This window comes from Pontibacillus yanchengensis, assembly GCF_009856295.1.
In the GTDB taxonomy this organism is placed as follows: domain Bacteria; phylum Bacillota; class Bacilli; order Bacillales; family BH030062; genus Pontibacillus; species Pontibacillus yanchengensis_A.
Map to the genome: position 1 here is coordinate 115,343 of NZ_WMEU01000005.1, position 207,861 is coordinate 323,203.

General features: G+C 38.8%; 198 protein-coding genes, 1 tRNA gene, 1 rRNA gene, 2 pseudogenes and 1 riboswitch (1 of these 203 running past the window's edge). Of the genes and pseudogenes, 134 read left to right on the forward strand and 68 right to left on the reverse strand.

Annotated features, from left to right (window positions below; genetic code table 11):
* From GLW08_RS15270 to GLW08_RS15280, 3 genes are all read left to right on the forward strand, one after another.
* Positions 1-262 carry the 3' portion of a DUF2188 domain-containing protein gene (locus tag GLW08_RS15270; protein ID WP_160849516.1) on the forward strand. Its footprint begins 200 nt before the window's first position, so only the last 262 of its 462 coding nucleotides appear in the window; its start codon lies off the left edge, out of view; it ends in the stop codon at positions 260-262.
* 129 nt (positions 263-391) lie between these two features.
* Positions 392-1,090 (forward strand): AIM24 family protein, encoded by a 699-nt coding sequence (locus GLW08_RS15275; RefSeq protein ID WP_160849517.1) that lies wholly within the window; start codon positions 392-394, stop codon positions 1,088-1,090.
* Positions 1,091-1,153: 63 nt separating this feature from the next.
* Positions 1,154-1,432 (forward strand): hypothetical protein, encoded by a 279-nt coding sequence (locus tag GLW08_RS15280; protein WP_160849518.1) that lies wholly within the window; start codon positions 1,154-1,156, stop codon positions 1,430-1,432.
* Positions 1,433-1,497: 65 nt separating this feature from the next.
* On the opposite strand, the gene GLW08_RS15285 is transcribed toward GLW08_RS15280, so the two are convergent.
* Together GLW08_RS15285 and GLW08_RS15290 are read right to left on the reverse strand one after the other, a co-directional pair.
* Positions 1,498-2,172 (reverse strand): hypothetical protein, encoded by a 675-nt coding sequence (locus GLW08_RS15285; protein WP_160849519.1) that lies wholly within the window; start codon positions 2,170-2,172, stop codon positions 1,498-1,500.
* A 66-nt stretch (positions 2,173-2,238) separates the two neighbouring features.
* The gene (locus tag GLW08_RS15290; RefSeq protein WP_160849520.1) at positions 2,239-2,439 is read right to left on the reverse strand and encodes a CDGSH iron-sulfur domain-containing protein; all 201 of its coding nucleotides are present in this window, start codon (positions 2,437-2,439) and stop codon (positions 2,239-2,241) included.
* 211 nt (positions 2,440-2,650) lie between these two features.
* On the opposite strand from GLW08_RS15290, the gene GLW08_RS15295 reads away from it, so the two are divergent.
* Both GLW08_RS15295 and GLW08_RS15300 read left to right on the forward strand, forming a co-directional pair.
* Positions 2,651-4,360, forward strand: a complete 1,710-nt coding sequence (locus tag GLW08_RS15295; RefSeq protein ID WP_160849521.1) for a WG repeat-containing protein — start codon at positions 2,651-2,653, stop codon at positions 4,358-4,360.
* Between the two features lie 611 nt (positions 4,361-4,971).
* Complete coding sequence (locus GLW08_RS15300) at positions 4,972-6,897, forward strand: PAS domain S-box protein (RefSeq protein ID WP_160849522.1); 1,926 nt, start codon at positions 4,972-4,974, stop codon at positions 6,895-6,897.
* A gap of 109 nt (positions 6,898-7,006) precedes the next feature.
* Here GLW08_RS15300 and GLW08_RS15305 read toward each other — a convergent pair whose 3' ends face one another.
* Positions 7,007-9,049, reverse strand: coding sequence for a sigma-54 interaction domain-containing protein (locus tag GLW08_RS15305; protein ID WP_160849523.1), 2,043 nt, complete (start codon positions 9,047-9,049; stop codon positions 7,007-7,009).
* A 154-nt stretch (positions 9,050-9,203) separates the two neighbouring features.
* On the opposite strand from GLW08_RS15305, the gene yfcC reads away from it, so the two are divergent.
* The 4 genes from yfcC to GLW08_RS15325 all read left to right on the forward strand — a co-directional run bounded on the left by yfcC (position 9,204) and on the right by GLW08_RS15325 (position 13,688).
* On the forward strand, positions 9,204-10,721 hold the full coding sequence (gene yfcC, locus GLW08_RS15310) for a putative basic amino acid antiporter YfcC (protein ID WP_160849524.1): 1,518 nt from the start codon (positions 9,204-9,206) through the stop codon (positions 10,719-10,721).
* A gap of 59 nt (positions 10,722-10,780) precedes the next feature.
* On the forward strand, positions 10,781-11,950 hold the full coding sequence (gene iadA / locus GLW08_RS15315) for a beta-aspartyl-peptidase (RefSeq protein WP_160849525.1): 1,170 nt from the start codon (positions 10,781-10,783) through the stop codon (positions 11,948-11,950).
* Positions 11,951-12,037: 87 nt separating this feature from the next.
* The gene (locus GLW08_RS15320; RefSeq protein ID WP_160849526.1) at positions 12,038-13,111 is read left to right on the forward strand and encodes a PQQ-dependent sugar dehydrogenase; all 1,074 of its coding nucleotides are present in this window, start codon (positions 12,038-12,040) and stop codon (positions 13,109-13,111) included.
* A gap of 103 nt (positions 13,112-13,214) precedes the next feature.
* Positions 13,215-13,688 (forward strand): hypothetical protein, encoded by a 474-nt coding sequence (locus GLW08_RS15325; protein WP_237458468.1) that lies wholly within the window; start codon positions 13,215-13,217, stop codon positions 13,686-13,688.
* A 346-nt stretch (positions 13,689-14,034) separates the two neighbouring features.
* Here the strand turns inward: GLW08_RS15325 and nhaC are convergent, their stop codons facing one another.
* The 3 genes from nhaC to GLW08_RS15340 form a co-directional block, all read right to left on the reverse strand.
* Positions 14,035-15,447 carry a Na+/H+ antiporter NhaC gene (gene nhaC, locus GLW08_RS15330; RefSeq protein ID WP_160849527.1) on the reverse strand — a complete coding sequence of 471 codons (1,413 nt, stop codon included), beginning with the start codon at positions 15,445-15,447 and terminating at the stop codon, positions 14,035-14,037.
* Between the two features lie 151 nt (positions 15,448-15,598).
* Positions 15,599-16,606, reverse strand: coding sequence for a rod-share determining protein MreBH (mreBH, locus tag GLW08_RS15335; RefSeq protein WP_160849528.1), 1,008 nt, complete (start codon positions 16,604-16,606; stop codon positions 15,599-15,601).
* Between the two features lie 237 nt (positions 16,607-16,843).
* Positions 16,844-16,975: a YflJ family protein gene (locus GLW08_RS15340; protein WP_084102941.1), complete on the reverse strand. Its 132-nt coding sequence runs from the start codon at positions 16,973-16,975 to the stop codon at positions 16,844-16,846.
* Between the two features lie 179 nt (positions 16,976-17,154).
* Here GLW08_RS15340 and GLW08_RS15345 point away from each other — a divergent pair, with 179 nt between their 5' ends.
* The 3 genes from GLW08_RS15345 (at position 17,155) to GLW08_RS15355 (ending at position 19,654) form a co-directional block, all read left to right on the forward strand.
* Positions 17,155-17,904, forward strand: coding sequence for a YkgJ family cysteine cluster protein (locus GLW08_RS15345; RefSeq protein ID WP_160849529.1), 750 nt, complete (start codon positions 17,155-17,157; stop codon positions 17,902-17,904).
* A gap of 31 nt (positions 17,905-17,935) precedes the next feature.
* Entirely contained in the window at positions 17,936-18,598 is a 663-nt protein-coding gene (locus GLW08_RS15350) for an MOSC domain-containing protein (RefSeq protein ID WP_160849530.1), read from the forward strand.
* A 285-nt stretch (positions 18,599-18,883) separates the two neighbouring features.
* Positions 18,884-19,654, forward strand: coding sequence for a CAP domain-containing protein (locus tag GLW08_RS15355; protein WP_160849531.1), 771 nt, complete (start codon positions 18,884-18,886; stop codon positions 19,652-19,654).
* 458 nt (positions 19,655-20,112) lie between these two features.
* Here the strand turns inward: GLW08_RS15355 and GLW08_RS15360 are convergent, their stop codons facing one another.
* A complete protein-coding gene (locus GLW08_RS15360; RefSeq protein WP_160849532.1) occupies positions 20,113-20,889 on the reverse strand; it encodes a phosphatidate cytidylyltransferase in 777 nt (258 codons plus the stop codon).
* Positions 20,890-21,137: 248 nt separating this feature from the next.
* Between GLW08_RS15360 and GLW08_RS15365 the strand changes: the two genes are divergently transcribed.
* The 4 genes from GLW08_RS15365 to GLW08_RS15380 all read left to right on the forward strand — a co-directional run bounded on the left by GLW08_RS15365 (position 21,138) and on the right by GLW08_RS15380 (position 24,193).
* The gene (locus tag GLW08_RS15365) at positions 21,138-21,650 is read left to right on the forward strand and encodes an O-acetyl-ADP-ribose deacetylase (RefSeq protein WP_160849533.1); all 513 of its coding nucleotides are present in this window, start codon (positions 21,138-21,140) and stop codon (positions 21,648-21,650) included.
* Positions 21,651-21,746: 96 nt separating this feature from the next.
* A complete protein-coding gene (locus GLW08_RS15370; RefSeq protein WP_160849534.1) occupies positions 21,747-22,214 on the forward strand; it encodes a nucleoside deaminase in 468 nt (155 codons plus the stop codon).
* A 189-nt stretch (positions 22,215-22,403) separates the two neighbouring features.
* The gene (locus GLW08_RS15375; protein WP_160849535.1) at positions 22,404-22,901 is read left to right on the forward strand and encodes a PTS sugar transporter subunit IIA; all 498 of its coding nucleotides are present in this window, start codon (positions 22,404-22,406) and stop codon (positions 22,899-22,901) included.
* A gap of 344 nt (positions 22,902-23,245) precedes the next feature.
* Positions 23,246-24,193 carry an aminoimidazole riboside kinase gene (locus tag GLW08_RS15380; RefSeq protein ID WP_160849536.1) on the forward strand — a complete coding sequence of 316 codons (948 nt, stop codon included), beginning with the start codon at positions 23,246-23,248 and terminating at the stop codon, positions 24,191-24,193.
* Positions 24,194-24,372: 179 nt separating this feature from the next.
* On the opposite strand, the gene glsA is transcribed toward GLW08_RS15380, so the two are convergent.
* Positions 24,373-25,305 carry a glutaminase A gene (gene glsA, locus GLW08_RS15385; RefSeq protein WP_237458469.1) on the reverse strand — a complete coding sequence of 311 codons (933 nt, stop codon included), beginning with the start codon at positions 25,303-25,305 and terminating at the stop codon, positions 24,373-24,375.
* Positions 25,306-25,431: 126 nt separating this feature from the next.
* Here glsA and GLW08_RS15390 point away from each other — a divergent pair, with 126 nt between their 5' ends.
* Complete coding sequence (locus GLW08_RS15390; RefSeq protein ID WP_160849537.1) at positions 25,432-25,806, forward strand: DUF1992 domain-containing protein; 375 nt, start codon at positions 25,432-25,434, stop codon at positions 25,804-25,806.
* A 131-nt stretch (positions 25,807-25,937) separates the two neighbouring features.
* Here the strand turns inward: GLW08_RS15390 and GLW08_RS15395 are convergent, their stop codons facing one another.
* The gene (locus GLW08_RS15395) at positions 25,938-26,282 is read right to left on the reverse strand and encodes a hypothetical protein (RefSeq protein WP_160849538.1); all 345 of its coding nucleotides are present in this window, start codon (positions 26,280-26,282) and stop codon (positions 25,938-25,940) included.
* A 141-nt stretch (positions 26,283-26,423) separates the two neighbouring features.
* Here GLW08_RS15395 and GLW08_RS15400 point away from each other — a divergent pair, with 141 nt between their 5' ends.
* The 4 genes from GLW08_RS15400 (at position 26,424) to GLW08_RS15415 (ending at position 29,560) form a co-directional block, all read left to right on the forward strand.
* On the forward strand, positions 26,424-27,146 hold the full coding sequence (locus GLW08_RS15400; protein WP_160849539.1) for an ABC transporter ATP-binding protein: 723 nt from the start codon (positions 26,424-26,426) through the stop codon (positions 27,144-27,146).
* The gene (locus tag GLW08_RS15405; RefSeq protein WP_160849540.1) at positions 27,143-28,168 is read left to right on the forward strand and encodes an ABC transporter permease; all 1,026 of its coding nucleotides are present in this window, start codon (positions 27,143-27,145) and stop codon (positions 28,166-28,168) included. The genes GLW08_RS15400 and GLW08_RS15405 overlap by 4 nt, the downstream gene beginning before the upstream one ends.
* A 32-nt stretch (positions 28,169-28,200) precedes the next feature.
* Positions 28,201-28,857 (forward strand): TetR/AcrR family transcriptional regulator, encoded by a 657-nt coding sequence (locus GLW08_RS15410; RefSeq protein ID WP_160849541.1) that lies wholly within the window; start codon positions 28,201-28,203, stop codon positions 28,855-28,857.
* Positions 28,858-29,101: 244 nt separating this feature from the next.
* Positions 29,102-29,560, forward strand: a complete 459-nt coding sequence (locus GLW08_RS15415; RefSeq protein ID WP_160849542.1) for a GNAT family N-acetyltransferase — start codon at positions 29,102-29,104, stop codon at positions 29,558-29,560.
* A 63-nt stretch (positions 29,561-29,623) separates the two neighbouring features.
* Here the strand turns inward: GLW08_RS15415 and GLW08_RS15420 are convergent, their stop codons facing one another.
* Positions 29,624-30,466: an HAD-IA family hydrolase gene (locus GLW08_RS15420; protein ID WP_160849543.1), complete on the reverse strand. Its 843-nt coding sequence runs from the start codon at positions 30,464-30,466 to the stop codon at positions 29,624-29,626.
* 152 nt (positions 30,467-30,618) lie between these two features.
* Between GLW08_RS15420 and GLW08_RS15425 the strand changes: the two genes are divergently transcribed.
* From GLW08_RS15425 to GLW08_RS15455, 7 genes are all read left to right on the forward strand, one after another.
* The gene (locus GLW08_RS15425) at positions 30,619-32,484 is read left to right on the forward strand and encodes a CAP domain-containing protein (protein WP_160849544.1); all 1,866 of its coding nucleotides are present in this window, start codon (positions 30,619-30,621) and stop codon (positions 32,482-32,484) included.
* 399 nt (positions 32,485-32,883) lie between these two features.
* A complete protein-coding gene (locus GLW08_RS15430; RefSeq protein WP_160849545.1) occupies positions 32,884-33,558 on the forward strand; it encodes an SOS response-associated peptidase in 675 nt (224 codons plus the stop codon).
* A 572-nt stretch (positions 33,559-34,130) separates the two neighbouring features.
* Entirely contained in the window at positions 34,131-34,649 is a 519-nt protein-coding gene (locus tag GLW08_RS15435) for an RNA polymerase sigma factor (protein ID WP_337193952.1), read from the forward strand.
* The gene (locus tag GLW08_RS15440) at positions 34,649-35,104 is read left to right on the forward strand and encodes a zf-HC2 domain-containing protein (RefSeq protein WP_160849547.1); all 456 of its coding nucleotides are present in this window, start codon (positions 34,649-34,651) and stop codon (positions 35,102-35,104) included. Before GLW08_RS15435 ends, GLW08_RS15440 begins: the two co-directional genes overlap by 1 nt.
* The gene (locus GLW08_RS15445) at positions 35,097-36,200 is read left to right on the forward strand and encodes a DUF6677 family protein (protein WP_160849548.1); all 1,104 of its coding nucleotides are present in this window, start codon (positions 35,097-35,099) and stop codon (positions 36,198-36,200) included. The genes GLW08_RS15440 and GLW08_RS15445 overlap by 8 nt, the downstream gene beginning before the upstream one ends.
* The gene (locus tag GLW08_RS15450; RefSeq protein ID WP_160849549.1) at positions 36,197-37,120 is read left to right on the forward strand and encodes a LiaI-LiaF-like domain-containing protein; all 924 of its coding nucleotides are present in this window, start codon (positions 36,197-36,199) and stop codon (positions 37,118-37,120) included. The genes GLW08_RS15445 and GLW08_RS15450 overlap by 4 nt, the downstream gene beginning before the upstream one ends.
* 101 nt (positions 37,121-37,221) lie before the next feature.
* Positions 37,222-37,665 carry a hypothetical protein gene (locus GLW08_RS15455; RefSeq protein WP_160849550.1) on the forward strand — a complete coding sequence of 148 codons (444 nt, stop codon included), beginning with the start codon at positions 37,222-37,224 and terminating at the stop codon, positions 37,663-37,665.
* A 305-nt stretch (positions 37,666-37,970) separates the two neighbouring features.
* On the opposite strand, the gene GLW08_RS15460 is transcribed toward GLW08_RS15455, so the two are convergent.
* From GLW08_RS15460 to GLW08_RS15475, 4 genes are all read right to left on the reverse strand, one after another.
* On the reverse strand, positions 37,971-38,708 hold the full coding sequence (locus GLW08_RS15460; RefSeq protein WP_160849551.1) for an amino acid ABC transporter ATP-binding protein: 738 nt from the start codon (positions 38,706-38,708) through the stop codon (positions 37,971-37,973).
* Positions 38,709-38,723: 15 nt separating this feature from the next.
* Entirely contained in the window at positions 38,724-39,428 is a 705-nt protein-coding gene (locus GLW08_RS15465) for an amino acid ABC transporter permease (protein ID WP_272917094.1), read from the reverse strand.
* A complete protein-coding gene (locus GLW08_RS15470; protein ID WP_160849552.1) occupies positions 39,412-40,275 on the reverse strand; it encodes an amino acid ABC transporter substrate-binding protein in 864 nt (287 codons plus the stop codon). Before GLW08_RS15470 ends, GLW08_RS15465 begins: the two co-directional genes overlap by 17 nt.
* 260 nt (positions 40,276-40,535) lie before the next feature.
* The gene (locus GLW08_RS15475; protein ID WP_160849553.1) at positions 40,536-41,915 is read right to left on the reverse strand and encodes an alanine/glycine:cation symporter family protein; all 1,380 of its coding nucleotides are present in this window, start codon (positions 41,913-41,915) and stop codon (positions 40,536-40,538) included.
* A gap of 234 nt (positions 41,916-42,149) precedes the next feature.
* Here GLW08_RS15475 and GLW08_RS15480 point away from each other — a divergent pair, with 234 nt between their 5' ends.
* From GLW08_RS15480 to GLW08_RS15490, 3 genes are read left to right on the forward strand one after another with little or no spacing between them, the layout of a single operon-like run.
* Positions 42,150-42,620 carry a low molecular weight protein-tyrosine-phosphatase gene (locus GLW08_RS15480; protein ID WP_160849554.1) on the forward strand — a complete coding sequence of 157 codons (471 nt, stop codon included), beginning with the start codon at positions 42,150-42,152 and terminating at the stop codon, positions 42,618-42,620.
* A 13-nt stretch (positions 42,621-42,633) separates the two neighbouring features.
* Entirely contained in the window at positions 42,634-42,939 is a 306-nt protein-coding gene (locus GLW08_RS15485) for a hypothetical protein (protein ID WP_160849555.1), read from the forward strand.
* 18 nt (positions 42,940-42,957) lie between these two features.
* Positions 42,958-43,773, forward strand: coding sequence for a YihY/virulence factor BrkB family protein (locus tag GLW08_RS15490; RefSeq protein WP_160849556.1), 816 nt, complete (start codon positions 42,958-42,960; stop codon positions 43,771-43,773).
* Between the two features lie 466 nt (positions 43,774-44,239).
* On the opposite strand, the gene GLW08_RS15495 is transcribed toward GLW08_RS15490, so the two are convergent.
* Both GLW08_RS15495 and GLW08_RS15500 read right to left on the reverse strand, forming a co-directional pair.
* Positions 44,240-46,171, reverse strand: a complete 1,932-nt coding sequence (locus tag GLW08_RS15495; protein WP_423808634.1) for a heavy metal translocating P-type ATPase — start codon at positions 46,169-46,171, stop codon at positions 44,240-44,242.
* 220 nt (positions 46,172-46,391) lie between these two features.
* On the reverse strand, positions 46,392-47,576 hold the full coding sequence (locus tag GLW08_RS15500; protein WP_160849557.1) for an MFS transporter: 1,185 nt from the start codon (positions 47,574-47,576) through the stop codon (positions 46,392-46,394).
* A 212-nt stretch (positions 47,577-47,788) separates the two neighbouring features.
* On the opposite strand from GLW08_RS15500, the gene GLW08_RS15505 reads away from it, so the two are divergent.
* Both GLW08_RS15505 and GLW08_RS15510 read left to right on the forward strand, forming a co-directional pair.
* Positions 47,789-48,190 carry an OsmC family protein gene (locus GLW08_RS15505; protein WP_160849558.1) on the forward strand — a complete coding sequence of 134 codons (402 nt, stop codon included), beginning with the start codon at positions 47,789-47,791 and terminating at the stop codon, positions 48,188-48,190.
* A gap of 105 nt (positions 48,191-48,295) precedes the next feature.
* Positions 48,296-49,099: a YfkD famly protein gene (locus tag GLW08_RS15510; protein WP_160849559.1), complete on the forward strand. Its 804-nt coding sequence runs from the start codon at positions 48,296-48,298 to the stop codon at positions 49,097-49,099.
* A 75-nt stretch (positions 49,100-49,174) separates the two neighbouring features.
* On the opposite strand, the gene GLW08_RS15515 is transcribed toward GLW08_RS15510, so the two are convergent.
* Entirely contained in the window at positions 49,175-50,074 is a 900-nt protein-coding gene (locus GLW08_RS15515; protein ID WP_160849560.1) for a mechanosensitive ion channel family protein, read from the reverse strand.
* Positions 50,075-50,239: 165 nt separating this feature from the next.
* Here GLW08_RS15515 and GLW08_RS21680 point away from each other — a divergent pair, with 165 nt between their 5' ends.
* The 5 genes from GLW08_RS21680 (at position 50,240) to pdaA (ending at position 54,524) form a co-directional block, all read left to right on the forward strand.
* Complete coding sequence (locus GLW08_RS21680) at positions 50,240-50,389, forward strand: SE1561 family protein (RefSeq protein ID WP_202406361.1); 150 nt, start codon at positions 50,240-50,242, stop codon at positions 50,387-50,389.
* A gap of 453 nt (positions 50,390-50,842) precedes the next feature.
* Positions 50,843-51,907 (forward strand): AimR family lysis-lysogeny pheromone receptor, encoded by a 1,065-nt coding sequence (locus tag GLW08_RS15520; RefSeq protein WP_160849561.1) that lies wholly within the window; start codon positions 50,843-50,845, stop codon positions 51,905-51,907.
* Positions 51,904-52,062 (forward strand): hypothetical protein, encoded by a 159-nt coding sequence (locus tag GLW08_RS15525; RefSeq protein ID WP_160849562.1) that lies wholly within the window; start codon positions 51,904-51,906, stop codon positions 52,060-52,062. The genes GLW08_RS15520 and GLW08_RS15525 overlap by 4 nt, the downstream gene beginning before the upstream one ends.
* Before the next feature lie 234 nt (positions 52,063-52,296).
* Positions 52,297-53,613: a Na+/H+ antiporter family protein gene (locus GLW08_RS15530; protein WP_160849563.1), complete on the forward strand. Its 1,317-nt coding sequence runs from the start codon at positions 52,297-52,299 to the stop codon at positions 53,611-53,613.
* A 101-nt stretch (positions 53,614-53,714) separates the two neighbouring features.
* On the forward strand, positions 53,715-54,524 hold the full coding sequence (pdaA, locus tag GLW08_RS15535) for a delta-lactam-biosynthetic de-N-acetylase (protein WP_423808632.1): 810 nt from the start codon (positions 53,715-53,717) through the stop codon (positions 54,522-54,524).
* Positions 54,525-54,564: 40 nt separating this feature from the next.
* Here pdaA and GLW08_RS15540 read toward each other — a convergent pair whose 3' ends face one another.
* Positions 54,565-55,347: a methyltransferase domain-containing protein gene (locus tag GLW08_RS15540; protein WP_160849564.1), complete on the reverse strand. Its 783-nt coding sequence runs from the start codon at positions 55,345-55,347 to the stop codon at positions 54,565-54,567.
* A 459-nt stretch (positions 55,348-55,806) separates the two neighbouring features.
* On the opposite strand from GLW08_RS15540, the gene GLW08_RS15545 reads away from it, so the two are divergent.
* From GLW08_RS15545 to GLW08_RS15560, 4 genes are all read left to right on the forward strand, one after another.
* On the forward strand, positions 55,807-56,592 hold the full coding sequence (locus GLW08_RS15545) for a nucleotidyltransferase domain-containing protein (RefSeq protein WP_160849565.1): 786 nt from the start codon (positions 55,807-55,809) through the stop codon (positions 56,590-56,592).
* Between the two features lie 36 nt (positions 56,593-56,628).
* Positions 56,629-57,498, forward strand: coding sequence for a DNA-3-methyladenine glycosylase family protein (locus tag GLW08_RS15550; protein WP_160849566.1), 870 nt, complete (start codon positions 56,629-56,631; stop codon positions 57,496-57,498).
* 313 nt (positions 57,499-57,811) lie between these two features.
* Positions 57,812-59,263 (forward strand): glycogen synthase GlgA, encoded by a 1,452-nt coding sequence (glgA, locus tag GLW08_RS15555; protein WP_160849567.1) that lies wholly within the window; start codon positions 57,812-57,814, stop codon positions 59,261-59,263.
* The gene (locus tag GLW08_RS15560) at positions 59,263-61,689 is read left to right on the forward strand and encodes a glycogen/starch/alpha-glucan family phosphorylase (RefSeq protein WP_160849568.1); all 2,427 of its coding nucleotides are present in this window, start codon (positions 59,263-59,265) and stop codon (positions 61,687-61,689) included. The genes glgA and GLW08_RS15560 overlap by 1 nt, the downstream gene beginning before the upstream one ends.
* A 44-nt stretch (positions 61,690-61,733) precedes the next feature.
* On the opposite strand, the gene GLW08_RS15565 is transcribed toward GLW08_RS15560, so the two are convergent.
* Entirely contained in the window at positions 61,734-62,942 is a 1,209-nt protein-coding gene (locus GLW08_RS15565) for a transglycosylase SLT domain-containing protein (RefSeq protein WP_160849569.1), read from the reverse strand.
* A gap of 194 nt (positions 62,943-63,136) precedes the next feature.
* Between GLW08_RS15565 and GLW08_RS15570 the strand changes: the two genes are divergently transcribed.
* From GLW08_RS15570 to mbcS, 6 genes are all read left to right on the forward strand, one after another.
* Complete coding sequence (locus GLW08_RS15570) at positions 63,137-63,589, forward strand: SRPBCC family protein (protein ID WP_160849570.1); 453 nt, start codon at positions 63,137-63,139, stop codon at positions 63,587-63,589.
* Positions 63,590-63,805: 216 nt separating this feature from the next.
* Complete coding sequence (locus tag GLW08_RS15575; protein WP_160849571.1) at positions 63,806-64,654, forward strand: YitT family protein; 849 nt, start codon at positions 63,806-63,808, stop codon at positions 64,652-64,654.
* A gap of 71 nt (positions 64,655-64,725) precedes the next feature.
* Positions 64,726-65,409, forward strand: a complete 684-nt coding sequence (locus GLW08_RS15580) for a GntR family transcriptional regulator (protein ID WP_160849572.1) — start codon at positions 64,726-64,728, stop codon at positions 65,407-65,409.
* Between the two features lie 381 nt (positions 65,410-65,790).
* Positions 65,791-66,429, forward strand: coding sequence for a YczE/YyaS/YitT family protein (locus GLW08_RS15585; RefSeq protein WP_160849573.1), 639 nt, complete (start codon positions 65,791-65,793; stop codon positions 66,427-66,429).
* Positions 66,430-66,625: 196 nt separating this feature from the next.
* On the forward strand, positions 66,626-67,264 hold the full coding sequence (locus GLW08_RS15590) for a YczE/YyaS/YitT family protein (RefSeq protein WP_160849574.1): 639 nt from the start codon (positions 66,626-66,628) through the stop codon (positions 67,262-67,264).
* A 709-nt stretch (positions 67,265-67,973) separates the two neighbouring features.
* Positions 67,974-69,557, forward strand: a complete 1,584-nt coding sequence (mbcS, locus tag GLW08_RS15595) for an acyl-CoA synthetase MbcS (RefSeq protein ID WP_160849575.1) — start codon at positions 67,974-67,976, stop codon at positions 69,555-69,557.
* A gap of 335 nt (positions 69,558-69,892) precedes the next feature.
* Here the strand turns inward: mbcS and GLW08_RS15600 are convergent, their stop codons facing one another.
* The gene (locus GLW08_RS15600) at positions 69,893-70,444 is read right to left on the reverse strand and encodes a GNAT family N-acetyltransferase (RefSeq protein WP_160849576.1); all 552 of its coding nucleotides are present in this window, start codon (positions 70,442-70,444) and stop codon (positions 69,893-69,895) included.
* A gap of 389 nt (positions 70,445-70,833) precedes the next feature.
* Here GLW08_RS15600 and GLW08_RS15605 point away from each other — a divergent pair, with 389 nt between their 5' ends.
* The 3 genes from GLW08_RS15605 (at position 70,834) to GLW08_RS15615 (ending at position 73,924) form a co-directional block, all read left to right on the forward strand.
* Complete coding sequence (locus tag GLW08_RS15605) at positions 70,834-72,165, forward strand: FAD-dependent oxidoreductase (RefSeq protein ID WP_160849577.1); 1,332 nt, start codon at positions 70,834-70,836, stop codon at positions 72,163-72,165.
* Entirely contained in the window at positions 72,162-73,175 is a 1,014-nt protein-coding gene (locus tag GLW08_RS15610) for a class I SAM-dependent methyltransferase (protein ID WP_160849578.1), read from the forward strand. The genes GLW08_RS15605 and GLW08_RS15610 overlap by 4 nt, the downstream gene beginning before the upstream one ends.
* Positions 73,176-73,264: 89 nt before the next feature.
* Positions 73,265-73,924, forward strand: a complete 660-nt coding sequence (locus GLW08_RS15615; RefSeq protein ID WP_160849579.1) for an alpha/beta family hydrolase — start codon at positions 73,265-73,267, stop codon at positions 73,922-73,924.
* An 85-nt stretch (positions 73,925-74,009) separates the two neighbouring features.
* Here GLW08_RS15615 and GLW08_RS15620 read toward each other — a convergent pair whose 3' ends face one another.
* Together GLW08_RS15620 and GLW08_RS15625 are read right to left on the reverse strand one after the other, a co-directional pair.
* Positions 74,010-74,519 (reverse strand): cupin domain-containing protein, encoded by a 510-nt coding sequence (locus GLW08_RS15620; protein ID WP_160849580.1) that lies wholly within the window; start codon positions 74,517-74,519, stop codon positions 74,010-74,012.
* A gap of 115 nt (positions 74,520-74,634) precedes the next feature.
* On the reverse strand, positions 74,635-75,495 hold the full coding sequence (locus GLW08_RS15625; protein WP_160849581.1) for an STAS domain-containing protein: 861 nt from the start codon (positions 75,493-75,495) through the stop codon (positions 74,635-74,637).
* 220 nt (positions 75,496-75,715) lie between these two features.
* Between GLW08_RS15625 and GLW08_RS15630 the strand changes: the two genes are divergently transcribed.
* Positions 75,716-76,774, forward strand: a complete 1,059-nt coding sequence (locus GLW08_RS15630; RefSeq protein ID WP_160849582.1) for a hypothetical protein — start codon at positions 75,716-75,718, stop codon at positions 76,772-76,774.
* A 94-nt stretch (positions 76,775-76,868) separates the two neighbouring features.
* Here the strand turns inward: GLW08_RS15630 and GLW08_RS15635 are convergent, their stop codons facing one another.
* Entirely contained in the window at positions 76,869-78,494 is a 1,626-nt protein-coding gene (locus GLW08_RS15635) for a BCCT family transporter (protein ID WP_160849583.1), read from the reverse strand.
* A gap of 208 nt (positions 78,495-78,702) precedes the next feature.
* Positions 78,703-79,314 carry a nitroreductase family protein gene (locus GLW08_RS15640; protein WP_160849584.1) on the reverse strand — a complete coding sequence of 204 codons (612 nt, stop codon included), beginning with the start codon at positions 79,312-79,314 and terminating at the stop codon, positions 78,703-78,705.
* A 276-nt stretch (positions 79,315-79,590) separates the two neighbouring features.
* On the opposite strand from GLW08_RS15640, the gene GLW08_RS15645 reads away from it, so the two are divergent.
* The 3 genes from GLW08_RS15645 to GLW08_RS15655 all read left to right on the forward strand — a co-directional run bounded on the left by GLW08_RS15645 (position 79,591) and on the right by GLW08_RS15655 (position 84,053).
* Positions 79,591-80,829: an aminopeptidase gene (locus GLW08_RS15645; RefSeq protein WP_160849585.1), complete on the forward strand. Its 1,239-nt coding sequence runs from the start codon at positions 79,591-79,593 to the stop codon at positions 80,827-80,829.
* A 275-nt stretch (positions 80,830-81,104) separates the two neighbouring features.
* Positions 81,105-81,821 (forward strand): polysaccharide deacetylase family protein, encoded by a 717-nt coding sequence (locus GLW08_RS15650; protein WP_160849586.1) that lies wholly within the window; start codon positions 81,105-81,107, stop codon positions 81,819-81,821.
* Between the two features lie 72 nt (positions 81,822-81,893).
* Positions 81,894-84,053, forward strand: a complete 2,160-nt coding sequence (locus GLW08_RS15655; protein WP_160849587.1) for an ATP-dependent helicase — start codon at positions 81,894-81,896, stop codon at positions 84,051-84,053.
* 454 nt (positions 84,054-84,507) lie between these two features.
* Here GLW08_RS15655 and GLW08_RS15660 read toward each other — a convergent pair whose 3' ends face one another.
* A complete protein-coding gene (locus GLW08_RS15660; RefSeq protein ID WP_160849705.1) occupies positions 84,508-85,809 on the reverse strand; it encodes a solute carrier family 23 protein in 1,302 nt (433 codons plus the stop codon).
* Between the two features lie 128 nt (positions 85,810-85,937).
* Positions 85,938-86,039, reverse strand: a riboswitch (purine riboswitch).
* A 189-nt stretch (positions 86,040-86,228) separates the two neighbouring features.
* Between GLW08_RS15660 and GLW08_RS15665 the strand changes: the two genes are divergently transcribed.
* The 5 genes from GLW08_RS15665 to GLW08_RS22450 all read left to right on the forward strand — a co-directional run bounded on the left by GLW08_RS15665 (position 86,229) and on the right by GLW08_RS22450 (position 92,795).
* Positions 86,229-86,888, forward strand: coding sequence for a spore coat protein (locus tag GLW08_RS15665; protein ID WP_160849588.1), 660 nt, complete (start codon positions 86,229-86,231; stop codon positions 86,886-86,888).
* Between the two features lie 316 nt (positions 86,889-87,204).
* Positions 87,205-88,884, forward strand: coding sequence for a DUF6583 family protein (locus tag GLW08_RS15670; RefSeq protein ID WP_160849589.1), 1,680 nt, complete (start codon positions 87,205-87,207; stop codon positions 88,882-88,884).
* Positions 88,885-89,047: 163 nt separating this feature from the next.
* Positions 89,048-90,004, forward strand: a complete 957-nt coding sequence (locus tag GLW08_RS15675) for a DUF2927 domain-containing protein (RefSeq protein WP_160849590.1) — start codon at positions 89,048-89,050, stop codon at positions 90,002-90,004.
* A gap of 927 nt (positions 90,005-90,931) precedes the next feature.
* Positions 90,932-92,410 carry a potassium/proton antiporter gene (locus GLW08_RS15680; protein ID WP_160849591.1) on the forward strand — a complete coding sequence of 493 codons (1,479 nt, stop codon included), beginning with the start codon at positions 90,932-90,934 and terminating at the stop codon, positions 92,408-92,410.
* A gap of 112 nt (positions 92,411-92,522) precedes the next feature.
* Complete coding sequence (locus GLW08_RS22450; RefSeq protein ID WP_337194031.1) at positions 92,523-92,795, forward strand: DUF4870 domain-containing protein; 273 nt, start codon at positions 92,523-92,525, stop codon at positions 92,793-92,795.
* A gap of 153 nt (positions 92,796-92,948) precedes the next feature.
* On the opposite strand, the gene GLW08_RS15690 is transcribed toward GLW08_RS22450, so the two are convergent.
* Positions 92,949-93,335 (reverse strand): hypothetical protein, encoded by a 387-nt coding sequence (locus GLW08_RS15690; RefSeq protein WP_160849593.1) that lies wholly within the window; start codon positions 93,333-93,335, stop codon positions 92,949-92,951.
* A 64-nt stretch (positions 93,336-93,399) separates the two neighbouring features.
* Positions 93,400-94,449, reverse strand: a complete 1,050-nt coding sequence (locus GLW08_RS15695) for an NAD(P)/FAD-dependent oxidoreductase (protein WP_160849594.1) — start codon at positions 94,447-94,449, stop codon at positions 93,400-93,402.
* A 156-nt stretch (positions 94,450-94,605) separates the two neighbouring features.
* Here GLW08_RS15695 and GLW08_RS15700 point away from each other — a divergent pair, with 156 nt between their 5' ends.
* From GLW08_RS15700 to GLW08_RS15760, 13 genes are all read left to right on the forward strand, one after another.
* Positions 94,606-95,451: an ABC transporter ATP-binding protein gene (locus GLW08_RS15700; protein ID WP_160849595.1), complete on the forward strand. Its 846-nt coding sequence runs from the start codon at positions 94,606-94,608 to the stop codon at positions 95,449-95,451.
* Positions 95,402-96,370, forward strand: coding sequence for an iron-hydroxamate ABC transporter substrate-binding protein (locus tag GLW08_RS15705; RefSeq protein ID WP_160849596.1), 969 nt, complete (start codon positions 95,402-95,404; stop codon positions 96,368-96,370). Before GLW08_RS15700 ends, GLW08_RS15705 begins: the two co-directional genes overlap by 50 nt.
* Positions 96,371-96,465: 95 nt before the next feature.
* Positions 96,466-97,473 (forward strand): FecCD family ABC transporter permease, encoded by a 1,008-nt coding sequence (locus GLW08_RS15710; RefSeq protein ID WP_160849597.1) that lies wholly within the window; start codon positions 96,466-96,468, stop codon positions 97,471-97,473.
* Positions 97,470-98,480 (forward strand): FecCD family ABC transporter permease, encoded by a 1,011-nt coding sequence (locus GLW08_RS15715; RefSeq protein ID WP_160849598.1) that lies wholly within the window; start codon positions 97,470-97,472, stop codon positions 98,478-98,480. The genes GLW08_RS15710 and GLW08_RS15715 overlap by 4 nt, the downstream gene beginning before the upstream one ends.
* A 474-nt stretch (positions 98,481-98,954) precedes the next feature.
* Entirely contained in the window at positions 98,955-100,481 is a 1,527-nt protein-coding gene (trpE, locus tag GLW08_RS15720; RefSeq protein ID WP_160849599.1) for an anthranilate synthase component I, read from the forward strand.
* On the forward strand, positions 100,474-101,499 hold the full coding sequence (gene trpD, locus GLW08_RS15725) for an anthranilate phosphoribosyltransferase (RefSeq protein ID WP_160849600.1): 1,026 nt from the start codon (positions 100,474-100,476) through the stop codon (positions 101,497-101,499). Before trpE ends, trpD begins: the two co-directional genes overlap by 8 nt.
* A complete protein-coding gene (trpC, locus tag GLW08_RS15730; protein ID WP_160849601.1) occupies positions 101,492-102,268 on the forward strand; it encodes an indole-3-glycerol phosphate synthase TrpC in 777 nt (258 codons plus the stop codon). The genes trpD and trpC overlap by 8 nt, the downstream gene beginning before the upstream one ends.
* Positions 102,249-102,905: a phosphoribosylanthranilate isomerase gene (locus GLW08_RS15735; protein WP_160849602.1), complete on the forward strand. Its 657-nt coding sequence runs from the start codon at positions 102,249-102,251 to the stop codon at positions 102,903-102,905. The genes trpC and GLW08_RS15735 overlap by 20 nt, the downstream gene beginning before the upstream one ends.
* Complete coding sequence (gene trpB, locus GLW08_RS15740) at positions 102,886-104,091, forward strand: tryptophan synthase subunit beta (RefSeq protein WP_160849603.1); 1,206 nt, start codon at positions 102,886-102,888, stop codon at positions 104,089-104,091. Before GLW08_RS15735 ends, trpB begins: the two co-directional genes overlap by 20 nt.
* Positions 104,081-104,896 (forward strand): tryptophan synthase subunit alpha, encoded by an 816-nt coding sequence (gene trpA / locus GLW08_RS15745; RefSeq protein ID WP_237458470.1) that lies wholly within the window; start codon positions 104,081-104,083, stop codon positions 104,894-104,896. The genes trpB and trpA overlap by 11 nt, the downstream gene beginning before the upstream one ends.
* A gap of 26 nt (positions 104,897-104,922) precedes the next feature.
* Positions 104,923-105,516, forward strand: coding sequence for an anthranilate synthase component II (locus tag GLW08_RS15750; RefSeq protein WP_160849604.1), 594 nt, complete (start codon positions 104,923-104,925; stop codon positions 105,514-105,516).
* Positions 105,517-105,689: 173 nt separating this feature from the next.
* Entirely contained in the window at positions 105,690-106,019 is a 330-nt protein-coding gene (locus GLW08_RS15755) for a hypothetical protein (protein WP_160849605.1), read from the forward strand.
* 109 nt (positions 106,020-106,128) lie between these two features.
* Positions 106,129-106,458 (forward strand): DUF3139 domain-containing protein, encoded by a 330-nt coding sequence (locus tag GLW08_RS15760; RefSeq protein ID WP_160849606.1) that lies wholly within the window; start codon positions 106,129-106,131, stop codon positions 106,456-106,458.
* 411 nt (positions 106,459-106,869) lie between these two features.
* Here the strand turns inward: GLW08_RS15760 and GLW08_RS15765 are convergent, their stop codons facing one another.
* The 6 genes from GLW08_RS15765 to GLW08_RS15790 form a co-directional block, all read right to left on the reverse strand.
* Complete coding sequence (locus tag GLW08_RS15765; RefSeq protein ID WP_160849607.1) at positions 106,870-107,775, reverse strand: pseudouridine-5'-phosphate glycosidase; 906 nt, start codon at positions 107,773-107,775, stop codon at positions 106,870-106,872.
* 410 nt (positions 107,776-108,185) lie between these two features.
* A complete protein-coding gene (gene nikC, locus GLW08_RS15770; protein WP_160849608.1) occupies positions 108,186-109,082 on the reverse strand; it encodes a nickel transporter permease in 897 nt (298 codons plus the stop codon).
* An 18-nt stretch (positions 109,083-109,100) separates the two neighbouring features.
* The gene (locus tag GLW08_RS15775) at positions 109,101-110,105 is read right to left on the reverse strand and encodes an ABC transporter permease (RefSeq protein WP_160849609.1); all 1,005 of its coding nucleotides are present in this window, start codon (positions 110,103-110,105) and stop codon (positions 109,101-109,103) included.
* 66 nt (positions 110,106-110,171) lie between these two features.
* A complete protein-coding gene (locus tag GLW08_RS15780) occupies positions 110,172-111,845 on the reverse strand; it encodes an ABC transporter substrate-binding protein (RefSeq protein WP_160849610.1) in 1,674 nt (557 codons plus the stop codon).
* A gap of 32 nt (positions 111,846-111,877) precedes the next feature.
* A complete protein-coding gene (locus GLW08_RS15785; RefSeq protein ID WP_160849611.1) occupies positions 111,878-112,867 on the reverse strand; it encodes an ABC transporter ATP-binding protein in 990 nt (329 codons plus the stop codon).
* Complete coding sequence (locus tag GLW08_RS15790; RefSeq protein WP_160849612.1) at positions 112,842-113,867, reverse strand: ABC transporter ATP-binding protein; 1,026 nt, start codon at positions 113,865-113,867, stop codon at positions 112,842-112,844. Before GLW08_RS15790 ends, GLW08_RS15785 begins: the two co-directional genes overlap by 26 nt.
* A gap of 236 nt (positions 113,868-114,103) precedes the next feature.
* On the opposite strand from GLW08_RS15790, the gene GLW08_RS21955 reads away from it, so the two are divergent.
* Positions 114,104-114,367 carry a hypothetical protein gene (locus tag GLW08_RS21955; RefSeq protein WP_237458471.1) on the forward strand — a complete coding sequence of 88 codons (264 nt, stop codon included), beginning with the start codon at positions 114,104-114,106 and terminating at the stop codon, positions 114,365-114,367.
* A complete protein-coding gene (locus tag GLW08_RS21685) occupies positions 114,364-114,696 on the forward strand; it encodes a hypothetical protein (RefSeq protein ID WP_202406391.1) in 333 nt (110 codons plus the stop codon). The genes GLW08_RS21955 and GLW08_RS21685 overlap by 4 nt, the downstream gene beginning before the upstream one ends.
* A gap of 225 nt (positions 114,697-114,921) precedes the next feature.
* Here GLW08_RS21685 and GLW08_RS15800 read toward each other — a convergent pair whose 3' ends face one another.
* The 3 genes from GLW08_RS15800 to GLW08_RS15810 form a co-directional block, all read right to left on the reverse strand.
* Complete coding sequence (locus GLW08_RS15800; RefSeq protein ID WP_160849613.1) at positions 114,922-115,701, reverse strand: SDR family NAD(P)-dependent oxidoreductase; 780 nt, start codon at positions 115,699-115,701, stop codon at positions 114,922-114,924.
* A gap of 188 nt (positions 115,702-115,889) precedes the next feature.
* Positions 115,890-117,167 carry an NAD(P)-binding domain-containing protein gene (locus GLW08_RS15805; protein WP_160849614.1) on the reverse strand — a complete coding sequence of 426 codons (1,278 nt, stop codon included), beginning with the start codon at positions 117,165-117,167 and terminating at the stop codon, positions 115,890-115,892.
* 322 nt (positions 117,168-117,489) lie between these two features.
* On the reverse strand, positions 117,490-117,807 hold the full coding sequence (locus GLW08_RS15810) for a metalloregulator ArsR/SmtB family transcription factor (protein WP_337193950.1): 318 nt from the start codon (positions 117,805-117,807) through the stop codon (positions 117,490-117,492).
* A 176-nt stretch (positions 117,808-117,983) separates the two neighbouring features.
* On the opposite strand from GLW08_RS15810, the gene GLW08_RS15815 reads away from it, so the two are divergent.
* The 4 genes from GLW08_RS15815 (at position 117,984) to GLW08_RS15830 (ending at position 120,538) form a co-directional block, all read left to right on the forward strand.
* Positions 117,984-118,328: an ArsR/SmtB family transcription factor gene (locus GLW08_RS15815; protein WP_160849615.1), complete on the forward strand. Its 345-nt coding sequence runs from the start codon at positions 117,984-117,986 to the stop codon at positions 118,326-118,328.
* A gap of 17 nt (positions 118,329-118,345) precedes the next feature.
* A complete protein-coding gene (locus GLW08_RS15820) occupies positions 118,346-119,638 on the forward strand; it encodes an arsenic transporter (protein ID WP_160849616.1) in 1,293 nt (430 codons plus the stop codon).
* A 29-nt stretch (positions 119,639-119,667) separates the two neighbouring features.
* Positions 119,668-120,093, forward strand: a complete 426-nt coding sequence (arsC, locus tag GLW08_RS15825; RefSeq protein ID WP_160849617.1) for an arsenate reductase (thioredoxin) — start codon at positions 119,668-119,670, stop codon at positions 120,091-120,093.
* Between the two features lie 121 nt (positions 120,094-120,214).
* The gene (locus GLW08_RS15830; RefSeq protein WP_202406385.1) at positions 120,215-120,538 is read left to right on the forward strand and encodes a YnfA family protein; all 324 of its coding nucleotides are present in this window, start codon (positions 120,215-120,217) and stop codon (positions 120,536-120,538) included.
* A gap of 229 nt (positions 120,539-120,767) precedes the next feature.
* On the opposite strand, the gene GLW08_RS15835 is transcribed toward GLW08_RS15830, so the two are convergent.
* The 3 genes from GLW08_RS15835 to GLW08_RS15845 are packed head-to-tail and all read right to left on the reverse strand — an operon-like array spanning position 120,768 to position 122,681.
* Entirely contained in the window at positions 120,768-121,544 is a 777-nt protein-coding gene (locus tag GLW08_RS15835) for an ABC transporter permease subunit (RefSeq protein WP_160849619.1), read from the reverse strand.
* The gene (locus GLW08_RS15840) at positions 121,544-122,452 is read right to left on the reverse strand and encodes an ABC transporter ATP-binding protein (RefSeq protein ID WP_160849620.1); all 909 of its coding nucleotides are present in this window, start codon (positions 122,450-122,452) and stop codon (positions 121,544-121,546) included. Before GLW08_RS15840 ends, GLW08_RS15835 begins: the two co-directional genes overlap by 1 nt.
* A 1-nt stretch (position 122,453) precedes the next feature.
* A complete protein-coding gene (locus GLW08_RS15845; RefSeq protein WP_160849621.1) occupies positions 122,454-122,681 on the reverse strand; it encodes a PLD nuclease N-terminal domain-containing protein in 228 nt (75 codons plus the stop codon).
* A 153-nt stretch (positions 122,682-122,834) separates the two neighbouring features.
* Here GLW08_RS15845 and GLW08_RS15850 point away from each other — a divergent pair.
* Positions 122,835-122,907: transfer RNA gene (locus tag GLW08_RS15850), tRNA-Ala, on the forward strand.
* 467 nt (positions 122,908-123,374) lie between these two features.
* Here the strand turns inward: GLW08_RS15850 and GLW08_RS15855 are convergent.
* Entirely contained in the window at positions 123,375-124,040 is a 666-nt protein-coding gene (locus GLW08_RS15855; protein WP_160849622.1) for a peroxiredoxin, read from the reverse strand.
* Between the two features lie 363 nt (positions 124,041-124,403).
* On the opposite strand from GLW08_RS15855, the pseudogene GLW08_RS22455 reads away from it, so the two are divergent.
* Positions 124,404-124,614, forward strand: a pseudogene (locus GLW08_RS22455) (IS3 family transposase); the annotation flags it as partial.
* Between the two features lie 12 nt (positions 124,615-124,626).
* Here the strand turns inward: GLW08_RS22455 and GLW08_RS15860 are convergent.
* Positions 124,627-125,526, reverse strand: coding sequence for a glycine betaine ABC transporter substrate-binding protein (locus GLW08_RS15860; RefSeq protein WP_160849623.1), 900 nt, complete (start codon positions 125,524-125,526; stop codon positions 124,627-124,629).
* A gap of 171 nt (positions 125,527-125,697) precedes the next feature.
* A complete protein-coding gene (cudC, locus tag GLW08_RS15865; RefSeq protein ID WP_160849624.1) occupies positions 125,698-126,252 on the reverse strand; it encodes a choline uptake/conversion transcriptional regulator CudC in 555 nt (184 codons plus the stop codon).
* Positions 126,253-126,535: 283 nt separating this feature from the next.
* On the opposite strand from cudC, the gene betB reads away from it, so the two are divergent.
* On the forward strand, positions 126,536-128,008 hold the full coding sequence (gene betB / locus GLW08_RS15870) for a betaine-aldehyde dehydrogenase (RefSeq protein ID WP_160849625.1): 1,473 nt from the start codon (positions 126,536-126,538) through the stop codon (positions 128,006-128,008).
* 169 nt (positions 128,009-128,177) lie between these two features.
* Positions 128,178-129,884, forward strand: a complete 1,707-nt coding sequence (betA, locus tag GLW08_RS15875) for a choline dehydrogenase (RefSeq protein ID WP_160849626.1) — start codon at positions 128,178-128,180, stop codon at positions 129,882-129,884.
* A gap of 1,368 nt (positions 129,885-131,252) precedes the next feature.
* Here betA and GLW08_RS22280 read toward each other — a convergent pair.
* Positions 131,253-132,314: a peptidoglycan DD-metalloendopeptidase family protein gene (locus tag GLW08_RS22280; protein ID WP_160849627.1), complete on the reverse strand. Its 1,062-nt coding sequence runs from the start codon at positions 132,312-132,314 to the stop codon at positions 131,253-131,255.
* A 342-nt stretch (positions 132,315-132,656) separates the two neighbouring features.
* Between GLW08_RS22280 and GLW08_RS15885 the strand changes: the two genes are divergently transcribed.
* A complete protein-coding gene (locus GLW08_RS15885; protein ID WP_160849628.1) occupies positions 132,657-133,010 on the forward strand; it encodes an STAS/SEC14 domain-containing protein in 354 nt (117 codons plus the stop codon).
* A gap of 326 nt (positions 133,011-133,336) precedes the next feature.
* On the opposite strand, the gene GLW08_RS15890 is transcribed toward GLW08_RS15885, so the two are convergent.
* Positions 133,337-133,522, reverse strand: a complete 186-nt coding sequence (locus GLW08_RS15890) for a hypothetical protein (protein ID WP_160849629.1) — start codon at positions 133,520-133,522, stop codon at positions 133,337-133,339.
* 370 nt (positions 133,523-133,892) lie between these two features.
* On the opposite strand from GLW08_RS15890, the gene GLW08_RS15895 reads away from it, so the two are divergent.
* The 3 genes from GLW08_RS15895 (at position 133,893) to GLW08_RS15905 (ending at position 136,450) form a co-directional block, all read left to right on the forward strand.
* Complete coding sequence (locus GLW08_RS15895) at positions 133,893-134,753, forward strand: AraC family transcriptional regulator (RefSeq protein ID WP_160849630.1); 861 nt, start codon at positions 133,893-133,895, stop codon at positions 134,751-134,753.
* A 340-nt stretch (positions 134,754-135,093) separates the two neighbouring features.
* The gene (locus tag GLW08_RS15900) at positions 135,094-135,456 is read left to right on the forward strand and encodes a PadR family transcriptional regulator (protein WP_160849631.1); all 363 of its coding nucleotides are present in this window, start codon (positions 135,094-135,096) and stop codon (positions 135,454-135,456) included.
* Positions 135,443-136,450 (forward strand): HAAS signaling domain-containing protein, encoded by a 1,008-nt coding sequence (locus GLW08_RS15905; protein WP_160849632.1) that lies wholly within the window; start codon positions 135,443-135,445, stop codon positions 136,448-136,450. Before GLW08_RS15900 ends, GLW08_RS15905 begins: the two co-directional genes overlap by 14 nt.
* A gap of 38 nt (positions 136,451-136,488) precedes the next feature.
* On the opposite strand, the gene GLW08_RS15910 is transcribed toward GLW08_RS15905, so the two are convergent.
* Positions 136,489-137,604, reverse strand: coding sequence for a L,D-transpeptidase (locus GLW08_RS15910; RefSeq protein WP_237458472.1), 1,116 nt, complete (start codon positions 137,602-137,604; stop codon positions 136,489-136,491).
* 120 nt (positions 137,605-137,724) lie between these two features.
* A complete protein-coding gene (locus GLW08_RS15915) occupies positions 137,725-138,303 on the reverse strand; it encodes a phospholipase D-like domain-containing protein (RefSeq protein ID WP_160849633.1) in 579 nt (192 codons plus the stop codon).
* Positions 138,304-138,494: 191 nt separating this feature from the next.
* Here GLW08_RS15915 and GLW08_RS15920 point away from each other — a divergent pair, with 191 nt between their 5' ends.
* Positions 138,495-139,724, forward strand: coding sequence for a dicarboxylate/amino acid:cation symporter (locus tag GLW08_RS15920; protein ID WP_160849634.1), 1,230 nt, complete (start codon positions 138,495-138,497; stop codon positions 139,722-139,724).
* A gap of 101 nt (positions 139,725-139,825) precedes the next feature.
* On the opposite strand, the gene GLW08_RS15925 is transcribed toward GLW08_RS15920, so the two are convergent.
* Positions 139,826-140,422, reverse strand: coding sequence for a TetR/AcrR family transcriptional regulator (locus GLW08_RS15925; protein WP_202410190.1), 597 nt, complete (start codon positions 140,420-140,422; stop codon positions 139,826-139,828).
* Between the two features lie 318 nt (positions 140,423-140,740).
* Between GLW08_RS15925 and GLW08_RS15930 the strand changes: the two genes are divergently transcribed.
* The 5 genes from GLW08_RS15930 to GLW08_RS15950 all read left to right on the forward strand — a co-directional run bounded on the left by GLW08_RS15930 (position 140,741) and on the right by GLW08_RS15950 (position 145,676).
* Positions 140,741-141,895, forward strand: a complete 1,155-nt coding sequence (locus tag GLW08_RS15930) for a CoA transferase (RefSeq protein ID WP_160849635.1) — start codon at positions 140,741-140,743, stop codon at positions 141,893-141,895.
* 43 nt (positions 141,896-141,938) lie between these two features.
* Complete coding sequence (locus GLW08_RS15935) at positions 141,939-142,706, forward strand: 3-hydroxyacyl-CoA dehydrogenase (RefSeq protein WP_160849636.1); 768 nt, start codon at positions 141,939-141,941, stop codon at positions 142,704-142,706.
* A 319-nt stretch (positions 142,707-143,025) separates the two neighbouring features.
* On the forward strand, positions 143,026-144,180 hold the full coding sequence (locus tag GLW08_RS15940) for a thiolase family protein (protein ID WP_160849637.1): 1,155 nt from the start codon (positions 143,026-143,028) through the stop codon (positions 144,178-144,180).
* A gap of 48 nt (positions 144,181-144,228) precedes the next feature.
* The gene (locus GLW08_RS15945; RefSeq protein ID WP_160849638.1) at positions 144,229-145,383 is read left to right on the forward strand and encodes an acyl-CoA dehydrogenase family protein; all 1,155 of its coding nucleotides are present in this window, start codon (positions 144,229-144,231) and stop codon (positions 145,381-145,383) included.
* A gap of 122 nt (positions 145,384-145,505) precedes the next feature.
* Positions 145,506-145,676, forward strand: a complete 171-nt coding sequence (locus tag GLW08_RS15950) for a hypothetical protein (protein WP_160849639.1) — start codon at positions 145,506-145,508, stop codon at positions 145,674-145,676.
* A gap of 77 nt (positions 145,677-145,753) precedes the next feature.
* On the opposite strand, the gene GLW08_RS15955 is transcribed toward GLW08_RS15950, so the two are convergent.
* Complete coding sequence (locus GLW08_RS15955) at positions 145,754-146,671, reverse strand: VanW family protein (RefSeq protein ID WP_160849640.1); 918 nt, start codon at positions 146,669-146,671, stop codon at positions 145,754-145,756.
* Positions 146,672-146,842: 171 nt separating this feature from the next.
* Here GLW08_RS15955 and GLW08_RS15960 point away from each other — a divergent pair, with 171 nt between their 5' ends.
* The 3 genes and pseudogenes from GLW08_RS15960 (at position 146,843) to hpaB (ending at position 149,428) form a co-directional block, all read left to right on the forward strand.
* Positions 146,843-147,211 carry a CidA/LrgA family protein gene (locus tag GLW08_RS15960; RefSeq protein WP_160849641.1) on the forward strand — a complete coding sequence of 123 codons (369 nt, stop codon included), beginning with the start codon at positions 146,843-146,845 and terminating at the stop codon, positions 147,209-147,211.
* Positions 147,204-147,893, forward strand: a complete 690-nt coding sequence (locus tag GLW08_RS15965; protein ID WP_160849642.1) for an LrgB family protein — start codon at positions 147,204-147,206, stop codon at positions 147,891-147,893. The genes GLW08_RS15960 and GLW08_RS15965 overlap by 8 nt, the downstream gene beginning before the upstream one ends.
* Positions 147,894-148,000: 107 nt before the next feature.
* Positions 148,001-149,428: pseudogene (hpaB, locus tag GLW08_RS15970) on the forward strand (4-hydroxyphenylacetate 3-monooxygenase, oxygenase component).
* A 42-nt stretch (positions 149,429-149,470) separates the two neighbouring features.
* On the opposite strand, the gene GLW08_RS15975 reads toward hpaB, so the two are convergent.
* A complete protein-coding gene (locus GLW08_RS15975; RefSeq protein WP_160849643.1) occupies positions 149,471-150,673 on the reverse strand; it encodes a cytochrome P450 family protein in 1,203 nt (400 codons plus the stop codon).
* Positions 150,674-150,890: 217 nt separating this feature from the next.
* Between GLW08_RS15975 and GLW08_RS15980 the strand changes: the two genes are divergently transcribed.
* Together GLW08_RS15980 and GLW08_RS15985 are read left to right on the forward strand one after the other, a co-directional pair.
* The gene (locus tag GLW08_RS15980; RefSeq protein ID WP_160849644.1) at positions 150,891-151,442 is read left to right on the forward strand and encodes a kinase; all 552 of its coding nucleotides are present in this window, start codon (positions 150,891-150,893) and stop codon (positions 151,440-151,442) included.
* A 343-nt stretch (positions 151,443-151,785) separates the two neighbouring features.
* Positions 151,786-151,962, forward strand: coding sequence for a hypothetical protein (locus tag GLW08_RS15985; protein ID WP_160849645.1), 177 nt, complete (start codon positions 151,786-151,788; stop codon positions 151,960-151,962).
* Positions 151,963-152,035: 73 nt separating this feature from the next.
* On the opposite strand, the gene GLW08_RS15990 is transcribed toward GLW08_RS15985, so the two are convergent.
* The gene (locus tag GLW08_RS15990; RefSeq protein ID WP_160849646.1) at positions 152,036-153,088 is read right to left on the reverse strand and encodes a DctP family TRAP transporter solute-binding subunit; all 1,053 of its coding nucleotides are present in this window, start codon (positions 153,086-153,088) and stop codon (positions 152,036-152,038) included.
* Positions 153,089-153,187: 99 nt separating this feature from the next.
* On the opposite strand from GLW08_RS15990, the gene GLW08_RS15995 reads away from it, so the two are divergent.
* The 12 genes from GLW08_RS15995 (at position 153,188) to rbsB (ending at position 166,073) form a co-directional block, all read left to right on the forward strand.
* Complete coding sequence (locus GLW08_RS15995) at positions 153,188-154,813, forward strand: ATP-binding protein (RefSeq protein ID WP_160849710.1); 1,626 nt, start codon at positions 153,188-153,190, stop codon at positions 154,811-154,813.
* The gene (locus GLW08_RS16000) at positions 154,794-155,492 is read left to right on the forward strand and encodes a response regulator (protein ID WP_160849647.1); all 699 of its coding nucleotides are present in this window, start codon (positions 154,794-154,796) and stop codon (positions 155,490-155,492) included. The genes GLW08_RS15995 and GLW08_RS16000 overlap by 20 nt, the downstream gene beginning before the upstream one ends.
* 243 nt (positions 155,493-155,735) lie before the next feature.
* Entirely contained in the window at positions 155,736-156,782 is a 1,047-nt protein-coding gene (locus GLW08_RS16005; RefSeq protein WP_160849648.1) for a TRAP transporter substrate-binding protein, read from the forward strand.
* 82 nt (positions 156,783-156,864) lie between these two features.
* Positions 156,865-157,371 carry a TRAP transporter small permease gene (locus tag GLW08_RS16010; protein WP_160849649.1) on the forward strand — a complete coding sequence of 169 codons (507 nt, stop codon included), beginning with the start codon at positions 156,865-156,867 and terminating at the stop codon, positions 157,369-157,371.
* Positions 157,371-158,798 carry a TRAP transporter large permease gene (locus GLW08_RS16015; RefSeq protein WP_160849650.1) on the forward strand — a complete coding sequence of 476 codons (1,428 nt, stop codon included), beginning with the start codon at positions 157,371-157,373 and terminating at the stop codon, positions 158,796-158,798. The genes GLW08_RS16010 and GLW08_RS16015 overlap by 1 nt, the downstream gene beginning before the upstream one ends.
* Positions 158,799-158,862: 64 nt before the next feature.
* Complete coding sequence (locus tag GLW08_RS16020) at positions 158,863-160,092, forward strand: MFS transporter (RefSeq protein WP_160849651.1); 1,230 nt, start codon at positions 158,863-158,865, stop codon at positions 160,090-160,092.
* Between the two features lie 201 nt (positions 160,093-160,293).
* A complete protein-coding gene (locus GLW08_RS16025; RefSeq protein WP_337193951.1) occupies positions 160,294-161,289 on the forward strand; it encodes a LacI family DNA-binding transcriptional regulator in 996 nt (331 codons plus the stop codon).
* Positions 161,290-162,180 carry a ribokinase gene (gene rbsK / locus GLW08_RS16030; RefSeq protein WP_160849652.1) on the forward strand — a complete coding sequence of 297 codons (891 nt, stop codon included), beginning with the start codon at positions 161,290-161,292 and terminating at the stop codon, positions 162,178-162,180. It abuts the gene before it with no gap.
* Positions 162,177-162,572, forward strand: a complete 396-nt coding sequence (rbsD, locus tag GLW08_RS16035; protein WP_160849653.1) for a D-ribose pyranase — start codon at positions 162,177-162,179, stop codon at positions 162,570-162,572. Before rbsK ends, rbsD begins: the two co-directional genes overlap by 4 nt.
* A gap of 30 nt (positions 162,573-162,602) precedes the next feature.
* A complete protein-coding gene (locus GLW08_RS16040) occupies positions 162,603-164,120 on the forward strand; it encodes a sugar ABC transporter ATP-binding protein (RefSeq protein WP_160849654.1) in 1,518 nt (505 codons plus the stop codon).
* Positions 164,117-165,055, forward strand: coding sequence for an ABC transporter permease subunit (locus GLW08_RS16045; RefSeq protein WP_036820116.1), 939 nt, complete (start codon positions 164,117-164,119; stop codon positions 165,053-165,055). Before GLW08_RS16040 ends, GLW08_RS16045 begins: the two co-directional genes overlap by 4 nt.
* A 67-nt stretch (positions 165,056-165,122) precedes the next feature.
* Positions 165,123-166,073 (forward strand): ribose ABC transporter substrate-binding protein RbsB, encoded by a 951-nt coding sequence (rbsB, locus tag GLW08_RS16050; RefSeq protein ID WP_160849655.1) that lies wholly within the window; start codon positions 165,123-165,125, stop codon positions 166,071-166,073.
* 292 nt (positions 166,074-166,365) lie between these two features.
* On the opposite strand, the gene GLW08_RS16055 is transcribed toward rbsB, so the two are convergent.
* Both GLW08_RS16055 and GLW08_RS16060 read right to left on the reverse strand, forming a co-directional pair.
* Entirely contained in the window at positions 166,366-167,688 is a 1,323-nt protein-coding gene (locus GLW08_RS16055) for a hypothetical protein (RefSeq protein ID WP_160849656.1), read from the reverse strand.
* A 220-nt stretch (positions 167,689-167,908) separates the two neighbouring features.
* Positions 167,909-168,484, reverse strand: a complete 576-nt coding sequence (locus GLW08_RS16060; protein ID WP_160849657.1) for a hypothetical protein — start codon at positions 168,482-168,484, stop codon at positions 167,909-167,911.
* Between the two features lie 231 nt (positions 168,485-168,715).
* Between GLW08_RS16060 and GLW08_RS16065 the strand changes: the two genes are divergently transcribed.
* From GLW08_RS16065 to GLW08_RS16080, 4 genes are all read left to right on the forward strand, one after another.
* Positions 168,716-169,432, forward strand: coding sequence for a hypothetical protein (locus GLW08_RS16065; protein WP_160849658.1), 717 nt, complete (start codon positions 168,716-168,718; stop codon positions 169,430-169,432).
* 174 nt (positions 169,433-169,606) lie between these two features.
* Positions 169,607-170,911 carry a hypothetical protein gene (locus tag GLW08_RS16070; RefSeq protein ID WP_160849659.1) on the forward strand — a complete coding sequence of 435 codons (1,305 nt, stop codon included), beginning with the start codon at positions 169,607-169,609 and terminating at the stop codon, positions 170,909-170,911.
* A gap of 58 nt (positions 170,912-170,969) precedes the next feature.
* Positions 170,970-171,680: an aspartate/glutamate racemase family protein gene (locus GLW08_RS16075; protein ID WP_160849660.1), complete on the forward strand. Its 711-nt coding sequence runs from the start codon at positions 170,970-170,972 to the stop codon at positions 171,678-171,680.
* 145 nt (positions 171,681-171,825) lie between these two features.
* The gene (locus tag GLW08_RS16080; protein WP_160849661.1) at positions 171,826-174,204 is read left to right on the forward strand and encodes a YheC/YheD family protein; all 2,379 of its coding nucleotides are present in this window, start codon (positions 171,826-171,828) and stop codon (positions 174,202-174,204) included.
* Positions 174,205-175,252: 1,048 nt separating this feature from the next.
* Here the strand turns inward: GLW08_RS16080 and GLW08_RS16085 are convergent.
* The 6 genes from GLW08_RS16085 to GLW08_RS16110 form a co-directional block, all read right to left on the reverse strand.
* Positions 175,253-175,375, reverse strand: a complete 123-nt coding sequence (locus tag GLW08_RS16085) for a YfhE family protein (RefSeq protein WP_160849662.1) — start codon at positions 175,373-175,375, stop codon at positions 175,253-175,255.
* A 220-nt stretch (positions 175,376-175,595) separates the two neighbouring features.
* On the reverse strand, positions 175,596-176,144 hold the full coding sequence (locus GLW08_RS16090) for a GNAT family N-acetyltransferase (protein ID WP_160849663.1): 549 nt from the start codon (positions 176,142-176,144) through the stop codon (positions 175,596-175,598).
* 330 nt (positions 176,145-176,474) lie between these two features.
* A complete protein-coding gene (locus GLW08_RS16095) occupies positions 176,475-176,762 on the reverse strand; it encodes a sortase domain-bontaining protein (RefSeq protein WP_160849712.1) in 288 nt (95 codons plus the stop codon).
* Positions 176,763-176,931: 169 nt separating this feature from the next.
* Positions 176,932-178,350, reverse strand: coding sequence for an MBL fold metallo-hydrolase (locus GLW08_RS16100; RefSeq protein WP_160849664.1), 1,419 nt, complete (start codon positions 178,348-178,350; stop codon positions 176,932-176,934).
* A gap of 471 nt (positions 178,351-178,821) precedes the next feature.
* The gene (locus GLW08_RS16105; RefSeq protein ID WP_160849665.1) at positions 178,822-179,934 is read right to left on the reverse strand and encodes an amidohydrolase; all 1,113 of its coding nucleotides are present in this window, start codon (positions 179,932-179,934) and stop codon (positions 178,822-178,824) included.
* A 265-nt stretch (positions 179,935-180,199) separates the two neighbouring features.
* Positions 180,200-181,102, reverse strand: coding sequence for a TIGR01777 family oxidoreductase (locus tag GLW08_RS16110; RefSeq protein WP_160849666.1), 903 nt, complete (start codon positions 181,100-181,102; stop codon positions 180,200-180,202).
* A 121-nt stretch (positions 181,103-181,223) separates the two neighbouring features.
* On the opposite strand from GLW08_RS16110, the gene recX reads away from it, so the two are divergent.
* Positions 181,224-182,048 carry a recombination regulator RecX gene (gene recX / locus GLW08_RS16115; RefSeq protein WP_160849667.1) on the forward strand — a complete coding sequence of 275 codons (825 nt, stop codon included), beginning with the start codon at positions 181,224-181,226 and terminating at the stop codon, positions 182,046-182,048.
* A gap of 158 nt (positions 182,049-182,206) precedes the next feature.
* Here the strand turns inward: recX and GLW08_RS16120 are convergent, their stop codons facing one another.
* Entirely contained in the window at positions 182,207-182,866 is a 660-nt protein-coding gene (locus tag GLW08_RS16120; RefSeq protein ID WP_160849668.1) for an SDR family NAD(P)-dependent oxidoreductase, read from the reverse strand.
* Between the two features lie 83 nt (positions 182,867-182,949).
* Here GLW08_RS16120 and GLW08_RS16125 point away from each other — a divergent pair, with 83 nt between their 5' ends.
* Entirely contained in the window at positions 182,950-183,300 is a 351-nt protein-coding gene (locus GLW08_RS16125; protein ID WP_423808643.1) for a YfhH family protein, read from the forward strand.
* Between the two features lie 54 nt (positions 183,301-183,354).
* Here the strand turns inward: GLW08_RS16125 and GLW08_RS16130 are convergent, their stop codons facing one another.
* Positions 183,355-184,152 (reverse strand): HAD family hydrolase, encoded by a 798-nt coding sequence (locus GLW08_RS16130; RefSeq protein WP_160849670.1) that lies wholly within the window; start codon positions 184,150-184,152, stop codon positions 183,355-183,357.
* Positions 184,153-184,298: 146 nt separating this feature from the next.
* Here GLW08_RS16130 and glcT point away from each other — a divergent pair, with 146 nt between their 5' ends.
* The 5 genes from glcT (at position 184,299) to GLW08_RS16155 (ending at position 188,751) form a co-directional block, all read left to right on the forward strand.
* The gene (glcT, locus tag GLW08_RS16135) at positions 184,299-185,135 is read left to right on the forward strand and encodes a glucose PTS transporter transcription antiterminator GlcT (RefSeq protein ID WP_160849671.1); all 837 of its coding nucleotides are present in this window, start codon (positions 184,299-184,301) and stop codon (positions 185,133-185,135) included.
* A gap of 478 nt (positions 185,136-185,613) precedes the next feature.
* Positions 185,614-187,647, forward strand: a complete 2,034-nt coding sequence (gene ptsG, locus GLW08_RS16140) for a glucose-specific PTS transporter subunit IIBC (RefSeq protein WP_160849672.1) — start codon at positions 185,614-185,616, stop codon at positions 187,645-187,647.
* A 19-nt stretch (positions 187,648-187,666) separates the two neighbouring features.
* Positions 187,667-187,933, forward strand: coding sequence for a phosphocarrier protein HPr (locus tag GLW08_RS16145; protein WP_160849673.1), 267 nt, complete (start codon positions 187,667-187,669; stop codon positions 187,931-187,933).
* 212 nt (positions 187,934-188,145) lie between these two features.
* Positions 188,146-188,376, forward strand: coding sequence for a TetR/AcrR family transcriptional regulator (locus tag GLW08_RS16150; protein ID WP_160849674.1), 231 nt, complete (start codon positions 188,146-188,148; stop codon positions 188,374-188,376).
* 90 nt (positions 188,377-188,466) lie between these two features.
* Entirely contained in the window at positions 188,467-188,751 is a 285-nt protein-coding gene (locus GLW08_RS16155) for a hypothetical protein (RefSeq protein ID WP_237458473.1), read from the forward strand.
* A 75-nt stretch (positions 188,752-188,826) separates the two neighbouring features.
* On the opposite strand, the gene GLW08_RS16160 is transcribed toward GLW08_RS16155, so the two are convergent.
* Both GLW08_RS16160 and sspK read right to left on the reverse strand, forming a co-directional pair.
* On the reverse strand, positions 188,827-189,003 hold the full coding sequence (locus GLW08_RS16160; RefSeq protein ID WP_160849676.1) for a YpzG family protein: 177 nt from the start codon (positions 189,001-189,003) through the stop codon (positions 188,827-188,829).
* A 12-nt stretch (positions 189,004-189,015) separates the two neighbouring features.
* A complete protein-coding gene (gene sspK, locus GLW08_RS16165; RefSeq protein ID WP_160849677.1) occupies positions 189,016-189,168 on the reverse strand; it encodes a small, acid-soluble spore protein K in 153 nt (50 codons plus the stop codon).
* A gap of 124 nt (positions 189,169-189,292) precedes the next feature.
* Here sspK and GLW08_RS16170 point away from each other — a divergent pair, with 124 nt between their 5' ends.
* Complete coding sequence (locus tag GLW08_RS16170; RefSeq protein WP_160849678.1) at positions 189,293-189,562, forward strand: YfhJ family protein; 270 nt, start codon at positions 189,293-189,295, stop codon at positions 189,560-189,562.
* Between the two features lie 245 nt (positions 189,563-189,807).
* On the opposite strand, the gene GLW08_RS16175 is transcribed toward GLW08_RS16170, so the two are convergent.
* Positions 189,808-190,788 (reverse strand): metal-dependent hydrolase, encoded by a 981-nt coding sequence (locus GLW08_RS16175; RefSeq protein WP_036822339.1) that lies wholly within the window; start codon positions 190,786-190,788, stop codon positions 189,808-189,810.
* 72 nt (positions 190,789-190,860) lie between these two features.
* On the opposite strand from GLW08_RS16175, the gene mutY reads away from it, so the two are divergent.
* A complete protein-coding gene (mutY, locus tag GLW08_RS16180) occupies positions 190,861-191,940 on the forward strand; it encodes an A/G-specific adenine glycosylase (RefSeq protein ID WP_423808644.1) in 1,080 nt (359 codons plus the stop codon).
* Positions 191,941-192,124: 184 nt separating this feature from the next.
* On the opposite strand, the gene GLW08_RS16185 is transcribed toward mutY, so the two are convergent.
* Complete coding sequence (locus GLW08_RS16185) at positions 192,125-192,349, reverse strand: hypothetical protein (protein ID WP_160849679.1); 225 nt, start codon at positions 192,347-192,349, stop codon at positions 192,125-192,127.
* A 185-nt stretch (positions 192,350-192,534) separates the two neighbouring features.
* Between GLW08_RS16185 and GLW08_RS16190 the strand changes: the two genes are divergently transcribed.
* The 3 genes from GLW08_RS16190 to GLW08_RS16200 all read left to right on the forward strand — a co-directional run bounded on the left by GLW08_RS16190 (position 192,535) and on the right by GLW08_RS16200 (position 195,658).
* On the forward strand, positions 192,535-192,807 hold the full coding sequence (locus tag GLW08_RS16190; RefSeq protein WP_160849680.1) for a gamma-type small acid-soluble spore protein: 273 nt from the start codon (positions 192,535-192,537) through the stop codon (positions 192,805-192,807).
* A 275-nt stretch (positions 192,808-193,082) separates the two neighbouring features.
* Positions 193,083-193,616, forward strand: a complete 534-nt coding sequence (gene ntdP / locus GLW08_RS16195) for a nucleoside tri-diphosphate phosphatase (RefSeq protein WP_160849681.1) — start codon at positions 193,083-193,085, stop codon at positions 193,614-193,616.
* A 269-nt stretch (positions 193,617-193,885) separates the two neighbouring features.
* A complete protein-coding gene (locus GLW08_RS16200) occupies positions 193,886-195,658 on the forward strand; it encodes an ABC transporter ATP-binding protein (protein ID WP_160849682.1) in 1,773 nt (590 codons plus the stop codon).
* A 602-nt stretch (positions 195,659-196,260) separates the two neighbouring features.
* On the opposite strand, the gene GLW08_RS16205 is transcribed toward GLW08_RS16200, so the two are convergent.
* The gene (locus GLW08_RS16205) at positions 196,261-197,346 is read right to left on the reverse strand and encodes an FUSC family protein (protein ID WP_160849683.1); all 1,086 of its coding nucleotides are present in this window, start codon (positions 197,344-197,346) and stop codon (positions 196,261-196,263) included.
* A gap of 660 nt (positions 197,347-198,006) precedes the next feature.
* Positions 198,007-199,302, reverse strand: coding sequence for a glutamate-1-semialdehyde 2,1-aminomutase (locus GLW08_RS16210; RefSeq protein ID WP_160849684.1), 1,296 nt, complete (start codon positions 199,300-199,302; stop codon positions 198,007-198,009).
* A gap of 178 nt (positions 199,303-199,480) precedes the next feature.
* On the opposite strand from GLW08_RS16210, the gene GLW08_RS16215 reads away from it, so the two are divergent.
* Positions 199,481-199,879, forward strand: a complete 399-nt coding sequence (locus GLW08_RS16215) for a potassium channel family protein (protein WP_160849685.1) — start codon at positions 199,481-199,483, stop codon at positions 199,877-199,879.
* Between the two features lie 66 nt (positions 199,880-199,945).
* Positions 199,946-200,416 (forward strand): thioredoxin-dependent thiol peroxidase, encoded by a 471-nt coding sequence (gene bcp, locus GLW08_RS16220; protein ID WP_160849686.1) that lies wholly within the window; start codon positions 199,946-199,948, stop codon positions 200,414-200,416.
* A 273-nt stretch (positions 200,417-200,689) separates the two neighbouring features.
* Here the strand turns inward: bcp and abc-f are convergent, their stop codons facing one another.
* Positions 200,690-202,279 carry a ribosomal protection-like ABC-F family protein gene (gene abc-f / locus GLW08_RS16225; protein WP_160849687.1) on the reverse strand — a complete coding sequence of 530 codons (1,590 nt, stop codon included), beginning with the start codon at positions 202,277-202,279 and terminating at the stop codon, positions 200,690-200,692.
* Between the two features lie 689 nt (positions 202,280-202,968).
* Between abc-f and GLW08_RS16230 the strand changes: the two genes are divergently transcribed.
* The 4 genes from GLW08_RS16230 (at position 202,969) to GLW08_RS16245 (ending at position 205,707) form a co-directional block, all read left to right on the forward strand.
* Positions 202,969-203,919 carry a D-2-hydroxyacid dehydrogenase gene (locus GLW08_RS16230; protein ID WP_160849688.1) on the forward strand — a complete coding sequence of 317 codons (951 nt, stop codon included), beginning with the start codon at positions 202,969-202,971 and terminating at the stop codon, positions 203,917-203,919.
* A 2-nt stretch (positions 203,920-203,921) separates the two neighbouring features.
* On the forward strand, positions 203,922-204,479 hold the full coding sequence (locus GLW08_RS16235) for a cob(I)yrinic acid a,c-diamide adenosyltransferase (protein WP_160849689.1): 558 nt from the start codon (positions 203,922-203,924) through the stop codon (positions 204,477-204,479).
* Between the two features lie 128 nt (positions 204,480-204,607).
* Positions 204,608-205,048, forward strand: coding sequence for a peroxide-responsive transcriptional repressor PerR (gene perR / locus GLW08_RS16240; protein WP_160849690.1), 441 nt, complete (start codon positions 204,608-204,610; stop codon positions 205,046-205,048).
* A 209-nt stretch (positions 205,049-205,257) separates the two neighbouring features.
* Positions 205,258-205,707 carry a universal stress protein gene (locus tag GLW08_RS16245; protein WP_160849691.1) on the forward strand — a complete coding sequence of 150 codons (450 nt, stop codon included), beginning with the start codon at positions 205,258-205,260 and terminating at the stop codon, positions 205,705-205,707.
* 144 nt (positions 205,708-205,851) lie between these two features.
* Here GLW08_RS16245 and GLW08_RS16250 read toward each other — a convergent pair whose 3' ends face one another.
* On the reverse strand, positions 205,852-206,226 hold the full coding sequence (locus tag GLW08_RS16250) for a DUF2614 family zinc ribbon-containing protein (RefSeq protein WP_160849692.1): 375 nt from the start codon (positions 206,224-206,226) through the stop codon (positions 205,852-205,854).
* 132 nt (positions 206,227-206,358) lie between these two features.
* On the opposite strand from GLW08_RS16250, the gene GLW08_RS16255 reads away from it, so the two are divergent.
* Together GLW08_RS16255 and GLW08_RS16260 are read left to right on the forward strand one after the other, a co-directional pair.
* On the forward strand, positions 206,359-207,231 hold the full coding sequence (locus GLW08_RS16255; RefSeq protein ID WP_160849693.1) for a nucleotidyltransferase-like protein: 873 nt from the start codon (positions 206,359-206,361) through the stop codon (positions 207,229-207,231).
* Positions 207,232-207,750: 519 nt separating this feature from the next.
* Positions 207,751-207,861: ribosomal RNA gene (locus tag GLW08_RS16260) — 16S ribosomal RNA — on the forward strand; the annotation flags it as partial.

Consider the following 207,861-nt stretch of genomic DNA (forward strand, 5'->3'; position numbering starts at 1 on the left):
CGACGAAAAATTAAAGCAGCGTGACCCTGAGGGCCAGCAATACGATAGTCGTCCGGAATTACTAGACAAGGGAGAGCATGTGGTCTCTCATGAAGATGGTTGGGCTGTACAAGCAGAAGATGCCAAGAAACCAGCAGCCACTTTTGATAATAAAAGTGATGCGATAGATCGGGCTAAAGAGATTGCATCCAACAAAGGAACTCAGGTTATTATTCACAGAAAAGATGGTAGCATCCAAGACCATATCGGATTTGGTTCATAAAGTGAAAAGCAAAGCATAAATTGACTATAGAAAAGTCCTGTCTATTCATGAATAGACAGGACTTTTGAATGTTATTAGAGAAATAATAATGTATAGAAGAACAAGAAGGTTTCAGAAAGGGAGTTCACGATGAGTAATTATTCAATAGAAGAATTTATTAAACAAACGAAACAAGATGAAAATGAGAATAGTTTCTTTGAACTCGAGACGCAACGTATGCTTGAGGTGAATTTGACAGATGAAGTATGGGCGAAGATGGGTTCGATGATTTCCTATACAGGGTCCATTAAATTTGAGCGTGAAGGCATTTTAGAGCATGGCTTAGGCAAGATGTTTAAGAAGGCTTTTTCAGGAGAAGGCAGTGCTCTAATGAAGGCAAAAGGTCAAGGGAAACTGTACTTGGCTGATCAAGGAAAAAAGATTACTATTTTAGATTTAAATAATGAAGCAATCACGGTCAATGGTAATGATTTGTTGGCATTTGAGCCAGGTATTGATTGGGATATTCATTTAATGAAAAAAGTTGCTGGTATGATGTCAGGCGGACTCTTCAATGTATCTCTTGAAGGTAGGGGAATGGTTGCAATCACCTCTCATTATGAGCCACTTACATTATTAGTAACACCAGATCAGCCTGTTGTTACCGATCCTAATGCTACCGTTGCGTGGTCGGGCCATCTACAGCCTGAGTTTCTAACAGATGTAACGTTAAAAACATTTTTTGGTAGAGGGAGTGGAGAATCCATTCAAATGAAGTTTTCAGGAGAAGGATTCGTAATTGTACAACCATTCGAAGAGATTTATTATTCCTCTTCAAGTCAATCGTAATAGGGTTAAAATTATGTCGTATCGTCCATACTGCTCCTAAATAGGAAATTGGGAGCGATGCGGATGATCCATCAGTTGAAACGAATTGAAAAAAGTCCAAATCGAAGGTCAAGCCATAAAATCGTGGGGATTAGTGAGTCCGAGCGAGAAGAATGGCTATGGACAGCTTTTGTGAAAGGGAAAAAAGTCATGTGGATGTTTGTGTCCAGTCGTCCTTTAATGCTTAATGGGAGAGAAGTGCAGTGGAAGGGGCAAGAGACGGTTCCACCGGAGATAGAGTCTCATGTGAATCAAGTAGCTGCACAGATTGGTGATTTATTTAAAACAGTAGAAGTATCATAGACATAATGTAAAAGAATCCTAGTGCCATGTTTCGGCACTAGGATTTCATTTTGCCTAACGTCCTATTACTCTATCTCTATCGATTCTAACTCCACATATTGAAGCCATGTTGCGATGTTGATTTTTTGAACGAGTTTCTCTGCTTTTTCCTCTGAAAAACCACCGGCACTTTGTACGGAGTCCGTGTTAAGTGGGGTGGACACCCGCGGAGCTGCTACATATGTTGGGTTGTCTTTATCCTTCTCTTCTTTATAGCTTTGACTCTCTTCATAGTTAATCCATATAACTAATTGATTTTCCCTGTTCTCTCGATTAGCAATCTCTTTGGTGATTTCGTGGAAGTGATCTTTGTCCTTCATTTGGACAGCAATGGAAGCCGTGTCCAAATCTTTTCGTGTGTTAACTTCTGCCGAACCGGGAACTAGATCCTTTTCTCCGAGCATTTTTTCATCGTTAGCATCACGAAAGGAAAGATCAATCCCTTCGTTCAAGCTTTTTTGTAAGGATTCTTTTTGAGATGGCGATATGTTCTCGTTCAGTGTGGCGGTAACTTCATCCTCTGAAATATTTACCAATCCGTCCATTTCCAAAAGAGATAGTATAGAAGAAACAGATTCTTTCGCTTTCTCATTATCAACATTTTCTGCGGCAGTGAAATGAAGCGTTGAGCCACTAGTTCCACATCCCGTAATGAAGATCGTAAGCATAAAGACAGATATCATTAGCCAAATTTTTCGCATAGTGAGGGACCCCTTTTCCTACGGTTTACCTCTTATCATAAAGGATGATAGATAATGATGTAATAATTAGGAAGAAGGTTGTGCTCTGCAAGCATCTTTGAATTTCCCCTTATGAGAACCATCGCAAAATGGCTTATTCGAAGAAAAGCCACAACGACAAAGGGAACAAACCTTTTTCGTTTGGAATGTATTTCCCTCTGCATCCACGATTTCGAAATCCCCAGAAATAAATAAAGAACCATTGTCTTTGACTTGAATTTTCGCCATATCAACACTCCTCTCATCAACTTTCTTTCATATATATGTTTATAGAGCTCGTCCTACCCAGCCAATTGCACCCAGACATCGAGCCAACCTACGTCGTGTGGGCAGCAGTTTGTACGTCGCTAACCGGGCGCGCTAAGCTTTTCTTTACGCAAGCGTCCAAGCGGTCTCTCATATAATACAGGTAAAGTGCCTATAGAAATGAGGGAGTGCGATGCATCCTAAATTATTTCCAGCACCTATCAATAGTAAAGAGGGAGAACGGTGGGGCTACATTGATGTGAGAGGTGATTTTCGGATTCAGCCCCAATATGGAATGGCTAATGATTTTCAAAAGAACGGATTGGCTATTGTGGAAGCAGAGAATGGGAATTACGGAGTGATTGATACAAAAGGTCATTTTATAGTAAACCCTAATTATCAATTTATTTCTCCTTATCAGGATGGAAGGGCTGTTGTGTCAGACCAAAAAGGTTACAGTGTTATAGACGAAAAAGGAAATGTTCTTACAAATACGTATTATAGTTTCATCGGTTCTTATCAAGATGATGTAGCTGTATTTAGTCAACAAAAGGAAGAGGGGACATTATACGGCTATTTGAATAAAAAAGGAGAGGAAGTAATCCCCGCACAATACTTGCTTGCAGAGGATTTCAAAGAGCGTAAGGCACTCGTTAAAATTCATGAAAATCAATATGCCCTACTCAATAAAGAAGGAAAGATTTTATATACGTATCCTTATCCTTACGTTGGGCAACGTGGTGATGGTTTACTAGCGTTTCAACGTGATGCAGATGGAAAATATGGTTACATCAATGAAAGGGGTAAAGTGGTTTTAGAACCACAGTATGATGGAGCTCAAGCGTTCCGTGATGGGAGGGCAGTGGTTAACCGCATTGATGATTACCTTTACTATTACGGGTTGATTAATAAGAGTGGCAAGAAGATAGTAAACATAGAATATAATGATATCGAACAGTTAGGAGAGAACCGTATTTCTGTTGGGAAAGCGGTGAATGCTGATCAACCTTATCTAGGTTCTCTTTACGCAATAGCTACGAGCAATGGAGAGCTTCTTAGTGATTACCGATATGAAAGTGTACTGCCTTATAAAAAGGGTCTTGCATCAGCGCATGATCGTGAACATACTTTCTTTTTGAACCGTAAAGGTAAAATCGCTCAGAACCTGCCTATACTCCCAGGGCAGGGAACATTATCTATAGAAGGTCCACTAATCAAAGCAAAGATTGATTATCAAATCTACTATGTGAATTACGCTGGAGAAATAGTCTGGCGTCCAAGAAAAACGATTCGATTAAACAATCAGTATCGAGTGCTACAAATGAAATATAAACCCAATCCTGATTACCTTGTTTACTATCCTATTGTTCGCGGGATGGAAGATGTAGTGGCACAGCGAGAAGTTAATGACAGATTGAAGGAATATTCTCAAGTGAAACCTATTCCATCTGATCAGCAATTAGAATATAGCTACTATGGTAATTTTGAAATTGAATTTTTCCAGAAAGAATTGCTTGTTCTGGAATTGAATGGGTCTCAATATTACTTTGGAGCTGCACATCCTATGCCGACCAAAATCTATACGAATATAAATCTAGCTGATGGGGAGTTTTTTGAACTAAAGGATTTATTTAAGTCTGGAAGCTCTTATGTAGAAGTTATTAGTGAAATTGTCGCCGCACAAATAGCAGAAGATGAAAATAATTTTTATGTATTCCCCGATGCATATCAAGGCATTAAACCAGATCAACCTTATTACGTAAATAACGAAAGCTTATTCGTTTATTTCCCTCCTTATGAAATAGCTCCTTATGTCGCTGGGTTTGTTACATTTGAGATTCCATTTTCCGAGATAATTGATATCATTGATCAAAAGGGAGCTTTCTGGAGGGCATTTCATTAAATCCTGCTATAGTAGTAGGGTTATTTTTTTTGTATTAGAATGTTAGTAATTAGAGAGGTGCCAAAGAAGGGGCCTCTCTAGTTGTCTAGCGTATTATAAAAATATTGGCTTGTATATAACATAATAAGTATAGAGGCGAGTCCAGCTCCAGCGCCCAGCGACTAGCAAACTTCCTGCATCTTCTTACGATAAGTCAACATCGAACGCTTGCGCTCTTTGTATTTCCTTTATCTCAAAACGATTCACAGGAAATTCTGGGTTGTCGGAAATCCCCCCGCTTAATAAAGGTATTTATCTCGAATCCAAGTCTTCAAGATAATGGGGCTATAATGGAAGATCAACAGCAGTATTCATCAAAACCTTTTATAAAAATACAATATTGCAAGAAAATATAGACTTTTCTGAATACTTTTTGTTATATATCAATCCTGGTTTGTGATATTCTATACATAAGTCACCCAAAGAATCTATGTTTTTATGTCGAATTTAGTTGAATATTGTATTATTTCAACGAAGATATACAAATATTAACTGGTTTAGTATAAGATAATAGAAACAACCTTTTGGGGAATGTGCGGAGTAGGTTAACTTAAGAGAAGAGAGGTTATATTGTGGTTCATGTTACTGGAAAAGGCACACATCTTTCAATTGAGGAGTGTTTCCAATTAGTTGAATCTATGGGACATTGGGTATGCATTCACGAAAAAGAACACAATAGCATAGCTTGTCATCCTAAGTTTCAGAAGTTAATTAACGAACCGCACCGAGAGATGTATGTAGAATCGTGGTTATCTTCTTTCCATATACAGGATCGATCGATTTTGCGCCTTATTCTAAATCACAAGCAACAGGCACCGAAAAATGAGGTAACAGTACGGCTTCTTATCAATGGGGAAGAACCTCAGTGGATTCAATTGAAAATTGTAGAATTATCTGATGAATTAACATGCCTTATTGGAAAATCTCTGCAAACAGAAGAAATACGAACTATACCAAAAGCAACTTTAACCGAGCCATTCGTTTCTAATAATGTTGACCATTTGATGACATGGTTATCACTAATCGACAATCAGATGAGTACTACAGAAGAAAATACTTCTAAAGAAAATGCGTATCCATCAACAACTAAATCTGGTTCTGATAGCTTATATAAAAGAGTCAAAGATATTGTCGAAAGAATCCCGCATGGGTTTGCTGTTATTAGCCAAGAATGGGAAATTATCTATATTAATCCTACCCTAGAAGATATTATTGGCAAGAGTTTAAAAGATATATATAAGAAGAACTATTGGGATGTCTACCCTATTGATTTATATCATAATTATTTTATACAGTTTACAAAAGCACTTGAGACAAAACAGGTTGTTCAGTTTCAAGACTATTTATATGATGTTGGTAAAATTATTGAAGTAACAGCTTATCCTTCCGATAATGAATTAACTTTATTTGTCCAAGACATTACACAGTCTAAATCATATGTAGAAGCCTTACGAGAAACGGAAGAGCGTTTTTCATTGCTTGCTGAAAATGTGAATGAAGCCTTTTGGATAGGCTCCTCTTCCTTTCATGATTATGACTATATAAGTCCAAGCTTTGAGAGGATATTTGGTATCTCCATAACGGATTTAATGAAGAATCCTTCTGTTTGGTTACAGTATATTCATGAAGACGATCGGCAGAAGGTGTTGGAAGGCTACAAGCGGATGCGTATGGATAAGATTGCGGTTGAATTCCGTTTTAAAGTTCCATCTGGACAAATGAAATGGATTAGAACTAAAGGCTATCCTTTACATCGCATGGGGAAAACGATTGTAGTAGGGGTTCATGAAGATATAACAGAAATAAAAGAAAAAGAGGTACTCCAGTCTAAGTCTGAACAATATGAAACGGTTGTAAGAGTCGCAGCGGGTATAGCTCATGAGATTCGCAATCCTCTTACATCCATAAAAGGTTTTTTACAATTAATGCTTTCAAATGAATCAGGGGAGAATCAATATAGTGAAATCATCTTCTCTGAGTTGGCGCGGATTGAAACCATTGTAAACGAGTTTATGCTATTAGCGAAGCCTGAATCAGAGAAAGCGCTAGTGGATACTGATGTAGTTGAAATTGTCCAATATTCTCTATCCTTATTTCATCATCAAATCAAACAACAGAATGTTCAAGTGGAGATGGTGATCGATTCGGATATCCCTGATATAAAATCAGATTCGAAACGCTTGAATCAAGTTTTTATAAATCTAGTGAAGAATTCATTAGAAGCCATGGAAGATGGAGGAGAATTACTTGTTTCTGGGTGTTTTAATCAGGATGAACAAAACCTTGTGTTCAAAATCCAAGATAGTGGTAAAGGGATCGGAAAGGAACAGCTTGAACGTATTGGGGAACCCTTTTTCACAACGAAAGAAAAAGGAACTGGTTTAGGGATCATGGTCACAACAAAGTTTGTTGAAAGTTTAGGTGGTACCCTGCATTATGATAGTGAAGTAGGAAAAGGTACTACAGCTACAGTGACATTACCTAAGTACACGAGATGAATATTTGGAAAGCACCCCAATTTTTTGGGGTGCTTTTATTCAGCTTTAGCGCAGTGTTTGATTTCTTAAGAAGATAAGGGTAAAAGGAATAGAGCATATGAGGAGAGTATCAAACATTGTTTTCTAAATAGTTTACTGCTTTAGGTGTTAAGTTTGTTCCAGTTCGGCCTCTTCCAATAGAGATGTATCCTTTACTTTGGAGTTTATGGAGTTGGGTTCGTATTTGTTGTTCGGTCATGGCTAATCCTTGGTCCGTGGATTCTCTCACTAATTTCTGTCTGCTGGCTCGTTCCCCGCGCTTGTTAATTTGATAAATGGAATGTAGAAGTGTTTCGTTTCTTTTGGCATCAACCCAATCCTCTTCAACTGAGGAAGGAAATGGTTGTTGATATATATATTCGTTGGGTGGTGCTGCATTTGGTAGGTCTTCTAGTGTTATTTTTTCTTTTTCTCTCACGGCAAGCATATAGGATATGGTGTTTTTTAACTCGCGTACATTTCCATACCACTTATTTCTTATTAGGGAATCCATGACTTCTTGCGAGATAGATACAGGCTCATGGGCTTGTTCCTTAATAAAGTGTTCAATGAGTGGAGGAATATCATTCACTCGCTCTCTTAGTGGTGGTAACTGGAGGCATAAAACCTTTAGTCTATGATATAAATCTTCTCTAAATTGACCTTCATGTATTAATGACATAAGATTTTTATTCGTGGCCGCAATAATACGAACGTCGATAGGGATATTCTTATTTCCACCTATACGACGTATTTCCATTTCTTGAATAACACGTAGTAATCTAGCTTGTAGCTTCAAACTAACGTCTCCTATTTCATCAAGGAATATTGTTCCCCCATCTGCCTGCTCAAAAAGTCCTTTTTTCCCGCCTTTTTGTGCTCCTGTAAAAGCCCCTTCTTCATAACCAAATAACTCACTTTCAATTAATTCCTCTGGCAATGCACTGAAATTCATGGCTAAGAAGGGTTGGTATTTTCTAGAGGAAACATTGTGAATGGAATTGGCATACAGTTCTTTTCCTGTTCCACTTTCACCTTGAATGAGAACTGGTAATTCAGTCTTTGCTAGTTTCCTTGCTACCTTCTTTGTGTTCTCTATCATTTTACTGTTACCTATTATGTGATCAAAGGTATATTTGGCTATATATCCTTTATGTACAAGGTCATGTCTAGCTGCTTTTTCAATGGAGATGGTCTCATCAGCATTTTTGAATATAAGAATCGTTGTGCCTTCTTGTTCAAGATGGAACCGGTAAACCATTAGATTATAGTGATTAATGGTTAAGAAACGACTTCTATCTTTCTCCTTAAAAAGAAAGGAATATACTTGGTCATTCTTCAAAATTTGTTTAATGTTTTTGTTTATTGCATGTGTTGCAAAAACACCTGTGTATTGTTCCATCATTTGATTAAAAACAGAAATCTTTCCGTTCGTATCCATTGCAACAATTCCGTCATTCACTCCATCAACGACTTGCTTTAAGTGTTCATTTAATTGAACAGTTTGTTTGTGCATATCAGAGATATTCTGACTTAACTCAATAATCTTTCTTGTGTAACGATCGGAAATATCCCCACCAAGCTGCTCCTTTAGGTGGAAATGCTCTAAGATGTCCATGATGGTAGTAATATCAATTAATCTAACACCAATGTTTATGACGTTATCAATATGATCTGGAACTAGGTGGACTTCACCAGGAGTGATGGCTGTCTTGATACCCAAATGTTCTTGTGTGACAGTCGTTCCGGGGTGATAAGGAATATACTCAATATGGTCAATTCCGGTTTTAAGCAAGGTGTGGATCGCTTCTTCAGACGTTTCTGGAAAGTCATTTACATATAAAACTTTTGAACCTTCTTTTAATTGAAAAAGTTGCTCTATGTACTGATAATTTGTTGTTCTTCTACTAACAATTACTTCGCAGCTATCATCAACCACATGCCGAACCTCTGAATCAATTAAATGCGAGGAATAGACTATCAATTTGTTAGTCAGCAAGTTAGGGAGTGAAGTCTCTGAGGCGTAACTTGTAATGAATATGAATTCTCCTAGAATATCTTTGAGTTGTTGATGGAGGGTTAGCCTAGTCTCTTCTGTACCTGCTAGGAGTATAAGCTCTCTTTTAGTATACATCTTAATCATCCTTTATTGGTTCTAATTGGGTATATTATAACAACCAATTCACTAAAAAATATAGTAACATCAGCGATTTGGTGGGAAAATTCAGAATTTTAAACTTGGCATAGTTTTTGCATATTAAGAGATAAATGATTAGGGAGGAATCCAGATGGCTGAAGAGCAACAACAGAAAAATAAAGAGGTCAAAGTGCCTCACACGTACGTCATTATCTTTTTTGTAGTCTTACTTGCTGCTGCATTAACGTACTTAGTACCTGCAGGAAAATTTGACACGAAAGAAGTAACCTATCAAAAAGGAGGAACGGAAGAAACAGAGACCGTATTAATTCCAGATAGCTTTCAAATTGTAAAAAATGATAATGGGGAAGCGTTGAAAGAGGGAACGACCCTATTTGAACCTGGCGGTGGTGCCGGTTTATTAAATTATGTGTTTGAAGGATTGGTATCAGGAAGCAAATGGGGCTCTGCAGTCGGTGTTATTGCCTTCATTCTCATTGTTGGTGGTGCTTTTGGAATTATTATACGTACACGTGCAATTGAAGAGGGGATATTAAAGGTTATTGATCGAACCAAAGGTAAAGAAGCCTTAATCATACCTGTCTTGTTCTTTTTATTCTCCTTAGGTGGAGCGGTATTTGGTATGGGTGAAGAGGCGATTGCTTTTGCCATGATACTTGTACCTATTGTGGTAGCTCTAGGGTATGATGCCATAACAGGGGTAATGATTACGTATGTTGCTACACAAATTGGATTTGCAACTTCTTGGATGAATCCATTTGGTGTGGCGATTGCTCAGGGTGTAGCTGGTGTCCCAGTATTTTCAGGTTCTCTGTTTCGTATTGTAATGTGGCTTTTCTTTACCATTGTAGGGATTATATTTACATGGCAATACGCTTCAAAAATTCGGAAGAACCCTGAGCACTCCTTGTCCTATCAATCGGACGAATATTTTCGAGAAGATTTTGAATCAAGAGATCTAAATGTCAATTTCACTCTAGGTCACTCGCTGGTACTAGTGACTGTTCTAGCAGGGATAGTATGGATTATCTGGGGTGTGGTAGCCCATGCTTATTACATCCCGGAAATTGCTAGCCAATTTTTCACGATGGGTATTGTAGCCGGTATAATTGGTGTCATATTCAAGCTGAATAAAATGGGAGTCAATGATATAGCAGATGCATTTGCACAAGGGGCAAAAGATTTATTACCAGCAGCACTCGTCGTAGGTATGGCTCAAGGTATTGTGATTATATTAGGGGGAGATAATCCTGCTGAACCTTCTATTTTGAATACGATTCTTCATAGTGCTGGAGAGTTGTTTAGTGGCGTAGCACCATCCATATCTGCTTGGTTTATGTATATTTTCCAAACCGTATTCAACTTTTTTGTTGTTTCAGGATCAGGTCAAGCTGCGTTGACGATGCCACTTATGGCTCCTCTAGCCGATTTAGCTGGTGTAACGAGGCAGGTTGCTGTATTAGCATTCCAGCTTGGTGATGGGTTTGCGAACATTATTGTTCCAACATCAGCAGCTCTTATGGGTACACTTGGAGCAGCTAGGTTAGACTGGGGAACATGGTTTAAATTTGTAGTGAAGTTCTTCGTCGTACTATTTATTTGTGGCTCTTTATTCGTCATCGTTGCTTCCTTAATAAATTTTGCTTAAAGAAGACTTGAAAATTATTAAAATAAGCTAGGACATACAACACGAAAGGTGTGACACACATGATTACAATACTAAAAAATGGGGAGATATATGCTCCGCAATATTTAGGGAAAAAAGATATCCTTATTGCAGGGAGTAAAATTAGTACAGTAGCGGATGAGATTCCTATACCTGAAGGAATTGGTGAAGTGAATGTCATTGATGCTTCAAATAAAATAATCACACCTGGTTTTATTGATGCCCATGTTCATATTACTGGTGGGGGTGGAGAAGGTGGTTATAAAAGTCGAACACCTGAACTTAATTTAACCGATGCAACCATAGGTGGGGTTACTACCCTTGTAGGAGTGCTTGGGACAGATGGAACAACAAGAACAATGGGCAACCTCATTGCTAAAGCAAAAGGATTACGGGAAGAAGGAATTAGTTGTTATGTTCATACAGGCTCTTACCAGGTACCAGTTAAAACGTTAACAGGAAGTATTGAAGGAGATTTGCTATATGTGGAGGAAATAATAGGTGCAGGGGAGATTGCTATATCGGATCATCGATCTTCACAGCCTACAGTTGAGGAATTCGCGCGGATAGCATCTGAAGCCCGTAATGGAGGAATACTTTCTGGGAAGGCAGGCATTGTGAATGTTCACGTTGGGGACAGTAAGGATAAGGTAGATTTACTAGAGGAAGTTGCAGAAAGTACGGAGATACCAATTAAACAATTTTATCCTACCCATATGAACAGAACACCTGAATTGTTTGAAGCAGGAATCCGCTATGCGAAAAAAGGTGGATATGTGGATTTTACAACGAGTACGATTCCGAAGTTTTTGGAAGAAGGCGAATTGAAATGTGGTAACGCTTTGAAAAAAATGCTCGAAGCCCATGTTTCTGTTGAACAGATTACATTTACTTCAGATGGACAAGCTAGCTTACCAGATTTCGATCAAAATGGAGACTATATCGGTATGAAAATTGGGAAAGTAAGCAGTCTTTACAATGCTGTTAAAGAAGCAGTTACGGAGTATCAAATTAACTTGGAGGAAGCGTTAAAGGTAATAACGTCAAACCCTGCCTCGATATTGAAACTTCACAAAAAGGGGCGTATAGATACTGGACTAGATGCTGATCTTGTCATGTTAAATCAGGACTTAGAAGTTGTTGATGTATTTGCATTAGGCAAGGAAATGGTGAGAAATGGTGAGCCAGTTGTGACAGGAACATTCGAATAATGAAAAGACAATAGACCTCTGGAAAGGGGTCTATTTTTATAATTTAAGGGAAAACAATAAGTAATCTTTTCATAAAAGGATGATGATATGAAAAAAATGATAGGTGTTATCTTAGTTGGTGTTTTGGTTGGATGTAGCTCTTCTCCATCAGAGCAAGAAAAGGACTCAAATCCCACAATAAATCAAACGAATGAACAACAAGTACTCGCAACAAATTTAAAAGTGCCTTGGGATATAGTGAAGTTTGAAGATGATTTTTTTATTAGTGAGCGAGGCGGAGATCTTGTGAAAGTTGAAGGTGAAGGGAATAAGACACCCATGCAGCTCCAGTTGCAAGAAGATATAGTGGAAGTTGGGGAAGGTGGTTTACTCGGTTTCATCGTTGCTCCTGACTTTACTAGTACGAAAGGTGCTTACTTATATCATACATACGTAGATGGGGGGAAGCGTTTGAATCGTGTTATAAAAGTAAAGCTTGAAAATGATACATGGGTAGAGCAAAAGGTATTGTTGGATCAAATACCAGGCGAGAGAATTCATAACGGTGGGCGTTTAGAAATTGGACCAGATGAGAAGTTATATGTGTCAACAGGAGATGCTGCGAATAAAAGCAGCGCACAGGATCTTAATAGCTTGTCGGGGAAGATTCTGAGGATGAACTTAGATGGAACAATACCTGGTGATAATCCATTTGAAAACTCTTATGTATATTCGTATGGTCATCGTAACCCACAGGGGATGACATGGAGCGAAGATGGAACCATGTATGCAGCTGAACATGGCTCTACTGCCCATGATGAAATTAACATCATTGAAGCTGGTAAAAATTATGGATGGCCTGTGATACAAGGCGATGAGCAGAAGGAAGGAATGGAGACACCTCTGTTTCATTCTGGTGATGATACATGGGCTCCGTCAGCATTAGCCTATCGAGACGGTAAGCTATATGCTGCAGGTTTACGAGGAGAGCAGATTAGAGAATTTAATGTAGACAGCATGGAGTCTACAATTTATCTTAGCGGTGTAGGACGTGTCAGGGATATTTTGTTTGCAAATGGTAACATGTATTTTATAACAAATAACACAGATGGCCGAGGGAATCCTCAGCCAGAAGATGACAAACTCATCAAATTACCATTGGAAGATAATGAAGGAGCATAGTTAAGGGGGAGCAGAGTATAAACGAAAGGCCCCTGTGAGTTGTAACAAATACCCAAGTGATGAATACACTATCATCGACTTCTTATAAAGGGGAGATGAGTTCATGTATCATCAACAACCATATAATATGCAAATGCCTTATGGACAAATGATGCCAGGTCAACAACAAGGTCAAATGGGGTATGGGCAACAAATGCCTATGCAACAAGGGCAAAACATGCAACAAGTTAAAAGTAAGCAAGATATGAAGGATTATTGCACAAAACACATGTATCATTTTGTAATCATTCAAATGAGTGACGGATCGGAACATGAAGGAATTATTGAGAACATTGATGCTGAGAACGTATTTATTCTAATGCCAGTTGGCGATGAAGATGAGGGGATGGAATCTTCTGAAGAGCGTCAATTTGGGTATGGACCTGGATTTGGATACGGTGGCGGTTACGGTGGTGGCTATGGCGGAGGCTATGGCGGAGGCTACGGCTATGGATATCCTCGTCGTTTCCGTCGTTTCCGTCGCTATCGATTCCCGTTCTTTGGAATTCGCAGATTCTTTTTCCCGTTCTTTTGGTAATAGAGTAGTTGAAAGCCCTACTTCGGTGGGGTTTTTTTATGGTATAAGAAATTATAAAAGTGTTGGCTTGTGTATATCATAATATGTATTGACGCGACGTTTAGCTCCAGCACCCAGCGACTAGTGTGCTTCCCTCGCCTTCGTACGATAAGTTAACATCGAATCACGCATGTTTTCGTGTATCCTTATCTCCTACGCAATCAGGTGAAGTCATCACTTGGCAACATCGAACCAATCGACGTCGTGTGGGCAGCAGTATATACGTCGCTAAATGGGCGCCCTGAGCTTTTGTTTTGTACTAAGAAGAAAAAACGGAGGTTCCATAGAGGAACTCTCCGATTTCATCTTATACTGATTCTTTTAGCGGAGTGGCCGCAGACAAGGATTTGGAAGGTGTTCTGCTAATAGATATTCCTGTGAATCCATACAAAAGGTTGAACGCAATGACTAGATATGCGAAGAAGATAAACGGAATAAAACTATAAGGACTAACTTGTAAGATGTTGCTGATGAAGACAGCTGTTACACCCCATGGAACTAAATTGATACCTACTGTACCTGCTGCTTCAACCGAACGAGATAGACTTTTCGGATTGATTCCTTTTTCTTGATACGATCCAACTAATCCACGAGCTGGTAAAATGATAGATAAATACTGTTCACCACAAGAAAAAGCAACAACAAGGGTGGAAAGTATGGTTGTAGAAATTAATGAACCAGTACTTTGTATTTTAGCGATGATGCCTTCTAGCAATGTTGTGAATACCTGAGTCCCCTCTAGTACACCTCCAAGAGCTGTAGCGATAACAACCAATCCAATTGTACTTAACATAGAGGTGATACCACCTCGTGTTAGTAAAGAGTTTAGTGTTTCCGAATTCGAATTTGCTTGGTATCCATCTGTCATGACTGTCATGATTTCGTTGACGGAGCTACCTTGTACAAAAAATGCCACTATCCCTCCAATGGTAGAAACAATAAGAAGGGATGGGAGTGCAGGGTACCTTTTTGCAATAATTAAAATGGTTATGAAAGGTAGAAGTAAGAGTGCTGGATGAATCGTAAATGAATTCATTAGGCCATCCATTATTTCATTCATTTTGTCGTTTTGTAAGTTGGTAGTGGACCTGTTCAGCCCTAACCACCAAAATAAAAGAAGCGTAATAATAAATGCGGGGATTGTGTCCCACAACATATGGCGAACATGGTCAAATAAATTCGCTCCCACCATGGCTGGTGCAATGTTTGTTGTATCAGATAAGGGGGAGAGTTTGTCTCCGAAAAAGGCACCAGAAACAATGGCTCCTACGATATGAGCAGACGGAATTCCCATGCTAGATCCAATTGCCATAAACGCTAATCCTACTGTTGCAACAGATGTAAAGGAACTGCCCAGCGAAATCGCTACAATACCAGTCGTAATCGCAACTGTTGGGAGAAATATAGTGGGATTTATAAATTCTAAGCCGTAATAGATGATAGTCGGAATGGTTCCACTAAGCATCCAAGTGCCGACAATTGTACCGATTATAAATAAGATGAATATGGCTGGTAAGGCTCGAGATACACCGTTTTTCATGAAATTTTGTATTTCGTCCCAGGAGTAGCCGTTAAGGAAGCCTAGAAGTGAAGCTACGGCTAGTCCGATGATTAAAGGTAAAAACATGCTTATTTCCCAAACCATGATTGAGTATGCAGCAGATATAATAACAGATAGTAAGGGTAATAAAGCGAGTAAAAAGCGTGGTTGTTTGTTCATGATGAGTTTCCTTTCTCGTATTCTATATAATTACTTTAGTGCTTTTATGCTTTTATCCACTAAAATACATTTTATAGTGTAAGAATAAGAGAGTCAATCCTTATGATTGAAATATACAAAAAGAGGTTGCCCTGGTGGGCAACCTCTCTCATTATTTTGCTGCTTTTTGTAATTTTTGAATCATTTTTAGGGAGCGTCCAGTACCAATAGCGACGGACTCTAATGGATTAGGTGCAAGATGAACGGGAACGTATATCTCATTGCTCAACCATTCCTGCATACCCTTAATTAGAGCGCCACCACCTGTAATAACTACTCCATTGTCGACAATGTCTCCACTAAGTTCTGGTGGACAATCTTCAAGTGTAGCCTTCACGGTTTCGAGGATATTCTCTAACGATTCACGAAGAGCTGATTGAACTTCTGTAGACGTAAGCGTAATCGTTTTTGGTAAGCCAGAAACCATGTCACGACCGCGAACTTCCATTGTCTCCTCTTCATGATCTACTAACGCATATCCTATTTCCATTTTAATTTCTTCTGCTGTTTTTTCCCCTATTAAAATGTTGTACTGCTTACGTACATGCTGGATAATTTCTTCATCCATGGTATCACCGCCATTACGGATGGAGCGGCAGGATACCACACCGCCGAAGGAAATAATTGCAACCTCACTCGTTCCTCCACCTACGTCCAAAATAACATTGGCAACAGGCTCACTTACTGGTAGGTCTGCACCAATCGCTGCGGCTACAGGTTCTTCGATTAAATGTACATTTTTCGCTCCATAGCTTTTTACCGCATTATGAATCGCGCGACGTTCAACAGAAGTAGAACCAGATGGTGTACATATAACAACATTAGGCTTACGCATAGATAGGCCAATCTCTTTGCTAACCTTCTTAAGCATTTCCTTAAGCATTTGTGCTGTAATATCATAATCAGCTATAACTCCTTCACGAAGAGGTCGTACAGGGACCACGTTCTTTGGAGTTTTACCAACCATTCGTTTCGCCTCTGTGCCGACTGCCAATACATTTTTTGTTGCCGAATCAATCGCAACAACGGAGGGCTCGTTCAACACAACCCCTTTACTCTTAGAGTAAACAAGAATATTAGCAGTACCTAAATCTATTCCAATCTCTGCATTTGTAAACATATAAAATTTCCTCCACTGGTGATAGGTTCTATTTATAGAAATTCTCTTATTGTAAGCATTTTTTGAGGGTATAGGTCGTGGTAAATCATACCTATTTCCACTAAAATATAGCTAACACACATTTTTTCCCAATCCTGACCTATTGTTAAACACGTACTGTCAAATATTGTGCTAGTAATAATAAGAAAAAAGGCATAAAAAAACAGGAAGCACACTGGCTTCCTGTTTTCTTAAGAACTATTCAGCTTTGTCGAAGTATAGGTTCGCTAGGATGTGTTTTTTGTAGCTCTCAAGCTTACGTCCTTCATAACGGCTCATGCCAAGTTTTTTAAGTTCGTTAACGTACCAACCTTTGCTTCCGATATGCATGCCTATCATCCTTTCATATATAATTCCTATCATTTCAGTGCACAAATCGTCGATAGTCATTGTATCATCATTTCCAAATTAGCGAAAGTCATTCACGAAATTTTTTTCTTCGTTTTGTTATGAAAGGGGGGATGCTATTGCATCGTTTGTTATAATACATAGGAAGGAGGGTTGTAATTATGCAGCCGCAGTCTTATTTATCCTACGAAGAAATACTTCAAAAGATTGAGCTACTCAACGCTCAATATGAAATAAATGACGAATATTTTTCTAGTATTGTGGACCAACTGTTAGCGAGTGATAAAGACGCTAATGAAATTGTGATGGAAGGGTTCCAATTAATGCTAGAACAAGTGAATAGAGAAATGGCCAAGATGGAGAATTTCATGGATGTGAAAGCATCCTGTTTTATGGGGTGTGCCTTTTGCTGTTATTTTCCGATCATCATTACTGGAATGGAAGCCAAGACGATGACACGAATTATTGAATCATGGCCAGAGGATCGCAAAGAGAAGATTGTCCATCACCTGCAAAACTACTTTGAAAAATATGAAAAAGAAGTAGAGCAGGTGACTTCTCTTGACCGCGATGATCCTAAATTCAAGCAAAACTATATTGCATCCCAGGTTCCGTGTCCGATGTTAGATACCGAAACAAATATGTGTATGGCCTATGAGATTCGCCCAATTCCATGCAGAACTTATGTGAATTATGCAGATCCTCAAGTTTGTGCGGATAATTATATGCCGAAAGAAACCATCAGTTATGAGTTCCTCTATGATTTTTACATGGGTGCTTTAAATGAAATTATGCAAGAACTCTATGAAAATGGCGAAGAAGCTTTTGTTGAGTATCCTTCAGATATATGGAACTATGACTTCCTGGCAAATTGGTTAAAAGATTGGGTGAAAGAAGAACAACAAGCGTAAGTTTTATAATGAGAGGAAAGGGAGGAGTTAGATGGAAGATGATTTTCGCATTATATCGATGCATGTGGGTAGGCCCGAAAATGTTGTACGAAATGGCGAAGAGCTCTACACAAGTTTTCTTAAGACACCTACGACAGATCAAATTGCTCTCTCCTCTCAAGGCTTAGAAGGCGATGGCCAAGCTGTAACCAAGTTCCATGGTGGGGTTGAAAAAGCTGTCTGCGTGTATCCTTATCAGCACTATGCATATTGGGAACAGCACCTCGACAAAAAAATGGAATTCCCTTCGTTTGGAGAGAACCTTACTGTAGATGGTCTCCACGAAGAGAACGTTTTTATAGGAGATGTGTTCCAGTGGGGAAATGCTAAACTTCAAGTAGTGCAACCTCGTAAACCATGTGAGCGTATCGCGTTTGTTCATCAAGTCAAAAATCTTACGAAAAAGGTTGTCCAAACAGGATACACGGGTTTCTATATGAGCGTGCTGGAGGAAGGAGAGGTTTCGGCTAACGATCGCTTTGATCGAATCCAAACAGACCCCAATGCTGTTTCTGTAGCATATGTGAATCAGATTAAACTGAAAGACCGACACAATATTGATGGAATACGCAACATTCTTCAAGTAGATGGTTTAGCGGATGAACTACGGCGAGGATTGCAGGAAAGATTGGACAAATTAGAAGAAAAAATATAACAAGTGTTTTACATGAAGGGTCTTTGTTGTAACAAAAGGGCCTTCTTTTTTTATGCGTCAATAGGCAATCATAAGAAATACTTAGAGTTTGAGGATAAAATAACCAATACTGTATAAATTGTGTGAACCTCTTAAAATTCACATATCTCAATAGTTTACACTATATAACGAAAAGGAATACTTTTTTTGATAGATTGTGTGGAAATATATCCCGTGATTGTTACAAAAAAATAGATGCTATGATGAGGTTGTCCCAAAAAACTACAACACGGGAGGAGATTCAACTTGTTTAAGAAAATTACAATCACATCTGCATTAGCAGCAAGCGTCATCGTTGGAGGCGTAGCTCAAACAGAGGCTAGCGCTCAATCTAACCAACAAGCAAAAAATATTCAGGTGTACTCAGAGCAATCTCTACAGTCATTTGATAGAGAGGATATCCAAAATTGGTTTTCTCAGCATCTATCAGACTATCAAGTAAAATGGGGCGAACAGCAATCAACACAGGAGAAACCTGAGCAAAATACAGAACAGCAGCCAACTCAAGAGCAGCCTGAACAAAATACAGAACAACAAGCTGAGCCTAAGGAGCAGCAAGAAGCAGCTCCAAGCCAATCATCTCAGCAACAAGAACAAGCACAAACAGAGCAGCAAAATACAGAGCAACAAGCGTCAACACTAAGTCAATATGAACAAAAGGTAGTGGAACTGACAAACGAAGAGCGTACAGCTCAAGGTCTAGAGCCACTAAAAATAGACAAGCAACTTAGCGATGTGGCAGAGAAGAAATCAGAAGACATGGCTCAAAACAACTACTTCTCTCACAACAGCCCAACGTATGGTTCTCCGTTTGATATGATGAATCAATTTGGCGTGGATTACCGTACAGCAGGTGAAAATATTGCTAAAGGTCAACCTACACCACAAGAAGTAGTAGATGCTTGGATGAACAGTGAAGGCCACCGCAAGAACATTATGAATTCAGATTTCACTCATATTGGAGTAGGTTTTGTAGAAGACGGTAATCTATGGACTCAACAATTTATTGGTAAATAACAATTATTAATCCCCTTATAACGTTAATTGTAGCGCATGGATGTATTCCATGCGCTTTTTTCGTCCAGGAAACTATAAACGGGTTAAGTTTGTGGATAACTTTGATAAGGTGATGTGGCCACGTCCAGCTGCAGCACCCAGCGACAAACAAACTTCCTGCACCTCCTTGCGATAAGTCAACATCGAACGCTTGAGCTCTTCGTGTTTCCTTTATCTCATACAGAATCAGGTAAAGTTCGATTAAAATAGCTACATCACGTAGCAACATCGAACCAACCTACGTCGTGTAGGCCACAGCATATACGTCTCAAATCGGGCGCTTACGCTCTTGTTCCGTTTGTTGAGGTGCAGTCAGGTTAAATTTTGTGATGCGCAATATTCTCTAAACCATTAAATTACGAAATCTTTAGAGTAAACTAAAAAAGCTCTCAGACCAAATCTGAGAGCTCTTGCATTATTTATAATACGCCTATTAACTTCAATCCTAAGAATACGAATATCCAACTGTCTAGTCGATCGAGTACACCACCATGACCAGGAAAGATATTACCTGAGTCTTTCACGCCATAATGGCGCTTTAAGCCTGATTCAACCAAATCACCAACTTGCCCAGCTATAGAGACCACAAGGGTGATTACTAATGTGTGAATGTAGCTTTGGTAAGCATCCAGTATGCTGTGAAGAGCAAAGCCAATGACTAGCGCTGTAATGATTCCCCCAGTAGCCCCTTCAATTGTTTTGTTAGGGCTGATAGCTGCAGCTAACTTGTGTTTACCGAATTTTTTTCCGATGAAATAAGCACCGGAATCCGTTGACCAAATCGTAAGAAGCACGACGAATGTCCAGATAACACCTTTTTCAATTCTAGCCTCTGCTAATGATTCAAATCCAAAGCCCAAATAAAGAACTCCGATTAAGACAGTACCTGCTTTTTCAATCGAGAATCCTTTGTTAAAAACTGTTGTGGTAATAAAGAAGATAACAAGGGCTAATAAAACTCTGATTTGGAATTGGGACGTCCCACCAAATAAGAGGGGAGAAAATAGTAAGATTACTCCTAGGGAGCCTACAAACCACTTCGTTCCGAACATCCTTATTTTGATTATGGTAGAGAATTCATAAAAAGCTATAAGAGCAAGTGCTAACGTTAAATAGGTAAACACATGCCCGCCTATAGTAAAGGGAATTAAGAATAGAATCGCTAACAAAACTCCCATTAAGATACGTTGTTTCATTATTACACTTCCTTGCATTTTCTACTTTTTTTTGTGAAAGAGCTAGTAAACAGTTTTAGGTTTTTAATCATGTACTTATACATAGAAACGTTTTGTAAATACTGCTTTACTAAGCCTACCATATGAATCGAAGGAATAGAAAATGAATTTTAATATAATTTTTACAAAATCATGGTGGATTGTTTGAAGATACTATATGGAAGGTAGAGAAATACTAGGGTCTTTCGAAAAAGGAAGGATGGATGACAATGAATAAGGTAATAGAAGTTATTGAAGGTGACATAACAACAGTGCAAGTAGATGCTATTGTGAATGCTGCCAATGAACAACTGGCAGGTGGTGGTGGGGTTGATGGAGCTATTCATAGAGCTGGTGGTCCTACCATCATGGCAGAATGTCGAGAGATTGGATCTTGTCCAACTGGTCAAGCTGTTATGACAAACGGTGGAAAGCTCCCAGCTGATAAAGTGATTCATACGGTTGGGCCAGTTTGGAGCGGAGGCAACCAAAAGGAAGCAGAGCTTTTAGCAAGTTGTTATCGAAACTCCCTTATACTAGCTGAGGAGTATCAGTTGAAACGTATAGCTTTTCCGAATATAAGCACAGGTGTATATGGATATCCTAAGAAAGAGGCTGCACGAATAGCTGTTCAAACAGTAGAAGACACACTAAGAAACCTCGATTATGTAGAAGAGGTGGTTTTTGTATGCTTTGATGAGGAAAATGAAAGCATATATAAAGAATCGTTAGGTCATAACTAAGTAGGTTAGAATATAGCCTTATGTGTGGTTTTTTTCTTCCATGTATAGGGTAATTCATTACTAGAGGAACTGATTGAGTAAGTAGGAGGAAACAGGATGAATTATGTAGAACATGCTTTGGAATTAGCCGTCGAAAATGTAAAGGAAGGAGGACACCCTTTCGGAGCAGTCCTTGTACAAGGGGATAAAGTTATAGCCGAAGGAGTGAACCAACTTCACCATAGGTTCGATGTGACTGCCCATGCTGAATTAGAAGTAATTCGAAAAGCGCAAGAGAGCTTACAAACGCAGGATCTAAGTGATTGTACCATGTATGCGAGTGGTGAGCCTTGCCCGATGTGTCTTACAGCCATGTACTTTGCGGGAATTAAAACAGTCTACTATTCTCAATCCATTAACGAAGCGGAAGAAGCCGGGCTAGGCATGGCCAAAACAGTGTATATGGATTTGGCTAAACCAAATGAACAGCGTGAAATCAATATGATCCATACTCCTTTTGAAAGTACAAACGAAGATCCAATGGAACTATACAAGCAACAGAATGAATCCACTTCTCATTCATAGTAGTGTATAAGGTGCTTTAGTGCTTTACTTGACAAACTATCTTTACCAATATACTCTATAGGTTGAATTGAGAAAAGCATAAGCTGTTTCACGCAAATGACTAGAAGCAAGCTCCATTCCCTTCAAGGGTGAGCATGGCCCTTGTGATTTTTTAATAAGGAACGATTACAACAAAAAAGGGTGATAAATATGTTCAAAAAACTATTTGGTAAGAAAGAAGAAAGCAAAGAAGCAACTTTAGTCGCACCATTAGATGGAAAGATTGTACAACTAGAAGAAGTCCCAGACCCTGTATTCTCTCAAAAAATGATGGGTGAAGGCATTGCGATTGAACCAGCAAACGGTGAGGTTGTAAGCCCTGTTGAGGGAGAAATCGTTCAGGTATTCCCTACAAAACATGCGGTAGGTATTCAAACTAAATCTGGAATTGAGTTACTTGTTCATATCGGCCTTGAGACAGTTAGTATGGATGGAGAAGGATTCGAAGCTCATGTGAAGCAAGGCGATAAAGTAAGTTCTGGAGATAAACTTATCACATTTGATGTTGATTTAGTTAATGAAAAAGCAAAAAGCTCAATTACTCCAGTTATCATCACGAACAGTGACTCTATTGAAAATCTAGAAACATTAAATACAGGTGAAGCGGTTAAAGGCGAAACAGAATTGCTTCATGTTCAAATGAAATAAATGGTTGGGTGTTATGAAAGAGCTTGGATTTGTCCGAGCTCTTTTTTTGTGGGTGATTATTCGATGATTGTCCAGTTATGGTTATGAGTTGGATTCGAGCTAATCTGGAAAAGAGGAATGTTTTCTTTTGAGCAGTACGAGGTGAGTTTTACTCTTTAAATTGTAACTATGCTCTGTGGGGGGCGTTATGCTCTCTTCCAATTCATATATGCTCTGTTCGGATAGCGTTATGCTCTCTCACAAAATTCACAAACTATCCCTACATTCTTTTTCACAGGACAAGACGGTATTGTCGATTTTCGATATAATGTAAGTAACTTAAAATGAGATTGGTGGGAGTTTTCATGAGAAAAGGAATTATAAGCCTAGGTGAAGCATTAATTGATTTTATTCCAATGACAGCTGAGAATATTCATTATCAAAAAAGTCCTGGTGGTGCTCCGGCGAATGTGGCAGTTGGTGCTGCTAGACTTGGTTCAAAGGTAACGTTTCTTGGGAAAGTCGGGGATGATTCCCTTGGTCGTTTCTTAAAGGAAACCTTGACTAGTTATGGGGTTTCGACAGAAGGAATGATTTTTTCAAAAGAGGCGCGTACCAATATTGTCATGGTTACCCTATCAGAAAATGGCGAACGGAATTTTGAGTTTTTCATTAATCCTAGTGCTGATCAGATGCTGGAACAAAAGGAACTAAACAAAGCGCTATTTGAGGATCACAAAATCTTGCATTTTGGGTCGATTTCAATGATACAAGAGCCTGTTAAACAAGCTACAAAATTTGCGGTTGAATTGGCAAGAGAGAAGGGTATGATTGTATCCTTTGATCCCAATTTACGTCCAGCGCTTTGGCCTTCTCAGGAGCAAGCAAAACAAACGATTATCTCCATGCTTAATCAAGTGGATCTATTAAAAATATCAGAGGAAGAGCTAGAGTTTATTACAGGAGAATCTAATATAGAAGCAGGTATTGAGAAGATGGGTGATTATCAAGTTCCATTAATGTTAGTTACATTTGGTGGAGAAGGAAGCTATGTTGTTAAAAATGGTGAATATGTTCAGGTGCCAGCTATGAAAGTGGATGCAATTGACACGACAGGAGCAGGAGATGCTTATGTGTCTGGAATCTTACATAGTCTGAATGAGACAGACAAGACACTAGAAGAGTTAACACTTGAGCAAGTAAAGCAAATGGCAGAATTCGCTAGTGTATCAGGTGGACTTGCAGCCTCCAATAAAGGTGCTATGACAGCGCTACCTACTTCTGAACAAGTGAAAGATTATTTGAGCAAGTAATTCCAATGTATCAACCTAATAAATCCTAGCCTACATAGTGGGCTAGGATTTTACTCTTAGTCTGAGGTGGTGAAGTTCGATTAACATCGCTGCATCATATCACGCAGCAACATCGAACCAACCCACGTCGTGTGGGCCGAGCACATACGTCGCTAAACGGACGCCCTGAGCTTTTGTTCTTAGATGGAATGACTGAATAAATTTAAGTTTAGGTCAGTAGATAGACGCTCAAGAATTTTTCCGCCTCCTACACTATTTCCTTTTTCATTAATGGCTGGGCCAACCACTCCGATGCCATAACGACCAGGAACAACACCTACGATGCTTCCACTCACACCACTTTTACAAGGGAATCCCACTTTAACAGCAAAGTTCCCTGATTCATTATACATACCAGATGTCATCATAATGGCTTGAAGGGTTTGTAAATGTTTGTGGGAGATAAGTTGCTTATTATGGTTCAACAATTTTCCTCCATTTGCTATGAACAACCCTACTCTAGCTAAATCTTCTACAGTGAAGCTAATTGAATTGATTCGAAAGTATAAATCCAATGCTTCTTCTGGATCTAATGCTACTGCTCCAGTACTACTCATATAGTAAGCTAGGGCACGGTTCCGATCCCCTTTTCGTTTTTCCGCTTGATAGACATTGTTATCATACGAAATGGTGTCATTATCTGTGATGGATTGTAACAGCGACATAATGCGTTCGAACCGTTCTTGTACATTATCGCCTTTGATTAATGAGCAAATGGCAATGGCTCCAGCATTCACCATAGGATTATAGGGTCTATGTACATCATTTGATTCTAAGTGACTGATTGTATTAAAAAAATCACCCATTGGTTCCATCCCAACAGTTTGGAATACTTTTTCTTCTCCCAAGTCCTCTAATGCGACCATGAGGCTTATAATTTTTGATACACTTTGTAAAGAAAAGCTAAGGTCGGTAGATCCAGCTTTATAGATTTGATTATCCATATCAATGATGGCAATCCCCAGGTCATTTTGATTCTGGTTATCCAAACATGGTAGATCAGCCATTACTTCTCCTTTTGTCGTATAAGGTCTATATTCTGTAATGAGTTCTTTTAAATAAGTATGTTCCATATTTATGACCTCCATTTCCATAGTGGGCTATTCCCAGTCTTAAGTAAGAATCAAACAATATCACCTGTATAGTGGGCTGTGGTATAATAATTGAAAATGAGCGTTTAGCTGAAGGAGTGGTGCTTGATGGACTTTGCATATCGAATGGCAGAGGAAAAAATTAAGCAAGCTGAGAAAAACGGAGAATTTAAAGATCTCCCAGGAAAAGGGAAGCCGTTAGACTTTAGTGAAATCAATGCTGTGCCTGAGGATTTACGGATGAGTTATACCATTTTAAAAAATGCCAATATGATTCCTGAAGAAATGCAAATAAAAAAAGAAATGGTAGATTTAGAAGAGCTTATTTCTCTATGTGAGCATGAAGAGGATAAGAAGGTTTATCGTAAACAACTAGGAGAAAAGCAAATTCGTTTCCAAACATTAATGGAAAAACGAAAGCTAGGTAGCTCAGGTGCGTATCGCCAATATCGTGGGAAGATTGATGGGAAAATGGGATTATAAAGAGGAAAGCCAACAGATTTCACTTCGTAGGAAGTAGGATTTGTTGGCTTATTTGTTTTCTATGGAATTGTACGTCGTGTAGGCCAAAGATTATACATCGCTAACTGGGGGCTTGAGCCATCTTTATGCAATTACATCGCCGAAATGAGTATTATAAAAAAAGCTAGTTCTCCAACGAGCATACTGATAAAAACACCTATTGCAGAAAAGATGGGGTGTCGGCGGATTTCTTTTATGGCAAGGATGAATCCAATGATCGGTACGAGTACACCGAGTATGAGGTGTAAGGCACTTGTGCTTAATGTTGTCATACTGGAGCTTACATACATAATAAGCCAAATAATTTCTACACAATATGCAGCGGCTAACACTTTTGGTATCTTTTTGTTATCGGGTTTTCGCCACTTATATCCAATAAAAAAAGTAAGAATTGGTACAATTAATAACCCTAAAGCAAATAGCATGGTTAAACTCATGTGTAATCCCTCTCTCATTTCCTTATATTCCCACATGATAAGTCAATAAAACTTAAAATGAGTGATTACTCACTTTACAACCGAAGTAAGTGTGGTAGTATAAAAAGTGAGTAATCACTCATTTTGGTGGAGGTGTTGAAAATGGAAAGCATGATACGGGTTGAAAATGTAGCGCATGCATTTGGTGAGGAAAACGTCTTAAAGGATATCAATTTATCGATTCCAAAAGGTGAAATTTTTGGATTACTCGGTCCTTCAGGTGCTGGGAAAACAACCTTAGTAAAGGTTATGGTTGGTATTTTAGAAGTAGACCAAGGAGAGGCCTGGGTGAAGAGTGTGAAAATGCCATCCTTAGAACAAATGAAAGTGCTTGGGTATATGGCCCAATCCGATGCACTGTATAGTGAACTTTCAGCTAGAGAAAATCTAGATTTTTTCGGTGCTGTGTATGAACTAAAGTCGGAAGAGCGAAAGGAACGGATGAAAGCTGTTATGGACGTCGTGGGGCTGAGAAATCACATGGATAAACCGGTTCATAAGTATTCTGGAGGTATGAAAAGAAGATTAAGCCTAGCTATTGCACTTCTTCATGAACCAGATGTACTCATTCTAGATGAGCCTACTGTAGGAATTGATCCATTGCTAAGACAATCAATATGGGATGAGCTTAAATCTCTTCAGGAAAAAGGAACAACGATTATCGTCACTACCCATGTCATGGATGAAGCAGAAAAATGTGACCGACTTGCTATGATGCGAGATGGATATTTAATTGCAACAGGAACCCCACAACAACTGCGTGATCAAACAAATTCAGAAACGATAGAAGGTGCATTTCTAGTATATGGAGGTGAGCGAGCATGAGTATACTAGCTCTTATCAAAAGGATTTTACGACAATTCAAACGCGATAAACGTTCTTTAGCTCTGCTAATTATGGCCCCATTACTAGTACTCACGCTAATGTGGTTAGTTTTTGAGGGGGATCGATATGAACCTAATATCGCAGTTGTTGATGTACCACAACCTTTTGTGGATGCATTAGAGGAGCAAGATGCCTCAATTGAAACAATGACAGAAGAAGAGGCGATGGAAGCCTTAGAGGATGTTGCATTAGATGCCATGATTTCAATGGACCAACAGAAGTTGTCTATTACGCTTGAAGGTAGTGATCCTTCAACGAATCAAGCTGTTAAAATGACGCTACAAAATGCCATGAAAGAACTGTCACCTCAATCAAATAAGATGGAGCTATCATTCTCTTATTTACACGGTTCAGAAGATTTGGGGTTATTTGATAATGTAGGACCTGTATTAATCGGATTCTTTGTCTTTTTCTTTGTATTTATTATTGGTGGTGTATCGTTTCTGCGAGAAAGAACGCAAGGTACGCTTGAACGATTGTTATCTACTCCATTAAAAAGAAGCGAGGTTGTTTCTGGGTATGTACTCGGATTTGGGATATTTACGTTGCTTCAATCCTTGATTATAGCGGCCTATTCTATTTATGTACTAGGTATGTGGATGGAAGGTTCTTTTGGTTATGTATTATTGATTACGTTTTTATTAGCTATGACGGCGCTAACGCTTGGAACATTACTCTCTGCATACGCTAGTAATGAGTTTCAGATGATTCAATTCATCCCACTTGTCATTGTCCCACAGGTGTTCTTTTCTGGGTTATTTAGCCTCGAAACAATGGCCCCATGGTTACGTTGGATTGGTCAAGTAATGCCGTTAACGTATGGTGCGGATGCATTAAGGGAGATTATGATAAGAGGAAAAGGGTTTGAAGCTTTCCAGACAGACGTCTATATATTAATAGGATTCGCAGTTTTGTTTTACGTGCTGAATATAGTAGCGTTGAAGAAGCATCGCAAGCTATAATGGAAGGTACGAACAATAAGGGGGACTAGGCCATGAGTGAGAACGATATTATTCAGGAAATGCTCCTAAATGAGGATGACGACGATCAGCTTACCCCAAAGCAACGTAAAATTCTCCAAGCCGCTGTAGAAATGTTTGCTGAGAAAGGCTATGCATCTACTTCAACTAGTGAAATAGCGAAACATGCAGGTGTGGCAGAAGGCACAATCTTCAGACATTATAAAACAAAGAAGGATTTACTATATTCGATTGCAGTACCAATGATTACAAAGTTTGCGGCACCTTTTTTTGCCCAACATTTCGTAAGACAAGTATTTAACGATCAGTATAGCGGATACGATGAACTTCTTAGAAGGTTGATTCATAATCGATTTGAATTTGCGAAGGAAAATATTCCTTTGCTGAAGATTGTATTGCAAGAAATGGCCTTTCAGCATGAAATGCAAGTAAAGTATAAAGATATCTTTACTGAAAATGTATTACCACGTTTTAGAGAAGTAGTGGATCATTTTAAAGAAAAAGGTCAGATTGAAGATTATCCAACCGAAACGGTTATCCGCTTAACTATCACGACGATTGTAGGGTTTTTAGTTACTCGTTTCATTATCATGCCAGATTATCCTTGGGATGATGAACAAGAAATTGAGCGGACTATTTCGTTTATCATGCATGGACTGGAAAAGGCTTGAATAACTGTGAAAAGGCTATCGGGTACATTCACGATGGCTTTTTTTAATAGTAAAGAAAGCATAAGTTTTGGCTCTTACCTGTCTAGTTCCAGCGCCTAGTCGCTTTACATTAGACTTATGTTAAGTGTGTCATTCTTACTATGAAACGAATGGAAGTTTTTAAAGATTTATTCATTTGAAAGGAAATAATATGCCAAGTTTCGAATATGTAATGTAGAAGCCTGATGAAAAGGGAGAAAAATCTATGACTAGGATTAAGTTAGTACCTGTAACGAAAAGTAATTGGCTTATGTGTGTGAAATTAAATGTAAAGGAAGACCAGAAACCCTTTATCGCTTCCAACTTATTTTCCATTGCTGAGTATCAGTTTTTCGACCATATGAGAATGCGTGCCATATATTACGGAAAAGAGATGATTGGCTTCGCTATGTATGGCTTAGATGAAGATGAGGGTGGATTATGGATTTATCGATTTATGATTGATGAAAACTATCAGGACCGTGGGCTTGGTAGAGAATCCTTTCAATGCGTAATGGAAGATGTGAAGGATTGGGCAAGAAGGTTGAACAAACAGACTGTGACGATTACTTACCATTCAGACAATACTCGCGGGAAAGAATTTTACCAACAAGTAGGTTTTGTGCCTACAGATGAAGTTATTGAAGGGGAGGAAGTAGCGCGCTATTCCTTGTTTCGGAATTAGACATCAAGCAGTGCGTTGTAAAAAGGCACTGCTCGTGTCTTGAATCCTACATACAAACGGTTACTATTTTTTCATGATTTCAGTAAGGGAAGTCACAGGACACAAGTTTTCATGCGTTAATGGAGGTTGATCTGGAGTGAGCCAAACACTTTTCATTCCTTGTTGAAGTGCTGGTGCAATCTCATTCATAAAGTTATCTCCAATAGATATTGCTTGCTCTGGTTGTACGTTATAAGCCTTTAATAACTCATTGAAATGTTGGGTGGTTTGAATAGGTTTTTTAGCAGAGGTGATAAAGCTATCAAACAAATTCTCAAGTCCAAGGTGTTGAAGAAGACGGTAGACGTCTGTTTCATCACTATTTGTCATCAGTACCAACGTTTTTTCTTCTTTTAATTGTTGTAGGTATGAGACAAGCCCTGGTGTTTGAGTTAGCCAACCTTCTTCAGCTGCCATATCTACCTTTGTTTCATCATATGCACGGTGGCAATCCACCATATCAATACCGTAATGGAGTGCTAATACATAAGGTGGCCACCAGCCGTCTCCTATAGCAATCCAACGCTTAAAATCAAAACTTGTTACGGGAAATGTCTTTGTTGTGTTTCCATACTCTTTGTGAAGTGATCCATCCCATGTTTCGGGGGTGGATAGTTTCTCAGTAAATGGATCCCATGTCCAAAAAACATCCTCTTTAGCATCATATACTTTTCCAATTGCAAGGGGATGATTTCCTGATTTCACATGAGAATAATCCTCTGAAAATTGTATTTGAGAATCCTCTGGGAGTTTCTTTTTTAATTTATCTGCAAACAAATCGAAATGCTTTGTATCTTCGTATAATGTACCATCTAAGTCGAAAATCATTAAAGTTGTATCCTCTGTGAAGCTAGGTTCTAATGACACATCCATCTACTCCCTTTTTGTTAAGAATTGTGTTTATTATCCAAAAAAAAGCTTATAGATTCAAGTAATAGGGAAATAGAGTATTGACTTCTTAATTGGTTCATTTTACGTTTGAATAGCAACCATGAAATATCTAGGAGAGAGGTGGCAAGATGAAAAACCTGCTAAAGTGGTTTACTATTGTCTTGGTTATTAGCGCAATATTGCCAATGAGCCAAGTAGTAGAAGCAGAAGAAACGAGTAAGTCGTCCGATCAGAATATGGTACAAGCAACGATAAATTATGGAAAAGAAGGCAACCCATCTGGAAAGGTGGCGAATGAATCTCCTTTTATTAGCTATTTTGTTAAATTATCTTCTTATGATGTTGCCTACAGCATTTCTATGTTTTTAAACGGTAAAGAAGTTGAAGCAGATTATAGTGAGAATACAGGACTCTTAACCTATCAAGCTTCCGATTTATCAGGTGCGAATACGGTAAAAGTTATTGTGAAAGCTAATGGGCTTAAACAATTAGAACAATCCTGGGACTTTACTGTAGATGATAATAAGAAGAACCCTCTTGAAGGAAAAGATACAACCCTGTTAGAAGAAGTCCAATCTGAGGCGCTTAATCGTATCAATGAATATCGTGAAAATTTAGCACTACCAACCTTATCCAATAATGCGAAGTTACAAGAAACAGCGCAGGCACATTCCAACTACATGTTGAAGTACGAAAATACAGGACATAAAGAGAACAGTGAAAATGAAGATTTCTTTACAGGTGTTTCACCTCAACAAAGAACGTCTTACTTTGGTTATGAGAATTGGTATGTAGGCGAAGGAATTACATATGAGGAGCCTGGAGGAAAGTTAGCTGTAGATCATCTATTTGACGCTCCTTATCACCGTTTGAGCTTAATGAATCCATTCTTCGAGGAAGCTGGTACAGGTTACAATGAAGATGGTGATTTTGTTGTGAATTTCGGGGGGGAAATGAAAGAGGATGATCGGGTCGTTCTTTATCCATATCATCAGCAACAAAACTCTAAGATTTCTTGGTTTGCCTATGAATCTCCTAATCCGTTAAGAAACTATGATAAAAACAAAATTTGGACAGGCTACCCTATCTCCTACACGTATTATGGACCAATGAACGATAAATTAGTTGTAGAAAATGCCACGTTAACAAACAGTTCAGGTGAAGAAATTTCAACATACTCCATTACACCTGAGCAAGAGGATCACGGGAAGCATCACGTCTTTTTAATTCCGAAGAAAGTGTTGTCTACGAATGAACAATATACTGTTAATGTAAATGCTTATATTAAACCTCAATCTGGTGAAAATAAGGATGTATCCAGAACATGGACATTTACAACAGCTTCGACTGTGGATATCCAACGAGTGTATTTAGAAAATCATAATGAAACGAATTTCCTTACTGTAGAATGGGCATCAGGTACCGATCCCAATGCAGAGATTACATTGAAAAAGGATGGCAACCGTTACATTCGTAAGGAAGGGCGCGAACAAACAACTTATCGTCAATTAACTCCTGGAACCTATACGATGAATATTCAAAGCCCACACTTCGAGGAAACAAAGATGTACACCGTAACAATTGAAGAGGATAGCGAACTTCGTTATGACTATGATAGTTCGTTACAGGTTACTAACTTAAAGGAAGGGGAAGTAACCAAAAACGGTGACGGCAGCCTAGCGCCGGAGTATTCAAATTACAGTCAGTGGAAAGCACCAGAGGATTCTTTTGATGAAGATAAAGACTGGACTGTACAATTTAATACTGGAATGGAAGTATCAAATATTACAGATAACTTCGTCTATGTAATTGATGAAGAAGGTAATAAAGTTAGTGTTTCACTAGATTTTGATAGTAATAATGAAGAAATATCAGTGAATGCTCCTTCAACTGGTTATGATAGTGGTGAATATAAATTAGTAATTGAACCATTAAAGAGTAATCAAGGAGTCGAAATGACGAAGGGAATCACCATGCCATTCACGATTAAGTAATTCACATCAAGCCTGTTATTTCAAACGAAGTAACAGGCTTTCTATTTTCTTCTAGGAATTTATAAACGGGTTGAGGTTGTTGATAACTTTGATAAAGTGATGTGGCTACGTCCAGCTCCAGCGCCCAGCGACTAGTTTGCTTCCCTCGCTTCTGTACGATAAGTTAACATCGAATCACCCACGCATGTTTTCATGTTTCCTTTATCTCCTACTGACTAAGGGGAAGTTCGATTAAGATCGCTGCATCGTGCAGCAACATCGAACCAACCCACGTCGTGTGGGCTGCAGCACATACGTCGCTAATCGGGCATCCTGAGCTTTTGTTCAGAATGAGAGTATATGGATGGGGATAAACTGTAAGAATGAATTTTTAATTTAGGCTGAAAGGAGTAAAATCATATGTGTGGAAGGTTTACCCTATTAGCAGAAGAACTTGAAGTACTGAAATCATATGGAATTGAGCACAGGTTAGAAGAGTACACACCGAGATACAACATAGCTCCAGGTCAACAAGTGATGTCCATTATCAACGATGGCGAAAACAATAGAGCAGGGTATCTAACGTGGGGGCTTGTTCCATTTTGGGCAAAAGATCCATCGATTGGATATAAAATGATTAACGCCCGATCTGAATCAGCTCATGAGAAACCGAGCTTTAAACGATTACTACAAAGGAAACGCTGCCTCATCATTGCAGATAGCTTCTACGAATGGCAGAAAACAGATTCAGGAAAACAACCTCTTCGCATTTCAAAAGAGAATCGTCCTTTCTTTGCGTTTGCAGGGTTATGGGATCGATGGAAAACGGATGATAGGGAACTTGTGACTTGTACGATTCTTACGAAAGAAGCGAATGAATTTATGGAGCCGATTCATAAACGGATGCCAATCATCTTGCCTCAAGAAGATGAAGCATGGTGGATGAAACATGAAGAGCGTGATCCAAATGAGATCCATGATTATCTCCAATCTTTACAAATTCCCAGTCTACAAGCTTACCCTGTAAGTACATATGTGAATAATGCCCGTCATGAAGGTCCGGATTGTATAAAATCGATAGAAGCAGAAAACTGAGCCCGAAAAGGCTCAGTTTTTTATTTCTTTATTCTATAATAGCATCATTATCTTGAAGACCTGATTTCGAGATGAATTTGATGTTTGGAAAGAGAGTTTTTTTCCGTTAAACCAAACGAACGCAAAGATGGGCCGGGAAATTGGGGCGGTCGCTCCTATTTTTCAAAAGTAGCTCCTGTTTTTTGATTCTTGCTCCGAGCAGGGAAAGTCGCTCCAGGGCCGATGTTTTAACGCATCGAGTTCGCTACATCCTTTAGCAACCTCGAACGAACATACATCGTGGAGGGGCACAGGGAAGCGAGTGATTTCCAGGCCCATCTTTTCTCTGAAATTACGCAACGCAAACTTTTCTCTCCCCTCAAGCTATCTCGAATTCAAGTCTTCAAGATTATGTCTCCTTAATGGAATGTGTAAAAAAGCACTCCAACTACCTTTTAAATTAGATAATATATAGTATAGAAACCTTTTTACAAAAAAAGTTATAAAATTCTGTAGGGATAAAGAAGTCACGTGCGTCTATTAGGTGTAGTGTTTGATGGAAGGAGGGGAGAGCTATTCAGGATGATCGGTTAATTGAAAAGGTGAAACAGGGGAACCAGCAAGCTTTGAGAATGATCATTGAACGATACAAAGGGTACTTGTTTAAAATTATTGTCAATGTTGTTCGAGATGAAGCAGAAGCAGAGGATTTAACACAAGAAACGTTTATTAAAATGGTCGACGCTCTCCCTGATTATGAATCAAAAGGATTTAAAACCTGGATTAGTCGCATCGCCTATCATAAAGCTATTGATGCGAAAAGAAAGAGAAGTAGACGCCATGAAGAACTAACAGAAGAATTTGAATGGCAATCCACTCCTTCAGATAGTGCCGAGGATGATTGGCTCCAGCAACAAAAGCAGAATAAAGTTGTGGGATCCATACAACAGCTTCCTCAAGGTTATCGAGGTGTCGTCCATGCTTACTACATAGAAGGAAAATCCTATTCTAGTATTGCCCATGAACAACGTTTGGCAGAGAAAACAGTGGAGATGCGTTTGTATCGAGCTCGTAAATGGATGAAAAACAACTGGAAGGAGGATGAGTTTTAATGAAGCATGTTACCGAAGATTTCATTCAACTATATATAAACGGACAACTCCAGGAGCAAGAACAGCTACAATTGGAAGCTCATTTTGAACAATGTGATACGTGTTTTGATATGTATTTAGAGCAATTGGATGTAGCTGACACAACTTCTCCCCTTTCGGAACAGTTTACAAATGATACAGCTCAAACCATTATCAATCAACATCCAACGTTTCAGACACCATCCAAAACATTCAGTGCTCAACCTTCAAAACAACGGAACACATTCATTCATTATGTAGTAGCTGCAGGCTTCACACTTCTCCTCATGATGTCTGGAGTGTTTCAGTATATGACAGATTCATTTAATCAAGATGGAATAAAAAAAGGTCCCTCATTTTCTGGGCATTTGATGGAAAAGACAGGATCCTTATTAGATCAATTAACGTTTGAAGAGGAGGGTAATAACAATGAATAAATCACCTATTTTAGCGTTTTTCCTGGCGTTGATTCCTGGGTTTGGTCATATGTATTTCGGTAGAAAGATTAAAGGTATGTTATATAGTTTAGCTTTTTTTGGGCCATTATTTCTGGGCTTGGTTATTTTAGTGGTAGAGCCTCTTCTCCCAACAGAAGTAAAACTATTATTGGTATTTTGGGTATTTTTCATATGGGTGATAAATGTCATCGACATGGTCATAACGCTTCTTATGAAAAGTGGACAATCGAAAGTTACTCAAGGAGAACCGGATGTAGATGGAATGTCGATGAGCAATCGAAACGAACAGAATGAGAGGTTCTTTACGATTCTTCTTTCGTTTATCCCTGGAGTGGGGCATTTCCATTTAGGATTAAATCAACGTGGGCTTACATTTTTAACAGGTTTTATCGGGGTTGGAATGATGGTTTTCTTTGTAAGTGTCATAACAGGTACTGGTGGTTTTCTTGTCTTCTTATTAGCTCTGCCTGTTATTTGGATTTATGGGCTATTTGATGTGATTCAATTGCTAAATCAGAAGGACCGTGGTGAAACGCTTGAGGACCGTACCCTCATGGAGGACCTTGATCGCCATCGAGTTAATGAGCGGAAGAGTAAGGTGTTAGCGACAATACTCGGGATTTTTCCGGGAGCAGGTCATATGTATATGGGACTGCAACGAAGAGGTTTACAGTTTATGGGCGGATTTTTACTATCCATCTATGTTTTAGATGTTTTGCGGTTGTCCATCTTCCTATTTCTGATTCCTATCATTTGGTTTTATAGCTTTTTTGATACATTACAACAAGCTGGCAAAATGGATAATGAAGAGCTCGAAGATGTGCCAGTTGTGAAACATGTCATGAATCACCAGCGTTGGATAGGAGTTATTTTAATCTTACTAGGGCTGTTTTATTTGGTAGATTCCATCTTTATGCCAGCCTTGGCTGCTGAATTGAGAACACTGCTCAACGTCGATATACGCTACTATTATGAACAGTACTTTCAAATGATTGTTGTATGCTTCCTCTTTATTGGTGGAGGTATCAAGCTACTAATGGGTTCGAAGTCAAAAAAAGAGGAGCATGATGTATGAGAAGGTGGAGAGTCGGAACGATATCAATGGGAGCAACATTGATATTATTAGGGGTATTACTTATGAGTTCCCAGCTGTTTGGTTGGGAAGCTTCCTCTTTAGCATTTACTTGGTGGCCAGCACTTTTAATTGTTTTAGGGGTGGAAGTACTTGTTTATATTTTCACTTCGACACAAGAAAAGCCTGTTGTTCACTACGATTTTCTGTCTATTCTGTTTATTGGGTTTTTGGGAACTATCGGTATCGGATTGTTTCTTATGTCCTCTGTGGGCGTTGTTGAAGAAGTGAAAGGAGCTATTCACAGTGAAACAACAGAGGGAGCTCTTCCAAAGCTCGAACAGCAAGTAACGAGCAATGTGAATAAAATTGTTGTGCAAGCTGGACATAATGATGTAGAGCTTACAACGAATGCGACAGATTCCTTTCATCTATTTGGAACATTTGAGTCAAGTTTCCTAAAGAAAGGCGAACTAAAAGCTGAGGATATAGTGCAGGTGACTAGTACTGGAAACACGATGTACATCCAGTTACTACAGGGACCGAAACGAAATGGAATCCAATACGAACGTACTCGTTTTCATCGCACCCTTTCCTTACCAGCAAATATCCCTGTTGAGGTTCAACAACCCCCCAATGACTTGTCGGTTTCCATTGATACTCTAGAAGCAGATTGGGTGATTGAACGTACATCGCAAGCAGTGGTGGACATCGGTGAAAGTGTAAGTGCCTCCATTCAAGTAGAAAGTTTCCATGAACAAGTAGGTTGGGACGTGGAGTGGGATAAGGAAAAGCAAATCGAAGCTGATCAATCGGAGCAAAAGTTATATTATAAAGAAAAGCAATATGGAGAAGGGGAGCATACGTTGCAATTCAACGAATTGGATCGCTTTACCATTGAGCAAGTGGGAACTCGTAACTAATATCTAGTTCCCTACCTAAGAAGAATAGTTGATCAAACGTTTGATCAATTATGTACAAGAACATAGAAAAGCTTTATCCAATGTGGGTTTTGGGGGTACTAATGAAAAGAATATGGTGGCTATCTCTGTTCGTTATACTTTTGGTGGGTCCATCAGTTCAAGCATTATCCTGGGCTTATCCATTTGTTGTTTGGGAAGGAAAAGTGTATGAAGTTAAGCAAGAACAATTCATCGAAGGCAATGATATAGGATATAAAATAGGGAAAGTAGAGACACAACCTGATGACATGTCTGGGAATTATTATGGAGATGCTTCTAACTATTATCCAATCGGAACAAACTATTACAAAATAAACGGAACATCAACTTCCGATGCAATAGCTGTTAAAAGCGATAATCAATGGGTAAAGGCAGTATATGTGCATAATGCACCATTCCACATCATGAATGTACTTACTAACGTTTACTTTATATCTGCTGTTGTAGTGTTGATGCTTATAGTTATCGGAATTCCTTTTCTTCCAGTTAAAACTAGGAATGAGTAATGTGAAAAACCCCCTCGTCTTAAGGATGAGGGGGTTTTCAATAATAGATGAAGTTCGATTAAACACAATGGGCGCTTTGAGCTTTTGTCACGTCCAGCTCCAGCGCCCAGCGACTAGCAAACTTCCTGCTCCTCCTTACGATAAGTCAACATCGAATCGCTACCGCTCTTCGTGTTTCCTTTATCTCATACGGAATCAGGTGAAGTTCGATTAAAATCGCTACATCACGTAGCAACATCGAACCAACCCACGTCCTGTGGTCAGCAGTTTGTACGTCGCTAAACGGGCGCTCTGAGCTTTTGTTCTTACTCACTTAATAAGTTTAAAAATTGGCGTGTGCGTTCTTCTTTAGGGCTTGTGAAGATTTTATCTGGATGGCCACGTTCGACAACCTGTCCTTGATCCATGAACAGTACTTCATCAGCTACTTCTTTTGCGAAACTCATCTCATGGGTAACGACCACCATCGTCATGCCTTCATGGGCAAGTTCTTTCATAACACGAAGTACTTCGCCAACAAGTTCTGGGTCTAGGGCGGAGGTAGGCTCATCAAACAACATCACTTCAGGGTCTATGGCTAAGGCGCGAGCAATTCCTACTCTTTGTTGCTGTCCTCCTGAAAGTTGATGAGGATAATAGTCAATCTTATCTCCTAGTCCAACTTTCTCTAACAGGTGAATGCCTTTTTCTTTTGCTTTTTCCTTGTTAATCTTTTGGACAGTGACAGGTCCTTCAATCACATTTTGCAAAGCGGTCATGTGAGGGAAGAGGTTGTATGTTTGAAAGACCATGCCTGTTTGTTTACGTAACGTTTGAATATCTCTTTTGGCTACTTTTTCTTCAAAATTTAACTCCGTTCGATTAATGGAAACATTCCCTTTTGTTGGGGTCTCAAGAACATTCAAACAACGGAGTAATGTCGTTTTTCCAGAACCAGAAGGTCCGATGACGACAATCACCTTTCCTTTTTCTACATTTAGGTCAATTCCATCTAAGACCACTAAGTCACCAAATTGTTTGTGTAAATTTCGAATCGATAGCATATATAAGCTCCTAACTTAACTAACGTAGCGGTTTAGTTTATTCTCAATTTGATCTTGTACAAGGGATAGTAAGAAGCATATCATCCAATAGATGAAAGCAGCTTCTGTGTACAAAAGAAGTGGTTCATAGGTGTTCGCTACGATTTCTTGGGCTTTACGGAACATTTCAGCTACTAAAATCGTTGAAGCCAAGGAAGTATCCTTCACTAGACTTATAAACGAGTTCGATAATGGTGGAATAGAAACTCGAGTCGCTTGCGGTAGGATGATTCGCTTTAATGATTGTCCATACGACATTCCAATGGATTGGGAAGCTTCCCATTGACCTTTAGGTATGGAAAGAATAGCAGCCCGAATAATTTCAGATGCATATGCCCCTGTATTTAATGAGAATCCAATAATAGCAGCTGGGAAGGGATCTAATTTAATACCTACAGATGTTAAGCCAAAGAATATGATAAATAATTGTACGAGTAGCGGTGTACCTCGAATGATGGATATATAGACTCTAGCAATCCCGCTTAGTACTTTTATACCTGATATCCGAAATAAAGCAGTTGTAATGGCTAAAATGATTCCGATGACAAACGAAATTAGTGTCATCGGAATGGAATAGAAGAGAGCTCCTTTCAATAATGGAAGAAAGGAACTCTGTGCAATATCAATATATCGGTCTGCATCAAATACTGCAGAAGTTAACATATTATTTAGTAGAAACATCTTCGCCAAACCATTCTTCAGAAATTTCGGCTAGCGTGCCGTCTTCCTTCATTTCTTTAAGGGCACCATTAACTGCTTCAACTAATTTATCATTCCCTTTACGGAACATCATTGCGCTCTCGGAAGCTTCATCCTGACGATCCACAATTTCTACTTGTGCGTTGTTGCCTTTTTCTTTAATAAAGTCTAAAACGGATAGACGATCATTCACGGTTGCATCTGCACGCCCAGATGAAAGTAGTTGCATGGCAGGGTTAAAACCTTCCACACCTGTTACTTCTGCACCGTATTCTTTTGCGATATCAGCGAAGTTACTTGTTAAAGATTGAGCTGCTGTTGCGCCTTCTAAATCCTCAAAGCTGCTGATGTTATCATTGCCTTTTTTAGCAACAAGAACGGCAGTGGAGATTGTGTAAGGTGTAGAAAAATCGTATTTCTCTTCACGTTTAGGTTTAATCCCAACTTGATTGGCGATCATATCAAAACGTTTTGAGTTAAGCCCAGCAAACATGGAATCCCATTTTGTTTCCATGAACTTCACTTCAAGATCAAGTCGTTTGGCTACTTCACGTGCTACTTCCACATCATAACCTGTCAGTTTATCGTTTTCGTCGTGGAATGTATAAGGAGGATATGTTCCTTCCGTTCCTACACGAAGAACACCTTCCTCTTTAATTTGCTCATATAAATTCTGATCGGAATTAGTGCCTTCTTCTGATGTACCTTCTTCGTTATTTTGATTATCGCCATTTGAAGCTTGATCCGTGCTGTCTTCATTACTAGTGCCGCATGCAGCAATAACCATAGCTAGTAGAGTAAAAGCGATGATGGATAAAAATTTCTTCATGTCGTAAACCTCCCTGTGATGTTTAATCCCAACTATTCATATAGGGATTAATTTGTTTGATGATACATATCATACCTTGCTTGAGATGGATGTGTCAATTTAATAACTCATGATTTTTTTGAGAATGTTTATAGGTTATGCGTGATTTCTAGAGGTTACTCTTTGAAAAAATAAAAAACTCCCTCGCTGTGCAAGGCACAGGAGGGAGTTTTACATGTGAAATAGTTGGTTGAAGTTTTGCCGGTCGCTTACGCTTTTCATTATGTTTGGTAACTATTCGATGTTTCCGCTTGTTTCTCTTCTTTCATAACCTTCATAAACCGTTTTGTTTCAGCTACGACGACTCCGGATAGACCGAGGAGTCCGATTAAGTTAGGGAAGGCCATGAGTCCATTCATTACGTCGGCAAATGCCCAGGCGACAGCTAATTTGGAGACGCCACCGATAAAGACGAAGGTTACAAAAATGATTCGATACAATGTAATCCCACGTTGGTTGGTTAAGTAGCCAAAGCATTTTTCACCATAGTAAGACCATCCGATAATGGTTGAAAAGGCAAAAAAGACAAGACCAATCGTTACAATCATGGAGCCAGTGTTACCTAAAAAGTAACCAAACGATTCAGCTGTTAAATCTGAGTCTATGATATCTGAAGTGTATTTTCCACCCATAACAATGGTAAGCCCTGTTATTGTACAAACCAGAAGGGTATCCAGGAATACCTGCGTCATGGATACAAGAGCTTGTCTGCCTGGATAATCTGTTTTGGCAGCAGCTGCGGCGATTGGTGCTGATCCGAGTCCTGCTTCGTTTGAGAATACACCACGTGCAACACCCCAACGAATAACTGTACCAATTGCACCACCAGCAACTGCATTTCCTGTAAATGCATCCGTGAAGATCATGCCAAATGCCGGGCCAATTGAATCAATGTTAAGGAAGATAATAATAAGGCCAGCGATAATATAAAAGACGGCCATAATTGGAACAAAGAAAGACGTTACGCGTCCTATACTTTTGATTCCACCAATAATAACAAGAGATATAAGGGTTACTAATATAATTGCCGTTGCGATTTTAGGGATGTTAAATGAAGCCTGTAGAGAACTGGTGACGGCATTAGCCTGAACCATATTTCCGATACCGAAAGCGGCTACTGCACCAAAAACTGCGAATAATACGCCTAGCCACTTCGCTTTTAACCCTTTTTCTAAGTAGTACATCGGTCCACCAGAGATACGACCATTTGCATCTGTTGTCCGGTATTTTACGGCTAAAATGGCCTCTGCATATTTTGTTGCCATACCAAATAGTGCCGTAATCCACATCCAAAATACTGCACCAGGACCACCTGCGAGTACGGCTGACGCAACACCGACGATGTTCCCTGTACCAATCGTTGCTGCAAGAGCGGTCGTTAATGATTCATAGTGGGATATATCCCCTTTTGATTTTTTGTCCTGTTTTGAAGGGCTAAACGCAAGCTTTAATGCGTATGGTAATGTCCGTAGTTGCAAGAATCCAAGACGAATGGTTAAGTAAACACCTGTACCGACTAAAAGGATGAGTAAAGGCATCCCCCAAACTACACCACTTAACCATTCAAGTGATGTTAATAATGCTGACTTATCTTCTTCCATAATAAATCCCTCCTTCAATTTTTAATATATATAAATATTCTGAAAAATAACAAGAAATGTCAAGAGCATTTCAAAAATCTACATTAGAAATTATATTGGTGCTATTTTCCTCATTGAAGTGTGTGGGTTTATTCACACATATATGGGGAAAGAACAATAAAGATATGTATATAGCTATGTGTTTAATGGATTGTTTACTATAATAAAATTGAATCTAAAAGTGAAGGTGATATCATGATACGAGTATTATTTGTATGCCTAGGCAATATTTGCCGGTCTCCAATGGCAGAAGCAACAATGAGGGACCGTATTGAAAAGGCTGGATTATCCGATCAAATTGAAGTAGATTCAGCAGGTACAGGGGACTACCACCAAGGCAAACCACCTCATGCAGAAACAAGAGGTATCTTAGGAAAAGCAGATATTTCTTATGAAGGAATTCGTGCCCGTCAAGTGGAAGAGGGAGATTGGGAGAAATTTGACTATCTTATCCCTATGGATCGAAAGAATCTGCGTGATTTAAAAGCTTTTGAAGTAGCTCATGATGATATTAAAGTTGTGAAATTCATGGACTATGTTGAGAGTAGTGAAAGCGAAGATGTAGCAGACCCTTACTTTTCAGGCAATTTTGATGAAGTGTATGAATTAATCACTGAAGGTTGCGATGCATTACTAGAAGATATTAAACAAGATCACGGATTATAAGGAGGAGAAAACAATGGGACAGAATAAATTAATGACAGGTGTTGCATTAGGTGCACTAGCAGGTGCCATACTAACCATGTTTGATAAAACTACGCGTGTACAAACTGGGCAATGTCTAAAGAGTATGGGAACACAAACGAAAGGTTATATTTCTAATCCAACTCAGGCGATACACGATTTTCGAAATCAATATGAAAGAGCGACAAACACATTAACTCAACGTACAAATGATATTGTATCGTTTCTTGATCAAATGGAAGGATACTTAGATACAGTAGAACAACAAACAGAAGATCAACAAGAAAAACTTGAAACATAGAAGCAAGGTGGGGTTTCGTTGCAAAAGGCTATTCAATTTGGGAAAGAACTTTTTGGACGCTTTACAGAACATGAAGTGGCAGGTCTCGCAGCACAATTAGCCTACTTCTTTCTGTTAGCGATCTTTCCATTTATGATTTTTTTAGTGGCTTTAATGGGGTATCTTCCCATTTCATTAGATAGCTTGAAAGCTACGTTGGATAGTTATGCACCGGAAGCGGCACTAGAGCTAATTACGAATAATTTAGAAGCGAAAAATGGGAGTCTGTTATCCGTTGGAATTATTGGTACCTTGCTTTCTGCTTCTAATGGAATAAATGCTATTATGCGAGCGTTCAACCGTGCTTATGAAGTTGGGGAAGACCGCTCCTTTTTAAAAAATCGATTTATTGCTATCGTATTAACAATTGCGATGCTCATCGTTATTGTTGTGGCCTTGCTGTTACCTGTGTTTGGTAAAGCCATTGGGGTGTATATTTTCACATGGTTTGGAGTTTCTGAGCGGTTCTTAGCGATTTGGGATGCTTTACGCTGGGTTATATCTTCGGGGATATTAGTACTTGTATTGCTATCGTTATACATTTTAGCGCCTAATCATCATGTGAATATAAAACAAGCACTAGCAGGTTCTGCTTTTGCAACGTTGTTTTGGCAGCTAGCATCACTAGGATTTTCCTATTATGTCAGCTTTAGCGCCCAAGCCTACTCCACTACTTATGGTAGCCTTGGAGGAATTATTATTTTAATGCTTTGGTTTTACCTGTCAGGGATGATTATTATTATCGGTGGAGAGATCAACGCAATGCTCAGAGATCGTAAAGCATTTAAGCCTTAATAAACATGTATTGAAAAGAAATGGCATAGACTCACGATACATAACTGTTTAGGATGCGGGAAACCTATTGGTGAATCCAATAAGGGAGGAAACAATCTCATGAGTAACAATAAACGTAATAATAAGCACAGTCATGACAAAAAGCAAAAGAATAATAATGATAAATCCAAGCATAAAACAAGTGGTTCTGCTAACAAGAAAAACGATTTTCATTAGAATTAAAAAGCCAGACAGTTACTGTCTGGCTTTTTTAAGTGAAGATAGTATGATGATGCATGACGCTTTACGTTTCTAGCTCCAACGCCCAGCAAACTTCCTGCTCCTCCTTATGATAAGTCAACATCGGAGTCGGCCTACAGGATGTAGGTTGGTTCGTTGTTGCTGCGTTGAGGCAGCGGGTTTAATCGAACTCCCATTAATCAATTTTGGATAGTTTGTACGTCGCTAAACGGGCGATTGCGCTTTTCTATCTTAGTAAACGCAGTCCATTGAGAATGACTAAAATTGTACTTCCTTCATGGCCTACAACTCCTAACGGAAGGTTAAGCATTTGTAAGAAGTTCGAAATAATCAGTAGCATAATAACTCCAATCGAAAAGATGACGTTCTGTTTAACGATACGATTCATCTTCGTTGAAAGCTTAATGGCATTTGCGATTTTGGGAAGTTCGTTTTTCATTAAAACAATGTCGGCTGTTTCTAGAGCTACGTCGGTTCCTTCTCCCATGGCAATCCCTACATTCGCTGTTGCTAGGGCTGGTGCGTCATTTATACCATCACCAACCATTGCTACATTTTCAAATGATTCTCGTAATAATTTTACTTGTTCCACTTTATCTTCTGGTAAACATTCCGCAATATAGTGATTGATTCCACATTCCTTTGCGATAGCTTGTGCTGTTGTATCGTGGTCCCCGGTTAACATGACTGTGTATATACCGGATTCTCGTAATGACTGTAGTGCATCTTTTGTTTCTTTTCTTATTTGATCCTTCAGTGCTATTAATCCCGCAACGCCGTCCTCATCAGCGATGAAGGTTAACGTTTTCCCTTCAGCGGCTAAATTTTCGCCAATACCACCTTCAAATTCAAACGCATCTTCTCTTCCTACAAAATCTGCGTTGCCTATCTTCCATTGTTTACCTTCAACTTTTGCTGTTACGCCACTACCAGCTATGTTTGTCATATCATAAACCTCAATATGTTGTTGCACATTCTGATTTTCTCCATAACGTACAATGGCTTGTGCGAGTGGGTGGTTTGATTCCCGTTCTATTGCGGTGAAAATAGAAAGGAGTTCCTTCTCATTACCACTACGAAAATGGGTGTTTGTTACTTCTGGCGTTCCATTTGTTAGTGTCCCGGTTTTATCAAATGCGATGGCCTGAAGATGGGACAGATTTTCTAAGTGAACGCCACCTTTAAATAAAATGCCATGTCGTGCTCCATTTGAAATAGCAGATAATGTTGCTGGCATAATCGATGCTACTAAAGCGCAAGGAGAAGCTACCACTAATAAAATCATCGCTCGATAGATTGTGTCTTGCCATCCCCATCCGAAAGCAAAATGAGGTACAAACATCATTAACGCAACGACGAGTAAAACAACTTTTACATAAGTACCTTCAAAGCGTTCGATAAATAACTGGGAAGGGGATTTCTCACTTTGAGCGGATTGAACAAGTTGAACGATTTTTTGAAATAATGTTTCATTGGCAGGTTTCGTGATTTTCACTGTGATACTACCATTAATATTTACAGTACCTGCGAATACTTCGCTTCCAAGTTCCTTTGATACGGGGACAGATTCCCCTGTTATGGCAGCTTCATCAAGAGAGGTTTTCCCTTTGATGATTTCCCCGTCTGATGGTACCCGTTCGCCAGCTTTAACGAGAATGTGATCACCTATGGATAACTCCGATACATGAACAAGCTCTTCTTGACCATCGTGTAGACGTAAAGCTTCTTCAGGTTGGAGGTCCATTAACGAAGATATTTCCTTTTGACTTTTGTTCATTGTGTACGTTTCAAGTGCTCCGCTCATCGCAAAAATAAAGATTAGAATTGCTCCCTCGGTCCAATAACCAATTGCAGCTGAACCAATGGCTGCGAATATCATGAGCATTTCTACATTCAAATCTCTGTTTTCAATCGTTTCCTCAATGCCTTCCTTGGCTTTCGCAAATCCACCAATAAGGAAAGCAAGCACATATAAAGTAATACTGGTCGGTTCACTGACTATAGTGTTAGTTAACCAGGCAACTAAAATTAGAATGCCGCTAAAGAGTGCAGCAATTAACTCTGCATGTTCTTTTATATTGGAAATCCACTTATATGGACGTTTCGTAGTTGTGGTAGAGCTTGTTGATGATTGCATTGCTTTAGCTTCTGAAGCCAATTTTCTCAACTCCTTCTTTTTAATTGAGAATGAAAACCTTTTTCAATTACATCACATTTGGATTAATAACCCGTTTTGTTGGTATTTTCTCAATGAAAATGATTCTTAATTAGAATTATTTTAAATTAGTATCTGTTTTTAATAATAGCATGATATAACGTAAAGTCAAGAGTATTGATGAAGGAAGGAAAGGGTAAAGAAGCCTATCTCCAGCTAGTTCTTACTGCGCGGGAGATAGGCTCTTTTGGTTATGGGGGGGCTTTTCTTTCTTAAGGAGAATTGGAATTACAAGAATGATTAGCATGGTGGTAATCACATGAAAGAAAGAGGCATCAGGGAATAAATCAATGTACACGCCACCTAAATAAGGACCAATGATACTACCCACACTAAAAGAAATTCCGCACATGATATTTCCTGCTGGCAACAGGGACTTTGGCAAAATATCTGTCATATAGGATATGCCTAAAGAAAAGATGGATCCTACGAAAATTCCGGCTAATGTGAATAATATTATGAGCCAAGTTACCGATTGCTCATAAAAAGACGCAAGCCCGAAACATACGATACCGGATAACATAACGGAAACTAATACTTTTTTCCGACCTATTCGATCACTTAGAATACCAAGTGGTAGCTGTGATATCAAACTGCCTGCTGCAAATGTAGGGATAATAAGCGATAGTGTATCCACGTCATGGCCGATTCTCATTCCATAGACAGGGAAATTACCGTGTAGAGTAGCTTCTAAAAATCCATAACCTAAAGGAGGGAGGAAAGCTACCCATGCGTACTGCCAAGCCTTAGCGAAGCGTTTAAATGAATTGGAGGATGTTGAATATTCTTCATCTTCTTCTGGTATTTCATTTCGAACCAAGAACATAAGGGACCAAACAATCACACTAAATGCAGCTGATAGTAAGAACGGCAGTGAGATATGAATGGAAACGAGTCGAGTCATTAAAGGCCCCAACGTGAACCCTAATCCAAAAAACACGCCATATAAAGCTATATTACGCCCGCGTTTGTTCTCTGGTGAAGTTGATGTGATCCATGTTTGCGTTCCAAAATGAAGCATATGGTCTCCGATGCCGATGGTTACTCGTAGCATGAACCAAAACCATAAAGATTCCCAAAATGGGAAAAAGAGTAGAGATATAAAGACAAGTGCTCCTCCTAGCATGATCATAGGTTTATACCCAATATTACGAATTGGTTTTTCCATGAAAGGGGAAGCAATTAATACTCCTATATATAAACCTGTCGCATGCAATCCATTAATGGAGGAAGAGATTCCACTTTGTTCTAGGATTACTGCAATCAACGGTAAAAGCATTCCCTGAGTGAATCCGGAAATAGTAACTAATAAAATTAAAACAGTGAAGCGAAAATGTTTTCTAAGCATAGCAAAACCTCATTTTGTCGATAGTATCCAAGGATAATGCTACTAAGGGTCATTATAAATAGCAAGGATACCCTATTTCTTGAATCTTTTCATTACATATGTGACAGTTAGTAAATAGGCTTTACATAGGATAAAGCGTTATGAGTGGGGGGATTTCGGTTACATTATAAGTAGTACCTCATTTATAAGATTATATAGAAGGAGTGAGCGACATGGCAGAATTACAATTTTATCTAAAGCACGACGGAATTCGTACATCAACAGATTTCGGAGCACTAAATATATCCTCAGATGAAGAACAGGGGTTTAGACCGTTCCAACTAATGGTCTCCTCGATTGCAGGGTGTAGTTTATCAGTGTTTCGAAAAATCTTAGATAAACAGCGAGTGGAATACGAAGATATTAATGTGAAAGCAGAAGTAACACGTAATGAGGATGAGGCCAATCGAATCGAGAAGATTCATCTTCATTATGTTATTAAAGGGAAGCACCTAGACGAGGACAAAATGTTCAAAAACCTTGAGACCTCTCAGAAAAACTGTTCAATGGTTCAGTCCGTTAAAGATAGTATTGAAATAGAAGAAACATTAGAGTGCATTGAATTAAGTTTTTAAAAGAACAAACAGAAAGCCTTATTCTCTTTTTAGGGGATAAGGTTTTTTATGCATAACATACAGCTCTGACGAAAACACTAAGCAAAAAAGAAAGGGCTGTGAAAGATGAAAACATCCATTAAATCATTTGTCATCTTGTTATGTATTTTATTCACTGTAACGCCTGCATTTGTATATGCTGAGGACGTGAAAGAGAATAAGTCTACAGATAAAGGTAAGGTTCCGAGCCATGTGTTGAATATTTCTAAGGAAAACACATATCCAAATTCGACTCAAGATCAAACTGTTCTAGAACCTAGTGATCTTACCCGAGAATTATTAGAGGAATCAGAGGTTACCATCAACAATCCAGAATTGATGAAAATGTTAAATGAAACAAGTTTAAAACCATCCCCAGTTGCAATTGGTTACAGAGGTATGGTGTATATGGGACATTGGCCGTTAAATTATGAAACGAATGAAACGAGTATCAATTGGCAGTATCAAAAAATCAATCAAAATCAACTCAATAATATGGGTGGTAACGAGACCAAGAAATTAAATTATAATCAAGAAGAAGAGAAGCATGTTAAAGGTGGATTAACCGCTAAAATCAGCAATGCTGATGACATTAAAAAAATGATGCTGCTAAAAGCACAGAAAAACATAAATCTTCCCCTTGCCTTCCATACCGTGTTCGGTAGAGGAACAAAGAAAGCAAATTCATACGGAATTCCTCCCAAGAAAATAGGTACTCTAGAAGCATATGCTCCAGCTGTGAATGAAAAAGGAACAGTAACATTTGGTGAAGTGTATTTAGAGCTAAAAGGTTCAAAGAAAAACATCGTCGTAAAAAATGTGACAAAGCAAGGTATTGGAGCATGGATTCCAATTCAGGACCACGTTTCTTATAACTTTAGAATTCAGTAATTAAAATAAAAAAAGAGCTTGGATCCAAGCTCTTTTTGTTTGGGATTATTTAGATAATCCATTATACATGCAAGTTTATTCTTCCTCTTGGCTTTCGTTGCTTTGGGATTGATTAAACTGCTGATAGGGTAGTTCAATATGTTGAAGGGACATTCTCACATCATTGTCGAACATTGTTTCGGCAATGATTCGTTTTGTTTCTTTAGAAGCGGTCCAATACACTAAATCTTCTGTTAGACCAATAATGGTGTACTCATACCCTTTATGTTCATGATTCAATGAGGTCATTCCATATACTTGGAAAGGTTGTATCGGGTTATCGGTCAAATCTTTTTTCAAGTATTGGCCTAACTCTTCGTTAAGTGTCTCACAAGTTTCTTCTAATAGGCTGAAAATCCGTTTTGGATCTTCATTAAAACTAACGGTTACTTTTTCTATGACACGCATATGATCAATGTTGTAATTTTCTATGGACGTCACTAAACCATTGCTCACCGTTAATAGTTTTCCACTCCACTCACGGAGTTTCAAAAAACGAAGTCCGATATCTTCGACTGTACCATGAAACCTCTCGTTAATTGTAATAAAGTCACCCTTATGGAGCTGTTTTTCGTAAAGAAAGAATATGCCAGATAACAAATCGCGAATTAAACTTTGAGCACCAAAGCCTAAAATAATACCAATGACTCCAGCACCAGCTAAGACGCTTCCAACTTTAATTCCTATCTGCATAAGTACAAAAACAATAAAGCCAATTGTAGCGGCGTAGGAAATCAGGGAATTAATCATCGCCTCTAACGTTTCTTCTTTTCTCACTTCAATAAAATGGGTTTTCTTGAAAAAGGATCTAATGGAACGACGAATAATTAAGATACTAATGTATAAAATAATGGCAACCATAATTACTTGTACAACAGGATTAGAGAAAAATGCCGTAACATTCTCCCACCAATCAAAACTATTGAGAAAATTCATCTCTTTAATCCTCCTAGAACACAATTCATAGCCTCCATTATAGCATGTACGTTTTCTTACCTCTATAAACTCGAACGATGATAGACAAAAACATGCTTTTCTACTACGATAATATAGGCGCAGAAACTCGAGAATGACAAATAATACAGATAAAGGGAGTTAATCATGAGTAACGAGGCAAAAATTGAAGAATTAAAACTTCGACTCTCTTCTTTCATGTCACGCATCGATGAAATGGATCCAGAAGAAACATCTGTAGAAGATGTGGACAAATTGATTTCTATGCTTGAAGAATTGGAAGAGGAATGTAAGTAATAGAGAAGGTGTTAGCGAATCTAGTAGCTAACACCTTTTTATATTTGCCTACGTCGTGTGGGCCGAAGCAATACGATGCTAAACGGGCGCACTGAGCTTCTGTTCATAAAAATGGTGTCAAAAGACTCAATTGAGAGAGAAACATTACATATAAGAAAATAGAACTAGAGGCGAAGTTTTTCCTATTTACACGCTAGTTCATAGAATGCTGAAGTTAAAGGCTTGGACATAGAAAAAATCAACTATATTATGAAAAATAGGAAAAAAACATGATAGAATTTCTTCATTTTACAATAATTGAATGGAAAAATGGTTCAATTTATATTAGTATGAAGTATAAGATGGTCATTCAGTTGTATTGACGTAAACAAATATCTAAGCGTTTATACCTGATAGGGTACAAACATCCTATGTTCACATAAGCACTAATCTTCTATATAAGGGGATCATACAATGACTCAAGAAGAAAAAAAGACTCATGCATTTTCTTCTGAACAATTGGAAACGGTTTATAGCATGATTGGCTCAAACGAACCAGCCCTATTCTCTGTTTTACAGCAACTATCGAAGAAATATGACGAAGAAACCAAATTACAATTAACTAAAGAATTCTGCTTGAACTGCCATTCTGATGAAAATTCCAGGGTAGGTATGGAGTTTCTGTATATGAATGGGTTATACTCTGACCTAAAAACGCTGATTGATAAGAATGCTTTATCAACTAATAGTTTGAATAAGGAATTGGCTGATATTTATTCATTCATGTTAAATCGTAGAGTGAATAAAGAAGGAGATATACTTAAGTTTACAAATGAATATTTATTTAACGTTCAAGATTCTACTATAGAATGTTTAATAATCTTTATGAAAATTTATGGTTACTATGAGAGACTTGAATATGAAATGTTTGAAAAGTATCAAGAAGAATTGACAGAAAAGTTACTGAATGTGGATAATACACTGCTTAGAATTTACTTTCAGATTAGGGAAAATGAATTATTATATATTTTTCATTGGAAAAAAAACGAAGTGAAGATTGCTCGTAAGTATGCTTTGAACATACTTGAGAATACATTAAATCAAGAGAAAAAATGTGATGTTTTAGTAGATTTGGGATTAACATATATATTCGAAGATTATGATAAAGCTATGAACTATGTCGAAACGGCATTAGAAAATGCTTACAGCTATAATCTAACCTATTATATAAAAGGAATAAAGAATAACGTAATACCGTTTATTTGTGCTTATTTCAATAAATTAGAAGGCATTCATACTGAAGATTTAGAGGAAAGAGCTCATATCCTCTTAAAAACTGGAAGAAAAAAGGAAGCTGCAACATTACTAAACAATCTAGAAAATAAGTCACCTTTTCAAGAGTATTTCTTGGGTTTAGCGATTGATAGTGTGGATCTATTAAATAGTTCATATAATAGATTTATTAAAGAACAGAATGATTATTTCTCTGCACAATTTCCTAAAAAGGAATTAGAAGCAAGGGGGGTGAAATTGCAATGAAAAAATTAATGATGTTAGTAGCTGTTATGCTAATCTCTGTAGGATTTACTTTTGGTACTGATCAGCAACAAGGCACTCTTTCAGAGGAGAGTTATTCAGTAGCGGCAGGCCAAGTTGAAATCATGTACAACCCTTATATTAGCGTAGTTGGTTAAAGATTGTAATACGGTAAAAGTGAAGTTCATCTTCGCTTTTACCGTATTTTTATTTGTGAAATTGTAGGGTGATGAAATACCCATATCATCAGTGATATTTTTTCATGACTTTTAAATAATTTCAAAACAAAATTTAGGGTTGATTTTTTCATCCTCCTGCTTTATCATATTAAATCGTTAACGAAATAATACGATAACGTAATAATAGATTTGATAAGAGGGAGGTTGGTGAGTATGTTAGCCTGGGCTGTTGTTGTGTCTGTTCTCGTTATGGCAGTGCTTAGTTTACTTCGTGTGAACGTAGTGATTGCAATGTTGGCTGCTGGTTTGACGGCAGGATTAATGACAGGGTTATCCCTTACCGATGCAGTTAAAATGATTGTAGAAGGCATGGGTGGACAAGCGGATACGGCATTAAGTTACGTGCTGTTAGGTGCGTTCGCTGTGACGATTGCTTATTCTGGTATTACGAAAATTTTAGTTCGAAATCTGGTTTCAGTTCTGAAAGGGAAGCGCGTCATGCTATTATTTGTGATTGCAGGTGTTGCTTCGTTATCTCAGAACGTCATTCCAGTTCATATTGCATTTATTCCGATTTTGATTCCGCCATTATTAAAGTTATTTGATGATATGAAAATGGATCGCCGTGGGGTAGCTACTGCTCTTACGTTTGGGTTGAAAGCTCCTTACTTGATGATTCCAGCTGGCTTTGGACTTATTTTTCATAAAACCATTCGAGATGCAATGAATTCAAGTGGGGCGAGTATTGGACTTGGTCAAATCGCACAAGCTATGATCTTGCCTGGTATTGGTATGATCCTAGGATTAATCGTTGCCATTTTATTCACGTATCGTAAAACGAGAGATACAAAGGCTATGCCTAGTGAGTATCAAGCAGAAGTTGCAGCAACTAGTGAGGAGAATACAGAGCCATTTGGCATGCGTCATGTACTCACGTTAGTCGCTATTGTCCTAGCGTTAGTTGTGCAAATTGTAACTGATAGCTTGATACTTGGAGCTTTAACTGGATTAGTTGCAATGTTCTTCTTTTTTGTTGTTCCGTTTCGAAAAGGGGATCAAGTTATCTCAGATGGAATTAGTATGATGGGTACCATTGCTTTTGTGATGCTTATTTCATCAGGTTATGCGAATGTCTTGAAACAAACAGGTGCCGTGGATGCCCTTGTCCAGCAGACTTCAGGAGCGATAGGGGATAATCATTACATTATTTCCTTTGTACTGCTTCTCGTAGGTTTGCTAATCACAATGGGAATCGGCTCTTCATTCGGTACGATTCCAATTTTAGCAGCATTATATGTACCTATTTGTATGTCTGTTGGTTTTTCACCTATTGCGACAGCGGTATTAATAGGGACAGCAGGAGCTTTAGGGGACGCTGGTTCTCCTGCGTCTGATAGTACCCTTGGCCCAACATCAGGTCTGAATGCAGATGGTAAGCATAATCACATTTGGGATACATGTGTACCAACATTTATTCACTACAACATTCCATTATTTATTTTTGGCTGGATTGCTGCAAATATATTCTAAATAAAGAACTGTCATCAACTTTGATGGCAGTTTTTTTATTATGTATGGAGAAGTATAAAAAATCCCACTTGAAAAAAACTATATAAAAAGTGGGTGATTATTTGAGGAAGCTAATTCTTTTGATACTTACAATATTTACTCTTATATCTATGTTACCCATCCAATATGCAGGCGCATACAGTGATCGGAGTCATGGATGGGGATACAGTAAAAGTAAGAATCATCAACCTCCTAATCCAGGTGGATATGGGGATATGTTAAGGAAATATGGAGGGTATTATATTGACCCTACAGATGAAAAAGTTGTGTATTTAACGTTTGATAATGGTTATGAGCAAGGCTACACAGGAAAAATACTAGATGTACTAAAAGAAAAGCAGGTACCTGCTACCTTTTTCGTAACGGGGCATTACGTCAATAGTGCCTCTGATTTAGTCCAACGTATGGTAAAGGAAGGGCATATTGTTGGGAATCATTCATGGAGTCATCCTGATTTTTCAAAAATGAGCAAAGAACGGATTGAGAAGGAACTGACGAAAGTGGAGAAAGCAGTAGCAGCGATTACAGATCAAGAATCAATGATGTATTTACGTCCGCCAAGAGGAACCTTTAGTGAGAGAAGTCTATCTACAACAGAGGAGTTAGGATATATCACAATGTTTTGGTCCTTAGCTTTTGTGGACTGGCATACAAACCAACAAAAAGGCTGGGAGTATGCTTATAAAAGTGTGGTTCAGCAGATTCATCCTGGGGCAGTTATGTTGTTGCATACTGTATCTGAAGATAATGCTGAAGCTTTGGAGCATATGATTGATGAGCTGACGAAACAGGGTTATCAGTTCAAAAGTCTTGATCATCTAGTGATGAAGCAGTTACTTCCTGAACCTATTTCAGAAAATTTTGGTCTATAGAGCATAGATAAGTCCTGGCTTTCACATGTTAGCCAGGACTTTATTTTTGCAGGACTACTGTTTTACATGTGTAAGGGATTGGAAATGAATCATGTTCTATTGAATTAAGCAAGAATAATCGTAGTTCATCCATGATTCTTGATTTTATATAGTTACTCGCTTCAATTGTATGTTGTAGTACTGTGTTGATCCAGCTTTTTAATGTGAAATCCACGTTGCACATGAAGCTCCATTCATCAATGATAGAGAAGCCAGCTTTCCTCCATTCTTCGAACCATTCAGGTGGAAAAAAAGAATGACTATGCTCTTCCGATGGAAAAGTATGGGTAGCTAGTGGTGTTCGTCCGTACATAGATAGTAATTCGTTTGTATGATAAGCAACACATTCCTGATCAAGTCGACAGTTTGCATCTAAAATAAGTAAATATCCTTTTGGTTTTAACACTCTGTCTACTTCACTTAGCACCTTATTTCGATCTAAATGCTCCCAATGATTACATGCATAAACGATATCAAAACTGTCTTTTTCAAATGGAAGGTATTCTGGGTTGCCTTTAATATAATGTGCTTCAGGATTTTGTTTTTGGGCAATGCTTATTTCCTCTGGAGAACAATGAATCCCTTTCACATCAGCTTGTAGGTTTTGAAACGCTTGGGTTACAAATCCATGTCCACAACCAAGCTCTAGAATGTATGCGTTTTCAATTGAAACGCCTCTTATGTAAAGCTCCTTGCAGAAATCCTCCATGTAATGGTTTGAGGATTTATCTTTAGTAGACCTCCAGCTCGATTCAGTATCTATCTTATAATGAGTGTGGCTCACATTAATCACTCCTAACGAATGTGATAATGTTTATGGATTATAACCAATCCTTTAGAAGAAAAAATATAAGATGTGGCCCATATTCCAGTATCTATCTCCAATCCTTTCCATAGCTCACATTCAACCTATGAAGAGGGGGGATCCCGTTGTGGATGCATTTTTTTCTTTTAAAAAGATTTATATATTAGCAGAATCCTTGCGCATGTTTTTCCGTCACGTTTTATCTTAATATATAAATTACTATATAATCTAAAGGAATGCAAAAAATTCTGATAATAAGCTTCATTCAACAGTAGTACTTACATGAATATGAAGTTTTGTCTATGACTATTCCTCCGTATATTGTTTCTAGTTCACTAATACAGGGAAAACATAATCTTGATTCACAAGCGTTGTTAAACGAAGAGTATATGTAGAACAATTTTAAAGGGAATGCAAGAACAAAAGGAGGATGTATAATTGGTACCTGAGCAAGTAGAATCTTTACTAACAGAATATACAGAGAAATTGAACAATCTTCCTAGTGATGTAATAAAAGGGGTTTATTTATATGGTTCTCTAGCTTTAGATGCTTTTGAAGAAGAGAACAGCGATATTGATTTTATTACGATTATAAATAGACCTTTGGTAGAGGAAGAAGAGGAAAAGCTACAGCAACTTCATGTAGCATTAAAAAATGACTATCCATTTGGTAATGTAATGGACGGCGTATATATGCTTGATAGTCAAATTGGAAAATATAATGAAGAATTGGAAGCATATCTGTATTGCGAGGAAGGGGAACTTAAGAGGGGACATTGGGATATTAATGCGATTACTTGGTGGGTTCTAGAACACCATGGTATAAAAGTGATTGGGCCTGATGTGAGTGAGCTACCGCTGGAAACATCTTGGAACGATGTGAAAAAGACGTTACGTTATAATACCGAACATTATTGGCCTAATAAGAAGTTAATTCAGCTTCTTAATGACGATGATGCCTTATTTGCGATTGAAACAAATGCGCGTATCCTTTGTACACTTGAACAAGAGAGTGTAATCCCTAAAACAGAAGCATTACAGGTTGCGAAACAAAAAGTTGGAAGAGAATGGGGGCAGCTCCTAGATGAAGGGATGCTCTTGAGAACGAACCATGAGAACTCAGCAACATCTCATTATTCTTCCCCTTTAATGAGAGCCCAGGTTATTATGAACTTTATGGAATATATCCGACAAGAATGTCGACCTTACTATCAAATTACGTAAATTCAACATGATAGATGATAAAGGAGGTATAAGTATATGTGGTCAGAGGAAGTGACAGCAAATAGTTTTTATGATTTTGATTACACGTTACTTCGTTTTAGCCTTGACCCTTTAAGTAAATTAGATCGAGATGAGCGATGGGTAGATGTGCCCGTCCAACTAGGTAAAGAACAACACGTCGTTCGTGTACAGGCACTAGGAAAGACGAGTGATCCTCTGTTTCAAATATCAAGTGAATCGAAAGAGCAAAAGGAAAAGCTTTTGCATCATATTAAAGCACTTTTTCAATGGGACCGTGATTTGGAAAAGGTTCATGAGCATTTTCTAGATACAAATTTGGACCAACTTTTTAATGCTCATCCAGGCACTCCAATTGTGAAGGATTTCCACCTATATGATTGTTTGATGAAGGTCATCATTCATCAGCAACTCAATATGAAATTCGCATACACTCTTAGTACTCGCTTTGTGCAAAACTATGGGAATAAGAAAGACGGCGTATGGTTCTATCCATCTCCTGAAACAGTAGCGCAAATTCCTTATGAAGAACTACGAGAACTACAATTTAGTCAGCGAAAAGCTGAGTATGTCATTGACACATCGCGTATGATTGTTGATGGAGATTTAGATTTACAGGAGTTAGCTGAACTACCGGATGAGGATGTTATGAAGCGTTTGAAGAAGGTACGAGGTGTTGGCCCGTGGACTGTAGAAAACTGGCTAATGTTCGGAGTGGGAAGAGAAAACCTGTTACCAAAAGCGGATATAGGTATTCAAAATGCTCTGAAACACTACTTCCAAAAAGAAAAGAAGCCTTCTCAAGAAGAAATAGTGGAGATGAGTAAAGGATGGGAGCCTTATCAAAGTTATGCATCCTTAACATTATGGAGAAGTATAGAAGGATAACTTAAGCACAACCAAGTCCAACAAGGGCTTGGTTGTTTTTTTATGTATTCAAAAAAATTTATGTCTGTATGTCCCTCCTAATTTATTATCATCTTTTTCATTCGTTTCACATACATATCTTTGTATGAGCATGTATTGTACACATCGTAAGAGTACGTCTATTTTTCTACATAACACTACAGTAATGTGCTGGAAAAGTGGTAGTGTCAAGGACTACGTTCCATTTTGAGATAACTGTTAGATGGATAAGGAAGGGGATGAATCGATATCGTACTTCCTGGCATCGGAAAGTCAATTAGAGGGGGAGCAAGAAATGAATATATTATTTGTAGCTTCAGAATGTGTTCCATTTAGTAAAACAGGTGGGTTAGCAGATGTGATTGGATCGTTGCCAATATCGTTGCAAGAACAAGGTCTTGATGTGAGAGTTATTGTCCCTAAATATAAATCCATACCTGACTATTGGAAGAATCAAATGAGAGAGAAGCATGTCACAAATGTTTCGCTTGGTTGGCGAGAACAATATTGTGGTGTGGAAGAACTAGAAATAGACGGGATCCATTATTATTTTATTGATAACGAATTCTACTTCGGTAGAGATTATATTTATGGTCAAGGAAATGACTATGAGGAAGCGGAACGATTTGCCTTTTTCTCAAAAGCTGTACTCGAGAGTTTACCAGCACTAGATTTTCAACCGGATATTCTGCATGTGCATGATTGGCAAACGGCGTTAACTAGCTTGTATTTACAAACTCAATATGCACATAAGCCTTTTTACGAGCAGATGAAAACGGTTTTGACGATTCATAATTTAAAGTATCAAGGAGTTTTCCCTGCCGACGTCCTGGGTGATTTATTGGAACTAGGAGAAGAGTATTTTACCTCAGAACAGCTTGAGTTCTATGGACAGGTTAATTTCTTGAAGACTGGGCTTATTTATGCTGATTATCTGACAACAGTAAGCGACACATATGCACGGGAAATTCAACAGCCAGCGTATGGGGAAGGATTGGAAGGGGTGCTTCAGAAATGCTCAAGCAAATTAGTGGGAATCCCTAATGGAATTGATTATCGTTCCTATAATCCATATCAAGACGTACATCTTCATGCTAAACGAGGTGTGTATGATTGGAAATCAGAGAACAAGCGGGTTGTTCAAGAACGCTTTGGACTTCCCAAGCTAGAGGTCCCTATGCTTGCGATGGTTACACGCTTGGTGGAACAAAAGGGGATCGACTTATTGACGCATGTAATCGAAGACCTTCTCGAAGAGGACATTCAAGTTGTCATCGTAGGGGAAGGGGAAACGTATTATGAGGAATTATTGTTAGATATTGCAGCATATTTTCCGAAGAAAATGGCGTTTCAACCTTCTTTTGATGAAGCCTTATCGCACCAAATTTATGCTGCTTCTGATTTACTACTTATGCCATCGAAATATGAACCATGTGGAGTTAGTCAGTTGATTGCTCTTCAATATGAGACGGTGCCAGTAGTTCGAGAAACTGGAGGACTGAAGGATACAATTCATTCCTATGATGAACGCACGGGAGATGGGAATGGGTTTAGCTTTGAACATTATAATGCGGATGAAATGCTCCATACGATTAAGAGAGCGTTGGCATGTTATGAAGATCCTTTCGTTTGGTGGAGAATCAATCAGAATATCCGAAAATGTGATGTGAGTTGGACTCAGTCTTCATTACGATATAAGAACCTTTATGAACGTGTTTGTGAGCTGAATGAGGCGGTGGTGTTGTAGTGTTTCAGCATAAAAACTCCTTTAAAGAAGCCTTTCTAGAGCGCTTAGTTAACATACATGGCAAAGGTGTAGAAGAGACTACACTTGCTGACAAATATGTAACGTTAGGTTCAATGGTAAGGGAGTATGTAAGTCGAAACTGGATAGCTACAAACGATCAGTATCGTGAGAACGGGGATAAACAGGTTTACTATTTGTCCATGGAATTTTTGCTAGGGAAACTGTTGAAAAGTAATTTGATGAATCTCGGCATTAGAGACGTTTGTCAGGAAGGCTTCGCTGACTTAGGTATTGACCTTGAGGAAGTGGAAGCCCAAGAACCGGATGCTGGACTGGGGAATGGTGGCCTAGGTCGACTAGCTGCATGTTTCTTGGATTCCATGGCTTCTCTTCATTTGCCAGGGCATGGATGTGGTATTCGCTACAAATATGGTTTGTTTGAACAAAAGATTATTGATGGTTATCAAGTGGAAATTCCGGATTACTGGCTCAGAGAAGGTAACGTATGGGAAGTTAGAAAGTCAGATAAAACAGTTGAGGTTCGTTTTTGGGGAGAAGTGCAATCTAGAGAAGAGGGTGGAACTATCCACTTCGACCACGTGAATTATGAGCCGGTCCTGGCTGTACCATATGATGTGCCTGTGGTCGGCTATCATAATCAAACAGTTAATTCTTTACGTCTTTGGAGTGCTGAATCGGCTATAAAGGACTTTGACTTTGGACACTTGAACCATAAGCATTATCATAAAATGATTGAGTATAAGCGCGCTACAGAAGCTATTTCTGAATTTCTTTATCCTGATGATTCAACGCTTGAAGGGAAGCAACTCCGTCTGAAACAACAGTATTTCCTGGTATCAGCGAGTCTTCAGAGTATTCTATGTCGATTTAAGCGGATGCATCCGAATATCAAAGAGTTACCAAAGAAAATTGCCTTGCACATTAATGACACACACCCAGTATTAGCAGTACCTGAACTGATGAGAATATTAATGGATCAAGAGGGGTTGAGCTGGGAAGCGGCATGGTCGATTACGACCGAAACCATCTCTTATACAAATCACACGATCTTAGCAGAAGCACTAGAACGATGGCCAATTGATATTATGAAACCGTTGCTACCTCGTATTTTCATGATTATCAATGAAATCAATGAACGGTTTTGTCGTTCCTTGTGGGATGAATATCCAGGAGAATGGGACCGGATCAGAGGAATGGCTATACTTGCAGATGGATACGTAAATATGGCGAACCTAGCTATTGTAGGAAGCCATAGTGTGAACGGGGTTTCAGAATTGCACAGCACCATTTTAAAGCAGGATTTAATGCACAATTTTTACGAGCGTGAACCTCATAAATTTAACAATAAGACAAATGGGATAACACATCGAAGGTGGCTCATGCAAGCAAATCCAGGTTTGACGAGCGTTATCAAGGATACGATTGGTACCTCTTGGGTGGAAAACCCGTCCGACCTTATCCAATTGGTCCCATACGCTAATGATCCAGGGTTACACGAACAATTAGAGCTTGTGAAAAAGCACTCAAAAGGAAAACTTGCCAACGTCATCCAACGTGATTATGGGATCAAAGTAGATCCGAATTCCATTTTCGATGTTCACATCAAACGCATGCACGCCTATAAGCGACAATTACTTAATGTATTTCACATTATGGATTTATATCGTCGATTGAAGGAAAATCCAAATGCATCAATCACACCTCGAACATTTATTTTTGGTGGGAAAGCAGCACCGAGCTACCATCTTGCGAAGAGCATTGTGAAGCTTATCCATACGATAGCGAATGTCATAAACCATGATACGTCTATACGGGACCAAATTAAGGTAGTCTTTATTAGAAACTATGGAGTATCTGACGCAGAGCTTATCATCCCAGCGGCTGACATTAGTGAGCAAATATCAACAGCAAGTAAGGAAGCATCAGGAACCGGGAACATGAAGTTTATGATGAATGGAGCCATTACGATTGGTACAAACGATGGGGCTAATATCGAAATGGCTGAAGCAGTAGGGATGGAGAATATTTTCTTATTTGGTTTAAAGCCTGAAGAAGTCTTAGCTTATTATGAACATGGTGGGTATCATGCTCGAGACCTTTATAATCGTGACCCTAGAATTAAAACGATTCTCGATCAAATGGTTAATGGAACATTTGTAAAAGAAGATGTAGACTTTAAATCAATCTATTATAGCTTAATAGATTATGATGAATACTTTGTTTTGAAGGATTTTGCATCCTACATTGAAGCTCAAGCAGCCATAGCAAAATGCTACAAAAACAAAACAGAATGGCTGACGAAAAGTGTCTATAACATAGCTAATTCAGGCATATTTTCAAGTGATCGTACGATACGAGAGTATGCAAATGGAATATGGAATGTGAAACAGGTGTTGATTAAATAAAACATGAGCCCGGATGTGTTGATACATCCGGGCTCATGTTGTTTTTAGTTCGATACCGTGAAGGATTTTGAGATAGGTGTGTCCATTTTGCCGCCAGTACTGGACACGATGCCTTCAATGTAAAGGGTGTAATTCATGCTAGATTCTAAGTAAGCGTTAGGATTCATAGTAAGGGACTTACCATCTTCGCTTAGTGTTACTTCTGATCGAACACCTACACCATTTTCGTTAACGATATATATGTTCTTTTCGTTAATAGAGCCAGTGTTCAGTTTTGTATTGAAGTTAATGTTCCACGTTTTACTTGGTTCCACTGTGCTAGAGTTGTCTGTCCAATCAGTGAAGTTGGTTTGTTTCATATCCATAGAACGTAGATTGGAAGATGAGATGTAGCCGCTAATGCCATTTGGACCTTTTACTTTGTAGTCCATATGATGGTTATCGTTAATTTTATCTTCAAAATAAGGGCCGTCTACAATTTCTAGTTCAGTATGAAATGCAAGTTTTGTAGGTGTAGAATCACGAGTTTCTCTGAGGCTACCATAATCGTAAATATCAGCATCATGAGAGTTCATTACATAAACCTCATCACCTTGTTGGAACATTTGAGTAGAAATCGTGTTACCGTTTTCCCATGTCTGGGAAGTTAGTTCATTAAACTTTAACTTACCATCATCATATCCAAAAAAGTCCTTTGGAAATGTTGGCATAGGGAATACGCTAACTAAGCTATCATCAGAAATAATTTGGTACACTTTTTCCTGATAGGTTTCTTCTTGCCTTTGAGGATCGTTTGTTTCAGAAGCGCCGTTATATGCCATCAATGGAAAATACCAATGTTCAAGCATCATTCGATTTGAGTCATTAATAGATGGAATCTTTTCTCCCATAAGCTCCCATTTTTGACTTAATACCTTGGCACCTATTTTAATGTTATAGGCAGTGTCTGTCTTTAGACGTTTTTTGTCGATATCAACGCTTGGGTGAGTATTCGTTACTTGCATTATACCAATGCCATTATCATCAGAAATGAAAGGTTTACCATTTTTAAACTGCATCATTTGACTCTCCTGATCCGCCACGGCTTTCAATATCTCTGGTGGGATTCCCTCTTCTAATGCAATTTCAGTTAGTAGCTCTCTCTTTTTGTCCATCGATAGTTCTTCGTATGTTTCTTCGGCAGCGCCAACGCTTGGGATTATGCTAAAGGTAACAAGCATAACAGTAAGTATTGTGGTTATCCACTTTCCCATGTAATATCCTCCCTTTCTATTAATCATCTTCTATTATTTTCCTTCTCTAGTATAAATGTTTTTGGTTTATTCGTACAATAATAGAAAATGATGCTAATGTAATAGGGATGTTTTTCTGATGAGGGAAAAGGAAACAGGGGAAGAAATAGGGAATAATAGATTACCGAGGAAATAAGGAAGGGGGGGAATCAGCTATGACTGCTTTTTCAGATAAAGTAACGATAGCGAAGCCTAAAACAGAAGTATTTACGTTTCTAACTAGCTTTGATAATGCGACAACGATTATGCCTAACGTTGTGAAAAATGAAATTCTCTCCGAGGGACCTTTTGGAGTGGGCACAAGATTTAGAGAAACAAGATTGATACGCGGTAGAGAGGCTTCTTCAGAAATTGAAGTTATAGAATATGAGCCAAGCGAGAAGTTCTCTGTACGTAGTGAGCTAGAGGGGCTAGCGACACTTTATCATTATAAGCTACAGTCAACGGAAACAGGTACAGAGGTTACATTCGAATGTGAAATTAATGCTTCCTCCTTGAAAATGAAACTAATCAAACCTTTATTCAAACGTATCATGAAAAAGGAAGATGGAGATCACGTTAGACGAATGAAGGAAGCGATGGAAGAAGAGAATAGTGAAAAAAGTTAATAAGAGAGAGGTATTTTTGAAGAAGTGAAATGTGCGGAAATATTCGCACATTTCACTCTTTTTATCAGGAAATGAACGAAAGATTTTGACATCGAAAAAAGTTTGTAAAAAAGGTGTTGAGGGTGTTTACATAGGACAATAAGGGCTCTATAATTTCAGATTGTACTACAATTTTGGTCGACAATATGAAAACATTTTCAGAAAAGGAAGATGCCTATGTTCAAAAATATCCTCTCATTCATCGTAATTAATCTAGGGGTTTTTTGTGTGGCTGCCAATGTCCACTTTTTCCTATCCCCGAACAGTTTAGCGACAGGAGGCGTCAGCGGTTTATCTATCGTGTTGAATGATGTATTCCCTGATATGTCCCTTGGTCTAGTCATGTTAATTTTAAATGTTATCTGCTTCTTGCTAGGTTTCATTTTCATTGGATTTAAATTTGGGTCAAAAACGATATATACAAGCTTTGCAGTTTCTTTTATGGTATGGGCGTTAGAAAAGTTCGCTCCAATGAGCCAACCGTTAAGCGATGATATTTTAATCCAGTTAATTATTGGACAAGCTATTGCAGCAGCTGGTATTGCGATGGTCTTCCATCAAGGTGCTTCTACCGGTGGAACAGACATTATTGCTATGATTCTAAACAAATATCTTTCCATTGATATGGGGAAAGCAGTCTTGTTCTCTGATATTGCTATTGCAGCTTCGTCCATTTTCGTATTCGGACCTCAAATTGGTCTCTATGCATTCTTCGGTGTCATTTTAAACGGTATCGTTATCGACTATGCTCTACAGCAATTCGATGATAATAAAGAAATTGTCATTATTAGCCGTGAGAGTGAAATGGTTCGTGAGTTTATCGTTCATGAACTTGGAAAAGGGGCAACGATTCATTCAGCGAAAGGCGCTTTTAACTATGACTCAAAAGAAGTAATTACTACGATACTGAAGCGTAAAGATTTCATTCGATTGAAGCGGTATATTAGTGAAGTGGATCATACAGCTTTTGTTACGGTGCATACAATGAATGAAATCATTGGACAGAACTTCAAACGTTTAGCTTAGCTTTGTTCAAGCGTTTTTAGATATGGTATGATAAGTGAAATAAGTGTTGAAAAAAGGATGAAAACACCATCATGAGTGATAAAAAATCGATGATTGATCATGTATATCAATCACTGAAGGAAGCTATTTTGTTTCGGAGAATAGCTCCAGGCACGCAACTGATTGAGAAGACAATCTCTGAGCAGTTGAATGTATCACGTACACCCATTCGTAATGGAGTGAAAAAGTTAGAACAAGAAGGACTTGTGACAGTAATCCCTAATCGTGGAGCCTTTGTGGTGCAGCCCACCCTCGAGGAAATCCATCAAGCTTTCTTAATGCGGAAAGAACTAGAATCCATGGCAGGTCGAATGGCCATTACGATGATTACGAGTGAAGATCTTACAAAAATGAAAGAATTGATTCAAGAAGAAAAAGAAACATATGAAAACAACGATATAATGGATTATATCCATGTCAATAAAGCCTTTCATATGTTCCTTGCCGAGAAGAGTGGCAATGCATTTCTTGTAGATTATATGGAACGAATCTTAGACCAAATCAATGTTTATTTAATGCTATATGATGTCTTTTATGACGTGAACATGATGCAAAGTAAACGATTTGTTGAACATGAGCAAATCGTTGAAGCCTTAGATAAACAAGATATTGATCGACTGCTCCACTTAATTGATCGCCACATGCATGAAAGCTTAGATTACATGCGAATTGAAAAACCATCTTATCAATCATTAGAGAGCTTGTTCGAAACCTGATTCTGTGGAATGTCAATGCATTCATGGAATCAGGTTTTTTGTGTGATTTGGGGAAGTGATTGAGCAGAAAGAAGCGGATAATCAGGTATAAGAGACGGATAAGCATAAGAAAGCAGCATATACCCCAGAAAAAGAGGCTGAGAAGAGAAGGTAGGAAAGTAACGGGAATCCAAGAAAAACAGCCAGATAATGAGGAAGAAAAATCGAACTACATAAGGGTTTTGTAAAGGAAAGCGCTTTAATGTTAAAAATCATTAACACGCTATATAAATGTAAGCAACCATATTGAAAGTTTAAATAACCGGTAGTAGAATGGCGTAGGAATTTTAGAGTAGTCGTGAGCTTTGGCCATATACAAGGAAAGAAAGGAGGGGAATCGTCATGCTATATAGAGTAACGATATACCTTCTTGGAATGTTAGTGAATTTCTTTGGAGTAGCCTTATTGATTAAAGCTACCCTTGGAGCTGGATTTTGGACAGCACTGTTTGCGGGACTTTCTGACAGTCTCGGTTATACAGTAGGTTTTTGGTATGCAGTCGCACAGTTAATCTTTATTTTTGCCAATGCTTGGCTCATGAAGCAGCCACCTGAACTAAGAGCAATTATTCCATTAATATTAGAGAGTCTTATTCTAGATTTTTGGGTGGAAATCGTGTTTAGTCAGCTAGATTTATCTATGGCTCCGTTAGCTGTTCAACTTACTTTCCTTGTTGTAGGAATTACCATGAGTGCGATGGGAGTAGCGATGTACATTCTTCCACAGTTCCCACGTGCACCTGTTGATCAATTGTTCCTGGCCATTGCAGGACGCTTTCGTATTAGTATGCGATTAAGCCAAACGTTGGTCGCTATTACAACTTCAACGTCTGCTTTCTTTATTGGAGGTCCAGTTGGTTTAGGTACGTTATTAGGCGTATTGTTTGCTGGTCCAATCATACAGCATTGGTACACGTTTTCTTACCCAATTTATTACCAATATCATCCTCATTATAAAGAGAGATTTGAATTGGTTTATTAAAAATTCAAAAACAATATGGAAAGCGAAATAAGTCAGTAATGCGATTGTATTCGTTTGCTTAAAATTATCGTAAAAAACATTTTGAGCACACGTATTGACCACTGCTGTAGTGGGATTTAGAATGGATTTTGCTAAAGAAGACATGTCGTTATTTAGCCCGGGTTCAACAAATCTTCTAAGAAAGGAGGAGATCGTGATGTTGTACAGAATTACGGTTTACCTTCTTGGTATGTTTACGAATTTTTTTGGTGTAGCTTTAGTTATTAACGCCACCTTAGGAGCAGGTTTTTGGACCTCTTTCTTTATAGGGCTATCAGATAAATTAGGCTATACTGTAGGTTTTTGGTATGGAATTACTCAATTTATCATTATATTTGTGAATGGTTGGCTCGTGAAGCAAGCGCCTGAATATAGAGCAATCATTCCAGTATTACTTGAAAGTGTTATATTGGACTTTTGGTTGGAAATTGTATTTGCTCGCATAGACCTTTCCGCTGCACCATTCTTGTTCCAAGTTGGAACATTGTTAGCTGGTGTAATTATCGTAGGTCTTGGTGTAGCAGTTTACATTCTACCACAGTTCCCACGTGCTCCGGTTGACCAACTGTTCTTAGCTGTAAGCCATCGCTTTAACTTAAGTCTTAGATTGGGTCAAACCATCGTAGCGGCAATTATGGCAAGTGCTGCCTTCGTTATCGGAGGCCCTGTAGGATTAGGTACTCTAGCAGGTATTCTTTTCCTTGGTCCAGCTATTCAATACTGGTACACAAGAGCATACCCTATGTACTATCGTTTCCATCCTCAATATCAGGATGACACAGAAATCGTTTATTAATGATTCACTAGAGACTGTTGTTTTTTGGGGAAAGTAAAAAATGAGCAGTCTCTATGTTTACTGAATAATAAAACAGTAAGTCTGTGTGCGAGGAGGCGATGCTATGCAAATGTACCACATTCTATTCTATCTTATTGGTATGTCAAAGCCTTATTTGTATATCAAGCATTCCATCCGAAACACGCAAACTCCAAACAATATCAGTATCGATATCAATATTATCAAGACCAATGGAGTACAAGTTAATAATATAATACGAGGACGTTCATTTTGTGTAAATGGACGTCTTTTTATTGTCTGGGAAATTAAAAAAGTGTTTGTTTGTGTGAACCAACCTATATCGTGTAGATGCAGCCCATACGTCGCTAACCGGGCGCTTGCGCTTTTGTTGAGTCTAGCTCCAGCGCCTACCCCCCTCGGGGTCTTAAGCAAATCCTCTCTGTGGCAAATATCGCCACGATGAGGCTTTGCTTAAGCCTGTCGGGGGTGAGCAAGGCGCTTGCGCTTTTGTTGAGTCTAGCTCCAGCGCCTCCCCCTCGGGGTCTTAAGCAAATCCTCTCTGTGGCAAATATCGCCACGACGAGGCTTTGCTTAAGCCTGTCGGGGGTGAGCAAGGCGCTTGTGCTTTTGTTGTACAAAGTTTTTTGAAAATTTGGTAGAATGGAGATGAGTTAAAATTGTCATTATTAAAGGAAGAGGAGATGTTGGTATGAATCGTGAAGACTTGATTGCTCCGGAACGGTATAATGTCGTGCAAGAGGTGGAACGTTATGCGGATGATCCGAACCATTTAGCGTTGAAGTGGGAAGATGATATGGGGAATCACCGTGAAATTACATATCATAAACTCCTACGAAATGCGAATCGAATTGGAAACGCTTTCCTAGAGCAAGGGTTAGAAAAAGGAGATAAAGTATTGGTCATGGTCCCAAGGTTGATTGAGGCTTATGAGGTGTACTTAGGGGCATTGAAAGCAGGGTTAGTGGTTATACCAAGTTCTGAAATGTTGAAAACGAAGGATTTACAATATCGAATCACACATGGTGAAGTGAAAGCGGTCGTGAGTCATTATCCATATGTGGAACAGTTTAGTGATATTGACCAAGCAGATGAATTAAAGAAATTTGTCTTCGGACAAAATGTAGATGGTTGGCTATTCCTTGATTATTTAATGGATCAAGAGTCTGATCATTTAGAGATTGCAGATACCTCCCGAGAGGATATGGCTTTTCTATCCTACACATCAGGGACAACTGGAAATCCTAAAGGTGTTGTTCATACGCATGGATGGGGGTTTGCTCACTTACGGACAGCTGCTGCGAATTGGTTAGCCATTGAAGAGGGTGATACTGTCTGGGCCACAGCAGGTCCTGGATGGCAGAAATGGGTGTGGAGTCCATTTTTATCTGTCCTAGGTTCAGGCGCTACCGGATTTGTTTATCAAGGTAAGTTCCAAGCGAAGAAGTACCTTACACTATTACAGAATCACGGTGTGAATGTATTATGTTGTACACCAACAGAGTATCGGTTGATGGCAAAAGAGGATCATTTAGACCAATACGATCTTTCACAACTTCATAGTGCCGTATCAGCAGGAGAGCCATTAAATCGAGAAGTGATTGATACATTTCAAAAGTACTTCAATGTGACGGTTCGTGATGGGTATGGTCAAACGGAAAATACACTTCTAGTCGGGATCATGAAGGGGATGGAGGTTAAGCCAGGTTCCATGGGTAAACCAACTCCAGGAAACAAAGTTGATATCATTGATGAAGAAGGGAACCCAGTAGGACCAGGGGAAGTTGGTGACATTGCGGTTCATTTAGATACACCAGCTCTTTTCAAACATTATTATAAAGATCCTGAACGCACGAAAATGTCTTACCGTGGTGACTATTACGTAACAGGGGACCAAGCCAGTAAGGATGAAGAGGGATACTTTTGGTTTGAAGGACGAAGTGACGATATTATTATAAGCTCTGGGTACACGATTGGACCATTTGAAGTGGAAGATGCGTTGGTAAAACATCCATCTGTCCAAGAATGTGCAGTAGTATCTAGTCCTGATGAAATTAGAGGAAATATCGTCAAGGCGTATATTGTTCTGAAGCCAGGTGTGGACGTTGAAGATCCTTCTCTTATCCCAACATTGCAAAAGCATGTGAAGGAGCTGACGGCACCATATAAATATCCAAGAAAAATAGAATTCATTGAAGAACTTCCTAAAACAACATCAGGAAAGATAAGACGTGTTGAGCTTCGCAAAATGGAAAAAGAATCTACAAATGCATAAAAAAAGACGGCGAAATGCCGTCTTTTTTTATTGTCTAGGAAATTATAAAAATGTTGGCTTGTGCATACCTAAGTAAGTTATAGAGGCCACGTCCAGCTCCAGTGCCCAGCGACAAGCAAACTTCCTCCACCTTCTTACGATAAGTCAACATCGAACGCTTGCGCTCTTCGTGTTTCCTTTATCTCATACGGCTCAAAGGAGGCTCGATTAACTTCGCTGCATCGTGCAGCAACATCGAACCAACCAACATTCTGAGGGCAGCAGTTTGTACGTCGCTAACCGGGCGCCCTGAGCTTTTGTTCGTTATAGCGCAACTTACGAGGTTATTAGAGTGCTTATGCTTTTGTTTGCTCCCATTCTCTTCTTAAAAGTCCATACACTATATGATCTACGTAATGATCGTATAGGTATTCAGCATCCCGTATGACACCTTCTTTTGTAAAGCCTAGTCGTTCTGGGATAGCCTGACTTCTTTTGTTTTCTGTAGCGCACCGGATTTCTATACGATTTAATTGGAGCGTATGGAAAGCATAATCGATAACATTCGAAACAGATTTAGTCATCAAGCCTTTTCCCTCAAAGTCCTTTCCTAACCAATAACCAATACTTGTTAGACCATGGTTTTGGTTTATGTAATGCAAGCCTACAACACCAGCAACTTCCCCCTTGTGCCAGATGGCTGCGTCAAAGCCATTGCCATTCGAGAACTTGTCCAACGTACTTTTAATAAATGACTCGGAGTCTTGTAGCTTTTTGTTTCCATCAATCCAAGGCATCCACTCTTTTAAATGGGAACGATTTTGATTTACTAGATTGAAAATAGGTCGAGCATCTCTTATTTCTAACAATTTTAGATAGGTAGATTCGTCGACTTCATGTGTGAACATGATTATACCCTCCTTCATGAATTAGTACGTCTAGCGCCCAGCAAACTTTCTGCCATCTCCCTACGATAAGTCAACATCGAATCGCTATTGCTATCCGTGTTTCTTTTATATCCTACTGGATTAGATGAAGTTCAGGAGTGATGGAGGTTTCTTTGATAATGGAGGTTCGATTAACACCGCTGCATCGTGCAGCAACATCGAACCAACCCACCTCCTCTGTGGGCGGCAATTTGTATGTCACTAAACGGGTCCTTGCGCTTTTCTTTTACGTTATTGTATCAAATGCTTAGGTGGATTGGAATGCAATTATGGATAAAGCATCCAAACGTTTCGACCCAAAATGATAGAGGAATATGGTAATTATATATAAGTACGGGAAGGGGGAGAGGATGAAGGATACAGACGTTTTAGTTCATGGTGGCGGGGTTGGTGGCTTGGCTCTCGCAGTGAAGCTGGCTAGTAACGGAGTAGATGTTGCGGTAGTAGAACAATTAAAGGCAGAGTCACCGTCTTATAAAGGTGAGTTACTCCAACCCAAAACACTCCAATTATTAGAGACGTTAGGATTATTAGATGAAATCTTGAAACATGGCCATACCTTCGACGCTATTGAATTCAATGAATTGGAAAGACGAGAAAACGAGGAACCAATCCATATAGGGCACTCCAAGATGGATTATAGTTTACTATCCTCCCCCTATAATTATGCTCTAATGATTCCACATGAAAAATTGAAAAAAATTATGTTGGATAAGGCAAGAGAGTATAGTGATTATTTCACCTATATTCAACCAGCTCGCTTCGTAGGATTCGAAGATGAAGTTGCTCAAATCAAGTACACCTATGATAAGACGTACGAGAATATGTCTGCTCATATCTATGTGGGAGCAGAAGGAAGAAATTCTCCTACTCGTAATGAGATGGGGGTGCATTCGGAAAGTAAAACATATAACCATCATTTTTTAACAGTGACGATTCCAAGACCTTCAGAATTTCAAAAAGGTAAAATAGTTACAACAAATCATCGTTTCTTAGGATTGTTCCCATTACCGAACGAAAAAGTTCGCACCGTGTTTTTAATTAAAGCAGGTGCTTACCAAACATTAAAACAAGAAGGGATTGAATATATTCACCAAGCGTATAGGGAATTATGTCCTGAGTTAGGAGACTATGTGACACAATTGCAATCATGGAAGGACATTCAATTGATGATTCCTACGATGTACCATGTGGATCATTATGTGTCAGAAAACGTGGCATTAATAGGCGATGCTGCTCATGCAGTGCATCCAATGGCTGGGGAGGGAATGAATTTAGCAATACAGGATGCAGATGTATTAGGACAACTCATTGTTTGGATGAAGCAACAGTCTACATGGGACATCAGTCATCTAAGGTGGTATGAAATAGTTCGACGTCCTCGAGCACAATTTTTGTTAGAGTTAAGCCATCTATCGGCGTTAGCCTACTCCTTTCCTTATCGATGGTGGAGGCAGGTTCGGATGAAAAGCATTGTGCAAATGGAGCAAGATCCTGTTTTACATGTTAAACAAATGTTGAATATATCAGGGTTAGGTCGATGGGATAATACGATTATTGATCGGGCCATTCAAATTGGTATTCTACCTAAGCGAAACAAACCCATTAAAGAGGATGAGCAGTTATCTTATTTTTTTGAACGGACAGAGGATTATCCATGGGAGGAAGGAGAAATAGAATGAAAGATTGGCAAAAGGCTTGGAAAGCAAGGAATTGGATGAAACGAAATGAGTCGTTCTTACATACGTGGCATGCGTATGTAGGGAATGAACTTAATTTATTTAAGGCTTTTGAACGACCAATAACAGTAATAGAAGTAGCGGCTAAGTACGAGTTGAGTGAGGAATTATTACAATGCTGGGTAGAAGTAGGTGCTTCCATTCATCATTTGCGAAAACGAACAGGTGAAAGATACCGTACTTCCAAAAAGAACTGTGGAGAATTCTTAGAGGAAGGAGAAGGGGATGGGATTGGTGCGCTATTAAAAGAAATGATGGAATTACATATTCCAACACTCTTATCTTATCCTGCATTTATGAAATCGAATGATCGAGCTTATTTTAACCATGAAAAGTATGGGGATGTTGTTGCGGAGACATCTTCATTGTTAGAGCAATTTTCGATACGTCGCATAAAAAAGACCATTCGAGAACGAAACATCACAAGAATTATCGATCTTGGCTGTGGGTATGGAGGATATTTAAGAAAACTAGCGGAAGTGTTCCCTACTATCCAAATGATTGGAGTAGATGTGAACGCCAAAGTTATCGAACATGCACGTGAAGCCTCGAAACACTACGATAACATTTCCTATATTGTAGGGGATGCATCTAATTGGAAGCCTGATGAAGATAAAGCTGATTTAATTCTTTTGCACAATATTTTTCATTATCTTGACCCAAATGAGAGAGGGAAATTACTAGAAAATTTGTCGCACTGGCTTAAACATAATGGTATTATTTCTGTTATCACTCCAATAAATGGAGCTGAGGGTGGCCAAGCTTTTTCTGCAGCATTTAATAGTTTCTTTGCAGCACATTCCAATTTATATTCTCTTCCCAACCAAATGGATATCTCTCACATGGCAGATGAAGCAGGTTTGACGCTATCGGAGTATATCCCTATTGTAAAAGAGGGAGGATGGTACTCATTTTGGCTTTATCCTAAACCTGTCTACATCCCCGAGCAATAATAGTAGAAAAATAGCTAAATAGAGATTTGCTTCACCATTATTTGGGAAAACGTAATACAGTTCCTAAATAATGGACAAGGAGGGGAAGTATGTACTCTATCAGCGAGAAAGAAATAGGAGGATACCAAGAGCAGCCTGTTTCCTCACGCATGATTCAACATGATGAGGGGGCTGATCGATTAGCTATTATACTCCCTGGTTTAGGTTATTCTATTGAAATGCCTTTATTGTATTATGTAACGTCTGTGCTAGTGGATTATGGATACGATATTCTACAAGTAAACTATCATTATGATCAAAAGGATTCCTTCAAAGAATTAAATCAAGAAGAGCGAGATGAATGGCTTTTTGCAGATGTAGACCGTTGTATTAAAGATGCTCTTCAAGACTCTTCTTATGATGGATATGTATTAGTCGGTAAATCTCTAGGGACAAGGGCGATGGTCCAAGAACTTACCCTGAGACAAGAATTTGCCGATGCAAAAGCGATCTGGCTCACCCCGTTATTAAACGAAGATAAAGTAAGAGATACGTTGATGCAAATTCCGCAGAAGAGTCTTGTGTTTATAGGTGAAGAAGACCCTCACTATCTGGAGAACTCGTGGAGAGAGCTTGAGGATCGGGAGCATATCATCACATACCTTATGCCAGGAGCAAACCATGCTGGTAATGTTCCTAGAAATACGGTAGGCTCTATTCAAGGGATGAAGCAGTTAATTCAACATATTGAAGCGTTTTTGAAAACGTAGTGTTTATGATTAGATTAAGATACAAACTAAAAAGGAAAGCACCCGGCTAGCATATAAGTCGCTAAACAAGCGCTTTCGCTTTTCTTTACTTCCAAAGAGTTAGCAAAGTTCCTTCTTTTCCGAAGACTGGGTCAGTATTAGGTAGGGAAACGTGGTTTATATTATTCAATACTTTAGCTCGTTCCGATGCTTTGCCTTCGCGTAAATCTTTTTTCTGACCCTCTGGATAGGCTCCGACAACTCTGAATTCATCAGTGGAATCTAAACATTTATGGCCAACGCCTGCAGGGATGGTAACGACATCTCCAGCTTTTACATGAATAGCTTTCCCTTTTTTTCCACCAAATTGAATGGTTGCTTCACCACTCAGCACACCTAACACTTCATGAGCGGTACTATGGAAATGATGGTAGCTAAAAACGCCACCGATCCATGTATCTCCCCAACCTTCTTTTAAAAAACGATCATCCATAGGGTATTGTTCATTATTCAAAGCACTTGGGTACAACACAAGTGGTAACTGAGCATTGTTTGGGATGGTTCCATCATCTATGAAATAATATGTTACATAATCTGCTGGCTTATAATCTCCCATTGTTTACCTCCCTCTTTATTGCTATTTCCATAAATCCCCTTGCTGTAGATGCATTAAACAGAAAGAAAAAGCCCTTAGATCATTCCGATCCAAGGGCTTGTAACTTGTATTGTTCCTAAGTTGTAAGGTCCGTGTTTTCCCCTTCATGAAAATTGATAGCATCAAGAGCATGAGATAATGTGCTTTTGATCGTAATATTGGAAAAGTCAATTCCTAGTTGGATTGCTACTTGAGCAACTTTAGGGTTCATGCCACAGATGACAGATTTAACACCTAATAGATCTAGAGATTGAATAAGTTGAAAGATGTGATGGGCTACTATCGTGTCAATGGTCTGTACGCCAGACATGTCCAAATAAAGTGTTTCATAAGGATGTTTACTACATTGTTCTAATGTGCTCTTTTGAATATGGGATGTTCTGGTCGAATCCAAATCACCGATTAACGGTAAAATAGCTTCTTTATCTGTGATTGGTATTACGGGAGCACTTAGTTCATTGATGAGTTGTTGTTGGGCATGCATTTGAGTTGTGTTGGTCTTATCGTAATGTTCAACGAATTGGAGGACAACATAATCATGTGCGTCATTTAATAATTCTCCCCAACGCAAGATTGTATCTAAATCTACTTCATCATTATAGATGAACTGTTTGATTTTATCCCATAACATACTTCGGAAACGGCGGAATTCCCCTAATGTTTCATGAATAGGTACTTGTTCTGATACTCTTCTTTCAGATACTTCCTCTGCCCATTCTTTGAGTTCTTGTTCTGGTGAAGACTTTTCAGAAATAAAGACTTTACTCATCGCATCTAATAATTTTTGGTTATTTTCACGTAGCTGTTTTTCTGTCTCTTCACCTGCATCAGAGGCATAGATAGACTTCGTTCCTTTATGTCTTCCATCTAACCATTCTTGTGTAATTTCGCTAGCATTGTTTTGTAAAAATTCATATAAATCTTGTGCCTTAGACATTCTCTGCACCACCTTCAAATTCTCTTATTTCCTATAATAAATGACTAACGACGTAATGGGAAGTCATAACAATAAAGATATAGTAATACAGCAAAAAGGTCTGTTATTCATGAAACGGAAACATACCTTTTTACGTCAAAGGGATTGAAATGATCATTTAGATAACTTATCAGATCTGATTGAGTTCAATAATGAAGATGAGAGAAGGAGGAGTGTTACCATGAATAAACTGCTGACTATCTCTTTTTCAGCAACCTTATTTTTTACAGGATGTGGAGTGGATTCATTCCAAGGTAATGGGGATACGATTAATGAGACTAATGCACAAACTCAAAAAGAAGATAAACCGAATGGAGATACAAACAATAATTCAGGAACTGGAAGTAATGATGGAGGAGATGCTGAATCTTCAACAAATTCATTAGATAAAGGAAGAGCACAAGTTATATTAGAAGATTATGAGAAAGCCTTTAAAATGGTTATAAACAATACAAATGATCAACAAAAACTGAAGGAATATAGCACGAAACAGGAATTGCAAGATCATTTTGAGCACTTTATGTCAACAGATCGCGCTAATTCATTTGTAAATACCTATTTTAGAGTAGAAGAGGATGGATTATATGTTAAAGCGATGGGTGGACCTACCTTTTTACTTGAAGATGAAGCTTTCTCTTTTGAAAAAGTAAGTAATCAACAATATCAAGTAATTCAAGAAAGATATAACCAACAGATGGGTCCTACGAATGTACGAAATATATTTACACTTGTTAAACAAGATGGGATATGGATTGTTGAGCAAGTAGAGCAGGAAGAAATCAGTGGAGACAATGAGAATACTTCCCCTGATAGTAATGAGAGCAATATAGAAAGTAAAACGTTAACAAAAGCTCAAGCTACAAGAGTTCTGGAAGAGTACGAAACAGCTTTCAAGAAGGTGGTAAGCTATACGAATGATGAAGGAATCCAACAAGAGTACACCACCAAAGAAGGTCTGGAGACGCACTTTGAACACTTTGTAGCGCCGGATATCGCAACTTCATTAGTTGATACCTATTTCAGAGTTGAAAATGGAAATGTATATGTGGAAGCTAAAGGCGGTCCGCTATATCTAAATGAGAACAACCCATATCAATTTTCTGAAGCAGATAACGGGATGTACAAAGTTACGCAAGAGATTGATAATGAAATGAGAGGGCATATCCAAGTTGAGTTCGTATTATCTACACGAAATACGGTATGGGTAATAGAAGAAATCAATACGACACAGCTTGACTAGAAAAGCGGAAGCGCTAGAAAAGATACTAACTTTGCAGATAACTAAAAAGGCACGCTCCAATGATGGAGCGTGTCTCTTTAGTGTTAGTTATATCTTAACCTACTCTTGAATCTTTATCGTTTTCGTCATCTTTATTATTACGTTTGAGACGTTTGTGAATTTTGTCTGAGTCTAAGTTAATGGTTTTCGACTCATACCCTTCTGATGCTTTAATGTCAGCATTGGATGCTTTCATAAAGGACCATGCGAGCATAATCATAATGATAATAAGCGGGAAACCACCTACGATACTGGCTGTTTGCAGTGTACCTAGTCCGCCGAGATACATTAGTGTTAATGGCAATAAGCATAGTGCAAATGCCCAGAATAAACGGTTCCAACGAAGTGGTTCTTCTTCAACTTGCTTCTGTACAACGGAAGCAAGGATGTAAGAACTTGAATCAAATGTTGTCGCCAAGAATATAATCGCGAGCACGGTAAAGATTCCAATCATAAGTGGTGCTAATGGAAGTTGACCCATTACACTGATGATGGCAGCGGGTGCTCCTTGATTATTTAGTACCCCGATAACGTCAAATTCCCCAGTCATCTGCATATACATTCCAAAGTTACCTACGATACCGAAGAATAGAATACTTCCAAGTGTTCCGTATATAATCGTACCTAGAATCATTTGACGAATCGTGCGACCACGAGAAATACGAGCGATAAAGAGCCCTACGAATGGTGCATATACAAGCCACCATGCCCAATAGAAAATAGTCCATGATTCAGGGAATAGGGTTTCTTCAAATTGACCTAGATTACCAAAAGGTTCTGTCCATGTACTCATGTGAAAGAAGTTATCTAATAGTAATCCTAAACTGTTCGTTGTTGTTTCTGCGATGAAACGAGTTGGTCCAAAAATAAAGATGAACCCAAGAAGGAAAAAGGCTAACCATAAGTTTATATCACTCAATACCTTGATTCCTTTTTTCAATCCAGTGTATGCACTAACGGCAAAAATAACGGTACAGACAACTAAAATAACCGTTTTTAAGCCAATCGTTACTTCAATACCTGTAAGACTTGAAATACCTTGTGCAATCATCGGAGTACCAAGGGCTAGAGTAGTTCCAGCTCCTCCCATTAATCCGAACATGAATAACACATCAATAATTGTTCCAAGAGGACCGTCAGCGCGTTTACCGATTAGAGGGCGGCAAGCTTCACTGATTTTAAGTACTGGTTTTTTACGTACATAGTAGAAATAAGCAATTGGTAGTGCTGGTAAGGTGTAAATAGCCCAAGCGATTGGTCCCCAGTGGAAAATACCATAGGCACTTGCCCATTGAATCGCTTCTTTTGTGCCACCTTCCATACCGAATGGAGGAGATTGATAGTAGTAGGCCCATTCGATCGTACCCCAGTAGAGGATACTAGATCCAATACCTGCACAGAAAAGCATCGCTGCCCAGGAGAATGTGCCAAATTCTTGTTTTTCATCCTTGTCACCTAATTTTACGTGACCATTTTTACTAAACGCGACATATATGAGGAATAAGAAGACACCGATTCCCATTAGCATAAAGAGTACACCAAAGTTTTTGGTCATGTAGTCTTTCGCTTTTAAAACGATTTCTTGTCCTTCTTGAGGAAAAACAATAAGTGGGACTGTTACAGCTAACAGTAAGAAGAATGCCCCTATAAACGTGGGCCAATCAATAATTTTGGTTTTCATCTAATCGTCCTTTCTTTTAAGTACATTTGTTATATTACACTATTAATCTCACATTGTACAGTATGAATTGTACAATCTTTTTGAATTAACAGAAAAGAACGACATGATTAAACTGTATTTGGTGTTTATTATTGCAGGATAAAAGCTCTATATTACGAAAAAACACCTGCTGTAAGTTAGCAGGTGTTCACTATGATAATATATCGGATTAGATCCAAGTAGAAACTTGATCTAATCCCATTCGTGGTGTTTTAGCCGGTGTCCAAGCTTCTTCGCCGATTGAAATGAGCATAACAGGTTCATAACGATCCGATACATGGAACGTTTCTTTTAATTGGCTACCTGAAAATCCACCCATTGCTAGAGTGTCATATCCCCGAGCTTCAGCAGCTAGCATGATTTGCATACTCACAAGTCCAGCATTCACAAGAGCTGTATCGTGTGCTGCCTGATGGTTTTCATACACTTTATTAATGGTGCTAGTAATGCCTGCCTTCATCTCGCTTGTAATAACTTCTTGTTCAACAAGCGGATCAAAGGCAGGATCGATATTGTGATACGCTTCTTTATCTGCAAGCACAGCTACAGTGGCAGCTGAGTCGGTTACTTTTTCTTGTCCAAATGCAACAGGAAGTAGTTTCTCTTTAGCATCTTCGTTATGGAAAACTAAAAAGTGCCAATGTTGCAGGTTGAAAGAAGAGGGAGCTGTAATGGCATCTTCTAGAATGGCATTCAGTTCCTCTTTTGTGATACTAGAATTCCTATCAAATTCCTTAGTTCCGTTTCGTTTATGCATCGTTTCAATCAGTTTTGTATCCATAAAAGAACCTCCTTATATTCTTGTCTCGAATTTGAGATTTATCTATTTAATGTTTAAATAATTATGAGAACACGCTAAGTAGTATAACGAATGCTCCATCTCTTTTTCAATAAGAGTGCTTGTTGTAATTATTCCCATAGAAAAACGTAGCTTCTAAACAAATCATTGAAATAAATTTATGATGATAGGAAAAACTAAGAGCAGTATATATTACAATTTTGAAAGCGTTTTGTTAAGATATTTAGTGACACGAAATTTAGAGGGGGAAAATAAAGAATGCCTAATAAACAACAATTGGAAAAATATGCAGATCTAGCTCTCAAAAAGGGGGTGAACTTACAAGAGAACCAAACATTAATGATGAATGCTCCGATAGAAGGCGCTGATTTAGCTCGAATCGTAGCTCGAAAAGCCTATGAAATGGGTGCGAAGAATGTACATATTAATTGGTCAGATGATACCCTTCAACGCTTATGGTTCGATAACGCTGCGCAAGAAGTAATTGAGTCTGTACCAGAATGGAAAGTGGATATGTTTGATGCCTTTGCCGAGGAAGGGGCAGCTGTTTTATCCATTCGGTCAACAAACCCCGATTTATTAAATGGAGTGGATTCTAGTCGTATTGCTGCAGCAAACAAAGCATCTGGAGAAGCAATGAAAAACTTCCGCCAATATACGATGAACGATAAAATTACATGGTCCATTGTAGCGATACCAAATACAGAATGGGCTCAAAAGGTGTTCCCTGATGTTTCAGAACAAGAAGCTGTAGATAAGCTTTGGGAACAAATTTTCACGATTACCCGAGTAGACCAAGAGGATCCAATTAAAGCTTGGAATGAGCATAACGAGATTTTGGGGAAGGCACGAGATTTTCTAAACAAAAAGCAGTTTAAAACATTAATATATAAAGCACCAGGTACAGAGTTGGAGGTTGAACTACCTGAAGGACATATTTGGAAAGGCGGAGCTTCTACATCGGAACAAGGCACCACATTTAATGCCAACATGCCTACGGAAGAAGTGTTTACGCTACCTCATAAGTATGGGGTGAATGGAACAGTTGCCAGCACGAAGCCACTTAGCTATGGAGGCAACTTGATTGATAACTTTACGTTAACGTTTGAAGAGGGAAAAGTTGTAGACTTCAGTGCTGAACAAGGATATGAAACACTGAAGAATTTATTAGACATGGATGAAGGTGCTCGTCGTCTAGGAGAATTGGCCTTAGTCCCTCATCATTCTCCAATTTCTCAAAGTGGCATCATCTTTTATAACACATTATATGATGAAAATGCATCCTGCCACTTGGCACTTGGAAAAGCATACCCAAGTAGCATTAAGGGTGGAGCAGATATGAATGATGAGAAGCTAGATGAAAATGGCGTCAATAACAGTATTGTTCATGTTGACTTCATGGTTGGATCTGGTGAACTTAATATTGATGGCATCACTGCAGACGGAAGTACAGAACCCGTTTTCCGTAACGGAAACTGGGCCATTGATTTTGAATAGATAGAGATAACTCCCATCTTAGGTGGGGGTTTTTTTATGGCGTAAGTGTATGTGGGGGACTCACGCATATCAAGGGAGAACCCACGCATAACAAGAGCCCCTCCGCTCACCTGAAGTTTGAAAAAATGCTTGTAAAGGATAAGCATGGGAATTTGTGGCTGTTTCTTTTATATTACAGTTCTATTAAAACGGTTTTGATAGCGTTTGATAATAATAAGGGGAGGCTATAGAAAAAGTAAACAATCTTCTATCATCCTATAAAAGAGGCGATCATCATGCGAAAACTGATTAATAGCTTGCTTATGACATTCATTGGTGTTTTTTTACTTGTTTTCAGCTTATATCATTTAATGAATGCACAAACTTATCAAGTCGCAGGAAAACTCATAACTGATGTCGATACTGATGCAAAGGTTGTTGCTTTAACGTTTGATGGCGGTCCTACTGAAATAACAGAAAATATATTAGTGTCCCTTGAGAAGTACAAAGTACAAGCTACCTTCTTCCTGAATGGAAGTACAATTATGAAATATCCTGAGCAATTGAAAAATATTGTCCAAACGAATCATCAAATTGGAAATCAGAGTTATTCATACGAGAAAATGATCTTCAAAAGTCCTTCATGGGTGAAGCATGAAATTGAAACCACCGACCAATTGATTCGTGATGCTGGCTATGAAGGTACCATTCCTTTTCGCCCCCCTTATGGCAAGAAACTATTTGTTCTTCCGTTTTATCTCCAACAACAAGAACGCGATACCGTTATGTGGTCCATTGAACCTAAAATCTATGCTGATATTGATTCAGAGCCAGAAAGTATCATTCAAGATGTGAGCAGCAGTGTAAAACCTGGATCAATTATTTCCCTAGAAGTAATGTATGAGAGTAATGAACAATATACTATTGAGACAATTGAGGGCATCATTGAAAAACTATCTGCAAAAGGATATTCATTCACGACAGTTTCTAAACTAATGACTTATCAGAAGTAACAACGCCCCCCTTCAATATTAGAGGAGATTATAGTATACTAAATCCAAACAAATGTTCTGTGAGGGATCGGTATGGAATTAGGTATGCTAAGTGGATTAAACGAGATGCAACAATTAGCGGTTACGACAACCGAAGGATCCATTCGAGTAATTGCAGGTGCAGGCTCTGGGAAAACGAGAGCGTTAACGAATCGATATGCCTATCTCGTTAATGCTCTTGGTATCGAACCATCTAACTTATTGTGTGTAACGTTTACGAACAAAGCTTCACAAGAGATGAAACGCAGGGTTAAGAAATTAATAGGTGGAGAGCGGGATACAGGTTATATTTCCACTTATCATGGTTTTTGTGTACGGATTCTACGAGAAGATATCCATCATCTTTTCTACCCGAAGAACTTTCTGATCTTAGATACGGAGGACCAAAAAACTATACTTAGAGAAATATACGAGGAACTGCAACTAAAGATTAATGATAGCAAGTTTAATCGTATTCTAAAAAAAATAGCCGAAATGAAAATGGATACAGAGTATGTGTATCAATTGATGAATCGAGAGAATCCTATTGATCCCGAAAAGACGGAAGATCAAGATCGCAAAATTATCTTGATGTATTTGAAAAAGCAAAAGCGGGTTTATGGGCTGGATTTTGATGACTTAATGAACTTTACTTTTGTCCTGTTCAAAGAGTATAAAAAGGTACTAGAAAAGTGGCAGGATCACTTGCATTATATCCAAGTCGATGAGTTCCAAGATAGTAGCTCTAGGCAGTTTGAATTAATTCGTTTGTTGAGTGAAAAGCATAAGAACCTTTTCGTAGTAGGTGATCCAGATCAAACCATCTATGAATGGCGAGGCGCTGATCCGAAATTTATTGTTCATTTTGAAAAATGGTATCCAGATTGCCAAACGATATTTCTCAATCAAAATTATCGCTCAACTCCAGAAATTCTTGAAATCGGAAATTCATTAATACGAAACAATAAATTGCGAGTGGATAAAGATATGTTTACGGAGTCTCCTTCAGGATTGAAGGTGATTCATTATCATGGGAAGAGCGAACAAGAGGAAGCGAAATGGATACTAAACCAGATCAAACACTTGGTGAAGGAAAAAGGATCCAGATTAAGCCAAATTGCCATTTTGTATCGGGCAAATTATTTATCCAGGTTTATTGAACAAGAGTTAATACATGAAAATATAGAATATGCCATATTCGGTGGGTTTAAGTTCTTTGAACGTAAGGAAATAAAAGATGCACTAGCTCTCTTGCGTTTGCTAGCTTTTGGTGATGATTTATCTTTCTTAAGGATTGTGAATACGCCCAAACGCCAGATTGGAAAAAAACGCATCCAACTATTACGTGAATGGGCCGAACAAGAGGGGCTAACTTTATATGATACGTTAAAGAAATATGCTCAACATGAACAATTCCAAAGGACGAAGGCACAAGAATTTGTGCAAGCTATAGAGTCATTAAAGGTAAAAAAAGACGAAGTAGCTGTTTCAGATTTACTGCAGGATGTATTACAAGCAACAGGGTATGAAGCATTGATTCGAGAGGACGGAGACCAAGATCGATTAGATAATGTTATGGAACTCCAACGATCATTAGTTCAGTATGAAGCGTCTTATGGGGAAGACTTATCATTAGAGTACTACCTTCAGATGCTTACGCTGTACACAGAAAATGACAGGGAAGATGATAAAGATTCTGTTAAGCTCATGACGATTCATACGGCTAAAGGACTGGAATATCCATATGTATTTTTGATTGGAATGTCGGAAAATATCCTTCCAAATGAGCGTTCCTTACGAGATCGGAAAGAGTATGCGTTAGAAGAAGAGCGACGCTTAGCTTATGTTGCCATTACTAGAGCGGAGAAAGAGTTATATCTTACCGAATCAGAAGGATTTACTGGAAGAGGACAGAAGAAATATCCATCTCGTTTTATTTTCGAATTAGATGAAGAACGCTGCCGTCATATTGGGGTAATGGATCGAAACCTGGAAGAAGAGGCAAAAGAAGTTATCCGTGTAGCCAGAAGGCTACAAACACAACCAGAAACAGAAGCTGCACATGATGAAGGGGCTAAAGTACATCATCCTGTCTTTGGGGAAGGTATTATAGAAAGTATCGATGAAAAGAAACAAATGTATATGGTTCATTTTGAAACAATGGAAATTACTAGGCCGATAAGCTGGAGTTTTAAAGGTCTTACAAAGGAATAAAGCTAGAGTATGTAGTTGATCAAACGTTTGATCAACAAAAAAAATCCTGATTGTACCTCTTGTTGAGGGTGATCAGGATGTTTTTTGTTCGTACAGAAAGTAGTATATGAGTGGTGCATTTATGCTAGCTCCAGCGCCCAGCGACTAGTGTGCTTCCCTCGCCTCCGGTCGATAAGTCAACATCGGATCGCTATCGCCCCGTGTTTCTTGTCGGATTACACGAGGTAGGTTGGTTCGATGTTGCTGCGTGATGAAGCGGTCTTAATCGAACCTCCTCTAGAAGCCCATACGTCGCTAACCGGACGCTTTCGAGCGCTTTTGGAATTTTGGAGTGAGATTTTCAGAATAGGATCGACTTTTTCGATATAGGAGCGAGAATTGGAAAACAGGAGCGACATTTGAAAAATAGGGGCGACCTGCCCATGCCAGCTCCCGGGCGCTTGCGCTTTTATTATTAAGGACTTACCCAGAAGTAAACGATAAATAGGACAAACAGCACATACATCATTGGGTGGATATCTTTTCCTCGTTTTGCGGATAGGAATGTAATCGGATATAAGATGAATCCTAATGCGATGCCTGTAGCTACACTGAATGTGAGAGGCATCATGATAATGGTGATAAAGGCTGGAATCGCAACATCTAGACGATCCCAATCAATTTGTTTTACTTCGGTAGCCATCATTGCCCCGACAATGATTAAGGCTGGTGCTGTCACACTGGTTGGAACGATGGATAGCACAGGTTCAAAGAAAATAGCTAACGCAAAAAAAGCGCTCATTACAACAGAGGTGAATCCTGTTCTCCCGCCTGCACCTATACCAGCAGAGGATTCAATCATAGATGCTGTTGTCGAAGTGCCAAGTAATGCGCCTACTGTAGAGGCTGTACTATCTGATAACAAGGCACGCCCTGCATTAGGCACTTCATTGTTTCGTATAAGGCCGGCTTGAGAAGCGATGGCAATTAAGGTACCAGCTGTATCAAAAAATGCTACAAATAAAAACGTGAAAATGACAGGAAGCACTTGAGGTGATAGTGCTTGTGCCAAGTTTTCTGGTTGTAGTGCTACTAAGAAAGTTGGTTCGAGGCTTGGGACTTTTCCAATAATTTGATTAGGTTTATCAATAACGCCCAATAATACCCCGGTAATGGTAGCGAGGATAATACCATAAAAAATGGCACCTCTCCAACCCATTACAAGCATGATAATCGTAATAATAAAAGCAAAAATAGCAAGTAATGTAGTCGGAGTTGTAAGGTTACCTAGTTGGACAAATGTAGATTGACTACTGGTCACTAGGCCAGCATTTTTTAAGCCAATAAAGGCAATGAAAAAGCCAATACCTCCAGCTACAGCATGTTTTAAGTCTTGAGGGATGGCATTAATAATTTTTTCGCGGATTTTCAATAAGCTTAAGATCATGAATAAAATCGCTGCGATGAATACGCCAGTTAGTGCTACTTGCCATTCCACACCTAGCGATTGCACAACACCATAAGTAAAAAACGCATTTAACCCCATACTTGGTGCGATTCCGATTGGATAATTTGCATAAAGTCCAATCATCAATGTGCCAAATAAGATCGTTAGTGCAGTGGCTGTGAATACAGCTCCTTTATCCATTCCAGCCTCGCCAAGTACAGCTGGATTGACAACTAAAATATATGCTAAAGCAAGGAATGTCGTCATTCCTGCAATGGTTTCCTGTTTGAAATTGGTTTGCCTCTCATTAAACTGAAAATACTGAGCTATTCGTTTCATCATGATAAAACCTCCCTTTGCAAAATAATTAATGTCAATTAATACAAAAAAGCCTCGGAAAAGCAATTGCTTACCGAAGCTACAGGTCTACAAAGGGATTCGTTTATTTCATGGTGTAACGAATAAACAATATCCCTTGTAGCCAAGCTATTTACGGTAGCTTAGTAGATACGTTTGAGCCCTATTCTCAAACTTATACAAGGAATGTAGTGAAGTGAAGTATAGTGTTGTAAAGATCATAAGGCGTTTAATGACGCCACTTTTGAAACTTTAGCAGTGTACAAGACCAACGTCAATACAATGCATGCGAATAATATATAAGCAGAATTTTCTGTAATGGAAGTTATGTACATATTTCAATAATAAGTACTCATAATAAAGATGACTTTGCTTAATTAGGAGGAAATGAAATGAACAATCAACAACCACAGCAACCTGGGCAAGCTCAGCAACCGAATGTAGGAGGAGCTGCGCAAGGAATGCCTCAAAACATGATTCATGGTGGTCATGAAGTTTTTGATTTGCATGAAGTACTAGCTTCTGTAATCAATGTATTAGACCAGTATATGATGTTTCGCCAGTATGTACAGGATCAAGAATTAACAAACATACTTGATCGCCAGTACAATTTTATCGAGCAGCAATATAATACGGTTGTAGATGCGTTCTCGACAGGGGCAGATCCTCAGGTGCCAACACAGCAATATAAAATGCAACAGAGTAATGAAGTGGTATTCGGTGTGAAACCAACACAACCAAAAAAACCAAATCGTTCGTTAGCTGATATAAAAGATCAAGGCATATCAGGTCATATGTTAGGTCTTATTAAATCAACTGCTTCCCTGTTAACAATGACTGCTGTGGAAGCAACAAATCCAGTTGTACGTCGTGTGTTAGCTGATAGCGTGCCAAATTATATTGAAATGGCTTATGAGATTTTCTTATACCAAAATAAGCATCAGTACTACCAAGTTCCACAACTCGCTCAACAGGATATGACAGCCATGGTGAATGGTTTTGCAAAAACACAAGGTCAGGCACAAATGCCGCAAAATAAAATGACCCATTAAAGTTGTATTATACAACCGTACGAGATTCGTAATTAGAATCTCGTACGGTTATTGTATGTAGTTACAGAAGGTAATTGGTGAAGTAAAAAAATGTTTTATTTCAGCTAAATAGATGTTGGTTCTATTATAAAACACAAGGATAGTGGAAAGTTAGACCTGAGTCTAATGGGAAATAAGTTGCCCTACATTAGGGATGGAGATACATAAAGGTACATCATTTTCATATTTTTGGTAAAAAAACTGAAACTTATAGTAGACTGTTCCGTAGAGTTCTGTTGAAAGAATTTTTTACCAAAATAAAGAGAGGATGGAAAAATTGAAAAGAAAAGCATTTCAAAACCTGAAGAAGGCAAGTGTATCCGCGACAGTAGCAGTAATAGCTTTAAGTGGATTTGGAGCTACAGCTACATATGCATCCGCAGAAGAAGACCCAATGTCCCTTTATTTAGACGCACAGAAAAACACGAATGAGGTGCAGTGGGAAAGGTATAAACCTTACACGGAAACCTCTTATGAATTACAAGATCGTTTACTTGAAGAAGCCTATGAATCTAATTCTACTATTCAAGCAGGCCTAGATGTGAACAGTGATATGATTCATCAAATGGTACCTAAATTGTCTATGTATGAAAAAGCTTTATCAAAAGCAAAGATAGAAACGTCTTCCAAATTAGACCCAAGTACAAATGAAATGTTTGCAGACATGGACCTTTACTTAGATCGTTACAGAATTGGACAAGGTTCTTTCTATCAGAATGAAGAGAAGACTTCCGTGAAAATTACTAATCTATATAACAAGTATTTCACAGTAGATAATGATGATTTTGGTAACTTAATGAAAATGTCAGGTGCTAATGCAGAAATGCCAGCAACTCCTGACGGCCAAATGGTTACTACCTCACCTGAAATGACAAAAATTCCAAACGTTGTAGAATATAATCAGTCTACATTTACAATGGATGAATTAAAGCAAATTGGACAAGATTACCTTGCTATTTTAGAGGAACAAGTGAAAGAAGCTGACTTTTCTCTAGAAGAAAATGCTTCTTTTGAAGGTGAATCGTATAAAAAGGTCTCGTTACAAATTGATGAAGAAAATGCTCAAGAGATGATTAAGAGCTTATTAGAAGAGTTGAAAGATGATGAGCGTATCTGGGATACGGTTATGACACAAATGGAAATGCAAGGTGTTCCTACTGAAGGTCAAGAAGAAATGATGATGGCTGATCTTAACAAGGCAATCGAAAATGTTGATAAACTTCAACTTCAAAATGGTATCAATATTGAAGCGTACATCAAGGACAACTTGGTTGCTCACGAAGAGATTACATTTAGCATCCTAAATCCTGAAACAAACCAAACTGTTTCTATTGAAATGGTAGGGAACTATAAGGAAAATGGCGATGACTATCAAGCATCAGGTGACATTTCTATTTCTTCTGAAGCTGCAAATACAGATGTTGTGCTGAGCTATACAGAAGACGGGGAAGAAGTGAGCAACGGCCTGAACGTAGATAACACATTCCGCCTAAAAGTAGATGCGCCAGAAACTCAATCTAATCTGAACGTTGGTCTTGATTTGACTTCAGAATACACCGAAAAGAGTTCAAATGTTGCATTCGACGTTATCTTAAAAGGGGAAGCACTTCAGGGACAAATGATTCCTGATATTAGTGGCCATGTGAACACTACATTAAACAAAGAGTCTGCTGATAGCTATAGTCAGGACATGGAATTTGGTTTGGACTTAGCGATGACAACACCACAAACTGGTGATATGAATGGTAGCCTAACGTTTGATGTACAACAAGATGTGCATTTCACAGATGAGTTGACTTTCCCTGAAGTAACAGAAGGTGAGAATGCAGTAGATATGACAAATGCGTCTGATGAGGAAATGGATGAAATCGGTAAAAAGGTTCAGCGAAACATGAAGCGTTACGCTGATGTGTTTAAGTCCGTTTTCGCGAATACTCTATTTGATGAACAAATATAGTAAATAAATGTAATAGGTTCGCAACCTGGTAGATTTCCTATCTACCAGGTTTTTATTAGGTGGTTGTGTTAAAAAATGGTAAAAAATCCATTTTCCTCACGCAATCATCGACAAAAAATGCTAAAATATAGGTATGTAGTTTTACAAAAGGGGGGGATTATCGATGAAAAAGGTCATGCTATTGGTGGCGGTATTACTGATTACAATATTGTCTACACAAAGCCATGTTCACGCAGAAAAGCGTTCTGTTCCAAAAGATAAAACCTGGACCATTACGTTTAATACCCCGATGGATAAAAACACCATTAATCACAACAATATTTATGTAATAGCACCAAATGGGAACAAAATCTCTAAATCTAATATTCGCCTCTATCTAACTAATGAAGGTAAGAGTGTAAAAGTGGAACCATCTACTTCTTCACCATATGAAAATGGAAGCACCTATACCCTTCATATTAATACTAAGGTTAAAGCTGAAAATGGTGAAAATCTTAGGGAAAAAGAAACCTTGACGTTTAAAGTACATAAGGGAAAATATTCTGATCAAGCAATAGAATATTTTCAAGAGATTGCCTTTGGTTCTGAATGGAGTGAAGGAGATTTTCCCATTCGAAAATGGAAATCAAATCCCAAGATCACAGTAATAGGTTCCCCTACCACAGAAGATTCAAAGGCTTTAGAAAATACAATGAATGACATCAATCAAGCACAGGATAGTATTACCCTCACACAACAGGATGAGAATGCAAATATTACAATTTACTTTGTACCATTAGAAGAATTTGATAAATATGTTTCTAATCCAAAAGAAGGGAACTGGGGGTTATTTAAGTACTGGTGGAAAGATGGGTATGTGATTAATAGGGCTAAGATTCTTATTGCAACAGATAAAACTACACAAAAAGGGCGTACTCACTTAATTCGGGAAGAATTGACACAGTCATTAGGTCTCGTAAACGATTCTTATAGTTATCCAGATAGTATGTTTTTTCAAAAGTACACCTACGTTGATGCCTTTATGGATTTAGATGAAACATTGATTAAGATGCTATATGAATATGAAATTCAACCTGGCATGAAACCGAGCAAGGCGATAGAAGTATTCAATAACATGTAGTAGTTCAAACGCCTGGGCGATTCCTTTGATCATAAAGGATCTGCCCAGGCGTTTGTGTTGGGACTGATACTAAAATTACGTTATTGTTCCACAATAGCCCCTTATCTTGAAGACTTGGATTCGAGATATATTCAAAAGGTGATGGGTCCGATACTTGAAACGTGGAAGGGGGTTACGGTGAAGCAACTCGCTTTCCTGCGGGCGAGCTGGTGAGCCTTCTCAGTCGCTTTGCTCCCTCCGGGGTCTCACCAACCTCTTTCTCCCGCGGGAGTCTCGTAGTTCCCCTTCACCCCCAGCCGGGTAATGGCTATCGGAACAGCGGCCAAATGTTGTATGTCTCCCAAAAGGACATATAAGCTCTTATTTTTAGTGAAAACCCTCTTTGGGTGAATCTTATGGACAAATAAAACTTTATTTTTTACAAACAGCGAACTAAATGTTCATTAGCTTTCTTGCCACAGAATTTTTTGTTATGAACCAATTGTTATACTAGAACTTACTAGGGTGTAGACCGTCAGAAGATATTCAAATATCTCAACCTCTCTAAGTTCGCTATGTTTCCGTTGCTCCCAATACTAGCAAAGGTGGCCGTGGAACAAGGAGACTCCCGCCGGAGAAAGAGGTAGGCAAGATCCCCTGAGGGTGTTTTCCCCGAAGGTAGCTTGCCAGCTCGCCGGCAGGACGCGAGTTGTTCCAGAGGCCACCTTTATTCTAACTAAATCTACGGGTACATCGCTCTTTCTGTGCGATCACCAAAATTATCTCAACTTCCAGTCTTCAAGATTATGCCTCTTATACTGAATAAGTAAGCTCTAATTGTTCATATAAACTCTATGAACAAAAAAGCATCAGGTTTTGTTTTTTGGGGTATGAGGGTTATCATAATAAATAGAAAATAGAGCATGTTTTTGGAAGGATTGTATTCACTTGGATTTATCTGTACATACACTGATATTCTTGTTTTCATCGATGTTAATTATTGGCGTAGTTGCAACGAAATTCTCTTCTCGCCTAGGGTTACCTTCTCTTGTTTTATTCCTTTTAGTAGGAATGTCTTTTAACAACTTCGTTTACTTTGAAAATGTAGAACTCTCACAACTAATTGGAATAATTGCTTTAATTATCATCTTATTTGAGGGTGGTACACAAACCAAATGGCATCATATTCGCCCCATAATTGGTTCTGCAGGTATATTGGCTACTCTTGGTGTATTTATTACGACTGTGGTAACAGGTGCAGCGGCTATTTATATTCTGGATTTCTCATTATTGGAAGGGATGCTGTTTGGCGCTATTGTTGGTTCAACAGATGCTGCTGCTGTATTTGCCGTTCTTGGCAAAAAAGATATCAAACGGAGACTAGTCTCAACGTTGGAAGCAGAATCAGGATCAAATGACCCAATGGCAGTTTTTTTAACTGTTTCCTTAATTGAAATGATTCAAGTTCCTGAAACTTCTATTTGGTCTACATTAGGTACATTTTTTGTTCAAATGGGAGTTGGATTGGTCATTGGCCTGGTACTTGGAAAAATTACTGTTCTGCTAATTAATCACATAAAACTGGATGCTTCGGGCTTGTATCCTGTATTGGCGATAGGATGTGCTATCGTTACCTATGCGATTGCTGGCGCTATTGGCGGAAGTGGATTGCTTGCAGTTTATGTGATGGCAGTTTTTGTTGGGAATAATGATCTTTTGTATCGCTTTTCCATTCTAAGGTTTAATGAAGGATTTGCATGGATGATGCAAATTGTTATGTTTATCCTCCTTGGGTTACTTGTTTTTCCTAAGCAACTTCCTGAAATATTTTGGCAGGGTATTTTACTATCCATTATCTTGATTTTCGTGGCACGTCCGATTGCTGTTTTTATCTCGACTATGTTTATGAAATATAATTTTAAGGAGCAGTTATTCGTTTCTTGGGCAGGATTGAAAGGTGCAGTTCCAATCGTTCTAGCAACATATCCAATTGTCGCTGGTGTTGAAAATAGTGATCTCATTTTCAACGTTGTCTTTTTCGTTGTGTTAATATCAGCGTTGATTCAGGGGAGTACATTATCGTGGCTTGCGACGAAATTAGGTCTTACCGTAAAAGAAGATCATGACGTCATGCCAAGCATGGAGTTAATTACATTAGGAAAAACAGATTCTGAAATCATGGAAGTAGCCATGACAGAGCGCTCACCAGCTATTGGAATATCGTTAACGGATTTGCAGTTACCAAGCGAAACATTAATCATAGGTATCATCCGAGATGGGAGTGTCATTACCCCACAAGGAGATTCGATTCTCGCAAACGATGATACGTTATATGTGCTTGTACATAAGAAGAACAGAGAAAAAGTGAAAGCTGCACTTATTGGAACAAAGCCAAAAAAGAAAGTTGTACCAAAGAAATCATCTTAAAAGCTTAAATATGCCATATAAAAGGAATTTGATATGCACTATTCCAATCAACCAAAAAGTATTAACTGTTCTCCCTGATATAATCGCTATGTAACCAATACCACCCTTTAACATCCTTGCTGTATATGTCTATCGGGTGATAGTAGGTCATCAATCTCCATTAATCGATGAGCATGCCAAAGAAAATATTAACTTTCAATTGAGCTATCAGCTATATTTCTTATGTTTTATGATCTTCGTTTTTGGTATAAATGGACTTTCCTCTTTTTTTGATGTTTCTGCTATTGATTTACCGCCTCTATTTGCGATTATTGGTGTAGGTGCAGGGTTTATAATAATAGGTATTCTGTTACTACACGGTTTTTTGTACTCATATTTCTGGTAGCAGCTATAGTGAAAGTATTAATGGGTAAACAATACAAGTTTCCTTTGACGATTCGCTTTTTAAAATAAGTATTATTGTATATAAAGAAAGCTCAGATTAGCTCTGAGCTTTCTTTATTAAATTTGATTGGTTTATATAAAGAAGAAAAGGCTCTTATTGGTAACCGAGTAACACCCAAAGGCACAACAAAAAAAGAATACTAGATACTGGAGTCATGATGAGCCGTTCTGTTTTACTCTTTGATGCTATATTTCCGACCGTATTCAACCCTAAAAATGCAGTAAACACCCAAAGAGTAGAGTGGATTGGAATCGGGAGGAATGGTCCAATAACGGTAGTGTGTTGGAGTATGACGATGCCCATACTTACGAGAATTACGGCTGAAAATATACTGGCAATACGGAGTGGCATTGGTAAGGTGCGGTACAAACCACCCCATGCTGCTGCGCCTAATGGAAACCCTATGGCTAATAATATTTGATAGATAGCTACCCCAAGTAACAGAGAAAATATGATAACAGGAATAAAAGGATTAATCATTTTAAAGCCCCCCCGCGACAGCATGTTATTTCCTTGTATAGATATTCAACAAATACTTCACCTATTACTTCACCATTTCTCTTACTAATTTCTTATTCCGTTGCTTAAATCGATCATTATGGGAAGACACCAAAGCGGATTCATTTGCTTCTGGTTCAATGTATTGTTTAGCACGATTAACTGCATTTGCCGCGTCTTGGAATGCGCCGGCGATTAAATTCAATTTTCCCTCATGCGTTAATATATCACCCGCCGCAAAAAGCCCATCTACAGAAGATTCGCTTCGTGCATTTCCTGAGATAAAGTAATTATTGGATAATTCAAGGTTAAGAGGGCTATTTTCTAAAAGGGCTGCATCGCGATCAAATCCGTGATTGATTACCACATCATCCACTGCTACTTGAAATGTTTCTCCCGTTTCATGATTGGTTAATTCTACTTCCTCAATAAATTCATGACTATCACTTGCGAGTAGTTTTGAAATGGACGTTTGGAAGAAGCACTGAGCAGATCCACTTAGCAACTGTGTCACTTGGGCTTCATGTCCTTTCAGTTGTTCTTTTCGGTACGTAAGGTACACTTTTTTGGCAACTGGTTCTAATTCATTTGCCCAATCAATGGCTGAATTTCCACCACCAGAAACAATGACCGTCTTATCTTTAAAACGCTGAAGTGACTTGATGGTATAGTGTAAATTGGTTACCTCAAATTGCTCTGCCCCTTCAATCGGCAGCTTTTGTGGATTTAATATACCACTGCCTACTGCTACGATAACGGTTTTTGAATAGTGAACTTGACCAGAAGCTGCCTTAAGTATAAACGTGCCATCTTCAAGTCTCGAGATGGATTCAATTTTCTCATTTAAGACCACCTCTGGGTCAAAAGTCATTGCTTGCTCAACAAGCTGCTCCATAAGCTGAGCTCCCGTTGTAGGGATGAGACCTCCTACATCCCAAATCATTTTTTCAGGATAAACTTGAATCTTTCCTCCTAATTGAGGTTGATATTCGATGATTTTTGTTTTCATTTCTCGTAAACCACTATAAAAAGCTGAATAAAGCCCGGCAGGTCCACCGCCAATAATGGTCACATCAAAGCATTCCATTTCCTCCATACAATTCCACGCTCCCAATTTTCATTTGAAAGACTATCATTCTTTTGAACTAAATTATATTGACAATCGTTATGAACGCAATTATAGTATTCATTGTAACCGATATTGAGAATCATTATCAATATTGTTCGTAAAATAATCTAGGGAGGCTGCACTATGGTCCGTCTATACACAGAAAGCTTACAAATTGGGTACGGGGAACGTTCCGTTGTGGAAGACCTTTCATTACATATCCCTGATCAGAAAATCACTACCATCATCGGGGCGAACGGATGCGGGAAGTCAACGCTACTAAAAGCAATTACGCGTATCATTTCTCACCAATCAGGATCAGTGATTCTTGATGGAGACAGTATTACAAGAGAAGATACGAAGGCTCTTGCAAAGAAAATGGCGATTCTACCCCAATCTCCGGAAAGTGCTTCAGGTTTAACCGTGGGTGAGCTGGTATCTTACGGGCGTTTTCCTTATCAAAAAGGATTTGGAAGGTTGAGCAATAAAGATATAGACGTGATTAATTGGGCACTTGAGGTAACTGGGACAGAAGAATTCAAATATAAATCTGTTGATGCTCTTTCTGGAGGACAACGTCAGCGTGTTTGGATTGCCATGTCACTGGCTCAAGAAACGGATATGATTTTTCTGGATGAACCTACAACGTACCTGGATATGGCCCACCAATTAGAAGTTCTAGAGCTTCTGCAAAGGTTGAACCTAGATGAAGGACGCACGATTGTAATGGTTCTGCATGATTTAAACCAGGCAGCGCGTTTTGCTGACCATATAATTGCTTTGAAAGATGGCAAAATCGTAAAAGCGGGATCATGTGAAGAAGTCATACAAAAAGAGGTGTTAAAAGAAGTTTTTCAAATCGATGCTGAAATCGGTCGAGATCCACGTACCAATAAACCAATGTGTATAACATATGATTTAATAAAAGGAGAAGATACTTATGAAAAAAGCATTCATTCCATTCCTACTGTTGTTCGTGCTCATTCTTAGTGCATGTGGAGGTCAATCATCTGAAGGTGCAAGTTCAGATGATAATCAAAAAGAAAACCAAGAGGAATCTAGTAATAGCGAAGAAAAAAGCAGTGATTCCTCAGAAACAATCACCTATGAATCTGAAAATGGTCCAGTCGAAGTTCCAGCTAACCCAGAGCGAGTTGTTGTTCTATCATCCTTCGCAGGGAATCTAATGGCATTAGATGTGAACTTGGTTGGAATCGATTCCTGGTCAAAGATGAATCCTCGCTGGGAAGAAGAGTTAAAGGGTGTTGAAGAAGTTTCCGCAGAGAACCTGGAGAAAATTATCGAGTTAAACCCAGATTTAATCATTGGTTTATCTAATACCAAAAATGTTGATAAATTAAAAGAAATTGCTCCTACTGTTACCTTTACATACGGGAAAGTAGATTACTTACAGCAACATATAGAGATTGCAAAGCTTGTTAACAAAGAAGAACAAGCAAAAGAATGGGTTGAAGATTTCAAAGAACGTGCTCAAGCTACTGGCGATAAAATCCGTGAGAAAATCGGTGAAGATACAACCGTATCTGTTATTGAGAAATTCGATAAGCAAATCTATGTGTTCGGTGATAACTGGGGACGCGGAACAGAGATTCTATATCAAGAAATGAATCTTAAGATGCCTAAAAAAGTAAAAGAAATGGCTCTAGAGCAAGGATATTATGCAATTTCTCCTGAAGTACTACCTGAGTATGCAGGAGACTATATGATTGTTAGTAAGAATGAAGATACAGATAACTCATTCCAAGAAACAGAAACGTATCAAAATATTCCTGCTGTGAAAAATGATCAAGTATTTGAAGTAAACAGTAAAGCCTTCTACTTTAATGATCCTAACACACTAGAGTACCAACTAGACTTCTTTAAAGAAGCATTCCTTGGTGAAAAGTAAGACACTAACAAGGCTGTCGAATGGTTTCGGCAGCCTGTTCATATTTACAGATACATAAGAGAGGATTCAAATTATAAATAGAAAAGATGAGTGACATGATTTCAAATGAGAATTCTATTGCATTTTATTACAAATTCATATTAGGAGTTATCGTGCTTGTTGCCTCTTTTTTTGTAGCGATGGTATTAGGTGCTGCGGATATTAGTGTGAGACAAGTTTGGCTTGCCATTACAACTAGCGCCTCAACTGAAAGTGCCAACATCATTCAGGAGATTCGGTTACCACGTGAAGTAGCTGCGATTGTCGTAGGGATGGCATTGGCTGTGGCAGGAGCAATTATGCAAGGGATGACAAGGAATCCTCTTGCTGATCCAGGCTTATTAGGATTAACAGCTGGGGCGAACGCTGCACTAGCATTGACTATGGCCTTGCTTCCTTCTGTGAATTATTTCGGAATTATGATTGCATGCTTTATTGGAGCAGGGGTAGGGTCCGTAATGGTATTTGGTATAGGATCTATAAAGAAAGGTGGTTTTTCACCATTCCGAATTGTTCTAGCAGGGGCAGCGGTTTCGGCTTTATTAACTGCTATTGCAGAAGGAATTGGATTATATTTTAACATTGCGAAAGATGTGTCGATGTGGACTGCTGGAGGTCTGATTGGTACGACTTGGGATCAAGTTCAAACCATTACACCAGTTATTGTTTTGGGACTAATTGTGGCGATTTATCTTTCCAGACAGCTGACCGTCTTAAGTTTAAATGATGAGTTAGCTGTAGGATTAGGTCAAAAGACAACCAGAGTTAAGCTGACCTTATTTATCATTATTATTCTCCTTGCCGGATCTGCAGTTGCATTGGTTGGAAACATGGCCTTTATTGGGTTAATGATTCCACATATTGTCCGTCCAATTGTTGGAAATGACTACCGGTATATTATCCCAATGTCGGCATTGTTTGGTTCCGCTTTTATGTTATTAGCAGATACGATAGGCCGAACGATTAATGCACCATATGAGACGCCTGTAGCATCTGTTGTAGCAATTATTGGATTACCTTTCTTCTTATTCATTGTTAACAAGGGAGGGAAAACTATCTCATGATACATCCAGTAATCATAAAAAAACAACGATTTATTATAACGGCTCTGCTTCTATTAATTACTGGTACTGTTGTGATTGGATTAGGCATGGGGTACTCTACTGTGGGTTATGATCGGTTGATTCCTATTTTTCTTCAAGAAGGAACATTTAAGGAAAACTTCGTCGTGTTTTCTGTTCGTATGCCTCGTATTATCATAACGGTCTTAGCTGGCATGGCCTTAGCGCTTTCGGGTGCTATTTTACAAGGTATTACACGTAATGATCTAGCTGATCCAGGCATTATTGGAATCAATACAGGGGCAGGCGTTGCGGTTGCAGTCTTCTTCTTATTTTTCCCAATCGATGTAGGCTCTTTTGTATATATGCTTCCAATCATAGCTTTTGTAGGTGCATTCCTCACGGCAACATTGATATACCTATTTTCCTATAAAAAGAGTGTTGGACTTCAACCAATCAGGCTCATCTTAATAGGAGTCGGCTTTTCGATGGCATTCTCAGGTTTAATGGTTGTATTGATCTCGTCTGCTGAACGAGAGAAAGTGGATTTTATCGCAAATTGGCTTGCAGGGAATATTTGGGGATCTGATTGGCCGTTTATTTGGGCCATCTTGCCATGGTTAGTGATTCTAATTCCGTTTACACTGTACAAAGCAAATCGATTGAACTTATTAGGGATGAGTGATTCTGTATCGATTGGAGTCGGACTTTCAATAGAGAAGGAACGATTTTCCATGCTATTGGTTGCCGTAGCATTAGCATCTGCTGCTGTATCTGTAACCGGTGGCATTGCCTTTATAGGATTAATGGCACCTCATATCGCTAAGAGTCTTATTGGACCAAGAAACCAACTGTATCTTCCGATAGCGCTTCTTTTAGGAGGATGGTTATTGTTGGTAGCGGATACGGTTGGTCGTAATATTTTAGAGCCTGATGGAGTGCCAGCTGGAATTATGGCTGCCTTAATTGGTGCACCTTATTTCATTTATTTATTGATACGAAAAACGTAATAATTCTCGATCGATTGAGATGAGTGCTCTCATTAAAGAAAGGGGGATGGGAGTTACTCATATATCGCTATGAAGTTGATCTTATATAAGAAAAAGTTGTTCACAAAGCGTATCTCTTAAAACAAAGTGCCAGTACCAGCGAATATTTCAAAATTGACAGAATTCAATCGATATATTAAACTTACAAACAAGTTTATAGAAGATACGAGTATAGTATAAAGAAGGATATGAATGTGTTCGGCGATTTTCGTTAGAGAACGTAAATGTCGGACTGACCTACAATCTGTAGGCTCTAGGTAAGTAGATGAGAATAGTTGAGATGAGAATGAGACAGCTGAGTTGAGGTAGGAGAAGAGCATACAAGCAGAGTGAAGGTTTATTAAATTTTAATGCCCCTAACGCCAGGGGTTTATTTCCACATCTGTAAAACCTCAACCTACTCATTCTCCATAAAAAATGGAGAGGTGAGAAACCATGAAAGATTTTCCACAATTTATACAGGAGTCGTACACCTATCAGACGATTCCGATTACGTATCAATGTTACAGTGATACGTTAACCCCAATACAAATGTATGAGCGCTTGCGCGAAGAAGCGGTCTATTTACTAGAAAGTGGCGACCATACCTCCAATTGGTCCCGATATTCCTTTATTGGCTTACATCCGTTTTTAACCATTTATGAAGAAAAAGATCACATTATCGTTGAAGATAAAGATACTCAAATGAAGAGACAGGTAGAGAATTTGCAAGAGGCGTTCCAACAGACGTTTGAGAAATTAAATGTATTGTTACCTGATGTGCCATTACCATTTCAGGGTGGTGGTGTAGGGTTTGTTTCCTATGATGCTATTTCTGATATGGAAAGGGTCCCAAAGCATGACAATAATGATTTACACCTTCCTCATTATCAGTTTCACTTTTGTCGTACATTAATTGCATATGATCATCAAAAAGATACGATGAATATTATTCGGTACGCTAGGGTCAACGAAGAAGATGATGAGTCAGAACGAAAAGTACTTTATCAAGAAGCTGTAGATAGCATTCATCATCTGTTAGAGCAATTACAAAAGCAACAACGATCTGATTTTATGATTCCGTTTCATCAATCTAATGAAGTGCATTTAGATGATGTCGTTACGAATTATGAGAAAGAAGACTACAAACGCGATGTAGAGAAAATTAAAGAATATATTCGTGCAGGAGACATTTTTCAATCCGTCCTTTCCCAACGATTTTCTAAGAAGATTACAACAGATGGATTTCAGTTATATCGAGTTTTACGTCATCTGAATCCATCCCCTTATATGTTTTATTTATCATATGAAGATTATGAGGTAATTGGTAGTTCCCCTGAACGACTCATTCAAGTGGCAAATAATCAAATTGAAATTCACCCTATAGCTGGCACACGAAAAAGAGGCGCTACACCTGAAGAAGACGAAGCGTTAGCTCAAGAGATGAGTCAGGATGAGAAGGAAAAGGCAGAACACTTCATGCTTGTAGACCTGGCTAGAAACGATGTTGGTCGTGTAGCTTCATTTGGTACGGTACAAGTGCCTGTTCTTTCTGAAGTGACTCGTTTTTCTCGGGTGATGCACATGATTAGTAAGGTGACAGGAGAGCTTCAAGAAGGGGTTCATCCTATCGAAGCGTTTGAAGCAGCTTTTCCGGCAGGGACGTTATCTGGTGCTCCTAAAATACGGGCAATGGAAATCCTTCAAGAGTTAGAACCTACAGCTAGAAACCTATATGGTGGTGGTGTCGTGTACTTTGGTTTTGATGGAAACTTGGATTCTTGTATCGCTATACGTACCATTCTACTTAAAGATCAAACAGCATATGTGCAAGCTGGAGCAGGTGTCGTCGCAGATTCTGATCCTGAGAAAGAGTGGCAGGAGACAGTGAATAAGGCAAGTGCTTTACTACAAACTATCGAGACTGCTGAACACCTATTTAGAGACCAATCCAAGGTGAAGGAGGAAACCCACTATGCTTAAGCCTGTATTAGATCGTTTAGTTCAAAAAGAAACGTTATCAGAGGCCGAGGCCTTTGAGGTGATGGATCAGATTATGAAGGGGAATATTCAAACAGATCAACTCACCAGTTTACTTTCCTTATTACGCTTCCGAGGTGAAACGGTGCAAGAATTACTTGGTTTTACCAAAGGGATGCGCCAACATATGAAGACCATTCAACATGGTGAAGAAGTTATCATTGATACGTGCGGAACTGGCGGAGATGGGTTATCCACCTTTAACATTTCTACTGCAGTAGCGATAGTGCTAGCTTCTTTTCAAGTAAAAGTCGCAAAACACGGTAACCGAAAGGTATCCTCTTCTAGCGGTAGTGCCGATGTGCTTGAGTTATTAGGTGTTCCTGTAGATACAACACCAGAGCATGCTGCTTATATGTTGAAGGAAAAGGGAATGACCTTTTTATATGCACCCCTTTATCATCAAGCGATGAAGCATGCAGTACCAGCAAGAAAATCACTTGGATTTCGAACGGTATTTAATTTACTCGGACCTTTATCGAATCCAGCTAATTCTAAACATCAAATGATTGGTATTTTTGATACATCTTTAGCGGAAAAGCTTGCTCAAACATTAAAATATCTGGGCTCAAAACATGTCCTGCTAGTCACAGGAGAAAATGGGTTAGACGAAATGTCCATCACAGGTCCTACCGATATGGTCGAACTAAAAAATGGCGAAATCACTCGTTCTAGATTTTTACCTGAGGATGTTGGAATCCCAACTGGTACGTTATCGGACATTCAAGTTGAAAATAGTGAACAAAGCGCTAAGTTGATTCAACATATTTTCCGTGGGGAAGCCAATAGTAGTGCCACAAATATCGTCGTTTTGAACGCAGCTGCAGGATTATATATTGCAGGGGAAGCTGACTCCATGCAACAAGGAGTAGAGATGGTTCAACAAGCGCTAAACGACGGACAGGTTTTACATTATTACAATGAGTTATGCCAACAGGAAGAGAGGGTACGTCATGCTTGATCAAATTCTACAACACAAACGTCAGGAGCTAGACACACTAGAACTTCCACCATATGAAGGCATAGAAAAACGCTCATTATACCAGGCACTAAAAAATAGCCATTTTCCTGTTGGATTAATTGCAGAAATAAAAAAAGCCTCACCATCCAAAGGTGTGATTCAAGAGAATTTTCGCCCTGTTGAAACGGCTACGTTTTATGAGAGAGCTGGGGCGAGTGCGATTTCCGTGCTTACGGACCAACGATTTTTTCAAGGGCATCGTCAATACATTTCCGATGTGAAAAAGCACGTTCGTCTACCTATTTTACGAAAAGATTTTATTATAGAGGAAGAACAAGTTGAGGAAAGCGCACGTATAGGAGCTGATGCAATTTTATTAATTGGAGAAGCGTTAGAAGCTTCTAAACTACATGAATTATATAATTCGGCTCGGGAAAAAGGGATGGAAGCATTGGTAGAGGTGCATAGTGAAGAGGTTTTAGCGAACATTTTGAAACATTTTGAACCAGCTATCGTTGGTGTCAACAACCGTGACCTAACAACCTTTGAAACGAGTTTAGGCCAAACCGAACGAATGGCTTCATATATCCCAGACAATAGCTTACTCGTTAGTGAAAGTGGAATATTCACGCGTGAAGATATCTTGCGAGTGAAGCGGGCAGGAGCAGAAGCGGTGCTCATTGGGGAAGCATTAATGAGGCACGAAAATCCAATGGAGCAGATTGACATCATGATGAGGAGTGAAGCACATGAAAGGACCAATGGTTAAATTATGTGGGAACAAATCACTTGAAGACTTCCAGAAATCTCAAGCATCAGGAGCACCTTATCTTGGAGTAATTTTTGCGGAGAGTAAACGCCAAGTGTTACCGGAGCATTTAGCTTCATGGTTGGAACAAACGCCATTGAATGACGATCAGTCAACTGTAGGTGTTTTCGTAAACCCAACCATGAATGAATTAGATACCACGCTTCATTTAGTCGATATTGATATCATTCAACTTCATGGAAGAGAAACCGTAGTTGAAATTTTGCATATAAAAGAACAGTTTGGCTTACCAGTATGGAAGGCTATTCACCATTCGGACAACGCTATTGAAATGATGCGTCTCTATCAAGGAGTCGTAGATGGATTTGTGGTGGATGCGAATGTGAAGGGAGCCTGGGGCGGTAGCGGTAAGCAATTTGACTGGAATGCAGTGCCTGGTTATATAGAAGAAGGGCGTCGCCAAGGAGTACCTTGCTTTATTGCGGGTGGAATAACACCTAAAAACGTAAAACAGCTAAACAGCTATAATCCGGATGGTATTGATGTATCGAGTGGTACAGAAACCAATGGACAAAAGGATGGCGTGAAAATAGAAGCGATTGTAAGGGGGAAGAACCATGTCAGTAACATATCCTGATGCAAAAGGAAGATTTGGTGATTTCGGAGGTAAATTTGTACCGGAAACACTAATGGCACCTTTGCAAGAAATTGAAGCATCTCTAACAGAAGCATTACAAGATGAGGATTTTATTGCAGCCTTTCAACATGAGTTGAAAACGTATGGAGGTCGCCCAACTGCATTTACCTACGCAAATCAGCTAACGGAATCCTTGGGTGGTGCGCAAATCTATTTAAAACGAGAAGATTTGAACCATACAGGTGCTCATAAACTGAACAATGCGATAGGGCAAGCGTTGTTAGCGAAACGAATGGGAAAAACGAAAATTATTGCCGAAACGGGAGCCGGACAGCATGGCGTTGCTTCGGCGACGGTCGCTGCTAAATTAGGCTTGGAATGTAAGGTGTTTATGGGAGAAAAGGATATTGAGCGCCAAGAATTAAACGTATTTCGTATGAAATTGCTTGGTGCTGAAGTAATCCCGGTTTCCTCAGGTAGTAAAACGCTTAAGGATGCTACCAATGAAGCAATCCGACATTGGGTCGCTCATTGTGATGATGAATATTATCTAATTGGTTCTGTGGTAGGTCCGCATCCTTATCCAAAAATGGTGCGTGATTTTCAGCGAGTGATTGGCGACGAAACCAAGACTCAATATGAGGATGTAAAAGGGGGATTACCAGATCGTATTTTTGCTTGTGTAGGTGGAGGTAGTAATGCAATTGGCATGTTCTATCCATTCCTTGGTACAGGAGTGGAGCTTGTAGGCATTGAAGCAGCTGGAAGAGGCATTCAATCCCCAGAGCATGCAGCAACGTTAACAAAAGGAACACCTGGTATCATACATGGATCTATGACTTATTTATTGCAAGATGAATTCGGTCAAATCACAGAACCTTATTCCATATCAGCAGGACTAGATTATCCTGGAATCGGTCCTGAACATGCCTACCTGCACGCTTCCAAGCAAGTACGTTATGAATCCATCACCGATGATGAAGCCCTTGAAGCAATCAAGACATTATCCCGTACAGAAGGAATTATCCCAGCGATTGAGAGCGCTCATGCTGTAGCCCAAGCGATTAAAGAAGCTGAAACGATGGAACCGAGTGAAAGCATCGTTATTAATGTATCTGGTCGTGGGGATAAAGATATGAGTACCATTATGAAATACTTTGAAGGGAGTGCGGAACATGGCGAATAAAACCGTAATGTCTACATTTGATCAACGATTACCAAAAACAGAAAACATGTTCATTCCCTTTATCATGAGTGGAGATCCAACCCCTGACCTTAGTATAGAATTAGCCTATACGTTGCAAGAAAGTGGAGCGGACGTGCTTGAACTAGGTGTTCCATATTCTGATCCTTTAGCTGATGGTCCTACCATTCAACAAGCTGCGGCTAGAGCAATTGAGCAAGGAATGACCATTCAAAAAGCGATTCAACTCATTCCAGAGATGCGAAAACGTGGTGTTCATATACCAATTGTGTTGTTCACGTACTGTAATCCTGTCCTTCAGTATGGGATGGAGACATTAGTAAAACAACTTAAAGAAAATGAAGCTGATGGGTTATTAGTACCGGATATTCCACTTGAAGAAAGTGAAGAACTGAAGCAACATGCAGAGGCTCATGGCATCCAGCTTATTTCCTTGGTTGCACCAAATTCTGAAGAGCGTATTAAGAGAATTGCAGAACAAGCTAGTGGTTTCTTGTATTGTGTATCTTCATTAGGTGTAACAGGTGAAAGGGCAGAAATGAACCCAAATATTTCATCCTTTTTGGAACAAGTGAAGCGTCATAGCTCCGTACCTGTAGCAGTAGGTTTTGGAATCTCTACCAACGATCAAGTTCGGCTCATGCACGAATATGCTGATGGTGTCATTGTAGGAAGTAAAATCATTAAGATTATTGAAGGTGAGCAATCAGCTCTTCTTAAAGAAGAAACAAAAGTTGAAGGACTTCAGCGAGTAAAAGGGAAGATTAGTCAATTGCTTAACTACTAGGATAGAAGAGAGAAGGTGAGCTGAGGATGATTCTCATAATTGATAATTATGATTCCTTTACGTATAATCTTGTTCAATACATTGGCGAAATGCACAATGATGTTACAGTACGAAGAAATGATGAAATAGATGTGGATGAGGTTGAATTTCTTGAGCCAGAAGCGATTATTTTGTCACCAGGACCTTGTACACCAAACGAAGCAGGTGTTTGTATGGACATTGTCCAAACGTATGCAGGGAGGATTCCTATTTTAGGTGTTTGTTTAGGTCATCAATCTATTATCCAAGCTTTTGGTGGTAAGATTACTCAAGTGAAAGAATTATTTCATGGAAAGACATCGCAAATTATCCATGATGGCCAAACCATTTACAATCAAATTCCTTCTCCTTATACGGTAGGTCGATATCACTCTTTAATTGCCGACGAAGAGGATATACCAGATTGTCTCACCATCACATCGAAAACAGCAGATGGAGAAATTATGGGAGTTCGTCATGTTGACTTTGCAATAGAAGGTGTGCAATTTCACCCGGAATCTATCTTAACATCACATGGGAAAAAACTATTGAAAAACTTCCTAGAATATTATCGAGTGGGGGAAGTTATGTCAGTAAAATAATAAAAAGAGCCTGAAACGCGGTTGCGTTTTGGGCTCTTTTTTATATAAATCCTGCAAGGGAGAGGATATAGAAAAGTGTAAAAATTTCTGAAAATTCGTGGTATAATAATACTACGTTATAAATATTATGTTTCGGGGTATTGATTTAGATAAAGCAAAACGGAGGAATTATAATGGTTATTACAAAATCTTATTTAGAAGCCAATCATACAATCTTACAAGCCATTTCGAAAGCAAACTTAAGACAAGAATTAAAAACAAAAGCATTGCTCCAACAATTGCGCAAAGATTTTAAATTAAACGCACCAAATTGTCTATTTGAACTTCGAAATGGTGTATTTGTAGGAACAGGAGATTATATCGAAAGTAAAGACGGAGCGTTTTATTTCTGTTCTGCAAATGGAAGCTCAAAGCTAGTAGACGTAGACTTTATTTATGAGTTTTGTCATGGATGTGCAAAGCACTTAGAAGATTATCCAAGATCTATTTTACGTGTCAAATAACGAGAAAGGCAAGAAGGCAGTACATACCTACTAAATAAGGAAAGTGTCTGAATTCTTGCTTTTTTTATACACTTAAGAAAATTACTTTAGAACTCTAGGAGGGGGATGCGTGCGCGAAAAAATACGGGTGTGGCTATTAGTTACCTTAATGGTATTGCCACTCTTTACATTTGGATCTTTAGAGGTGCGAGAACTAATTTTAGAAAAGCAAGTTATGGGCTACTTAGTTGAAGAACGTGGTTATGACCAGTCTGACATAAAAGAGTTGATTACAGAATCAAGAGAATTTGCTGTAGAAACCATAGTAGTCTTTAGTGATGAACCGGAAGTTCAGTACCAATATAAATCAATAAAAGGGAAGATCCATCAGAGCGGGTATGGGCTCGTAACAGGTTTCTCGAAAGATATGGAACAAACCAATCTTATACATCTTGAATGAAGAAGGATTTGGCCCTGGTTGTATGATTGATCAATCATATGCCCAGGGACAAATCCTTTGCTTTTGTTTAGCGAAACTATAAAATGTGACTTGTGTATAACTTAATCAGTTTAGGAGCGACATCTAGCTCTAGCGTCCAGCGACTAGCAAACTTCCGGCAACCACCTTACGATAAGTCAACATCGAAAGCTTGTGTTCTTCGTGTTTCCTTTATCTTCTACGGAATCAGGTGAAGTTCTGGAGTGATGGAGGTTCGATTAAAATCGCTGCATCGTGCAGCAACATTGACCTGACCTACATCCTGTAGGCCCGCTTCACGTAGTAACATCGAACCAACCCACGTCGTGTGGACAGCAGCATATTCGTCGCTACCAGGCGCTTTTGGCCTTACATGTCTAGCTCCTGCGCTGTTTAATTGGTATTATAATAACTGCTGGCAATCTGAGCGGCGATTTTTGCGTTATTTTTGATAAGGGCGATATTAGCCTTAACACTCTGGCCGTTTGTCTTTTCGTGTATCGTTTTTAAGAGAAATGGTGTGATGTCTTTTCCTGTGATTTGTTGCTTTTTTGCTTCCTCTAAGGCTTCAAGGATAATGGATTGCATCCAATCAGGATCAATGGCTGCTTCCTCAGGGACTGGTACAGCGATATGCACTGATTGATCTAACGTAAGATGATCTTTTGTCCTCATTAAAGAAGCTGCCTCTTCCTTTGTAATCGATTCAACATTAATACCACTATCTGTCGTATAAAAGCCAGGGTAACGTGTCGTTTCGTATCCATATACAGGAACACCTAACGTTTCAAACATCTCAAGTGTATTTGGGACGTCTAAGATTGATTTAATACCTGCAGACACGACGCAAATATTACTGTTGGCAAGGGTTATTAGATCATTTGAAACATCCATTGAATTAGGAAATTCTCTATGTACACCACCTATACCACCTGTAGCGAAAAAGCGGATGCCTGCTTGACTTGCTGCATAAGACGTAGTAGCTACTGTCGTAGAGCCTGTCCGGCGCTTTGTTAACACACCGGGTAGGTCACGAAGTGATGTTTTAACGATTCCTTCCTCGGTTGCGAGCCTTTCAATATCCTCTTCATCGATTCCGACTTTAAGTTGGCCATTTATTATAGCAATCGTAGCCGGCACAGCCCCTTCTTCACGAACAATGTCATGAATACGTAGCGCTACCTCTTTATTGTCTGGATAAGGTAAACCATGTGAAATAATCGTCGATTCAAGTGCAACAATAGGTTTTTGTTCTATGATAGCCTCACGAATTTCGTTACTAACTTGGAGTGTTTTCATTCACGTAACCCCCTTTTCTATTTATTGTAAGCGATTCACCTTATGATGTCAGGTGAAAAGGGGCAGAGTGATTGGAAATTGCAAAAAGAGCTTGGTTTTCCAAGCTCCTTTGTAGGGAAGCGAGTATAAAATGTTGCTTGTCGATGTATAGCTTCGTGCTTCTTTATCTTAAAAGGATTTAGAGAGGAAGAACCGATTGTATTACTTCGGTAGCTTACTGCTTCTTTTGGTGGATAACTTCTTGGTTAGTTTTACACATGCGTTATAAAAACGAACCTTATATTGTTTCATAACCTTTCACCTCTTTAGTGATGAATGGAGAAACATCATTATCCAAAAGCCCTCTGATTTCTGACTCCCTAATCGACTTTACTTACTTTATTCAATATTTACATTATCTATTCATACCATTATTGTTTCATCTTCGGATCCAGTGCATCTCGAAGTCCATCGCCCATTAAATTGAACCCTAACACGGTAAGCATAATCGCTAAACCAGGGAAGATCATGGTCCATGGAGCCTGTACAAGATACTGCTTCGAATCGGCAAGCATTTTTCCCCAATCAACGTCAGGTGACTGAGCCCCTAAGCCGAGGAAACTTAGTGCAGCCACTTCAATAATGGCAGTGGCAATGGCTAGTGTGCCTTGTACAATGATAGGAGTCATGCTGTTAGGTAGGATGTGTCGAAATAAGATTCTAAAATCGTTCATGCCAACAGATTTAGCTGCGGTAATATATTCTTCTTCTTTTACACTTAGTACTTTGGATCGAATTAAACGACCAAAGTTTGGAACGTTGATAACAGCTATTGCAATCAGGGCATTTTGTAAGTCAGGGCCTAATATGGCTACGATAGCAATCGCTAACAAAATACTTGGAAATGCTAGAAGGATATCAAAAATACGTGAAATGACAATATCAACCCATTTACCGTAATAACCTGCCAGTATGCCCAGTGTACAGCCTACGATGACAGACCCAATTACGCAAGAAAAACCAACCCAAAGGGAAATACGAGCTCCATAGATAATGCGGGAAAGGATATCTCTTCCAAAATCATCCGTTCCTAACCAATGCTCAGCGGATGGTCCTTGTAGTCGATCGATTAAATTGGTTTTGGCATAATCGTAAGGCATGATTAACGGCGCTATGATCGCAAGAAGAATAAAGAACAACACAATAACTAGTCCCATAATAGCGACCTTATTTTTGGAAAAGTTCCTCCACGCATCACGCCACGGAGAGGAGGCTCTTTCTTTTACAACAGAATTATCATTCACTTTCGCAGGTGAAGATTGTGCCATTATATCTCCTCCAATCCGTTAATTATACGTAATACGAGGGTCGATAGCTGCGTAGAGCAAATCGACAATCAAGTTAATCATCACAAAAATGGTTGCAACGAGCAGGATGCCCGACTGTATCACCGGGTAATCTCGATAATTGATGGCGTCATAGATATATCGACCAATACCAGGCCAACCAAAAATGGTTTCTGTTAATATCGCTCCACCAAGTAGTAAGCCTGTTTGAAGTCCGATGACGGTTAATACAGGGATGACAGCATTTTTAAGCGAGTGCTTGTACACGACCCAAAAGTTATTCAAACCTTTAGCGCGAGCTGTTCGAATAAAATCAGATCGCATCACTTCAAGCATAGAAGAACGAGTGATTCGTGCAATGATTGCCATAGGAATGGTGGCGAGAGCTAGACCAGGTAAGATTAAATGCTTACTTACATCCCAGAAGTGAGCAATGTTTCCTTGAAGTAAAGTGTCCACCAAATACAAGTGGGTGATGGGGGTGATGACAGTTGAAGCATCATATCGACCAGTGGAAGGTAGCCACTCAAGCTGTACAGAAAAGATGTACTGTTCCATTAATCCCAACCAAAAAATTGGCATCGAAACACCAATCAAAGCAAAAATCATTGCGATATAATCAAACCAAGAATTATGAAGCCATGCACTGATAATACCAGCATTTACACCAACCACAATCGCAATAATTATCGCTACAATGGTTAATTCCATAGTGGCTGCCAGATAGGGATAAATCTCATCACTAATCGGAACTTTTGTTTTAATAGACGTACCTAAATCACCTTGTAAAAGCCCACCAACATAATCAAAATACTGGATGTACCAAGGTTGATCGAGTCCGAGCTGTTGTTCGACTTGTGCTATGGCCTCGACTGTTGCACGCTGCCCCAATATAATTTGTGCAGGATTACCAGGAATTAAATAAATGATGGAGAAGACGAGAATACTCATCCCAATCAGGACGGGAATTAACATAAAGAGACGACGTATGGTATAAGCAAACAATCCTTACACCTCCTTATATAAAATGAAGGGGACTGCCCGGAACAAGGGGACAGTCCCCTGAGGAACCTACTTAAATTCTACGTTGGTCACAGCTTCTGATCCGGTAGGGTGCGGAATGTAGCCGTTAACTTCTTTCTTGGCAGCTACAACAGGTGTTGAGTGTACTAATGGAATCCAAGGAGCATCAGCATGAACCATTTCTTGAGCTTGTTTGTATAGTTCATTACGTTTGTCTTGGTCTGTGATGGTTTGTGCTTCAATCAATACCTCGTGTAATTCGTCGTTGGAGTAATACGCATAGTTGTTGCTACCAATGCTGTCTTTATCTAAAAGCGTGTAAATGAAATTATCAGGATCACCATTGTCACCTGTCCATCCAAGTAGGAAGGCGTCAAAGTCACCTTTACTTGCTTTTTCTAGATACGTGCCCCAGTCAGCTGTTTGTAAGTTAGCCGTCACGCCAATTTCAGCGAAGCTTTGCTGGAGAACTTCGGCAATTTTCTGCCCTTCTGGAATATATGGACGCGGAACTGGCATATACCATAGGTCGAATTCAAAACCATCTTCAAAGCCTGCTTCAGCAAGAAGGGATTTGGCTTTCTCCACATCATATTCATAGTCTTCAATATCATCATTGTAGCCTTCGATACTAGGAGGCATTACTGTTTTAGCTGGTTCTGCCAATCCACCATAAAAAGCTTCAATAATTTGCTCTTTAGGTACTGCATGACTTAGAGCCTGACGTACTTTTTGCTCGGCAGCCATCGGGGTATCGCGATTCATCGTAAACGCCATATAGCCAACGTTCATGGATGGGCGTTCCATGATTTGTAGATTCGGATCCGATTCGATACGTTCTACATCAGAAGGATTAACTCCATCAATTAAATCGACCTCACCTGTCATTAGTGCATTTAAGCGAGCAGAGTTTTCAGGGATAACGGTATAAATAACTTTGTTTAGCTTTGGAAGACCTTCTTTCCGATAGTTTGCATTCTTCTCCAAAACGATGCGTTCGTTTCGTTTCCATTCCGTAAACTGGAATGGTCCAGTACCTACCGGATTTTCTGTGAATTTATCCCCGTGTTTTTCAACAGCATCGGGACTCGCCATACCAAATGGTGTCATCGCTAGATTTTTTAAGAATGGTGCTTGTGGGCGATTTAAGGAAAATTCTACTGTAAACTCATCCACCGCTTTTACCTCTTTAATAACGTGGCCTTCATCACCTTTGAAGCCACCAAACATTGTATAATACGGGAACTGCTCCGAATCTCCATTCATCCAGCGTTCAAAGTTGAATACAACGGCATCAGCATTAAAATCAGTCCCATCATGGAACATGACGCCTTCCTCTAATGTGAATGTGTACGTTAATCCATCATCAGAAACGGTCCATTCTTTCGCTAATCCTGGCACAAGTTGTGTATTCGTGTCTTCATAATTCAAAAGTGTTTCAAAAATATTCTCTGTCACACGAAATGTCTCGCCCTCCGTAGTCGTGATTGGATCAAGAGCTGTGGAGTCTCCACCACGAGCATAGATTAACGTGTCCTTCATAGAAGTATCATCGCTGTTATCTGTGTTCATCTCTTCTTCATTGGTATCCTCTGTTTGGTCTTCTGAGTTTTCTGTAGTTGTCTCCTCTTGATCTTCCTCGGACTTGTCACTACATCCGACTACAGCAACGGAAAGGAGAAGCAAAAAGAGTAAAGCGAGTAATCCAAAGCGTTTTGTCATGTATCAATTCCCCCTTGAAATGTGTAAATATATCATGAATGAGCTTTGTCATCGTTGTATAGATGACAAGCAACATAATGATCTGGTTTGATTTCCTTAAAGCTCGGTCGAGTCGTCTTACAAATGTCCATGCATTCTTTGCAACGAGTATGGAATGCACATCCTTCAGGTGGATTAGAAGGGCTGGGCATCTCTCCTGTTAGCAATTCATCATCATTTAATGGTAGGTTTGGATCCGGGATAGGTACGGAAGAGAGTAGGGATTTCGTATAGGGATGAAGTGGTTCTCTATATAACGCATCACTAGCGGTTAGCTCGACCAACCTCCCTAAATACATTACGCCAACACGATCACTAATATGACGAACAACCCCTAAATCGTGTGCAATGAAAATATACGTTAAGTCGAACTTGTGTTGTAAATCTTTCAGTAAATTCAATACTTGAGATTGAATCGATACATCTAAAGCAGAGACGGGTTCATCGGCGATGATTAATTTTGGATGTGTCATCAATGCACGAGCGATTCCAATTCGTTGCCGCTGGCCACCACTGAACTGATGGGGATAACGAGAAGCATGATAGGAGGCAAGTCCGACAACCGAAAGCATATCTTGAATTCGTTCCTTTCGTTCTTGTTTATTTTTTATGCCATGAACTATTAACGGTTCTTCTAGAATTTTTTCAACAGTGTGGCGTGGATTTAGAGAAGCGTAGGGATCTTGGAAAATAAGCTGCATTTCCTTGCGCAATTTTTTCATCTGCTTGGAAGAGAGTTTGGTAATGGAGTGACCTTCAAACAATACTTCCCCCTCCGTCGCTTCAAGAAGTCGTAATAACACTCTTCCTGTTGTGGATTTGCCGCAGCCACTTTCGCCGACTAACCCTAGTGTTTCCCCTTGATTCACGGAAAACGATACGTCATCTACAGCTTTCACTTCACCAATTTTTCTGGCTAATATGCCACCGGTGATTGGAAAGTACTTTTTTAGTTGATTAACTTGTAGTAATGGTGGATTCATGAGCAGACTCACCTTCTTTTTCATATAGAAAACAGCGCACCTGATGCTCGCCATCGTTAAAGGAATACAAATCAGGGTCCTTTTCAAAACAATGATCCATTGCATACTGACAACGTTCTGCGAAACGGCATCCCTTTTTAATGGAACCTGGTTTTGGCACATTACCTGGAATGGAGAACAAACGGCTCGTTTTTGAACGGATATCAGGTACGGAAGCTAACAGTCCTTTTGTATAAGGATGTTTCGGATCAGAGAAAATGGTTTTTACATCACTCTGTTCGACAATCTTTCCAGCGTACATAACGGCAATGCGATCACACACTTCCGCAACGACACCTAAATCGTGTGTAATGAGCATAATGGAAGTGTTCATTGTCTTATTTAACTTCTTCATTAATCTCAGGATTTGTTTTTGAATAGTGACATCCAAGGCTGTCGTTGGTTCATCTGCAATTAATAGTTTGGGATCACAAATCATCGCCATGGCAATCATCACACGCTGACGCATACCACCGGATAATTGGTGAGGATAGGCATTTAACAAATCTTCAGCACGTGGGAGGCCTACAAGGTTTAGCATTTCAATTGCTCGTTCTTTGTATTTCGCTTGGCTCCATTTTCGGTGAGTGCGAAGCGCTTCAATGAGTTGATTGCCAATCTTGAATAACGGGTTCAAAGAGGTCATAGGCTCTTGAAAAATCATCGCTATTTCATTTCCACGAATCGACCGCATTCGTTTTTCAGAAGCATCAAGTAAATTCTCCCCATTAAATAGAATGTTTCCACCGATAATACGTCCAGGTGGGGAAGGGATGAGTCCCATGATAGAAAGGGAAGTAACACTTTTCCCACACCCAGATTCTCCTACAATGCCGAGTATTTCACCTTTGTGAATGTGAACGTCTATATGATCGACAGCTGGAATTTCACCATCATCAGTATAAAAGGATGTCCTAAGCCCTTTTATGTCTAAGACCGGATGGGAATGTGAATCAGACATATGCTCACCTCTCTCGAAAAAACTAGTAAACGTATTACTCAATCTATTCGGACGAGTAGGGCGATATTCATAGAAAGATTGTTAAAAGGGAAGGGACACCAATGGAATTCTCTAAGACGATTATAGGAATGAAGGGAAATTTGGGGATTGTTGACAGTCAAAGTCGGACAACGTCGCATACTCTAATCTATGAGGAGTAATAGATACCTCATAAATATTGTGTAAGGATGGTGAGAATGATGAATCGATGGAGAAGTTATCGATTGTGGGTAGCCATTGCATCGCTAATCTCATTATTCCTGCAAGATTGCGGTGTGATTGACGTAGATTATGATATTTATACCGAGCTTATTCTATCGATATTAGTCCTATTAGGCATCATTAGACCTCCAGGTGCAGATGTACCTCCACCTTTCGAGAACAAGAAGGAAGGGAATCAGAAGGATGGAAAATCTACGACTACCAAATCTAAGGGATTTAAGAGGAAAAACCGTAAGTGATGGTCAATAATGAATTTGAAGGCTATCAGTGGAAATCGTGTCCATGTTTCGACTATCGATCCATCTTACAAGAAAAACGTCAAGAAGCTGATGTGAAGCGGTTTAGATTGATAACGGGTGTATTTTTATCTGCAGAAGAGAGGATTGCAGCGAAGAAGTGTTTACTATCGGTTTATAACTGGGTGCTTTATGAGAAGGAGGAGTATATGAATTATAACCCACCATTTCGCCTGCTCACCGGCACCTTTATTAATAAGGATGAAGCGGACATGCATGCCAAGGTAATAAGAGAAGGGTATGGGTGGACGGTTTATGTGATTGATGCTTAATGTAAAAAGTTATTTAGTTAGTAAATGGTGCATAAAGTTAGAGATTGTATGGAGGGTTGAAGCGAGCAAAATGTAATGCGGAGCGAGCAAACACCAATCCAGAACAACCAAAAGTTAGGGTTTCTTTCTTACAAATCTACAACAATATTAGATTGCCAATTGATAGGCGATAATAGAATATCAACATTAACTAAATCCTAAAAATAAAAAAACAGTACTGATTCATTAAGAATCTGTACTGTTTAAATTTTTGGCGATTTTAGCTGTGATAGAACTTGGAAGGAACTTTGCTAGGACGGCTCCAACAGCGTTTGATCTTCCTGGGATGATAATGCGTTGGCCTTTTTGAAAGCCTTCAAACCCAGCTTTAGCTACGACGGAAGCACTCATTGCCGAAGCGGCGAGTTTCATTTTTTCACCACGAGCTGTCTTAAAGAAGTTCGTTTCAGTTGCTCCAGGGCATAGTGTGGTGATGTTAACTCCTGTCCCTTTTAGTTCCCCGGCAAGACCTTCTGAGAAGGAGAGGACGTAGGCTTTAGATGCATAATAGACAGACATGCCTGGCCCAGGCTGGAACGCAGCTGTACTTGCAACGTTTAATATACCAGCCGGTTCTCCTTTATTAGCGAGCTTTTTCATCTCAGGTAAGAACCAATACGTAAGATCCGTTAATGTGGTCATATTCACTTGCATCATGTCTTGCTGTTCCTGTAGGGAAAGCTTATCAAATGAACCGGTTAACCCAAATCCAGCATTATTAACTAGAACGTTAACATGTATATCTTTACTATCCAGCTCCTTGTACAGTTCTTCTGCAGAATGGGGTTGAGAGAGATCTTTCGGTACAATTGTTACGTCCACATGTTCTAGTTCATTTTGTAGCTCTTGTAATTTCACTTCATTTCGAGCTGTTACGATTAGATTATATCCATTAGCAGCAAATAGACGAGCAAATTCATAACCTAATCCACTAGATGCACCCGTAATAAGAGCAGTTGGTTTCAAGTAGAGTCACCTCATCATATATTGTAAGTATGTTTAAGTAGTTAAACCATAAAACACCGATGTGAAAAAGTCAAAAGATGCCGGTTTTAGGTAAAAAAGCGCCACCATTATAATTAGTTATAACAGTGGCGTTTTTCTTAGATACGAACATGATGATAGTTTTGTTATCAAAATAATAACAGTAACCTTTAACAACAACTTCCTTGTGAAGACTTCGTATTAAATAAATTCCCCGAATTACATACGCCTGTTTCAGGAAGGTTTAAGTGAACTTCTTTTGCACGATCAAAATCACCTGATAAATAGGCTACAACAGAACGAGCCTGTTCATAACCAGTGGCTAATAGAAAGGTAGGTGCTCTGCCGTAACTTTTCGCACCGATAATATAAAAGTTCGGCTCAGGCTGACGAAGTTCTTTTTCCCCATGAGCTCGCACTGTTCCGCAACTATGAATGTTCGGATCAATTAATTCTGCTAATTCCGGAACTGATTCAAGTGTTGGATCAAATGTATAACGAAGTTCACGGACAAAGTCGAATGTAGGTCTGGCTCCTGTAGTCGAAACTATTTCATCAACTTCTTCTATTGTCGTTTCATCTCCGTTTACTTCCCCATGTATGGTTAAGGTTTGATCCTCTTGTGTAATGGACCGTACAATCATAGGTGTATGCACATTCACTTGACCGCTATCTATGAGTTCCTGGATTTTTGTCCCCAAAGCACCACGACCTGGCAGGGCATCATCTTCCATCCCACCATAGGTTTCACGTACATCTTTTTTTCGTAATAGCCAGTGCAACTCTGTATCAGGAAGCTCTGCTAGATCGAGTAAGGTATTAATAGCGGAGTGGCCACTTCCCACTATCACTACTTTTTTACCTTCGTAACGTTTGCGTTCTGTATTTAAAACATCAGGTATGCCATATCTAATAGAGTTGGATGTTTCCTCTTCACCTTCCGCACGAATGCCACCAGCTCCAACTGGGTTTGGATTTTGCCAGGTGCCTGTTGCATCGATTACTGCTCTAGCTTCATACGTTTCATTACTATGTTCTTTTTGGACTTGAATAACGAAAGGGGCTTGCTCACGATTAGCCGTTTTTACTTTATCAAATCCTTTGCGGGTAATCGCATGGACCTTACTGTTCACATGAATATATGGCTTCATTTCAGGTAAGCTCGCTAGTGGAATCAAGTAATCATCCACAATTTCTTTACCGTAAGGCAGTCTTTCCTCATCTGGAAGAGAAATGGCATGCATTTTTAATAATTCTTTAGCCGCACTATCCATATTGTACTTCCATGGAGAGAAGAGTCTCACATGGCCGTAATCTAAGAAGTTTGTTCCTATTTGATTACCAGATTCAAACAGAATAAACGGTTGATTTTGTTGGCTAAGTTGAGCGGCAGCTGCGAGTCCGATTGGACCACCACCGATAATAGCTACAGGTAAATTTGTATTCATTGAATATCCTCCTTCATTAATCAAAAAAATTTGATATAAAAAGAAAAGCTCGGGGCACCCGGTTAGCGACGTACAAACTGCTGCCCACAGGACGTGGGTTGGTTCGATGTTGCTGCATGATGCAGCGATCTTAATCGAACCTCCATCACTCCAAAACTTCCTCCCGCATGAGATAAAGGAAACACGGAGAGCGATAGCAATCCGATGTTGACTTATCGTAAGGAGGAGCTGGAAGTTTGCTAGTCGCTGGGCGCTGGAGCTAGACATGTAAGCGCCAGAACTTATACTTACTTTGCTTATAAGACAGACCAAAAGTAGTTCACTAGTTTGGTCTGAATAAACAGCAAAGGTCTTCAGAAAGGATGGAATTGACTACGGTTTCATTGATCCAGTAGTAACTCCAAGTGCCTTTGGTTTCTTTATGGATAAATCCCGCTTTATACAAAATCTTCAAATGGTAAGAGAGTTTTGACTGTGGTAGGTTTACTTCAACCTCCAAGTCACACACACATGTCTTTCCATTTCTCGTTAAGATGTTCATGATAAGTAATCGTTTCTCATCAGCCAGTGCTTTAAATTGGTGTACATAAGAAGCAAAATCAATATTTTCATTAGGTTGGATAATAGGCAATTCTTTCACTATAATCAGCCTCTTTCTATTCATCAAAATTATTTGATTAATATCTATGATACAGAAATACATAAGAAATGCAACTTAATTCATCAAAAAAATTGATGAAATTTTGTATTGAAAAAATGTAAGTATATATTTATTATTATATAAGCATATACTTATATAAAAAGAAGGTGTTCCTGTTGGAGAAAACGGTTCTATCGATTAAAGATGCCTCTCAAGTGTTAAAGTTGCTTGGTGATCAAACTCGTTTGACGATTATAGGCTTACTGAAAAATAACGAATGCTGCGTTTGCGAATTCGTAGAAATATTAGATATGTCTCAACCAGCCATAAGTCAGCACTTGCGAAAATTAAGAGATGCAGGCTTAGTAAAAGAACAACGTAAGGGTCATTGGATGTTTTACTCCTTGAATCAGGAAGACGATTCTTTCGCCCTTATTTCTGAAGTATTGGAACACATACCAGATCAAAAGGAAAAACTTATTCAACTAGAACAGAGTGGAAAACGAATTTGTTGTGATTAAAAGGGGGAGAATGAGGTTTGTCTGTTTTATTAGCTGTATCGATTTTTATACTGACACTCGTATTTGTCATTTGGCAGCCTAGGAATTTAGGAATTGGCTGGTCAGCATGTACGGGTGCAATCCTAGCTTTACTTGCAGGAGTTGTTGATTTTCAAGACGTAGCTACCGTAACGGGAATTGTTTGGAATGCTACACTCGCGTTTGTTGCTATTATTATTATTTCATTGATTCTTGATGAGATTGGTTTTTTTGAATGGGCTGCTTTACATATGGCACGTCTATCGAACGGAAATGGTTTTAAGATGTTCATTTATATTTCGTTGCTAGGAGCTGCTGTAGCTGCATTATTCGCAAATGATGGTGCAGCCTTAATCCTGACTCCGATTGTACTCGCAATGGTTCGGGCATTGAACTTTAAGGAACGGATGATATTTCCGTTTATTATGGCAAGTGGTTTTATAGCCGATACTACATCGTTGCCACTCGTTGTGAGTAACCTCGTGAATATTGTATCGGCAGACTTCTTTGATATTGGTTTCCTAGAGTATGCGTCACGCATGATGATCCCGAACCTTTTCTCATTAGGGGCAAGTATTCTAGTACTCTATCTTTATTTTAGAAAAGATATTCCAAGTGAGTATGATGTGAATCAGGTGAAAACACCTGCTGACGCAATTAAGGACATAAAAATGTTCCACCTATCGTGGTGGGTATTAGGCGTTCTACTTATCGGATATTTCGCTAGCGAATTTTTCGCGTTACCTGTATCGATTATTGCCGGTGTTGTCGCGATTTTCTTCTTGTTAATGGCCCGCCGAAGTGCTGCCGTTGAAACCACAACGGTTGTAAAAGGTGCACCTTGGGCGATCGTGTTTTTCTCTATTGGTATGTATGTCGTCGTGTATGGCTTACGGAATGTTGGTCTGACGGACGTACTAGCAAATGTTATTGAAGCAGCTGCCAATCAAGGGCTTTTTGTAGGAACCATTTCAATGGGTTTCATCGCGGCTATTCTTTCATCTATTATGAATAACATGCCGACTGTGATGATTGATGCACTAGCCATTGCTGATTCCAATACGAGTGGTGTGATGAAAGAAGGACTTATCTACGCCAACGTAATCGGAAGTGACTTAGGACCGAAGATTACACCAATTGGATCACTAGCAACACTGTTATGGTTACACGTTTTATCTCAAAAAGGAGTCAAAATATCCTGGGGATACTACTTTAAAATAGGAGTTATTCTAACTGTACCAACCTTACTCATTACGCTAATAGGTCTGTATCTGACGCTATTGCTACTATAATTTATACAACATAAGGAGCTTGATACGTTATGACAAATCAAAAACCAGTACTTTACTTTCTATGCACAGGGAACTCTTGCCGTAGTCAAATGGCGGAAGCATGGGGCAAATATTATTTAGGCGATAAATGGGATGTTAAGAGCGCAGGTATCGAAGCTCACGGATTGAATCCCAATGCCGTCAAAGCTATGAAAGAAGTCGACATGGATATTTCAGAGCAAGAATCAGATATTATCGATCAAGAGGTTTTAAATAACGCTGAATTCGTTGTTACCCTTTGCGGTGATGCACGTGATAAATGTCCAATCACACCAACACATGTACGTAATGAACACTGGGGATTTGACGACCCAGCTAAAGCAGAAGGAACAGACGAAGAAAAGTGGGATGTTTTTCAGCGAGTTCGTGATGAGATAGGAGAGCGTATTAAGACGTTTGCAGAGACAGGGAAATAGGTGAATGTGGAGTGCTCTTCTTTTTAGAGGAGCACTCTTCTTTATAGAGTGATTTAAATTTTCATTCTTCATCCATAACAGATAAACTGTACTACAATACATAATAAAGAGAGGGATGAGCATGCAAGCAATTGTTTTGTTTATATTAGCAGGTATAGCAGAAATTGGGGGAGGATACTTAATGTGGCTATGGCTTCGTGAAGGAGCTTCCTGGCAGTATGGTTTGGCAGGTGCAATCATTATTGTCCTATATGGTATTATCCCTACTTTTCAATCATTTCCGGATTTCGGACGAGTGTACGCTGCTTATGGTGGAGTATTTGTGATTCTATCATTGTTATGGGGGTGGGGAATCGACCAGAAAACGCCAGATATGTATGATTGGATAGGGGGAATCATTTGCTTAATTGGGGTGAGCGTGATTTTATGGGCACCACGTACATAAAAAAACCAGTCAACATCGAATCACTTGCGCTCTTCGTGTTTCCTTTATCTCATGTGGGATCAGGTGAAGTTCGGGGTTGAGGGAGGTTTGATCAAAATCGCTGCATCGTGCAGCAACATCGAACTGACCTACCTCCTGTAGGCCCGCCTCACGCAACAACATCGAACCAACCCACGTCCTGTGGGCAGCAGTTTGTACGTCGCTAAACGGGCGCCCCGAGCTTTTGTTCTTAAGCAGCTAATTCTTTTTTCTTGAAAATAAACACCGATAACACAAGAAGTATGGCGCTTAGTAGGATGGTTAGAAGTGTCGTGATCCACATATCAGTAGGCAATGTTCCACTGTTCAGGAATGTTTGGATGTATAAGTGAATTTGCGGCGGGAGCCATTCGAATTGACTTTTGAATATCCCGTTGATGGAACTTAATACAATGACCGAGGTTACAGATAAGAAGCCTACTAGTCCAGGTACTCGAAATAGTGTATTTAGAAAGACGGATATGGTGATGACCAATACATACCAGACGCTGTGAAATAGAAAGCCTGTCATGGCATGAGAAAATGGTAGATCTCCAAATAGAATATTGATATAATACCAGCTTGCTATGAGACCTAGAAAAGAACTAGTTAACACTAATAAAAGTGTGCTCGCCCATTTAGCGGTAATATAATTGGTATAACTAACAGGTTTAACGAGTATCAGCTCGATTACGCCACTTTTTCGTTCACTAGAAATAAGCCCCATCGACATGATTAAAATAAGTAACAATCCCATTAGATTATATTGAGAAATACTACTCATAAATGCTTGCTCTGGTGTAGGAGTGGGGATGTTGATTTCAGCACCTTCAGGTAAATCGCCAAACTGCTCCAACAAGACAGGAGTATAATAGGAAGTAATAGGATCCATAATCGCCAGAAGTATAAATACAATCGGTACCCATACCCACTTTAAGCTTCGCCAATTTTCAAGTAATTCTTTTTGAAAAATTGTCCACCACTGCATTACTGCTTCACCACTTTCATAAATAAGTCTTCTAAAGACGTGCGACTCACCTCAAAGTGAGTAATAGGCCAATTTTGTTCCGCAGCTAATTGTAAAATCGCAGATCTAGCTTGGTCTGTGTTATGGGTGTTGATAGTTAAATGTTTCCCTTCTTTAAGTACGTTTTCGACTGACTCAAGTGATTCTATGTCTTCTGCATATGTATCACTGTTTTGAGAGAAGGAGACTTTTAGTTTCGTAGCCTCCTGAGTGAATTGTAGATCATCTAGTCTTCCGGATTCCACAATCTCTCCATTATGCATTAGCAACAGTTCATCACTCACTTCTTCCGCGTCACTTAAAATGTGCGTAGAAAAAAGAATAGTCGTTCCCTTTTTGATATCCTCTAATAAATTCAATACTTCCCGACGGCCAATTGGGTCTAAAGCTGAAACAGGTTCATCTAGAATAAGCAACTTAGGCTGATGAATCATCGCTTGAGCAATTCCGAGTCGTTGCTTCATCCCTCCTGAATACTTGCTGATACGACGATTTTTGGCATCAGCTATTCCAACTTTTTCGAGCAACACTTCAGCTCGATTACTCGCATCCTTTTTAGATAAATGGGCTAGTCTACCTACATAAACAAGAAACTCTTTACCAGTCATCCAGTAATGAAAGACAGGATGCTGGGGGAGATACCCAATCACTTCGCGAATATCCGAATGAGCAGGGTGCCCTTCGAATACAATAGATCCACTCGTCGGTTTCATCAAACCTGCAAGCATGCGCAGTGTAGTCGTCTTCCCAGCACCATTCGGCCCAAGCAAGGAAATACAATTCCCTTTCTCTAATTCAAAAGCTATATCATGAACTACATCTGTCTTATCAAAACGCTTCGTTAATCCAGAAACAGATACAAATGCCATTTTATTGCGGTCTCCTTCCGATAATGAAGTACACTACAGGGCCAACTAGGTTAAACCCTAAAATAATAATAAGCCATAACCATTTGGGGCCATTCGTTTCCTCTCTCCTAATCAAATCAACAATGGCGACAGTAAGTAGGATAAGTTCAAGAATTAAAACCGGTATAATTAGCTTCCAAGGAATCATATCAAAAAACTCAGCCAGCTCAGGGAATTGGGCAGTATCCATATACAACCTCCTTATAAATCCATTCTATATAATATGACGATTGAGGGAGGTAATAGTTTACTACAAATGAAAATTTTTCTAAAAACAGTAGAACAGATAGTAGTTGCAAGAAAAGTAGCAAAATTGTATAATACTCTCATGACATTCTTATCCGGGGCATTAGCTCAGTTGGGAGAGCGCCTGGCTGGCAGCCATGAGGTCGCCGGTTCGAGCCCGGCATGCTCCATATCCTCAAACCTTTTGTCTCTCAAGGGGTTTGTTTTTTTATTCCTCAGTTAGAAGTTTCTCCTTTAATCAGATGTTCACAGAAGTTCACATTTTATCTTGTGGGTGTTTGTTCTTACTTTCCATTTCTTCCTCAAAATCCAGTATGTTGAAAGATTTTAAACAAGAACTTGAGAATACTGCTAATCGTCTTGTCAGTCCCCGCCCTTTCTTAGGATAATAAAAGGAGTAAGAGTGAGCACTCCTACTCCTAACAATTGGCTTACAACCGATTTTCTAGCTCAAAGTCATAATACAGAACATCTCAAGTCTCCCGTTTGAGGGCGCTAACCTGGATGAAGAGAAAAAATAACTGCTATTTTATCCGTGAATTAAGCGCCAATTACAAGTAAATCTCGTGTCGAGAAAGTAACGTGTGCCTAAAATTAAGTAGTTCGTCCTTATTTATTAAATGTGTTTTAACCTCCATTAGTCTAACGATTTTTTACAGAAGTAGAAGTCCACGCATTCCAAGCTGTTGTCATTCATACGTTGTTCTGCACCTTCTTGAGTTTTAGATGGAGGCACAATGACTTTTTCGCCTTTTCTCCAGTCTGCTGGAGTAGCAACCCCATGTTCATCGGTGGTTTTTAGTGCTTGAACCAAACGAATGATTTCGTCCATATTACGACCAGTGGAAAGTGGATAATATATAATAGCTCGGACAATTTGTTGATCATCAATTACAAATACCGCTCTAGAAGCTTCTGTAGAGCTTTCACCAGGCATGATCATACCATATTTTTGGGCTACTTCTTGGGTGAGATCAGCGATGATTGGAAATTCAATTTTAACTCCAAAGTTTTGCTCAATGTTACGAACCCAAGCGATATGAGAGTTTACGCTATCTACACTTAGTCCTAAAAGTTCTGTATTCAATTCATTTAATTGTTTGTAAATTTTTTGAAAACCAATGAATTCTGTTGTACATACAGGGGTGAAGTCAGATGGATGAGAAAATAGTAGCACCCATTTTCCTTTATAATCATTTAAATTAATTGTACCGTGGGTAGTGACAGCTTCAAAATCAGGCGCTTTAGAACCAATACGTGGTAGAGCATTTACCTCTTCATTATGTTGTGTTAAGTCTGTCATAGTAATAACATCTCCTTATTTAATATAATCATTATTATTGTATCCCTCAAGATATCGCAAAGACATAGGGGTATCCCCCTATACCTTAATAAGTATAATTAGTTCCAATTCTTTTAAGTTTGTTACAATATTTTATATTAACCAAAAGATGAAGAAGTACTCGGACGTCCATTAGCAAATATGGAGAGAGAAACAAATAAAAGCATTACTACATACCCTTAAGATATTTTCACTACTCAATGCTTTCTTGATAGTAAGGGTTTTTTTTGTTGTTTCGAGGGAAAATTGCTCTCTTTTTTTGAAAGAAAGTTCTGGCGTTTACATGTCTAACTCCAGCTACTAGCAAATTTCCTGCTCCTCCTTAAAAATTCTTTCTTTGGCCATTTTAAAAATGAAACGTTGATTAAAAATGAGAAACTTTAGAGTACCTAAAGAAAGGTATATGACTCATAACAACAACTATCGTTATCAAGGGAATAAAAAAAAGATGACCCCTGTAAAATACAGAAATCATCTTCTTGAGTCAGCCTTTTATAAAGTGTCCCTTTCCAAAGGGGGACACTTTAATAAATAAGAGTCTAGTTTTTTACTTTACCCATTCATCAATCAAATCTTGGTTCTCTTCAACCCATTTTTTAGCTCCATCAATAGGCTCTTCGGCACCTTGTACATATTCAATTAGCTGGCCGATTTGTTGATCGTTCATCTTCCAATTTTTAAACCATTCGCTTACTTTTGGATACTCTTCATCAAATCCTTGTTTTGTAGCATGGTGAATTTTTTCTACACCACCATATGTGTTTTGGGGATCCTCAAGAAATTTTAAGTCGTATTTGGAGAATACCCAGTGTGGGCTCCAAAGCGGTGCTACAATTGCTTCTTCATTCTCTATTGCTTTTCCGATTTCAGCTATCATTGCAGATTCAGAGCTTGATAATAGTTCTAAATCAAGATTATAATCCTTAATTAATTGTTGTGTCACTTCCATCGTACCTGCACCAGGTTCAAAACCAACTATTTCGCTATCGAACTTTTCTTTATGTTCATTTAAGTCTTTTATGCTATTCACCTCTTCTAAATAGGTTGGAACAACAAGACCTACTTTTGCATTGTCATACCACGTAGCATCGGAGAAATTGACTGAATCCTTATATTTCTTCAAATAATTTGCATCTTGGACTGGTAGCCATATTTCTAAACTAGCATCTAAATCGCCTGTTTCTAACGCTCTCATCGTTGAACCCATGTTTAAATTGTTTAGTTCTACGTTATAACCCTTATCTTCTAAAATGACTTTCCACATATTTGTTACGGCAATGTTTTCTGCCCAGCTAATTTGACCAATTTTTAACTCCTTATTACTTTCTTCGGATTTTGCATCTGCTTGCTCACCGCTTGCTTGCTCACCAGCGTTTCCACATGCTGCAAGTACTGCAACCATTAAAAAAGCTAACAAAAAACTAAATCCATTTTTCCACTTGTCCATGTTAAAAAACTCTCCTTTGATATGTTGTATATATTTTAATGCATTTTAAAAATTAAATATGTTAAAAAAATATTTAATAAAGAATGCAAAAAAAACACTGTCTTCTTTATGAGTGAATCTTTTATATAACTAGGTAGTCTATAACTTCTTTATCTATAGACTACCTGATATCTATTTGTCTGCCTCATTTTTCGGAAGAAATTCAAATATTTTACCACTTCTTATACTTTCAACTAGGTCATTCAACCAGTGATAGTAGGTTTTAGATTCTTGTAATTGGTCATAGTATTTCTTTGCTTCTGCGACGATATCTTGTGTACTGTTTGGATCTTTTATGACATTAATGAAATCCTCTTGGGCTTCTTCAATGGCATCCAAGTTCATTTTCACTTCGCGTTCCCACATTTGACAATAAAACGACATAAAGGAACGGAAAAAATCCTTCTCAGCTACATAAGTATGTTTCCTGGAACCGCGTGTAAATGTTTTTTTTACCATAGATATTTCTTGTAGCTTACGAATGCTGGTACTCATACTTGGCTTACTCATATCCAGTTCCGTACGCATTTCATCAAGTGTCATCTGGTCCTTGAAGTACATCGTAGCATATAAGTTTGCAGCAGCTGGTGTAACCCCATATAAATCCATTGTCTCTGCAATGGCGCCAATAACCTTATTTTGGGCTTCTTCTAATTTGCTTTTGGGGCTTTCAATAGATTCACTCATAAGGTAGCTCCTTCGATTTAAAATAAATTGTGTTAAGTATTTATCAAATCTTCTTCACGAATTTATGTTAACGCGTTTAGATGAAATGTCAAATGTAAATCGTGATATTCGTGAACTGAAAATGCTGACTTTCCCCTAATCATAACCATTCTAATTGTTTTTAAACCTTTCAAAATTTTAGCTACATTCATTTTTTGACAGCCTAAAAAGGAGATGGTATTGTTAAAAGTATTAAATAAATTTTTAACAAACTTAACTAAAGTTAAGAATGGAGTTGATTAAATTGGATCTTAAACTACAACATTACATTAATGGTGAATGGGTAGGCGCGGACTCGGATAATACGCGACGTATCATTAATCCTTTTAACCAGGAAGTTATTTCCGTTGTTCCTGAGGGGAATGAATCAGAGGCAAAAACAGCAATCGCTGCAGCAAGAGAAGCATTTGATAATGGAGAATGGACCAATACCCCAGCAACAGAGCGAGGGGCTATCGTAAAGAGGATTGCGGAATTGATTGAAAGAGACAAAGAAGAACTGGCTTACTTAGAATCCTTGGACACTGGCAAGACAGTAGAAGAAAGCCGGGGAGACATGGATGATATCGCTGGGGTGTTTCGTTATTATGGAGAACTTGCTGATAAAGATGGCGGGGAGCTAATTGAATCTCCAGTTCCAAACTCTACCAGTAAAGTGGTTCACGAGCCAGTTGGTGTTTGTGGACAAATTACTCCATGGAATTATCCTCTACTTCAAGCGTCCTGGAAACTGGCTCCAGCGCTTGCAACTGGAAATACGTTAATCATGAAGCCAAGTGAAATTACACCGCTAACTACTATTAAAGTATTTGAGCTAATAGAAGAGGCGGAAGTGCCTGCTGGTGTTGCGAACCTCGTTCTTGGTGCAGGTGATACAGTTGGCGCAGAACTATCTAGTAACACAGATGTAGACCTTATTTCTTTTACAGGTGGCATTGAGACTGGGAAGAAAATTATGCAAGCGGCAAGCGTCAATGTGAAGAAACTCGCACTTGAGCTTGGCGGGAAAAACCCAAACATCATTTTTGCTGACACTGACTTTGACCTTGCTGTTGATCAAGCAATGAATGGAGTATTCTTCCACGCAGGGCAAATATGTTCCGCTGGTACAAGATTGATTGTTGAAGAAACGATTCACGATGAATTCGTGAACGCGCTAGTGCAAAGGGTCAAAAAATTCAAGCTGGGAAGTGGATTTGAAGAGGCTACTCAAATGGGACCGCTTATTTCAGCTGAACACCTTGCAAAAGTAGAAAAGTATGTAGAAACAGGGTTGAAAGAAGGCGCTACACTAGCAGTTGGTGGAAGTCGCCCAGAAAATCCAGAATTACAAAAAGGATTTTTCTACTTGCCTACTATTTTTACAGGCTGCACAACAGACATGGATATTGTTCAAGAAGAAGCGTTTGGTCCCATTATCACGGTAGAGAAATTCCGTGCCGAAGGTGAAGCCGTAAAGCTTGCGAATGACTCAATCTACGGACTTGCTGGCGGCGTCTTTACAAACGACATTGCAAAAGCTGAACGCTGTGCAGCAAAAATGCGCATGGGGACGGTGTGGATTAATGAATTTAACCTTTATTTCCCACATGCCCCTTGGGGTGGATATAAGCAGTCCGGTATTGGACGCGAACTAGGGAGACTAGGTCTAGAAGAATATACAGAAACAAAACATGTATTCCAAAACCTTAAGCCTGAGCCTCTTAATTGGTTCTAAGCTATTAAGCTATTATTCATTTCTATAGATTAAGCTACCGAATTAAACTAAATAGATGGTATATGAAGACACAAACAATGAACTAATCGATATAGAAAAAAGGGCTTTCTGTAATTCTGATCTTATTATTTGACCCTTTTTTAACCTACAACTTAAGGAGGAACAGAAGATGACTGAATCATATGATATTGTTATCGTTGGTGGCGGTAGTGCAGGTTCTGTACTCGGCAACCGTCTAAGTGAAGATGGGAAAAAGAGTGTTCTCATTTTAGAGGCTGGACGAAGTGATTATTCATGGGACCTATTGATTCAAATGCCGGCAGCCTTACCTTTTCCAGCAGGAAAAAGCCTTTATGATTGGAAGTACGAATCGGACCCAGAGCCATATATGAATGGACGACGTATTAAACATGCCCGAGGAAAATTACTTGGAGGCTCTAGTTCCATCAATGGAATGATTTATCAGCGCGGAAATCCTATGGACTATGAACGATGGGGAGCGGACGAAGGCATGGAAAATTGGAATTTTGCGCACTGCCTCCCGTATTTCAAACGTTTAGAAAATGCTTTAGCATCACCAAATGATGATCTTCGAGGCCACGACGGACCTGTTAAATTGGAACGCGGCCCAGCCAAAAATCCTTTATTCCAAGCCTTCTTTGACTCAGCAGTAGAGGCAGGTTACTCACGAACTCCTGATGTGAACGGTTTTCGTCAGGAAGGATTCGGACCGTTTGATAAGCATGTGTACAAAGGCCAGCGCATGTCAGCTTCACGTGCGTATCTACATCCGGTTATGAATCGTGAGAACCTAACCGTGAGGACACGTGCTTTTGTGAAGAGCATCGACTTCGATGGTAAGCGTGCCAAAGGATTGACTTACCAAAAAAACGGACACACATATCAAGTTCAAGCAGGGGAAGTCGTCCTTGCAGGTGGTGCGATTAACACGCCGCAGATGCTTCAATTGTCAGGTATAGGAGAGGCTGAACACCTTCGTTCCCTTGGGATTAAACCGCTCGTTAACCTTCCTGGTGTAGGAGAAAACCTCCAGGACCACCTCGAAGTGTATATCCAACATGCTTGTCCGGAGCCTGTTTCCGAACAACCGAATTTAAGTAAAGCACGCATGCCTTGGATTGGTTTGCAGTGGATGCTTGGACGAACGGGACCGGCAGCGACAAACCATTTTGAAGGTGGAGGTTTCGTCCGTTCGAATGAAGAAGTTGACTACCCGAACTTGATGTTCCACTTCCTTCCGGTAGCGGTAAGGTATGATGGAGAAAAAGCGCCAACGAAACATGGATTCCAAGTACACATTGGCCCTATGTACTCTGATGCCCGTGGATCATTAAAGATTCGCTCGAAAGATCCGAAAGAGCATCCAAGCATGGTTTATAACTATCTTTCTACGGAGCAAGATCGACGCGAGTGGGTGGAAGCGGTCAGAATCACTCGTGAAATTATGTCTCAACCAGCAATGAAAACGTATAATGCTGGGGAAATCTCACCTGGACCTTCCGTTCAAACAGATGAGGAAATTTTGGAATGGGTAAAAGAAGATGCGGAGACAGCTCTTCACCCGTCTTGTACGGCTAAGATGGGGCCTGCTTCAGACCCTATGGCTGTCGTAGACCCTAACACGATGAAGGTTCATGGACTCGACAATTTACGAGTGGTTGATGCCTCTGTCATGCCATATGTTACGAATGGTAACATTCATGCACCTGTTTTGATGTTGGCTGAAAAGGCTGCAGACCTAATTCTTGGACGTGAACCGCTAGATCCAATTCATGCGGACTTCTATCGTCATGGGGTACATCCGTCCGATGCAGGCACTGTATCAAAATCCAAAACAAAATCTAAAGTAAAATAACGCTCTTAATAAAAAGGCCTCTTTCAAAATGTATATGCTCGTGAAGCAATACAAGTTTGATAGAGGTCCTTCTTTTTTTATGGTTATATACTTTCAACCTTCCCTCGGTAGGCTATTCTCTGTCTTTTTTCCTTATCATCAGAATTCTTTCTCCAATTTTTTGGATTGAATGATTTTCTGATTTTATTTGCTGCCTCTTTCCCCACCATCAGAGCACCTATCCAAAAAATCACCTCTCCTATAATAAGGCTAATCGTTATATTAATAGGCAATAGAAGATATATTTAGAAGAAGACCTATTTTATAAATCCATGGATTTTTCATATTTGTATCCTCCAAAAAGTTAAAACGTAAGACTTAGAGCGAACCTCCTATGATGAAATTTTATCATGCAAAAAAGGAGTTTGTTTGCTTTGTTTGTGTACGACGAATAATCGCATAAGGGTGAAAAATCACCTCATAACTACCATTAATCGATTCCGTGTCTACCCAGACGTTAAAGAGCTCCTTCATTAGTGCTTTGTCCAGTTTAACTCACCCAGGAAACGGTTGGGTAAGAAGAAAATATCAACTACTAATCATTAACATGTAATTTGGATTGGTTAGTATGTTGGGATATTGGATTAGTTCTAGAGATGAGGGATTAATATGGAATTTGGCGGACATATGATGTGCTATTTAAGATATATGATGGCTGTTCGAGAATTTAATGGACACTGAGTACGCTATTTGTATAATTAACTCTTGTTTAAGTGTATTTACATCAAATAAGGAATCATATGTCCGCTTAGGATATAGACTTAATGATCTATAAGCTTAAATGTTCTTACTCTCTGATTTCCGCTTGCTACAACTAGAAAATGGAGACCCACTAGGTGATGGAGGATTCGTCTTGCATGGCGAGTGCTTATATTTAAATGTTGAGAAATTTCTAGTGGGGAGTGTGATAGAAAATAATTTAATGAAGATGTGCTTTTATTTTCGGTGAGTTAGTGTATCAAAGATTGGTATCTGTTGAACTTTGCCGTGTTAAAACATACGAATATAGAAAATAAGGCAGCAAAAGAAAAAACCTTGCAGCACAAGGTTTTTTGTTGTTTAGGAAACTATAAACGGGGTAAGTTTGTGGATAACCTGTAAAGTGATGTAGCCGCGTCCAGCTCCAGCGCCCAGCGACTAGTATGCTTCCCTCGCCTCCGTACGATAAGTTAACATCGAATCACGCATGTTTTCGTGTTGCCTTTATCTCCTACGGATTCAAGGGAGGTTCGATTAAAATCGCTGCATCGTGCAGCAATATCGAACCAACCCACGTCGTGTGGGCCGCAGCATATACATCGCAAAACGGGCGCCCTGAGCTTTTGTTCTCTATTCCTTTTCATCCACTAACTGAAAAGGGGTCTTTCCTAAATACATATCAGGATTGGAAGGTACATTGTGAACCCAGAATGTAAAGTGTAAATGGGGACCAGTGGAAAATCCGGTGCTACCGACTAATCCAATTATATCGCCTTTTTCGACTTTTTCTCCTGCTTCGACTTTCAGCTCAGACATGTGAATGTATTGGGAGAATAAATCCATTCCATGATCAATATAAACGGACTTCCCTGTAAGATAAAAATTCTCTGAAAGTGCAACCACACCATCATTTGTAGCTCTTATTGGTGTTCCGGTTGGTGCTGCCCAGTCAATTGCTGTGTGGCTACCTGAGTATTCACCATTCACGTAGCGAGTGTATCCAAATGGAGTTGTTCTTTCGCCTTCAACAGGTGTCATGAATTCAGAATCAGGTGAAAATAAAAACTCATCCGCAGATTGGCTTCGCGCTTTATCAATAATTTTTTGATCGGCCATAATACGTTCTGTATTTCGTCTAATGTTTTGGTTTTCTTCAGAAACGGTAATATACGATTTCTTGAAGGTTTTATCCTTTATTGTTAATTGTTGTGTACCGATGTCATAGGTCCCAGCTTCAATGCCCATTGGAATAGGGAGGTATGTATAGTAACCTGCGCCAAATGAGGTTAGGGTGTATTCTTTGTCCTGCCAATTAATAGTGCCAGGAGAGTCGTGTCGAACTAAAATAACATCTCCAGGTGAAGCTGTATTCGGAAATAGTGCCCAATGTTTGTTCATTTCACGAATGGCTGTATCTTGATCTGGAAAATAGCTAGCTTCCTTCGATGCATCTTTTCGATCTTCGATAAACTTCATTTCTTTTGTCTCTGTTTTACTAGACCATACATCTGCATGAGCTCCAACCTTTTCTGCTTTTTTCGTAATTGTAGCATAGTCGTAGTCCGGTTTTGATTGAACGAGGGACTGATTAAGAAAAGTAAAAGATGCCGCCGTTATGATTAAGAGAGATGTTAAGAAAACAATGATTCTCTTTCCTTTAACCTTTTTGCGATTCGCATTTCCAGTTTCCACACCGCCTGCCTCCTTAAAAAGCTTAAGAATGAACCGTTCTTCTTTTGTATACATCCTTATTATCGACCATTCCACTTTATTTGTAAATGTTGGGGAACAATGAACAAATAACCTATTTTATGTTTGTGTAAACCCAAAAAATGGAAGTGAATACACCTTCGCTATTCTTATGTAAACGATAAAAAATTTTATTTTAATATTAATATGACTTAGATATAACAAAAGAATGTATAACAGGTTAAACACGTTATGAGTTAATGTTCTATACATTTTAGAAATAAGTTTCAGATTGGGTTATTCAGGATATAGGTATAGTAGAAAAATAAATTGGAGGGTTATTCCATGATTACGATGAAACCTACAGATATTCAAAATACGATTCGATGTGAAGTGAATGGTAAGATTACGGAAGAGGATCTAAAAAGCTTTGAAGAATTTTATCAAATGCATAAACCAGATCAAGGAAAAGTAAATTTCTTAATCGTATTAAATAACATGGAAGGATTTACATTTAAAGGCCTTATGGAAGACTTGAAGTTGGCAAAGCATATGAAAGAGTTCAATAAATTTGCTATCGTAAGTGATGAGAAATGGGTTGAGGCAAGTACAGAACTAGAAGACTTGTTACCAGGAGTCGATGTAGAACACTTTAGTCATAACGAAGAAGAAAAAGCTAAAGAGTATTTGGCTGCTTAAAAGAATAGTTATGTAAAGAGCTTGGATTTCCAAGCTCTTTTTTAATGTATAGCGTACTATAAAATTCACCGCGTGTGTATAACTAAAAAAAGTGATGTGGCCACGTCCAGCTCCAGCGCCCAGCGACTAGTGTGCTTCCCTCACCTCTGTACGATAAGTCAACATCGAATCACGCATGTTTTCGTGTTTCCTTTATCTCCTACGGAATCAGGTGAAGTTCGATTAAGATCGCTGCATCACGCAGCAACATCGAACCAACCCACGTCGTGTGGGCCGCAGCATATACGTCGCTAAACGGGCGCTTTCGCTTTTGTTCTGAAAATATATTATTTGCCCACTAACGCCATGATTCCTTTATATAGTAAGAATAGGGAAAAAACTAAAATAGCTAAAATGCCGATGATATTTTTTACTGGTTCTAAACTTGCTAAAAACGTATCAGCTAAAGAAACATTAATTAATGCAAAGCCGGCCAATATACATGCAACCATTAATAATATAAATCGATCCATTCTGGTCACCTCCTTTTTATTAGTGTATGTGTGATTGTATTAACCAATTGTATATTTTTTAGAATGAGTCTAAGTTACCTATCATAAAAAGGTTTTTATTAGAGGGATGTAATAGTAGATTGTAGAAAGTCATAATTAATCAAACGTTTGATCAATCTTGGGGAAACCGAACAATGAAGCATAATGGTGGTACGTTCCTAGAGGGAATATCAATATTGAAGAAAGATACTAGTGATATAAAATGATGACTTTCTAGAGGAAAGGGATTGGTTTGTTTCAGGACTTTCAATTTACCTGGTCACTACAAAGCATAGAATGACAGGATTCCTTTCAAGCTAATTGATACTATAAATGTAAGGGAGGGAGCGATATGGCGTGGGTAGAATCTATGCAGAAGGCAATTGATTATATGGAAGAGAATTTACTAGATGATATATCGATGGAGCGTGTGGCAAAAGAGGCTTGTACATCGGTGTTTCATTTTCAGCGTATGTTTACGATCTTAACGGATATGTCTGTTGGCGAGTATGTAAGGCGTCGACGTTTAACGCTGGCAGCACATGAAATATCCCGAGCTGATAGTAAAATTATTGATATCGCCTACAAATATGGCTACGACACTCCTGAGTCTTTTTCGAAGGCTTTTCGAAAGCAACATGGTATTACCCCAAGAGAAACACGAACCTTTACGGGAAAGATGCAATCTTATAATCGCCTGATCATTCAGGTGAATGTGAAAGGGGCAGAGCCAATGCAATATGAAATGGTAGAGAAAGATGCGTTTCAAATCGTGGGGACGAAGCGAGCGGTTTCTTGTGTCGGTGGTCAGAATCATATGGAAATTCCAAAAATGTGGGATGAAGTGAACGCAGAAGGAACGGACAATGAGTTGTTTCAGTTGAATGATGGGGAGGTAAAAGGTGTACTTGGTGTTTGTATTGATAAGAGTTATGAAAAGCCAAATTACATTGATTATTGGATTGCCACAGCACATGAAGGGGATGTGCCTGAAGGTTTTGTAGCACGTGAAATTCCTGCTTCGAAATGGGCTGTGTTTGAAGTTCATGGTCCGATGCCAGACGCTATGCAAAAGGTATGGAAGCAAATTATTTCGGAATGGTTTCCATCTAGTGGGTATCAATATGCAGGTACTCCTGATTTAGAAGTATATTTGGATGAAGACCCAGGAAGTCTTGACCTTTATTCTGAAATCTGGATACCAGTTAAATAGAAATGATATGACTAGAGTGCGGTGGAGTTTATTACTTCACTGCTTTCTTTATACTTATCTATTATACATCTCTGACGGAAGGGAGGGGTCCAAGCATGACGCTTGTATGTTCATTGGATTTTCTGTGGAGCATAACACTATTCCGAATTTCATATTATCCTTGCCATGTAGTGAAGTAGCTTAGTAATCTAAGCTACTTCTTTTTAAAAAAAGAGTTTTACTTATACATATATGAAATCTTCTTATGTTTAATAAGAGATAAAATATTTTGTTAATCTCATTAATATTCTATGTACTATAGTATGTGTCGCACAGTATATTAGTTATAGGAGTTGATAAGATGAGCGATACCAATGAACTAGTGAATAAACTAATGCAAGAAGTGCGTAGGGGAACGATTACGATTGGTGTACTAAGCCTTCTGAAAGAGCCTCAATATGGGTATTCACTCGTTACAATGTTGAAAGGTAAAGGAGTTGAGGTAGAACCAGGCACTCTTTATCCGTTGCTTCGAAGGTTAGAGAAGCAAGGGATTTTAGAAAGTGAATGGGATACCAATGAAAGTCGGCCGCGAAAATATTATTTCCTTAATACAAAAGGTGAGGAAGTGTATAACATGCTATGTGAAGAGTGGAAAAAAATCGTAACAAGCATGGATGGATTAATTGGATATGGAGGAGGTGATAGAAATGGAAATGGTTGAACGATATATATACGCAGTAACGCAACGATTGCCTGAAAACCAGAGAGAAGATATTGCTGAAGAATTACGTGGAATAATCGAGGATATGTTAGAGGCTCATTTTGGTTCTCAAAATTATACAGAAGAGCAAGTACATCACGTTCTTTTGGAACTTGGAAATCCTAATGAACTAGCCGAGCAATATAGAGGTTCCAAGCGCTACCTTATTGGTCCAGATCTATTTCCATCCTTTATCTTTATACTTAAAATCGTATCTCTCGCTATTATGACGGCAATGAGTATCGTTTTCGTAATCGAAACCATTATCGAACCTAGTGCTGTTATAGGGAACTTTATAAGCATGGTTACTTCCTTAATTAGTGCTGCTGCTCAAGCTTTTGCTTGGATTACAATCGGATTTGCGATAGCGGACTACAAAGGGATTGTTCCCGATGATTTGAAAAAGAACACTACAAGAGAGTGGACGCCAACAGACCTTCCGGAAATTCCTGACCGCAAAAAACAGATTAAACGAGCAGACGCAATCATCGGGATCATTTTCTCTGTTGTTGCTATAGTGTTTGTGACATTTTCCAACGAGTTAATTGGGGTTCCGATTTTTAGAAATGATGAGCTAATGGGAATCATCCCAGTTCTGAATGTAGAATCATTTAATAGTCTATTACCTTTTATTTATACCATCGTGGCCATAAGTATAGGGAAGGAATGTTTAAAGCTAATCTATGGGAAATGGACAAAACAACTAGCCCTTTTAACTATGATCATTAATGTTGTGACGTTAATTTTGGTTGCATTGTTGTTTACCGATCAAGTTGTTTGGAACCCTGGTTTCATGAGTGAATTTGTAGAACTTGGTGGTGTGAGCTCACAAGATGAACTGTATGCGCTGATTAAGCAAGTTTGGGAGCAAGCAACGTTTTGGACTGTCATAGGTTTTGTAGTTGTTACAATCATTGATACGGTTGTAGCTTTTTATAAGGCGTATCGAAAATAAACATGCAAAAACCAGTGAGTTTTTGGTCTCACTGGCGTTTACATATGCCATCTATACACTTTATCTGGCGCTTCTTCTTTGGTGGTATCAGACGATGTTGGGAAAGGTGGAAGTCCATCTATAAACTGAGCTGGAGGGGGAGAACCTTCCTTTACGATAAAGGGGGTGCCTTTTGAAACATAAGGATACAGCGTTTCGATATCTTCGTTAGACATCCTTATGCATCCAGCACTTTTATATTTTCCAATCGAATCAGGGTCATTAGTACCATGAATGGCATAGTTTTGTTCCAAAGCAAGTCCCCTTGTTCCAAATACTCCATTCCCTCCGTTTGGATTCGTGACACGTTCAGAAATCTCGCTTGTGATAAAAGGTAGGCCGTCCCCGCTTCCGACAAGATAAGAGGCAAGGATTGTACCATCTTCCGTTCCGAGGGCTAGTTGATTTACTTCTGGATAAAAGAACATAGCTAACGTTGGAATCTCTTGTATAGGTAGGGAAGAATGACTAGGTATATCTATAGAATACCCACTACTGGTTTTTGTATAGATTAATTCAGAGGGGATAGTAGTTAAGTAATTAGATGGAGGAGCAGCAGTAAGCTTTTCTGGTGAAAAGGGTGGCCCCTGTTCAGCCTCTGTATAAGATGTGATTGCAGTTTTCATGACCATAAGAAACAAGTCTTCCTCCGTATAAGATGGTGTTTCTGTAACAATTGGAGGACCTTGGTTGTGGAAGAATGTTTCTTCTGTCTTATAATAATGATGTTCCACGTTGGCCTGATGGATATATTTATCATTTGTAATAATCGTACGGAATAGTAGGAATAAAGTAAGTAGCATTAATATAGAAGCAATTAAAAATAACCAAATCAAACTTTTAGGTGTAGAAGGTGCAGATGGAGCTACGTTTTTTATAGGTTTTTTGATGTGCTGAAGATCAACTTTAGCCTCATAGTGATTCAAAGAAGCGGCTTTTAGTAGGCGATGTTTATACCTTTTGTTATCCCCTGTTACTTTCGCTTGTTGGGCATACTCGTACCACTTTTCAGCATCATAAGGGTTATAGTGCAGATACTTGCGTAAAAATCCATGATCATGCTTGGATAGGAATACATTAGGCTTCACCTCTACTAATATATCTGAATCCTTCAAGAAGAACTCCCCCTCACGTACGTTCGTTATAAAGAACTTGAATTTATTTTTAGTATAGGTCAAAATATGAAACAATGCAATAGATTAAGGAGAGTTCTGTTCTTAATAAAAAACTGAATGTTAACTTATTTTCTTTTTGTCATAGTAATCTTGATAAAATAAATAACTCACACCATCCTGCCACAAATTTTCAAAAGCTTCGCTTAATGATAAAGCAAATGTTTTATTCGTTATCTTCATAAGTAACTCATCATTTTTTCGGTCAGCATTATAAGTGAAGTTATAGGACCCAGCTAAGACATTAGTTTTGTCTGCAATCAACATTTTGATATGCATAGTACCATCATGCGTGTTCGTTCTAATAGCAATTCCGTGGTCAGACATCTCTTTTATATTTTTGTATTGGGCGTCAAAGGTTTTTAGCTGTTCTCTATCGGTAAAGACACGAACCGTAACGCCCCGTTTTGCAGCCTGGCATAGTTCCTTAGCTATATTTTTATCTGAAAAGAGGAATATAGCCACATCAATAGTTCGTGAGGCATTTTGAATGATCTGAATAATTTGTTGTTTAGGAGCGCGGTTGGACTTGGATAAAAAGAAATCTAGGGAATAGGTTTCCTTGTGTTTCTTTTTGCCAACTACATACCCAATATAGGAACCTGCTAACAAAGAACATCCTGCGGTAAACAGTAATTCCATTGTCACACCTCCTTACACAATCTTTATGTTTTAACCTATTTGTCCTATACAGTTTTTTGTAAGAGGGGAGAGGGTAAATAAAGAAAGATTAATTGTTTGACTTATTGTACTGTAGTATAGTAATTTATTATAAGAATTCCGATAAAAATTATAGGAATTATTGTGATGAAGATTAAAAAGGAGGGGAATACATGAAAAAACTTTGGGCATCGTACCTTAATGCATCGCTCATATTAAAAATTACAATAGCACTTATTCTTGGTATTATCGTTGGGTTGATTTTAGGAGAGCAAGCGACCGTGTTTGCACCATTGGGCGACCTATTGATGCGGTTACTACAGTTTATCATCATTCCGCTTATTTTATTTACCTTGATTGTGGGAATCAATCAGACGAAGTTAGGTAATCTAGGAAGAATGGGTGGAAAGATATTTCTTTACTATGTAGTAACATCTGCATTAGCTATTACTGTAGGATTAGCGGTAGCTAATGTCTTCGATCCAGGTACAGGAATCACACAACCTCCAGAAGAGGAAATTGAGGCCAATGAACACCCAGGTATAGCAAGCGTATTACTCAACATTGTACCTAAGAACATCGTAACAGCCTTTGGTGATATGAACCTTCTAGGTATCATCTTCACAGCATTTGTCTTTGGAATTGCCATCGCAGCATTGAGAAGCTCAGAAGAGCATGCTGATTTAGGCGAGCATGTATATAAAGTAGTAAATGGGTTAAATGAAGCAACATTTAAAATCATGAACGCGATACTTCAATATGTACCAATTGGGATTTTTGCGATTATTGCTGGTACAATAGGTCAACAAGGCATGGATACCATTTTATCTCTTGGAAATATGGTGTTCGTGCTGTATATCGCTTTGATTGTGCAAGTTGGTATTTACGTTCTTTTTATGCTTGCATTCAAGATGAAGCCAGGTGAGTTCTTCGCTCAAGCCCGTACGCCTATGATTACAGCCTTTGTAACACAGAGTAGTTCAGGTACATTGCCTGTAACACTAAATGCCGCGAATCGCCTCGGTTTATCAAAGAGTCTTTATGGCTTTAGCCTACCGCTAGGCGCTACGATAAACATGGACGGTGCTGCAATTCGTATCGCTGTCTCCGCAGTTTTTGCTGCGAACTACGCAGATATTTCACTAGGATTTACGAGTATGTTATCGATTGTCATCGTTGGAACACTAGCTTCTATCGGTACAGCAGGTGTCCCTGGTGCTGGTATTGTCATGATTGCTACCGTGTTCTCTCAAGTTGGTCTTCCTATGGAAGCTGTAGCAATACTCACATCCATTGATGCACTAGTAGGCATGGGAGCTACCTCCTTGAATATTACAGGTGACCTTGTCGGAACATCTATTATTAATAAAACTGAAAAGAAGCATGAGCAGGTCTCTGCTTAGGGATATAGAAAAGCGTAGGCGCCCGTTTAGCGACGTACAAACTGCTTACTTCTTTAACTGATAACAAAATCCCCTTGGATACCAAGGGGATTTTGTATTTATTACTGATCTTTCACTACCATTTTTAATAAATGTTTGGCGTAGGAATTCGCGATTTCTTCAGCCGTTTGAGGACCATCTTCACTGTACCATTGTAGGGTCCAGTTTAAGGCCCCTAAAATGATAAACCGAACCATTCGAATATCTATCGTTTCATCAAAAACGCCCTTCTCTATTCCTTCTTGTAAAATATCATCAAAATGATGAGCATAATCTTTTCGCTGTTGTAATGCCTCTTCTAAGTGCTCACCGCTGAAATTTTGATTAGGTTGGTCCATCATCAGAAACATTGATTTTTCACTTGTTGCCAGTAAGATATGAGATTCGACTGCTTGTTCTAGTTTTTTAATGGGATCTTTGTCACTGTTTACAACCTGTTCTATTTTTTCGAGACTTAAATCCATCACCATTTGATGGCATTGAAACAAAAGATCGTCTTTATTCTTGAAATAATAGTACATAGAGCCTTTTGTCATCAGAAGATTTGCTGCAACCTCTTCCATCGTAGTCCCTTGGAACCCTTTTTCTGCCAGAACAGTAGCAGCAGACCTTAGGATATCTTGCTTTTTTTTCGCGATTTTTTTCTCTCGTAATGACATGATGATTCCTCCTGGAATACATTCTATTTGTGGGTCGCTCCTATATTCAAAAAAAGCGCTCCAATTTTGAAATTCTCGCTCCAAAATTTAGAAAGTCGCTCCTATATTCAAAACCTCGCTCCAAAAAGGTGAAAAATTTTCTAGCTTATTTCAGATAAACTAAATCATATACTAGATTTAGTTTATCTATTTTTAAACAAAAAGTCAAAAAATAAATAGTTGTATAAAATTTAGAAAATTGTTATTATTTGTTTATGAAAGCGTTATCTTTTATGGACGATTAGTTTTGTTTTTTATATTGGAAAGGGGATATGCTGCGTGTCCTTACCACTCGATGGTGTGCGCGTTCTTGATTTAACGAGGTTACTTCCTGGTCCATATTGCACGATGATGTTGGCTGATTTTGGAGCGGATGTCATAAAGGTTGAGGATCCTCAGGGTGGAGACTATGCTCGTTGGAATGAGCCAAAGGTGGGTGACAAAAGCGCTCTGTTCTGTTCGCTTAATCGGAACAAACGTAGTGTCACCTTAAACCTTAAAGATGAAGAAGATAAACAGGTATTTATAGATTTAGTCAAAACCGCAGATGTCGTCATCGAATCCTTCCGGCCAGGTGTTATGGAAAGGCTAGGGTTATCTTACGAAAGTTTGAAATATCATAACCCACAACTCATTTATTGTGCCTTGACGGGATATGGTCAAACAGGTCCTTATGCAAAAGAAGCAGGGCATGACCTAAACTTCCTTAGCTATTCCGGATTACTCCATTTACAGGGGCAACCTGGAGAAAAACCACTTATTCCATCTGTTCAAATTGGAGATATTGGCGGAGGAGCACAGATGGCAACCATCGGAATACTGGTATCGATTATAGATGCTCAAAAAACAAGAGAAGGCCAATTTATTGATATTTCCATGTTGGATGGAACTGTTTCATGGATGCAGACTATACTACCTGATTATTGGGCCAAACCAGGCGAGGAGCCTGATAGAGGAGAACTTGTATTGAGTGGTGGTAAAGCCTGTTATGAAGTGTATCGAACACAAGACAATCGACATCTAGCAGTAGCGGCTCTCGAGTTTAAGTTTTGGAAGAATTTTTGCGAAGTGATTGGGAACAAAGCGTTCATTGATAAGCTAAATGCTCCTGCGGAACAGCAACAACTTTTGAAAAAAGAGATTCAAGAAGTAATCGAGCAAAAAACGCTACAAGAATGGTTAATTCGTTTTGATGGGGTGGAAGCATGTGTGTCGCCCGTATTGACACCACAAGAAATGACTGATCATCACCATATAAAAGATCGATCACTTATCACAGAAGTAGAGCACCCAAATGCTGAACGTATAAAGCAAATCAATAACCCTATAAAGTTAGCAGGGAAAAACATAAACATACGCAAACATGCACCTGGTCTAGGAGAACACAATGATGAGGTGTTTCAAGAACTTGGTTATTTGAAATCAAGTGAGTGATACTTAGTGTACTAGTCAAAATGGGAAGGGGAGAGAAAGTGATATGAATATTCAAGATTCGATTGCCATTATAACAGGAGGTGCTTCTGGTCTAGGAGAAGGCACAGCTCGAAACATTGTAAAGCATGGTGGTAAAGTAGCTATTCTAGATTTGTCTGAAGAAAAAGGAACTAGTTTAGCAGAAGAGTTAGGCGAGCAAGCCATCTTTATAAAAACAGATGTAACAAGTGAGGGCGATGTGCAGGTAGCTATTGAAACGACGATTGCTCAATTCGGAAGCTTCAACACGGTTGTAAACTGTGCAGGAGTTGGTGCTGCTGAAAAGACCGTAAGTAAAGGGAAAGCGCACGATTATGCCACCTTCCAGAAGGTTATCCAGATAAACTTAATGGGCACATTCAACGTCATTCGACTTGCAGCGGAGAAATTAGTAGAGGCAGAGGCAAATGAGGAAGGAGAGCGCGGTGTTATTATCAATACAGCCTCCGTAGCGGCTTACGAAGGTCAAATCGGGCAAGCGGCTTATAGTGCATCAAAAGGTGGCGTTGTTGGAATGACCTTGCCCATTGCACGAGATTTAGCCAAGAATGGAATTCGCGTCGTGACGATTGCACCTGGTTTAATAGAAACACCATTATTCGGTTCGTTATCAGACAAAGCTCGCGAGGCACTAGAATCACAGATTCCATTCCCATCAAGACTAGGACGTCCAGAGGAGTATGCCAAACTGACGCAATCCATCCTAGAGAATGTCATGATCAATGGAGAGACCATCCGATTAGACGGCGCTCTAAGAATGGCGCCAAAATAAAGAAAAGCGTAAGCGCCCGTATAGCGACGTATGAGCTGCGGCCTACACGACGTAGGTTGGTTCGATGTTGCTGCACGATGCAGCAATCTTAGTCGAACCTTCTTCAACCCAGAACTTCCTCTGATACCGTAGGAGATAAAGGAAACACGAAAACATGCGTGATTCGATGTTGACTTATCGTACAGAGGTGAGGGAAGCACACTAGTCGCTGGGCGCTGGAGCTAGACATATAAGCTACAAAGTGTACTCTTTCTTTTAAGAATAGACTGCTAGAATATTAAAAAATAGCGCTTTTTGCGCACATATGGAGGAATGTAACATGCGTGAAGTAGTAATTGTTGAGGCAGTTCGAACCCCTGTTGGAAGGAGAAAGGGAGTATTACGCAATAACCGTCCAGACGACATGGCCGCAAATGTTCTAAGAGAATTGGTTCAACGGGCTGGCGTTTCACCAGAATCGATTGAGGATGTCATTATGGGGTGTGTGTCCCAAGTTGAAGAACAAGGTCTAAATATTGCACGTTCAGCGGCTTTGATGGCTGACTTTCCAATTCATGTGCCAGGAACAACGATTGATCGCCAATGTGGTTCCGGTCAGCAGGCGATTCACTTTGCAAATCAGGCTATCTTAAGCGGAGACATGGATATCGTCATTGCTGGTGGAGTAGAAAGCATGACGCGTGTTCCGCTAGGTGCTTCGAGACGCCAATCCGATTGGAGTGAGCAGTTAAGTTCACGGTATGAAATGATTCATCAAGGGTTATCAGCAGAACGCATTGCGGAAAAATGGGGCTTCTCCCGTGAACTACTCGATAAATATTCACTAGAAAGTCATCGTCGTGCAATTGAAGCGACGGATGAAGGGCGATTTGATCAGGAAATTATGCCGCTTGAAGTTACGCTAGATGATGGATCGACCACCGTCATCAAGCATGATGAAGGACCGAGAATAGATACGACTCTTGAAAAGCTAAGTGCACTTAATCCTGCATTTACAGAAGATGGAGTAATCCATGCAGGGAATTCTAGTCAAATGAGTGATGGTGCCGCAGCTTTGTTGTTGATGTCGAGAGATAAAGCGGAAGAACTTGGTCTAAAGCCTAGATTTAGAGTTGTGGCTCGTACGGTAGTTGGGTCAGACCCAACCCTCATGCTAACAGGCCCAATTGATGCAACGAGAAAAGTACTAGATAAGGCAGGATTAACAATCGACAACATGGATACGTATGAGGTGAACGAAGCCTTTTCTCCTGTCCCATTGTGTTGGCTTAAAGAGATTAAAGCCGACCCGCAAAAGCTAAATCCTAATGGAGGTGCAATTGCTTTAGGTCACCCGCTAGGTGCTACGGGTGCTCGCCTTATGACATCTATGATTCATGAGCTTGAGCGAACAGGAGGTCGATATGGTCTGCAGGCCATATGTGAAGGTGGCGGAATGGCCAATGCAACGATTATAGAACGAATAGAGGCATAGATACACGAGGTTTATGTAACACATTCATATACTAGGAAGGTGATTGCTATGCAAAGACCCTTTTTAACAGAGAGTCATGAAATCTTTAGACAGTCGTTAAGACGGTATTTAGAAAAAGAAGTGATCCCTAATTTTGAACAATGGGAAGAGGAGCGTCATGTCCCACGCTCCTTTTGGACGCAACTTGGAGAGCTTGGGTTTTTATGTCCATGGGTTGATGAGCAATACGGTGGTATGAATGCAGACTTCGGATACTCCGTTGTTTTTTCTGAAGAACTGGAGAAAGTAGGAGCGGGACTAGTGGGGCCTGGTCTTCACAATGATATCGTTATGCCATATATAGATGCTTTTGGTACGGAAGAGCAAAAGAAAAAATGGCTACCTAAAGGTACGACAGGAGAAATGATTTCAGCCATTGCTATGACAGAACCCGGTACTGGCTCTGATTTGGCATCGATTAAAACAACTGCCAAACGGGATGGAAAGGATTTTATATTAAATGGTGAAAAAACATTCATTACGAATGGGTACTCTTGCAACTTTGTCGTTGTTGTTTGCAAAACAGATCCAAAAGCTGAACCCGCTCATGATGGAATCAGCCTCATTGTTGTAGATGCGATTGATGGGGAAGTCCCAGGTTTTAAAAAGGGGAAAAAGCTAAACAAAGTCGGCCAGCATACAAGTGACACATCGGAATTAATCTTTGAGGATTGCCGTGTACCTGCTGACAATTTACTCGGTGAGGAAGGGAAAGGGTTTTATTACTTAATGGATAAATTACAACAGGAACGATTAACTGTAGCGATCACAGCTATGACATCCTGTGAACGAATGCTAGAACTGACAATGGATTATATAAAGCAGCGGGAAGCCTTTGGAAGACCAATTAGTAAGTTCCAAAACACTCAATTCAAAATTGCCGAAATGGCAACGGAAATACAAATAGGTCGAACGTTTGTTGATAACTTAATCACAAAGCATATGGCTGGTGAGGCTATCGTAAATGAAGTATCTATGGCCAAATGGTGGACCACAGACTTATCAAAAAAAGTATCAGGAGAATGCATGCAGCTCCATGGAGGTTATGGATACATGGAAGAATACGAAATTGCCAGACGGTATAGAGATGTTCCGGTAGCTTCGATTTATGCAGGGACTAATGAGATTATGAAAACAATCATTGCGAAGAATTTAGGGCTATAATGAAGCAAAAGGATAAAGGTGGTAAGGCTAAATCGTAATGGTTTAGTCTATTTTTTTGTCCATTAAGCTTATAGAGTAATGATAAAATAAATAGAATATATTTACCGAAAGGAGGAGTTGTATTGTTTACATTCCTATCGATTGTGCTAGCTACTTTTCTCGGCTGGTTATTATTAGTTATAGGTGGACCTTACTTTGGAGCAGTCATTGCGTTTGGTATTATTGCTGGGTGTATATTTAGGGGATTGTATTTATTGAATCTGTTGGTCAATGAGTTGGTTGATCATGAGTGAATTTACATATTTAAGGATTAAAAGAGAGCTTGGTCAGCCGAGGCTCTCTTTTAAGTGAATTGAGGAACATACCAAGTTTAGTGTTGGTCCTCTATATCAATTTCGTCTGGCAACTCCTCAGACGCATCAGGAATATCACGATTCTTTACTTCAGCTTGATTAGAGGAATAGATGGTTATACTAAGTTGTCCGCCATACACCTTTGCTCTAATTAGTATGGGCTGATCATACGTGTTTTTGAACGTGAAGTCTGGACCATACCAACTTACGGTAGCGTCTCGTCCTGGGGGGACGTATGGAACGCTTTTACTGTGGGAGTATCGTTGAATAATTTTGGCGCCGGCATTGTCAACGGCATTATAGATTGTAGAAGAAACTTGGCAAATGCCCCCTCCTATACCTTCTGTAACTTCCCCTTTTACGATGACAGGGGCAGGTAGATATCCTTTTTCCTTTGTTCGTTTGCCTACGACTTGGTTGAATGAAAAGGTTTCTCCAGGGAATACCGCATGACTATCAACTGCTTCTGCTGCAAGTTTAATGTTATGAGTCCGTTCTTTGTTGTTTGAATTAAAATACGTGACATAGTGGCCGATTTGTTGAGTACGTATGTTAGCAAGGATTTCGCTGTCCACTTTAGGATGAGTGGGAAGTTTTGGGGCTTCTATTGTCATCGGACCTTTACCTAAAAGGTAGCTGTACACCATGCGTGTGAATTTCTCTTGATAAAGGTGATAGCCCGTTTTTCCTGGGATGATTTCTCCTGAATCGCCTATCTTGGCATTTATGGCATCCTTATGTACAAGGTCTGAAATCTGGTTCATAAGCTCAGTTGTCTTTGATGAACTGATAAATGGTTCACCAAGAAATTCCTCCATATAATCATCACGATAGATATGCATGATTTCTTTTCCATCATGCACAATAGTTAAGTCTTCATTTTGAACAGATGGGTTAATGAATAGTAATAAAATCGTTAACATGGCCATTTTCATAAGCAGAAACCTCCTGGTGATAGTATGAGTAGAAATCTGAAGATTCATGTGTGTAAATATAGTTCAAAGTCATGATTTTAGGATATATACGTTTTTTCACAATTAAAAAGGATGAACGAGGTTTCATGAAGAAATAGAGAGGAAGGCTAGGAGCGCTAAAGGAGCTTGGTTATGAAGATTTTAACGATAGGAGTACATATTACAATCGTAACAATGTTTTATTACATAGGGATGTGGATTCAAAAAGCAGTAGGGTTGTTTATTCCAGGTAGTATTATTGGGATGATGTTGCTTTTTATTGCATTACTTACGAACGTCATCAAGGTAACTTGGATTGAGAAAGGATCCGCATTATTAATTACGCATCTGCCCTTCCTGTTCATTCCTGTCACGGTAGGTGTTATTCAATATCTGGACTTGCTAACGGGAAAGGGTCTTCTGCTTCCTGTAATTGTATTAGTTAGTACTCTCCTTGTTGCGGTTTTATCTGGTGCACTCAGTCAATTTTTAGTTCGGCAAAAGGAGAAGCAATATGATTGATCTGATGATTGGAATAGCAGCAATATTAGGGACTCTTTTCATATATATAGGTTCACTAACATTATATCAGCGGTTACGTTCCCCAATTACTCTTCCTGTGTTCGTCTCTACTATTGTGGTTAGTTGCCTGTTGCTGGTAAGCAATGTTTCGTATGATGCATATATGAAGGGTGGGGCGTGGGTTGACTGGTTTTTAGGCCCCGCAGTAGTTGCGTTAGCTTATCCCTTATATAAGCAACGAGCTATTTTGAAATCCTTTATGATCCCAATTGTTTCAAGCGTGACAGTTGGTGCTGTAATTGGGATTTCCTCGGGAATCACCCTTCTGAAATGGGCCGAATTTGAACCATCCATTATCTACTCCATTGTTCCAAAAAACGCCACAACTCCTGTGGCAATGCCTGTAGCCAAAAGTCTTGGTGGTATCCCATCCTTGGCTGCTGTTTTTGTGATTTTTGCTGGAATAGTAGGAGCAGTTATGGGACCAAGTTTATTCAAATGGACTCGCATCACTCACTTTTTAGGTAAGGGTGTGGGGATGGGAACGGCATCTCATGCGATTGGTACATCTAAGGCTATGGAGGAAAGTGAGGAAGAAGGAGCGGTCAGTACAGTTGCCATGATACTAGGTGCCATTGTCATATCCTTCATTAGTCCATTAGTTGTGTTCCTATTGTTGTAACATACCTTTTTCACTTAGACAGATGTTGGGCTTATTTCTCACATTCTCTAACAACTTTAATAAAATAGGTAATAATTATTTGTGGCTAACCTAACAGGAGTGATTGGATGCCGGTGATTACAGGGGAAGAATATATTAGACGTATTGATGCGCTAAAAAGTGAGGTTTGGATTAATGGAGAGCCTGTAGAGGGGAACATATCTAAACATCCTGCATTTCAAGGTGTAATTCAGAGTCAAGCTGAATTATATGACTTGCAGCATAGGCTACCGGAGATGACCTTCTCCTCTGAAATAACTGGTCATCAAATAGGGAAATCATACTTAATTCCGAAGACGAAAGAAGACCTCCAAGCAAGAAGGAATATGATTCAACAGTAGGCCCGTCACAATGGTGGATTGATGGGGAGAAGCCCTGATTATATGAATACTGTGCTAGCATCGTATGCTGCTTCGGTCGATATTTTGGAGGGAGAAAAGAATTGCTATCCTGAGCGATTGTTATCTTTTTATGAATTTGCTCGAGAAGGTGATCTATCGTTCACCCATACGTTTTTAAAGCCACAGTCGAATCGTTCCACTCTGAGTTTGCTGGATGAAGATGAGACCAATGCGAAAATAGTCGGGAGTACAGAAGAAGGAATCATCATAAAAGGTGCAAAATTACTGGCTACTCAAGGTGGCATTACAGATGAAATTATTGTCCTTTCTGCTCCCGGAGGAATGGAGGAGTGTGAAGCATATGCTTTCTCCATTCCGAGCAATACACTTGGACTAAAGTTTGTAGCCAGAGAATCATTTGTAACAGGGGCATCTAGATTTAATGCACCGTTGTCTTCTCGTTTTGAAGAAATGGATAACATTGTCATCTTTGATGATGTGCTTGTTCCTTGGGAAAGGGTATTTATTTACAAAAACATTAGAGCGATAGATGATTTATATAAGAAGGGAAAGTTTACGCCATTTACCTTACATCAAATAGTCTCGAGACAAGTGATCAAAAGTGAATTATTACTGGGGATAGCCCAAATGGTCGTGGAAACGATTAATATTTGTGAGTATCAACACGTACAAAGCAAAGTTGCGGAAATGATTAAGAGGCTCGAAACCATGAGAGCTCTTCTTAATTACTCAGAAGAACAAGGTGCAATCGAAAAATCGACCGGCGTTTTCATTCCAGCTAGGCAACCACTGTATATTGCTATCAATCAATTTCAAGAGCTATATCCTCGTTTTACAGAAATCCTCCAGCAACTAGGAGCAAGTGGAATGATGACGATTCCAACAGAAAAGGATTTTCAATCATCCATGGGGAAGGAATTATTAACCTACTTACAGGCTACTGATAAAAATGGTGAAAAACGTGTACGCTTGTTTCGATTGGCTTGGGATATCTCCATGAGTGCTTTTGGTTCAAGGCAAACGTTGTATGAACGGTTTTTCTTTGGTGATCCGGTTCGGTTATCTCAGACTATTTATCACACGTATGATAAACAACCCGCCTGTACATTTGCAGGGAAATTTATCAAGGAATGAAAAACTCCCAGCACTTCATGAGTGCTAGGAGTTTTTCAATAGTTAGTCAATGTTCACGTACAAGTTTTCTAATCCTCTTAGTAAAAATACAGCGCGCCAATTTGGTTCCTGACGTTGTTCATCCAACCGAATTTCCGGAAAGGCTGAAAGAAGCTTTTCAAGTGCGACTTTCCCCTCTAAACGAGCTAGCGGTGCACCAAGACAGAAATGAATCCCGAAACCGAAGGCTACATGCTGGAAGTCTTTTCTTGTAATATCAAATTCATCTGCTTGTTCGAACTTGCATTCATCGCGATTAGCGGAGCTGATAGAAGCAAGTACTAAATCACCTCGACGAATATGTTTACCGTGAAATTCCATGTCGTCCTCTGCCCAACGAGCTGTAGAAAAATCAACAGGGCTATAATACCGGAGTCCCTCTTCAATAGCATTCTCAGTCAATGAAAAGTCCTCTTGTAATCGCTCCATTTGTCGTGGATGTTCAAACAGAGCATACATTGTGTTGGCGATGAGGTTCACGGTTGTCTCATGTCCAGCAATAATTAAAAGAACAATCATAGAATATAATTCTGTTCGGTTTAATTGTTCTCCCTCTTCTTCTGCCTGAAGAAGGTTGGATATGAGATCATCTTGTGGTTCTTCGCGTCTTTCCTCAAATAGTCGCGTCAAATAATTTGTAAATGCCTGAACGTCTTCTACAAAATCCGTTGCCATATTATCAGACGCAGCTATTATCGTGTTTGACCATCTTCTGAATTTATTTCGATCTTCAGCAGGTACACCTAGTAATTCGCTAATCACAATGATTGGGAGCGGAAATGCAAAGTCATTGATTAAATCGATTTTCCCTTTTTTGTTGTTTATTTCCATAATCAATAGATCAGCAATATCTTCAATTCTTGGTTGTAGATTCTTTATTGTCTTTGGATTGAAGTATGGTTGGACTAATTTTCGAAGTCTTGTGTGGTCAGGTGGATCGACATCTAGCATCATGTTTTGAAAAATCGTCGTCATTTCGTCTTGGGGTGTGTCATGTGGAGAGGTTGAAAATAGTTTGGACTGGTCTTTTATAAAGCTTTGTGTCTTTAATAACTCTTTCACATGGTCATATTTTGTGATAATCCAAGATGATTGGTTTTGCTGTTGAGACATAAGAAAAATAGGGTCATGTTGACGTAAGGATTCATAGAAAGGGTAAGCCCCTTTTTTAAAATTGGACTGAAATAGTTTTTCCATTGTTTCCATGTATGTAACCTCCTATTTCATTCATTCCGGCTAAATGGTTATATCACTTAGTATAAGGTATGACAATAGCACTCTCAAACAATATATGGAAAGTGGTCTGTATGAAAACTAGTGAAAATATGACCAATCATGCGATAAACAAGCGTATGTCAGGGTTGCTTAATGTCAATCGCTTCATAGAATAATTTAGAACATCCTTATGCTAGGGAGCGATTAGATGATTGATTTTGCAGGGAAGAGTCACTTGAACAAAAATGATTTAGATGGGTACAAGCTGATTGGTGATGGCAAAGATGGTGAAATATATCAAATTGCAGAAGATAAATGCGTGAAGTACTTCTTTAAAGAAGAAACGCAACAGAAGGAATTAGAAGCGTTAAAAGTGGGGCAATCCTCTCCCATCTTCCCTGGGTTATATGAATACGGGGACAATTACATTGTAATGCAATACGTAGAGGGGGTTTCACTAGCGCGTCATTTAAAAAAAGAAAAACAAATTTCTAAAGCACTAACAGCTAAGGTTATTGCGTTGCTTCAGGAATTACAGCGAGTGGGGTTTACAAGGTGGGATACGGAAATCCGTCATATCTTAATAGCTCAGGATCACCAATTAAAAGTTATTGATCATAAGCGAGCTTTTTCTACCAAAACTCATATACCAACTAAATTGTTTAAAGGCCTGAAAAAATATGATGTGCTGGATGAGTTTTTAGAGTATGTCAAAGAGCTGCATCCTTCTAGTTATCAAGATTGGATGAATAAAAAGTGATCTAATCAGGAACGAAAGCGCAAGCGATTCGATGTTGACTTATCGTAAGGAGGAGCAGGAAGTTTGCTAGACGCTGGGCGCTGGAGCTGGACATGGCAACATCAGTTCATCAAAGTTATCCATAGCCTCAACCCATTTAATTTCCTGTACGACAAAAAGACCGATTACTTAGTAGATTGGTCTTTTTTGTTGGGATAGGAACTGGATGATAAGGTGTCATTGATTTTAGAGATAAGATATCGGAGCGACTTTTCAAAATTAGGAGCGAGATTTTTAATATTGGAGCAACTTTTGAAAATCAGGAGCGACTCTTGTCAGACGATGGCATGCGTCGTAAGACTCCATGTCTAACATCAATGAAGCAATCAATCGTTTGGCTACAGTTATGGAACAATCTCAAGCAAGTATTCAAGAAATGACGATGAGTTCCGAGCAATTATTAGATGGGAATCAGAACATCGTTAAATTGATTGAGCATAATACGAATGAATTAGAGGGAATGAAGGCTTTAAGTTCCTGATTGCACAAAAAAGGGTGCCTTAGAAGGGCATCCTTTTTTGGTAGTTAGTTTCTGAATTTTTAATTGAATCGACTTACTTGTATTTCTCCCGTAATTCCTCAAGCTCTTCCATAAGGCTCTTTCCAATTTCCTCGTCAAACCGATCATATACTTCCTCAAATTGTCTTCTCCATACTTCTTTTCGTTCTGGTGGTAGGTCATAAATATGTATGTCAGATTGCTCTTTAATTCTTTTTAAGGCTTGTTGATTCATTTTTACGGCATGTTGGTGATTCCAATTGGTGGCTTCTTTCATAGCGGATTGAATGTTTTGTTGTAATTCAGGTGAGAGTTTGTCCCAGAAGCCTTGGTTCATGAGTACAACGTAACTTAATAGCCCGTGATTGCTAATGGTCATATGAGTTTGAACTTCATAAAATCGCTTCGAATAAATATTGGATAGTGTATTCTCCTGGCCAGTAATGGTTTGATTCGTAAGGTTTTGGTAGGTGCGATTAAAAGGTATTTGACTGGTTTCTGCATGAAGAGCTTCGAACTGTGCTTGTATTACCGGTCCGGTCATAACTCTGAAATGCTGATCAGCGAAGTCAGATGGACCTGTTAATGGTCCGCTACTTGTCGTCATTTGTTTGAAGCCATTATTCCAAATGGCAAGTCCAAACATATTATCATTTTTTACATTTGCTAAAAGCTCATCCCTTATATTTCCTGTTAGAGCTTTATTGACAGCTTCATAGTTAGGAAAGGCATAAGGTAAATCTAGCAGAGCTAATTCAGAGAACGTACGGGTTATTTTGGTTGAAGCAGGAGCTATCATCTGAATAGATCCTTGTTTTAATGCTTCGAATTCAGCTTCATCAGAATAAAGCATACCGTTGGGATAAACCTCAACCTTCACTTTGTTATTTGTCTTCTTTTGGACTAACTTTGCAAATCGTTGAGCAGCTAACCCTTTAGGGGTGTTCTCTGCGACAACATGGCTAAATTTAATGACAATTTGGTCAGTTAAATCTTCTTGTTCATCGTCAAAATGAATATCTTCACCTTTAGCTCGAAAATTATAAACCGTAAATACCATGAGTCCAATCATAATACTAACGATTAAAGACCATTGCACTTTTTTCATGGGTGCACCTCTTTGAAAAGTTTGAAAGTATTGTAACATATGATTTCACTCATGCTACAATAACATTTAATATCGTTGAAGGGATTTTTCTCTATGAAGTTGAAATCGCTACCAATAAAATTGAAAATTACGATTTTAGCCTTTGCAATCGTTCTTGTATCCTTGATGATTGGTGGTCTGGTCATTATTGGGAATGTTGAAAATGTGAAGGAAGAGGAACTAAGAAAACGAACGATGATTACAGCAAGAACGGTAGCCCAAGTACCAGAGGTTGAGCAATATATTACGGAAACTCGTGGATGGACAACAATAAATCCCATAGTCGAGCGAATTCGGATTATAAACAATGCAGATTATATCGTAACATTAAATATGGAACATGAACGTTATTCACACCCTGTACAGTCGAAACTTGGAACGGTATCTAAAGGGGAAGATGAAGGTCCTGCATTTGCCGAGCATACCTATACGTCGTTAGCCAAAGGCGAAGCGGGCACAGCGGTTCGTGCATTTGTTCCTATTGTAAATGAGAACCATAAACAGGTAGGGGTAGTCATTGCCGGAAATCTATTACCTGGATTTTTGGAAATGTTATCTAGTGTAAAACGTGAAATGATTGTGATTATGATTCTTACATTGACATTTGGAGTACTTGGTTCATCTCTGTTAGCTAGACATATCAAGGAACAAATGTATAACCTAGAGCCTCATGAAATTGTAAGGATTTTAACGGAAAGAACAGCAACCTTCCATGCCATGCATGAAGGCATTATCGCTATTGATAAGAATGAATCTATCACAGTATTTAATGAAAAAGCAAAAGAAATGTTAGGTGTTTCTGGTGAGGTCATAGGAAAGCAAATCCGCAACGTGATAGCAGATACTAGATTACCAGAAATCCTTCATCAAGATGCTCCAGTCTACAACCAAGAAATACGTGTTCGCGATACGAATATTATGAGTAATCGTATCCCTATTACAATGAATAATGAACAAGCTGGCGCTGTAGCCATTTTTCAGGATCGAACAGAAGTAACTCATTTAGCGGAAGAGTTAACAGGGGTGAAAGCCTTCGTGGAGGCACTTCGTGTACAAAATCATGAGCATATGAACAAATTGCATACTATTGCCGGACTCATTCAACTTGGAAAACAAGAAGAAGCCTTAAGCTATGTGTATCAGGTTTCTGAGGAACAAGAAGAACTTACACGCTCCCTACGAGAGCAAATTAAGAATGACAGTCTCATAGGTTTATTATTGAGTAAAGTTAGCCGTGGTAAAGAGTTAGGTATTAAGGTTACTATTTCTCCTGAGAGTAAGATTACGACTTTTCCTGAAAACCTAGATCATCATGATTTTGTATTGATATTAGGTAATTTAATAGAGAACGCGTTTGCCGCATTAGAAAAAACAGAAATAGAACAAAAACGTGTATTTGTAAGTATTGAACAATGTCATGAAAAATGCAACATTATTGTAGAAGACAATGGTTATGGAATCGATAAGGGAGAGATGGAAGCGATTTTTGAGGAAGGCTTTACAACTAAGAAGGAAGAAGGGCATGGAATGGGCCTTTATTTAGTCCAAAACATTGTACAAAAAGGAAATGGGAATATCGAGGTGGATTCTTATCCAAATGAAGGGGCAAGTTTTATCATTACCTTTCCAATGGAACATAAACAATCAATAAAAGGGGAGAAGATGGATGGCGAAGTCGATGATTAAAGTTCTGCTCATTGAAGATGATCCAATGGTGCAAGAAGTAAATAAACAATTCATTGATAGTGTGGAAGGGTTCCTTGTAATAGATAAAGCTTCTAATGGAAAAGAAGGCATTGAAAAAGTTCAACAATTACAACCTGATCTAGTTCTTTTAGATATTTACATTCCAAGCCAGGATGGGATATCGGTTTTGCAACAAATACGAAGTGAACAATTAACAGTCGATGTCATTGCTGTGACTGCTGCTAATGATAAACAAACCATTCGTACTATACTTCAACAAGGAGCGGTAGACTATATCATGAAGCCGTTTCAATTCGAACGGATGAAGCATGCACTGGAACAATATAAGCGATATAGAACTAGATTAGAAGAAGAAGGGGCAATGAATCAACAATCATTAGATGAGTTATTACATAATCAAGCCAATCAAGAGGAACGCATATCTGATAAGCAACATGACCTCCCGAAAGGCTTAAATGAAGTCACTCTTAACCAAATCAGAGAGTATATCAGTAACCAACAACAATCACAATCTGCTGAAGAGGTAGCTATCGGAATTGGTATTGCTAGAGTTACCGCAAGGAGATATTTAGAGTATTTAAAGGAAGTTGGCGATATAAGGCTTTCGATTCAATATGGAGGAGTAGGGAGGCCAATGAATCGTTATGTACGTAAATAAGGGTTTTGTTCATTTTGATCTTTTTTATAACAAAAACATAAAAGCGTTTCCAAGATTGTAATTCTGTTCAGACACCCTCATCTAAGGGTGTTTTTTATTGTCTAATAAGGTCTTCCTATTACTTTCAAGCTAGAATCACAGCGTATGACCGAAAAGACCAAAACGTTCATTATAATCAGAATATTTCAAACATTAACTGAAAACGCTAACATTGAAATTAACCAAACAGAGGAGGGTCAATAGTTGAAAAAATACTTAAGTTTACTAGTAGGTATGATGTTATTGATTGGAGTCATTGCAGGATGTGGAGCACGCTCTTCACAAGGTTCTAGTGGTAACGAAGAAGGATCAAGCTCTTCTGAAGATAAGATTGTCGTGAAGTTTTCCCACGTAGTAGCGGAAAACACGCCTAAAGGAAAGGCAGCAAACAAATTTGAAAAGCTAGCAGAAAAATATACTAACGGTAAAGTCGACGTACAAGTATTTCCGAACTCCCAGTTGTATTCCGATGATGAAGTATTATCAGCGATTCAGCAAAATAATGTACAACTAGCTGCTCCAGCTACATCAAAGGTCTCCAAACTATTCCCTGAATGGCAGGTGTTTGACCTACCATTTGCTTTTCCAGATACAAAAGCAGTTCAGGAAGCAATGGAGAGTGAAGAAATTGGTGGAAAGTTATTCTCTATGTTAAAAGAGGAACAGCTATTAGGTTTATCCATGTGGGATAACGGATTTAAACAAATGACATTAGATTCTCATACCTTGAAAAAGCCCTCTGATTTTGAAGGGGAGAAATTCCGCGTTATGTCCAGTAAAGTGCTAGAGGCTCAATTCGAAGCGGTAGATGCGAATCCAACACCAATGCCATTCTCAGAAGTGTATAGTGCATTAGAGCAAGGTGTTATTAATGGTCAAGAGAACACATTATCCAATATTTATTCTAAGAAATTTCATGAAGTACAGGATTATATGACAATTAGTAACCATGGTTACCTTGGATATGCAGTCATTACGAATAACGAATTTTGGCAAGGGCTACCAGATGATGTGCGTAAAAACATGGAGAAAGCACTGAATGAGACAACTAAATGGGTTCGTGAGAATGGAAAGCGCTTAAATGATGAAAATCTTAAGAAGATTAAAGAAGATGGCACGTTAAAAGAAATCCATAAACTGACAGAGGAAGAGAAACAAGCGTGGATAAAAGCCATGGATCCTGTTTATAAAGAGTTTGAAGAGGAAATAGGAAAAGATTTAATTGATGCTGTGAAGGGTCTACGCGAATAAAAATACCGAAGAGGAGGGCTAACATTTCCTTAGCCCTCTTTTTTTACAAAGTCATTCTAAAAGAAAGGGGAGGTGGCTGCTTATGAAGACTGTTCTATATATCCTAAAAAAGATGGAAGAAATATCAGTTGGTATTGCAATGTCTATCGCAGTTTTATTGTCCTTTGTGGAAGTTGTGTTACGGAAATTCTTTGGGGAAAGCTTAGGATTTACGCATGAAGTCGTTGTGTATTTACTGATTTATGCAGGTCTAGTCGGTGCAGCTATAGGTGTACGAGACAAGGTTCACCTTGGTGTTGATCTAGCCGTGAAACAATTTCCCCACACCCTTCAGAAAGGGGTTGTGCTGGTAACGACAGCTGTGTGTACTTTTTTTACAACTGTGATTACCGTTTTGGGTGTACAACATGTCGGCAATATTGCTGCATTTGGGCAAGTCACACCTGAATTAGAAATCCCATTATTCATTCCGTTGCTCATCGTCCCATTATCTTTTGGTTTAATGACGCTCCATTTTATACGTGAATTGCTTCAAGTGATCAGAACGAAGCCTGAACATGTGCTACAAGAGGAAGGGGGAGCTCACTAATGAATCTAGCAACTGAACAGACGTCACCTCAGCCAGAAGGCATGACACCAAATCCACAAGGAGGTCTTTCAAAAAAACTATTTTCGATTCTAGTCATAGGTGTCTCTTTAATCGGTGTCATCTACTCAATGCAAACAAGTAATATGGGGCTAGCCCTATTTTCATTGTTATTCTTGTTGCTTTTATTAGGAACACCCATTGCGATTGCACTAGGGGTCTCGTCTTTTCTTTCTATCTATTACTTTACAACCGATCCTTTGCCTGATTTAGCAGGTAAGGTCTTCTCAGGATTAAATTCATTTCCACTTATGGCTATCCCTTTCTTTGTCTTAGCAGGTAATATCTTCACATCAGGCGGAGTAGCCAAAAGACTTATCCATTTAACCAATATGTGGGTAGGGCATATTCCTGGTGGTCTTTCAATTGCAAGTATTGTTTCTTGTACATTATTTGCTGCCATTTCTGGCTCATCTCCTGCAACAGTGGTTGCAATAGGAGGGATTATGATTCCGGCTATGGTGGATCATGGATATGATAAAAACTATGCAGTAGGCTCTGTGTCAACTGCAGGATCACTTGGTATTCTTATTCCACCAAGTATTCCGATGATAGTATATGCTGTAACTGTAGAACAATCTGTTGGGAAGCTTTTTCTTGCTGGGATTGTACCAGGAATTCTATTAATGACATTGCTATCATTGGTCAGTTTTTTCATTGCGAGAAAAAGAAATTATGCTAAAGCTGAAAAAGCTTCCATTAATGATCGACTTAAAGCATTTAAACGTGCTATTTGGAGTCTTGGTTTACCTATAGTTGTAGTAGGTGGAATATATTCTGGGGTGTTCACTCCAACTGAATCTGCAGCAGTAGCAGTTGTATTAGGGGTTGTAGTAGGATTATGGATTCATAAGGATCTAAGATTCAAGGATTTTCCGGAGATTTTGTTGAATTCGGCTAAGACTACAGCCATGTTATTTTTCATCATTGCCATGGCCATGACTTTTGCTCATATTTTAACGCTAGAACGTATTCCTCACTCAATAGCAGAATTGATTACAGGTTGGAACATGGGACCTATAATGTTCTTGCTTATTGTAAATATTTTATTATTTATTGCAGGACAATTCATGGAACCAACAGCGATTATTACAATTCTGGCACCTATTTTATTCCCGGTAGCGATGGGGGTTGGAATAGATCCAATTCATTTCGGTATCGTGATGGTTGTAAACATGGAAGTTGGCATGATTACGCCTCCAGTTGGATTGAATTTATATGTGGCAAGTGGAATAACGAAGATGCCCCTTGTGGACGTAACAAAGTCAGCACTGCCTTGGTTGGTTGCCGTCGTTATTGGATTAATCCTGGTAACCTACATTCCAGCCATCAGTCTTTGGTTACCTGAATTTTTGTACGGATTTCGTTAATGAGACTAGCCCCTTCTGAATAAGTGGGGGCTATTGTAATTGAACAGGAAGAAGGGTTGTTCCTATGATAGAAGCTCGAACAAAAGCATTTTGGACGAATACGATTGCTTTAAGCATTGGTTCTTTGTTTGTATTTGCCAATGTGTATTTCACTCAACCAATCTTACCCGTGTTAACGAAGGAATTTGCAGTGTCTCCTTTACAGGCAAGTATGTCCCTATCCCTTGTTATATTCGCTATAGGGATATCTTTGTTTTTTTATGGTCCTATTTCTGACAGTATTGGTCGAAGAGGGATTATGATTGTAACAATGGGGTTGGGGACTATTGTAACCTTTTTGGCTGCTTTTTCGTTCAACTTTGAATTTTTTCTCGTTATGCGTGTACTACAGGGGATTCTCCTTGCTGGATTACCCTCGCTAGCACTAGCTTATATAGGGGAAGAATATTCTACTCATGCTCTGTCTGTTGCGATTGGTGTCTTCATAAGTGGTAATACAATTGGAGGCATGTTCGGCAGGATAGTAAGTGGTATCGTGACGGATCTATATGACTGGCAAACAGCCTTTTTGGTTATGGGTGTTGTGAGTTTGGTTTGCTTTGTTTTGTTTGTTGTTCTGTTACGACCATCTCGATATTTTGAGCCAAAGAAATTTGATTGGAAAGAAGCATTAGGTGTCTATAAAAGTCATGTCTTAAACCGAGAGCTAAGACTAGCCTATATAGTAGGTGGTTTACACTTTTTCTTGTTTGTCGGCCATTTTAATTACGTCACGTACCTTTTAACTTCCCCACCTTACCAACTTCCTACGAGTCTCATAGGCGTTCTCTTTTTAACCTATATTGCAGGAACAATTAGCTCACAAATAGCAGGTCGGGTCTCTAAAAAATTTTCACATGCTGCATGTATTAAAATAGGAATTCTCATCATGGTATGCGGTTTAGCTATAACACTGATTCCAAGTGTCTTTGCTATCATAGGTGGCTTGCTTATGAACTGTTTCGGATTCTTCTTTGCTCATTCTACATCTAGTTCTTGGGTTAGTGGTCGAGCAACATTTAGTAAAGCTAGTGCATCAGGTCTGTATTTGATTTCCTATTATATAGGAGGAAGTCTAGGTCCAATATACTTAGATCCATTCTGGAACCAGATGAATTGGCCTGGGGTAGTCATAGGGTGTTATTTGGTTCTAGCATCTACCATGTATGTAGCGTTTCAGATGGCGAGTATAGAGAAAGAGATTGATAAACAAGAGTCATCTAAGAGATTACAGACTTCAGAATCAAGGACCTAGTGGCAAGCCTATGTTGTTACTTATTTTACAACATAGGCTTTTAGTCAAATTACAGAGAATTTTCAAATAGAATTGCAAACTAAGGTTGACATTAAATGTGTAAGCGCTTTACCATGGCTGTAACGGGTTACATAGTAACTCTTTCTTATTAAAACAATATGTAACCCGTTACACATTAATAAATTGATAGAGAAAGCAGGTATGATGATGGCTACGATTCGTGATGTTGCTAAGCAAGCAGGTGTTTCTGTTGCTACCGTTTCGAGAGTACTCAATAGTAATGGGTATGTAAATGAGGATACTCGAGTGAAAGTAACAGAAGCAATTAAAGAACTGAACTATTTGCCAAATGATGTCGCGAGAAGTTTATTTAAACGACGATCTAAAATGATAGGGCTCATCTTACCTGATATTACTAACCCATTCTTCCCTGAGTTAGCTAGGGCGGTGGAAGATGTGGCGAATGAAACAGAGTACACATTTGTATTATGTAACTCAGACAATCAAATGGAGAAAGAACAGCAATATTTAACTGCATTGAAACAAAAATATATAGATGGATTCATCGTCGTAAGTAGTACGCTTACGACAGAACAGGTTCACGAACTGAACGTTCCGGTCGTAGCACTAGACCGAATCATTTCTCCTCATATGCCTTCTGTTTCTGTGCAGAACTATGAAGGGGCACAAGAGGCTGTTCAGTATTTGATGAAAAATGGATGCCAGAAAGTTGCTCATATATCAGGGCCAGATTATGTAGATAACGCACATGCTAGAAAACAAGGATATTTGGATATGGTAAGAGATAAAGAGTGGTATGTGGACGGTTTAGTAGTAGATGGTAAATATGAGCTGGACCCTGCCAAAGAAGCAGCAACCCAATTATTGGAAAAATATCCAGATGTCGATGGAATATTTGTAGGGAACGATCTAATGGCGGTTGGTGTTTTGAAAGCAGCGGAGGCTCTCGGAATTAAAGTACCTGAAAACTTATCGATTATAGGGTTTGATGGTATTGCTCTAGGAGAAACGACCACACCTGCTCTAACTACAATGGCGCAACCTATTTATGATGTGGGATCGAAAGCAGCAGAGTTATTAATTAATTATATAGAAGGAATCCCTTCAGTACATTCGAATCATTCCTTTGGAGTTCAAATCATTGAACGAGAAACCGTTAAAAAAGGAGGGGTATAGATGACACCAAACGTTACAGTGGTAGGAAGTATTAATATGGATTTAGTAACGAGTACAGAACAAGTTCCCAATCAAGGAGAAACCGTGTTAGGTTATGATTTTGCAACGTACCCGGGTGGTAAGGGAGCTAATCAGGCCGTATCTGCCTCCCGCTTAGGGGCAAAAACGAACATGATCGGCGCTGTTGGTAAGGATGCTTTTGGACAGGAATTAAGTGAAACGCTTCGTGAAAATGGAGTCGTTACAGAAAATGTGAAACCGGTTACAGATACTCCGTCAGGGACAGCTACGATCATTTTATCGAATGGAGATAATCGAATTATTGTAAATCCAGGAGCAAATCATAGCGTCACACCTGACTATATTAAATCGTGTGCGGAGGTGCTACGCTCTAGTGATATCGTGTTAATGCAGTTGGAAATTCCGCTCGAGACGGTAGAGAAAGCTGCAAAACTAGCAAAAGAAGGTGGAGCGACGGTCATCTTGAACCCTGCTCCTATACAAGCGCTACCTGAATCTTTACTTCAATGGGTGGATATTATCACACCAAACGAGTCAGAGGCAGAGACGTTATTTAACCAGTCTCATCAATCGAATTTAGAAGATAAGCTCATTATTACGAAGGGGAGCGAAGGTGTTTTCTTCTATGAGGATGGTAAGGAAAGACTTATTCCTGCGTATCGTGTTGATCCCGTAGATACAACTGGGGCAGGGGATGCTTTTAATGGCGCATTAGCTTTCAAATTGTCTGAAGGTTCTACGAAACAAGAGGCGATTAGCTATGCGAATGCAGTAGCTGCGCTATCGGTTCTCAAGTCTGGGGCGCAAACAGGACTACCTACACAAGCAGAAGTTCAAGTATTTTTGGAACATCAGGGGGAACAAACATGAAAAAGAATGGGATGATTAACAGTGATATTGCTAGCGTTCTAGCAAGGTTAGGCCATACCGATACTATTGTTATAGCAGATTGCGGTTTACCAATACCAGAACATGTCCCTCGTATTGATCTATCGATTACAAAAGGGACTCCGAGCTTTATAGAGGTGCTCGAAGCTATTCTGGATGATATGGAGGTGGAGAAGATGACGTTAGCAAATGAGATGGAAATTCATAACCCTTCCCTGCATCAGAATCTTCTCAATCGTTGTAATCAATACACGATGGATTTTTTATCACATGATGTCTTAAAAGAAGCAACGAACGATGCCAAAGTTGTAATTCGGACTGGAGAAGCTAGTCCATTTGCCAATGTCATCTTGACTTCTGGAGTAATCTTTTAGTATTCAGCTTTGTTTTAAAGGGGGGAGACCATGACCGTACAGCCTATTGTAGAAATGAAGCATATTCATAAATCATTCGTTGGTAATAAGGTGTTAAAAGATGTCCACTTTGATGTGAAGCCAGGGGAAATTCACGCTCTTATGGGAGAAAACGGTGCTGGAAAATCCACGATGATGAAAATTCTCACCGGGATACACAAACGAGATCAAGGAACCGTAAGTGTTAATGGAAAAGAGGTGGAATTTTCAAACCCGAAAGAAGCTGAGAAAGCTGGCATCGCCGTCATTCACCAAGAATTAAATATTATTCCTTATTTGACTGTTGCCCAAAATATGTTTCTTGGAAAAGAACTGAAATATGGGAAAACAGGCGTATTAAAAACAAAAGAAATGCAGCAAAAGACGAGGGAACGACTCCAGCGACTAGGCATTGATATGGATCCAGATGAAGAAGCCGGACAGTTGTCAGTTGGAAAGCAGCAGATGGTTGAAATAGCCAGAGCCATTTCGACGAATGCGGAAGTATTGGTTATGGATGAGCCTACGGCTGCTCTTACTGACCGTGAAATTGAAGCGTTGTTTAAGGTTATTCGTCAGTTAAGAGATCAAGGTGTAGGCATTGTGTATATATCACACAGAATGGAAGAGATTTTTTCCTTATGTGATCGCATTTCTGTTCTTCGAGATGGGGAATATATCGGAACGAAATACAGCAACCAAACTTCCTTTGAAGAAATTGTGAAAATGATGGTGGGTCGTGAACTCGGTCAACGATTCCCTGACCGTACATCTGAAATAGGAGATACAAAGCTTGAAGTAAAGTCTTTATCAAGGGAAGGCTGTTTTGAGGACGTGTCCTTTTCAGTGCGAAAAGGAGAAATTCTTGGTGTAGCAGGTCTGATGGGAGCAGGAAGAACGGAAATAATGGAAGCTCTGTTTGGTTCTAGAAAAATATCTAATGGTCAAGTGTTCTTAGATGGTCAACATCTTAAGATTAAGCACCCAAAGGATTCCATTGAAGCAGGTATTGGGTTTATAACAGAGGACCGGAAGTCAGAAGGGCTCGTACTCAATCTATCTATTCGAGAAAACATGGCGTTGCCAATGCTTTCAAATCTATCGAACTATGGAGTCTTATCAAACAAAAGTGAACAAGAGCTTGTAGAATCCCTAATGTCCCGACTTCAGGTAAAGGCAACAGGCCCCCATCAAGAAGTGAAATCCTTAAGTGGAGGAAATCAGCAAAAAGTCGTCATTGGTAAATGGTTAGGCATTGAGCCAAAGGTGCTCATATTAGATGAACCAACTCGTGGTGTTGATATTGGGGCTAAGAAGGAAATCTACCATATTATGAATGAACTAACAGAACGAGGAGTCTCCATCATCATGGTATCTTCTGAGTTACCTGAGGTACTCGGGATGAGTGATCGAATATTAGTCATCCACGAAGGAAAAGTGGCAACGACTGTATCACGAGAAGAGGCAGACCAAGAGAAAATCATGCAAGCTGCTACTGGACAAGCGGCAATGGGAGGGAATAGAGGATGAACAAGTCGATGACGGGAATGTTACAAAAGTTAGGTCCATTGCTAGGTTTTTTTGTAATCGTTATCATTTTGACATTTATGAGTGACAACTTTCTTACGCTGGACAATATCTTAGTTGTGTTACGCCAAGTTTCGATTAATGCACTGATAGCATTTGGAATGACCTTCGTTATTTTGACTGGCGGAATTGATTTATCGGTAGGATCCACGCTGGCTCTTTCTGGAGCGTTGACCGCTGGAATGTTATCAAGTGGTATGGACCCGATGTTAGCCGTAATCCTGGGAATGCTAGCTGGTGCTGCGATGGGTGCATTCAATGGAATTGTTATTACGAAAGGAAAAGTAGCCCCTTTTATTGCCACACTGGCAACCATGACTATATTTAGAGGATTGACGCTTGTTTATACCGATGGTCGTCCGATTACAGGGCTATCCGACAGTATGTCCTTCAAGATGATTGGACAAGGATATTTATTTGGCATTCCTGTACCAGCCGTACTAATGACTGTTGCTTTTGCTATTCTATTTTTCATACTGAAGAAAACCGTTTTTGGTCGCCAAGTGTACTCCATTGGAGGTAACGAGGAAGCATCTATTCTTTCAGGTATTCGAGCGGATCGGGTGAAGATTTGGGTTTATTCCTTAACAGGCCTTTTATCTGCTCTTGCAGGAATTATTTTAACTAGCCGCTTAAACTCAGCTCAACCAAACGTAGGAGTGGCATTTGAACTGGATGCAATCGCTGCTGTTGTTCTCGGTGGTACAAGCTTATCCGGGGGACGCGGTTGGATATTCGGAACATTAGTAGGTGCACTTATTATAGGTGTCTTAAATAATGGATTGAACTTGTTAGACGTATCTTCCTTCTTCCAACAAGTTGTAAAAGGTACTGTCATTCTGTTAGCCGTGCTTATGGATCGAAAGAAAACAGCTTAAGTTGTTCTGAACAGTGTAAAAGCACTGTTGAGATAAATATTTTTACTAACCTTGGGAGGGTTTTATAATGAAACACATTTGGAAAAGCTTAGGTGTAGCTCTTATCGCTCTTGTATTTATTGCTGGGTGTTCGACGGAAGCCCCAAATTCTTCTTCAGATGAAGGAAATGGAAGTGGAGGAGACTCCGAAAAAGAAGATGGAACGTTGAAGATTGGTCTTTCCATTTCCACACAAAACAACCCATTCTTCGTAACACTTAAAGAAGGTGCTGAAAAAGCAGCGGAAGAAGAAGGGGTAGAGCTTACGACGGTAGATGCGCAAAACGACCCTGGTAAGCAAGTAAGTGGTATTGAAGATTTAATTACGCAAAATGTTGATGTATTACTCGTAAATCCAACAGACTCTGCAGCAATTACTACAGCGATTGAGTCAGCGAATGAAGCGGATATTCCAGTGATTACCGTTGACCGCAGTGCAGATGGAGGAGAAGTGGTTTCTCACATCGCATCTGACAACGTAAAAGGTGGCGAAATGGCTGCTAATTACATTGTCGAGCAACTGAGCGGTGGTGGAAAAGTAGTGGAACTAGAAGGTATTCCAGGTTCATCAGCAGCACGTGAACGCGGGAAAGGCTTCCACAATGTTGTAGATGAAAATGACAAAATCGAAGTAGCAGCAAAGCAAGCTGCAGATTTTGATCGTTCTAAAGGTTTAACCGTAATGGAGAACATCATTCAGAGTACAGATAATTTTGATGCTGTATTTGCTCACAACGATGAAATGGCTCTAGGAGCCGTACAAGCATTAGAATCTGCCAATATGGCTGAAGATACTATTGTAGTCGGTTTCGATGCAACTGATGACGCGCGTAAAGCAATTGAAGAAGGGCGCATGGATGCAACCATCGCTCAACAGCCAACTCTAATTGGTGAAAAAGCTGTACAAACAGCAGTTAAAGTGCATAACGGAGAAAGCGTGAAAGACTTTATTCCAGTTGAATTGAAATTAGTGAAGTAATGAGTATAGGTTAAAAAAGCTGCCTTAAACAAGGCAGCTTTTTCTAATAAAGAAATAATAGGTAGAGCTTATCGATGTGCTTCCCTCAACTCCATACGATAAGTCAACATCGGTTAGCTATTACTCTCTGTGTTTCCTTTATATCACTGCGGATTTAGGTGAAATTCTGTGGGGATGGAGGTTTTGTGGAGGTTCGATTAAGACCACTGCGTAACGCAGCAACATCGAATCAACCCATGTGCTATGAGCAGTAGTTTTTACGTCGCTAGACGGGGGTTTGCACTTTTGTTCCTCATAAACTATATTTAGACATTTCTTTGCTAGCCTGAAATGTAAGGAAGCTTTTTAAGTTAGTATTGATGAGCCATTCATAAAAAAACTTATACTTTGGATCAATCGCATTTATTTGTGTCTGTGCTCTTTTTTGAATAGAAAAATAGCGATAAAAATAAGCTATATCTCCAAACTTTCTTCTCCCATTTTCAAAAGAATCTATTGTAGATTGAAAGGTTTGCTCATTGACTGTAAACCCATGATTGTTAGGATTAATCCCTTCTAAAACTAATCCAATTATTGTATCTTTACATTTTGTACATCTACTACAATTGTTGCCTCCAGGTGAAATAAAACAAACACGTATTTGTAGGTCCTTGTCTTTAGTAAAAATATAATCTTTTATCAAGCGAATTTTATCTTGTCTTTCATAGTCAAATCCATCATAAATACACTTGGTTTCACCCCAGTGTGTATTATTTTCAATTGTTGGGTGTGACCCGTATGGTATTGGGAATTCTGAAGAATTACTTGAGGCTATATAAATTTTTTCTAATCCTTTACTAAAAGATATTGGTGCACATAACCCTAACAACGCAAGACCATGTTGAATATGAGGGTACCAGTATAACATTTTACTACTCTTGCGATTTATAATTTTGGTTAGTGGTAAACGTCGGAAAAATTCACTCATATTCGTTTTCACAAAACAGTTTTGTAATTGATTCTTCTTTCCGAAGCGAATCATGAAGTTCTGGACTTCTTTCCATTCTTTATGCTTAGTTAAGTTCATATCTGGCCCCCATCCTGTTATTAAAAGGGGGTTCTCACGTCGGTGGTTTATATAAGTGACTGTTGAGTCTACTCCACCACTAAATAATAATGCACTATTTTTTCTGCTATATCCTTTGTTATCTTTTAAATATTTAGGGTAAATTTCGCCAATAAAATCAATGTTTGGATATAACTTTTGGAAGGACCGTTTAATTGTTTGTAAAGAATTATAAAAATTACTGTCTAATTCATCGAGGTACACATTTGCTTTTAGAACCCACGCAATTGTGCTTATATTGGATAGAGCTGGAATAACTAATATGCTTTTAGGGACATTTTCTATACTACTATCATATTCTGCAAAGAAGTCTTCTTGAATCATCGTTTTTAAATCTTTAGAAACTTCAAATTTACATCTAACTTTATAATTAGTTACAAGTTCCACCTTACTAATTTTAATCCATCTATTTTTTTTATGATCCAACAATTTTATAATATCTATTTTACGTCGTTTAGCAAACCTCCTGTTCACAGCCTCTGTAATTTGTTTAGACAAATTATTATCCATTCTAATATCCTCCTATTCAATACAATAATATATTTCAAAATTATAAAAATGATTGGTTTAATACCATGTGAACTGAAAAAATAATCATTTAGTGTAGTGTGAATTGTACTTAGTAATATCTTTTGAAAGCTATGATTTTCTTTTGTAGAAATGGAAAAACCTCAAATATAAACAAAAGTTTATATTTGAGGTTTCCTCCTTGATTTATATAGGGATTATTTTAATTGATATGAATTTTATTAAGTGTAGCAATCCCTTCTTCTATTTCTTTTCCATAAATAAAACCGACTATTTTAAATGGTCTAGCCGTTTTATTTTTGTCTAAACGAATTTGAAAGTTAGCGAAACTAAGTGTTTGACCACCATCTAAGTGAGTTAGGTTTAATGGTGATAACCAATATTCTCCTTCGCTTTCTGTAAGAGACTTTACATCTTCATTAATATAGTTCCATGTCTGTGTAGGTAATGGACTGTAACCGTGATCGATTAAATCATGGTCATTAATTTTGCCAGCGAATGAAATATGACTTGTCGAGTTTAATTTCAGGCATATGTATGGATGAGTTAGCCGTTTGTCTCCAAGGTTTTTTATGACCATACTCCCTATGATAGAAACGGAAGGATTATCAGCCAAATAGGATAACTTTACAGTATATGTGAAATAAGTGATAACAAGTAAGGGATATTCATTGTCAGTTATATTTCCCTTCACTTCCTTAAGTAAATGCTTAGTATGGCTTAATTCTGCTTCAAGTTGCAGTATTTTATTTTCAATTTCAGTAATTTTATTGTTCATGAACGCACCCCCCCCTATTCCCCATTACTATGTAGAGGTAATAGTGAATGATTCATAAAATACATATATTTTCACAGTTTTTCGTTCGTATTTGTTCATTACAAGGTAGGCAATATATTTAATTTCCATTATATTGTATCATTTAGGCCTTTACATTATAGCATTTAGTACAAAATCACATAGGATGTAATTGTGTACTAAATGATAAATTAACGAAAGGATGTTGTATGTATGGATCAATTCGGAAATTTAAATGATTTTCGTCGTGAATGCATTGATGCTAAGAAAGTATTTGACTTTGTGATTGTGAGTCTTCCTGGAAATCAAGCAGGTCTAGAATTTATTCCCGCTAACGGTACGGATGTAGATGATATTTGTGAAGCACTTGATATGGGGGGCAAAATAGTTAATGTTCAGGCCGAAGTAATTATACCTGAAGACGGTGGTTGTGAAGCTGACATGTCCAGCCCGAGAACCGATGAAGAAGTAGTTCTAGATAACGGTGAGGTTATCACATTGCAGTGGGTGACAGTAACAAAAGATATGGTTACTTTCCGTGTTACATTCGATGTAGTAGATGAAAATGGATGTGTAGTTGTTGCTGCATGTGGGACAGCTGAAATTGATGATATCGAACCAGAAAATGTACTATTATGTGCACCTGAAGGAACAATGATAGATTGTACACTTTTGCCGACTACTACTATTAAACCATTTAATTTCACATGTAATGGGTCTGAAGAAGAGGGAGACGTACTAACATTTAGTGCTAGATTTAATCTTTGTCAGGCTATTCAATCGTATGACTTTGTTAAATTGGAAGTATTGGCACGTCTTTGCGAACCGCGAGATATTATTCTCCCTGAAGAAACATGTGCACCTCTTCTGCCTCAACAATGTCCACAAATCTTTCCAGGACCACGTTCAATGGGAAATAATAACGAATAAGATTTTTCAAAAGTGTAGATCATATTGGTCTACACTTTTATATATATACGGTTTGATAGACCAATTGTAATGACGTGAAACAGTTTAACCTTTCTCGTTAACAAATTAGTAAAAAATGAATATACATAATAGAGATATGGATGAATGTATTTAGTGAAAGGAGTGGTAAAACTAATGACTACAAATAAAGAGAATTCCACCCCGATTGAGCAATTGGAAAATTATTTCGAGAGCTTTTTTAAGGATATATCCAATGAATTTCTCTCAAGTGATTTACGACGTAAAATGAGAGGTGCAGAGAAAGAAGTTTCGAATTTATTAGAAGTCCTACATGATAATAGAAAAGAAGAGATAAACTATTTAAAGAAGATAGATAATCTTTCAAGTAAATTAAATGAAGAGGGATTGAAATATAAAGATGAAATTTCAGAAGTTATATATACAATTAAACAATTACCTGAACTAGAAAAAAAGTTAGACCAATCTGTAAAGCAAATTAAAAATAATGTAGACGAAACAAATAGGGAAACGTTAAATCAATTTAAAATGGTTGAAAAGGAATTGGGTTATATTAAAGAACTAGCGGTATCACATAATAAAGTGTTTGATGTTAATTTCAAATCAATCGAAACTGATCAAAGTAAAATCATTAAGGCTTTACAGTTGATGAAAGCAGATGAAATGGAGTTACTTGAGGAAGTAAACGAATTGAAGTCTCTTCATGAAAATCTTCCAAGTAATTTAAGTAGAGACCAACATAAACTATTAGAGTTCTTGAATTCTATTCAAAAGGAACAAGAAACCGTTTTATCAATGCTAGAATCTGTTCTATTGAATCAGCATAAAACAGATTACTTTACAAACTTAGATGACATGTATAATAAGCAAAATAAACTATCAGAAGAGTTGCAAGAACTAAAACAGGATCAACAAAATCTTTACGAATCTTTACAATCTCTTCTTTATGAATTACAACAAAAAAATAAGGTAGACCATTATCAACCTTCTATGGAGTATCCAAAGCAATCTCCTGTAGAGAGAGAAGAAATGGAAGCTAAGAAAAGCGATAATTCGGACACAAATGTTTTACAATCTTCGTCCAACTCTCAGACACCTGAAAATGTTAGTTTCAAGAATCAAGACAATTGGTTTTATCATACAGTGAAAAATTCTAATAAGACACAAGATTATATTCAAAAGCATAATTCATATAAATCAATTCCATCAACTTACAATAATTATAAAGTAAAATCCCCGAGAATTTCACAAAGAACCAGTAATAAACCCAAGAACCAACAAGGTACCTCGAAACCAAAACCATCTTCCCACAAACCACCTCAACCTTCGGCAGATAAAGTAGATTTTTCAGAGTCATCTAAATCCTATGATAATGATCAAAATGTTAAAGCGGAACAGGTGATTCACGAGCGGGAAACAGGTAATTGGTTATCCACAATTAAAAAGCTATTTTTAGAATAACTAACGGAGGTGAAAAAGCCTCCTTTTTTATGAAAAATAACAAAGAGGAAGTTGTTAAATGAAAAAGATTGTAGGTGTTCTAGGTGGAATGGGCCCAATGGCAACGATAGATTTACTGCAAAAGATTATTATAGAAAATAATGCAAAGACAGATGAAGAACAAATTCATATGATAGCTGATTTCAACCCTCATATACCATCTAGAATGAAAGCCATAATGAATGAGGGAGAAAGCCCTTTACCAGAGATTACTAAAATGATTAAAAGATTAGAAGCAAGTGGTGAAGTAGATTTATTCATTATGCCATGTAATACCGCTCATTATTGGATTGAAGATTTAAGAAGCGTTACCTCGGTTCCAATACTCAATATGATTGATATTACAGCTAAACATTTATCAATAAATAAACTTAATACGGAGAATTTCCTCTTATTATCTACAAAAGGAACAGTAAATAAAAAACTGTATGAGAACTCCTTCTTAAGGTATGGTTTACGACTTTTAGTTCCTACGAATGATGAACAGGATATTGTTGAGGAATGTATTTTGAAAGTTAAAGCCGGACAGATTAGCGTAAACCCGTTTCTCAAGAAAATGGAATCCATTATGTTGAAGTATATGGAATATAAAGGGGTTACTTCTATAATAGGAGGCTGCACTGAAATTCCACTCCTATTTCCGTATTTAACAAATAAGGTGAACAAAATTGATCCTACTCTACTATTAGCAAAGCATGTTGTTGAATGTATGAGTACTCCTAACCAGTAAAAGATCACTTTCCAATATCATTTTATTTTAAAAATTAGACAAAGCTTACAAGATAAATAGGTACGTAATCACTACACAGAATTGTTAGTTAAAAATAATATGTTATAAAAAGAAGAGAAGGGTTGTGAAGTAGGTGCCTTTGAACTTGGATATCCCCACTATAGCCATTACAGGTAGTTGTGGTAAAACATCTACAAGAGAATTCTTGACTAGCATTATTGAATCGCGGTGGAATATATTAAAAAATAATGGTAATAAAAACCTTCCGTTACAAATAAAGAATCTTTTAGAAAACTATGATTCGGAAATGGATGCAATAGTATTAGAGATGGGCATGGGAAAACCGGGAGCAGGAAAACGTCATTGTATGAATATCATACCAAATATTTCTATAATTACGAATATAGGGACTGCCCATTATGGGAATCTAGGAAATAGTATTAAGTCAACAGCGCTTAATAAATCAGAGTTGATAAAAGGGATGAAGCAAGACGGCATCCTTTTGATAAATGCTGATGATGAAAATTCTAACTTATTAGAGACGAATCACTTCAAGGGAACAATATTGAAGATTGGAATAAATAATGAAGCCAATTATCATGCAATAAATGTAGAATATGTTGAAGGTGGTATGAGCTTTTATTTGGAGTTGAATAATGTAGTTGAAAAATTCTTTATACCTGCGTTTGGAGTTCACAATGTTTATAATGCATTATTTGCAGTAGCGGTAGCGGATCAATTAGGTTTTGGTGTTTTAGAAATTAAACAAGGACTTCAAGATTTTATTCCTCCTATTAAAAGGTTAAATCTAATTGAAATGGAAGATGGATCAACGTTAATAGATGATACAGCCAACGCAAATCCTGAATCAATGGAGGCAGCATTTAAAGTAATAAGTAAGATTGGAACGAACAAAAATAAAGTAGCCATAATTGGCAGTATGCTAGAGTTAGGTGAGTACACTGAAGAAGGACATAAAAAAGTAGGATCTTTATTAGCTAAGTATGATATTGACTTAGTTTATGCTTATGGTGAGTACACAAAAACAATGGTAAATGAAGCCTTATTGGGTGGCTTTTCAAAAGATAAAATCCATCACTACAATGATCGAGATGAACTTCACCAATCAATTAAATATTTAGATACTTCTAATACGGTCATGTTAGTAAAGGGGTCAAGTTCAATGCAGATGGACCAAACATTGAGCTATATTAAAAATAGGAATTTATATTCCATTGAAATAAGCCAGAATCTTAAAATGGGAACTGTTTGTATGAATAGTAAGACACAAGAACATATTAATGAGAAAAAAATAAACCTTGTTTTTGGTCAACTAAATAAAATGATGATTATAAGAATCAAAAATGATTTACCACTTGGAAGGATAGTACTACCATCTAAGTTTATAGACGGAATTACTATACCAGATGTTCCTTTTGACTTTTACATGAGCAATAATAATCTACACATTGGACCAGTTATTGGCATGTTCGTATATCAGAGGTATCTTAAGGATCCGAGTCAACAACTCCTAAGATTAGGAAACTACAATGATATCAAAGGTTTAATTTATTTATTTAGACCAGATTCTTTAAACCAGAAAGAGCTCACTGTTGATGGGTTATATTATAATCCTAGTAAGAAATCTTTCGAGAAAGCCAAGTTGCCTGCACCAACTGTTGTCTTTAATAGAATTCCTTTAAAGAAGTCTATATATGACTTTTTTAAGAAAAATGCCACATTATTCAATAACAATTATGGATTAATTAGTAAATGGTGGTTTTGGACTGTGCTATCTAAAAGAACTGTACTCAAGAAACACCTGCCCGAAACAATTTTATTGAAAAACCGTTCTCATATATTGAATTTTTTAAAAAAACACAAGGTAATTTATTTAAAGCCAGCAAAATTAGCCGGTGGTAAGGGGATTATTCAATTATCTTTAATAAAAAATCAAATCCATTTTAAGACTTATTCAGGGAATAAATTCGTTTTAAATAATAACGAAGATGTACGAAAGAAGTTGAAGCAACACATGATAAAAGGAAAACAATATATAATGCAAAGAGCAATAGAGTCGTACCATAAAGATGGAGAAAAAGTTGATTTCCGAGTGTATATCCAAAAAGACTATAGTAAGAAATGGAAATACTCGGGGATGGAGGCAAAAGTAGCTGAGAATTCAAGTGTTATTTCTAATTCTAAGAATCGATACAAAGTAATGAAAGGGGAAGAGGCATTAAGGCATTATTACGGGATGAATCAAAAAATGATTCAATCAAAGATCTTACAGATTACGGATGTATGTAAAAAAATGTTAGGTGTTGTAGAGGGGCAGGGATATAACCTAGGTGATGTTGCATTTGACTTAATAATAGATAAGGAAGGACATATCTGGGTGTTGGAGATGCAAATAGACTATGCTGCTGAAATTAAGGCATTACGGGGAGATGATGAACAGGAAGTATTACCATCTATTCTTAGTACTCCTTTTGAATACGCAAAGGCGTTATCCAAATTCTAATCTGCATATCATTGTAGAAACAATTTATGTAAAGGTTAAAGCAGTACTCACATCGATTATGTAATAAAGTAGCAACGGAGTGTCCTAACCTTCGTTGCTACATAAAACACTAAGTTAAGATTGTATTAATGAATCATAGTTAAAGAAAAAATATGAATTGGGAGGATATCTTAAAAGGGAAGCATGAGTTGAAGTCGTCTTTTGGACAAGTTGTTTATGTTTCGGATTTGTCATAGACTCAGTTGTTCATTATTGAAGATAATCTAATCATAAGTTCATTCATGATTTCTTGTATAGTTAAATCCTTATTCTTCTCACTTTTTTCATAAACATAAAGCATGATTTCTATTATATTGTGTTGATTCATGTGAACCACCTCGCTTCTCATTCTCTAATGCATATAACTAGGCTTCTATATATTTTATGAAGTCCCTTTATAATTGGCATTAATACAAACAAAAATCAGCTATAGCCCAGGTATACTGTAAAGAGAGGAGCAAAGGGAAGGGAGAGCACTTTGCTCCTCTAAATGAAAGGAAGTGATGTAGGACGTTTTACGGTATGACTAGACATGGAGTGTGGAGTAGCCCCTCTTTGATAGGGAGTGGATATAAAATAATATATGTATATTGAAGAAAAATGATATGGACAAGAGAACAGGGCATATGAGGATTTTTACAAGCATAAAAAAACGACTGCTATAACAGCAGCCGCACGACTGGATTGTTTTCTTCATCTACACGAAAAGGGGAGGAATCAGTACACACCGAAATGATGTGGGAAGAAAAACAATCTCTTATTCACAGTGATATCCACATGAAAAGGGTTTTATACATAAGTATATTAAGCATTTATGCACAATATCCACAACAAATAAAAAAGTTATCCACAAAATTATATACACAGATGGGAATATGTAAGTGGCAGGGGAAATACCAACTTACTAACATTGTGCACAATGTTGTGGATAACTTGTCGTTAACAACAGGGGGAGATAGGATATTTTCTATCCATAGTACTTTAATACCCGAAATCATTAAAAGTAATCTTATTTTTGTCTCGTGTTTGCAACAATTTTATTGGCACGCTTAAAATCCTGGAGATAATTAACCTCTTGTGCTTTGGATAACTTGCTTCGTCTTTCTTTAGCGACTCTTGCTTTTGACTTCATACTAAACCCCTCCTTTATCTATGTCCTATCTCCCAGTATTGACTTGATGCAGGAGGGATATACAGCTTCATAGAAAAGCGGAAGCGCCATAGGTGCTTTTAGTTGCTGGCCGATCGATTATTATCTATGTAAGAGCTCAAAATTTTTATCTTTTAAAAAAGGGGATTGTTCCTCATTGCGCTAACCCTAGCGTAGTCAGGAACAATCCCCTTTGATTATTTCAAGCTTCTTGTGCTTCCTCGTTTTCTTCGGTGCGGTAGTAGTGGAACAAGTATTGATCTTTAGTGATTGCGTATAGATGGAACAAATCTTCGTCTTTGTTAATCCAGTTGTACACTTCAGGGTAGATTTCATCACTTACGCTGCAGTAAGGTAATTTCTCGGCAGCTTTTTGGGAGCGGATGTTGGTTTTGCGGATTTTCATAAAAATAGCGTTGATATCAAGTTCGAAGAATAATTCCTCAAAGAATGCATCTTTTGCGATGCGATTGTAGCCTTTTCCATGATAGTCTTTTCCGATCCACGTAGCTAAGAAGCCAGTATTTTGGTCGATGTCGAACAGATTAATGGTGCCAATAGGTTGGTGCCACTCATCTAAGATGGTACGGGAGATCAGTTCACCGCTTTCTTCAGCTTCCATCGTTTGCTTTGTTAGGAAGTAAAATTCGTCGCTACAATGTGCTTTGTGACGGACATAAGGAAAAACATCAGGGTGTGACATAAGCTCAAAGAGTGCAGGTGATTCGTGTAGATCGCGTTTTTTTAACATAAAAAATCCCTCCTGGTTTGCAAGAGGGCAGAATTATGCCAGGGAGTTCCCAGTGGTTAACTCCACCCTCGAATTTTTATCAATTGCTCACAAAAATCCGGGGTGGGAATCGAACCCACTAGAACCAGCGTTTTGCTGGTGACGCACCATTTGCCTTCCCTGGGAAATTGTATTGTAAAACCTTATGATTTCGCATCATATCATCTATCCTTATAGTACTCGATTCCATATAAAAAGGGAATAGTTTTTTTGTTGATTTTTTATTAATTTTTTATGAAATAGCCAAAAAAGCTGCATGAAGGGATTTTCCTCCATGCAGCCTAGCTTAAATCAGTTATTCGAGAGTGAAGTGTAAACAACTAAACGTTCTTCATGGTCTTGGATGGAATGGTCGAATGTTCCTGTGCAAGTCAGTAAGTTTAGGTTTTGTTTATTGCTAGGACCAAATATTTCTCTTAGAGGTGCTTCGTCTTTAGGATATGCCACGACTTTATTTACTTCAAAGGTTAGTTTCTTTCCATCTTCATCTGTAACGTAGATTTGATCTCCTGCTGATAGATCTTTTAAATCAAAGACTACAGCAGGTCCGGTCTTATCATCTACATGTCCAGCCAGAATCGCATGTTGTTATTGTTCTTGTGTACGATGAGAGCATAAATGGAGTGGAAGAGCGCAAATCGCACCACGGAGCGAGCATAAATAGATTGCGAATAGATAAAAGCCCAATCTAGATAATAAAGCAAAAAAAGAACATGGAAAGGCGATGCCTTTCCATGTTCTCATAATGTTATTTCGTTTGAGGTAGGTCTTGTTTAGACCAGGATCCGAAACCGCCTTGCATATTGATTACGTTTTTGATGCCGTTTGCTTGTAGAATGCTTGTTGCCATAGCAGAACGGCCGCCAGATTGACATTGAAGAACAACTGGTTTGTCAGTTGGAACTTCTTCAATGCGTTCTGGAAGATAACCTAGCATAATGTGCTTAGCTTGGGGGATGTGACCATCATTCCACTCACCTTCGTTACGAACATCGATAAGGTTAACTTCATTGTTGGCAATTTGTTCTGCAAGTTTATCAGGAGTACTTATTTCATAAGTTTCCATTTCCATACCATTCGCTTTTAGTTCAGCTAGATGAGTAGTTTCCATATAGCCTGCTACATGATCTGCTCCGATAGAACGTAGTGTTTTGGTTAGGTTATCTAAACTATTTTCTTCCGTGATCAAATATACCGGCTTGTTGTAGTCTACTAACCAACCAGCCCAGTTCGCAAAGGATTTATTGTTTGGAATATTAATCGTTCCTGGTACATGGCCTTCAGCGAATTGTTCTGCTGGACGAGTATCAATCATTTGCATGCCTTCGTTTAGATTAGCTTGCAATTCTTCTACGCTAGGTTCGATTTTTGATGGATTTGGTAGTTCACTAATTAGGGCTGGACCTTCTTTGTTGACTTTCTTCATAACTGCAAAATATTTTGGTGGTTCAGGCTGTTCTGAGATTAACTCCTCTACAAATTGGTCCTCATCATCATGATTTAGAGCCCAGTTTGTGAGTTTTTCATAGCCAACTGAACTAGAAGGAATGGCTCCTAGTGCTTTACCACATGCGCTTCCAGCACCGTGTCCAGGCCATACTTGCATATGATCTGGTAGGTCTTTGAAACGGTTTAGGGAAGCGAACATTTGACGAGCTCCCACTTCTGAAGTGTTTTCCATTCCTGCTGCTTTTTCTAGTAGGTCAGGGCGCCCAACGTCACCGACAAAGACAAAGTCGCCTGTGAAAATACCCATAGGAGTGCTCTGTCCGTTGTCATATAGCATGAAGGAGATGGATTCTGGCGTATGGCCAGGAGTGTGCATCACTTCGATTGTGATGTTCCCGACCTTAAATTGATCGCCATCTTTTACAAGTTGATGATTGATCTGATCTAGGAATTGATAGCTCCAATCTTCTCCGCCTTCACCTGAAAGCATGGCTGTTGCACCTGTTTGTGTAGCTAGTTCTTTAGCGCCTGAAACGAAATCGGCGTGGATATGGGTTTCAGCTACATAGGCAATGGATAGCCCTTCTTTCTTGGCTGTATCAAGATAAGCTTGAATATCACGAGATGGATCAACAACAAGAGCTTCACCTGTAGCTTGGCAACCAACCATATAGGATGCCTGTGCTAGTTTTTCATCAAAAAAGTATTTTAGTAACATGTTTATCCCTCACTTTTACGTTTTTTAAGATAAATGGTTAAAATCTATAATGTCTTAGCCCCCATTACGGAATTGTAATGAGTTGCTTTGTTAACTACATTTATTACTATAACACACATACCCCTATGGGTAAACAGGTTGAACTCAAGATGAATAAAACCCCTGATAATACGCACTGTATAGCTAGTTCGATAGTGTAGTACAATTTCCTGTTAGGTGAATGTATAGTATTTGGGACATCATATTTACGATTGAAAAAATCCCTCTACACTAGATAGAGAGATTTTATATATGTCTTGAAACTATAAAAATGTGGGCATGTGCATAACTTAAGTAAGTTATCCACCGTCCAGCTCCAGCGCCTACCTCCTCGGGTCTTAAGCAAATCCTATCAGTGGCAAAGTTTGCCACGACGAGGCTTTGCTTAAGCCTGTCGGGGGTGAGAGAGGCGCTTGCGCTTTGGTTCATTCATTATACTATTTTTCCGTTAATCATTGTCCAAGACGGCTTGGACATAAATTCGAACGGATGCCCATTCCAAAGAACGAGGTCTGCATCTTTTCCGACTTCGATGCTACCGAGGCGATCTTCTACACCGAGGTTTCTGGCTGGTAGAATGGTAATGCCTTCAAGCGCTTTTTGAACAGGTAGTCCTTCTCTTGCTGCTAATGCTGCGCACACGTTCAAATATTGAATGGGGGTATAGGGATGATCGGTTGTAATGGACACATCAATACCGTATTCACTTAACACACGGTATGTATCCCATGTTTTATATTTTACTTCAATTTTAGACTTTCTTGTCAGAGTAGGACCAACAGAAACTTGAAGATTTCTGTCGGCTAATTCCTCTGCAATATAATGTCCTTCTGTGCAATGTTCAATACGGAGATCAAGGTTAAACTCATCAGCTAGACGTACAGCACTTAGAATATCATCAGAGCGGTGCGCGTGTATGCGAACTGGTATTTCTCGATTTAATGCTTGAATAATTGGAGCGTTGCTTGGGTCTTCTGGATATTCACACCACTGAGCACGAGTGAAAGTCTCACGAAGCATGCCCATAATACCCATACGTGTAATCGAGTCGTTACGGGACTGAGAGTGAATTCGCTTAGGATTCTCACCGAGTGCAATTTTAAGACCAGCTGTTTCTTTTACTAACATGTTCACAATATTTTTTCCTACGGTTTTAATAACAGATGTCGTACCGCCGATGACATTCTGGCTTCCTGGCATAATGTGAACGGCAGTAATGCCATGTCGACGAGCATCATGGAACCCTGTATCCAGTGGATGCGCACTGTCTAATGCGCGAATATGTGGAGACAAGGCTTCGATGGTCTCATTCGCATCATTGCCAGCCCAACCAGTCCCTTCATCATATAAACCGAGGTGGGTATGTACATCAATAAATCCAGGGAAAAGGGATTGGCCCTGACCATCGATAACATGGTCTTCCTCCCCGTAGGCCACCTTTTCACCGACTTCTACAATTTTTCCTTCGTAAATCTTTACTTCTCCGTTATGTATGGACGGAGAGGTTATAGGGTGAATCGAAACATTTGTTATGACTGTATGCATGTATCTTTCTTATCCTTTCTGTAAAAGAGGTTGTTCAAGTAGTAAGGAAAATGAGGGCTCAATCTCTGAATCAGCTTGCATCTATAATCCGTATGATCCTTTTATTTTAAGTAAAGGAAACAAAAAGTGACTTATAGCTTACCCCCTCTGGTTTTTTACACATGTAGAGGGAAGCAAGAGCAAGCGCAATGCTTTTTCAAAAGTAAAGAAATTATAAGTTTCTGGCACTTACGTGTCTAGCTCCAGACGGGCGCTTGCGCCTTTCTTAACGCAAAATGTCCTGTAATGCAGGTTCGATCTCTGGGTACTCAAACTGATATCCTAGTTCTAGTGCCTTCTGTGGATAAACATATTGACCTTGTAGCAAAAGCGTGCTCATCTCCCCGAGTACTAGCTTTAGAGCAGGGGATGGGGCAGGTAACCAATGTGGCTTGTTCAACACCTTGGCAATTGATTTGCCGAGCTCTTTATTTCGTTTTGGATTCGGAGCGGTTGCATTAATTGGTCCGGATGCTTTGTCGTTTTTTAATGAAAATTCGATAAGACCAATGATGTCTCGAATGTGGATCCATGACATCCATTGCTCGCCATTTCCAACAGGGCCACCGGCATACATCTTATATGGTATAGCCATTTTCGGTAGCGCACCTTCCTCTCCAAGTATCACGCCAAAACGTAAACAAACGGTACGGACACCGTATAACTCTGCTTTTTGGGCACGCTCTTCCCATTCCGTGGTCACTTTAGCTAAAAAATCATTACCTGGGGTGGTTGTGTTTTCGGTAAACGTTTCTGTTTTTGATGTACCATAAAAACCTACAGCAGACGCATTAACTAGTACTTCTGGTGTTTGATCCATATTTTTTATCAAATCGAGCACTGATTCAGTAGCCTCGATACGACTATTCATAATGCTTTTCTTCGTTTCTTCCGTCCATCTGCTACTATTTAAGTTTTCACCAGCCAGGTTTACTATGGCATCTAACTCAGGAAGGTTCCTTTCGGGCTTCATCCCTTCCTTAAGCCAGCCTACGTACGTGACTCGTTCTGTATGGGGATGTTTTTCAGGGCTCCTCGTTAATATATAAAGGTCATGTCCTTCTGAAGCTAACTGCCTCGTTAAATGAGTTCCAACAAATCCAGTTCCGCCAGTAATGGCAATCCTCATGGGAAAACCTCCTACACTTCTTGGTAATTTTAGTTTATATCAGTTTGTCTAAAAAAGCGATATCCTATCTATCGCCGTTAATACTTTTTCCATGATAAAATGGAGAAAGAGGTGAACATTCGTGCCAACTATTACACGTATCACGACGCAAAAACGAAATAAGCAGCGCTACAATATTTTCCTTGATCGTGGACAGGGGGAAGCATACGAGTTTAGTGTTGACGAAGAAGTTCTCATCCAATTTATGCTTCGCAAAGGTATGGAACTCGATAAGGAAACCATTGAAACGCTTATTGAAAAAGACAACTTTCACAAAACGTTTTCCCTGGCTCTCAATTATTTAAGCTACCGGATGCGTTCTGAGAAAGAAATTCGTACGTACTTATGGGAAAAAGAAGTGGATGAAGAAAAGATTGAGTATGTCGTTAATCGTCTCAGTCAAGAAGGCTATCTAAATGATAAAGAATTTGCCGAGGCACTCGTCCGGACTCGAATGCAAACGTCTAGTAAAGGACCCATGCTAGTCAAAAAAGAACTGATTGAAAAAGGGCTAACGGCTAATATGGCTGAGGATGCTCTTGTCCATTACCCATATGACGTTCAACTAGATAAGGCGATGAAATGGGTGCAGAAAAACCTTCGCCTAGATGGAAGGAAGTCGTATAAAGAACAACTACAAAAAGTTCAACAAACGTTAATGCAAAAAGGGTTCCCTAAGGATGTAATTCAAGAAGCGGTACAAGAACAACAAGCTTCCGCTGAAAAAGACGAAGACGCTGAATGGCAAGCTGTCGTGCATCAAGGGGAAAAGGCTCTTCGAAAGTATGCCTCCAAAGCAGAGGGATATGAACTAAAGCATAAAATAAAGGGTGCCCTATACCGTAAAGGGTTCCCTTTTGAGTTGATTGAGCAGTTTTTAGATGAGTATGTAGAAGTTGAAAATTAGAAAAATGAGCCATTCCTCACGTGGAACAGCTCATTTTATTATAAATAAAAGAAAGTATAAGTTGGCTCTTACATGGCTAGCTCCAGCGCCCAACGACAACCCACGCGTCCTGTGGGCAGCAGTTTGTACGTCGCTAAACGGGCGCCCTGAGCTTTTCTTTATTTATCGATATAGATTTCCTTACGTCCGTCATCAGATTCAACTATTGCTGCAGCCACCTCAGCGGGGTTTTTCATTTTTGATGGGTTTTCAACATGGTCACTTTGATCCCAGAATGGCGTGTTCATACCACCCATATACACGGCAGTGAATTGAATATTAGTGTTTTCATATTCTTTTTGAAGGCTTTCAGTAAATCCTCGTTGTGCAAATTTACTTGCGCAATAAACGGATTCATTTACTTTCCCTCTTAGACCTGCAGTTGAAATGATATTTAATACTCGTCCACCATTCTCTTCTAGGAGAGGTAGGGCTGCTTGCGTCATGTATATAGTACCTTTGACGTTAGTATTCAACATCTGAGTAATATCTGGACTATCTAACTCAACAACAGGACCAAAAATACCAATGCCTGCATTGTTGATTAAGATGTCTAGTTGATCAATTTGTTGCATCCCTTCATTCACTGAGCTTGGCTCCGTTACATCACAGACGATAATGTCTGCCTGTCCACCTGCATCTTGAATTTCTCTTTGAATAATAAGAAGACGATCTTCATTTCTACCCAATAGATAGATATGATGATGATTTGCAGCATATGCTTTCGCAAGCTCAGCTCCTAAACCAGAGCTAGCCCCTGTAATTCCGACATAAGCCATAAAGCAAACTCCTTTCAGAATGTAGATTCTATTTTCTATTGTGTACAAACGTTGCTAAAATGTAAATGGAAGGAGTGTTAGTGTTGGAAAAAAGATATAGTGATATGACAGTAGAAGAGCTCCGTGACGCAGTAGCTCAACTAACAGAACAAGCTCGAAAAGCAGAACAAATGGGCATGGTCAATGATTATGCTGTCCAAATGCGTAAAATACAAATGGCGAAATCGTATATGTTAAACCCAGCTGATTATTCAGTTGGTGAAGTGTATGAAATAGATGGAGACCCAGGCATTTACTTCGAGATTGGATACATGAATGGTATTTTTGCGTGGGGAAGACGTAAAAATCAACAAGGAGAACTTCTTGAAGTGTATGGAACAGAGGATCAAGAGGCATTGCCTATTTCAATGTTGGGTCAGAAGATAAGCGGTTAATTAGGGTATAAAAAACAAGCAGCCTTGATATATGTCAAGACTGCTTGTTTTATATTAAAGAAGTCCTTCTTCAAACAGATGAGCAATGGCCGCATCCACGCCACTTACGACGTGTGACGTTTTCTCTTTAACCTCAGGAGGTGCTTGTTCCATTGCAAAACTGTGAGGGGTTAGTTCGAACATAGATACGTCATTGAAAGAATCACCCATACATGCAACTTCTTCTGGTTCGATGCCTAGAAGGGAGATGAGTTGTTGAATTGCTGCTCCCTTACTAATATTCTTAGGCATAAGGTCGAGACAATTTGGATCAGATATGAAACTATCTAACTCGTTTGAAAACGATGAGTTAATGGTTTCTTGAAGTTTTTGTAGTCTATTGTTTGCTCCATGGATAGAAATCTTGGATGGATGAATGGATTTTCCTAATTGTTCTTTTAAATCTGGTGTCGCATGAACAGAATAAAAGAGACGCTTCTCCATTTCCCGGACATTGGCTGTCTTTTCAATCACGTACGTATCGGTTTCAGTTGATACACTAGGAATGACGTCATTTGTGACAGCTGCTGAAAAAATATCCTGAATATGTTCTGGAGAAAAAGTGTTTGCATGAATGAATTTATCATCTTTGTCATAGACGAAAGCACCATTTTGGCTAACTCGATGTCCTTTATTTTCCTGTTTCAATAGTTTCAATACTTCTTTAATTTCATGATCCATTCTACCAGTAGCAATAGCAAGGTCCACCCCTGAACTCATTGCGTGCTGAATCGCATCAATATCGTGTTCATTTACTTGTTTCTCCATGGTTAGTAAGGTACCATCTAAATCGATTGCGAGAAGTTTTATCATACGTACCACCTTTACATCGGATTCAATTTATATTCCCTTGCAATGTTATACAAAACTATTTTATAATTTGCAAGCGTTTTAATACAATACAGAAAAAAGAATGCAGAAGCTGACGCTGGTTAAATTTTAAGGAAGGGAGTGAGGAGATGACCACTCAGGTTACGGTTGAACGTGTTTTAAATAATAATGTTGTTGTTGCTGTTCATCCTAACAATGATGAGATAATTCTGATAGGAAAAGGCATTGGCTTTGGAAAAAAGCAAGGCGATGAAGTTACAACAGAAATGGCGGAGAAGACGTATCGGTTAGAGGATGCCTCCATTCAAGAGAAGTATAAACAATTGCTACCACAGATTGATGAAGAATTTATTGGATTTATGAATGATATTATGAACCATATCGAAGTGAGAATGGGGAGTAAGTTGAATGAGCATATTCATATCGCACTAACAGACCACATAGCATTCGCCATTAAGCGGATGCAAGAAGGTCTGGAATTTACGAATCCATTACTGATCGAAATCAAATCACTTTACCCTAAAGAACATGAAGTTGCAAAAGAGATTGTGGGAATGATTAACGAGCGGTTACATTTTGAAATGCCAGAAGGGGAAGTTGGCTTTATAGCCATTCATATCCATAGTGCCATTACGGATAAAAAAGTTACAGAGATCAATAAGGACTCAGAGCTTATTCAGTATCTTACCACCATTATTCAAAATCAGTTAGCCATCGATTTTGATAAGCAGAGTGTGGATTATCATCGACTTGTTCAGCATCTAAGGCGAGCGATTGAACGGGTTCATAAAGGAGAATCCGTTGGCGAAAGAAAAAAACTTGATGATCTATTGAAAATAGAATATCCCTTATGCTATAATTTAGCTTGGAAGTTGATAAAAGTAATGCAACAACGATTACAAAAGCCTGTAGATGACGCAGAAGCCGTTTATTTAACGATACATCTACAACGATTAATTTCATAATTTAAACGCACTTATTTCTTTGCGTGTTACTGATACGATTAGGCATGAGCGAAGAAAGATGGAGCAAATCACTGGGATTAGTGTAACTAATACTATGTTGATTTGGAAATCTTTTTTCGCTCGTGCCTTTTTTATTGTTTAGCGTATAAACGGGTTGAGGTTGTGGATAACTCAGGTAAAGTGATGTTGCCACGTCCAGCTCTAGCGCCCAGCGACGAGCAAACTTCCTGCACCTCCTTACGATAAGTCAACATCGAAGCGCTATCGCTCTTCGTGTTTCCTTTATCTTAAAGGGATTTTAGGAGGTTCGATTAAAATCGCTACATCACGTAGCAACATCGAACTAACCTACGTCGTGTAGGCCGCATTTTGTACGTCGCTAAACGGGCGCATTCGCTTTTGTTCATGTAAGCGGTTGTTGAAAGCGTTTGTTTGGGCAAGATAATCGTTATTGCATCATAAAAAAGGAGGAATTCTCATGTTTAAACAAGCGTTTGGTACTTTGCAAAAAGTCGGTAAAGCTTTAATGCTTCCAGTAGCTTTGCTTCCAGCCGCAGGTATTCTTTTAGCATTCGGTACAAGCTTTGCGCAAGATAATTTTGTTGAGAAGGTTCCATTCTTCGGCACTCCATGGGTACAGACGTTACTACAAGTCATGGCTGAAGCTGGAGGAGTTGTATTTGATAACTTACCCTTACTTTTCGCAGTAGGTGTGGCAATTGGCTTAGCTGGTGGTGAGGGAGTCGCTGGTTTAGCAGCCATTATTGGATATTTAATTATGAATGTGGTTATGGGAACACTAGGCGGTGTAACCGCTGATATGACCTCTAATCCCGCCTATGCGGAAGTATTAGGTATTCCAACCTTACAAACGGGTGTGTTTGGCGGTATTATCGTAGGTATATTAGCTTCGTTCCTGTATAATAGGTATTACAATATAGAATTACCGCAATTCTTAGGGTTCTTCGCAGGTAAACGTTTCGTTCCAATTATCACAGCATTTACATCACTTTTCTTAGGGATTGTAATGCTTTGGTTCTGGCCTTATGTACAAAATGGACTAAATGGCCTATCTCATTTAATGCTCGAAAAAGACCAAACGATTTCAGCTTTTGTGTTTGGTGTGATTGAACGTTCTCTTATTCCATTTGGTCTTCATCATATTTTCTATTCACCGTTCTGGTTTGAGTTCGGTACTTATACAAATGCTGCAGGAGAAGTAGTTCGTGGTGACCAAACAATTTTCTTTGAGCAGTTAAAAGATGGTGTAGAATTTACTGCAGGAACGTTCATGGTTGGTAAATTCCCATTCATGATGTTTGGACTACCGGCCGCTGCGCTTGCTATTTATCATACAGCAAAGCCTGAACGTAAGAAGGTAGTTGGAGGAATCATGGCATCTGCCGCTCTGACATCTTTCTTAACTGGTATTACAGAACCAATTGAGTTCTCTTTCTTATTCGTAGCACCACTATTATTTGGAATTCACGCAATCTTTGCAGGTTTCTCCTTCATGATCATGGAGATTCTTGGTGTTAAAATTGGTCAAACATTCTCAGGTGGTTTGATTGACTTTATTCTATTTGGTGTATTACCTAATAGAACAGACTGGTGGTGGGTCATCATCGTTGGTCTTGTCTTCTCTGTAATTTACTACTTTGGTTTCCGTTGGGCTATACTGAAATTTAATCTAGCTACTCCTGGACGTGAAGATGAAGCAGAAGATGTTGAAAACGAACAGACAGATGTTGGCGAACGTCCGTATGAGATTCTTGAAGGTCTAGGTGGAGAAGAGAATATCAAGTACCTAGATGCATGTATTACTCGTTTGCGCGTTCAAGTTGAGGATAAAGAGAAAGTAGATAAAGGCCGCTTGAAGAAACAAGGTGCATCAGGAGTTATGGAAGTTGGGAACAATATTCAAGCGATTTTTGGACCAGCATCCGACTCCATTCGAGGTCAAATTCAAGATATTATTGATGGAAAGTCACCTCGCCCAGAGAAAGTAGCACCTGAAGAAAATAGCAATGCTCAATCAGCTCCAAAGACAGCAGCAGATGAATTGAATTTTGTAAGTCCACTAACAGGAAATGTAATGTCGATTTCAGACGTGCCAGATGAAGTATTTTCTGGTAAAATGATGGGCGATGGCTTTGCAATCCATCCTACAGACGGAGAAATTGTTTCTCCAGTAGATGGAAAAGTGCTTAATGTGTTCCCTACCAAACACGCTTTAGGGTTACTTGCAGAAGACGGTACCGAAATTCTGATTCACTTTGGAATTGATACTGTCAGCCTTAAGGGCGAAGGATTCGAGTCCTTTGTAGAGGAAGGCGATGAAGTGAAGCAAGGGCAGACACTTATGAAAGTAGATATTGAATCTGTCCAAGAACAGGTTCCTTCCATCGTAACCCCAATCGTCTTTACAAATCTTGTAGAAGGCCAAGAGGTACAAGTTCAGCAAGAAGGTTCAGTATCAAAAGGTCAGAAAGATATCGTTAAAATACAATAACAAATAGGAGAGATGTAACATGGCACAACAAACAGTTAAAATTACAGCAAATGATGGAGTACACGCACGTCCAGCTACCGTTCTAGTACAAGAAGCAGGCAAATACCAGTCAGAAGTTACACTAGAATACAATGGCAAAGATGTTAACCTTAAATCCATCATGGGCATTATGTCACTTGGAATCCCTTCAGGCGCAGAAGTAACATTCAAAGCAGAAGGAAACGACGAGGACGAAGCACTAGAAGCTATCATCAACGTAGTGAAAAACCAAGAGCTTGGTGAGTAATAAGGTGAGTAAAAGCTGTCCTACAAGTAGGGCAGCTTTTTTTTGGCATAACCAACGTATATAGAGGAAGAACTCACGCATATCGGAGGGGAAACTCACGCATATTGAGGGAACCCACACATATAGAAGGAAAGCCCACTCCTACTCTTTTGACTTCCATTACCTGTCCTTATAAAATAAAATGGCAATAGTCGGAAAGGGGACAAAGTAGAATGGGATTAGCTTCTAATAAAAATAATGAGCATCAGAAGATACTTGATGCAGCTTTAGAGCTATTCAGTGGGCAAGGTTATGAGGATACTACCTTACAGCAAATTGCGATTAAAGCGGAGACGAATGAGAATAAGGTGCTTCATCACTTCGAATCAAAAGATGATTTATTTATAGAATTGATGGCCACTAAATTCAAATTAGATCAAGATCCGAATGAAGCGATTTTATAAGAGATAGATGTAAATAAAGCAGCTAATGAGATTGTCTATAAGTACATATATGATCAATTGAAACATTATCGTTTTTTTGGCAAAAAGGTAATGCGAGAAGTGTTTTCGGTTTCGTTTCACCTTATTAATTCAAAACCTAATATGATGAAGAAGTTCATTGATTTAGACTTTTTATTTGTGAATGATCTTATTACTTTTTTAAATCAATTGAAGGAAAAAGGAGTATTACCTGAAGAGTACGATTCCAATCAGGCTGCGGAAACAGTGTATAGCACTCTTGCTTTTGAATTTCTATTATACGTGTATGAGGAAGAACATACTGAGGAGCAGCTACTGCAAGGAATTAAGAACAAGGTCGATTTCATTTTTACATAAGGAAAAGTTGGAATGAAATAATGATTGTTGGACATAGGCAGGAGAGGATTCAAAATGAACCCTCTCCATTATTATTTACGATCTTTTTCGCATTTGTACTTCTGTAATAATTTCAGATTGTGTCTGTTGCGTTTCCCCATTGACCTGGTTGGCTGCATGCTTTGGGTTAGCATTTGGGGATTGGAAAGGGTCCTTATATAAATTATCTAAAAAACGTTTATTTTCTTCACGTTTCTTTGAATTTTGGCCCATGATAGGTCCCTCCTAAAAGTCTTTGCGTTTCGAGGATTGGTGCATTCTCTCTTGCGGGCGAGTATTGATTGATCCATCAGCTCTTTTTGAAGCATATTGAGACTGAGCTCGCGGCTTTCCGTTTGGTTTTTCCTCAGGGAAATTGACGGTTTTATTGCGTGGCATGAGATCGACCTCCTGAGTAAAGACTTTTCACCATATTGAATGGTGTAAGCATAGTATGTGCACTTAAACGGTTCGTATGTGATACAATAGGTAGCGAATTGCTGGAAGTTTAGAGGTGAGAAACATGGAAGATATTTTTGAACGATTAACACATCAATTGTGTAATCAAAACGAACAATTAACAATGAGGCAAGCCCGAAACTGGGTAGAATATTTATGGGAAGATTTTGAATCGACTCGTGCAAAAGCTGGACGAAGCTATGAGGGAAAAGACATGACGGAAAAAGTGGTTTCCCGGTGGATTAACAGCTATGGACCAAAACTTCATGAATTTGCATCCAAAAACCCACGTTATCAACAACTGTTCGAAGATGGACAGAATTATACTCATTAAAGAAGGGCGCAAGAAGTTCGATTAAGGCCGCTGCGTCACGCAGCAACATCGAACCAACCTACGTCGTGTAAGCCGAAAGGAAACACGGAGAGCGATAGCAATCCGATGTTAACTTATCGTAATGAGGAGCAGGAAGTTTGCTAGTCGCTGGGCGCTGGAGCTAGACAGGCAAGAGCAAACACCTTATATTTCTTTACTGTTTAAAAAAGATGACACATTAATCTAATGTGTCATCTTTCTTTCGTTCAAGTTGGTAATGCATCCAGTTTTTTCTGGAGTTTTTCTTCAGAGAAAATCCAGCCTGTGTAGGATGATAATATGTTGAGGTCATCATCAAGTGTGACGACGGCGACGAATGGATAACGACCTTTAGAACGGTAACGGAGGTCAATTAATCGTACTTCTGTATAATGGTCGTATTCGTCAATCTCCCAACGGTACACCGGGGAAAAGGATAAAAATGCATCCATATTATCATCTTGTATAGCTTTATTCATAATTGGCATATCGGGTAATGGTTTGCGTTGAAATTCATCCACAATAACAATATGACCACTTACCGCTCGCCCAACATAGAATTTATCTTTTGTTGTAATAGCGAGTCGCCATACATTGTGTCTAATAGTGGGAGAAGTTACAACTTCTTCAACATCACGGTAATAGCCGTTAATCTTTTTCACCATCTCATGCTTATCAAAATAGCGTTTCACATAGTAAAGAGCGATAACAAAATAGAGAATCAAGAACGTATAACCAGGATCTGCACCTAGATTCCATGCGATAATACCGATAAGATGGAGAAGGAAGATATAGGGGTCAAATGTATTAATGAATCCATAGGCTACCCATCGTTTGGAAAAAGGACGGTACGCCTGTGTGCCATAAGCATTAAATACATCGACGAAAACGTGTAAAATAACAGCTAGAAACGTCCATATCCATAAATGAAAGAAGTTCACCTCAGGAGCAAAAGCGTAAATAACACTAGGGATTGCAATGCCCCATAGTCCAACCGCAGGCATGGAATGGGTAATGCCGCGATGATTTCGTATATATACTGCGTTATTTCGTAATTTTAAAATGGTGTCTAAGTCTGGCGCTTGTGAACCTATAATGGTCCCTGCTAATACTGCATTAAACAGGGTAGGATCATTTTGTACGACAGGGTCTAGTGTAGCTAAACCACCAAGTGCAACTCCCATAACAATATGGGTACCAGTATCCATTTGTAAGCTTCCTCCTTTGAGGTAGACTCTCGCATTAAACCTAACTTCATTGTATCAGAAGGGTGAAACATTGTGAAAAATAATCAAGCATTGAATATCCTCGAAGGATTCGATAAGAATGGGTTCCGTGACAATTTGATTCACTGGTTTCAACAAGAACAGAGAATGTTACCGTGGCGAAAAGATCAGGACCCTTATAAAGTATGGGTATCCGAAATCATGCTTCAGCAAACCAAAGTTGATACGGTTATTCCATATTTTCATAATTTTATTAACCAATTCCCAACACCAGATGATTTAGCGGAAGCGGATGAACAACAAGTTCTGAAAGCGTGGGAGGGTCTTGGCTATTACTCACGTGCTCGTAATTTGCAAACAGCCGTAAAAGAAGTAGTATCCTCGTATAATGGGAAGGTTCCAGATAATGAAAAAGAGCTTGGAGACTTAAAAGGTGTCGGCCCTTATACAAGAGGTGCTATTCTTAGTATTGCATACGACATTCCTTCTCCAGCTGTTGATGGAAACGTTATGCGTGTGCTATCGCGAATCTTGATGGTAGAAGAGGATATCGCCAAACCAGCAGCTCGAAAAGTGTTTGAAGGTCTTGTTCGTGAACTTATTTCTGAAGATGATCCTTCTTCGTTTAACCAGGGATTAATGGAGCTTGGGGCCTTGGTATGTACTCCGAAAAATCCATCGTGTTTATTGTGTCCCGTTCAATCTCATTGCCGAGCTTTCGGGGAGGGAAAAGAAACATTACTACCAATTAAGTCGTCTAAAAAGAAACAGAAAAACATACCCTATCTTGCGCTATTGATACGCAATGAAGAGGGAGAGGTATTGATTCAACAGCGACCTGATCAAGGTTTATTAGCAAACCTTTGGGAATTTCCAATGGTTCCACTTCAAGAAGTAGATAAAGCAAATGTTCAAGATTGGTGTTGGGAGCAGTATGGATTAAACCTTTCCATGTACCAAACGATTGACCACATTAAACACACTTTTTCTCATATTATTTGGGATATGGAGGTTATGGAAGGTGTTGTGAAAAATGGAGAAAACACTTATGCAAGAGCTCAGTTCGTTAAGAAGGAAAATCTTAGCGAATATCCATTTCCGGTCTCCCATCAAAAAATACTAAAGCATATTTAAAAAGCTGGCTGGCCTAGCCTCATCGCTAGGGAGCCAGCTTTATTTTTAAAGATTTTTCGTTGATGCCTAGTTGCAACACCTAGTTTGGTTCTCTTTCCAACCAAGGAGGTTCGATTAAGACCACTGTGTCACGTAGCAACATCGAATCAATTGTACGTCGCTAGACGAGCCCTTGCACTTTTCTTTAATCATAAATAGGTTTAGTCCCTGATGTCCATGTTGCTTCTTTTTTAGTGAATCCGCCTCGACTTTGGATTTCTTCGTTTATTTCTCGAAGTATCGTCGTTCCCTCACTATTTAAATAAGGGACCATCTGGCTTAAAGCATGTTGGAAATACGCTAATTCATCCGTTTTCCATTCATGTTTGGATGTCATGGTTAGTTCCGTCATATCTCTTCCAACATACAAAGAGATCTCCTCCTTTTTAACAGCTCTTTGATATTAAATAAGAACCTATTTGTATTTTTTGCAGGAGTAATGATTCTATTCAAAATGTTGCAGTCAGGTGGAAATAAAAGAATATTATGGAAGTTATTTTTTATGGATAACCTGCGGGATTTTGCACATTCTAATTGTTGCGGAGGTGATTAAAGATGGCTAAAAAACAACAGCAAAACCAACAGCAACAACCACAAGCGCAAGCTAACAAAACAGCTTCTGGTACTAACGTCCAACACGTGAAGCAGCAAAACCAACAGTCTGCTCAAGGTCAAGGACAATATGGTACTGAATTTGCGCAGGGTCAACAAGCTCAACAAGCTCAACAAGGTCAACAAGCTCAACAAGGTCAACAAGCTCAAAAAACTAACGCGCAACATGTAAAGCAGCAGAACCAACAATCTGCTCAAAAGAAAAACCAACAATAACTAATGTTGAAACGTCGTAACCCCCGAACCACTACGACTTTCTAAAAAAGCACTCCTTTATTGGAGTGCTTTTTTCTATTTTAAGGAAGATATACATACAATATTAGAATATCAGAGGGGGATTTCAGTCCTACATAAGTGTGTTGAATCTGAGGGAAGTAGTTAGAGCAGATTTATCATTTCCATTTGTTCGCTTTACTCGTTATAATTGTATGAAGGAGTAAAGATAATTAGCTTTTACCGGTCGTGTGTATAAGGAGTAAAGGAGAATTTCTATGTCAGTCCCGAAGCCAGGTCAACATATTCAAATTCATAGTTATAAACACAATGGCCAATTGCATCGAGTCTGGGATAGTACAACGATTTTGAAGGCAACTCAAAACGTTGTAATAGGGGCAAATGATAAAACATTAGTAACGGAAAGCGATGGACGAACTTGGATTACCAGAGAACCAGCCATTTGTTATTTCCATGCAAAATATTGGTTTAATATTATAGGGATGCTACGTAATGATGGAGTTTATTATTACTGTAATATAAGCTCTCCTTTTGTATATGATGATGAGGAAGCGCTGAAGTATATTGATTACGACTTAGATGTTAAAGTGTTTCCTGACATGACATATATATTGTTAGATGAGGATGAGTATGAACAGCATCGACAAGAGATGAATTACCCTCATGTGCTAGACCAGATTTTGAAAAACAATGTAAATCATTTGTTGAGGTGGATTCGACAAAGAAAAGGGCCTTTTTCACCTGAATTTATTGATCAATGGTATGAACGTTATTTAACGTATCTAACGTAAGGAAAGCCTGTTGACTTATCCAACAGGCTTTTTACATTTTTGAACATTTTATAATCAAACTATAAACATCAAATCAAAATGTACAGCTACGTATAGCTCCAATGCCCGATGACTTGCACTATTTAGAATGATTGTTGGCTAATTGAGGAAATGAAAAATAGGCACAAGTAGTCCTCAGTCAATGTAAAAGGCCATCTCAATTAGTAATTCTTCTTTATAGAGGTCTTATCATCGGTGCAATAGAATACGCAGATTGAGAGGTGACAGCCATGGATAATATAAAACGATATATTCAATTTGTTAAGCCATATAAAGGGAAAATTGCGTTAACTATTGCAATAGGTATTTTGAAATTTGGTATTCCTTTATTACTTCCCCTCATTTCTAAACATGTCATTGATAATATCATCAATGCCGAAAATATGAGTCAAAGTGCTAAAATTGATGAGCTATTGTGGATTATGGGAGGAGCGTTGTTTTTATTCTTAATTGTACGTCCTCCTATAGAGTATGCACGTCAATACCTAGCACAGTGGACAGGAAACACGATCTTATATGATATTCGTAATAAACTGTTTGATCATATACAACGATTAAGTCTCCGTTTTTATTCTAAAACAAAAACTGGTGAAGTAATATCGCGGGTTATTCATGATGTTGAGCAAACGAAGAACTTTGTTATTACAGGATTAATGAACATCTGGTTAGATATGTTCACGATTGTAATTGCTATTATTATAATGCTTACCATGAATGTATGGTTAACGATCGTAGCTATTTCCTTGTTTCCGTTATATGGCTTCGCGGTTAAGTTTTTCTATACGAAGCTTAGAGATTTAACGAAGGATCGATCTCAAGCCTTAGCAGAAGTGCAAGGACACTTGCATGAGAGAGTGCAAGGGATGCCGGTTATCCGTAGTTTTGCTTTAGAGGATTATGAACAAGATCAATTCAATAATCAAAACGCTAATTTTCTTGATAAAGCTTTAAAGCATACGAGCTGGAATGCGAAAACATTTAGTGTGACCTCTACTATTACAGATCTTGCACCGATACTTGTTATTGCGTTTGCTGGTTATCAGGTAATCGTAGGAAGTATTGAAGTTGGTACGATGGTAGCCTTTATTGGATATATGGACCGCGTGTATGCTCCATTACGCCGTTTAGTTAACTCTTCTACAGTGTTGACACAATCTATTGCATCTATGGATCGTGTGTTTGAATTTATGGATGAGGATTATGATATTCGAGATAAGCCAAACGCTGAAAAGCTAACACATGTAGATGGTCATATTACATTCGATAATATTTCTTTCCGTTATGACGATGATGAAAATCTAGTGTTAAAGAATTTAACCTTAGATGTTGAAAAAGGGGAAACCATTGCACTCGTGGGAATGAGTGGTGGAGGAAAATCGACGTTAATTAGTTTGCTTCCTAGATTCTATGATGTAGAGTCAGGAAGTATCAGAGTTGATGGGACAGACATCAAAGATGTAGAAGCACGTTCTCTTCGTGATAAAATTGGGATGGTACTTCAAGAAAATATTCTCTTTAGTGAATCTGTTGCGATGAATATTAAGATGGGGAACCCCGATGCGACAGACGAAGAGATGATGGAGGCTGCCAAAGCTGCTAATGCACACGATTTTATCATGGGGTTAACAGATGGATATGATACATTAGTAGGGGAGCGAGGCGTCAAGTTATCTGGTGGACAAAAACAACGTATTGCTATCGCTCGTGTATTCCTGAAAAATCCACCACTGTTAATATTAGATGAAGCAACGTCAGCTCTTGATTTAGAAAGTGAACATCTCATTCAAGAAGCGCTTGAAAAATTAGCTGCGGATCGGACCACATTTATCGTAGCCCACAGATTATCAACTATCACCCATGCCAATCGCATCGTGTTGATAGAGGATGGTAGGATTAAAGAAGCAGGAAGTCATGAAGAATTGATGAGACGAAAAGGTCATTATTATGATCTTTACCAGGTTCAACATTTAGACGATCCAAACCCTGAATATTTAGGGACGTAAATAAAGAAGCTTGAGGGCAGATTTTTAGCTCTCAAGCTTTAATTATGTCGATAACGATGACTTTTGATTATATACATATTAGATAAGAGAACTACGGTTTATTCCTTATAAGAGTCATAATCTTGAAGATTTAAATTCGAGATATATTTGGGGGAGATATGTTTCCGTTGTGTGAATCAGAGTAAAGATGGGACGGGAAATAGCGCCTTACACGACGCAGGGAAGTTCGACGTTGTCACACGATGTGACAACGTCGAACTTCCTCTGGATCGATTCATCTCCTCGGGAAAAGTTCGGCCCTGTGGGGTCTCAACACATACGTTTTTCCACAGGGCGCATCCATAATGCAGTGTAGGCACTTGTCATGTCCCTGCGATAAAAACATGGGCTTTGGAGCGACTTTTCCTGCTTTCGGAGCGAGAATAGAAACACACAGGAGCTACTTTTGAGATATAGGGGCGAGATTTCAGATATAGGTGTTACTTTTGAAAAATAGGAGCGACCGCCCCAATTTCCCGCCCCATCTCAAGATAATGGGGCTTAAATAGAACAAAAAAAGACTTCCTTAGTTAATGGGAAGTCTTTTTTACATTAGGTTATGTTTATTTCACGGTAGGTTTTGCTGGTTTTTGGACGTTAATGTGCTCGCTGCTGTGATAATTTGAGTAACTAGATAACACTTTTTCAAGTCTTTGTAATGTCTGATGGTAGTCCATTAAATTTGTTGCGAGGGGTAAGAACATTAGCTTTTCTTCCTCATTTTCCTTTTCCTCATAAATCTCAATTAAGTATTCAACCAATTTTGGGATGTTCGGTTGACCTGCTTCTTCCATGGTATCCTCTTCGTGTACTCGAATGCGTCCCATAACAGAGAGAACTAACTTTTCGTGGGCATGGATGACTTTGTCTAACTCATTGACTAGCGTATTGCGAAACTCACTTGAAACCCTGTCCATTTCATTTTCAAGACGAGAAAATGTTTTGAGGACTTCGAATGCTTTTTTAGTCGTGGCAATAAGGTGACGGAATAGGACCAGCTTTCGTGCTTTTTTTAATCGCTTGCTTTTTAAATAAGTTCTCTCCTCTTGGTAAAGGCTGTATAAACGGTCGATATTGAGCATCTCTCCATCCAAGCGACTAATTTCTTCTTTCAAAGCTGGTCGGTCAGAGAGGTGGCGTGTGGTGATTCTGAGCCACTGTAGGATATCCCCCGTATTTCGATCGATCATACCAAAAAGCTTCGTCTCATACTTAGGAGGTAAAAATAGTAAGTTTACAAAGAACGAAGCAAATACTCCTAACATTAAGGAAGTAAAACGAAGAGCTGTGAATTGTAAAAACGGCATGTCAGTTGTTTCCATAATTGCAATTACAGCTACAAGCGCCAGTAAAACTGTATTTTCTTTCATATTGAATTGAATGCAAATACCGATAACAAGAACGATAGTGAAGCCCATTATGAAAGGATCGTTTCCTAAGGTGAGCACAATAATGGAAGCACTAATGGCTCCGATAATATTTGCCTGTACTTGTTCAATAATAGATTGATATGAGCGATAAATGGAAGGCTGTATGGAAAATAAGGCAGCCATTCCAGCAAAGATTGTACTTGAACCAATTAGCGAAGCTACATAGATTGCAATCGCTACGGCTAGTCCGGTCTTGAGCATCCTTGCACCAAGTTTCATTTGAAAAAACCTTCTTTCGTAATCCTATTAAACATATGTATTATACTTCATTTATATCTATATAGATATGAAAACTTGCTAGGATAAAGCAATAGTATAAGTATAGGAAGAATTCCCTTCATACAAACGGAAAAAACGATTATTTCATGTTAGAAAATGTGTCGTAAAAAAAAGGCTGACTTTCTTGGGAGAAAGTCAGCATAACATATTCCTTGAAAGGATGGTAGACCTTCAACACATACTCATACGTGCAAAAGACCTATGAAAAAGGGGTAAGAAATGAAAAGAGCACAATTGTTATTGCGCTAATTTTCTGATTATTTACAATAGTAGCATAGTTTAGGCTTGTATGCAATTCTTCTTTCACAATTTCATTATGGAAGATAGGGTATAAAAAAAGACCCTGGTCAAAACCAGAGTCTTTCATAGAAAGCGAAAAAGTTTCTAGCACTTACATGTTTAGCTCCAGGGCAAAGCGAAAGCAAGCTCCTGCATCTCATTACGATAAGTCAACATCGGGGTTCGCTCCGCTCTCCATGTTTCCTTTCGATCTACACGAGGTAGGAGGGTTCGACGTTGCTGCGTGACGCAGCGGTTTTAAACGAACCTCCATTAAATCACTGTTAGACAGTTTATACGTCGTAAGTAGTGTGCTTGTCTCTAATCATTAGCTAATGTTTTAAAGGATTTTTCAACAGCTTTCAGAGTTTCTTGAATATCTTCTTCTGTATGAGCGATGGTCAAGAACCATGCTTCGAATTTAGAAGGTGCTAGGTTAATTCCTTCTTGAAGCATTAAATGGAAGAAACGCGAGAACATATCTCCGTTTGAGGCTTCTGCTTGCTCATAATTTTCAATCTCTGTATCTGTAAAATAAACAGTTAACGCACCTTTTAATCGGTTAACCTTTACAGGGAGATTATATGTTTTTGCATGTTTGAGGATGCCTTTCTCTAACATCGAGCCAAGCTTGTCGAGTTTTTCGTATGTGCCTTCTTGCTTAAGTACTTCAAGGCATGCGATACCGGATGAGATAGATGCGGGGTTACCAGCCATTGTACCTGCTTGATAAGCAGGACCAAGTGGAGCAACCTGTTCCATAATATCCATTCGTCCACCGTAGGCACCTATAGGGAGACCACCACCGATAATTTTACCGAGGGCTGTCATATCTGGTTCTACTCCAACCAAGTCTTGTGCACTTCCGTAAGTGAAACGAAACGCTGTAATAACCTCATCATAAATGACAAGAGCTCCTGCATCGTGGGCTATGTTATTGACTTCTTGCAAGAAGCCTGGTTTCGGTTCAACTATTCCGAAGTTACCTACAATAGGTTCAACTAAGACAGCTGCTACCTCCTCACCATGAACCTCGATAGCCTCACGGAATGATTCCACATCATTGAAAGGAACAGTGATTACTTCTTGTGCAATAGACTTAGGAATCCCTGCAGAATCAGGGGTGCCAAGTGTGGCGGGTCCAGAACCTGCTGCTACAAGTACAAGGTCGGAATGGCCGTGGTAACAGCCTGAGAATTTGATGACTTTCGTGCGATTTGTGTACGCTCGTGCTACACGAATCGTTGTCATAACAGCTTCTGTTCCTGAATTTACGAAGCGAACTTTCTCCATGGAAGGGATCGCCTCTTTTAGCATTTTTGCAAAACGGTTCTCAAGTTTCGTAGGAGTTCCGTATAGGACGCCGTTATATGCAGAGTCTGCAATGGCTCTTGCGATATGGGGATGGGCATGACCGGCAATAATCGGTCCATATGCACCAAGATAATCGATGTATTTATTTCCATCCACATCCCAGAAATAGGCTCCTTCTGCTTTTTCCATAAAAATAGGAGTTCCTCCACCTACGCCTTTGTATGCGCGAGAAGGAGAGTTCACTCCACCTACCATATGCTCTTCTGCTTCTTTATATAATGCTACTGATTGATCAATATTCATCATAAACCTCCACTAGATAAATAGTTCAAAATGTATATCCACGGAACAGTTTAACATATTCATAGAGAATCTCATGAACATACTTTAGTCTTTTTGTTGGAAATAGAGGCCGGAAAGTTCATTATCATAAATGCTTTCTGACTTCTGTAAACTTATAGTAAGGACAGGGGTGGATGCTATGGTGATGACGTGGGGATTGGTTTGTGTCATTGTAGTGGTGTTATATGGGAGTATAAAACATTTTTTAGATTTCAGTGAGCGGAGAGGGCAACGGATTATTGTAGAGCATTTTTATTCGTTACTTCTTGTATATGTGATTGTGATGCTTGCATTTGGGATGATTTACTTTATCTTTGCATCACAGGGGATGCCGATTTTAATGGATGAACTGCTTCAGCATGAATCCATACTAGATCGACTAGGACACTCTATATATTTTAGTGGCGTTACCCTGCTTACCGTAGGGTACGGTGATATTACACCAATTGGGATTGGACGAGTTATCGCACTTGTAGAAGCCTTAATCGGATATGTGCTTCCGGCAGCTTTTTTTGTACAATTAATGCATGATAAGTAATAAAAGTTGTAAGAATGTGTGTCTTTGGTTACCCTTAAGATAGATAACGTTCTGGAGGGATTTTGAATGACTGTAGAATTAGGAAAACAAGCACCTGACTTTGAATTAAAAGCTAGTAATGGAGAAACCGTAAAGTTATCTGATTTCCGTGGCAAAAACGTTGTACTTTATTTCTATCCAAAAGATATGACGCCAGGCTGTACAAATGAAGCGTGTGATTTCAGAGATCATCATGAAAGCTTTGCAGATGTTGATGCGGTGATTCTAGGCGTGAGTCCTGATCCGGTAGAGCGACATAAGAAGTTTATCGACAAACATGAGTTACCGTTCCTATTACTTGCGGATGAGGATCATAAAGTCGCCGAAGAATATGGTGCATGGACACTTAAGAAGAATTTTGGTAAAGAATACATGGGTATTGAGCGTTCCACTTTTTTAATAGATAAAGAAGGGAACTTGGCCCATGAATGGCGCAAAGTTCGTGTCAAAGGCCATGTAGAAGCAGCGCTTGAATACATTCGTGAAAACCTATCGTAATACTCAATAGCGTAAGCGGCCGTTTAGCAACGTATATGCTGGACTGAACCGCAGTAGGATAAAGGAAACACGAAGAGCAAAGCGATTCGATGTTGACTTATCGACCGGAGGGGAGGGAAGCATACTAGTTGCTGGACGCTGGAGCTAGACTTAAGAATAGCGTAAGCGGCCGTTTAGCAACGTATATGCTGCGACCTACACGACGTAGGTTACAAAAACAGTGGCTCTTATCCTGTAAAGGAAGAGCCACTGTTTTTTTGTTTTTAGTGATGCTTACTGCTTCTTCAATTCCTTGAGCATGTGTAGTGTTTCCTCGTATTCTTCTTCTAGAGATGCGTTATCATTTTTGGGGTCGGGAATACTTAGCCGACTAATTAATTCAGTTAATTTGTTTTCTAGGGTCATGATGCGCTGGACTGTATCATCACTACAATTCGTTTTTTGTTTGTCAGTATAATAATTGTTAAGCGTTCCTTGATAGGTGGTAAGGGAGCCATTTTCAAGAAACCATAAATGATCAGCTGTTTCTTCAATAAAGCGACGATCGTGTGTAACGAATAATACAGTGCCGGGGTAATCTTGAATTAATCCTTCAAGTGATGTGATTGCTTCAATATCTAGATGGTTTGTCGGTTCATCTATGACGAGAACATTATAGCTTCCAGTCAAAAGTCTTGCTAATGCTGCTTTGACACGTTCACCACCACTTAATATGCCGATTTTCTTGTGTACATCTGTGTCAAAAAAACGGAGACGACCTAAAATAATCCGAATCACATGCTGGGATAATGAGCTATTTTCCTGTACATATTCAAGGATTGTTTTATCTTCCGGCAGAGCTTCAAGGGTTTGATCAAAATGGCCGATGGAAGCCTGGTTCGTAATCTCAAGCTCCGTATTTCCATACAATAGTTGATGGAGAAGAGTTGTTTTACCACTTCCATTTGCACCTATAATAGCTGTCTTAGAACCAGTTTTTAGCTTTACATGGTCAATGGTATAGAGTTGTCGATTGCCTATATTCATTGTAAGGTCTTTAGCGACAAAAATGTTCTTTCGATGAATCGGTTCAACCAAAGTGTAATCCATCTTGATCTCAGACCATTCAAAGGGTTTTTCCACTTTTTCTAGACGGTCTATACGATCTTGGATAACTTTTGAAACACGTTCCACTTTCTGTTTCTTCCCGGAAGCTTTTCCCTTATACAATTGCCACTCTGAGTTGCCCATACGTGAAGGAGGTTTATTCATTCCTTTCGATTGTTTTTCTTTCTGATGCATTCGCTCTGTTAGGCGTTTTTTCTCTTTTACATAAGCCTCATATTCTTCCTGTTGGTGTTGCACCTTTAATGCTTTGGCGTCCTCATAATCGGAATAATTTCCTTTGTACTCCGTGACCTCTCCATCTTCAAGCTCCCAAATCTTTGTACAAACTTCATCAAGCAGTTTTCGGTCGTGAGATACGATAACATAAGCACCTTGCAAGTGGAGTAGCTTCTTTTCTACTTCATCTATACGTTGCCAATCCAGGTTATTCGTTGGTTCATCTAGCAAAAGTATGTCATGAGATTCGTTAAACAATTGCTCTAATTTGCGTAGCGTCTTTTCCCCACCACTTAAGTGGTTCCAACTTGGTTCCTCTTCTATATTTAGTTGCCTGAAATAACCTACAGATCCGTTCCAAGATACTAGGGGATTTGTATCTAATAAACCAAGTAAATAGTTTAGTAGAAGGGATTTGCCTTCCCCGTTTTTTCCTATCAAACCAATACGATCCCCTTGATGAATGGATAGTTCATTGATCTCTAATAGTGTTCGATCTCCAATAGTGAAGTGAATCTGTTTCGCATGCATAACTCTCATAAAAAAACCTCCCTGAACGTTCCAGAGAGGTAGGTGTATGTATATACGTAAAGAGGGACGTCATTTTCTGCAGTTAACAGAAAATGACATAACTTTTGTATACACAAATCAAATAGTCTATAAATAGACATACCTATCCTATCTGGAACGAGTGTGTTCACATGAATAACGTTCATATTAAACTCGCCTCTCAAAATAGGATTAGTACTTCATTGTGTATAGATTCAGTCCCTTCGTTGTTGGTACTTATATTATATGGTAACGAATGGTAAGGTGCAATTAATTTTCCCAACTTAGTTAAACACCTATTTTAACTAAGTTTACAAGAAGTAGGTAAAGGTCTATACTTCAGGGTGCATACAAACGTATAGTACATTAAGAGAAAAAAACCTCCCCTTTACAATATAGATTGGCTTGCACGAACATTTAATGTTCGTGCTTTTTTAATAGTAAAGAAACCATAAGTATTTATATTCAAAAAGGTAACTAGTTCGTCAATTAAGAATGTAGCAATTTAGGCGATGGAATTGACTATTGTTTATAGTCTTACATTACGTGCCACGATCGAACTAACTTGGCCACTAAATGGGCCTTCTTTAGATTTTTGCTTGCTAAATAAAATGATTTATTTGGGTACAAAGAGGAAAAAAAGATAAGATAATAGAAAGAATATAAATGGAGGGATAGCTATGAACGTAGTAACAACCTGTAAAATACGCAGAGATATACGCGAGCATCTTGTATCAGCCTATCCAGAGATTTCATTTCAATTTTGTGAAGATATAACTGAAGCGGAACCATTTATTCATGAAGCTGAAGTTTTGCTTACATACGGAGAAGATTTACATGATTCCCATATCGATAAAGCCTCAAAGTTAAAATGGATTATGGTGTTGTCTGCTGGATTGGATGAAATGCCGTTTCATAAAATAGAAGAAAAAGGTATTATTGTTTCGAATGTAAAAGGGATTCACAGTATTCCAATGGCGGAATATGCAATTTCAATGCTCTTACAAGTTTCTCGACAAGCAAAGACTGTTTCAGAAAATGAACGATTACGTCGTTGGGACAAAAAAGTTCGCATGACTGAAATCACAGGTAAAACGATGCTAATAGCAGGCGCTGGAGCAATTGGTCAAGAGGTTGCTCGATTGGCGAAGGCATTTCGAATGAAAACGATTGGAATATCCAATAGCGGAAGAGAAAAAGATTTCTTTGATGAGGTACACACAAGAAGTGATCTAATGACTAAATTAGCAGAAGCGGACTTTGTAATATCAGTGCTCCCAAGTACTCCTGAAACGAAAGGATTCTTTGCAAAAGAACACTTTGAGCAAATGCCTTCTGATGCTGTTTTTCTAAATATGGGTAGAGGAGATGCTGTTCATGATCATGTAATGTTAGAGGTCATGCAGGAACAGCTTATTTCACACGCTATTTTAGATGTTTTTGAACAAGAACCATTACCAGAAGCTCACCCGTTTTGGGGAATGTACAATGTAACTGTAACTCCTCACATATCTGGTGTGTCACCTGATTACCAGCCAAGAGGTATAGAGATTTTTGAACATAATCTAAAAGAATATCGAAATGGAACAAACGATTACCTCAACAAAATTAATCCAAGAAAGGGGTATTAATAATGAAAATCTATACTAAAGGTGGCGACAAAGGAACAACTTCTCTCATATATGGTGATCGAGTACCGAAAAATGACATTAGAGTAGAAGCCTATGGTACATGTGATGAGGCAAATTCTATGATTGGGATTGCACTGAGTCATCTACGAAAAGAAGATTGGCTAGCAGAAGAGAAATTCTCAGAAGTCATGTATCGTATTCAAACAATTCTTTTTCATGTAGGAGCAGAATTGGCTACTCCTAAAGGAAAAGATGTGAAATGGCAAGTTACCAAAGAGCATATTGAAGAGCTTGAAAAGCAAATAGATGCATGGGAGGATGAGTTAGACCCACTAGAGAATTTCATACTACCATCAGGACATCAGGCCTCTGCAGCACTTCATTCTGCTCGGACCATTATCCGTAGGGCGGAAAGATCAGCTGTTGTAATTAAAGATGAGTTAAATAACCCACTTGTGTTAAGCTACCTTAACCGTTTATCGGACTTTTTGTTTGTAGCGGCACGCTATGTGAACAAAATGACTGGTGGAAAAGAAATATCTTTACAAGCAGACGTATAAAATCAAGGTAAGTTCATGTGGGGCGCCGCCTGAACGTTGACAATTGCTTTAAATAAAGGTTACACTATTTATAAGAATTTTAATGTAATAATCTTGTTTAATAATAATATTTGTTGAAAGCGAGGTGCATGACGGTGTCTGAACAACGACTTAGTGAGGCTCTGGACACATTAAAAGGTTCTGGCGTCCGTATTACACCCCAACGTCATGCGGTGCTTGAATATCTTATTCAATCTATGTCTCATCCAACAGCTGATGATATTTATAAAGCGTTGGAATCGAAATTTCCAAACATGAGCGTAGCAACGGTCTATAATAATTTACGCGTGTTTAAAGAAATTGGCCTTGTCAGGGAATTGACATATGGTGATTCCTCAAGCCGATTTGATTGCAACACAAGTGAACACTATCATGCGATTTGTAGTGAGTGTGGTAAGATTGTAGACTTCCACTACCCTATATTAGATGAAGTGGAATCACTAGCAGAACAAGTAACAGGTTTTGATGTAAGTCATCACCGTATGGAAGTGTATGGTGTTTGTGAAGATTGTAAACAACAGCAACATTAAAGCTGGAAGGCTCTATTAAGAGGCTTTCAGCTTTTTTTTGTTGTCTAATTTTATTAACATTAAATTATTAGCCCTATATACCTTGAGTGATTTTTGAAGAAATGATGAACATCCAGGTACTACCATACAATGTTTGTTTAAATGGTGTAGAATATAAATATAGACTACTTAAAATGAAGTCCAAAAATGGTAAAGAGGGGGGTTCACCTATGAAAAATTCAATTATTGTTCCTGTTGATGGCTCTCCACATTCGTTTTTTGCAATGACTGAAGCACTCGACTTATCGAAGAGATTGGAAATGAATATAGTGCTTGTCAATGTTCAGCATCAAATTGAAACATTGCATACAAAGATGTTCTTTTCATCTTCAGATGTGAATGAGTATCAAAACCAGCTAGCAACAGAAGCATTAAAAGAAGTGACTGATTTTCTAGACAAGCAACAAATTTCGTATGAAAAAGTGGTTCGTATTGGGTACCCTATTCATGAAATATGTAAGGAAGCAGAAGAAAGAGGCGCTAAATATATTATAATAGGTTCCCGAGGAAGAGGACCTTTAAGAGGGCAAATGTTTGGGAGTGTGTCGCTAGGGGTTTTACACGAAGCGAATTGTCCCGTGCTCGTTGTCAAAGGTGACAAGGATAAGGCGAATGCTTGAAAGGTATAATCAACTAAATTTAAAAATGGAAGTTAATAAGAACTAAGCCTTAAAGTTTCATAACAGTTATAAAAAAGCCCTTATGGGTGCATGATCGGATGCATCCATAAGGGCTTTTGTACTATATCCTGATAAATTGAAGAATTATATTTCATTCTCTGTGTTTTTTTGGTATCTTTTTGAGTTGTAGCTTTCATCAAACTCTTTACCTTCTAGATCTTTATCTAGAGTAAGAGGTTCTTTGCAATGCATGCACGCATCTACACGACCTAGAATCTTAGTTGGTTTTTCACAATTGGGACAAACTACTTGAATTGTTTTTGTCGAAAGCATGCCAATCCAAAAGTAAATCACCGTACTTAAGGCGACTGATATCATCCCTAGAATCATGAATATACTCATTAACCACATGGTCTCTTTAAAGAAAAGGCCGATATACATGACCCCGAATCCAATAAATACTAAACTTAACGCAAAAGTGCGGATTTTATTAATTTTACTTGAGTACTTAATGCCCACTCCGTTCCCTCCTAAAGCTTCTTACAATGGTAGTATAGCATAAATTATAGGAGAGAAACGGGGATAGGAAAAAGGAATTTTTACGAATATGTCGAAATAAACACTATCTAAAAGTATTTGGGGGAAACTATTATGGAAGATGTGTTACGTCCGATTTACCAGGAACGTGCCAGCCAAAAAAATACCTTAGGGATTTTATTAATAGAAAAGAAAAAACCAATTAGTCCGTTAACAGATAACTTTGACGTTATTCTACTTATAGTAGTGAGAGATGCAGAACAACCTTGGTTTGTGAAGCACTACGAATTTGGAGATAAAATAGCTGCTATGCATATAGTGGAGGAAAATCAATTACTACAATGGGTGGATACAAGTGCTTATCGCCGAGCAGTAGAATGGGTGATAGAAGGGAAGGTTCTGTTTGATCGCAATGATTACATACAATCCCTAAAGGAAAATCTCCGCAACTTTCCACTAGAAAAAAGGGATTTAAAAAAGGTGATTGAATTTGCTAAGCTCATCCGTAGCTATCATGAATGCAAAGACTTATTTGAATCCCAGCAGTATATGGATGCATTTAGTCGTATGGTTCATTCCTTACATTATTTAGCGAGACTTTCTGTTATTGAAAAAGGGTTCCACCCTGAAGTGACTGTTTGGAATCAAGTGAAGCAAATAGAACCCGAAATCTATAAACTACATCAAGAATTAATCCAAAGTACAGAGTCGTTAGATAAACGAGTGCAATTAATGTTACTTGCCACAGAGTTTGCAATTAACTCCAGAACCATTAATTGCACTCGTCACTTCATACAAATAATGGGGGAAAAAGATGAAGCTTGGACGTATGGGGAGTTAATGATTCATCCAAGGATTCAATCGTACTCACTTGATTTAGGAGCGCTTTTGGAGTATTTGGTAGAAAAAGAAGTTGTAGAAACGGTTCAAATAGAAACAAAGGGCCAGCACATTTATCATCGAAAATATCAATTAAGACAAAACTAAATAGAAAGAAGGAAGCAGTTCTTGCGATAGCTCAAGTGCAATGAGGGTGGAAGCAGAAGCTGCTTTCTTATATTATAGATGAAGTCGTTCCAATAGTAATCAGCGTATAATATTAATAAATATTAATAAATTCATTTTATCTATTGCACGATAAAAATCACCGTGATATATTATTATATGTCGCATTAAGAGCGGCAGCGAAAACAAAACATTTTAAAAAGGCTGAAAAAACTTTAAAAAAGTTATTGACGAAGCACTTGAAAAAATGGTACATTGGTAAATGTCGCGCTAACGACGGCGGCAAAAAAAACAGCAACCGAGAAAAAATGAATAACAAAAAGTTATTGACTTGAAATCGGCGAAATGTTATACTGATTAAGTCGCTGTTTTGGTGGCAGAGCGAAACAACGAAACATTTGATCTTTGAAAACTGAACAAAACAACTTGTAAACAACCTGTTAATTTTTTAACGAATTAGCCAGTAATCATTTTGGATGATGCAAAGGCGAACTTCTTCATTTTATGGAGAGTTTGATCCTGGCTCAGGACGAACGCTGGCGGCGTGCCTAATACATGCAAGTCGAGCGCGTGAAGCAACATGATCCCTTCGGGGTGATTGTTGTGGATCGA

Coding starts and splice junctions, on each gene's coding strand:
- GLW08_RS15280 (WP_160849518.1), top strand. CDS start 1,154: ATGATCCATCAGTTGAAACGAATTGAAAAAAGTCCAAATCGAAGGTCA.
- GLW08_RS15675 (WP_160849590.1), top strand. CDS start 89,048: ATGAAAAAGGTCATGCTATTGGTGGCGGTATTACTGATTACAATATTG.
- GLW08_RS15290 (WP_160849520.1), bottom strand. CDS start 2,439: ATGGCGAAAATTCAAGTCAAAGACAATGGTTCTTTATTTATTTCTGGG.
- GLW08_RS15985 (WP_160849645.1), top strand. CDS start 151,786: ATGTCTAACATCAATGAAGCAATCAATCGTTTGGCTACAGTTATGGAA.
- GLW08_RS16105 (WP_160849665.1), bottom strand. CDS start 179,934: ATGCATACAGTCATAACAAATGTTTCGATTCACCCTATAACCTCTCCG.
- glgA (WP_160849567.1), top strand. CDS start 57,812: ATGAATATATTATTTGTAGCTTCAGAATGTGTTCCATTTAGTAAAACA.
- GLW08_RS16215 (WP_160849685.1), top strand. CDS start 199,481: ATGGTGATGACGTGGGGATTGGTTTGTGTCATTGTAGTGGTGTTATAT.
- GLW08_RS15390 (WP_160849537.1), top strand. CDS start 25,432: ATGGACTTTGCATATCGAATGGCAGAGGAAAAAATTAAGCAAGCTGAG.
- GLW08_RS15955 (WP_160849640.1), bottom strand. CDS start 146,671: ATGAAAATGGCCATGTTAACGATTTTATTACTATTCATTAACCCATCT.
- GLW08_RS15285 (WP_160849519.1), bottom strand. CDS start 2,172: ATGCGAAAAATTTGGCTAATGATATCTGTCTTTATGCTTACGATCTTC.
- GLW08_RS16120 (WP_160849668.1), bottom strand. CDS start 182,866: ATGGCTTATGTCGGAATTACAGGGGCTAGCTCTGGTTTAGGAGCTGAG.
- GLW08_RS15620 (WP_160849580.1), bottom strand. CDS start 74,519: ATGGGAGATTATAAGCCAGCAGATTATGTAACATATTATTTCATAGAT.
- GLW08_RS15460 (WP_160849551.1), bottom strand. CDS start 38,708: ATGCTATCGATTCGAAATTTACACAAACAATTTGGTGACTTAGTGGTC.
- GLW08_RS15655 (WP_160849587.1), top strand. CDS start 81,894: ATGGAATTAGGTATGCTAAGTGGATTAAACGAGATGCAACAATTAGCG.
- nikC (WP_160849608.1), bottom strand. CDS start 109,082: ATGGCACAATCTTCACCTGCGAAAGTGAATGATAATTCTGTTGTAAAA.
- GLW08_RS15900 (WP_160849631.1), top strand. CDS start 135,094: ATGAGCGATACCAATGAACTAGTGAATAAACTAATGCAAGAAGTGCGT.
- GLW08_RS15550 (WP_160849566.1), top strand. CDS start 56,629: ATGTGGTCAGAGGAAGTGACAGCAAATAGTTTTTATGATTTTGATTAC.
- GLW08_RS15895 (WP_160849630.1), top strand. CDS start 133,893: ATGGCGTGGGTAGAATCTATGCAGAAGGCAATTGATTATATGGAAGAG.
- GLW08_RS15350 (WP_160849530.1), top strand. CDS start 17,936: ATGGAAGATGATTTTCGCATTATATCGATGCATGTGGGTAGGCCCGAA.
- GLW08_RS15580 (WP_160849572.1), top strand. CDS start 64,726: ATGAGTGATAAAAAATCGATGATTGATCATGTATATCAATCACTGAAG.
- GLW08_RS16010 (WP_160849649.1), top strand. CDS start 156,865: ATGAAGACTGTTCTATATATCCTAAAAAAGATGGAAGAAATATCAGTT.
- GLW08_RS15430 (WP_160849545.1), top strand. CDS start 32,884: ATGTGTGGAAGGTTTACCCTATTAGCAGAAGAACTTGAAGTACTGAAA.
- bcp (WP_160849686.1), top strand. CDS start 199,946: ATGACTGTAGAATTAGGAAAACAAGCACCTGACTTTGAATTAAAAGCT.
- GLW08_RS15860 (WP_160849623.1), bottom strand. CDS start 125,526: ATGGACAAGTGGAAAAATGGATTTAGTTTTTTGTTAGCTTTTTTAATG.
- mbcS (WP_160849575.1), top strand. CDS start 67,974: ATGAATCGTGAAGACTTGATTGCTCCGGAACGGTATAATGTCGTGCAA.
- GLW08_RS15635 (WP_160849583.1), bottom strand. CDS start 78,494: ATGAAAACCAAAATTATTGATTGGCCCACGTTTATAGGGGCATTCTTC.
- arsC (WP_160849617.1), top strand. CDS start 119,668: ATGACAAATCAAAAACCAGTACTTTACTTTCTATGCACAGGGAACTCT.
- GLW08_RS15305 (WP_160849523.1), bottom strand. CDS start 9,049: ATGTATACTAAAAGAGAGCTTATACTCCTAGCAGGTACAGAAGAGACT.
- GLW08_RS15570 (WP_160849570.1), top strand. CDS start 63,137: ATGACTGCTTTTTCAGATAAAGTAACGATAGCGAAGCCTAAAACAGAA.
- GLW08_RS15940 (WP_160849637.1), top strand. CDS start 143,026: ATGCGTGAAGTAGTAATTGTTGAGGCAGTTCGAACCCCTGTTGGAAGG.
- ptsG (WP_160849672.1), top strand. CDS start 185,614: ATGTTTAAACAAGCGTTTGGTACTTTGCAAAAAGTCGGTAAAGCTTTA.
- GLW08_RS15480 (WP_160849554.1), top strand. CDS start 42,150: ATGATACGAGTATTATTTGTATGCCTAGGCAATATTTGCCGGTCTCCA.
- GLW08_RS15320 (WP_160849526.1), top strand. CDS start 12,038: ATGAAAAAAATGATAGGTGTTATCTTAGTTGGTGTTTTGGTTGGATGT.
- GLW08_RS15565 (WP_160849569.1), bottom strand. CDS start 62,942: ATGGGAAAGTGGATAACCACAATACTTACTGTTATGCTTGTTACCTTT.
- GLW08_RS15470 (WP_160849552.1), bottom strand. CDS start 40,275: ATGAAGAAATTTTTATCCATCATCGCTTTTACTCTACTAGCTATGGTT.
- GLW08_RS16230 (WP_160849688.1), top strand. CDS start 202,969: ATGAACGTAGTAACAACCTGTAAAATACGCAGAGATATACGCGAGCAT.
- GLW08_RS15600 (WP_160849576.1), bottom strand. CDS start 70,444: ATGTTCACACATGAAGTCGACGAATCTACCTATCTAAAATTGTTAGAA.
- GLW08_RS15365 (WP_160849533.1), top strand. CDS start 21,138: ATGAATAAGGTAATAGAAGTTATTGAAGGTGACATAACAACAGTGCAA.
- rbsD (WP_160849653.1), top strand. CDS start 162,177: ATGAAAAAGAATGGGATGATTAACAGTGATATTGCTAGCGTTCTAGCA.
- GLW08_RS15965 (WP_160849642.1), top strand. CDS start 147,204: ATGATTGATCTGATGATTGGAATAGCAGCAATATTAGGGACTCTTTTC.
- GLW08_RS15400 (WP_160849539.1), top strand. CDS start 26,424: ATGGAAAGCATGATACGGGTTGAAAATGTAGCGCATGCATTTGGTGAG.
- GLW08_RS16045 (WP_036820116.1), top strand. CDS start 164,117: ATGAACAAGTCGATGACGGGAATGTTACAAAAGTTAGGTCCATTGCTA.
- abc-f (WP_160849687.1), bottom strand. CDS start 202,279: ATGAGAGTTATGCATGCGAAACAGATTCACTTCACTATTGGAGATCGA.
- GLW08_RS15700 (WP_160849595.1), top strand. CDS start 94,606: ATGGTCCGTCTATACACAGAAAGCTTACAAATTGGGTACGGGGAACGT.
- GLW08_RS15370 (WP_160849534.1), top strand. CDS start 21,747: ATGAATTATGTAGAACATGCTTTGGAATTAGCCGTCGAAAATGTAAAG.
- GLW08_RS16055 (WP_160849656.1), bottom strand. CDS start 167,688: ATGGATAATAATTTGTCTAAACAAATTACAGAGGCTGTGAACAGGAGG.
- GLW08_RS16200 (WP_160849682.1), top strand. CDS start 193,886: ATGGATAATATAAAACGATATATTCAATTTGTTAAGCCATATAAAGGG.
- GLW08_RS15710 (WP_160849597.1), top strand. CDS start 96,466: ATGATTTCAAATGAGAATTCTATTGCATTTTATTACAAATTCATATTA.
- GLW08_RS15695 (WP_160849594.1), bottom strand. CDS start 94,449: ATGGAGGAAATGGAATGCTTTGATGTGACCATTATTGGCGGTGGACCT.
- GLW08_RS15445 (WP_160849548.1), top strand. CDS start 35,097: ATGAATAAATCACCTATTTTAGCGTTTTTCCTGGCGTTGATTCCTGGG.
- GLW08_RS16155 (WP_237458473.1), top strand. CDS start 188,467: ATGCGAGAAGTGTTTTCGGTTTCGTTTCACCTTATTAATTCAAAACCT.
- GLW08_RS15785 (WP_160849611.1), bottom strand. CDS start 112,867: ATGAATCCACCATTACTACAAGTTAATCAACTAAAAAAGTACTTTCCA.
- GLW08_RS15715 (WP_160849598.1), top strand. CDS start 97,470: ATGATACATCCAGTAATCATAAAAAAACAACGATTTATTATAACGGCT.
- GLW08_RS15755 (WP_160849605.1), top strand. CDS start 105,690: ATGGTTATTACAAAATCTTATTTAGAAGCCAATCATACAATCTTACAA.
- GLW08_RS15395 (WP_160849538.1), bottom strand. CDS start 26,282: ATGAGTTTAACCATGCTATTTGCTTTAGGGTTATTAATTGTACCAATT.
- GLW08_RS16170 (WP_160849678.1), top strand. CDS start 189,293: ATGGAAGATATTTTTGAACGATTAACACATCAATTGTGTAATCAAAAC.
- GLW08_RS15450 (WP_160849549.1), top strand. CDS start 36,197: ATGAGAAGGTGGAGAGTCGGAACGATATCAATGGGAGCAACATTGATA.
- trpC (WP_160849601.1), top strand. CDS start 101,492: ATGCTTGATCAAATTCTACAACACAAACGTCAGGAGCTAGACACACTA.
- GLW08_RS15750 (WP_160849604.1), top strand. CDS start 104,923: ATGATTCTCATAATTGATAATTATGATTCCTTTACGTATAATCTTGTT.
- GLW08_RS15805 (WP_160849614.1), bottom strand. CDS start 117,167: ATGAATACAAATTTACCTGTAGCTATTATCGGTGGTGGTCCAATCGGA.
- GLW08_RS15530 (WP_160849563.1), top strand. CDS start 52,297: ATGTTAGCCTGGGCTGTTGTTGTGTCTGTTCTCGTTATGGCAGTGCTT.
- trpB (WP_160849603.1), top strand. CDS start 102,886: ATGTCAGTAACATATCCTGATGCAAAAGGAAGATTTGGTGATTTCGGA.
- GLW08_RS15505 (WP_160849558.1), top strand. CDS start 47,789: ATGGCAGAATTACAATTTTATCTAAAGCACGACGGAATTCGTACATCA.
- GLW08_RS15975 (WP_160849643.1), bottom strand. CDS start 150,673: ATGGAAACAATGGAAAAACTATTTCAGTCCAATTTTAAAAAAGGGGCT.
- GLW08_RS15590 (WP_160849574.1), top strand. CDS start 66,626: ATGTTGTACAGAATTACGGTTTACCTTCTTGGTATGTTTACGAATTTT.
- GLW08_RS15475 (WP_160849553.1), bottom strand. CDS start 41,915: ATGGAAGAAGATAAGTCAGCATTATTAACATCACTTGAATGGTTAAGT.
- GLW08_RS16040 (WP_160849654.1), top strand. CDS start 162,603: ATGACCGTACAGCCTATTGTAGAAATGAAGCATATTCATAAATCATTC.
- GLW08_RS15790 (WP_160849612.1), bottom strand. CDS start 113,867: ATGTCTGATTCACATTCCCATCCGGTCTTAGACATAAAAGGGCTTAGG.
- rbsB (WP_160849655.1), top strand. CDS start 165,123: ATGAAACACATTTGGAAAAGCTTAGGTGTAGCTCTTATCGCTCTTGTA.
- GLW08_RS15780 (WP_160849610.1), bottom strand. CDS start 111,845: ATGACAAAACGCTTTGGATTACTCGCTTTACTCTTTTTGCTTCTCCTT.
- GLW08_RS15425 (WP_160849544.1), top strand. CDS start 30,619: ATGAAAAACCTGCTAAAGTGGTTTACTATTGTCTTGGTTATTAGCGCA.
- GLW08_RS16065 (WP_160849658.1), top strand. CDS start 168,716: ATGGATCAATTCGGAAATTTAAATGATTTTCGTCGTGAATGCATTGAT.
- GLW08_RS15585 (WP_160849573.1), top strand. CDS start 65,791: ATGCTATATAGAGTAACGATATACCTTCTTGGAATGTTAGTGAATTTC.
- GLW08_RS16025 (WP_337193951.1), top strand. CDS start 160,294: ATGATGATGGCTACGATTCGTGATGTTGCTAAGCAAGCAGGTGTTTCT.
- ntdP (WP_160849681.1), top strand. CDS start 193,083: ATGTCAGTCCCGAAGCCAGGTCAACATATTCAAATTCATAGTTATAAA.
- GLW08_RS15990 (WP_160849646.1), bottom strand. CDS start 153,088: ATGAAAAAAGTGCAATGGTCTTTAATCGTTAGTATTATGATTGGACTC.
- glsA (WP_237458469.1), bottom strand. CDS start 25,305: ATGGAACATACTTATTTAAAAGAACTCATTACAGAATATAGACCTTAT.
- perR (WP_160849690.1), top strand. CDS start 204,608: ATGACGGTGTCTGAACAACGACTTAGTGAGGCTCTGGACACATTAAAA.
- GLW08_RS15520 (WP_160849561.1), top strand. CDS start 50,843: ATGACTCAAGAAGAAAAAAAGACTCATGCATTTTCTTCTGAACAATTG.
- GLW08_RS15295 (WP_160849521.1), top strand. CDS start 2,651: ATGCATCCTAAATTATTTCCAGCACCTATCAATAGTAAAGAGGGAGAA.
- GLW08_RS15835 (WP_160849619.1), bottom strand. CDS start 121,544: ATGCAGTGGTGGACAATTTTTCAAAAAGAATTACTTGAAAATTGGCGA.
- GLW08_RS15515 (WP_160849560.1), bottom strand. CDS start 50,074: ATGAATTTTCTCAATAGTTTTGATTGGTGGGAGAATGTTACGGCATTT.
- GLW08_RS15375 (WP_160849535.1), top strand. CDS start 22,404: ATGTTCAAAAAACTATTTGGTAAGAAAGAAGAAAGCAAAGAAGCAACT.
- GLW08_RS16150 (WP_160849674.1), top strand. CDS start 188,146: ATGGGATTAGCTTCTAATAAAAATAATGAGCATCAGAAGATACTTGAT.
- GLW08_RS15415 (WP_160849542.1), top strand. CDS start 29,102: ATGACTAGGATTAAGTTAGTACCTGTAACGAAAAGTAATTGGCTTATG.
- GLW08_RS15340 (WP_084102941.1), bottom strand. CDS start 16,975: ATGCATATCGGAAGCAAAGGTTGGTACGTTAACGAACTTAAAAAACTT.
- GLW08_RS16160 (WP_160849676.1), bottom strand. CDS start 189,003: ATGGGCCAAAATTCAAAGAAACGTGAAGAAAATAAACGTTTTTTAGAT.
- GLW08_RS15485 (WP_160849555.1), top strand. CDS start 42,634: ATGGGACAGAATAAATTAATGACAGGTGTTGCATTAGGTGCACTAGCA.
- GLW08_RS15935 (WP_160849636.1), top strand. CDS start 141,939: ATGAATATTCAAGATTCGATTGCCATTATAACAGGAGGTGCTTCTGGT.
- GLW08_RS15915 (WP_160849633.1), bottom strand. CDS start 138,303: ATGGAATTACTGTTTACCGCAGGATGTTCTTTGTTAGCAGGTTCCTAT.
- GLW08_RS21955 (WP_237458471.1), top strand. CDS start 114,104: ATGATGAATCGATGGAGAAGTTATCGATTGTGGGTAGCCATTGCATCG.
- GLW08_RS15345 (WP_160849529.1), top strand. CDS start 17,155: ATGCAGCCGCAGTCTTATTTATCCTACGAAGAAATACTTCAAAAGATT.
- GLW08_RS15665 (WP_160849588.1), top strand. CDS start 86,229: ATGAACAATCAACAACCACAGCAACCTGGGCAAGCTCAGCAACCGAAT.
- GLW08_RS15630 (WP_160849582.1), top strand. CDS start 75,716: ATGAATAAACTGCTGACTATCTCTTTTTCAGCAACCTTATTTTTTACA.
- GLW08_RS15845 (WP_160849621.1), bottom strand. CDS start 122,681: ATGGATACTGCCCAATTCCCTGAGCTGGCTGAGTTTTTTGATATGATT.
- GLW08_RS16100 (WP_160849664.1), bottom strand. CDS start 178,350: ATGTTACTAAAATACTTTTTTGATGAAAAACTAGCACAGGCATCCTAT.
- GLW08_RS16085 (WP_160849662.1), bottom strand. CDS start 175,375: ATGAAGTCAAAAGCAAGAGTCGCTAAAGAAAGACGAAGCAAGTTATCC.
- trpD (WP_160849600.1), top strand. CDS start 100,474: ATGCTTAAGCCTGTATTAGATCGTTTAGTTCAAAAAGAAACGTTATCA.
- GLW08_RS16020 (WP_160849651.1), top strand. CDS start 158,863: ATGATAGAAGCTCGAACAAAAGCATTTTGGACGAATACGATTGCTTTA.
- GLW08_RS15645 (WP_160849585.1), top strand. CDS start 79,591: ATGCCTAATAAACAACAATTGGAAAAATATGCAGATCTAGCTCTCAAA.
- GLW08_RS15735 (WP_160849602.1), top strand. CDS start 102,249: ATGAAAGGACCAATGGTTAAATTATGTGGGAACAAATCACTTGAAGAC.
- GLW08_RS15325 (WP_237458468.1), top strand. CDS start 13,215: ATGTATCATCAACAACCATATAATATGCAAATGCCTTATGGACAAATG.
- GLW08_RS16235 (WP_160849689.1), top strand. CDS start 203,922: ATGAAAATCTATACTAAAGGTGGCGACAAAGGAACAACTTCTCTCATA.
- GLW08_RS15510 (WP_160849559.1), top strand. CDS start 48,296: ATGAAAACATCCATTAAATCATTTGTCATCTTGTTATGTATTTTATTC.
- GLW08_RS15605 (WP_160849577.1), top strand. CDS start 70,834: ATGAAGGATACAGACGTTTTAGTTCATGGTGGCGGGGTTGGTGGCTTG.
- GLW08_RS15360 (WP_160849532.1), bottom strand. CDS start 20,889: ATGAAACAACGTATCTTAATGGGAGTTTTGTTAGCGATTCTATTCTTA.
- GLW08_RS15980 (WP_160849644.1), top strand. CDS start 150,891: ATGATTGATTTTGCAGGGAAGAGTCACTTGAACAAAAATGATTTAGAT.
- GLW08_RS15650 (WP_160849586.1), top strand. CDS start 81,105: ATGCGAAAACTGATTAATAGCTTGCTTATGACATTCATTGGTGTTTTT.
- trpE (WP_160849599.1), top strand. CDS start 98,955: ATGAAAGATTTTCCACAATTTATACAGGAGTCGTACACCTATCAGACG.
- GLW08_RS15380 (WP_160849536.1), top strand. CDS start 23,246: ATGAGAAAAGGAATTATAAGCCTAGGTGAAGCATTAATTGATTTTATT.
- GLW08_RS15500 (WP_160849557.1), bottom strand. CDS start 47,576: ATGCTTAGAAAACATTTTCGCTTCACTGTTTTAATTTTATTAGTTACT.
- mreBH (WP_160849528.1), bottom strand. CDS start 16,606: ATGTTTACAAATGCAGAGATTGGAATAGATTTAGGTACTGCTAATATT.
- GLW08_RS15905 (WP_160849632.1), top strand. CDS start 135,443: ATGGAAATGGTTGAACGATATATATACGCAGTAACGCAACGATTGCCT.
- GLW08_RS16130 (WP_160849670.1), bottom strand. CDS start 184,152: ATGATAAAACTTCTCGCAATCGATTTAGATGGTACCTTACTAACCATG.
- GLW08_RS15925 (WP_202410190.1), bottom strand. CDS start 140,422: ATGTCATTACGAGAGAAAAAAATCGCGAAAAAAAAGCAAGATATCCTA.
- rbsK (WP_160849652.1), top strand. CDS start 161,290: ATGACACCAAACGTTACAGTGGTAGGAAGTATTAATATGGATTTAGTA.
- GLW08_RS16190 (WP_160849680.1), top strand. CDS start 192,535: ATGGCTAAAAAACAACAGCAAAACCAACAGCAACAACCACAAGCGCAA.
- GLW08_RS15765 (WP_160849607.1), bottom strand. CDS start 107,775: ATGAAAACACTCCAAGTTAGTAACGAAATTCGTGAGGCTATCATAGAA.
- GLW08_RS16255 (WP_160849693.1), top strand. CDS start 206,359: ATGGAAGATGTGTTACGTCCGATTTACCAGGAACGTGCCAGCCAAAAA.
- GLW08_RS16070 (WP_160849659.1), top strand. CDS start 169,607: ATGACTACAAATAAAGAGAATTCCACCCCGATTGAGCAATTGGAAAAT.
- GLW08_RS16245 (WP_160849691.1), top strand. CDS start 205,258: ATGAAAAATTCAATTATTGTTCCTGTTGATGGCTCTCCACATTCGTTT.
- GLW08_RS15705 (WP_160849596.1), top strand. CDS start 95,402: ATGAAAAAAGCATTCATTCCATTCCTACTGTTGTTCGTGCTCATTCTT.
- yfcC (WP_160849524.1), top strand. CDS start 9,204: ATGGCTGAAGAGCAACAACAGAAAAATAAAGAGGTCAAAGTGCCTCAC.
- GLW08_RS16075 (WP_160849660.1), top strand. CDS start 170,970: ATGAAAAAGATTGTAGGTGTTCTAGGTGGAATGGGCCCAATGGCAACG.
- GLW08_RS15625 (WP_160849581.1), bottom strand. CDS start 75,495: ATGTCTAAGGCACAAGATTTATATGAATTTTTACAAAACAATGCTAGC.
- betA (WP_160849626.1), top strand. CDS start 128,178: ATGACTGAATCATATGATATTGTTATCGTTGGTGGCGGTAGTGCAGGT.
- GLW08_RS15465 (WP_272917094.1), bottom strand. CDS start 39,428: ATGTTTCTACTAAATAATATGTTAACTTCTGCAGTATTTGATGCAGAC.
- GLW08_RS15960 (WP_160849641.1), top strand. CDS start 146,843: ATGAAGATTTTAACGATAGGAGTACATATTACAATCGTAACAATGTTT.
- GLW08_RS15525 (WP_160849562.1), top strand. CDS start 51,904: ATGAAAAAATTAATGATGTTAGTAGCTGTTATGCTAATCTCTGTAGGA.
- GLW08_RS15405 (WP_160849540.1), top strand. CDS start 27,143: ATGAGTATACTAGCTCTTATCAAAAGGATTTTACGACAATTCAAACGC.
- GLW08_RS16015 (WP_160849650.1), top strand. CDS start 157,371: ATGAATCTAGCAACTGAACAGACGTCACCTCAGCCAGAAGGCATGACA.
- GLW08_RS15410 (WP_160849541.1), top strand. CDS start 28,201: ATGAGTGAGAACGATATTATTCAGGAAATGCTCCTAAATGAGGATGAC.
- GLW08_RS15945 (WP_160849638.1), top strand. CDS start 144,229: ATGCAAAGACCCTTTTTAACAGAGAGTCATGAAATCTTTAGACAGTCG.
- GLW08_RS15830 (WP_202406385.1), top strand. CDS start 120,215: ATGCAAGCAATTGTTTTGTTTATATTAGCAGGTATAGCAGAAATTGGG.
- GLW08_RS16110 (WP_160849666.1), bottom strand. CDS start 181,102: ATGAGGATTGCCATTACTGGCGGAACTGGATTTGTTGGAACTCATTTA.
- GLW08_RS16145 (WP_160849673.1), top strand. CDS start 187,667: ATGGCACAACAAACAGTTAAAATTACAGCAAATGATGGAGTACACGCA.
- iadA (WP_160849525.1), top strand. CDS start 10,781: ATGATTACAATACTAAAAAATGGGGAGATATATGCTCCGCAATATTTA.
- GLW08_RS21680 (WP_202406361.1), top strand. CDS start 50,240: ATGAGTAACGAGGCAAAAATTGAAGAATTAAAACTTCGACTCTCTTCT.
- GLW08_RS15455 (WP_160849550.1), top strand. CDS start 37,222: ATGAAAAGAATATGGTGGCTATCTCTGTTCGTTATACTTTTGGTGGGT.
- sspK (WP_160849677.1), bottom strand. CDS start 189,168: ATGCCACGCAATAAAACCGTCAATTTCCCTGAGGAAAAACCAAACGGA.
- GLW08_RS15275 (WP_160849517.1), top strand. CDS start 392: ATGAGTAATTATTCAATAGAAGAATTTATTAAACAAACGAAACAAGAT.
- nhaC (WP_160849527.1), bottom strand. CDS start 15,447: ATGAACAAACAACCACGCTTTTTACTCGCTTTATTACCCTTACTATCT.
- GLW08_RS15440 (WP_160849547.1), top strand. CDS start 34,649: ATGAAGCATGTTACCGAAGATTTCATTCAACTATATATAAACGGACAA.
- GLW08_RS16060 (WP_160849657.1), bottom strand. CDS start 168,484: ATGAACAATAAAATTACTGAAATTGAAAATAAAATACTGCAACTTGAA.
- GLW08_RS15610 (WP_160849578.1), top strand. CDS start 72,162: ATGAAAGATTGGCAAAAGGCTTGGAAAGCAAGGAATTGGATGAAACGA.
- trpA (WP_237458470.1), top strand. CDS start 104,081: ATGGCGAATAAAACCGTAATGTCTACATTTGATCAACGATTACCAAAA.
- GLW08_RS15690 (WP_160849593.1), bottom strand. CDS start 93,335: ATGATTAATCCTTTTATTCCTGTTATCATATTTTCTCTGTTACTTGGG.
- GLW08_RS15840 (WP_160849620.1), bottom strand. CDS start 122,452: ATGGCATTTGTATCTGTTTCTGGATTAACGAAGCGTTTTGATAAGACA.
- GLW08_RS15920 (WP_160849634.1), top strand. CDS start 138,495: ATGAAAAAACTTTGGGCATCGTACCTTAATGCATCGCTCATATTAAAA.
- GLW08_RS15885 (WP_160849628.1), top strand. CDS start 132,657: ATGATTACGATGAAACCTACAGATATTCAAAATACGATTCGATGTGAA.
- GLW08_RS15575 (WP_160849571.1), top strand. CDS start 63,806: ATGTTCAAAAATATCCTCTCATTCATCGTAATTAATCTAGGGGTTTTT.
- cudC (WP_160849624.1), bottom strand. CDS start 126,252: ATGAGTGAATCTATTGAAAGCCCCAAAAGCAAATTAGAAGAAGCCCAA.
- GLW08_RS15890 (WP_160849629.1), bottom strand. CDS start 133,522: ATGGATCGATTTATATTATTAATGGTTGCATGTATATTGGCCGGCTTT.
- GLW08_RS16090 (WP_160849663.1), bottom strand. CDS start 176,144: ATGTTAAAAAAACGCGATCTACACGAATCACCTGCACTCTTTGAGCTT.
- GLW08_RS15640 (WP_160849584.1), bottom strand. CDS start 79,314: ATGGATACAAAACTGATTGAAACGATGCATAAACGAAACGGAACTAAG.
- glcT (WP_160849671.1), top strand. CDS start 184,299: ATGACCACTCAGGTTACGGTTGAACGTGTTTTAAATAATAATGTTGTT.
- GLW08_RS15855 (WP_160849622.1), bottom strand. CDS start 124,040: ATGACAGACTTAACACAACATAATGAAGAGGTAAATGCTCTACCACGT.
- GLW08_RS15615 (WP_160849579.1), top strand. CDS start 73,265: ATGTACTCTATCAGCGAGAAAGAAATAGGAGGATACCAAGAGCAGCCT.
- GLW08_RS16205 (WP_160849683.1), bottom strand. CDS start 197,346: ATGAAACTTGGTGCAAGGATGCTCAAGACCGGACTAGCCGTAGCGATT.
- GLW08_RS16175 (WP_036822339.1), bottom strand. CDS start 190,788: ATGGATACTGGTACCCATATTGTTATGGGAGTTGCACTTGGTGGTTTA.
- GLW08_RS16210 (WP_160849684.1), bottom strand. CDS start 199,302: ATGAATATTGATCAATCAGTAGCATTATATAAAGAAGCAGAAGAGCAT.
- GLW08_RS16000 (WP_160849647.1), top strand. CDS start 154,794: ATGGCGAAGTCGATGATTAAAGTTCTGCTCATTGAAGATGATCCAATG.